Genomic DNA, 222,300 nt, shown 5'->3' on the forward strand with positions numbered 1-222,300 from the left:
CGCTCGACCGCCTCGCCGGACCCCAGCGCACCGCCATCGCCCTGCTCCGCCGCGAGGCCGACGCCCCCCGCGCCGGCCGCGACCACGTCGCCCTGCGCCTGGCCGTCGTGGAGGTGCTCCGCACCCTCGCCGTCCCCGGGCCGGTCCTGCTCGTCCTCGACAACGCCCAGTGGCTCGACCCCGAGAGCACCGACCTGCTCCGCTTCGCCCTGCGCCTGACGCCGCCGCGCGTACGGGTCCTCGCCGCCGAATGCGTCCAGGGCGGCGCCCCCGTCGCCGAACCCCTCTGCGGCCCCGGCACCCCCGTCGTCCGCGTCCCCGCCCTCGGCGCCGACGAGGTCGCCGAGCTGCTGCTGCGCCACGGCCTGCCCGCCCGCCTCGCCGGCCGCATCCACCAGGCCAGCGGCGGCAACCCGCGACTCGCCCTGGCCCTCGGCCACTCCCTCGCCGAAGCCGCCGCCTGCCAGGGCGGCGCCCACCACGCCGACTCCCTGCCCCTGACCGGCCAGGCCCGCGAGGTCGCCCGCCGGCTCCTCGCCGCCGCCCCCGGCAGGACCCGCCCGACCCTGCTGCTCGCCGCCCTCGCCGCCCGCCCCACCACCGCCCTGCTGCGCCGCGCCGGACGCCCCGACGCCGAGGCGGAACTCGCGGAGGCCGAACGGGCCGCGCTGGTCACCGTCGGCGAGGACGGCGCCGTCGCCTTCACCGCCGGCGCCCTGCCGGCCGCCCTGGCCGCCGACGCCGGCTGGCCCGAGCGGGCCGCCGGGCACGCCGCGCTCGCCGCCGCCGTGGACGACCCCGTCCAGGCCGTGCGCCACCGCGCCCTCGCCGTCGACACCCCCGACGCGGACCTCGCCGCCGAGATCACCCGGGCCGCCGACGCATGCCGCCGCCGGGGCCAGCGGGCGCTCGCCGCCGAGCTCGGGCTGCTCGCCGCCGAACGCACCCCCGCCCGCCTCGCGCAGGAGGAGCTGGCCCGGCTCGTGGCCGCCGCCGAGGACGCGGGCTGGGCCGGCCGCGCCGACCTCGCCCGCCGCGCCACCCGCGCCGTGCTCGCCCGCGACGCCTCGCCCGCCCAGCGGGTACGGGCCCGCCTCGCGGTGATCGACGCCGCCGGGCAGGCCCTGGCCGACCTCGACGAGACCATCGCCCACGCCGTGGCCGACGCCGCCGGGGACCCCGCCCTGCAGGCCGCCGTCCAGCTCCGGATCGCCTGGAAGCACAACATCGGCGACGGCGACCCCGTCCGCTCGCGCGACGCCGCGGCCCAGGCCGGAACCCTCGCCAAGGCCGGAGGGGACCAGGTCGCCGAAGCCATGGCCCTGACGGTCCGCGCCCGGATGGGCCGCATCCTCGGCGACCCCGACGCCGAGGAGATCCTGGCCCAGGCCCTCGCCCTGCCCGCCCCCGAGGTCCCCCTCGGCATGCGCAACGCCCCCCAGTACCTCGCCGTCCGCCACGCCCTCTTCGACGACCGGCTCGCCGACGCCCGCCGGCAGCTCCTCGTCCTGCTGCCCGCCGTCCAGCGCACCGGCTCCGCCGAGGACGTCTTCGAGGTGCTGCGCAGCCTCACCGAGACCGAACTGCGCCGGGGCCACTGCGCCCGGGGCACCGCCCACGCCCGCCGCGCCCTGGAACTCACCATCGAAGCCGGCCTCTCACCCGGCCCCGCCTGGTACGTGGCCGCCACCGCCGAAGCGGCGGGCGGCAGCTTCACCCGCGCCGCCGGCTACGCCCGCCGGGGCATCAGGGCCTCCGAGGAGGAGGGCGACCAGGTCTTCCTCTCCCGGGGGCTGTTCGCACTCGGCACCGTCGAACTGGCCACCGGCGAGGCCGCGAAGGCGGTGGCCACCCTGCGCCGGGTCGCCGCCCTGGAGGAGGCCCAGCAGGTGGTGGACCCCTCGGTCCTGCGCTGGCACGGGGAGCTCGCCGAGGCACTGGTCGCCGCCGACGCGCCCGCGGAGGCCGCGGCCCTGCTGGACCGCGTCACCCCCGTCGCCCGCGCCCTGGAACGGACCACCGTGCTCGCGGCCCTGGACCGGGCGCGGGGGCTGTGCCTGTCAGCGCAGGGCGAGCCGGAGCCCGCCGTCGCCCTGCTGGAGACGACCGCCGAGCGGTTCGGCGCCCTCGGACTGCCCCTCGAACAGGGCCGTACGCTGCTCGCGCTGGCCCGGGTGGAACGCCGGCGCCGCCGCCGGGCCCCCGCCCGGGCCGCCCTGCGGGCCGCGGCCGGGCTGTTCGAGGCGGCCGGGGCGGCGCCCTGGCTGGAGCTGGCCCGGGAGAGCACGCCCGAGACCAGCGGCCCGCACCCCGGCGTGGCCTCCCTCACCGAGGCGGAGACGCGGCTCGCCCTCCTCGTCGGCGGGGGAGCCAGCAACCAGGAGGCGGCGGCGAAGCTCTTCCTCAGCGTCAAGACGGTGGAGGCCCGGCTCACCCGGATCTACCAGAAGCTCGACGTCCGCTCCCGCGCCCAGCTGGCCACGGCCCTGCGCGGCCGGTGAGCCGGTCCCTGCCCGCCGTCAGCAGCCCAGGTTGTCGCCGGGGGTGACCCCGAGCAGCCGGGTGAAGCTCTGGTAGGCGTTCACCCGGCTCTGCACCTGCGCCGGGTTCCCGCCGTTGCACTCCAGGGCGCCGTTGATGGAGCGGATCGTCTCGCCGAAGCCCGCGCCGTTGACCATGGCCGCGTGGGCGGTCATCGTGCCGGGGCCGTTCTGGGTGTTCCAGTACCAGAGCGCCGTCTTCATCGCGACGGCCGGGTCCCGCTCCACCAGGTAGGGGTTGGCGAGCAGGTTGATGCCGAGGGCGTCGCCGGCCGCCTTGTAGTTGAAGTTCCAGCTCAGCTGGATCGGGCCGCGACCGTAGTACGCGGCCTGGCCGGCCGGACAGCCGTAGGGCTGCGAGGCGTCGCAGTAGTGCGGGTAGTTGGCGGTGTTCTGCTCCACGATGTGGACGAGTCCGCCCGTCTCGTGGGAGACGTTCGCCAGGAAGGCCGCCGCCTCGCGCCGCTTGACGGTGTCGTCGCCGGTGTGGGCGAAGGCCGGGTAGGCGGAGAGCGACGCGACCAGGCCGTTGTAGGTGTAGAAGGGGTTCCGGTTCGGGAACATCTGGTTGAACTGGGCCTCGCTGACCACGAAGCCGGACGGATCGCCGGTGCCCGGGTCGGGATCCTGGCCCCCGCCGCCGCAGGCGCCCTGGTCCGACCAGACGCCCCACTGGCCGGTGGTGCCGGGCGTTTCGCCCTGGGTCCACCACTTGGCCTGCCAGTTGTGGCCGCCGTACGAGGCGCTGTTGCCGCCCGTGTAGACGGCGGAGGAACTCCAGGCCGCGGCGCAGGCGGGGGCCGCGGCGGCGGGGGAGGCGGGCAGGGCGACGGCCAGGCCCAGGGTCGCGGCGGCGGCCACGGCGAGGGAGAGGGCACGGCGGCGTAGCGTACGTATCACGTAACTGCTCCTGGAGTGGGGGGACTTGTCGCGCGGCGTGTGGGGTGCGACGACTACCGCCACTGAACCGAATTGGTCTGGACCTGTCAAGGTCCAGACCAAAGCCTTTACGTGTCGGATGCGGGGTGGAACCGGCCGGAACATGCCGGAGCGGCGTGACGGGCGAGGCCGTCACGCCGCTCCGGGGCCGCTGGATCAGCTGCCGGCCGAGAGGTTGCCCGACAGGACCGGGATGTTCTCGGCGATGTGCGAGAGGGTCTCGTCACCCTTGCCCTGGGTGGAGTTCTCGGCGCACTGCTGGTTCTGCGGGTTGGAGGCGATCGGGATGTCCTGGACGCCGACGTTGACGAGGGCCAGGACGGACTGGACGTTGACCTTGGCCGGCAGGCCGATGCAGAGCTTGTTCAGCGAACCCTGGACCGCGGAGAGCTGCGGGCTCATCGCGCCCTCCGTCTCCTGGTTGCCGTAGATCTGCGTGGCGTTGTTGCCGTTGACCGTGTTGACGCCGTTGTCGTTGCCGACCGCCATCGCCGGGGAGGCTGCAAGGGCGCCAGCCCCGAGGACGGAGGCGGTGACCGCGGCGGTGGCCATGAACTTCTTGAGCATCGTGAGGATCCTTCTGTCGCATGTGCTGTCCCCGGCGGAACGACCTGATCAACTGCCCCTGGCCCCAGGGGTTATCGCAGGTCACCCATGCGGCCCAACGTTTCCTCGGGATCCCCAGGTCAGCCGGTCTTGCGCCGGACCTTCTTGTTCTTGCCGCCCGGCCCACTGCTGGAGCCCTGCACCTTCGCCCGGCTCTGGTGGGCCTGCTGGGACTGGGCGTGCGAGGCGTTGCGCTCCAGCGCCTCGCGGAACTTGCGCTTGGCCTCCTCGGCGGGGGACTCCTCCTGCGGGACGTCGTCACGGGGGGTCTGCGGTGTGTCGGCCATCTGGTGCCTCCTGGAGTGATCGGGTCGCCAGTGTGTCAGCCGGACCGCCGCCGGGCCATCCAGTTGGGCGGCGGCGGGCGGACCGTCAGGCGGCTCCGGCCGGCGCCTCGGCGCCGCCGCCGGCGCGGATGGCGTTCAGGGCGGCCGTGTGGAGGGCCGCTGGATCGCCGTGGCTGACGGGGCTTCCGGTCAGCGTGTACCACTCGTCCGCGTCCGTGTACTGGACCTCGAAGCGGACCCGGCCGCCCGGTCCCGCGGTGGTGCGCAGGGTGAGCGGCCCCGTGATGACGCCGACCTCGTCGGTCATGGCGCCGCCGGGACCCGCGAGGACCTCGTCCTGCCACTGGCGGGGGGCGGTCATGAGGCGCAGGTGTCGATCATGGTGGTGAGCATGGCCCTCTCCGCTTCGGTGACGGTCAGACGGTAATGGGACTTGACGGTGGTCCAGGCCCGCCCGTACTGGCACCAGCTCGACTTGTCCGGGGGCTGCCACAGGTCGGGGCTCTGGTCGCCCTTGGAGCGGTTCGACGCCGCCGAGACCGCCAGCAGCTGCGGCCGCGTCAGGTCGTTCGCGAAGGCCTTGCGCCGGGCGGCGTCCCAGCCCGAGGCGCCGGACCGCCAGGCCTCGGCCAGCGGAACCATGTGGTCGATGTCCAGTGCGGCGGGCTCGTCGACCACGGCCCCGTCGTACAGGCTCTTCCAGGAGCCCGACCGGGCGCGGCACTCGGAGTCCTGGGTGACGTCCTTCCCGTCGCGCTTGAGCACCGTCTCCCGGGTGTCGCACCGGCCGCCCTGCTCGGCCCAGTGGGTGAACCGGTCGCGGCTGTAGCCGGCCATCGTGCCCGGCGTGCCGGTCGTGAGCGCCGCGAGCTGGGTACGGGCGACGGCGGCGCTGACCATGCCCGGCAGTACGTCGCCGGAGGCGGGCTTCGCGTCCGCGGAACCCGTCGCGGAGGGGCCGGAGCTCGCGGGCCTCCCCGCCGGTTTCCCGTCCCCGGGGACGCCCGGGCCCCCGCAGCCGCTCAGCCCGAGCAGCAGCGCGGCGGCCACCGCCGCGCCGCGTACACCTGTGTGACGATCCATGACCCCACCCCGGACGAGACGCTCCGCGAACTGACCCGGGCACACTACCCATAACCGGACAAGCATCAACGCACCGGGCCTACCTTCTCGCTCGCTCGTACCCCGGAGCCGGCCCGGCAACCGGGTGCGTTGCAGCCCCCGTTCGCCGGCCGGCCCACCCGTCAGGGGACGGGGCGTCAGCTCCAGGAGGCGGCCACCAGGGAGCGCTGGGCCGCCTCGAGGTGCGTGGACGCCGCCAGCCAGGCCCGGGCGTAGCCGTCCGACGAGGCCTCGGTGAGGCGGCCGAAGGCGTCCCGGGAGCGGCGGTCGGCCTCGGCGACGAGCGCGTCGGCCAGGTCGGCCGCCGCCCCGAAGCCCGCCCGGCGCAGCGGACCCGACGCCGTCAGCGGCTCCGGCCCGCGGGCCGACTCCGCCACCGCCCGGCGCCCGCCTGCCACCCCCGTCTCCAGCAGCCGGCGCACCCGCCACAGCGGCGAAGCGGCCAGCGGGTCCGGCCCCGGCTCGGCGGGGGCCACGGCTGCGGGGGCCCCGCCGTCCGGGAAGTGGCCGCCCTGGAGCCGGTCGTAGCCCAGGTCCGCCCGGCCCCGCCACTGCGGCGGCAGCCGCAGCGTGTACGCGGCCCCGGGCACCGGCCCCACCGCGAGCGGGCTCAGGGTGGCCGCCCGGTCCGGGTCGGGACGGCCGAGGACGCGCAGCACCAGGCCGGGACACCCCGCCAGGCGGCGCAGGTTGGCGGTGTGCGCCAGCTCCGGGTGCGGATGCGCCGGGCGCAGCCGCAGCAGCGGCGCGTCCGGGCGCAGCTCCCGCACCAGGAGGTGCTCGCCGGCCGCGCCGGCCACCTGGACGTCGCAGCCCAGCAGGCCCGTTCCGGCCTCCCCCGCCAACAGCTCCCGTACGGCGTCGGCCGCCGGGCGGGCGAAGAGCGCCGCCGCCGGCTCCTCCTCCCAGGACACCCCGGGCGCCGGCACCGCCCGTACCCCGCGCCCGGCGCCGAGGCGCCCGTCGGCGGAGACCGTCGCCCCGGCGATGCGCAGCCCCGCGCGCGCCAGCCCGGCGTGGTCGAGGGCGGCTCCACCGAGGGCCACGGAGGCCGACCCGGCGCCCCGGGCCCGGGCGAGGCCGCCGGGACGGACGTCCGAGAGCGAGTACCGGGCGCCGTCCGCGCCCAGCAGGTGGGTGACGACGCCCCCGTAGCCGGTGGCGGTCAGCACGGGCTCCCGGCACAGGCCGTGCACGAGCAGGCTGCCGCCCGCCCCGTACGCGCGCCGCCCGCCCCCGGTCAGCCCGGGGCCGCCCGTGCCGGACGCCAGCAGCGCGGCGGTGCGCAGCAGTTCCGCGAAGGCGGCGGCCAGGTCGGTGAGCCGCTGGGCGGCGCGGCGCTCCCGCGCGGCCCGCAGGCCCCGCACCACCCGCAGTGCGGCGGCTTCGGCGTGCGGCAGGCCGGCGAGGCGCGCGGTGTGCGCGGCCCGCAGCACCTCGGCCTGGGCCACCGCGCCGGCGGCGACGACTCCCGCGGCGAGCGCCTCGGCCGCCACCGCCCACAGCGCCGCCCCGGCCCGCACCTGGGCCGCGGTCGGCGGTGGCTGCGTACCGCCGGCGGCGGATCCGGCGGGGGCCCCGGCCTCCGCGCCGGCCCGGGCCGCGGCGGCGTGCCGGGCCTGCGACCCGGCACCGGCCCCGGCCTGCGACCCAGCACCGGCCCCGGGCTCGTCCCCAGCTCCGGCCCCGGCACCGGCTCCGGGTTCCGCCCCGTGTTCCGCCCCGGGCTCCTCCCCGGCCAGGGGCGCGGCCCCCAGTACCGCCGCCCGGTGCAGGCAGCGCGGTGCCAGCAGGCAGCAGCAGACGGCCTGGTCGGCCCGGGTGACCGCCCCCGACGGTCCCGGCCGCAGGGTGACCACCGCGTCCTCACCGAACCGGACGGTGATGCTGCCGTCCGTCCCGGTCCCGGCGTCCGCACCGCCCCGGCAGTCCTCGATGGCGGCGTCCAGCTTCTTGCGCAGCCGGGCGCTCAGGTTCTCCACCGCGTCCGCGACCACCTCGGCGGTGACGGGCGGCAACAGCGGACTGGTCATCGGGGCTCCCCACGGAGTCGGTCGCCCACCCAGCGGGCGAGGGCGAGAGGGCTGAGCGCGGCCACCGGCATCCCGGCCGCGACGAGTTGCCGCGCGACCGGGACCGAGTAGCGGGGCGCTCCCGAGTCGTCGAGCGCGGCGCAGCCCAGCAGATGGGCGCCGGACGCGGCCAGGGCGCGGACCTCGGCGAGCAGACCGCCGACCGGGGCGCCCTCCTCGAAGTCGCTGACCACGACGACCAGGGTGCGGCTCGGCACCGTGATCAGCGTCCGGGCGTGCGCGAGGCCTGCGGCGATGTGCGTACCGCCGCCGACCCGCACCTCCAGCAGCAGGGAGAGGGGGTCGTCGACGCGGCCGCTCAGGTCCACGACCTGGGTGGAGAAGGCGAGGAAGTGCGTGGACAGGGTCGGGACCCCGCCCAGCACCGCCGCCGTCAGGGCCGACCAGACGACGGACGCCTCCATCGAGCCGGAGACGTCCACCACCAGGACGAGCCGCCAATCCGCCTCTTGCGACGCCCGCGTGCGGAACACCGGCCGCTCCGGGACCACCACCACCCGGCCGTCGTCCAGGCGCCGGGTGTGCGCCAGGTTGGCCCGCAGGGTGCGCGCCAGGTCGAGCGGGCCGCCCGGCCGGCGGGTCGGGCGCGGGGTCGCCAGACCCGACAGGGCCGGGCGCAGCCGCGTGGCCAGCTCCTTGGCCAGCTCGTCGACGAGCCGCCGCACCAGCGGGCGCAGCCGGGCCAGGTGCGCCTCGGACATGCCGCCGGCCAGCGAGAGCACCGAGGTCAGCAGCTCCACGGACGGGCGCACCGAGCCCGGGTCGAGCTGGGCCAGCACGTCGGTGCGGCCCGCGCCGGCCGCGTCGGCGAGGACCTCCTCGCGCACGTCGGCGCCGAACAGGGACTCCAGCTCCGCCGACCACTCCCGGGCCGTCGGGAAGGAGGCCTCGTCCCCGCCGCCGGAACCGGGGCGGCCCACGTCCGCGGAGCCCTCCCCGCGCCCCGCGCCGTACAGCTCGTCCAGCGCGCGGGCGTAGGGCTGTGCCCCGGCGGGGAGCCGGTCGCGCCGGCGGCCGAGCAGCAGCCGCCACCGGTCGGCGGGCGCCAGCCGGGGCTGCTCCGGCGGCCCGGGCCGGGCCGGCTGCGCGGCGGCGGGGACCGCGGCGCCGGCGCGCGGGTCGGCGCCGCCCGGGTCGGCGGCGGCATCCGGCGAACTCCCGGGCAGCGCCAGCGCCTTGAGCGCGTCGAGCCCGGCCGCGTCGGCGGCGGCCCACAGGGCGAGCAGCGCGGGCGGCGCGTCGAGCGAGAGGTCGACCCGGTCGCCGAGCCGCTCGGTGACGGTGTCCAGCAGCCGCTCCCGCGCGGCCGGGCTCAGCACCTCGAACCCGGCGCGCAGTGCGGGAAGCCGCTCCAGGAACGCCGCGTCGGACAGGGAGTCCACCCGGTCCAGCAGCGGGGTGAGGGCGGCCGGGGAGGCGCCCAGCAGCGGCCCGGCGGCGGTGAGCAGCCCGGTGAGCCGGCGGGACAGGGCCCGCCGCCCGTCGGCGGTGGCCGCGCCGTCCACCCAGGCGGCGGCGCGGGAGCCGAGCCCGGCCGCCGGATCCAGATCGAGCAGCACCCGTACGGCCAGGGCCGCGCCCCGCATCAAGGGGCTGCCCGCCGAGGCGAGTTCGGCCAGTGCGGCGTCCATGCGCAGCCCCAGTCGGCGGGCTGCGGCCCGGTCGGCGAGGGCCACCAGGGCTTCCGCGTCGGCGGGGTCGTCGCTGCCGGCGAGACCGGGCAGCGACCGCAGCGCGGCGTCCAGCAGGTCGCCGACGAGCTCCCCGGCGGTGGCCCGCGCACCGTCCGGCGCGCCGGGCAGGTGGCCGCGGCGCAGCCCCTCCAGCAGGTCGGCCGCCTCCAGGAGTTCCGGCACGGTGGCGGTGTCCGGCAGTACGGCCGCCATCTCCTCCAGCCGTACGCCGACCAGTTCGGGCAGGTCGCACCGCGCGGCGGCCTCCAGCCCGGCCAGCACCTGCGCCGCCGTCGGGCCGCCTTCGGCCGCCTGGCGGCGCGCGGTGTCGCGCAGCGTGCCCGCGGCCGCCTGGGCGGCGCTCACGCCGCGGACCCCGGCCAGGTCGAGGCGGGCCGGGACCGAGGGGGTCCAGGACAGCCGCCACCTGCTGCCCAGGGCGGTGCCGTCGCCGGTGGCGGCCACGGCCAGGGGCTCCCCGTAGGAGGCCCCGCAGACCAGCAGCCGGCGCAGCAGGACCTCCCGGCGCCCGTCGAGCTCCGAGCGCAGCGGGTCCAGGCGCACCTCGCGGGGCTCCGGATCCGCGGGGCAGGGAAGCCGCAGCGCGGCCAGCTCCGCCTCCACGGAGGGTCCGAGCCCCGAACGCGGGGCGTGCGGGGTGGTGCGGCCGCGGCCCGTGCCGACGAACACGGCCTCGAGGGCGCGGGCCAGCGCCCGGCCCCGGCCCAGGGGTTCGCCCTGCCCGAGCACCGTCGTGACGGCCTCCAGCAGCTCGCCCCGGCCGGGCGCGGGCAGCCCGCGCAGCACCGCCAGGTCACAGGCCAGCCGCAGCGTCTCGGCGGCCTCCCCGGTGCCGGCCGTGTGCCCGGCGCGGCGCAGCTCCCGGCACAGCCGGGTGAGGGCGCCCGCCGCCGCCTCACGCAGCCGGGCGGGGTCCCCGCCCGCTTCGAACACGGCCTGCTGCCACAGGGGGTCGCGGATGCCGGCGGGGTAGCCGGAGCGGGAGTCGAGCAGGTCGTGCGCGTACGCCACGAACGAGGTCACCACCGGAGCGTCCGCCCCGCCGGAAGCCCCGCCGGACTCCGCCCCGCCGGAAGCCCCGCTCGGCTCGGCCCCGCCGGAAGCCGAGCCGGCAGCCCCGCCGGGTTCCGGCGCGGCGGCGGAGGCCTCCCCGTCCCCGCCGCCTTCCGCGAGCAGCGCCGGGGCGTGGAACGCGCCGATCACGGCGGCGACCCGGCGGCCGGCGAACCGGGCGAGCACGCCCCGCATGTGGGACTCCCGCGCCAGGTCCACCGCCGCAACGGCGCCGGCGTCCGCCCGCAGCGCCCAGCCGACGCCCAGCGCGGCGCGGCGCACGGCCTCGGGGGAGCAGCCCGGGGCCAGGACCTCCACGGCCCGGTCCCACAGGTCGTCGCCCTCGCGCCCGGTCCCCGAGGCCGCGAGCGCTCCGGCGTAGGACCGCTGCCCGGCCGCGGCGGGGGGTGCGGCCGCACCCCCGTCCGCCGACCAGCCCGGGTCGGACAGCGGCAGGTCGCAGCAGACGACCTCGACACCCCGCCGCCGGGCCCAGCGGAGCGCCGCCAGCTCCGGGGAGAAGTCCGCGAAGGGGTAGAAGGCGAGGCGCCCGTCCCGTCCCAGGCCCGCCAGCGCGACCGGCGCGACGGTCTCCGGGTCGGCCAGGTGCGCCAGCCACGGCCGGAAGTCGGCCGGCAGCTCCACGCAGACGACCTCGGGGTCCGCCGCGTCCAGCAGCGCCGGGACCACCGCGGCCAGCGCGGGACTGTGGTGGCGTACCCCCAGCAGGTACGGGGCGCGGCAGGCGGCCAGCTCCTCCACCGCCGCCCGGGGCTCGGCGGAGAGCGTCAACGCAGGCTCCCGCGCAGGTCCCAGAGGCGGCGCCACATCGCCGAGCCGTCCTCGGCGCGGCGGCGGACCGGGCCGTCCCAGTAGCCCAGCAGCCGCCCGTGGTCGGCCGGGTCGTCCTTGCGCACGACGCCCAGCAGGTGCCCCGGCAGCAGGTCCAGCACGTCACCGCCCGGCAGGTACGCGGCCGCCACCCCCAGCGAGGTCGCCACCTGCACGGCCTCGGCGGTGGACATGACCGTACCCGGCCGCTCCACGTCCCAGCCCTCGGCGCTGCGCCCCGAGCGCAGGTCCCGGAAGACGGTGACGAGCGCGTCGAGGACGGAGTCGTCCACCCCGAAGGCCGCTCCGGCGCGCTCCACGGCGGCGACGGCCTGCCGCCGGATCAGGGCGCTCTCCGCGTCCGGGTCCGCGATCGGGCCGACGGTCTCGAAGTTGAAGCGCCGCTTGAGCGCGGCGGACATCTCCGAGACGCCCCGGTCGCGCAGGTTGGCGGTGGCGATGACGGTGAAACCGGGCGCCGCGGACACCACCGCGTCCTCGGTGGCGGTCAGCTCCGGCACGCTGACCCGCCGGTCGGACAGGATCGACACGAGCGCGTCCTGGACCTCCGGCAGGCAGCGGGTGATCTCCTCGACCCGCGCCACCCGTCCCGTCCGCATCGCGCGGAGCACGGGGGAGTCGACCAGGGCCTGCGGGGTGGGGCCCTGGGCCAGCAGCAGCGCGTAGTTCCACCCGTAGCGGAAGGCGTCCTCGGTGGTGCCGGCGGTGCCCTGCACGGTCAGCTCGCTCGTACCGGACACGGCGGCCGACAACAGCTCGGACAGCATCGACTTGGCGGTGCCCGGCTCACCGGTGAGGAGCAGCCCGCGCTCCCCGGCGAGTGTCACCACGCACCGCTCCACCAGGGCGCGTTCGCCGACGAACTTCGGGGCGATCACCAGCTTGGCCGGCAGTCCGGCGCGGCGCTTGGGCAGGGCCAGTTCCCCGCCGTCGCTGCCGCACACGAAGGTCACCACCGCGCGGGGGGTCAGCGCCCAGCCGGGCGGGCGGGGGCCGGTGTCCTGGGCGGCGAGGAAGGCCAGTTCGGCGGCGTACCGCTCCTCGGCGGGCAGGGCCTGCCGGGCGGGCGCGGACGGTTCGGTAACGGTCATCGGGATTCGGGTCCTCCGGTCATGGAACGTCGGGGAAAGGCAGAAAGGGGGCCGGCGGCCGGGGCGCGGCGGCACGCCGCGCCCCGGGGTAGCTCAGCGCCGGCGGCCGGCCGCGCGCTTCACCTTCAGCTCCTCGAAGCGGGGTGCGTCGCCCGCGCGGACCCGAGCCCACGCCCGGCGGTAGAGCTCCGCGGCCGGCTCGGCGGGTACCAGCACGCCCAGCGGCGGATGCCCGCCGGCCGCCAGGGCGTACAGCGGCAGCTTCCACGTCTCCACCGGCAGGACCGGCGAGCCGGGCTCCGTCCAGCCGCCGGGCAGGAACAGCGAGCGCCCGGCGCGGGTACGGCTCGCCTGGACCACCAGGTCCGTGGCGGCCAGCTCGGCGCGGGCGGACTTCGTCCGGGCCGGCTTCCAGCCCGTCCAGCGGGCCGTGTTGCGGTCGGTGGGGTCGGGCATCGCCAGCAGCGCCAGGTACAGTGCGGCGGCGTCCGCGCCCAGCCCGTACGCCCCGGACACCTCCGCCACCAGCTCCGGGACGCTGCGGGACGGGTCCTGCGGCCACCAGGTGCCGTCCTTGTCGGCGGCGCCCGCGACCGGCGCCCCCGGATCGGCGAGCAGCGCGGCGAAGCCCGGGTCGTGGGCGAGGCGCAGTGCCGTCTCGGCGGCGGAGGGCTGCTGGCCGGCGTCGCGCAGCAGCGGCAGGTACGGGTCGGATCCGGTCGAGTCCAGCAGCGCGGGGCGCAGCGCCGGCCGGGGCTGCCCGTCGTGCGTGGCCAGCACCACCGCGCCGTACCGTTCGTACCCCTCGCCGGTCTCGGTGGGAGTGCCCGCCGCCTTGCGGAAGTCGGCGAGGTGGACGTAGTGCCCGACCCCCAGCAGGAGTTCCGGCGCGGCGAGGCGCTGGCGCAGCGCGGTGAGCGCGGGCGGCAGGCAGGCCCGCAGGGGGTGCCCGGCGGGCAGCCGGTGGGCGAGCCAGGCCGTCAGGGCGGTGGCCCCCGTCAGCACGTTCGTGTCGAAGGGCCGGGTGACCGGAGTGCGGGGTTCCACGTGGTCCCCCTCGACCTTCCACGCGACATCGCACGACAGCACCGGGGACGCCGCCGCGTCCAGCAGCGCGGGCAGCGCCTGGTGCGGCGCCCAGCCGCCGCGCACCTCCTTGTTGGCGTCGGCGAGCAGCCACTCGGGCACGGGGGTACGGCGACCCACGCGCTCGTTCCACACCCGCGCGGCGGCGGCCGCGTCCGGGCCGTCCGTCCACAGCAGCGCCGGGTCGGCGGGCAGCAGCGCCGCGACCAGGGCGCGCCGGACGTCCGGGGCCAGCTCCTTCAGGTCGTCGCGGGCGTTCGCGGCGTCCGCAGCCTTGACGCCGAGGGTCGCGCGCAGCGCGTCGGGCAGGAACGCGCGCTCGTACGAGTCCAGGTGCGGCAGGCCCGCGAGGACCAGCCGGGCCATGGCGGCCGAGACCCCGGTGAGGCGGCCGAACTCCTCGGCGGCCTCCGGGAACCAGGGCGCCGGGCCGCGGGCGGCGGCCTCCTTCAGGAAGGCGGACAGCCAGCCGGCCGGGCGCTCCCGGTCGCCGACGAGGCCTGCCGTACCTGCCGCGGTGTAGGGGGCGGGCACGGTGAAGGCGCCGGCCGGGTCGTGCAGCAGGGCGTCGAACTCGCGGCCCCGGGGGAACTCCAGGGTCTGCTCGTTCAGGCCGAGAACCGCGCCGCCGCCGAGCGGCATGACCGCGCGGTGCCGTCCGCCCCGGCCGCGCTCGCGGCCGTCGGCCCCGAGCAGGTGGGCGGTGTCGATCCGGACGCGGACCCGCCGCCAGCGCGCGGCGGACCCTTCGGCCGAGGCCAGGCCGAGGGCGTCCACCTCGCCGAGCAGCCGGCACAGCGCGGCCCGCTGCTCGTCGGCCGCACCGGTGACCACCGCGCGGTAGGCGACGGCCGCCGGGGCGTCCAGGAAGAGGTCGGCCCAGGGCAAGGACGAGTGCGCCACCTTGGGCAGGTCGACGTGCAGCCGCCCGGGAACCGCCTGCGCGGCGGTGTCCGCGGCGACGGCGCCCAGGGACCGCAGGAAGCGGTACGTCCCGTCGGCGTCGCCGCCGTAGTAGCGGTGGCCGGGGGTGCCCGTGAGCCCGTCCACGCCGCTGTGGAGCAGCGAGTCGGCCGGGCCCCGGTCCTTGGCGGGCTCGCGCACGGACACCGGCGCCGGCTCCAGCGCGGCCGCCACCTTGGCGAGGGCCTTGCGCTGGGCCAGTGCGGACCGGAGGGCGTCGGCCACGCCGCCGATCAGCGCGGGCGCGCTCACGGCGGGCAGGGCCGCGCTCACCAGCGCGGGCAGCTCCGCGGGCTTGTCCGCCTCGGCGGCGGCCGCCAGCAGCGCCCCGGCTTGCGTCGCGTCCACCGCGCGCAGCGCCGCCGAGCCCTCGGGGTCGCGCGGCCGCAGGCAGTACCAGTAGGGGAGCTGCGGGAGTTCGGCGTGGCCGGTCCAGTAGAGGCCGCCGTGGTAGTCGGCGGAGACCCGGCAGGTGACGGCCCCCTCGGGGTCGACGAGGGACAGGGTCCGCCAGTCCTGGGAGACGGCCCGCGGCCGGTCGTCACCGGGGAGGGTGACGGCGGCGCGCGGGATGGAGCCGCCCTCGGGCACGGTGACGCAGCGCCCCGCGGTGTCGGAGCCGTGCCAGCCCTGCCCCGGGACGCGCACCGCCCGCCAGCCGAGCACCCCGTCCACAGGCGCGCCCAGCACCGAGCCCTCGACGGCGGGCGCCGGCCGCAGCCAGTCCTGGCCGATCCGGTCGGGCAGGAAGCTGCCGTGCGGCCGGTCGCGCAGGGCGTCGGCGAGGAAGCCCGGCAGGGAGCGCCGCCCGACGGCCCCGGAGGCGGGGTCGTACTCCGCCCAGCCCGCGTCCTCCCACCGGTTGCCGTCCTGGTCCCACACCCAGTAGGAGGTCCCGTCGGAGATCACCGCCCGCTCGGCCGGCAGCCGGCTGTCGCCCGCGTGCAGGACCGCGGCGCCGCCGGTGGTCCGTCCGCCGCCGGGCAGCGGCAGGGTCACGTGCTCGGAGCGCACCGACCAGTAGGTGGAGGGGGAGTCGAGGGTGAGGACGTCGCCGGGGGCGCTCAGCCAGTAGCCCTGGACCGGGCCGTCGTGGGAGGCCCAGAAGACGAGCAGGTCGCCGTCGGTGTAGTGGAAGCCGTGGCTGTACCGGTCGCCCTGCGGGATCCGCAGGTCGTGGGCTAGCACCGCGGAGTCGGGGCCGATGACCCGCACCTGCGTGGAGTTGGCCACGATGACGTACGGCCAGGCGTCCATCACGGTCAGCCGTGCGCGGCCCCGGCCGGGCGCCAGCTCGGTGACGGCCTCCTCCCAGGCCGGCCAGACCAGCTCCTCGAACAGACCGCCGCGCAGGGTCCGGGCCAGGATCCCGCCCAGGTCGACGGAGGCGGCCCGGGACACCTCCTCGGGGGCGAGGGCCAGGGCCGAGGACGGCAGCCAGGTCAGCCGCCGCAGCGCCTCGGGCAGTTCGGGCAGGGCCGCCGCGGTGGACGCGGCGGCCACCTCGCGGACCCACTCGGCCACCAGCGCGCTGCTGCCGGGAGCCTCGGCGAGGTGCCGCACGACCCCGCGCCCGTCGGACATGTGGGTGTTGAAGCGGTGCAGGGTGCGCAGGAAGACCGGCCGCATCCGCTCGTCGGCGCACAGCGCCCGCAGGTCGCGCCGCTCCGGCGAACGGGACCATTCCTCCAGGCCCAGCGTGCCGTCCGGACCGGGGTCGGCGACGGGCAGGCCCAGCGAGAGCAGCAGGTCGAGCAGGTTCACGTCCTGGAGGGCCAGGCGCAGGCCCGCCTCCCGTTCGGGCAGGGCGAGTTCGGCGCGCAGCCGGGCGGCGCAGCGGGTGACGAGGGGGAGCAGCGCGGGCAGCGGCGGCGGGGTGCCCCAGCCGGCGTGGCGGGCGGCGTGGAAGCGCTCCAGCCAGCCGGCGGCGCCGTCGGGGCAGCGCTCCTCGGCGGGCAGTCCGTCCTCGAAGAGCCCGGCGGTGGCGCCGGACTCCTCCAGCACCTCCAGCCACAGGGCGGCCAGTTCCCCGGCGCCGCCCCCGCCGGAGGGCATGATGCCGAGCAGGGTTCCGCGTATCGCGGGCACGCGCTTGGCGAGGGCGACGAGCGCCGTGCGGTGCGCCTTCCACCAGCCGGTCGCGGCCCGCAGGGTGGCGGGCAGCGGCAGCAGCTCGGCGAGGTACTCCTGCTCGGGCCCGTTTCCGGTCAGCCCGGCCGCCCGGGCCAGTCGGCGCAGTTCCGCAGCGGCCTGCGCGGACGGCGCGAGCCCGCCCGCGGTGCGGCGTACGCACAGGCGGCGGAAGCGCTCGAAGGCCTCGGCGGGGGAGACGCGCTGGGCGAGTTCCCTGCCGTAGCCGGTCAGCACCTTCACCGGCAGGGCGCCGGCCAGGGCGAACTCCAGGAAGACGGCGTCCAGCCGGTCCTCGTCGACGGCCAGGCCGTAGCGGGCCTCGCTGGTGCGGGCCCGGCCGAACAGCTGCGCCGCGTACGTGGTGTTGTCGACGGCGAGGAAGACGCGCGCGGCCTGCTCGTAGAAGACGGGCAGGAAGTGCGGGACGGCGGCGGCGAGCCGGTCGGCCAGCTCGTGGCAGGCGTCGAGGGCGGCCTTCGGCTTGGTCTTGGCCTGCCGGGCCAGCCGGTCCAGTTCGGGGACGACGGCGAGGGCGTGGTGGCCGTCCTGCGGGTGGTGCACCAGCACCCACTCCGGGAAGCCGAGCGCCTGGCGCCGGCCGAGGCCGACGACCTGCGGCTCGCCGTCCGGTACGAGGCCCAGGAAGCCGGCGGCGAGGTCCTCGGCGGGGCCCAGCTCGGCCGCGGCGAGGCGGACCACGACCCGCTCGTCCCCCAGGGCCGGGTGGCGGTAGGCCCGCGCGGTGAGGGGGACGGCCGCGGTGCCCGCCCCGGTGGTGCCGGCGGGCAGGACCGCGCCCGCCGCCAGCAGTCGGGCGCTGTCGTCGGTCGCGCCGGCATCGGTGCTCATGGTGTCGGTGGTGCTCACGCCTCGTCCCCGCCCTCTTCGATCTTCCGCCCGGCGTACAGCGCCGCGGCCATCCGCATGCCCTCGGACCAGGCCACCGGCCCGACCTCGCCGAGCCGTACCGCCCGGCCCTCCCCGTCGTGCCAGTTCAGCGATCCGGTGGCCGACTCGTCCTCCCAGTAGGGCTCGCCGATCCACACGGCCGCCTCCACCGCCCGGCCCGAGTCCCGCACCCGGCAGGTGGCGTAGCCGCCGGTGACCCGGTAACCGAGGGAGGTCGCGCGGGCCGCCAGACTGAACCGGCTGGGGAACACGCCGCCCGCGTAGTCCCGCACCTCGGTGGCGGCCGGTTCCAGGTCCGCGGGCTTGTGCCAGGTCGCCCGGTGGATCTGCTCGACCCGCTGGGTGATGTCCAGCTCGGCGGCGAACTCCCGTACGTCGTCCAGGTCGGGCAGCAGCACCGGGTGCGGCAGGGTCACCGTGCGCGGCGAGAGCCGGACGGTCTCGCCGTCGAGGGTCACGACCTTCAACTCGCCCGTGGTGGTGGCGTCGCGGAGGAAGCCCACCTCGTCGGGGTCGCTGTCGGGGACGACCGCCAGGTCGCGCAGCGCGGCCTGCCAGGCCTCGTCGGGCCAGACCCGGGCGAGGAGTTCGGTCGGCACCGGCAGCGAGGACACCATCCAGGTGTCGACCTGGGCGACGCAGGCCGCCTCGTGCCGGCCGAGCCACTCGGCGAGCCGGCGCAGCCGGTCCACCTCCGGATGGTCGCGCAGCGCCTTCGGCAGCGCCTTCAACTGCCGCCCCGCGGGCCGCCGTACGGCGACCCGCCCCTCCACGAGGGAGATCTCGTACCCCTCGTCCAACGCCAGCCAGCCCATCGGTGCGCGCCCCTCCACCTGTCCGAAAACGGTCTTGCGCAGCCCGGATCGAGGCGCGAGCGCCTGCTGAGCTGCGGTATGCGGGGAGACTAGCGAGCCCCACTGACAACGCCGCCGGGAGGGTTGCGGCCGGGCCGCCGGGTGCCGTCGGCGGCCGGACACGCCGCTGCCCCCGGTCCGGGGGACCGGGGGCAGCGGGCGGGCGGGCCGGGGGTGGTGTCAGACCGCGTCGGCGGTGTCCGCGACCTTGGCCGGGGCGGGGGCCGGGGTGGCCGTCCGCACCACGCGCGGGCCGTGGCCGGAGCGCAGGCCGAGCCAGCTGATCAGCGCGACCAGGGCGAAGGCGGCGGCCCCGATCCAGAAGGTGAGGGTGAATCCGGACTCGGCGGGCAGCGGCGGGACGCCCTTGGGCAGGTGCTCGACCGTCTGCGAGGCGAGGATCGTGGTGACGATGGCGCTGCCGATCGCGCTGCCCGTGGAGCGGGAGATGGAGTTGATGCCGTTGGCGATGCCGCTCTGGTGGTGCGGGACGCTGGACATGATCACCGCGGGCATGGCGGCGTAGCCGAAGCTGACGGCCGCGCCGACGACCAGACCCGCGCCGATCACCGAGAGGGTGTGGCCGTGGTCCAGTGCCAGCCAGCCGAAGCCGGCGGCGCCGAGGGCGGCGGCAACGGAGAGCGCGAGGCGCGGGCCGCGGTGGCGCACCAGCTGACCGCCGACGGGGGAGGCCAGCAGCGAGACGATCGCGCCGGGCAGCAGGAACTGGACGGAGGCGCGCAGGATGGACGCGTCGAAGCCGTAGCCGGTGAGCTTCTCGGGCATCTGGACGAGGTAGGAGACGCCCAGGAAGTTCGCGAACATGCCGAAGCCGACGAGGATGCCGGCCAGGTTGGCCATGAGCACCGGGCGGTGGACGAACATCTTCATGTCGACGAGCGGTTCGGCGACCTTGCGCTCGACGAGCACCCAGACGGCGGTCATCACGGCCGCGCCGGCGAAGGCGCCGAGGGTGCGGGCGGAGGACCAGCCCCACTCGTGGCCCTGGGAGATGGGCAGCAGGAGCAGCAGCAGGGCGATGCCGAGGGTCAGCGCGCCGAGGAAGTCGGTGCGTCCGCCGGTCTTGTGGCGGGTCGCGGGGACCAGGAACACCACGGCCAGCAGGGCCAGGGCGGCGAAGCCGGTCGCCATCCAGAAGGCGTTGCGGTAGTCGGCGCCCTCACCCGAGGTCAGCAGACCGGTGGCGACCAGCGCCAGGCCGCTGCCGAAGGCGAGCGTGCCGCTGACCAGCGCCATCGCGCCCGGCAGCTTCTGCGGCCGGACCTCCTCGCGCAGCACCGACAGGGCCAGCGGGAAGATCGCGGTGGCCGCGCCCTGGAGCACGCGGCCCAGGAGCAGCAGCGGCAGGGAGGTGGCGAGGGCGGCCACGACGGAGCCCGCCACCATCACGCCGAGGACGGCCACCAGGGTGGGCTTCTTGCCGTGCTGGTCGCCGAAGCGGCCGAGCAGCGGGGTGAAGACGGCGGCCGACAGGAGGGTGGCGGTGGTCACCCAGCTCACGTTGGCGGTGGAGGTGCCGAGGTCGTTGCGGATCAGGCCCAGGATCGGGACGGGCAGGGTCTGCATCATCGACACGACCATGGCCGCCAGGCTCAGGGCGAAGACGATGACCGTCTCGTTCCTGGTCCCGGCTTCGGCGGGGGCGGGTGCGGCGGAGCTCATGACGGGGAGGACCTTCTTAAAGTGCTTCAGGAAGCAGATGTTTTATGTCATCAAGTACTTTGAAGAAGGTAGCCAGCAATAGTTAAGGTGGTCAAGTAAAAGGTTGACCATGTCAACGATTCCGGTGGAGCCCGGGTGGTGCCTAGGGGGCGTCCTGCGGGGTGGCGGCGTCCACGGCCTCCACGGCCGCGTCCAGGGCGGCCGTGAGGCGGCCCAGCCGCTGCTGGAGCTCGCGGATCTCGGCCAGCTCGAACCCGGTGGCCCTCGCGATCCGGCGCGGCACCTCGACCGCGCGCTCGCGCAGGGCCGCGCCCTCGTCGGTGAGCACCGCCTGGACGGACCGCTCGTCCTCGGCACTGCGCTCGCGCCGGATCAGGCCGGCCGCCTCCAGGCGCTTGAGGAGCGGCGAGAGGGTTCCCGAGTCCAGTCGCAGGTGCTGTCCGAGCTGCTTGACCGGCAGCGTCCCGTGCTCCCAGAGCACCAGCATCACGAGGTACTGGGGGTAGGTCAGGCCCAGGTCCTTCAGGACGACCCGGTAGAGCCCCCCGAAGGCGCGGTTCGCCGCGCCCAGCGCGAAGCAGATCTGCCCGTCGAGGCGGAGGAAGTCCTGGTCGCGGAGGGGTGCGCGGAAGGCGTCGGCAGGCTGCTCGGTCATGGGTCCAGTGTATCGGAGCCACCTTGCGGGCGATTGAGTTGTGCACAATTTAATTGTGTGCTCTAGTGGTGGTCGAGGGTCGGCCACCGGCCGCCCCGCCCCTCTGAAAGGACCTCCCGATGGACGCGCTGTACACCGCCGTCGCCACCGCCAACGGCCGCGAGGGCCGCGCCGTCAGCTCCGACGGCCAGATCGACCTCCCGCTCGCCATGCCGCCGGCGCTGGGCGGCAACGGCCAGGGCACCAACCCCGAGCAGCTGTTCGCGGCGGGCTACGCCGCCTGCTTCGCCAGCGCCCTCGGCCTGGTCGGCCGGCAGGCGAAGGTCGACACCGGTGACGTGTCCGTCACCGCGGAGGCCTCCATCGGCCAGGACGCCGGCGGCTTCGGCCTCGCCGTCACCCTGCGCGTCGAGCTCCCCGCGCACCTGGAGGGGGAGACCGGCACCCTGCTGGTCAAGCAGGCCCACGAGGTCTGCCCCTACTCCAAGGCCACCCGCGGGAACATCCCCGTCGAGCTCGTCATCGAGTAGGGCCCGCCCGCCTCAGGCGGTGCGCCGCGCGGCCACCACCGCGCAGGCCACCGCCAGCGGCAGCTCCGCGGCGAGCGCCAGCAGCACCGCCGTGCCCTGCCCGGCCGTACCCGCCGAGGTGACGACGTCGAGCCAGGCGTCGGCCGCCAGCAGCGCGGCCGTCGCGGCCGCCACCGGCGAGGCCCGGGGGTCCTGCCTGCGCAGCAGCAGCCCCGTCCCGGTCAGCCCGGCCGCCAGCAGGGCGTCGAAGCCGATCCAGGCGGTGGACCAGTGGGGCACCTCGGCCGTCTGCGGCAGCGTCCCCGCCAGCACCACCATCCAGGGCAGCAGCGCCACCCCGGCCCCGGTGAGCACCGTCGCGAGGCGCGGGGCGCGACCGCGCGCCGCTGCGGGCCGGCTGCGTACCTGGAACTGCGGGGCGGCGAGGGCCATGGCTGCGGGTCTCCTTCCGGTCCGGCGGTCGCTCCGCCGGGCACGCCACCACTCTGTCGGCCCGCGGGGGAAAGATCAGTAGCTCCACCGTCCCGCCCGGGGGTGGTGCCCGCTCCACCCCCGCCGGGGTGCCAGGGTGGTGGTACGACCTTGATCCATACGATTACCGTACGGACATGGCAGCTGGCGGCGCCCTGAGGCGTATGTACACCTGGACCGCGTCGCACACCCCCTGGTCGGCGTGGGCCTGGCGCAACACGGCCTTCACCACGGCCGCGATCCCGCCCGCCCTGCCCCTCGTCACCGGCATCGCGCTCCTGGTGGCGCTCCCCGGCCACACCCCCCTGCCGCTCCTCCTGGTCCTCGCGCTCCGCCCGCTGCTGACGCTGCTCCAGCGCAGCCGCTTCCGGTCGCTGCTGGACCTCGAAGTGCCGCCGGTCGTACGCGAACACCGCTGGGCGAGCGCACGCGGCCTCGCCGAGCGGATGCGCTCCGAGTCGACCTGGCGCCAGTACGGCTACCACCTCCTGGTCAGCCCGCTCGCCGCAGCCGGAGCCGCCGTCCTCGTCCTCGCCTGGGCCGGGGGCGCCGCCTCGGCCTCCGTCTACGCCTGGTACTGGCTGCTCCCCACCGACGGCGGACCGCCCGCCCCCGACTGGACCGAGCAGTACGACCTGATCACCGCCGGCGGGGTGCTCGCCCTGCTCGCCGCGCCCTGGCTGGCGGCGGCCCTGGCCCGGCTCGACGCCACCGCGGCGGCCGCCCTCCTCGGCCCCAGCCGCGCCCGCGAACTCGAGCGGCGCGTCGAGGACCTCGCCGAGAGCCGGGCCGGCGTGCTCGACGCCGCCGACCTGGAGCGCCGCCGCATCGAACGGGACCTGCACGACGGCGCCCAGCAGCGCCTGGTCTCCCTCGCCATGAACCTCGGCATCGCCCGCGCCACCCTCACCGGCCTGCCCCCCGAGGCCAGGGCCGTCATCGACGAGGCCCACCGCGAGGCGAAGGAGGCCATCGAGGAACTCGGCAACCTCGTACGGGGCCTGCACCCGGCCGTACTGGAGGACCGCGGCCTGGACGCCGCGCTCTCCGGCATCGCCGCCCGCGCCCCGCTGCCCGTCGAACTCGCCGTGGACCTCGCCGAACGCCCCGGCCCCACCGTCGAGGCCGTCGCCTACTTCGTCGTCTCCGAAGCACTCGCCAACGTGGCCAAACACGCCCGCGCCCAGCGCTGTTCGGTCCGGGTGACCCGCGTGGCGGGCGGCGCCGGCGACCTGCTGCGCGTCGTCGTCACCGACGACGGCGTCGGCGGCGCCGACCCCGCCGCCGGCACCGGACTGACCGGCCTGCGCAAGCGCGTAGGGTCGGTCGACGGAACGATCTCCCTCAACAGCCCCCTCGGGGGCCCTACCGTCGTCACCGTGGAGCTGCCGTGCGGGCTGTGATCGCCGAGGACTCCGTCCTGCTGCGCATAGGTCTTGTCAAAGTCCTCGAAATGGCCGGATTCGAGGTGGCCGCCGAAACCGGCGACGCCGAAGGGCTGCTGGCCGCCGTGGAGGAACACCGGCCGCACCTCGCCCTCGTGGACGTCCGGATGCCGCCCGGCTTCACCGACGAGGGCGTCCGGGCCGCCCTGATGATCCGCAGCCAGAGCCCCGGAACGGCCGTGCTGCTGCTGTCCCAGTACGTGGAGGAGCGCTACGCCGCCGACCTGCTGGCCTCGCAGAACGGCGCGGGCATCGGCTACCTGCTCAAGCAGCGCGTCGCCGACGTCGAGGAGTTCATCGACGCACTGCGCCGCGTCGCGGCCGGCGGCACCGCCCTCGACCCGCAGGTCGTCGCCCAGCTGCTGCTCCGCCGGGGCGGCCCCGACCCGCTGGAGCGGCTCACCCCGCGCGAGCGCGACGTCCTCGCCCTGATGGCCGAAGGCCGCTCCAACGCCGCGATCGCGGCCGGACTCGTCGTGAGCGAGAGCGCGGTGGCCAAACACATCAACAACATCTTCGCCAAGCTCGACCTGCCCCCGGCCGCCGAGGGCCACCGCCGCGTCCTCGCCGTCCTGCGCTTCCTGGACGGCACACCGTGACCCGCCCCGCCGCCGGCGGCCGCCGGCAGCGCCTCGCCTGGTACACCGCCGCCGCCCTCAGCTCGGTCCTCGTGCTGGTGGCGGCCGCCTGGCAGGTGGGTACGGACTCCGGGCTCCGCAGCCGTACGGTCGACGGCGGCAGCGGCGGCCGGGCGGTGGCCGCCGTGGAGGTCGTGGCGGGCGCGTCGGAGGTGAGCATCACCCCGCGCGGGGACCGGCAGGTCGGCTACCGGGCCGACTTCGCCTGGCTGTTCGAGGAGCCCGCCGTCGAGGAGAGCTGGCTCGGCGACACCCTGAAGCTGACCCCGCACTGTCCGCGTGACGCCCTCACCCTCAGCGCCGGGCCCGGCTGCTCGGTGCGGCTCGCGGTGACCGTGCCCGCCGGCATCCCGGTGCGGGTCTCCGGCGGCTCGGGCCGGATCAGCGTCAGCGGCCTGGCCGGGACCGTCGACGCCGAGACGGGGTCGGGCACGCTGGCCCTGGCCGATCTGCGCGGCCCCCTGCGGGCGAGGGTCGGATCCGGCACCCTGCGGGCCACCGGCCTCACCGTCCCCCAGGCCGACATCCGCGCCGGGTCCGGCCGGGCCGACGCCCGGTTCGCGGCCCCGCCGGAACACGTCACCGCGCGCGCCGGGGCCGGCCGGCTGGACCTGGCCCTGCCCCCGGGCACCCGGTACCGCGTCACCCAGCGGGCGGGCCCGGGGCATTGCGAGGTGGAGGACGCCCTCGACGACCCCTCCGCGGCCCGCACGCTGGACATCGCCGCCGACTCCGGCCGGGCGGGCGCGGCCTACCGGCCCGCCGGGGCCTGAGCCGGTCGCCGGGGCCCGGCTACGCGGACCTCCGCCGGAGGACCCCCCGGACGTAGGCCGCCTGGCCCGCGTGCTGGAGGTCGTCCGTGAGGACGCTGACGAGCCGCACCCCCAGACTGACCGGCGGGTCCCAGCGTTCGTCGACGATCCGCTCCAGGTCGGCGGCGGCCAGGCCGCGCACGTAGCGCAGGCTCTGTTCGTGCACCGCGTCGTAGTAGCCCAGCAGCAGCTCCGGCGCGTCCACGCGGACCTTGCCGGCCTGCGCGGCGGTGTGCCCGTAGCCGATTCCGTCGGCGGGCAGCGGCAGGCCGAAGCGGTCGGCCCAGCCCCCGGCCCGCCACACCTGTTCCAGCCCCGCGGCGTCCGCGACGTGGTCGTCCTGGACCCGGGTCAGGTGCCAGACCAGCCAGGCGATCGAGTTCGCCGCCGGGTCGAGCCGGGCGTTGAGCTCCTCGGCCGTGAGGTCCGAGACCGTCTCGTGGACCACCTCCCGGATGCGTCCGAAGCCGTCCGCCAGTACGTCCGTGGCCTTCATGAGCAGTCCCCAGCCGTGTCTCTCGTCGTCTACGCCGTCGCGCCCTTCGCGGGACCACCATGCTCGCCCGCCGCCCGGTGCGGCGGGCGACACTCCGTCAGCGTCGGGAGCGGCGCAGGAACACCCCCGCGAGCGCGCCGGCCAGGGCGATCCCCGCCACTCCGGCGGTGGTCCACCAGCCGCCCGCGCCACCGGAGTCGCCGGACGGCGCGGGCGCGGCGGCAGGCGCGGACGGGGCGGAAGGCGCGGAAGGGGCAGCGGCGGGTGAGGTGGCGGGCGCGGGCGCCGAGGCGGTGGCCGGAGCCGACGGGGCCGAAGGGGCCGGGTCCACCACCGGTACGGAGATCTCCTGCCGGGCGTGCCCGAGCGAGGGGAAGCCCGCGTCGACGGTCACCGTCCACGCGCCGGGCGGCAGCGCCTCGGCGGTGATCCACCCCGCCGGCTTGCCGGGGTCGCGCACCAGCCGCCAGGGGCCCGCCGTACGGGCCCCGTCGGCGGTGACGGCGTTGACGGTGGCGGCCACGGCCTCCTCGACGGCGTCCCCGTCGTTCTCCCAGGTGACGTCGGCGGTGACCCGGCCGTCGCGCTGGCCGGTGACGACCACCTTGAGCGTGTCGCCGTGGGCGCGGGCGGGGACGGCCAGGCCGACGGCCTGGGCGAGGCACAGCAGGGGCAGGGCGAGTACGGCGAGGGCCAGGGCGGCGAGGCGGGGAAGGGGTCGGCGCATCGGCACGGTGCTCCAGTGAGGGGAGTCGGGGAGGGGAAGCGGTCGCGGGCGGCGGCGGTCGCGGGAGAGCGGAGGGCGGGCGGCCGTAGGGGAGTACGGCCGCCCGCCGGTTCGGTGCGGTCAGCCGGCCTTGCGGGCCGTCCAGACCTGCGCGGGACGGCCGTCCGCGCGCTGGAGGTCGAGCAGCCAGGTCCCGTAGTAGGGCCGGTTGCTGACCGTGAGGGCGAAGCCGCCGCTCGCGTCGGTGATGGTCACCGCGCCGTCGCGGGCGTTCACCCGCCACTGCTGGGCGGCGGAGTTCCCGCAGGGCTGCTGTGCGATCCACATGTTCGCGGCGGGAGCGCCGCCGGGCTGGAGGCACTTGCCGGACGCCGCGGACTTGATCCGCACCGTCCCGTTGCCCGCGTCGTCGAAGTACCACTGCTGCTGCGCGTAGCCGTTGGTCCGGTTCGCGACGAGGACGGTGCCGTCGGCGGTGCGCCCGCCCCACAGCTCGGCGGCCATGCCGCTGCTGCCGTTGCCGAGCACGTAGCGGGTGCCCGGGGTGGTGGCGCCGTCGCCCGTGCCGGTCGTACGGAACGAGGCGGCCTTGCCGGGACCGCTGTCACGGCCGGAGCCGTCGCGGACCGACACGGCGGCCGTGTACGCGGTGCCGGGCTTGAGGTTGTACACGCGCAGGGAGGTGGACTGGACCCAGGTCAGGTGCTTGCCGTTCAGCAGGACCTGGTACCAGGCGGCGCCCTCGGCCTTGGGCCAGCTCAGCACCACCGAGTCCGACTGGATCTGGCCGGCCGTCACCGCGGGGGCCCCGGTGGGCTTCGTGGTGGGCGACGGGGTCGGCTTGGCCGTCGGGGACGGGTTCGGGTTCGGGGTGGTGCCGCCGCCACCGCCCTCGCCGCGCATCAGGAACTGGTTGTCGGCGATGTTCCAGTGGGTGGCCAGGTAGCTGCCGGCCTTCGGACTGGTGTGGAAGTAGTCGTCGTGGTTGCAGTCCAGGATGTTCTCGGCGGCCTTGTTGGTGCAGATGGTGCGCATCTGCGGGTAGTACGGGGTGTCCGAGTAGCACATGACGTCCCACTCGTCGGTGCAGTGCGCGCCCCGGCTGGTGTTGGGCGCGCTGTTGTTGACCGCGCCCAGGTTGTGGCCGAGTTCGTGCGCGGCGGTGTGGCCGCCCCAGCAGCCCGAGTCCGTACGCCCGTAGGAGGGGCCGAAGTTGCTCAGGTTGTTCTGGCCGGGCCGCTCGTCGCCGTTGAAGGTGCCGATGCCGCAGTAGACCTGGGTGTCCGCGAAGATCATGTACTTGCGGTCGCGGCGGTCGAGGCCCTTGCCGGCGAGTGCGTTGTTGGTGGCGCTGAACTCCGACAGCGCGGAGTCGGGCAGCTCGATGTTGAGCACCGAGGGGGTGCAGTCGGCGGCCGTCACGTAGCGGATGTGCCGGACGCCGCCGGTCTCCTTGGCGCTGGCCGCGTAGATCAGGTCGGCGTCGGCCGCCCACTTGCGGAACGAGGCCACGTACTCGGCGTACCGGTCGCGGCCGGGGCCGTGCACGTACACGACCTGGACGCGGTTGCCGGTGCTGCCGTCGCCGTCGCACTGGACGGTCTGCCCGGCCGGCCCGGCGGCGACCGCCTGGCTGCCGGACGCCGGCGGGGCCGGGGCCTTCGCGCTCGCGGCGCTGCGGGCGTCGGCGGCGGGCGCGTCCTGAGGACGCCCGCCGCCTTCCGTGGCGGCCGGGTCGGCGTCGGCGGGGGAGGCGGGATCGGCCGCGGGGGCCTTGGTGCGGACCACGGGCTCCACGTCCCGCTTGATGTCGACGCCCCCGGGGGGAGCGTCGGGGCCGTGCGTGCACAGGCCCGCCTTCGTGCGGTAGACGCCGACGCAGCGGTCGCCCTGGGGCGCCGTCTCGAGGCCGTCGTACACCATGCCGCGCGAGCCTTCGTTGGCGGGCGCCTTGGCGAGGGGGGCCGGTTCCGCGTCCCGGGCCGGTGCGGCGGCCGGTTCGGCGGGGGCGGAGGGTGCCGCGGCCAGTGCGGGCGTGGTCGCCTCGGCGTCGCCGCCGAGGCCTGAGTAGGCGATGCCTGCCGCGAGGACCGCCGCCGAAGCCATGGCGGCGGTCAGGAGTATCAGCTTCCGGGGTTTGCGCCGGTGGCCGGGCTTGCGGCGCCGGCCGGTGGATCGTGCTGTCATGCGCACCTCAAGTCCTGGTCAGGAGAGTGGGTGCGCGGAAGCTTGCCAGATGAGCGGCTCGGAGAATTCGGACAAACGGGAGCCCGGCCCGAGAAATCTATCCGTTACCTTGTTGCGTGATTTGATGAACCGTCAACTTGGTTTGTAAAAGGGGGAGTTACGCGCGTCGCGCAGGAAAGGTCCAGGCCTTTTCCGCTATCTCGTTATCAAATCGAGATATGAGGCGGAACCTTGTTGACGGGAATTCAGTCAGGTATTCATTCAAAAACTACCTGCCGAATTCTCCCCGTCACGAGCCGTGAAGCGGGAGGCGTGCGCAGCCCCCGCCCGTGGGTGCCCAGGCCGCCCGGAAGGCGCCGCGCCGGCATGGGCACCCCTACGGACTACCGGACGGCGTCCCGCTCCCAGACGTAGAACCGCTGGGCCATCGCGTCCTTCGGGCCCCGCCAGGTCTGCGGGTCGTGCGGGCTGACGAAGGCCGAGAGCCGCTCGCTCAGGTCCACGAACTCCGGGTGCCCGGTGACCTTGGCGATGGCCGGAGCCGGATCCGTGTCGGACTCGATCAGGTGCATGTACACCTCCCCGAACTGGAAGAGGCTGCGGCGCCTGACCCCGACCAGGCGGGGCAGTTCACCCGCGTCCGAGGCGGCGAACAGGCCGGCGATGTCGGGCGCCGAACCGGGTGCCATACGGGCCACGATGAGGGCTTGGTGCATCGGGGGGTGCCTTTCGACTCGGGAGGGGGCGGTGCCTCAGCGGCGGCCGGCGACGGCCTTGCGGCCGCTCCGCTCCCGCTGCTCGATCTTGTCCCGGATGAGTTCCATCTGGATCCGGGAGTTGAGGTTGATGCGGTCCGTCATGCCCGCGTCGTCGATCGGCGCGTCCGGCTTCATGGCGAAGTCCTGCACCCACCGCATGCGGGTGCCTCCGGGCACCTCGCCGTACTCCCAGTGGATGTCCATGTGCGCGAACGGGCCGGTCTCCACCCGGCGCGCCCTCACCGTCAGGCCCTCCCGGTCCACCGTCCGCTCCGAGACCCAGCTCCACACCACCCCGTTCTCGTCCGGGTGCATGGCGAGGCGGAACCGGGTGGTGTTCCCGGCCTTCTCCAGGATCTCGACCGACGCGTACTCGCTGAACAGCTTCGGCCAGTTGGGCAGGTCGTTCGTCACGTCCCACACGACGTCGACGGGGGCTTTGACCACGATCTCGTTGTCGGTGTGTCCAGGCATGTCAGGCTCCGGTCATGAGGCTGTTGTTGACGAGGTCGACGAACTCGCGGGGGCTCTTGCAGCGGTCGGCGTCCGCGGGCAGCGCGCGGCCCCGCCGGTTCTCCAGCTCACCGACGATGCCGAGCAGGCCCAGCGAGTCCAGGCCGTAGTCGTCGAAGCGGGAGTCCGGGCGGCTCGCCAGCTCCGCCGGGTCGACGGTGATGCCGGCGGACTTCATGAGCGTCGCCAGCTCTTCCAGGGTCAGTCGGTCGGACATGGTGCCTTCTCTCTTTCCAGCTTCCCGGGACCGGGCCCCTTGCCCGCACCCGGCCCTGACGAACGGGATACCGGTCCCTACACCGCGGATCCGGGCCCCTTGCGGAGGACGAGTGCCGCGTTCGACCCCATCCGGCCCCGGCTCAGGACGAGCGCGGTCCGCAGGGGGGCGACACGGGCGCTGCCGGTGACCACGTCGAGGTCGTGGCAGACGTCGAAGACGTTCGGGGTGGGGGGCACGACCCCGTGCTCCAGGGCCAGGACCGCGGCGGCCGCGTCGAGGGTGCCGGCCGCGCAGTACGCCCGCCCGGTACCGGTCTTGGGCGCGGTGACGGGCACCTTCGCCCCGTACCCGCCCAGCGCCTCCCGGATCGCCCGCGCCTCCGCCGCGTCCGCCTCGGGCGTGCCCAGGGCGTCGGCGAAGACCACGTCCACCTCCTCCGGAGCCAGGCCGGCCTCCCGCAGCGCCCCGCGGATGGCATGGGCCAGGCCCTCCGCGGACTCCTCGGGCCGCCCGGGCCCGGTGAAGGTGGCCGCGTGCCCGGCCACCAGGGCCCGCACCGGCGCGCCGCGCCGCTCGGCCGCCGCGGCGTCCTCGACGGTGAACATCGCGCCGCCCTCCGCCGGGACGAACCCGCAGGCCTTCGCGGTGAAGGGCCGGTAGGCGCGCTCCGGGTCCTCGGCGGTGCTGAGCCCCTCGTACCCGAGCTGGCACACCACCGAGTACGGCGCGAGCGGCGCCTCCGTCGCGCCGACGAGCATCGCCCGGCTGCCCTGGCGGATCCCGCGGGCGGCGTGCGCGAAGGCGTCCAGCCCGCCCGCCTCGTCGCTCGCCACCACCCCGCAGGGGCCCTTGAACCCGCGCCGGATGGAGATCTGGCCGGTGCTCGCCGCGTAGAACCAGGCGATCGACTGGTACGGCCCGACGTAGCGGGGGCCCTGCCCCCACAGCCGCTGCAGCTCGCGCTGCCCGAACTCGCCGCCGCCCGAGCCGGCCGCCGTGACGACGCCCACCGCGTACGGATCGTCCTCGTAGTCCGCCCTGCCCAGCCGGGCGTGCTCCAGCGCCAGGTCGGCCGCCGCCAGCGCGTAGTGGCTGAAGCGGTCGGTCTGGACGAGGAACCGCTCCTCGACCAGCGCCCCGGGGTCAAAGCCCCGCACCTCACCGGCGACCCGCACCGGAAGGTGCTCGCACCCCTGGCGGGTCACCCGGTCCAGGACGCTGTCACCCGCCTGGGTCGCCTTCCAGAAGGCGGCCGCGCCGATCCCGTTGGGCGCGACGACCCCGATGCCCGTGACGGCCACCGACGTGCCGGCAGTACGGCTGTTCACGCGCGTACCTCCTTGGGCTGGGTCATGACCACCGCCGACTGGAAGCCGCCGAAGCCGCTGCCGACGGACAGCACGCTGCGCAGCGTGTGGCTGCGGGCGGTCCGCGGCACGTAGTCCAGGTCGCATTCCGGGTCGGGGGTCTCGTAGTTCGCGGTCGGCGGCACCACGTGGTGCTTCATGGCCAGCACGCAGGCCGCGAGTTCGATCGCCCCGATGGCGCCGAGGGAGTGCCCCACCATCGACTTGATGGAGGTCATCGGCGTCTTGTAGGCGTGGTCGCCGAGGACCCGCTTGACGGCCGCCGTCTCGTGGCGGTCGTTCTGCTTGGTGCCGGAGCCGTGCGCGTTGACGTAGTCGACGTCCCGCGCGTCGATCCTGGCCTGCGCCAGGGCCGTCTCGATCGCCCGCGCCATCTCCAGGCCCTCGGTCGTCAGCCCGGTCATGTGGTGGGCGTTGCCGAAGGTGGCGTAGCCGCCTATCTCGCAGTAGACGCGGGCCCCGCGGGCCCGGGCGTGCTCCAGCTCCTCCAGCACCAGGACGGCGCCGCCCTCGCCGAGGACGAAACCGTCCCGGTCGGCGTCGAAGGGCCGCGAGGCGTGCGCCGGGTCGTCGTTGTTCGCCGAGGTCGCCTTGATGGCGTCGAAGCAGGCCACGGTGATGGGGGAGACGGGGGAGTCCGACGCGCCGGCGACGCACACGTCCATCCGGCCCTCCTGGATGGAGTGCACGGCGTACCCGACGGCGTCGAGCCCCGACGTGCAGCCGGTGGAGACCGTCTGCACGGGGCCGCGCGCCCCCGCTTGCTCCGCCACCGCCGAGGCGAGGGTGGCGGGGGTGAACGCGCGGTGCAGGAAGGGGGAGGAGAGGCGGTGGTCCACGTCCCACCACGCCCCCTGCTGGCTGACCGCGACGTAGTCGTGCTCCAGCCGGGTGGTACCGCCGACCGCCGTGCCCAGGGAGACGCCCGTACGCCAGGCGCTCTCCCCGTCCAGCTCCAGCCCGGCGTCGGCCATCGCCTCCCGGGCGGCGACCAGGGCGAACTGGATGTAGCGGTCCGCCCGGGCCGCCTCGTCGCCGGTGAGGCCGTGCTCACGCGGGTCGAAGTCGACCTCGGCGGCTATCCGGGAGCGGAACCCGGACGGGTCGAACAGGGTGATGCCCCGCGTCGCCGTACGCCCGTTGGACAGCAGGTCCCAGAAGGCGGAGGTCCCGATGCCGCCGGGGGCGACGACGCCGACCCCGGTGACCGCCACCCGCCGGCGCGTCACGAGACCACCCCGGAGCGCTCCGGGGGACGCTCCGCCCAGGCCGAGGCGTCCGGGTTCGGCGCCTCCTCGGTGTCCACGTGCCCCAGCTCCGGGCGGGGGGCGAGCGGGCCGAGGTGGAAGACCATCCGGGCCTCGGTGCCGCCGGTGTTGCGGAACCGGTGGCGTACGTTCAGCGGGACCAGCAGTCCCTGGTCGGTGCGCAGCGGGTGGGTCTCGCCGTCGAGGTCCACCTCCAGCGTGCCGGCGACCACGTACACGAACTCCTCGGAGTACGGGTGGTAGTGCTCGGCGATCGACTCCCCGGGAGCCATCACCGCCAGGCCCATGAAGCCGCTGGTCGAGCCCACCGAGGTCGGGGTGAGCACGGCGCGCAGATCCCCTCCGCGCCTGCGGTTGGGCTGGGTCTCGCTGAGGTCGACGATGCGCGGCTGATGTCTGGTCATGCTGACTTCCTCCTGGCGGATCGCAGCCTGGTCGTGCGCGTGGGCTGCCGGGTGGGGACGGGGGTGGGGCGGGGGGCCGGATCCGGGCGGTGCCCGCGGCCCGTCCGGATCAGGCCTGCGCCGGAGCCCGGCGGTCGGTGATCAGGTCCATGGGGTGGGGTGCGTCCGGCGCCGAGCCGGGCGCCCCGGCCAGCAGGCGGCGCAGCACCGCGGCCCTGCGGGGACCCTCGATGCCGAAGCCCGCCGCGAACCGGGCGTCGGCCGGGCCCTTGACGTCGAGGAGGCGGACCACGACGTCGTCCCGCTGGAAGATGCTGCTGCTCAGCACCGGGGACGTGGGGACCTTCGCGGCCGCCTCGTCCTGGCGGGCCAGGAAGCGGGCGACGAGCGGCCCGCAGCCCGCCTTCGCCGGGTAGTACAGCGCGTGCCGCGTCACCTCGTCGGGCTGCGGCCCGTGCGCGGCGACGTGGTGGACCGCAGGCAGGGCCGCCCGCATGAAGAACATCCGCGCCGACTCCGGGTCGGACAGGTCCCGGTCCTGCTCCAGGTACGGGTTGATGGCCTCTTCGACGGCCCGCACCTCGGGCTGCTCCGACACGTGCCGCAGCGCCGCCGTCAGGTCGCCCTGGACCTCCACGGCCCGGACCACCCGGTTGCCGTGCATGAACAGGGAGGTGCGGCAGAGCCGGGTGTGGTCGTCGACGCGGGCCGCCGGGGAGGCGTACGAGGACAGGATCCGGGCGACCTCGGCCTCGCTGCCCGGCTTGACCGTGAACGTCAGCGCGTGCCGCACGACGCCCTCCCCGAGCCGGGGCGCGCCCTGGAGCCGGCCGCGCGACGCCCGCTGGGGGGCCTCGTACCGCTTTCCGGTCTCCCGCAGCACGGTGAAGGTCAGCGGCCGCATCGACCGGGCGCAGGCGCCCAGCGGCCGGACCTGCTCGGCGTGCTCCTCGCTGTTCACCCACGCGAGGTACTGCGGCGCGCTCTCCCACTCGCTGGTGATCAGCCACTGTGAGGGGTTCGCGAAGGACTGGCAGAGCTGGTCGCCCAGGTGCCCGGGGACCGAGGCGATGTCGTGCCGCAGCTGCTCGTAGGCGTCGAAGAACCGCTGCTGGGCGCCCTCGTGGAGGTCCATCAGCAGGACGACCCGCAGCATGGAGCCGTCGAACGCGGACTGCGACACCCGTTCGGACAGGGTGGTTGTCATCTGCTCACTCCTTCGTGAGGGCCTGGGACCGGCGCGCGCGATGCGATGCGTCGTCGGCGGCGACTGCCGGGGGCTCGGGCCCTGCGGGCCCCGCGGGCCTGCGCGGTCCGGGAACGGCGGACGCTGTGGCCCAAGTGGGGCCGCCGCTGTCGCTCATCGTCATCCGGCCGGGTACGGATCGCTACATCTCCGGATCAAGCGGGTGACAAGACGCGACTCGCCAAGGCAGGAACGCTGATCGGGGGCATAAGGCGTCCACTGCCCCCCATACGAAACAGGAGCCCGCAGCCGATGGAAGAACATGCCGATGTCCGCGTACCGGTCCTCGTCGTGGGCGGTTCCCTCGTAGGCCTCTCCACCTCGCTGTTCCTGAGCCGCCACGGCATCGGGCACATGGTGGTCGAGAAGCACGCCGGGACCTCCGTCCACCCGCGCGGACGGGGCATCAACGCCCGGACGATGGAACTGTTCCGGACGGCGGGCGTCGAACCCGCCATCCGCAAGGAGGCCTCCGCCCTGGAGGCCAACCAGGGCATCCTGCAGACGCAGGCCCTCATCGGCGGCGAGCACAAGTGGCTCATCAAGGCGGTCGACCCCACCGGGGCGCTCGCCCGCTTCAGCCCCACCGGCTGGTGCCTGTGCAGCCAGAACAACATCGAGCCGGTGCTGGCGGCACAGAGCCGCGCCCAGGGCGCCGACGTGAGGTTCTCCACCGAACTGATGAGTTTCGACCAGGACGCCACGGGCGTGACCGCCCTGGTGAAGGACCGTGAGACCGGGGAGCACCTCACCGTCCGCGCCGACTTCCTCATCGCCGCGGACGGCCCGCGCAGCCCCGTCCGCGAGGCGCTGGGCATCCGCCAGACGGGCAACGGCGAGCTGTTCCACAACGTGAGCATCGTCTTCCGCTCCGAGCGCCTCGCCGAGGCCCTGGGCGACCTGCGCTTCATCGTCTGCTACCTGATGCGGCCGGGCGCGGACGGGGCGCTGCTGCCGGTCGACAACGAGACCCAGTGGGTCTTCCACGCCCCCTGGCACCCGGAGACGGGCGAGACGCTGGAGGACTTCACCGAGGAACGCTGCACCGCGCAGATCCGCGAGGCCATCGGCGTGCCCGACCTCGACGTGGAGATCGGCGGCAAGGCCCCCTGGCACGCCGCGGAACGGGTCGCCGAGCAGTACGCGGTCGGCCGGGTCTTCGTGGTGGGCGACGCGGCCCACGAGATGTCCCCGACCGGGGCGTTCGGCTCCAACACCGGTATCCAGGACGCGCACAACCTCGCCTGGAAGATCGCCGCGGTGCTGAACGGCTCCGCCGGCCCCCGCCTGCTGGACAGCTACGAGGAGGAGCGCCTCCCCGTCGCCCGCGCCACCAGCGAGCGCGCCTCCGCCCGTTCGGCCGAGCACAGCCACCCCGGCTACGTGCCGCCGCCCACCATGGGCGGCGGTCCCGGCAGCGGGGTCCTCACCACGGCCATGGGCTACTGCTACCCGCGCGGCGCCGTCCTCGGCGGCGACCCGTCCCGGCCCGTCATCCCGGAGGACATGCGCCTCAGGGGCGACGTCGGTACCCGGGCGCCGCACATGTGGCTCACCCGGGCCGGCGAGCGGATCTCCACGCTGGACCTGTACGAGCGTTCGTTCGTGCTGCTGAGCGCCCCGGGCACGCCCTGGCGGGAGGCGGCCCGGCAGGCCGCGCGGGAGACGGGCGCGCTCCTGGACGCCTACACCGTCGGCTCCGCACCGGACGCCGACCTGGTCCAGCCGGACGGCGCCGACTGGGCGGAGCTGCACGAGCTGCCCGCCGACGGCGCCGTCCTCGTACGCCCGGACGGATTCGTGGCGTGGCGCGCGGAGGGCCTCCCGGCCGATCCGCGGGGCGAGCTGACGGACGCCCTCAAGCGGCTGCTGCGCCGCGTCTGAGGGCGGTTGCGGGCCGGTCCGGCGGCAGGCGGTGCCGGGCCGGCTCACCGGCACGCCCAGCACCCCGCCCAGCACCCGTGGCCGGCGGCCCGGGGACGCGGGCGGTGGTGCGCGCGCCGGCCCGGCCGGGGCCGCGGCTGTGCGGCCCGGCCCGTGAGGCAGGCGACCACCACCGCGATCGCGGCCAGTTCCTCCGGCTCGGCGGTGCCCCGGTGCACCCGGAGCAGGCTGGCTATGGAGACGTCGCTTCCCATCGGTACGGCCTCTCGTCGGGAGACCCCCCTGACCGCTCCGGCCCCGCGGGGGCGGAGCGGCCGCGTGCTGACGACGCTACGAGGCCCCCGACGGCGTGTCGTGCGGGAAAGCCCCGTCCACACCCATCCGGGCGACCCGCCCGCGGGCACCGGGACATGGAGCGGGAAAGGCCACTACCGCCGCCCCAGCTTCACCCACTTGGCCGTACTGGGCACCCCGCGCCCGTCGAGCAGGAACAGCATGTAGTACCCGGGCGGAGCGTCCGCCGCCGTCGGCGGGGTCCGCAGGGCGAGGGTGTCCCCGCGCACCGCGGTGATCGGCAGCTCCAGGTGCCGCTGGCTGGTGTTCACCGCGTGGGTGACCGTGGTCGGGGCCAGCAGCACGGCCCGCCGGACGGCGGAGGCGGTGGAGCTGCGCACCTCGAAGGCGGCGCCGTGGGCGAGTTCGCCGCGCGGTGCCCGGTCGAGCGCGGGCCGGGCGCCCCGGTGCAGGTAGGGGGGCTCGTAGAGCTCGATGCTGCCGTCCATCGAGTCACGGATGTCGGGGTCGTTGGCGATCTGCTGGAGTTCGTCGCCGGTCACCATCACCCGCCCGTCGGGCAGCACCAGCGCGTTGGAGTGGTAGCCGCGGGGCAGCCGCTGCGCCGGGCCGAGCCGCCAGTGGCCGGCGGCGTCGCGCAGCTCGGTGTGGCGGTACTTGAGGTCGGCCTCGGGGTTGAAGGGGCCGTGGCCGTAGTCGCGGGTGTCCAGGGCTCCGTTGACGGTGAGCAGGGTGGCGTCGGGAAGGATCAGGGTGTCGTCCTGGGTGCGGCCGAAGGCCCGGGGCTCCTCGGTGGTCCACCGCCCGCCCGCGAGCCGGTAGGTGTGGGGGTCGTGCGGGTCTCCGCCGAGCACCAGCACGGAGTCCGGGCCGCGCAGCCCCGCCGGCAGCGGCACGGCGGAGCCGTAGCCGCGGAAGTCCGCCGGGCGCCGGGGCAGGTCGCTGCGGGTCTCCCTGACCGGGTCGAAGAGCCACTGCTGGTCGGCGTCCCGGCCCAGCCCGTAGATCATGCCGTCCCGCAGCGAGAACAGGTGCGGGTAGTCGTTGCGGAAGGGGGCGTCCGCCCGGAACCGGTCGACCGCGACGCCCAGCGGGATGTCGTACGGGCGCCAGGGCACCCGCAGCCCCTTCGCGGGGAACCGCTCCACCACCGGGGTGGGGGTGCCCGTACCGCGCTCGGACTGGCCGGACATGATGAACTGGCGGCCGTCGGCGCCGGTGACAGCGGAGGGGTACCAGCGGCCCACCGACATGTCCCGGTTGCGGTACCAGTGCTCGGTCCACGGGTCGAAGACGAAGGAGAGCTTCGCGCCGCTGCCGCCCTTGCCGCCGGAGTTGCCGCCGAAGACCGCGAGCATGCCGTTGGGCAGGAACGCGTGCCCGGCGCAGAAGAACGGCGCGGGGCGCGGGACGTACGTACCGTCCGGCATCAGCACGGTCGGCGGCCGGACCTCCTTGAAGGCGCGGGCGCCGGTGCCCCTGGCCGGGTCCCAGAGGAAGGCGCGGCCCGCGTTGGTCGGGCCGATCCGGTCGGTCGGGCCGGTCTCCTTGGTGGGGTCGACCTCGACGCGTTCGAAGGAGAAGAGCAGCACCTTGCCGGTCGGCAGCTGGGCCAGGTGCACCCCGAAGTCGGGGGAGGGGAAGAAGTCGGTGAACCGGCCCGACTCCTGCGGCCGGAAGGCCCGGTTCGCCAGCTCCTGTGACGCGGTCAGCGCGGCCAGGCCGGCGGTGCGGGTGGCCTGCGGGTAGTCGGTGCCGCGGGCGGCCCGGCGCCGCTCGGCGTGCGCCCGCGCGTGCTCCTGACCGATCAGGGCGGCCTCGCCGGCCTCCGTGTCCGACTGGTCGTGGGCCGGAGCGGCCGCGACGGCCGGCTGGGACAGGAGGACGGCTGCGGCCAGCACGGCGGCCACGGCGGCGGATCGGTGTGCCGACCGGTGTGCCGACCGGTGTGCTGCTCGGGACATGCGACTCCTCGGTGTGCGACGACCGCAGGGACGGGAGGGACGCCATGCTAGAAGATCACATGCATATCACCTCATATGACGCGGACCCGCTGCCTCGTACGGGTGCGCGGCGGCGCGGTGCCGGCGGCGGTAGGAGAGGGTGAGGGCGCCGAGCAGCGGGCCCCAGGCGGCGAGCGGCAGGTAGAGGAACCCGATCAGCGTGGCGCCCGTGGCGGTCAGGTCGGGGTGCGGGACGAGCCACCAGAAGGCGAACGGCGTCCACACGAGGGTCAGGACGACGGCGCACGCCCCCGCCGCGGCCACCACCCGGCCCGGCGCCGGCCGGCGCCCTCCCACCAGCGGCACCCGGCGCGGGAGCTCCGCCCCCCAGGGGCGCACCAGCCCGAGCGCGAGCAGCGCGAGCACCTCGCCGGCCACGCTGAGCAGGACGACGTACACCCGGCCCCAGCCGGGCAGCCCGGCTGCCGCGTAGCCGGCTTCGGTGTAGCCCGCGAGGAATCCGGCGGCGAGGAACAGCCGCCAGACGCCGGTCGGCAGGGTGAGCAGCGCGGTGACGTGCGCGGCCCGCACGGCCCAGCGGGGCGGGGCGGGGGTGGCGGGAACGGCGGGCGCCGAGGGAACGGCGGCGGTGGAGCCGGTGCTGGTCATGTCCACCATGCTGTCGGCCCCCGCCGGTCCCGGCGTCGGCCCCGGGAAGGGGCCGCAGGACCGCACTCGGCAGGACTCCCGCGTACCCGCCTCCCCCGCCCGGGGGAGGGGCCGTCCGCCCGCAGGCAGTCCCACGCGCACGAAAAACGCCCCGGACGAATTGACGTCCGGGGCGTGCTCCTGCGTATATTCAATAGTTCACGCCCTCGAAAAAAGGAGGGCATGACGAAGCTTTACGGGGACATCGTATCGCGCAGGGAGTGGAATTGTCAAACGCCGAATTTCAGAGCGAGCAGGAATTCATCAGCATGCTCTACGCGCGGCTCGAAGACCTCCGGGACCAGGCCGAACGGGCCGTTCGGGGCGCCCTGGGGGAGGGCGGCACCGGCTTTCAGGCGCGCCTGGAAAGGGACGTCCTGGTCGCCGAGCAGTCCGGGCTGCTTTCCGCCCTGAACTCCGCCGAGCACGGCCTGTGTTTCGGCCGGCTCGAGTTCTCCGACGGCCGCGACCACCACATCGGCCGTATCGGCATCAGACAGGACGACGCCGAACGCACCCCGCTCGTCCTCGACTGGCGCGCCGAAGTGGCCCGCCCGTTCTACCTCGCGACCGGGCACGTCCCCATGGGCCTGCGCCGCCGGCGCCACATCACCACCGAGGGACGCCGGGTCACCGCCCTGCACGACGAGATCCTCGACCTCGCCGACACCGAGCGCACCGGGTACGAGGGCGCCGACGCGGACGCCGTGCTGCTCGCCGCGCTCGACGCCGCCCGCACCGGCCGCATGCACGACATCGTGCGGACCATCCAGGCCGACCAGGACCGCGTCATCCGCTCCCCGCACCAGGGCGTCCTCGTCGTGGAGGGCGGCCCCGGCACCGGGAAGACCGCCGTCGCCCTGCACCGCGCCGCCTTCCTCCTCTACGCCCACCGCGAGCTGCTCGCCCGGCGGGGCGTGCTGATCGTCGGCCCCAACCCCGCCTTCCTCGGCTACATCGGCGAGGTGCTGCCCGCCCTCGGCGAGACCGGGGTGCTCCTGGCCTCCCCCGGCGACCTGTACCCGGGGCTGCGCGCCACCGGCACCGACCGCCCCGGCGCCGCCGCCGTCAAGGGCCGCGCCGGCATGGCCGAGGTCCTGGCCCAGGTCGTCGCCGACCGCCAGACGCTGCCCGAGGCGGTCCCCGCCGGCAGCGGGGAGGACAGCGCCGTGGTCCCCGAACCAGCACTGGAGATCGACCACGACGACTACGGCACGCTCCTGCTCGACCGGACCATGGCGCACGCGGCCCGCGACCGGGCCCGCGCCACCGCCCTGCCCCACAACCCGGCCCGCCCCTACTTCGCCTTCGCCGTCGTCGACGCCCTCACCGAGCAGCTGGCCGACCGGCTCGGCGCCGACCCCTACGGCGGCCCCAACCTCCTCGGCCCGGACGACGTCGCGCAGCTCGGCAAGGAGATCGCGACCAGCCCCGCGGTGCACGCCGCCATCGACACCCTCTGGCCGCGCCTGACCCCCGAGCAGCTGGTCGCCGACTTCCTCGCCGACCCCTCCCACCTCCCGGCGCGGGACGCCGAGCTGATCCGCCGCACCTCCGGCGACTGGACCCCGGCCGACGTCCCGCTCCTCGACGAGGCCGCCGAACTCCTCGGCGTGGACGACAGCGCGGAGCGGGCGGCGGCCGAGCGCGACCGGCTGGAGCGCATCGCCTACGCCCAGGGCGTCCTCGACCTGTCGGCGGGCTCGGAGTCCTACGAGTTCGAGGACATGGAGAACGAGTACCTCGCGGCCCACGACATCATCGACGCCGAGCGGATGGCGGAGCGGCAGGAGGAGACCGACCACCGCACCACCGCCGAACGCGCCGCCGCCGACCGGACCTGGGCCTTCGGCCACGTCATCGTCGACGAGGCGCAGGAGCTGTCCGAGATGGCCTGGCGGCTGCTGATGCGCCGCTGCCCGACCCGCTCCATGACCCTGGTCGGCGACCCGGCGCAGACCGGCGAGGAGGCCGGCTGCGGCTCGTGGAAGCAGATCCTCGACCCGTACGTCGGCGACCGCTGGGAACACGTACGGCTCGGCGTCAACTACCGCACGCCGGCGGAGATCATGGAGCTGGCGGCCGCAGTGCTGCGCGCCCACCGGCCCGGCTTCGAACCGCCGCGCTCGGTGCGCTCCACCGGCGTACGGCCCTGGGTGCGGGCGGCGCCCGACCTCGCCGGCGCGGTCGCCGAGGCGGTGCGCGAGGGCGCCCCGGCCGAGGGCCGGCTCGCGGTGATCGCCCCGCGCCCGCTGCACCCGGCCCTGGCCGCCGCGCTGCCCGGCGTACGGCCGGGGCAGGAGCCGGACCTGACCCGGCCCGTGGTCCTGCTGGACCCGCGCCAGGCCAAGGGGCTGGAGTTCGACACGGTGATCGTGGCCGAGCCCGCGGACCTCGAACCGAGCGACCTGTACGTCGCGCTCACCCGCGCCACCCAGCACCTCGGGGTGGTGCACACCGGCCGCCTCCCCGAAGGACTGCGCGACTGACGGACGCGGCCCGCGGCACCCGCCCGCCGGACCGGAACCCGGCCGCCCTCCGCCCGGCGGACCGGAATCCGGCTCTCCGCCCGGACTTGGCGGCGGGCCGGAATCCGGTGCCATCCGCCCGGGGTAGGAGACCGGCCATTCGCGCGCAGGAGTGGCCGGATTCGCCCGTCTCCGGGCGGCTTTGCCCGTCGTAGTGTGACCGGATGCCTGTAGTTGACATCAGTTCCAGCGCTCCCGACTTCGACTCCGATCCCCACTCCTTCTACGCGTCGCTGCGCGCGGCCGGGCCGGTGCACCAGGTCAGGGGCGTCACGCCCGGGGAGGATCCGTACTGGATCGTCGTCGGGTACGAGGAGGCCCGCCAGGCCCTCACCCACCCGGACCTGCTGAAGGACTGGCGTACCTCCGGGCTGTATCCGGACATCGAGCCCAGCGCCTCCAACGCCAACATGCTGGAGTCCGACCCGCCCCACCACACCCGCCTGCGCCGCCTGGTGGCCCGGGAGTTCACCGCCCGCCGGGTGGAGGCGATGCGCCCCCGCGTCCAGCAGGTCACCGACGAGCTGCTGGACGCGATGGCCGCCCGCCCCGCGCGCACCGCCGACCTGATCGAGGCCCTCGCCTTCCCGCTGCCGATGACGGTCATCTGCGAGCTCCTCGGCGTCCCGGACCTCGACCGCGAACGCTTCCGCCGCTGGTCCAACGACATCGTGGCGCCCCGCCCCGAGGCCACGAACGCCGACGCGCACGTCCAGCTCAGCCTCTACCTCACGGAACTCCTCGCGGCCAAGGCCGAGTCGCCCGGCGACGACCTGCTCAGCGCGCTGATCCGCACCCGCGACGAGGACGGCGACTCGCTGTCCCCCGACGAGCTGATCGGCATGGCCTTCCTCCTCCTCGTCGCCGGCCACGAGACCACCGTCAACCTCATCTCCAACGGCGTACGGGCCCTGCTGGCGCACCCGGACCAACTGGCCGCGCTCCGCGCCGACTACGACGGGCTGCTGGGCGGCGCCGTGGAGGAGATGCTCCGTTACGACGGGCCCGTGCAGAACGCCACCTACCGCTACGCGGCCAAGGACGTGGAGCTCGGCGGCGTCCTCATCCCCGCCGGGTCGGTCGTGCTCGCCTCCCTCTCCGGCGCGGGCCGCGACCCGGGCCGCTTCGCCGAGCCCGACGTGTTCGACATCCGCCGCGCCCCCGGAGGGCACCTCGCCTTCGGGCACGGGCTGCACTTCTGCATCGGCGCCCCGCTGGCCCGCATGGAGGGCCGGATCGCGCTCCGGAGCCTGCTGGAACGCTTCCCCGACCTGGAGCGGGACCCGGCCGGCGGCCCCCTGGAGTGGATCCCGGGCAGCCTGATGCACGGGGTGAGCCGGCTGCCGGTGCGCTGGTAGCGGCCGCCCCCGCCGGGCGGCGCGCGCCGTGCCGCCGCCCGGCCCGGGCGAATTCCGCCTGCTGGTCCGCGTTTTGGATTGGTGCCCGATCCTCAATACGATCCGGCGATGATCACAACAAAACGGCTGGCGGCAGGGGCCTGCGGCCTGTTCGTCGCCGTGACCGCGGGACTCTTCCCGCCCACCGCAGCCGCCGCCGACGGGCCGGCGAAGGAACCGCCCAAGGTCGAGCTCGTCCTCGACGTCAGCGGCTCGATGCGCGCGACCGACATCGACGGCCAGTCCCGGATGGCCGCCGCCAAGCAGGCCTTCAACGAGGTGCTCGACGCGGTCCCCGACGAAGTCCGCCTGGGCATAAGGACCCTGGGCGCCACCTACCCCGGTGAGGACAGGGCGCTCGGCTGCAAGGACACCAAGCAGCTCTACCCCGTCGGCACGGTGAACCGTACGGAGGCCAAGACCGCCGTCGCCACCCTCGCCCCCACCGGGTGGACGCCCATCGGGCCGGCCCTCCAGGCCGCCGCCCAGGACCTGGACGGCGGCAACGCCACCCGCCGGATCGTCCTCATCACCGACGGCGAGGACACCTGCGCCCCCCTCGACCCCTGCGAGGTGGCCCGCGACATCGCGGCCAAGGGCATCCACCTCGTCGTGGACACCCTCGGACTGGTCCCCGACGCCAAGACCCGCGCCCAGCTCACCTGCATCGCGGAGGCCACCGGGGGCACCTACACCTCGGTGACGCACACCGCCGAACTCTCCGGCAGGGTCAGACAGCTGGTCGACCGGGCCGCCGACCCGGTCGCCACCCCGGTGGCGACCGAGGGCGCCAAGCAGTGCGAGGGCGCCCCGCTGCTGAAGGCCGGCCTCTACAGCGACCGCGAGACCTTCGGCGAACACCGCTGGTACCGGGTCGAGGTACGCCCCGGGCAGGAGCTGCGGGCCTCGGTCAGCATCGGCTCCGACCGGGCCGTCAACAACGACTACGGGGTACTGCTGCGCGCGACCACCGTCCACGGGCGGGAGATCGTGCGCGGCTCCGAGGCCGGGGACGGCCGTACCGACGTGATCTCCACCGGCCTGCGGTACCCGAAGGCCGAACTCGACGGGGACGCCGCCGAGATCCCGGAGACCGTCTGCCTCCAGGTCAGCAACTCCTTCTCCGCCGGCCCGGCCGTCAAGACCGCGCCGGGGATGCCCGTCGAGCTGACCGTCGACCTGGTCGACGGCCCCGACGAGGGCTCCGACGTGGCCTCCTTCGGCCTCGGGCGGGGCTGGTGGCTGATCGGCCTGCTGGTGCTCACGGGCCTGCTGACCGGTCTGGTCTGGGGCTGGATCTCGCGCTGGCGCATCTCCGTCTGGAGGACCAACTGATGCGTACCGTACGCACCCTCGCCGCCGGCCTGTTGGCGGGAGCCGCGCTCCTGGCACCGGCCGCCGCCGCCACCGCCGCCCCGAGCCCCACCCCGAGCACGGGCCAGGGCACCGGCAAGGACGGCCGGGCCCCGACCGAGGCCGGTACGGGCTTCCGCACCGCCGCCCTGTTCCGGCCCGGGCAGAAGGCCACGGCCTCCGCGGCCACCGGCGACTACCTCTACTGGGCGTTCCCCGCCGACACCGGCCAGCGCGCCACCGTCCGGGCCGCGGTGACGCTCCCGCAGAGCGCCGCCCGGCACGGGGCGCAGACCTGGCGGCTCGACGTGTACGACGGCCTGCGCCGCCGCCAGCCCTGCGCCTACGGGAAGCAGAGCGCGGTGGCGGCCAGGGAGGCCGCCACCGTCGAGCTCTCCTGCACCCTGCGCACCGTCCGCTCGGGGGCGGAGGCGTGGTCCAACGACCCGCTGCCGGGCAGCTACTACGTCCGCCTGACCGTCGCCGGGGTGCACGAGGAGGACCTCGGGCTGCCGGTACGGGCGCAGGTGGAGGCCGCGATGACGGAGACGGGCGGGGCCGGGGCCGTGGACGCGGCCTTGGCCGAGCCCCTGGTCCCGGGCATCTCCGGCGCCTCGGAGTCGCAGCGCGAGGCGCGCGCCCCGGAGGGCGGCTGGTCCGGCGGCTGGTGGTCCGACCGCTGGCTGTGGATGGCCGCGGGCGGGGTGCTGGCGGCCCTCGCCGGCGTCTACGGCCACTCCCTCACCCGCGGCTCGGGCCGCCCCTCCCGGCCGCAGGCGTGAGCGGGTGCCGCCGCGCCCGAGGGGGTGCGGCGGCACCGTGCCGGGCGATCATCCGGCCACGGAGCGTGGGCTATGTTGGAAGGAGAGTGACGTGAGAAGGAGGCCGCCGGTGTCATCGGGGCAGCAGGCACGCGCGCAGGCGGCCGCGATCAAGCCCGGCGGGACCCCGCCGGAGCAGGAGAGGCCGCCGGCCGAGCGGCTCCTCGCGCTCTTCGACGGCCACCGCCTCTCCCCGGGCCAGCGGCGGATCGCCCAGTACCTGATCGACCACCTCACCGAGGCGGCCTTCCTGTCCATCACCGAGCTCGCGGAGCGCGTCGGCGTCAGCCAGCCGTCCGTCACCCGGTTCGCCTCCTCGCTCGGCTTCAGCGGCTACCCGGCCCTGCGCGACGTGCTCCAGCCGATCGCGCTGTCGGCGGTGGCGGGCACCCCGGACACCCGGGAGCAGATCCGGCGCAACGAACTCCAGGCCGCGGTCGACGCCGAGATCGAGAACCTGGAGCACGTGCGCCGGCTCCTCGCCGACACCAACCAGGTGCTGGACATCGGCCGCGAGCTGGCCGGCTCCGTCCCGCTGACCGTGCTGGGCCTGCGGATCTCGGTCTCCCTGGCGGAGTACTTCGCGTACGCGGCCCGCCGCATCCACCCCGACGTGCGCCTCGTGACCCGCGGCGGCAGCGTGGCCTACGACGCCCTGCTCCAGTGCCGGGCCGCGGGCGGCACCTGGGTGCTCGCCTTCGCCATGCCCCGGCACGCCAACGAGACCCTGGCCGCACTGCGCGCGGCCCGCAGCACGGGGCTGCGCGTCGTCCTGATCACGGACCCGACCGTGGGCCCCTTGGTGGAGGCGGCGGACGTGGTGCTGACCGCCGGCACCGGTTCCCGGCTCGTCTTCGACTCGTACGCGGCCCCCGGCATGCTGTCGGCCGCCCTGCTCCAGGCGATGGCCGACGCGGACCCGGAGCGGACCCAGGCGCGGCTCGAACAGTACGAGCAGGTCGCCGACCAGCACGGTTTCTTCATGTAGGGGCTGGTTCCACCCGGTCTCGACCCCCGGTTCCACCGGTCTCCCACCCGCACGCCGAAGCGGGATATTCAGAGCCAGGGCATGCATGAAATTTTTCATACTCTTGCTTACTCGACGGTATATATGTTTACTGACGGCGGCGCTCCGGATCCCTCAGACGCCAAAGGCGGACGCTCCCCACGTCCGCCTCGAACGGACACCCAGTACGCCGAACCTCCTCACGGCGGGACCGGGTGCCCAGTCAGGGCTTGTGGATCCCCCGGAGGAGCGCCCCTGGCGGCCTCGGCCAACCCCTGGGCCGAGGCCGCCCACAGCAGTGTCTCGATCAGAGTTCGACACCCCTCGGAAGTGACGAGAATGCCCCAGACGGCCACCCTCACGCGCAGCCCGGACTGGCCCCTTCAGGTCAAGGCGCCCGGCACGCACGACTGGGAGCGCACCGCCACCCGCTGGCTGCGGGACCTCCTCCCGGCCCGCTACGGCGGCTACCTGACGCTGACCCGCCACCACGCCCTCCTGGCCCGGCACGTGCAGCTCCAGCTCCAGCACGAGATGCGCGCGGTCCGCGTCGCCCTGCACACCAGCCGGGCCGACCTGCCGACGATGGGAGTGGCCGAGTCGGTCATCGAGAACACCATCCGGATGTACGCCATCGAGCTCGAACAGCTGGGCCGCCTCGCCCGCGGCGCCCGTCTCGTCTCCGAGGCGCTCCTGGGCAGCGCCGCCCCGGGCCAGCGCAGGCGCTGACCCGGGACGCCGTCCGCCGCCGCCGTCCGCTCAGGCCTGGCAGAGGCCGCGCGCGTAGTCGTACGTGGCCGTCGCCCGGGAGTACGTCCACTGCGGAGCCAGCAGGGAGTCCTTCAGCTGGTTCGCGGCCGCCGGGCTCTCCACGACGTAGCCGAAGTCCTGGAGCCAGGACGGGTAGAGGTTCTTCGAGCCGATGTAGAAGGCCGCGTCGTCCACCGAGACCAGCTTGTGGTGCTGGGCGTACGGCTTGCCGTCCGCCCACGCGGCCCTGTCCGACGCCCGGAAGGTCGCCAGTTGCAGGCTCTGGCACATCGCGGCCTTCGCCTTCCCCTCGTCACCGGCCAGGACCGTCAGACGGCCGCGCAGCGCGTCGCTCACCTCGGACAGCGACTTGATCTGCGAGTAGCCGTCGCTGCCGACCGCGCCCCGGTTCGCCGGGTCGCTGACGACGATGCGGACCTTCACCCCGGCCAGCAGCTTCGCGGCGAGCGTGTCGTACAGGCGGACGTCGTAGCGGGGGAGCGGCGGGCAGGTCGCGTTCAGGTCCTGCTGGGAGATCTCGACGTGGCTCTTCGCGCTCGCGACCAGCGCGCGCAGGGCGCTCTCCTCCGGGTTGACGGTGTCGTAGTCCCGGTCGGCGTTGGTGTTGTCGTGGACGCCGATGCCGCACTTGGTGTCGGGGGCCGTCGGCAGCACCGGCCTGAACGCCGAGGCGGGGTCGGACTGGCGGATGCCCACGCCGAGACCGCCGACCGCCAGCGCGGGGACGTCCCCGCCGCCGGCCGGAGCGGCCGGCCGGGGCAGCGTGGGCAGGCAGCCGGCGCCGTTGGAGGAGGCGAACCAGACGCTGCTCCAGCTGCTCTTGTTGCGGCAGGTCCAGTCCCACAGCGTGTCCAGGTAGCGGCCGGCGGAGCCCGCCGCCGGACCGGACAGCGCGAGGTCGACGTCGTTCACCGGGTGCGCGGTGTCGAGGTAGTCGTCCTTCCAGCTGTTGATGCCGCCGGTGATCACCGAACCCCCGTCCACCACCACCAGCTTGGAGTGGTTCCAGGAGAAGCCGGTCTTCGAGGTGGTCATCGAAGCCACGTTGAGGGTGACGTTCGCGGCCGCCGGCCCCAGCTTGGCCACCATCTCGTCGCGGTACGAGGACGGGATCACGTTGGCGTGGTAGATCGGCGCGGCGCCGACCAGGATGCGGACCTGGAGGCGGTTGCCCTTCTGCACGGCCTCCTTGAGGCCGGCGACGATCGCGTCCTGGAAACCGCCGTTGGGGAAGGGGGCCAGGGTGGAGATGTCCACGCTCTCGCGGGCCCCGGCGATGTCCTGCCGCGTCTTGTCCAGCAGGCGGCGCGACCCCGGGCGCTCGGTGCAGGCCGGGTCGCCCCAGCAGCCGGGCGTCTGGAGCAGCCAGTCGGAGCCGCCCGGCGCGGAGGAGCCGAGGCGGTTGCCGGCCGTGCGCTCCCACACCGAGCCCTCGAGGCCGGGGGAGACCTGGCGCAGCGTCTGCTCCACGGAGTCCAGGTGCGGGGTGGGCGCCTCGGCGAACGCCGGCGCGGCCGGCAGCAGGGCGAAGGAGAGGGTGAGCGTGAGGGCCGTCGTGCGGACGGTGCGTGCCAATGTGGTTCCTTGGTACTGGGGGGGTGGCTCCGGCCGGGCGGCACCGCGGAGCGGGCCCCGGCCTTGATCAACTCGCGCAAGTTACCAGCCCGTAAGCCCTCGTTCACCCGACCGGGGTCGCCTTCCGGCCACCGCCGGTGAGCGGTGGGACGAGCCCCGCCGCGCGGTGTCCGGCCACCCCCCGCGGCAGCGTGTCCGGAAGCAGCCGCGGGGACACGGCCGTCCGGTCGGCGCGGCGCGGGTGCGGCATCGAGCACGGCCGGAAGTCCCCGGCAGCGCACCCTTCCCCCGCCGCCCGGGGTGCTGCCGGACGGTTCTTCCGGCGTCCGCCCGGCCCTGCTCGCCGTCGCGAACCCGTCACACCCCTACCGCTGCGCGGCGTAGCAGCGTACGGTCACCAGCCGGTCCGGACCCCACCGCTGCTCGACGGTCGCCAGCAGGCTCCAGCCGAGGCGCTCGTACAGCGCGGCGGCCGCCGCGTCGGAGGCCACCACGTCGAGCACCGGATGCAGCCCGAGCTCCCGCGCTTCCCGCACGGCCCGCGCCATCAGCAGGGCGCCGATCCCGTGCCCGCGCGCGCCGGGCGCGACGAACAGCCGGCTGACGACGGCCACGCGCTCCACGGGCACGCCCGTCCGCCGGCTCCACAACCCCGGCGCCGAGTCGCCGGGTCCGCTGCGGCACAGGCCGACATGGCCGGCCACCGCGCCGTCCCGCTCCGCGACCCAGCCGCCGAGCAGGGCGGGCGGCGACAGCCATTCCCGCGGCCGCTCGGGCCAGTCCACCGGATACCCGTCGCCGTGGTGCACCTCGGCGAGTACGCGCACGCACGCGCCGAGATCGTCGTCTTCGCGTCGCCGGATCTCCATCCGGTCATGCAACCACGGCCGGATCCGCCTCAGGACAGCCGGGTGATCCTCGCCCCGAACGAGGGCTCCCGCAGGTCGGTTCGCACCGCGACCGGCACGCTCTTCGCGCCGCTCCCCTCGCCCACGGTCAGTACGCCGACCTCCGTCCCCGCCCCGGCCCCGTGCGGCACCGGCCGGGCGCCCGCCCCCAGCGTCAGCCGCAACCGCTGCCCCGGCACCCCCGCCACGGCGAGGTCCTTCGCCGCCACGAGCGGGGTCGTGCCACCCAGCCCGTCGGACACGTGCCCCACCGGCTGCCCCTTGCGGATGACGGTGACCTGGCCGAGCGCCGAGCGGACCGCCTCGATGACCTTGCGGCTGTTCTCCTTCACCAGCGCCAGGCTGTTGGCCGCGTCGGGGTCGGGGCCGTCGACGTGCTGGTCCATCATCGTGCCGAGGATCAGCGGGGTGTCGCCCCCGACCGACTTGTACGCCGCCCACATCAGGGTGCCGCCGGCGGGGGTGCTCGACCCGGTCTTGATGCCCCTCACGCTCAGGCCGGGTGCCAGGAGCAGGTCGGCGTTGTTGTTCTTGATCGGCTCGGGCAGCCCCTCGATCGTGGCGTTGGGCATGGCCACCACCGCCCGGAACGCCTCGTCCCGCATCACCGCCTCCGCCAGCTTCAGCTGGTCGACAGCGGTGCTGACCGTACCCGCGTCCAGACCGCTGGGGTCCGTGTACGTCGTGTCCCGCATGCCGAGGTCCCGGGCCGCGGCGTTCATCTTCGCGACGAAGGCGCTCTCGTCGTCGCTGCCGGCGTCCCAGCGGGCCAGCAGGCGGGCGATGTTGTTGGCCGAGGGGATCATCAGCATCTTGAGCATGTCCTGCTGGCTGAACTTCGTCCCGGCGGTCAGCCCCTTGATCCGGGACTCGTGCTCCGAGGCGCCGTCGGCCACCGCCTTGGCGTCGACCTCGATCCGCGGGCCGGGGTCGTTCCTGCGCAGCGGATGCCCCTTGAGGACCACGTACGCCGTCATCACCTTCGCCACGCTGGCCGTCGGCACCGGCCTCTGCTCACCGAAGGTGCCGATGTCACCGGAGCCGGCCACGCGCACGGCCGCCTGCCCCTTGGCCGGCCAGGGGATGGGCGTCGAACCGTCGAGGGTGTACGAGGCCTGCGCCGCGACGAGCTGCGGGGCGGGCAGCGGGCGCAGCATCTGGACGCCCACGACGGCGGCCCCGAGCAGCAGTACGATCGGCGTCCACACCTTGACGCGGCGCGTGAGGGTGCGGCCCCGGGTCTCCGGCGGGGCAGCGGTGTTGGTCAGCTCCGCCAGCAGCTCCAGGGGCGGCTGCGGGGCGGGGCGCGTCGGAGCGCCGGCCGGCACGCGGGGGCGGGCGGTCGGTACGGCTGCCGGGCCGCTGCCCTGGGGCCGGGTCGCGTCGGTGGTCGCGGCGGGGCGGGCCGGCCGGTCCGGGGCCGGCGGCTTGGGTCCGGTTTCCTTGGCGGGCCGTGCCGGTGCCGTGTCACCCGGCACGCCAGGGTGGGCGGCCGGTGCGGCTGCCGGGCCGCTGCCCTGGGGCCGGGTCGCGTCGGTGGTCGCCAGGGGACGGTCGGCGCCGGCCGCCCGGTCCGTGACCGGCGGCTTGGGCCCGGCTACCTTGGCCGGCTGTTGCGGTGCGGCGCCGCCCGCAGCGGGCGGCGACTCCTGGTTCTCCTCGCGCTCAGGGGCGGTTGCCCCGGCTCTGCCGTCACTGTCCTTCGCCCATGACGGGCGCGGACGGGACTTCCCGGCCCCGGACGGCGCGGAGTCGCCCGGGCCGTCCGCCCGGCCGGCGGCCCGGTCGGGCAGGGCGGAGGGGGACTCGCCGCCGTCGGCGCCTGCGGCGGCGTCCGCGTCGCCGGTCTCTTGCGCCGGGGCCGTCCCGCCGGGGCTGTCCGCCGGGGACGCGCTCCCGTCGGGCTGCGCGGCGGGGGAGCCGCCGTCCGCCCGGTGCGGAGTCTCGCGTGCGGCCGCCACCCGGTCACCCTCGGCGGCGCCGTCCGCCCCGGGGGCGCGTACCCCCGCGGCGGAACCCCGGGCTGCTTCCGGCGCGGAGGCCTTGGCACCGTTGACGGCCTCGGCCCGCCCGGTGCGGCTACCGCTCTCCGACTCCGCGTCGGTCCGCTCGCCCCCGGCCGGCTCCCGCTCGGCGCGGGCGCTGCTCTCCGTCTCCGCGTCGCCGTCGGCCGGTTCCCGCTCGGCGGGGCTGCCGGTCTCCGTTTCCGCGGCCGTGTCGGCCGGTTCCGCTTCGGTGTCGGTGTCGGTGCCGGTCTGCTCGCTTCGGGCGGCCGGCTCGCGGTCGGCCGACTGCTGCTCGGCGCGGGTGCTGGTCTCCGTTCCCGTGTCGGCGTCGGCCGGTTCCCGCGCGGCGGGGCTGCCGGTCTCCGTTTCCGCGGCCGTGTCGGCCGGTTCCGCTTCGGTGTCGATGTCGGTGCCGGTCTGCTCGCTTCGGGCGGCCGGCTCGCGGTCGGCCGACTGCTGCTCGGCGCGGGTGCTGGTCTCCGTTCCCGCGTCGGCGTCGGCCGGTTCCCGCTCGGCGGGGCTACCGGTCTCCGTTTCCGGGGCGGCGTCGGCCGGGTCCTGTTCGGCGGGGGCGTCGCTCTGCTTGTTCACGGTGCGGGGACCGGAGTTCGCCCGTTCCCGCCCGGCAAGGACAAGGGTGTTGTCCGTTCCGTCGCTCGCCACCGATTCCGCCTTCATCCGTGCCCACCTTGCTGTTCGCACCCGGCTCTGCCGGCCCTCGCCGTCACGTCGACGCGGCCGACCCGGCCCGCCGATCACCTAGATGCCCCGCCCGGCCTCCGCGTTCCGTCCTCGCAGCGTTGTGACGGTTCGGTCATACTCCGCAGGCCGCCAGTACCTCAACGCGCCCCGCCGCCGGGCGCGGCCCTGGCGTGATGAGGTCCTCGCACCTCCTCGCAGAGGGGGAGGGACGTCTGCGACCGCATGCAGATCCTCGGCGACGGAGCGGCCCGGCCCCTGGGGCGACGCGCAGGTCTGCTCGCTCCCGGACCGCCGTCCGGACGGTCAACGGCCTGCCACGGCAGCCCCGCCCACTCAGGACTCGCAGGTATCCAGGGGCTGCGCCCATACCGCCGCTGCGCGGAACCAGCAGGCCTTGAGCCGAACCGGGAGCACCGCAATGCCGTTGAGAACCCGGCGCAGAGGACACCTCGCCTTGGTCCACCGGTCCGCTGATGTACTTCCCGACGCGGTGAAGCGTGGCAGTGTCTGCCCGAACGGTTCGGGCCGTGGAAGACCGTCTACGAACGCCACCGCCGATGGTCGGCCGACGGCACCTGGGAACGCTTGCTCCAGCAGGTCCAGGCCGCGGCTGACGGCATAGGCGAGATCGGCTGGGACATCCCGGTCGACTCCACCATCGTCCGCGCGCATCAACACGCGGCTGGCGCCCGCACCGCCCGAGTACGCCGCCGCACTGGCTAGCGAGCACGCCTCGTGTGCTTCGATCCGCAGTAGGAGTGCCTCCGGCCGTGAGTTGCGTGTTCGTCAGTGGGCGGACCAGAGGAAGATGCCCGATACGACAAGACCGCCACCGCCTACCTCGCCGGACTCCACGTCGCCTCCCTCCTCATCTGGTCGGCGAGGAGATCCGTAAGAAGCGGCCTCAGCTGCAGTCCCACATGAACCGGCCTTCAAGGTGGTCGGAGCTGAGGAAGAGGAAGCCACTGCCGTAACCGAAATTGAGGAAGAAGGGATCTGACTCCGCCTCGCCCCGGTCCTCGAACTGGCAGAGGAACAGCCAAGAGGAATCGATGCCGAAGACCCGGTAGTTCGGGTAAAGGGCTTCGCCCCCCAGGAAGTCCTTGGGTCGCTCCTCGTCGGGGTATTCGACCTCTGGTCCCTCGCTTCGCAGCCACCGGGACCAGGCAGCGGCCTGGTTCGCCGCCTCGTCGAGTTCCGGTGGCATCGGCGTCAGATCGGTCAGCCATTCGACGGGAACCTCCGTATCGTCCGGACCCCAACGCCACAGGGTTCGCCCCTGGGTGCTGGGGGACCCGATCGACGCGAAGGACGGTATCCGCCCGCCCGGTTGGACCAGAACGACGGCCTCGCCGTCCTCCGCTGCGTTGCCGGCCATGTCCATGCCTTCCTCGTGCAGAAACAGGTAGGCGAGGCGTACCTCGTTCCCTGGCACCCGGAACTGGCCGATGAACACGAGCGGCTCTCCCGTACGCGGATGCACCGGCCACGCCGGGCCGTCCAGCCAGACCGGCTGCCCGCCGAACTTCGACACCGGGTCCGTGACCGGCCCGGGTGCAGCCCGGAAGGACATGCGCAGCCGCGGCAGGAAGGCTGCATCGTAGGGGCCCTCGGCCTGGCTCGTCGGCTCGGAGATCATGCTGCCGACGCTACGGCACCCCATCGACAGGAGCCCAGCTCGGGCCGTCCTCTTGTCTCCTGCCTGACCTGCAAGATCCGGAAGAGACGGCCTAGGTGACCCAGCAGTAGACGCTCTGGTCCTGGCGTCGGGCGCTACCGGCGAGAGCAGCCAGATCGACCACGATGTCGTCGGTGATCTCGGTGTCGACGGCCTCGCCGTCCTCCGCACGCAGTAGAGCCCACGAGGCAGCGACGTCACGCAGTTTGGAGTGCCCTGCGTCCGCGAGTGCAGTGGTCAGGCGAGGCGAAATCGCGAAGACGACGCACCCGTCGTTGTCCTGGCCAGCGACGATGCGAGGCTCACCGGCTTCGACGAGTTCCTCGAAGCTGCCGTCGGCCAGGAGGAATTCCCACTCGACCACGGCTTCTTCGGCATCGAAGTTGCCGAAGGAGAGCGACTCGAATGCCCGTCCCGGCCCGGTCTCGAGGGCCAAGCCCGCTGACGTGTCGTCCGGCGCCACGAAGAACTTCACGATGATGCTCACCCGGGCGCCATGCCCGACTGTCCACAGCCATGATCGAGCGGACAAGTCCCAGTCGCGGGCGCGGGGTGGAAGCCGGGGCGGTCTCCTTGGCAGCAACCGACTGTGCGCCCGTGAGCGGTCCACTCCCCGCCGCCGGGCTCGACGTGCGCGGGGTTCCGTCAAACCCGGCGCCGGGCTTCGGCGCTCTAGACTGCGCGGTCATGACACAACGATGGCCCTTCATTCACCACGTCACCTTCATCGCCTCGGACCTCGAGGCGAGCACCCGCTTCTACACCGCCGCCCTCAAACCCCTCGGTGTGGTCCGGGAAGCGTCCGACGGCGGAGCGGAGTTCTGGGAAGAGGAACTGGACACCCCTTCCTTCGGCCTGTATGCGGCGGGCGACGCCACGGTGACCCGGGGTGCGCACATCGCGTTCACCGCACGCGACCGAGCCGCGGTTGACGCCTTCTATGAGGCCGCCCTGACCGCTGGTGGCACGTCCCGGCACGAGCCCCGGCTTTGGCCTGAGTACCGCGCCTATTGCGCGTTCGTCGACGACCCGGACGGCAACAACATCGAAGCCGTGCACAAGGAGCAGCAGTAGGTCAGTCGGGTGTGGCCCTCCGCTCAAGGAGAGCCACACCCGACTGGGTACGGCAATGGCTGCCTCGGCGCGGGTAAGGCCGTCGGGGGATCATGGTGCGGTGTTGGTCGAAGTAGGGGCAGTGCAGCCCGCACCGTCGGGGCCCATGCATGTCCGAGTGCACTCGGCGGTGGGTGCAGTGGTGGCGCTCTGGCAGGGAGCCCCTGAGGCCGTGGGGCGAGAACACCGGGTCGAGTGGAGCGTGGATGAGGACATTGTCTGGGCGGTGAACGCCTGGCCATGCGACTCGGGCGTGTACGAGCTGCGGGAGGACGGCGACCGCGTCGTTTTTCGTGGGCAACTGAGCCTCTTCCTGAAATCGGCAACCCGCTGCACGTTGACCACCAGCCCGAGGCTCCATGAGCTCGGGATGCCGCCCACCTTCCTAGCCTGCCGACCGCCGGGAAAGCGCGAGGTGGGGAACCTCTGGGTCTCTGCCGTCACACCGGCGAGTACGGCCGACACCTGGTCCCCCATTTCCCCCGATAGCGGCGGAACATCGCCGGTATCCCAGGAACGGGCTCGTCATAAGGCATGCGGCGGCGAAAGCGCACATCGGCGATATGCGGAAGGGTGGAATGCCGGGTGCGCCAGGCCGCCGGCCGTCGTGGATTCGGTCCCAGGGCCATGGCTGGTCAGGTAAGTCAAGACTTACCTTCAGAGGGCTTTGATCGTATGGTGTGGCTCGAATCGAAGGAGCCCCCTGTTGTCGAAAACGAATGATCCCGCTGTGCGTGCTGTTGCATTGGAGCGGGATTATGTGTCCTCCTTATACGAGTTGCTCACCGAGCGGCTTTCCGAGGCGCGAGCCCGTCGGGAAAGTGTGCTGAAGGCTCCGGCGGAAAGCGCCGGCGAGGTATACGAGAGGGACATCGCCGCCGAGCGTCTGGCCAGGGAAATCAGCCGGCTGGAGGGCGCCGAAAAGGGGCTGGTCTTCGGGCGCATCGACCGGACGGACGGCACGGCCCTGCGCATCGGGCGGATCGGACTGCACACGGAGGACGACGACCTGCCGCTGCTCGTGGACTGGCGCGCTAACGCGGCGCGGCCCTTCTACGAGGCGACACCCGTCCACCCGATGAACCTGCGGCGGCGCCGGCACCTGCGCCTCGAGGAGCGCACGGTCGTCTCGGTGAGCGACGAACTGCTGGACGGGACCGCCCCCACCGACGAGGACGTCGTCGGGGACGGCCCGTTGACCGAGGCCCTGTCGGCGCGGCGTACGGGCACGATGCACGCGGCCGTCGCGACGTTGCAGGCCGAGCAGGACGAGATCGTCCGCTCCTCCCACCGCGGGGTGACCGTCGTGCAGGGCGGGCCCGGCACCGGCAAGACGGTGGTCGCCCTGCACCGGGCGGCCTATGTCCTGTACGCGTTCCCGCGCGCCGCGGAGGAGGGTGTCCTGGTGGTCGGCCCCAACGCCCGGTTCCTCGACTACATCTCCCAGGTCCTTCCCTCGCTCGGAGAGAACGACGTCGTTCTGGCGACCTGCCGGGAACTGGCCGGAGTGTCCCCGGGCACGGCGGACCCGTTCGACACGGCGCGCCTCAAGGGCGGTTGCGACCTCGCCGACGCCTTGGCCGGTCTGCTGCGCGCCCGCCAAGCCCCCGCCGGCGACTTCACCGTGCGGGTCGGACAGGAACGGGTTCACCTGTCCGGCGAGGAGGTCGCCGCGGCACGCGACGCCGCCGTGGCGGCCGCGCCCGGGCACAACCCCGCGCGCCAGGTGTTCAGGGAGCTCTTGGTCGACGCCGTCACCGATGCGCTGCAACGGGACATGGGCGACCTCCTGGAGCAGATCGACGCCGATGCCGAAGCGATGACGGGCATCGACCTCGACCGGTTCACCGGAGTCGCCCAGCGCCGTGCCGAGGGTGCGGCCGACCCGGGTCCGGTCCACGAGCTGGACCTGGACGCCATCCGAGCCGATCTCCTCGACGACGACGGCGTCGACCGGGCGGTCGAGGCGTTGTGGCCGCGGCTGGTACCCGGTGACCTCGTGAAGGCGCTCCTGACGGACGCCGGCGCGCTCGCCGAGCGCCTTCCCCGCCTGACCGCGCAGGAGCGGTCCCTCCTGCTGCGCGGTCAGGACGCCCCGTGGACCGATGCCGACGTGCCGCTGCTCGACGAGGCGGCGAACCTGGTCGACGGCCCCCCGCAGCGGACGTACGGGCACGTCGTCGTCGACGAGGCGCAGGAACTGACCGCCATGCAGTGGCGGATGATCCTCCGTCGCTGCCCCGCAAGGGCGATGACGCTGGTGGGCGACTTCGCCCAGGCGGGCCCCGTCGCGACGGCACGCGACTGGAAGGAGGCGCTGAGCCCGCACGTCGGACCGCGGTTCAGACTGCACGACCTGACCGTCAGCTACCGCACCACGCAGGAGATCCTGGAGAGCGTCCGGGAGCTGCTCGCGCGGATCGCTCCCGACCAGAAGCCCACCCGGTCGCTGCGGAGCGGGGAGAGCCCCCGCACCCTGACCACACCTGCGGACGGGTTGGTCGCCGCCGTCGTGCGGGAACTCCGCGCCCAGAGCACCGCACACCCGGGCGAACTCCTGGGCGTGGTCTGCGCGGACACCAGGGTGAGCGAGCTGACGGCCCGGGGCATCGGTCGGCACGCCCGCATCGTGCCGGCGTCCGAAGCGCGCGGCCTGGAATTCGACGCGGTCGTCGTTGTGAACCCCGAGGAAATCATCGCGGCCCGCCCCGGCGGGGAAAGGGACCTGTACGTAGCCCTGACCCGGGCCACCAAGCGCCTCTGCACCATCACCGCCCAGCCCGCCTGACGGCTCGGCGCCCGCGTCGTTGCCGCGGGCGCACCCGCCGCCGTACGGGCACCGGCCCGCGCGCACAGGGCCGCTCGCCACCCCGCCGCTGATGGCGCGCCTCGTAGTCGCGTGCGCAAAAGTGCTCGGTACCGGACTACTTCAAGCAGCTTCCTTCAAATGACCGGCCTCCGTCCGCTATCTTGCCCGGTGCATGCCAAGGCGGTGTGTCCGCGATCCGGACCGCACGAGGAGCTGCCCATGAGCGCGATGAGACTGTCCCCGAGGCGCCACCGGCACGACCCCCCACCCGAGCACCGCCGCCGCGGCCGCCCCGGCCGCCACCGGACCCGCCTCGCGGCCCTGCTCGCCGCCGCGCTCGCGGCCGCCGGCCTCGCCGCGGCGGGCCCCGCCACCGCCCGCGCCGCCGCCGGGCCCGCCGCCGCCGGACCGGCCGCCACCGCCGGGAGCGTCACCGGTCTGTTCCAGTCGGGCGGCACCTTCACCGTCAGCACCTCCAGCGGCGCCAAGGCCCGCGTCGTCGTCGCCCGCGCCGACATCTTCCGCCTCTGGCTCTCTCCCGACGGGTCCTTCACCGACGACCCCGCCGGATCCGCCCTCGCCGCCACCACCGACTTCGGCCCGGTCAACGCCGGCTACACCGACGCCGGCGGCTACTTCCGCATCACCACCGGGGCCCTCTCCATCCGGGTCAACAAGTCGCCCCTGCAGTTCTCCGTCTACCGCGCCGACGACACCACCCCCGTCTGGCAGGAGGCGCAGCCCACCAGCTGGGGCGGCGGCAAGACCACCCAGTACCTGGCGCGCGGCGCCGACGAGCAGTTCTACGGCACCGGCCTGCGCCTCGGCGAATGGGCGCTGCGCGGCAAGACCGTCCCCGTGGCCGTCGACAACAAGTGGCGCGAGAACGACAACGCCAGCCCCGCTCCCTTCTACATGTCCACCAACGACTACGGCGTCATGCGCAACACCTGGGCCCCGGGCTCCTACGCCTTCACCGCCCCCACCGCCCTCACCCACGACGAGACCCGCTTCGACGCCTGGTACTTCACGGGCGACTCCCTCAAATCCGTCCTCGACGCCTACACGGACGTCAGCGGCAAACCCTTCATGGCGCCGATGTGGGGCTTCGAACTCGGCAACGCCGACTGCTTCAACGCCTCCAACCCCGACTACCAGGGCGACCACGACCGCCCGCGCCACCAGACCACCCCCGACGTGGCCGGCTACGCCGCCGACGCCCGCGCCGCCGACATGCCCTCGGGCTGGTTCCTGCCCAACGACGGCTACGGCTGCGGCTACACCGCACCCCTGAAGTCGACGGTCGACGCCCTCAAGGCCAAGGGCTTCCAGACGGGCCTGTGGACCTCCACCGGCCTCACCGACATCGCCGCCGAAGTGGGCACCGCCGGGACCCGCGCGGTGAAGACCGACGTGGCCTGGATCGGCAGGGGCTACAAGTACGCCTTCAACGGGGTCCAGCAGGCCGTCGACGGCATCGAGAAGAACTCCGACGCCCGCCGCTTCGTGTGGACCGTCGACGGCTGGGCCGGCACCCAGCGCAACGCCGTCGTCTGGACCGGTGACACCTACGGCACCTGGGACGACATGCGCTGGCACGTCCCCGCCATCGCCGGCGCGGGCCTCTCGGGCCTCAACTACGCTTCCGGGGACGTCGACGGCATCTTCGGCGGCAGCCCGAAGACGTACGCCCGCGACCTCCAGTGGAAGGCCTTCACCCCCGCCTTCATGACGATGTCCGGCTGGGGCGCCGTCAACCCGTCGGCCGGCTACCAGGACAAGCAGCCCTGGCGCTTCGCCGAGCCCTACCTCTCCGTCAACCGCAAGTACCTCCAGCTCAAGATGCGGCTGATGCCCTACCTGTACACGATGAGCCGCACCGCCCACGAGAGCGGCGTCCCCAGCACCCGTGCGATGGTCCTGGAATACCCCGACGACCCGGTGGCCCGCGGGAACCTCACCAGCGGCCAGTTCATGGCCGGGGACTCCTTCCTCGTCGCGCCGGTCGTCTCCGACACCTCCGTCCGCGACGGCATCTACCTGCCCGCCGGTACCTGGACGGACTACTGGACCGGGAAGACGTACGCCGGCCCGGGCTGGCTGAACGGCTACCGGGCGCCCCTCGACACCCTGCCGCTTTTCGTCAAGGGCGGGGCGATCGTGCCGATGTGGCCGCAGATGAACCACTCCGGTGAGAAGCCGCTCTCCACCCTCACGTACGACATCCACCCGCGCGGCACCTCCGCCTTCAGCCTGTACGAGGACGACGGCCGCACCCGCGCGTACCAGACCGGGGCCTACGCCCGCCAGCGCGTCGACGTCACCGCCCCGGCCGCCGGCTCCGGTACGGTCACCGTCTCCGTCGGCGCCCCCACCGGCAGCTACGCCGGCCAACCCGCGTCACGCGCGTACGAGTTCACCCTCCACGTGGCGTCCGCCCCCACCACCCTCACGGTGGACGGCGCCGCGCTGCCCCGCCTGGCCGACAAGAGCGCGTACGACTCCGCCGCCACCGGATGGTTCCACGACCCGGCCGACCGCGCCGGCGTCCTGTGGGTCAAGACCGGTACGAAGACGGGCGCGTTCCGCGTCACCGCCGCCGGCACCTCCGTCCCGGCGGCCGACCCCGTCCCCGTCACCTCCCCGCCCGTGCCGCAGGCGGCCTGGACCCTGGTCTCCGCCGACAGCGAGGAGACCGCCGCCGAGAACGGCGCGGCACGCAACGCCTTCGACGGCGACCCCGCCACGCTGTGGCACACCGCCTGGTCCTCCGGCAAGCCGGCGGCCCTCCCGCACGAGATCCGCATCGACCTCGGCGCCCGTTACACCGTCGACGGCCTCGGCTACCTGCCCCGCCAGGACGGCGGGGCCAACGGCCGGATCGGCGACTACGAGGTCTACGTCTCCGACACCACCAGCGACTGGGGCACCCCGGCCGCCACCGGCACCTTCGCCGACACCCCGGCGGCCAAGAGCGTCGCCCTCGCCCCCAGGACGGGCCGCTACCTGAGACTGCGGGCCCTGACCGAAGCCGGCGGCCGCGGCCCCTGGACCAGCGCCGCCGAACTCACCCTCACCGGCCGCCCGACGCCGCTCCCCGCCGACGCCACCCTCGTCAACGCGGCCTCCGTGCGCTGCCTGGACCTCCCGCACAGCGCCACCGCCCCGGGCACGGCCCCCACCCTCTATTCCTGCCACGGCGGCCCGAACCAGCGCTGGACCCTGCGCGGCGACGGCCGCCTCACCGGCCTGAACGGGGTCTGCCTCGACGCCGGCGACCCGGCGAAGGTCACCGTCCAGGCCTGCGCCGGCGGCCCGGGCCAGACCTGGCAGCCCGGCCCGGACGGCAGCCTGCGCAGCGCCGGGCAGTGCCTCACCCCCGCGGGCTCCGGCACCGCCGACGGCACCGGGCTCACCAGAGCCGCCTGCGCCGGAAGCGCCGCCCAGCGCTGGACGTTCACCCCCTGACCCCCCCAGGGTCCGGCCCGGCCCCCCACGCCGGGCCGGACCCGCCTCACACCGCCCGCGTCGGCGCCGCCGACGCGGTCCGCCCCGGCAGCAGCCAGGCCGCGGCCAGTCCCAGAGCGGCCAGGGCCGCCAGGCACGCCAGCGGCCGACCGACCGTGCCGGCGCCGACCCCGGAGCCGGCGCCGGCACCCGCCGCGACGGCGATGCCCAGGCTCGGCCCCACGTTCATGGCGGTCTGCTTCAGCCCGCCCACCACCCCCGCGCACCCGGGCGGTGCGTCGCCGACCACGGTTCCGGTGGCGGTGACCATCACCGCCCCGAAACCGGCCCCCAGCACCCCGAACGCCGGCCCGCCGTACGCCTCCAGGCCCGCGATGCCCAGCACCACCAACGCCGTCCCCGCGAGCGCGGTCCGCCGCGGCCCGTACCGGCGCAGCGCCGCCTGCGCCACCGGCGCCCCGGCCACCATCAGGGCGGTCAGCGGGAGCACCCGGACCCCGGTGGCGAGCGGCCCGAGGCCCCGTACGTCCTGGAGCAGGAACGTCGCCGTGAACAGCGCCCCGAACATGCCGGCCGACACGGCCAGCAGCAGCGCCATGGAGGCCGCCACGGGCCGCGACCGCGCCACGGCCGCGGGCACCAGCGGCAGCTGCGCGCGCCGCTCACCCCGTACGAACATCGCCCCCAGCCCGGCGGCAGCCCCGCAGCCCAGCAGCGTCGGCGCGGCCGTCCACCCGTACTGCGGTACGCCGGCCAGCGCGGACACCGCCGCCGCCAGAGCGGCCGCGAGCAGCACGGGACCCGCCGGACCCAGCCGTCCGGGCTCCCGGTGCCGCGGGGCGGGCACCCGTACGGCGAGCGCCAGGGCGGCGACCAGCAGTGCCGCCGGCACGTTGACCGCGAACACGGCCCGCCAGCCCCACTGCGCGACCAGCACCCCGCCCAGCAGCGGCCCCGCAGCCGCGGCCACCCCGATCGCACCGGTCCGCACCGCCACCGCCCGGCCCAGCCGCTCCCCCGGGTACGCCAGCCGCAGCAGGGCGAGCGTCGCGGGCTGCAACAGCGCCCCGAACAGCCCCTGGAGGGCGCGCAGCGCGATCACCCAGCCGACCCCGGGCGCGAACGCGATCCCCGCCGAGGCGGCGGCGAAGCCGAGCACCCCCGTCAGCAGCAGCCGGGTGTGCCCGTACCGGTCCCCGAGGCGCCCGGCGACGACGAGGAAGGCGGCGACGGCGAGCAGGTATGCGGTGCTCGTCCACTGGACCTCCGCCACCCCCGCCCCCAGATCGCGGCGCAGGGCGGGCTGCACCACGATCAGCACCGTGCCGTCGAGGGCGACGAGCATGGCACCGCCGACGCCGGCCAGCAGCGCGAGCCGCGCCCTCACGCCGGCGCCGTCCCGAGGTGGGCGTCCACCACGGCGTCCACCAGCGCGTCCACGTGCGGGCCGGGGTCCCCGGTCGCGTCGGCCCCGAGGACCAGGGGCAGGCTGCCGTATCCCCACAGCTGCGCCACCCCGTGCAGCCCCGCCCACAGCGCGGCCGCCGTCACCTCGGGCTCGGCCGCCCCGCACGCGCCGACCAGCCGGGTCAGCAGCGTGAACAGCGGCAGGGTCTGCTCCCGCAGCCGCGGCGCCCCCGAGGGCTCCCGGCCGGTGCTGTCCAGCAGGTCGTGGCGGAACATCAGCTCGAACATCCCGCGCTGCTCCAGGGCGTAGCCCACGTACGCCCGGCCGAGCGCCCGCACGTGCTCCAGGGGCGCGGGCTGCGCCGCGCCGGCCGCGAGGAAGCGGGTGCCGAGGTCGCCGAAGCCGCGCCGGGCGATGGCCGACAGCAGCGACTGGTGGGTGGGGAAGTAGCGCCGCGGCGCGCCGTGGGAGACGCCGGCGCGGCGGGCGATCTCGCGCAGGCCGAGGGAGCCGGTCCCCTCGCTCGTGACCAGTTCCACTCCGACGTCGATCAGCCGCTCGCGCAGTGACACATCCGGTTCGTTCACCATAGACACTGTCTACCACGCGACGTAGACAGTGTCTATCGACCCCGCCGGGTTTCCGTACCGGTCGACGGGTAGGCGCAGGCCACGGGGCGGGGCAGGGACAGTCGGAGGCCGGGGCAGGGTGCAGTCAGAGGGAGGCCGTCATGGGAACCGGGATCTGGGGCTACGGCCACCGGTCGGGCTACGCGCCCGGCACCGACCTCGTCGGCTACAAGGTCGACGCGGCCGACGGACCCATCGGCAAGGTCGACCGGCACACGGACGACGTGGCCCGCTCCTACCTCGTCGTCGACACCGGCCCGTGGATCTTCGGCCGCAAGGTCGTCATACCGGCCGGCTTCGTGGCGCGCGTCGACGCCGAGGCCCGGGCCGTGCACCTCACCTGCACCCGGGACCAGGTCAAGGACTCACCCGACTACGAGCAGAACGGGCGCCACGAGGACGAGCCGGGCTTCGTCCGGCAGATCGAGACGTACTACTCCGACCCGCACATGTGAGAGGGGTGCGGCGGGCGAAAGCCCCTGGCGGCGGACCCGCCGCCCGGGAGATCATCTTCGGATGACCACAGAGACGATCACCGCATCCGCGTCGGGCACCTGGACCCTCGGAGACATGAAGGTCAACCGCATAGGCTTCGGCAGCATGCGGCTGACGCAGAACGGTGCCGCGCTCCAGGCCGGCGGCCCGTCCGGCGACCGGGACCGGGCCATCGCCGTCCTGCGCCGCGCCGTGGAACTCGGCGTGAACCACATCGACACCGCGGCCTTCTACTTCTCCCCGCTCCGCTCCGCCAACGAGCTGATCAACAGCGCCCTCGGCGGCCCCTACCCCGACGACCTGGTCATCGCCACCAAGGTCGGCCCCGCCCGCGACGCCTCGGGGGAGTGGACGAGGCACGCCGTCGCGGCCGAGCTGCGCGGCCAGGTCGAGGAGAACCTGCGCCAGCTCGGCCGCGACCACCTCGACGTGGTCAACCTGCGCGTCCTGCCCGACCACCCCGACTTCGCCGAACGCTTCGCAGCCCTGGCGGAACTGCGCCGGGCCGGGCTCATCCGCCACCTCGGCGTCTCCAACGTCACCCCCGAGCAGCTCGCCGAGGCCCGGGCCATCGCGCCCGTCGTCTGCGTGCAGAACATGTACGGCATCGGCGTGCGGCCCGAGTACGACGACTTCGTACGGCACTGCGGGGAACAGGGCATCGCCTTCGTGCCCTTCTACGCGATCGCCGCCGCCGGCCGAGAGGGCGGCGCGGGCGCCTCCGAGAGCGAGGAAGTGCTCGCCGTGGCCCGCGCCCACGGGGCGAGCCCGGCGCAGGTACGCCTCGCCTGGACCCTCCAGCGGGGACCCCACGTCCTGGCCATCCCCGGCACCGGCAACCCGGACCACCTGGTCGACAACGTCGCCGCCGGCGCCCTGCACCTCACCGACGACGACCTGGCACTCCTCGAAGGCGTCCACCGCGCCGCCGCCCAGTAGCGCGCCGACGGGCCGGGCCGGCGCCGCAGGCCCGGCCGCGTCCGGCACAATCGGCGGATGAGCGAAGAGACCCCCGCCGGCTCCGGCAGCCCCTGCGACCACGACCCCTACCTGTGGCTGGAAGACGTGGACGGCGAGGCCGCGCTCTCCTGGGTCCGGGAGCGCAACGCCGAGACGGTCGCCGCGCTGACCACCGCCCCGGGCTTCAAGGTGCTGGAGCGCGAGGTGCGCGAGGTCCTCGACGACGGCGGGCGCATCCCCTACGTGGTCCGGCGCGGCCGCCACCTCTACAACTTCTGGCAGGACGCGGACCGGCTGCGCGGGGTCTGGCGGCGCACCACCCTGGAGGAGTACCGCACCGAGCGGCCGGCCTGGGAGACCGTCCTCGACCTCGACGCGCTCGCCGAGGCCGAGGGCGAGAAGTGGGCCTGGGCCGGCAGCGCCGTGCTGGGCCCCGAGCACCGCCACGCCCTGGTGATGCGGTCCCGCGACGGCGCCGACGCCTGCGTGGTGCGCGAGTTCGACCTCACGACGCTGGAGTTCGTCGAGGGCGGCTTCACCGTCGAGGAGGCCAAGACCCGGGTCGACTGGATCGACGCCGACCACCTGTGGATCGGCACCGACTTCGGCCCCGGCTCCATGTCCCCCTCCGGCTACCCCCTCCAGGTCCGCCGCTGGCGCCGCGGCACCCCCCTCGCCGAAGCCGAGCGGGTCTACGAGGGCCGGCCGGACGACCTGTCCGCCACCGGCTGGCACGACGACACGCCCGGCTTCGAGCGGGACTTCGTCTCCCGGCAGATCGACTTCTGGAACCAGGAGCTGTTCCTGCTCCCCGAGGACCCCGCCGCACCGCCCGAGAAGATCGACGTACCGGACGACGCCGTCGCCGGCATCCACCGCCAGTGGCTGGTCGTCCAGCCGCGCAGCCCCTGGCTGGGCCATCCCGCGGGCAGCCTGCTCGCCTTCGACCTCCAGGCGTACCGCGCGGGCGGCCGCGAGGCCGGCGTCCTGTTCACCCCGGACGAGCGCACCGCCCTCGCCGGCTACAGCTGGACCCGCAACCACCTCCTGCTGCGCACCCGCGCCGACGTCTCCTCCCGTCTGGAACTGCTCACCCCCGGCCCGGACGGCTGGAGCCGCGCCCCGCTGGACGGCGTACCGCCGCTGTCCACGGCGTCGGTGGTGTGCACCGACCCGGACGAGAGCGACGAGTACTTCCTCGACGTCACCGGCTACCTCCAGCCCTCCACCCTCTACCGCGGGGAGGCCGGGTCCGCCGGCGGCGAGGCCCTCAAGCAGGCGCCCGCCCTCTTCGACACCGCCGGGCTCCGCGTCAGCCAGTACTTCGCCACCTCCCCCGACGGCACCCGCGTCCCGTACTTCGTGGTCGGCCCCGAGGACCGCCCCGGCCCCGGCCCGACCCTGCTCTACGGCTACGGCGGCTTCGAGATCTCCATGGTCCCGCAGTACAGCGCGGTCACCGGCCGGGCCTGGCTCGCGCGCGGAGGGACGTACGTGGTCGCCGGCATCCGGGGCGGCCGCGAGTACGGGCCCGCCTGGCACCAGGCCGCCCTCGGCGCCCACCGCGTCCGGGCCTTCGAGGACTTCGCCGCCGTCGCCCGCGACCTCACCGCGCGCGGCATCACCACCCCCGCCCAGCTGGGCATCGAGGGCGGCAGCAACGGCGGCCTCCTGATGGGCGCGATGCTCACCCGCGACCCGGAGCTGTTCGGCGCCGTCGTCGCGCACGTCCCGCTGCTGGACATGCTCCGCTTCCACAAGCTCCTCGCCGGAGCCAGCTGGACCGCCGAGTACGGCAACCCGGACGACCCCGCCGACCGGCCCCACCTCGAGCGGATCTCCCCGTACCACCGCATCCGCGCCGACGGCCCCCCGTACCCGCCGCTGCTGCTGCTCACCTCCACCCGGGACGACCGCGTCCACCCGGGCCACGCCCGCAAGGCGGCCGCCCGGCTCCGGGAGCTGGGGCACCCCGTCCTCTTCCACGAGCACATCGGCGGCGGCCACGCCGGCGCCACCGACCACCAGCAGACCGCCTTCAACGAGGCGCTCGTGCACACCTTCCTCTGGGAGCGGCTGACCCCGCGGACGTGACCTGACCGCCCGCCTCCGGACGCGGGCGCCCCCGCGTGACCGCTCAGGCGTGGGCTCGGGCGATCAGCAGGGCGACGTCGTCGTGCGTGTCGGGGCGGCGCAGGGCCGACAGCAGCAGGTCGCAGGTCTCTTCGATGGGGCGGTGGGGGCCGGCCAGGAGGTCCGTCAGCGTCAGCAGGCGGGTGTCGATGTCCTGGTCCCGGGTCTCGACGAGCCCGTCGGTGTACAGCACCAGCTCGTCACCCTTGCCCAGGGCCACGGCGGTGGTGCTGAAGGGGACCCCGCCCACGCCCAGCGGCACCGCGGTCGGCAGGCGCAGCAGCCGCGGAGGGCGGCCGTTGCGCAGGTGCACCGGCGGCAGGTGGCCCGCGGTGGAGATGTGGCACAGCCGGGTGTGCGGGTCGTAGACGGCGTACACGCAGGTTGCCATCGCGTCGCCGAGGTCGCCCGTCGCCGCGTCGAGGTGGGTCATGACCATGGCCGGGTCGAGGCCGAGACGGCCCAGCGCGCGTGCGGTGGCGCGCAGCTGCCCCATCGTCGCCGCGGCGTTGATGCCGCTGCCCATCACGTCTCCGACGACCAGCGCCGTCCGGTCACCCGTCAGGGGGATGACGTCGAACCAGTCACCGCCGGTCTCGTCGGCGGCCCCGGCCGGCTGGTACCGGTAGGCGATGTCCAGTCCGGGGGCCGCCGGGGGGTGCTGGGGCAGCAGGTGGCGCTGGAGGGCGAGCGCGGCGTGGCGCTGGCGCTGGTACCAGCGGGCGTTGTCGATGGAGACGGCCGCGTGCGCGGCGAGTTCGGAGGCGAGCAGTACGTCGTCGGGGCCGAACGGCACGGGGTTGCGGGCCCGCTTGAGGTCGAGGGTGCCCAGCACCTGGCCGCGGGCGATCAGCGGCACCGCGAGGTAGGAGTGCACGCCGGCCTCGCCCAGCAGCCGGGCCGCGTCCTCGTCGCGGGCGATGCGGGGCAGGTCCTCGGGCCGCACGTGGGGGACGAGCTCGGGCCGGGCGGTGCGGGCGCAGCGCGCCACCAGCCGCTCGGGGCGGTACGACGCCACGTCGCCGACGGGGTCGGCGGCCTCCTCCGCGGGGGTGCGGTAGGCGGCCTTCACCGCGAGCGCCCGGAACCGTACGCCCCCGTCGTCGGCGGCCTCGCCGGGCCTCGGGCCCGTCAGGATGGTGTCGAGGACGTCCACGGCGGCGATGTCGGCGATCTCCGGGACGGCGACGTCGGCCAGCTCCCGGGCGGTGATGTCCAGGTCGAGGGTGGTACCGATGCGCACCGAGGCGTCCGCGATCAGGGCGAGGCGCCGCCGGGCGTGGGCGGCGGACACGGCCGCCCGGTGCTGTTCGGTCACGTCCACCACCGACACCGCGACGCCGATCACCCGCGCGGCCTGGTCCTCCAGCCGGTAGACCGACACCAGCCAGGCCCGCTCACCGGAGTCCTCGGAGATCTGGCCGGTGGTGAACTGGTCCAGCACCGGCACGCCGGTCGCCAGGACCTCCCGCATCCGGGCCTCGACCGCCGCCCCGTCCAGGAAGGGCAGGAGGTCGCTGATCCGCTGCCCGAGGTGCCGCTCGGCCGACAAGCCGTTGATGCGTTCCAGAGCCGGGTTGACCAGGACGTACCGCAGGTCGGTGTCGAGGACGGCCAGGCCGATGGGGGACTGGTCGACCATGCGCAGCGACAGCGCCAGGTCCCGTTCCACGCGGCGCAGGGTGGCCTGCTCGGAGGCCAGGCCCAGCGCGTAGAGCCGTCCGTTGGACGCCTGGAGGCGCATGTTGCGGAACTCGACGAGCACGCTGTGGCCGTCCCGGTGGCGCACGGGGAAGGATCCCGCCCAGGCGCCCTTGCCCCACATCACCCGGGTGAACAGCTCCAGGACCTCCTCGCGGTCCGGCTCCTCCACCAGCAGCGACGCCGCGTACTGCCCCAGAGCCTCCTGCGCCGTGTACCCGAAGAGCGCCTCGGCCTGCGGGCTCCACAGGCTGATCCGGCCCTCGGCGTCCAGGACCACCGCGGCCACCCCGAGCACGTCGAGCAGGCCGCCCGCCGCCGGAGATCCCGCTCCGGGGCCGTCGGTCGGCGGGTCGGGCTGCGCATCGGCCATCACCGGCCTCCTCACCCGGGCGGACTCCCCACCATGCTGATGCCCCGTCCCGGCCCCGGCGACCCGGCCGCGGCCATCGGGTGGCGGTACCGCCACCCGGGGAGTCGGGGCCGCATGCGGCGAGCAGTCCGGCGGCCCGCCTTTCTCGGGCGGGTGCCTCCCCGCCGTCGGCCGTGGGCGGCGGGGAGGCACCGGCCGGTGCCGGCCGGGTGTCAGTGGAACAGCATGGACGCGCCGCCGGCCGCGGTGGTCACGGATCCCGGGCACAGGAAGCTGCCGGAGGCCTTGGTGGCGGTGAAGGCCCGGTTGACGTACTTCCTGCTCGTCCCGTCCCGGTCCCACGTGATGTTCGCGGCCTTGTAGCGGCACGATATGAAGCTCTGCTGTCCGGTGATGTCGATCAGGTCGGTACGGGCGGTGGCGCCGGCGTCGTCGAAGGTGAAGGCCGGGTTGTTGTTGAGGGTGGCGGTGATGCCGCCGTCGCAGGCCAGGTTGCCGCCGGGCCTGTTGATGCTGGTGCGGTCGACGGTGAGGGCGCTGGGGGGATTGGCGCTGGTGCGGGCGTTGGTCCAGGTGCAGGTGTTGCCCGCGACGACGATGACGCCGTCGGCCTTCTGGTCCGCGGCGGTGCCGAAGGCGGCGGCGCTCGTGACACCGCCGGCAGTGGCCGCGAGGGCCAGTGCGGCGACGGCGAGTTTCGCACGGTGCATCATGTCGCTCCTCTGTGACACGTCCTTGTGGGGGTGTGGTGCGAGGGCGGTGCGGAGTGCGCCACGGAGCGTGTCACAGCGATCCTGAGATGTCATGTGCACATCAGCAATTGGCCGGAATGCGGCGCCGGCCTAGGGGGACCGGGATCGGGGATTCGGGAGCGTCAGGGGATGTCGGTGTCGGCCGGTTCGGCCTCGTAGACGTGCGGGGCGTCCCCCTGCCACTCGATCGCCTCGGGAGCCCCGCCGAGCACCACCTCGTCGGGGTCCGGCACCTCGGCCCGGCGCAGGAACTCGATCACGTCCGTGTCGGTGTGCGCGGTGCCCAGCACCGTGTCGCGGTTCTGGACGCGGACGGTGACCCGGCGGCCGCCCGAGGGGGAGATGCGGTGGACGACGATCGGCGCGTGCTCCATGCCTCCACCCTGGAGCCGGTCCGCCGCCCACGCATCCGGGCCCGCCACCGGGGCGGACCGACCGCGGCGGCCGCCGGCGCTGCGAACGCCCCCGGCTGTCGTCCCGCACGGCCTGGGCGCAGACCGGGGACGCGCGTGGCAGGCTGGACGGCATGTGCGGCCGTTACGTCTCCACCCGCAGCCCCGACGACCTGACGGGCCTCTTCGAGGCGACCGGGCCCAGCCCCGACCTCGTGCTCCCGCCCAGCTGGAACGTCGCCCCGACCGACCCGGTATGGGCGGTTCTGGAGCGCGCCGACCGGGAGAGCGGGGTCCTGGAGCGGCAGCTGAGGCCGCTGCGGTGGGGGCTCGTCCCGTCCTGGTCGAAGGGCCCGGGCGGCGCGGCGAAGATGATCAACGCCAGGGTCGAGACGGTCGGTGAGAAGCCCGCCTACCGCCGGGCCTTCGCCAAGCGCCGCTGCCTGCTGCCGGCCGACGGCTTCTACGAATGGCAGTCCGTCCCGGCGGCCGGCTCCGCGAAGGCGTACAAGCAGCCGTACTTCATCAGCCCGCAGGACGGCACGGTGATGGCGATGGCGGGCCTGTACGAGTTCTGGCGCGACCCGGCCGTCGCCGACGAGGACGACCCGGCCGCGTGGTGGGCGACCTGCACCGTCATCACCACCGAGGCCGCGGACGCCGCCGGCCGCGTCCACCCCCGGATGCCGCTGGCCCTCGCCCCCGCCGACTACGACGCCTGGCTCGATCCCGCCCACCAGGACCCCCACGCCCTGCGCGCCCTCCTCGCCACCCCCGCCGGCGGCCGCCTGGAGGTCCGCGCGGTCACCACGGCGGTCAACAGCGTGCGCAACAACGGCCCCGAGCTCCTGGAAGACGCCCGGGCCTCCTGATCCACCGTCCCCCGGGCGCCGGGCGGCCCGGCTGTCGCGGCGGCGGACCCGCGGGCGTTCAGCGCGGGCCGGTGCGGTCCGCCGGGCGGCCCGGTACGAGCGCCTCGCGCAGCGCGGCCGCCGAGGTGAAGCGGTGGCCGCGGATGCCGAGGGCGCGGGCGGCGTCGACGTTCTCCTGCCGGTCGTCGACGAACAGGACCTCGCCGGGCGCCGCGTCCAGCGCCCGCAGGCACCACGCGTAGGCGCCGGCCGCCGGTTTGGCATGGCCGATCCGGCACGACAGGCCCCGCACCCGGAAGTGCGCGAGCCAGGGGTGGTGGCGTTCGTAGTGGACGGCGAGTTCCTCCGGGATGTTCGACAGCAGGGCGATCCGCCGCCCGGCCGCGGCCAGTTCCCCGACCAGGTCCACCATCTCCGCGTCCACCGCGCTCCAGCTCGCGACGTCGGCCTCCACGAGCGAGGCGGCCTTCCGCGCGTCGAACCGGGTGCCGAGCGCGTCGCCCACCCGCCGCCAGTACTCCGGTCCGCCGACCTCGCCGCGGTCGTAGGGCGGACGCAGCGCCCAGTAGGCCTCCCAGAACACCGCCCCGGGGACACCGGCCGTCGTGACGAGGCGCTCCTTCCCAGCCGGTGACTGGTGGCGGGCTATGACGCCGAACAGGTCGAAGAGCACGACGGCGTCCATCGCCTCACACCTTCCGTACGGTGACGCCGGCGGCGGCGAGCGCGTCGGTCTGCTCCAGGGGCGCTGCCTGGTCGGTGACGACCGCGTGCAGCGCCGAGGCGGGCAGCACGTGTGCGAGGGCGGTGCGCGCGAGCTTCGCGGACTCCGTGACGGCGATGACCCGGCGTGCCGAGGCGATCGCGGCGCGCTTGACGGCGGCGTCGGCCAGGTCGTAGGCGGTCAGGCCGTGCTCCGCGCTCAGGCCGCAGCAGCCGATGACGGCGGTGTCGAAGCGCAGGGCGGCGAGGGAGGCTTCGGTCAGCGGCCCGGTGAGGGCGAGTTCGCCCCGGCGCGGCGCCCCGCCCGGCAGCAGCAGCGTCAGGCGGGGCGCGTCGGCGAGGGCGTTGGCGGCGTGCAGGGACAGCGGCATGACGGTGAGCCGGCGGTGGTGCAGGGCGCGGGCCACCTCCAGGCAGGTGGTGCCGCTGTCCAGGACGACCGATTCCCCGTCCGCCAGCAGGGCCGCGACCTCGGCGGCGAGGCGCCGCTTGGTCTCCACCCCGTCCCGGGCGCGCAGCGGGAAGGGCGTCTCCTCCCCGCGCAGCAGCACGCTCCGCGCGCCGCCCCGGTAGCGCTCGAGCACCCCTTGGTCGGCCAGGGCCTCCAGGTCGCGGCGGATGGTCATCTCGGAGGCGCCCGTGAGCTCCGCGAGCTCCGCGACGCTGCGGCTGCCGCTCGTACGAACGGCGTCGCTGATCTGCCTCAGACGGTCTGCACTCATACCCGGATTGAACATCTCACGTGTTCGAAATGCAAGTTCCGCACATCATTGATGTTTGTTACGTTCGTTTCCATGCCATCCTTCGCACACGTCGCCCCTCTGCCCGCCCGCCTGCCCCGAGCGCGGCGGGCCACCTTCGCCTACTTCGCCCTCAACGGATTCGCCCTGGGCATGTGGGTCGTCCACCTCCCCGTGGTGCAGCAGCGCACCGGCGTCGGCCACGCCCTGCTCGGCTGGCTCCTGCTCCTCCTCGGAGCCGGCGCCTACACCGGCATGCGGGTCGCCGGACCGCTCACCGACCGCTTCGGCGCCACCGCGGCCGTCCCCGCCGGCGCGGCCCTGTGCACCACCGCCCTGGTGGCGCCGGCCCTGGCCGGCGACGCCCCGTCGCTCGGCGCCGCGCTGCTGCTGCTCGGATTCGGCAACGGCTGCCTCGACGTCGCGATGAACGCCCACGCCGTCCAGGTCGAACGCGGCTACGGGCGCCCGGTCATGTCCGCCTTCCACGCCGTGTTCTCCCTCGGCGGCGCCCTCGCCGCCCTGACCGGAGCGTTCACCCTGCACCTCGGCCTGCCCGCCGCCGTCACCCTCGGGACCACCGGCCTGGGCGGCCTCCTCCTCGCGCTCCTCGCCGCCCCCGCCCTGCTGGAGCGCGATCCCCGACCGGCCGCGCCCGCGGCGGCCCGCTCCGCCCGCCGGGCCTCCCCGCGCATCCGGATGCTGGCCGTACTCGCCTTCCTGCTCATGCTCTGCGAGGGCGTGGCCAATGACTGGAGCGCGCTGCACCTGGAAAACTCCCTCGGCGCACCCGCCGCCACGGCCGCGCTCGCCTACGGGGCCTTCGCCACCGCGATGACCGCCGGGCGGCTCTGGACGGACCGGCTGACGGCACGCACCGGCCCGGTCGCGGTCCTGCGGTACGGAGCCGCCCTCGCCGCGGCCGGGCTGGCCCTGGCCGTCGCCGCGCCCGGCGTCCCGGCGGCCCTGGCCGGCTGGACCCTCTTCGGCGCGGGCCTCTCCGGCTGCGTCCCCCAGCTCTTCAGCGCCGCGGGCCACGCGGACCCGGAGGCGGCCGGCGCCAACGTCTCCCGGGTCGCGGGCCTCGGCTACCTCGGCATGCTCGCCGGCCCGGCGGTGATCGGCCCCCTGACCCGCCTCGTACCGCTCGGGCCGGCCCTGCTGCTGCCCGTGGCCTGCTGCGCCTTCGCCGCCCTCGCCGCCCCCACCCTGCGGCCGGTCCCCTCCGGCGCCCGGTAGCGCTCGGCCGACGGTGTCCGCGGGGGAGCCGTGCAGCGCGCGGACGAGGGGGCCGGGCAGCGCCCGCCCGAGCTCGCGGACGGCCCAGGCCGTGTCGTGACCCCGCCCGGGGGCGGACGCGGGTCGATAGTGGGGCTGTGAGCGACTCGGCGCGGGACACCGGGGACGCGGGCGGCGCCGGGGCGGCCGCCTGGTCCGGGAGTGAGGGAGCGCGGGCCTTCGCCGCGCTGGAAGCGGCCACGGACTGGCTGCTCGGCTATCCGTTCGTCTTCCGGGAGCTGACCGCGCGGATCGGCCCCGGCGCCGTCCTCGTGGACTACGGGTGCGGTCCGGGCGCGGTGGCCGGCCACGCCGCCCGGCTGCTCGGGGCGCGCGTGGTGGGGGTCGACACCTCGCCCGAGATGCTGGACCTGGCCCGCGCCTCGGACACCGGGGCGGCGGAATACCACCTGGTCCGGGACGGCCGGGTGGCAGCCCTGGCCGACGGCAGCGCCGACGCGGTCATGTGCAGCCACGTGCTCGCCTCGCTGCCCGACGAGGAGGCGGTGCTGGCCGTGTTCCGGGAGGTCCGCAGGCTGCTGCGGCCCGGCGGCCCGTTCGTCCTGCTGGCCACCGACCCCGCGTGCACCGGCGAGGAGTACGCCTCCTTGCGGATCGGCGACCCGGGCGCGGTGTACGCGCCGGGCCAGGAGCTGACCGTACGGCTGCGGCGCACCGACGGCTCCTGGCAGGAGGTGCGCAACCACGCGTGGCCGGCCGGTCTGCTGCCCGGACTCCTCGAGCGGGCCGGCTTCCGGGACGCCGTCCAGCACCGCCCGACCGTGGAGGAGGCGCGGGAGGTGGCCGAACCGGGGCTGGTGCGCAGCCGCCCGTGGACGGCCGAACGGCTGCGGCCCCCGCTGGTGGTCACCACCGCGTCGGCCGCCTGAACCGGCCCGGCAACCGTCGACCGAACAGGTGTATGTACGGCAATAGTTCGACTTCAGAGGTATCGCGTCGAAAGTCAGACAATCCTGTGACTCATATGGCAGCCTTCTGCGCACGGCGGGGCGCGAAGGCGTCCGGCCGTGACCGGGGAGGTCACATGCGTGGACCAATGCTGCGTAAAAGCCGTGCGGTGCTGACGGGCTCGCTGATGGCGCTCGGCGTCGTCGGCCTCAGCGCCGCACCGGCCAGTGCCTGGACGGGAGGGAACGTCTGGGTCAACTTCGGCAGCTGGAACTGCCCGGCCGGCGGCTCCGTCGTCGGCGTGTACTGGGGGGTGGACGCCTACTCGAGCGGCCCGGCCACCGGGGACTGGGGGGACAACGTCATCTACCCGCGCGTGCGGGTGGGTTCGGGGGCGTACAACACCCTGAGCTACCAGACGATGTGCAAGAAGTGGGGCTGGTACACCTACCGCGGTGTGGTGGGCCAGCGGACGCTGACCCCGTACAAGTCGGGTCTCAGCTACACCTACTGAGCCCTGCGGACCGTCGAAGGACAGCGGCGGCGCCCCCTTCCCGGGGGCGCCGCCGTTCGCGCTCAGGAAGGAGCCGGCCCCGTGGCCGTCGGCGCCGACACCTGGTGCAGCCGCAGGGCCAGTTGGAGTTCCAGGCAGCGGTCGGGGGACTGCCAGTCGGGCCCGAGGAGACGGCCGATCCGGTCCAGGCGCTGCACCACCGTGTTCACGTGGACGTGGAGGGCTTCCTTCGCCCTCGCCTGGCTCATGCCGGTGGCGAAGTAGACCCGCAGCGTGCGCACGAGGTCGCTGCCGCGCCGGGCGTCGTAGTCCAGGACCGGCCCCAGCGTGGCCCGTACGAAGCCCGACAGGTCCGGCCGGTCCCCCAGCAGCACCCCGAGGAACCCCAGGTCCGCCAGGGTGCTCCCGTCGCCGGCGCGGCCCAGGGCGCGCAGCGTCGACAGGCAGCGCAGCGCCTCCGCGTGCGCGGCGGGCAGCCCGGCCGCGCTGCCGCCGGCCCGCGCCGCGCCCACCGTCACGGGCGCCCCCACGTTCCGGCCCAGCGCCGCGGCGAGGCGGGCGGCGTCGGCGCCGGTGTCCTCGGAGGGGGCCAGCAGCACGGCGTGGTCGTGGTGGACCCCGGCCAGGCCCCGGCGTTCACGGGCGTGGTGCGCGGCGGCCGTGAGCAGGCGGGGACGCGGAACGGCGTCGCTGTGCAGGACGAACAGGGCGTGGGGGCGGTCCAGGTCCACGCCCAGGCGCCGGGCCCGCACGGCCAGGCTCCCGGGATCGGCCGACGGGCTCAGCAGGTCCCCGAGCAGCTCTCCCCGTATCCGGTCCTCGGTCTGCGCCACCGTACGGCTCAGGAGCAGCAGCAGGGCCGTCACCATGGCGGCCCGCTCGAACAGGCGCCGCCCCGCCTCGTCCAGGCCGGGGCGGCCCGTCAGCGTGATGCTGCCCAGGAGTTCGGGCCCGGCCAGGACGGCGCACACCCAGGTGCCGCCCTCCGCGACCGCCCGGCCGCCCGACCGGGACGCGGCGACGGCCCCGGCCGGCGGCGGGCAGGGCCCGGCCTGCGCGCGGGCCAGCTCCGCCCCGCCGGCGTCGTGGATGAGCGTGCCGCCCTCCAGCAGCGCGCCGATCGCCGCCGCCACCTCGGCGATGTCCCCGCCGCGCAGCACGAGGCCCGTGAGCCGGTCGTGCGCCTCCTCCGCCCGGCGCAGCGCGTCGCTGTTCGCCTGGATGGTGCGCGAGGCGGCGCCCAGTTCGGCCAGCGCCCTGCGGGTCTCCTCCAGCAGCCGGGCCCCGTCGATGGCGATGGCGGCGTGGTCGGCGAGCGAGGACAGCAGCGCCACCTCGCGCGGGCTGAACGCGCGCGGGCTGCGGTCGGCGGCGAAGAGCACGCCGATCACCTTCGGGCCCAGGCGCAGCGGGACGCCCAGGATGGCGTGGAGGTCCTCTTCGCCGACGGCCCCGTCGATGGGGGCGGTGTGCCGGAACCGGGGATCGCGCTGGTAGTCGCCGGTGGCGTACGGGCGGGCCGTCTGGGCGACGAGCCCGCCGAGCCCCTCGCCCATGCCCAGGCGCAGCTGCTGGAACGCGGCCGACACCGATCCGTCGGTCACCCGCATGTAGGTGTCGCCCGCCGCGTCGTCGTTCAGCGACAGGTACGTGACGTCCGTGTGCAGCAGCTGCTTGGCGCGGTGCGTGATGGCACGCAGCACCGCGTCCAGGTCGCGCAGCGCGGCGAGGTCCCCGGCGGTGTCGAACAGCGCGGTCAGCTCCGCCTCCCGGGTGCGGTGCTGGACCAGCGTCCGGTGTATCTCCAGGGCCACCCCGGTCGCCTCGTCGAGGGCGGCCAGCTCGGCGTCGCCGGCACCGGCGGCGCGCGCGGCCGCCGCCGGCCGGGCGAACTCCTCCGCCGGCGCCCCCTGGGCCAGCAGGCCGAGCAACTCCCGTACGCCTTCCGTCACGGGGGTGAGCATACGGGCGCGGCCCCGCTCAGCCCTTGACGGGGACGGGAGGGGCCGTACGGGCGGGCCGGTCGAGGCTGCGGCCGCGGGTCTCGCGGGCGGCCAGGGCGGTCGCGGCGGTGATCAGCGCCGCCGCGCAGACGTAGACGGAGACCGGCACGGAGGACCCGTACTCCTTGAGCAGTTCCACGGCGATGACGGGGGCCAGGGCGCCGCCGATGATGGACGCGACCTGGGATCCCATGGAGGCCCCCGAATAACGGACGCGGGTGTCGAACATCTCCGAGATGAACGCCGCCTGCGGACCGTACATCGCACCGTGCAGCAGCAGCCCGGCGGTGACCGCGGCGGCGATCACCGGGAAGGAACGGGAGTCCAGCAGGGCGAAGAAGGCGAACGCCCAGCCCGCCATGCCGACCGAGCCGACGAGCGTGACGGCGCGGCGGCCGATCCGGTCCGACAGGGCGCCCCACAGCGGGATCGTCACGAAGTGCACCACCGAGCCGATCAGCACGGCGTTCAGGGCGTCGCCCTTGGGCAGGTGGAGGTGGACGGTGACGTAGACGAGCAGGAAGGCCGTGAGCACGTAGTACGAGACGTTCTCGCCCAGGCGCACGCCGATCGCGGTGAGCACGCCGCGCCGGCCCGTGCGCAGCACCTCGACCACCGGCGGCCGCTGCCGGACCCCCGCCGCCTCCTCCGCCTCGGCCCTGGCCCGCGCCTCCAGGAACGCCGGCGACTCCGACACCGAGACCCGTATCCACAGCCCGACGACCACCAGCACCCCGGAGAGCAGGAACGGCACCCGCCACCCCCAGGCGAGGAACGCCTCGTCCGACTGGACGGCCGCCAGCAGCGCCAGCACCCCGGTGGCCAGCAGGTTCCCGCCGGGAGCGCCGGCCTGCGGCCAGGACGCCCAGAACCCCCGGTGCCGGTCGTCCCCGTGCTCGGCGACGAGCAGCACCGCACCGCCCCACTCGCCCCCGAGTGCGAAGCCCTGCACCAGCCGCAGCACGGTCAGCAGCACGGGGGCGGCGGCGCCGACACCGGCGTGCGTCGGCAGCAGCCCGATGGCGAAGGTGGCCCCGCCCATCATCAACAGGCTCACGACGAGCAGCCGCTTGCGCCCGATCCGGTCGCCGTAGTGCCCGAACACGACCCCGCCGAGCGGCCGGGCGGCGAAGCCGACGGCGTAGGTGAGGAACGCCAGCAGGGTCCCGACGAGGGGATCGCTGGCGGGGAAGAACAGCGTGTTGAACACCAGGGCGGCGGCGGACCCGTAGAGGAAGAAGTCGTACCACTCGATGGTGGTCCCGACGAGACTCGCCGCGACGACTCTCCTGATGCTGCCGGGGTGCGATGACGGTGTGGCAGAGGCGGCCATGAGTACCACTTCCGGACGGGGGCGGGGACGATTCGATGTCGCCACACCATAGGAACGCCCAGTTCAGCGGCACATGGTGGCCGCAACCACACTTCCCGCCCACAGGGTGTGCCCCTCAGCCATGCCGCCTGCCGATCGAGCCCGAAAGGACCTCTGTCGGTCGACGTGCCGTAACGGGTGCTCAGGCGCGTGGACGTGTTCCAGACCGGAGGAGACGCCGTCCACTACTCCAGCACCCGCCGCCGACGATCTCCGCGCACGGCTGGTGGCTCGACAAGGACAGCGGCGGGGCCAAGGCCAAGGTGACCGTGGAGCTCCAGATCCTGACCGGCCGCCGCTGGCACACCGTGGCCACGGGCTCCAAGACGGTCGAGCAGGGCGGCGGAAGCTCCCGCCGGGCCAACGCCCGGAAGACGTGCGTGGGGACCAAGGCCAGGACGTGTTGCAGCCGAGCCGACGTGGACATCATCGGAGTCGCCGACTCGCCCAACAAGCTGGAGACACCCGGCAAGACCTTCAACTGCGGCATCTGAGGAAGGAGAACGATGACCGAGGGGAACCCCGTGCTGAAGACCGAGATCTACGGCGTGCTCACTCAGCACCCGTGGATCGGACACGTCAGCGCTGAGCACGACCTTGACGAGGACCTGTTCAGCCTGGCCGTGAAGCGAGCCGGGGCGTACGGGTGGAGCACCACCCTCCTCGGCACGCAGAACATGCTGGGAGGTCAGCGCTGGGAGCACGCCGACGCCGGGGGCGACTGGTCCCAGGACGGGCAGGAGCGCCAGGTGGCCTGGCTCACCGTCTACCCCACCGCCCACCTGCCCGGCCAGAACCTGCCGGTCCTGCCCATGGTCCGGACCCTCACCGACGCCCTGCACCGCGTGGGCCGGCTGCGCTGCACCGAACTACGCGTCCACGCACCCGTAGCCCTGGCCCGGGACGCCGCATTCGACCTGCGGGCCGCCACCGACTGGTTCGCGCTCTCCTCACCGGACGCCCGCACGGACATCATGGTCACCGTCCGCGCCGACCCGGAGGTCAACGCGGAGCAGCTGTCCGCCGCCGTCACCCGCAGCGGACACGGCCTGCTGCGCCTCCACCCGAGCCCCGGCGACGGCCCGGACACCGTCCTGACGGGGAGCGCGCCCGAGTGGACGCCGGACGCCGCCGCCTGGACCACCGTGACCATCCTCGAGGTCCTGCGCGCGAGCGGAGTCCGGGCACCGGTCCGGCTCACCGTCCGCGGCGTGTGAGGAGCAGCACAGCCACTGCCAGTTGCGGAACTGGACGGCCGGGACCATGGACAGGACGAGCACGGGTACGGCGAGCAGCGCGGTGATCAGCAGCCGCTCGTCCTCGCGGCGACCGTCCGACCCGCGGTCATCGCGCGCCTCCCGAATGCGCGCCGCCCGAACCACCGTGGCCGTGGCCCCCGGGACTCCCCTTCTCCACGGCGCGGTCTCGTCGGCGTGCATGCCGGGCGCGATCGGACCGGCCAGCGAGCCGACCCCGTAGGAGACGACGAACACCAGGACGAGCAGAGCGAGGAAGCCCGGCAGGGCTGCTGGCGGAGCCCAGCGCCGCCGGGAGGGACGCGTTCCACCGGGAGTCTGCCGCTGTCGGGCCATCGTCGCTCCTGAACGGGCGCCTGCCCGGTGCAGGCGCTTCCAGGCACGTGGTCGTCGCCACCCGGGCGGGAGTTCCCGACCCAGCTGGTCTCATCCGGGCATGCGCGGGGGTGCATTGACGATACCGAACGGTACGTGAACGCTCGGGGTGGCCGGCGCCGTGCCGTTGAGGTGCGAGACCTGGTCGTCGAAGAAGATGTGCGGATCGAGGGCACGCATCACGGCGGCCTTGTCGATGCCACCGAGGAAGAACGCCTCGTCGACGCGAAGTCCCCACTGCTGGAGACTCCGCACGGCACGTTCGTGCGCGGGGGCGTCCCGGGCGGTGACCAAGGAAACCCGGAGGCGGGGCCGATAGGCGGAGTTCTTACGGCGCTCCTCCTCTTCGCGGCGCTGGATGCGGTTGATGCCTGAAAGGAATTCCTTCAAGGGGCCGGGGTCGTGCGGGGTGGTCGCATTGAGGATTTCGTGTGCGCGGAACCCGTCGATGCCGGCGGTTCGGTAGATCCGCTCGGAGGAGTCGCCGGCCAGTACACCGTCGAAGTCGAAGGCGATGCGGAGTTCCCGGTCGGCGTCGTCATCGACCCGTTCTGTCGTGAGCACATGGCCCGCCGGCATTCCGTCGGCCACCGCTTCGCGAACGTCCGAACCGTTGGCCGACAGGAACAAGGACATGTTCAGAGCGGGCATGAAGCGGTGTGTCGACCGGCCCTGCCGGAACACGGCCCGGCTGATGTGCAGGCCGTGCGCCGCGATGGAACGCATGACGCGGAGCCCGGTGTCCGGGTCGTTGCGGGACAGGATGATGACCTCGACCAGCGGATCGAGGGGCTCTGCCAGGTCGTTCAGCGACAGCAGGCGCCGGACGAAGGGGAAGGCCACGCCCTTGTCCAGGACATCGTCCACGTGGGCCTCTTGGTAGGCGCGATACGCGTCCTCGCCCTGCTCCCTGAACACCGCGTCGCAGTCGGTGAGGTCGAACAGGGCGCTGGAGGCGATCCCTATGACGAGGCGGTCGGACAGGTCGTACTTCATCTCGCCCCCCCGCTGGCACACGTGCACCATGGAGAGCATTATCGCCTTTTCGGCTCTGTCGAAAACATGTGCGGCGACGTCGTGGTGGTGTGCGCGAGCACAGGGCAGCAGGGCCGCCGCGTCTCGTTCGAAGGCGACGGGATGGCCTCGGCCGGCGTCCGGGACTGCCGGCGGGCAGCGCGGCGGTCACCCCGCATGGTGCGGTGACCTGGGCCGGATCGTAGTCTGCGACCATGACTGACACCTCGATGCCGACTCCCGCGCAAGCCTTCGAGATGCTGCTGGCCGGCAACCAGCGATTCGTCTCGGGAACACCGGAACATCCCAACCAGGACGCCGCACGCCGCTCCGAGATCGCACCGGCCCAGAACCCCTTCGCGGTGCTCTTCGGCTGCTCCGACTCCCGCCTGGCCGCCGAGATCATCTTCGACCGGGGGCTCGGTGACCTGTTCGTGGTCCGCACCGCGGGCCACGTGACCGGGCCGGAGGTGCTGGGCAGCATCGAGTACGGGGCGAGCGTGCTGAACTGCCCCCTGGTGGTGGTGCTCGGCCACGACTCGTGCGGTGCGGTCGCGGCCACCCGTGCGGCGGTGGAGGACGGGGTCGCCGCGCCCGGGTACGTTCGGGACGTCATCGAGCGGGTCACGCCCAGCGTGCTGGCCGCCCGCGCCGCCGGGCTGACCGAGGACAGCGACGTCATAGCCGAGCACGTACGGCACACCGTCGACCTGCTGCTGGACCGCTCCCGGGTGCTCGCCGAACAGGTGAAGGCCGGACAGACCGCCGTGGTGGGCCTGTCCTACCGGCTGGCCGACGGCAGCGCCCACCTGGTGACGACCCGCGGCCTCGAGGCCACCGTCGACTCCACGTCGCTGTAGAGAGGACAGAGGCCAGAGGCCAGAGGGCGATGAGTGTGGCTGAGAGCTGGTCGCGCGTGATGGGTCTTCTTCGGGAGCACGCGCCGGCCGATCACGCGGATCTGCCGGGGCCCGCTACGGAGCAGATGCTCGCAGCAGCCGAGGAACGGATGGGGATCTCCCTTCATGGGGACCTGCGGACGTGGCTGTTGCAGAACAATCTGGATCTGCCGGAGGAAGATTTCGACGACGACGTGATGTGCTGCGGCTTCGACGGGTTTCCAGACGAGGGAAGCTTCTTTCTGGGCATCCGGGCGATGGAGAGGCTCTACGCGAACCGCTCCAGCTCCTGCGGATTCGACCCTCCGGACCAGCCGGACCACCCGTTCTGGCGTAACGAGTGGATCCCGTTCCTGTCGGACCGGGACGGCTGGACGGGAAAGTTCATCGATGTGCGGGACGGGCGCGTCGGCCGCTGGTTCGTGGGTGCTCCCACGGTCACGGGCGAGTACGAATCGATGGCCCGGTATTTCGACTCCGTAGCGGAGACGCTGACGAGGATCGCCGATGGAAGCTACCCGGTCTGTCGGGTCACCGAAGGTCGACTTGTCTGGTCGTGAGACGGTTCCCGGCCGGATGACGGCCCTTGCCGATCCGTCCTCACCCTGGGACGGCCGTGAGATGCACCAGCGTTGACGTTCCAGGGTGAGGACGGCTGCGGACTCGATCAGTGGCCACTCTGAAAGAGCTCAGTGACGAGGGGCGCTGCCGGTGGGGGAGGGCCGGGGCCCGGCGGCGCGGCGGAGCCGGTTGGCGATCGCGAGCCCCAGCCCGTCCTCCACGGGCAGAGACGCCACGATGAGGTCGCACCCCTGCTGGTCGAGCTCGCGCAGGAACCCGTACAGCCCGCGCGCGTAGGCGGCCATCGAACCGGGGACCGCCACCACGGCGTGCGCCTTCACCGGAGCGCCGGCGGAGGAGGCGGGGAGAAAGACGCCGACCTGGTGCCCCAGCTCCTGCGCGAGCTCCGCTTCGGCGACGACCTTCTCGGGTTCGACGAGGACCACCCGCGCCCGCGGCGCGTAGTGGGACGGATGCTGGCCCGGCACCCGGACGCGGCTCGTCGTAGGGACCGCGAGCGGGTACCCCAGCACCGCTTCGAGGTCCTTGCTCGTCACCCCGCCGGGCCGCAGGACGCTCGGGATCTCGCCCGTGACATCGACGATGGTCGACTCGACGCCGACCTCGCAGGGCCCGCCGTCCAGGACGAAGTCGACGGCGTCACCGAGCTCGGCACGGACGTGGTCCACCGTGGTGGGGCTGACCGAGCCGAAGCGGTTGGCGGACGGGGCCGTGACACCGCCGCCGAAGGCCGACAGCAGCGCGAGTGCGACGGGGTGGTCGGGCACGCGCACGGCCACCGTCTCCAGGCCGCCCGTCGCCTCGAGGGGCACTCGGGGACCGCGTCGCAGGACCAGCGTCAGCGGCCCCGGCCAGAAGTGTCCGGCCAACAGGCGCGCGGTCGCGGGCACGTCCTCGACCCAGTCGGCCAGCTGCTCCGCGCCGCCGATGTGGACGATCAGCGGGTGGGACGGCGGGCGCCCTTTGACCTGGAAGATCCTTGCGACCGCGGCCGGGTCCTCGGCGTCGGCGCCCAGGCCGTAGACGGTTTCGGTCGGGAGGGCCACCAGGCCTCCGGCGCGCAGCACACCGGCTGCCTTTTCGATGTCACTGCTTTTTGCCGTCACCCTCGCAAGCCTCTCACTGACCCGCACTCCACACTGCGTGGTCCCCTCGGCGTATGACAGCGAAGCAAGGCCGACGGCACCGCGTGAGTCCGGACGCATGATAGCCGTCACCGCGGCGCCGGGGACAACGGCCGCACGCCGCCCGTCAGCCGGCGTGGGCCCGCTTGGGCAGCAGGAGCATCAGCGCCCACATCGTGAGGAGGGTGCCGACGACGTACCGGAGGCCGGTGGCGAAGGCGGTGGTCACGGCGGGGCCGCGGGCGCCGGCGCTGATGTGGGTCAAGAGGACCAGGGTGGTCAGGGCGGTGCCCGTCTCGCCGAGGGAGGCCGCGACGAAACCGGCAGCCGCCTGGCCGGGGGTGAGGCCGAGGCCGTCCTGCATGAACAGGGCCCAGGAGAGCTCCAGCTTCCGGTGAGATCCGGGGTACGGGCACGCCGGGGCCGCGTACGCCGACTACGCACAGGAAGAGGAGGAGCGGGCCCAGGCCGAGGAAGGGGGTGCCGTCGATGCGGGCACGCGGGTACGGCACCGCGGGGGTGCTGACCGGGCCGGGAAGCAACGGCTGTCAGGCCTGGGAGCTACGTCATCACCTCACAGCGAGGACGGGCGGAACAGGGGGGGATCCGGGCCGGAGAGCGTGCTCAAGCCGCGAGGGGGGCGGCGGCCCCGCCCGGCAAGGGGCAGGGTGGGGCCGCCGACGGTGGTTCAGGCGGCCTTGACCGGCCTGGGCAGCCGGAACATCAGCGCCCACATCACCGCGAGCGCGGCGACGACGTACCAGACGCTGCCCGCGAACGCCTCGGTCACGGTGGTGCCGTGGCTTCCCGCGGGGGCGCGGTCGAAGAACACCACGGAGGCCATCGCGATACCGAGTGCGGTGCCGAGCTGCATGGCGGTGTTGAACAGTCCCGCCGCAGAGCCTGCGTCCTCATGGCCGACCTGGCTGAGGGTGAGACCGGCAAGACCCGCGCCGACCATGCCGAAGCCGGCCCCGACGAGGATCATCGGGGCGACGGCGGCCGTGAACGGCATCGAGGTCTGCTGGGCGGAGACCAGCAGCTGGTAGCCGACCAGCGTTGCGGCGATGAGCACCGCCCCGGCCTGCGGCACGCGCCGCATATGGGCGCCGGCCCACTTGGAGGCGAGCATCGCGCCGGCCATGCCGCCGATGGAGATGGCGACGGACGCCGGAGCGAACTGCCCGGGCGAGAGTCCGAGGCCGGACTGCATGAACAGCACCCACGTCAGCAGGAACACGCCGGAGACCAGGCCGAAGACCAGCTGGGCGGCGAGCCCGCCGGCGAACGCCCTGCTGCGGAACAGCGAGAGCGCCACCAGGGCGGAGCCGTCCTTGCGGGCCTTCGCCCGCTGCTGGGCCACGAACGCCGCCAGCACCAGGGCACCCGCGACGAGCATGACGAAGCTCCACGCCGGCCAGTGCTTCTCGCCGCCCACGGTGAGCGGGTAGGCGAGCAGCAGCAGACCCCCGCTGGAGAGCAGCATGCCCAGCGGGTCCAGACGCCTGGCCTGCTGCTCACGGGACTCGGGGAGGAACCGGAGGGCCAGGAGCACGGTGGCCAGGCCGATGGGCAGGTTGATGAGGAAGGTCGCCCGCCAGCCGAGACCGGCGATGTCGGCGGAGGTCAGGACGGCGCCCAGGACGGGCCCGAGGACGCCGCCGAGCGACATGATCATGCCGTACATGCCGAATGCCTTGGCCTGCGACTCGCCCTGGAAGGTGACCGCGATGGTGGCCATGACCTGCGGCACCATCGCCGCCGCCCCGGCGCCCTGAAGGGCCCGCGCGGCCACCAGGAACTTCGGGGCCGGTCGCGGTCCCGCACAGCAGCGACGCCAGCGTGAACAGCACGGTGCCGGCGATGAAGACCCGCTTGCGCCCGAAGAGGTCACCCAGGCGCCCGCCCGTGATCAGGGCGAGGGCGAAGGTGAGGGTGTAGGCGGCGGGGATCCACTGCACCGCGGCGCTGGAGGCGCCGGTGTCCGCCTGGATGGAGGGCAGGGCGGTGTGGACGATCGAGCCGTCGAGCGCGTTCATCAGCTCGGCGATCAGCACCACGACCAGGATGATCGTGGCGGCACGGCCGGCCCCCGTGGGGCGTGGGTGGCCGTGGGCATGGGTGTCGGTTGACACGAGGAAGATTCCTGTTCGCGTACAGAAGGAATAGGGGGCGGGGGCAGGCCTGGGCATGCCCCGGCACGCCTACGGCGCGACAGGGGAAAGCAGGGTGCAACGAACCCAGGCCATGGGGGAGCACCGCCGTCGAGGCATGCGTCGGAAGCCCGCCTTCGCGGGCAACCGGAAAGAGCCTCGGAACGAGCGGCTACTTACTTGGCCTGGGAGATACGTCATCACCTCGAAACACGGCGCCGGGCCCCGGAACGGGCACCGACGGAACCACACGAGGTCAAGACGTGTCCGGACATCCCTGCAACGCAATATGGCGCGGGCTGCGCGGAAGAGGAGGTGTTCTCCCTGTGAGAGGCGTCATCCGGCGCGTTGGGTTGTCTCCCCGGCCTGGGCGGGCACCGCGGGCAGGGGGACAGTACAGGAGGCGCAGCGCCGGGCCTGGGCGGGGACGGGGCTGAGGCACTCGGGGCAGTCCCGCTTGGGGGCCTGGACGTCGTGGTGCGGGGCGAGGCGTTCGTGAAGCTTGTTGATCGGGAGTACGACGAGGAAGTACAGGGCGCAGGCGAGGAGGAGGAAACTGATCGACGCGTTGATGAAGGCCCCATAAGGGAACTCCGTGGCGCCCACGGTGAAGGTCTTGCGGCTCATGTCGCCGGCGGCGCCGGTGGCCAGCCCCACGAGCGGTGTCAGGAAGGCGCCGACGAAGCCGTTGACGACCGCGGTGAACGCCGCTCCGATGACGATGCCGACGGCCAAGTCGACCACGTTGCCACGCAGGATGAAGCTGCGGAAGCCCTTCACCTTCTCACCCCTCGCAGACCCTGACGTCGACGGACGGCTCAACGGCGCAGCCGGCCCGCCCCCATCGCCCCGGATGCCCTGTCGCGCCTCACCCATGCCTGTGCGAGGGCGGGTTGCGGCGCTGTTCGCCGTCAGGGGGTGCGGGTCCGCGCGCCGCCGAAAAGTATGTTTTTGCGTCCCTGGTGGTACGGGCGGGGCGCATGCGGTCGGATGTCCTCGAAAGAGGCGGCGGACGGAACCGTTCGACGGCGCGCGGGACCGCCTGAGCGCCGTGGGCGCACAGCGAGCGAACCCGGAAGCGCCCTGTGATGATCCGCTCGTCCTACGTAGCGTGGTCAAAGCGGAATGGCCGATCTCCGGATCGGAAACCGCCGCATGCGCATGCAGATCACACGTCCCCACAGCGAAAAGGAGTTCGACCATGACGTATGAGCGCCCCACCCTCACCAAGGCCGGCAGCTTCCGCAAGGTGACCGGGATCAAGAACACGGGGCCCAAGGACGTCCTCGGCGGCAAGCAGCTCCTCTGACATGAGGGCCCGGCCGCGCCGCTGTATCGGCGGCGGCCGGGCCCGCGGGCGGCGGCCCCCATCCGCCGCCCGCCAGGCCATCCGCCCGCCAGGCCGCCTGCCTCCCGGCCGCCTGCTTCCCCGCGCATCGCCGACCGAAGGCCGTAGTCGTGGAAGACTCCCTGTCACTCCAGGCCCTGCCCACCTGGTTCGTCGTCCTGCCCGACACCGACGCGGCCGCCACCGTCGCCGCCCACGCGCTCGCCCACGCCGAGCAGGCTCTGCGCCACCGATCCGGACGCCCCTGGCTCGTGGGGCGCTGGACACCCTCCGGCATGGTGGTGGGGGAGTGCGGAGGAACCCGCATCGCCGTGCTCGGCGAACACTCCGTCACCGCCGAAGCGGCCCGGCGCGCCGCCGCAGCCGTCGAAGGCACGTCCCTGTCGACGCTCGACCGCATCAGCGCCACCTGGGCCGGCAGCCTCCACCTCGTGGCCAGCCGCGACCGACGGGTCCGGGTCCAGGGCGGCGTCGTCGGTATCAGGCGGGTGTTCTTCACCGATGCCGCTCTCCCGGCCGCCGGCGGCGTCAGCCTGGCCTCCGACCGGGCGGACGTCCTCGCCGAACTGGTCGGCGCCCCCCTCGACGAACGCCGGCTCGCTCTCGAACTGCTCACCCTGGGCGTGCCACACCCGCTGTCGGGCTCCCCGATGTGGAAGGGCGTACACGCCCAGCCCGGCGGCCACTACCTCACGCTCGACCCCGACGGACGGGCGCGGGAGACCCGCTGGTGGTCGCCGCCCGAGCCCCACCTGTCCCTGGCCGAAGGCGCCGTGCGCTTCCGGGAGGCGCTGACCGCCGCCGTCGCCACGCGCACATGCGGGCGCGAGCTGGTGACAGCGGACCTGGGCGGCCTCGACTCCACCGCCGTGTGCTGCGCCGCCGCCCGCGGGGACGCGAAGGTCGCGGCGTACACCGCCGCCATCCACGACGAACTGGGTGACGACGTGTACTGGGCGCGCCGGACCACCGAGGCCCTGGGAACGGTCGAGCACCACGTCGTCCCGGCGGCCGAACTGGCCATGACCTTCGACGGGATCGACGTACTCGACGACCTCCTGGACACCCCCAGCATCCTCACGGTCGACCGCAACCGCCGCATGCACATCGTCGCCCTGGCGGCGGCCCGCGGATCGAGCCTGCACCTGACCGGCCTGGGGGGCGACGAGCTCCTCGCCGGAGCGCCCGCCCGCCTGCACGCGCTGATGGGGACGCATCCCCTCACCGCGCTCCGGGACCTGCGCGGATACACCGCGAAGTACCAGTGGTCCCGATGGCGCGTGCTGCGCCAGCTGCTGGACCGCCGCTCCTACCGCGCCTGGCTCGGCCGGGTCGCCCGCGACCTGGACGCTGCCCCGGCCCCGGCGGACGAACCGCTGCTCGACTGGTCGGCGCCGCCCCGCATGCCCGGCTGGGCCACGCCCGAGGCCGTGGAGGCGGTGCGCGAGCTGCTCCGCAGCCACCTCCCGGACGCCGAGCCCCGTGGTCGCGGGCACGGCGAGCACCGGGAGATGGCCGCGATGGACGGCATCTCCCAATGGACCCGGCACATCGGCCAGATGGCCGCCCCGCTGGGCATCACGGTCGCGGCCCCCTACTACGACGACCGGGTGATCGAGGCGGCCCTCGCCGTGCGGCCGCAGGAGCGGATCACTCCGTGGCGGTACAAGCCGCTGATCGTCGAGGCCATGCGGGGCATCGTCCCCGAGGCCAGCCGCACCCGCGGCACCAAGGCCAACGCCACCTTCGAGGAAGAGGCGGGGCTGCGCCGCCACCGCGCCCGCCTGCTGGCCCTGTGCGAGGAGTCGCGCCTCGCCCGGCTGGGTCTCGTCGACGTGAAGGCACTGCGCGAGTGGTGCCGCCGCGCCCTGTCGGCCGAGAGCGAGAGCTACCTGCTGCACCCGACGGTGGCCTGCGAGGTATGGCTGCGCTCCCGCGAAATGACGCCGTCCCCGAGGCGGCGCCCCCTGACGGAACGGGAAAGGTGATCCGATGTGCACGCTGAAGCCCGGGGTCCTGCTGACCGAGACCGAGTACGGCATGGCCCTGCTCGATCAGAAGAGCGCTGAGTACTGGACCCTCAACCCCACGGCGGCCGTCGTGCTCCGCGAGCTCCTGGACGGGCACGGCACCGAACGCGCGGCAGCGGCCCTCGTCGAACGGTACGAGGGCGTGGACACCGACGTGGCCGCACAGGACGTCATGAGCATCGTCGAGGAATTCCGCTCCGCAGGGCTCATCACCCCGTAGCCGGCCACGGCCGCCGGGCCGTGCCGTGGACCGCCGGTCGCCCCCGCTGAAGGGACCACAGATGTCGACCCCGGAAGCCGTTCCCTACCACCCCCGTTCCGTCCCCCTGGCCCGCCGCCTCGGGGCGCGCATCGTGATCGGCTGCGCCCACGTGCTGGCCACCCTGCCGCCCCGGCGGATCCGGGCCGTGCTGGCCCTGCTCCGCCGCGGATCCCGGCCCGCCACGCTGACCGAGGCGGAAGCGGCCCGTGAGACGGTGCTCGCCGTGAGCCTGGCCGCGGGCGGGCACAAGGGCTGCCTGCCGCGGTCGCTGGCCACGGTGCTGCTGTGCCGCTGCCGCGGCCAGTGGCCCGCCTGGTGCGTGGGGGTGCGCACCCGCCCTCCGTTCGCCGCGCACGCCTGGGTGGAAGCCGAGGGCACGGCGGTCGGCGAGGGCACGCCGGCCGGATACTTCCAGCGCTTCTTCGCGGTGGAGTGAGCCCGTGCCCCCTGCGATGCACGCCCTCATCGGGCACCTGCGACCTCAGCGCGGCCGCATGGGTGCGGGTGTCCTGCTGGGTCTGCTCGGGAGCGTGCTGGGCCTGGCCCAGCCCCTGGCGGCCAAACAGGTGATGGACGACATGGGCCGAGGAGGTCCGGCGTACGGCCCCGTGGTCGCCCTGAGCGTGCTGGTGGCGGCGGGCGGGATCCTCGCCGGCCTCGGGCACTACGTGCTCGACCGATCCGCGGAGTCCGTCGTCTGCACCGCCCGGCGTCGCCTGACGGACCGTCTGCTGGCGCTGCGCGTACCGGTGGTGGAGCGCACCGAACCGGGGGACCTGATCTCCCGCGTCACCTCCGACACGGCGCTCCTGCGGCAGAGCGCGCCCCGGGCGGTGTCGGCCGCGGTCACCGGCACCCTGATCACCCTCGCGACGGTGGTCATGATGGGCCTGCTCGACCCCGTGCTGCTCGGGGTCACGCTCGGTGTGATCGCGTTCGTCGGCGTCGTCGTCGCCGTCGTCTCCCCGCGGATCGGCCGGGCGACCCGGCACACGCAGGAGGCGGTCGGCCGCATGGGCGCCTCGCTGGAACGCGCCTTGGGCGCCTTCCGTACGATCAAGGCGTCGGGTGCCGAACAGCAGGAGGCGCAAGCGCTGTACCGGGCAGCCGAGCACGCCCGGTGCACCGGTGTCCGCGCCGCCGCCTGGGAAGCGGTGTCCGCGACCCTCTCGGCGGTCGTGGTCCAGGTCTGCTTCCTGGTCGTGCTGGGGGTGGGGGGCGCGCGCGTCACCTCCGGCGCCATCGGGGTCTCCACCCTGGTCGCGTTCCTCCTCTACCTCTTCGCGCTCGCCCCCCGGATCGGCCAACTGGTGGAAGGGGTAGCCCAGTTCCAGATCGGATCGGCCGCCGCTGCCCGGATCCTGGAGGTCGAGAGCCTGGAGGTCGAGAGCCTGGAGGGAGGGGGTAAGAGCCGGTCGCAAGGCGATCCGCTGCCCGCCCGCGTGGCCTTCCGCGAGGTCCGCTTCGCCTACCGCCCCGGGCTGCCGCTGGTACACCACCGTGTCTCCTTCACCGTTCCCGGCGGCGGCCTGACCGCGTTCGTCGGCCCGTCCGGCACGGGCAAGACCACGGTCTTCTCCCTCATAGAACGCTTCTACGAGCCGGACGACGGGCACGTACTGCTGGACGGGAAGGACGTGCGGCAGTGGCCCCTGGCCGAACTGCGCGCCGCCATCGGATACGTGGAACAGGACGCACCCGTCCTCGCCGGCACCCTGCGCGAGAACCTGACGCTGGGCGCGGTCGACGCCACGGAGGAGGAACTCCGCCACGCCCTGCGCCTCGTCCGCCTCGACGCGGTGACGGACCGCCTGCCCCATGGCCTCGATACCGACGTCGGTCACCGCGGCAGCAGACTCTCGGGCGGAGAGCGCCAGCGCGTCGCGATCGCCAGGGCCCTGCTGCGCCGCCCGAGACTGCTGCTGCTCGACGAAGCCACTTCGCAGCTCGACGCGGCCAACGAGGCGGCACTGCGCGACACCGTCACCGACATCGCCGGCCGCATCACCGTCCTCGTCGTCGCCCACCGCCTGTCCACGGTCACCACGGCCGACCGCATCGTCGTGATGGAGGCGGGCCGCGTCCGGGCGGTGGGCACCCACGCCGAACTCCTCACGGCGGACGCCCTCTACCGCGAACTGGCCACCACCCAGCTGCTGAACGGCCGGTGAGCGTCGGCAGTGCGATCACGTCACATAGGGGGTGTCGACCGAATGGCCGCCGTACATCACGCCGAGCAGCGAGCTCTCCGGATCGGGGGCGGGCTCTGCGCCGGAAGTCGTTCGTGGGTGGGGAGCCCTGCTGGAAGCCGGGGTCCTGGGCGTCGCCGCACCGGCGGAGGAAGGTTTCATGATCACAGAGGGCCTCGGCGCGGTCGGGGCTGCTGACGTCACAAACCCGGCGGGGATTGCGGCCGAAGCCGGGTCACGGGCTGGACGCCGACCCGTCCGCTCCGTACCGGAGGCCGTCGAGGAGCAGGTCGAGGAGGCGTCCGGCCCGTTCACGCTGGTCGGGAGCGCTGGTGATCAGCCCGATGCCGGCCAGGCCGAAGCCGACATCGATGGGGTCGACGTCCGGGCGCAGGAGACCGGCGTCGGCGCCCGCGTTCAGCAGGGTGCCGAGGGCGGTGGCGAGCTTGTCGAGGGTTTCGGCGAAGGGGTCCGCACCGGATGCGGCCGCGGCCCGCAGTGCGTCCGCCATGCCCTGCTTGGCAGTGAGGTAGTCGATGAAGTCGTCCATCCACAGGCGGATCGCCCGGTCCGGCGCATGGTCGGCGAGGAGGTTCGTGGCGCTGTCGCAGACACGGGCCAGCTCGTTGCGGTAGGCCGCCTCGACAAGCGCCTCGCGTGTGGGGAAGTGGCGGTAGAGCGTGGCGGAGCCGACGCCCGCGGCTTTGGCGATCGTGTCGATCGCGACGTCCGGGCCCTTCTCGGAGAAGGCGCGCACGGCCGCTTCGAGGATGCGCTCGCGGTTGCGGCGGGCATCGGCGCGCAACACGCTCGGCTTGGTGGTCAAGGCTGCTCCCTTCGGCAGGGGGACCAGTCTATCTGGACAACCGGGGAGTTCCCCGCTTACCGTGATGGCTAACCGGGGAACTCCCCGGTTATGGCGTCGACCGTGACGCTCCACGCGCAAGGACTGGCGATCATGACAGCACAGCAGCCCATCGGTTCCGGCTTCGGGGCCCGCAACACCACGGCCGACGTCCTGGCCGGCCTCGACCTCACCGGAAAGCTCGCTGTCGTGACCGGCGGTAGTTCCGGACTGGGGCTGGAGACCACACGCGCCTTGCGGGGCGCCGGCGCGACTGTCGTCGCAGCCGTCCGCCGCCCGGAAGCGGCCGCGGAAGCCTTGACCGCAGTGGACGGGGTCGAGGTGCGCCGTCTCGACCTGGGCGACCAGGCCAGCGTGCACACCTTCGCGGACGAGTTCCTGGCGACCGGCCGCAGCATCGACATCCTCATCAACAACGCCGGCGTGATGGCCCTGCCCGAGACCCGCCTCGGACCCGGCTGGGAGGCGCAGTTCGCCACCAACCACCTGGGCCACTACACACTCACGAACCGGCTGTTGTCCGCCCTGGCAGCCGACGGCGGCGCGCGCGTGGTCGCGCTCAGCTCTGCCGGACACCGCTACTCGGCGATCCGCTGGGACGACGTCATGTTCGCAAACGACTATGACAAGGCCGTCGCCTACGGACAGTCCAAGACCGCGATCGCGCTGTTCGCCGTCCACCTCGACGCCCTCGGCCGCGAGCACCAGGTGCGGGCCTTCGCCGTCGCCCCCGGTGCCGTCATGACCCCGCTCCAGCGGCACATGACCCGCGAGGAGATGATCGCCTTCGGCTGGATCGACGACCAGGGCAACACGGCTCCCGGTTTCAAGACCCCCGAACAGGGTGCCGCCACCCAGGTCTGGGCGGCCACCTCCCCGCAGCTGGCCCACATGGGCGGCGTCTACCTGGACGACTGCGACATCGCCCCGCTCTCCGAGGACGACGCACCCGGAGTCAGGCCCTACGCGGTCGACCCCGAACAGGCCGCACGCCTGTGGACCCTGTCCGCCCAGCTGACCGGCACCAACGCGTTCGCGAACCGGTGACACGGCGGCATAGCGCACTTCCCTCCAAGAAACCCGCACCTGAAATCTCTGCAAGAAGGGTCACGAAAAAATCATGACGCACACCGATCTGGCCACCGTCGCGAACGAAGCACAGGCATGGTTCGACAGCTACGTCGAGACGTTCATCGGACTGGCAGCAAAGGGGAGCACCGATCCCGCGCCGCTCCTCGACTACTTCTCAGTGCCGATCAGCATGACCACGGGGACGGCCCACACCGTTCTCACCTCCGCCGAGGCGCTCTCCCAGGGACTCGCCCACGAGCTGCGCGCACTGCGCGACGCCGACTACGGGGGCAGCAAGGCCCTCGACCCGGTGGTGCGCGTGCTCAACGAGCGGGCCGCGCACATCGAGGTGACCTGGGCGCGCCAGGACAGCCAGGGGCGGGAGTTCCAGCGTGTCCGCGTGCTCTACCTGGCCGTCCGTACCGACGCGGGATGGCGGACGGTCGCCTCCGTGATCCTGGCCGGCTGACGGAGCACATTGCCCGCGCGGTCGCCCGCAGTGCGCTCGCCAGTCGGCGAGGCGACAGGACCCGGCCACAAGAGTGGCTGGTGTGAGCACGGCGAATGAGCCGTCCTGGGTAGCCCCGTTCCCCGGGCTGCGGCAGCTCGTCCCGCCGTTCCGGGTCTCCAAGTCGGCGGCGGACCGGATCATCGACCACATCGGGCCGATGCTCGCGCTCCGGCCCCGCAAGCGGTTTGCCAAGGACACCGTGCTCATCGTGGACGGCACCCCGGTCCTCACCCGCGACCACCGCCATCGCCGAGCGGTCGAAGAACTACCGCTACTCCACCAACCACCAAGTCGTCATCGACGGCGACACCCGCCTGGTCGTCGTGATCGGCCGGCCGCTCGCCGGGAACCGCAACGACTGCAAGGCAGATCCGGCACCAAGGCCGCCGTCGGAAAGACCTTCACGATGGCCGACGGCGGCTACCCGGGCAGCGGACTTGTCACCCCGCACCGCCGTGAGCGCGGCCAAGCCGAACTCCTGGACCGGAAAGAGGCACACAACAAGTCCCACAAGCAGGTCCGCGCCCGCGTCGAGCACGTCTTCGCCCGCATGAAGACTGGAAGATCCTCCACGACTGCCGCCTCAAAGGCGACGGCGTCCACCACGAAATGGTCGGCATCGCCCGGACGCACGACCCCGCCCTCGCCGGATAGACCACCGCGCGGCACAGCGGCCAACTATGCCCAAACGACTCGTAGATCATTTGCGGGACAACCCATAGGCGTGTGGTCGGGTACCGCGGGTAGCGGGGGCTGGCCCTACCCTCGATCGGCCGGACAGCCGGATTGCCCGGTGGGTCCCGTGGCGGCGACGGTGGGGCGGTACCCAGCAAGTCGCCTACAGAGAAGGCAAGATCGTGCGCATCGTCACGGCCACCGCCGTCGCCCTGGCCCTCGTCGGCGCAGCCGCGCCCGCCGCCACCGCCCACCAGCCGGCCACCGACGGAATCTGGCGCACCGACGGCTACGGCCTCGTGCTGTCCATCCGGAACGGAACCCTTCAGGAGTACCAGACCACCGCCGTCAGCTGCATCGCGGGTGACACCGCGCAGCGGACCGGCCCCGGCGCCTACACCACGCCCGGACGCACCGTCCTTACCGTGCACACCCGCGGGGACCGAGACCGCGCTTTCGTACGGCTGGACGGTGACGTCGGCGAACGGAGCCTGCGCCGGACGACGGAACTGCCCGACACCTGCACGGGTTCCGCCCCCGAGGGCCCGCTCGCCTCCTTCGACGTCTTCTGGCAGTCCTTCGAGGAGAACTACCCCTTCTTCGCCGCCAAGGGCATCGACTGGCACGCCGTACGCGACCGGTACCGGCCCACGGTCCACGAAGGGACGACCCCGGACGAACTCTTCGCCGTCTTCAGCAAGATGGTCGAGCCGCTCCACGACGCCCACGTCGCCGTCTGGGACGTCGACGGCGACGGCGACGGTGACCCCGACCGGGGCTTCGCGCAGGTCCGCCCGGGCACCGTGCGGCCCGACCGGGATCTCGACGCCAAGGTCAAGAAGTACGTCGTGGAGCGCGACCTCAAGAACGCCCGGAACGTCCAGGACTTCGCCGCCGGGCGGATCACCTACGCCGACCTGCCCGGCGGGCAGGGCTACCTGCGGATCTCCGGCTTCGGCGGCTACGCGGGTGACGGGGCCCCCTACGCCGCCGAGCTGGCCGAGCTCGACAAGGCGCTGGACACGATTCTCGGCCAGGAGCGCATCCGGCACCTGAAGGGCCTGGTCATCGACCTGCGGATCAACGGCGGCGGCTCCGACGCCATGGGGCTCCACATCGCCGCGCGGCTGACCGACACCCCCTACCACGCCTACTCCAAGCGGGCCCGCAACGATCCCGCGGACCCCACCCGGCACACGCGCCCCCAGCCCCTGTACGTCACGCCCGCCCAGGGCCCCCGCTACACCGGACCGGTCGCCGTGCTGACCGGCGGCTCGACCGTCAGCGCGGGAGAAACCTTCACCCAGGCCCTCATGGACCGGCCCGGCCGGACCGTGCGGATCGGGCAGCCCACGCAGGGCGTCTTCTCGGACATCATGGTGCGCAAGCTCCCCAACGGCATGTCGGTCTGGCTGCCGAACGAGGAGCTGCTGACCCGGTCGGGCAGGACCTTCGACGGCGCGGGCATCCCGCCGCACCTCACTGAGCCGGTTTTCACCACCGAGGAGTTCGACCGGAACAAGGACTCGGCCTTCGACCGGGCTGTGAAGATCCTGCGGGGCTAAAGGGTGTTGCAGAAGGCTCGGTGCTGGGCATTTTGCCTGTACGGGTGGGGTGTTGCGGGCTGAGCCGGTGTGGGTGGAGACGTTCACGGGTTTGTGTGTGGACCGGTTCGCCAAGCTGGTGAAGGTGGTGCGTGAACGGGGCGGGAATGGTCCGGGCGGGGGTCGGCCGTGGTGCCTGCCGCTGGCGGACCGGGTGCTGCTGGTGGCCGTGTACTACCGCACGAACCTCACGATGCGACAGCTCGCCCCGCTCTTTGGGATCTCCCCGGCCACCGTCTGCCGGGTCATCCAGCGGCTCCGGCCGTTGCTGGCGTTGGAGCCGGCGCCGCGGCCCGTCGCGGATGTCGAGCGGTTGTGGATCGTGGACGGCACCCTGATCCCGGTCCGCGACCGGCAGGTCGGCGCTTCCTCCCGCAACTACCGGTTCTCGGCAAACGTGCAGGTCGTCATCGACGTCGACACTCCTCTGGTCGTCGTCTCGGCCCCGGCCGGCGCCCGGGAACAAGGCCGATGCCCACGTTTGGCGGGAGTCGGGCCTGCCCGTCAAGGCCGTCGGGACGACGGTCATCGCGGACGGCGCCTATCTGGGCACCGGTCTCAGCAGGTCAAGCACCACCTCGGCCTGCCCGAGACGGACCTCGTGCAACACCCTTCAGGCCTTCGCCGCTGGGGCCCTGGCGTTCGGCTGACACCGGCCCCCTGCTCCGTCGTAGGCGATTCCTCGCGCCGGGGAGGTGATCGATGGTGCTCAGTCGGGGTGAGGCACGGGATGGGCCCGGGCGGCCGGCACGGACGGACCGCGGCGGGTGCTCCCATGTCGGCCTGAGGCGGCGCCGCACGCTCGCGCGGCGTCAGGGGGTCGGGGCCCGCGGGGTCGGCTTCTTCAGGTCGTGCTCGATCTCGGCGCGTTCCTGTGCGATCTCCCGGGTGAGGAAGAAGTTGAGGATCGTGCGGATGGCGGCGATGGCCGCCAGCTGGCCGATCTCGGTGAAGCTGGGGGCGACTGCCGTGCGCAGGACGTCGCCGGCGAGCTGGAATTCGAGCCCGAGGACGAGGAAGCGTCCCAGGCTGAGGCGGATTTTGTTGAATTCGCCAAGGAGGGAGCGCCTGCGCAGACCAGTCGTGACGAACCGCGCGAAGGCCCACACGGCACCCACGAAGATGATCAGCGCTCCGGCCGCCTCGATGACGTGCACCAGCCACCCGATCATCTCCCTCACGCCTGCCTCGGACACCAGATCCCTTGCTGCGTTCATGTGCCCCCTTTACCCGTGTCACCGCCCGCACACCGGCCGGGCCGGTGGCCGCCGCCGCAAGGCGGTGAGCGCGAGCCGACCGCAGCCGCGCATGAAGGCCGGTTCGTGAAGCATGAGCGGGCTATGGAATGCGTGGTGTACGAGAAGAACTCCGGCCGGCCGGAAAGCGTCGGGTGCGAAGCGCCGGAGGCGGACTGCGGCCTGGTCCTCAAGCGGGTGCGGGAACTGGGGGACGGCGAGTTCGCCTGGGTGCGTCTGGATGATCCGTCCGAGGACGAGCTGGTCCGGCTGGCCGAGGAGCTGGGCCTGCACGCCTTGGCCGTCGAGGACGCGCTGCACGCGCAGCAGCGGCCCAAGTACGAGCGGTTCGGTGATGTCCTGGCCGTCGCGTTGAAGACTCTCTGGTACGTGGAGGAGCAGGGCGCGGTGGAGACCGGCGAGATGATGGTCTTCATCGGGCGCCGCTGCGTCCTGACCGTGCGCCACGGGGTGGTCGACCCCTGCGCCGAGGCCGCACAGCGGCTCGCCGCGGAGCCGGACATGCTGCGCTTGGGCCCCTGGGCCGTCCTGCACGCAGCGCTGGACGTCGCCGTGGATGCCTACAGCGACGCGGCCGGCAGGGTGCGGGCCGCGCTGAACCGGCTGGAGGACCAGGTCTTCTCGGTGTCGCGCGTCGACCACACCGAGGCCATCTACTCCCTGAAGCGGGAGGTCCGCGAATTCCGCGATGCCGTGCAGCCGCTCGTCCCCGTGGTGCACGGCCTCTTGAACCGACCGGGCGAGGAGGACCACCAGTCGGAGATCGCGCCCTACCTCCGGGACGTGGCCGATCACCTGGACCGCACGGACACCGAGGTGCGGACTCTGGACGAGTTGCTGAACTCGGTGCTGGACGCGCAGCAGGCCCGGGTGGGTACCTGGCAGAACGACGACATGCGGCGCATCTCCGCGTGGGCGGCGATCTTCGCGATCCCCACGATGGTCGCCGGCGTGTACGGAATGAACTTCGAGCACATGCCGGAACTCGGCTGGACCTACGGCTACCCGCTGGCCGTGGCACTCATGGCCCTGTCCTCAGGTGCCCTCTACCGCGCCTTCCGCCGCAACGGCTGGCTGTAGCGGCCCCCCACGGGCCCACGCCAGGCAGCTTCCCCGCGAGGCGTGCAGGCCACCCCGTCGGCACCGGACTCCGCGAGCCCTGTCCTCGGCCCGCGTGCCGCGTGCGGCCGACGCGTCGGCCGAGGTGGGCGATCATCGCACTGATGTGAGGATTCGCCCATGCAGGCACACTTTCGTCCTGGCTCTATGTGACGACGTCATTCCACGCTGTCATATTCCTGTGATCGCCCGGCATTCATCGCATGTGAACGGGAAGGCAGGAAGATGGGCGGATTGGCATTCACTCCCGCAGCGTCGGCCGTCGCACTGACGGCCATGGGGTTCCTCATGACCGCCGCGGGCACGGCCCAGGCGGAATCCGGCTACGACAACATCGGCATGTACAAGCAGGAGAAGACCCAGTGGTGCTGGGCCGCCTCCGGCCTGACGATCGCCAAGTTCCAGGGCCTCGGCAGCACTCAGAGCGACTTCTGCAACCGGGCCCAGCCCTACTACGGCTGCAACAACCAGCCGGCCACGCTCGACGACATGGCCAGGGGCTGGAGCAGCCTGGGCATGACCCACACCGGCTCGGGCCTGAGCAGCGCCGCCTCCTTCAACCAGGTCTATACCGACGTCAAGGCGGCCCGCCCCCTCGGGGCGCGCATCGGATGGACCTCCGGTGGTGGCCACATGAACGTCGTCTACGGCTTCGACACCAGCAACAACACCATCGCCGTGGGCGATCCGTGGCCGGACACCGCCACCTACACGTGGTGGAACTACAACGACTACGTCAGCAACAGCTCGTTCAAGTGGACCCACTCCCGGATCGGCATCTCCCGTTAAGGCAGGCGACATGCGCGCAACACGAACCTCCCGCGAGCGGACGGGCTACCGCCGCTCCCGCCTGACCACCTTCCTGCTGGTAGGCGCGTCCGCACTGCTGTCCGTGGCCGGCCCGGTCCACGCGGTACCGGTCAAGGCCTCGCTCCCGGCGGACATCCCCGACTACCAGGCCGCCCTCGACGTGGTGAAGTCGACCGGCGTCCGCAACGCCGTCTGCCGCTTCCTCAGCGTGCCAGTGCCCCAGGGCGGACCCCCGGGACTGCAGACGGTCCCCGACAAGGCCGATCCGTGCGAGGGCATGCCGGCCTTCACGCTCAAGGACCCGCTGGCCGTCAACGAGATCACGCCGGGCTTCGTCGCCGGAACCTCCCAGCCCGTCGCCACCGAGGCGGTCAGGCTCAGCCACCTGGTCTCCTCACTGAGCACCACCGTCAACAACCGCCAGGCCACCGTCATGCTCGCCCCCACCCAGGGCGGCGGCTGGCACCTGGCCGCCGTACGCGACGGCGACACCGACGCCACGTACGCCGGCAAGGCCGCCCTGGGGACCGTGGTGTTCACCGAACCGCAGATCCGCGGGTGGTACCAGCTCAAGCTCCTCACGGTCGAACCGCTCAACGACCAGGCACGGCAAGGGCTGGACGGACAGTCGTCGGTGTCGCTGAGCGACTACCAGAAGCTGGTCAAGGCCCGCTACGCCGACAAGCTGCCCGGCTCCGCGTACGACACCTCGGGCCTGTCCAGCGGCTACGGCACCCCCGGGAGGACGCAGGGCGCATCCCCCTCCGCACCCCTGCTCGTCGGCGGTTCGAGCGCGGCGCTCGTCCTCGCCGGCGCCTTCGTCTTCCACCGCCGCCGGCGCAACACCACCGCCTGAACCCGGGCCCGCCCCGTCCCCCGGCACCCGGCCGGGGCACGGGGCGGGGCCATGGCAGCCCTGGAACCTGCCGCTTTCACGAGCGGGCACCGTGGGTTAGGTTCCCGGCGTGACTCACGATCGCGGACGCTTGCTGGCCGGCCGGTACCGGCTGGCCGAACTGCTCGGCCAGGGCGGCATGGGGACCGTCTGGCGGGCCCATGACGAGCAGCTCGACCGGGAGGTCGCCCTCAAGGAACTCCGGCTTCCCGAGGACCTCGACGCCTCCGGGCGCAAGGCGTGGATCGCCCGCCTCGACCGCGAGGCACGCGCGGCCGCCAGGCTGAAACACCCGGGCGTCATCACCGTGCACGACCGGATAGCCGACGACGACGGCCGCCCGTGGATCGTGATGGAACTCGTCCACGGCCGGTCCCTGGACGACCTGATCAAGGAGGACGGCCCGCTCGCGCCGGCCCGGGTGGCCAGGATCGGCCTCCAGGTCCTGGACGCACTGCGCGCCGTACACGCCACGGGCGTCACCCACCGGGACATCAAGCCCGCCAACGTGCTGCTCGAAGGCGACCGGGTGGTGCTGACCGATTTCGGGATCGCCGCAGTGGAGGGCGAGCCCGGCCTGACCCGGTCGGGGGCCCTCATGGGAACCCCGGCCTACATGTCCCCCGAACAGGTGCGGGGGCTCACGGCGACCGCCGAATCCGACCTGTGGTCCCTGGGCGCGACGCTGTTCACCGCCGTGGAGGGACACCCGCCGTTCAGCGGCTCCGGTTCCTGGGCCGTCTTCGTCGCCGTCGCCACCGAGGAGCCCGCCACCGCCGTCCGTGCCGAGGAGCTCGCCCCCGTACTGACGGGCCTGCTCCGCAAGGACCCGGCGCAGCGGCTCACCGCGGAGGAAGCATACGAGCTGCTCGCCGGCCCGGCCGGCGAGACGGAGCCCTCCCGGCCGGACCGCACGCCGACACCCGCGTCCACGCTGCGGCTGGGTGCGTCACCGGGCGCCGGCCCCGGAGCGGGCGGGCCGACCCCGCCGCTGCCCGGACCCGCCCGGCCCGTCCGGCGCGGCGGGTACGTGCTGGGCGGCCTGGCGGCGGCCGTCGTGGCCGCCGTGATCGCGGCGCCGTGGTGGCTGCCGGGGTTCGAATCCTCCGGCGGCGAGACCGGCCGCACCCGCGCGACCGACTCCAAGGCGCCCACGCAGCACGCCCCGTCCCCGTCCCCCTCTTCCCCCTCAGCCTCACCCATCACGGCTGCCCCGCCCGTTCCCGCCCCGCAGCAGACGCGCACGCCCCTCGACCGCCAAGCCGTCGAGCGCGTCTTCGCGCTCTACATGAACGGCCTGGCCTACCACGACATGACCTCGCTGCGCCGGGGCACCTGCCCCCGGCTGCGCGCGAGCCTGCTCGGCTTCGCCCTCAACGGCTACTTCGTGGACCGCTGGGAACTCCAGCCCTACGAGATCCCGCCGAACACGGACCTGCTCAGCGTGGAAGCGAAGATCACCCGGCGGGATCCCGAGACCGGCCGGCTCGCGGGCGACCTCCTCAACCAGTGGATCATCGAGCGGGACGCGGACCAGCAGTACTACGTCTGCGGCTGGCTCAACGAGGAGTGAGCACGCATCACGGTCGGCGGCCCGCCCAGGCGACCAGGCGGTCGACGGCCGGCGCGTCGGCCTCCACCGCCACCACCTCGCCGAACGGCACCCGGCCGTCACGGATCCCCGCCGGCAGGACCCGCTGGAGCACCGTGAGCGCCCGCTCCGCCAGCGCCTGGTCCCACTCCGGGCGCTGACCGGTCGCACGGGCAAGGTCCCAGGTGTGCACGGTGAACTCGTGCGCGTACACCAGGGCTGCGGCGGCCCCGGGCATCACTCCCGCCGGAACCCGCAGCTCACGGCCCAGGACCTCCGGGTCCGCCCACACGGCCAGCGCTTCCGCGGCGGCCGGCTCCCAGGCCGCCGCCCACGCCCCGTCGGGCAGCTCGTCCGCGAACGACGGGACGCTGAACGGGTCCTCGCCGCGCCCGATCACCGCGATCCGGCGCGCCACCGCGACGAGGTGGCTCGACAGCCGCCGCACGTCGAACTCCTCGCAAGGGGTCGGGGCGTCGTACTGGTCGGGGCGGACGGCGGCGAGGGTGCGGCCGGCGAGCGCGATGGCGGCGGCGAGGTCGAGGCGGGGATCCACGGCCGCGGCGGACGGGGACGGGGAGGGGGCGAGGTGCTCGGTGTTTTCGTTCATGAGCTCATCCTGGCCGTTAAAGTGGCCACCTTCTGGCCTCTTTCCCGGAGGTTCTCGATCAAGGCGGCCGCCGCCGGCAGGCCGGGCCGCCGCGACCCCGGAAGGGAGGCCGTATGAGGGCCGACCGCCTCGTGGCGACCTTGCTGTTCCTCCAGGAGCGCGGCCGCGTCACCGTCGCCGAAGTGGCCGCCGAACTGGAGACGTCCGAACGCACGGCCCGCCGCGACCTGGAGGCGCTCGCCGCCTCCGGGATCCCCGTGTACTCCCAGCGCGGCCGGGGCGGCGGCTGGTCGCTGGTCGGCGGCGCCCGGACCAACCTGACGGGGCTCACCGCCGACGAGATCCGCGCCCTCTTCCTGGTCACGGCCCCCCTCGCCGCCACCCCCGACCTGCGCACCACCCTGCGCAAACTGATCCGCGCGCTGCCCGCGCCGCTGCGCGCCGAAGCCGTGGCCGCCTCCCGCGCCGGAGTCGCCGACCCCACTGACTGGTCCAGCAACGCCGTCACGGCCGAACCCGGACACCGCGCCGCCCTCCAGGGGGCCGTGGTCGACGGGGTCCGGGTCCGGCTGGGTTACGAGGGCGTCGGCAAGCCGGCCAGGACGCGCCTGGTCGATCCCCTCGGGCTCGTCTCCAAGGCAGGGGTCGACTACCTCCTCGCCGGGACGGACGAGGGCCTGCGCACGTTCCGGCTGAGCCGGGTGACCTCCGTGCAGCCGACCGCCGAACCGGTGGTGCGGCCCCCGGACTTCGACCTCGCCGCGGTCTGGCGGGAACGCGCCGCGGTGGTCGAGGGCGGCATGCACGCGGTCACGGCGCGGGCCCGGATCGACCCCGGGGCCCTGCCCCTCCTCCGGCGGCTCTTCAACGGCCGGGTCCGCACGGGTGCGCCGCTGCCCGACGGCTGGACGGAGGTCTGGATCGACGGCCCCGCCCACCGCGCCCTCGCGGCCCACCTGTCCGGCCTGGGAGCCCGCATCGAAGTCCTGGACCCGCCCGAGGTCCGCCACTGCCTGGCCCGTATCGGCAGCGAGCTCACGGCCCTCTACGGCGCCGGGGCCTGAGCAGTAGGCCCGGGCGCCAACATGACACCCGGGCCCGTTCTGATTTCCTCTGGTGACAGCCCGTCGTAGGGGTGTAGCGTTTGGGTCAGCTGTCGTGGTTCGGAAGTTCCCTTTGCCCACGCCGTAGGCGTGGGTGTTTTGCTGTGCTGTGCCGCAGGAACCAGGGCGATCACCTCCGCCTTCCACAGGGTGTGGGAGGCGTACTCGACTGGAAGGCATGAACATGGCTACCGGAACTGTGAAGTGGTTCAACGCGGAGAAGGGCTTCGGCTTCATCGCCCAGGACGGCGGCGGCCCGGACGTCTTCGCCCACTACTCCGCCATCAACGCCTCGGGCTTCCGTGAGCTCCAGGAGGGCCAGGCCGTGACGTTCGACGTCACCCAGGGCCAGAAGGGCCCCCAGGCGGAGAACATCACCCCCGCCTGATCTTCACCCACCCCGTCGGCAGGCCCGGCGTAGTCGGTGGGATGTGCACGTACGAGGGCCGCACGGAATTCCGTGCGGCCCTCGTACGTGCCGGAAGGAACGCGCCGCGGTCGACCGCCGCCTGGGGCGCGGGTGAGGGCCTGAGCCGGGTGAGGGCCTGAGCCGTGGCACGGCGGGTGCTCCCCTCTCCGCGCGGGCCACATGAGTCGGACGCGAAGGGGCAGGCGCCGGGCACGGGCGCGACGGCCCGGGCCCTGGTGAGGCGGGTCGAGGCCATCGGCCCGTCGCGGCCGGCCGGAGCGAGCCCGGGAGGTGGTGATGGCCGACGTCCGTGTCCCGCTGATGTCGGTGCACTGGAGGCGGCAGGCGTTCGTGCACTGGCCGTATCCGCCGGCGGTCCTGGAGCGGTTTCTGCCGCCCCGCCTGGAAGTCGATGTGTTCGAAGGGCAGGGCTGGGTGAGCCTGACCCCCTTCGTCATGTCCTCCACACGGGTCCTGGGCGTGCCGTTGCCCCCGTCCACCTTCCCCGAGACCAACCTGCGCACCTACGTGCGGTGCGAGGGCGGGCCGAGCGGGCTGTGGTTCTTCTCGCTGGACGTCGCGCACCCGGCCCTGCCGGCCGGGCGCGTGCTGGGGATCCCCTATTCCCTGGGGCGGCTGACCGTTGAGCCCGACGGCCGCGTCTGTCGCTACGCCGGCCGCCGGGGACGCCAGGGGCCCGGCTACGAGCTGGAGGTCCGTACGGACGAACGCGTCGAAGCGCCGCACGCTCTGGACTCCTGGCTGACCAACCGCTTCCACGTCTACACGACGTCGTTCGGCATGCTCTGGCGGATACCGGCCTCACACGAGCCGTGGCCCCTCTTCCGCGGCACGCTCGTGCACTCGGAGCAGTCGCTGCTGGCGGCGGCCGGACTGCCCGAACCGCTGGTGTGCCCCCTCGTCCACACCTCGCCCGGTGTGGGCCCCGTACACCTCGGTTTCCCGCGACCCGGCTGAGCGGGCCATCTGCGCCGCTACCCGGCGTGGCACGTGCCCCCGTGCACCATGTCGAGGTGCATGGCGACGACGGGACGCGCCTTCTTGGCGGCGTCGGTGACAGCCGTGTCGCTGCCCGACTTGATCTGCGTGTCGATCAGCTGGAGGGTCTTGGTGTGGGCGGCTTCCTGGGCCTCGAGCCATGCCGAGTCGTACCCGGACGTGCCGGCCTTCTCCTGGATGTCCTTCAGCTCCTGCTGCTGCGCGGCCGTGGGGGCGGTGGGCAACGTCACCCCGGCTTTCGCGGCGACGGCCTTCAGATCCGCGTCGAGCTTCTGGTGATCGGTGACCAGCTTCGCGCCCACGTCCTTGACGCATGAGGTCATGGCCTTCGTCTGGGCGTCCTGACCAGCGGCGATCTCCGTCAGGTTGCCCTGGTGGACGGTCTTCACGAAGGAGGTGTCCTGGTCACCGGCAGGTACGGCGGCCAGCGCCGCCGGTGCGCACAGCCCGGCCACGGCCGTCGCGGCGGCGGCCATGCTCAGCAGTCGCTTGCGCATCACACTCATCTCCTTACACGGCCTGGGCTCGTCGAGCCACGGGGACGGCCGCTTCCTGCCCGGCCCCTAACCGGAACCACCCCCGCCAAACATGGACTCCGCCCCGGCAGGAGGAGCCCCACCCGGCCGGCGAGCGCTGTGGCGAGGGCGTGGTTGTGGGAGGCTGGAAGGGATCGGCCGACCCGGTTCTGTCCTGCGGCGCACCCGCGCACGGCAGCCCGAGCGCTTGGCCACGGCCCGCACGGTGCCGGTCGGGCGCCGGTCGCCTCGGGCCGGCACCCACGAGGAGAGGGTCCGATGATCGAAGAGGAGCGGACCCGTGCGGAGAGCGGCGCGCGAGCCTCCTGCGCGGGCCGGCGTCAGAGGGAGGGGCCCCTCGGGACGGACGGCGGCGCGAGCGGTCCGGCGGTACTGGCCCGCGACGGCAGCCGCATGCAGGAACTGCTGGGCGGCCTGCTCCTGGCCAGTCACCTGATGCCGTGGGCGGAGCTGCCGGCGCAGGTCGCGGCCCACGCGGGCCGCGCCGGGTTCCAGGACGCGGCGGTGTACCTGTGTGATCTCCAGGAGAACGTGCTGCGGCGGCTGACCGGCAGAGGTCTCACGAGCGGGGAGGGCGCCCCGTCCGGAGAGGACGAGTTGCAGGTGGCGACCACGATGGCCGGGAGGTGCTTCCAGCTCGGCCGTCTGCTGCCGCTCACGCGCGAAGGCCAGGACGGTGTGACGTGGTGGGTACCCCTGCTGGACGGTACCGAACGGCTGGGCGTCCTGAGGGTGACCACCCCCCACGACGACGGGGCGACGGGGGAGGACCTGAAACTCCTGGCGGCTCTGGTGGCGCTGCTGGTGGTCAGCAAGCGGGATTCGAGCGACGCCCACGCCCGTCTGGTGCGGACCAGGGACATGAACGTGGCCGCCGAGATGCAGTGGCACCTCATGCCGGCGATGACCTATGCCGACGCCCACGTGGTGATCAGCGCCGTTCTGGAGCCGACCTACGAAATCGGCGGAGACGCCTTCGACTACGCGCTCGCCGGCGACGTCGTCCACCTCGGCATCTTCGACGCGATGGGCCACGACACCGCCGCCGGCATCACCGCGAACCTCGCCGTCGCCGCCTGCCGCAACAACCGGCGCCAGGGCCTCGGCCTGGTGGACACGACGGTCGCGATCGAGCAGACCCTGCTGGAGCAGTTCGGCAGGCTGCGTTTCGTCACCGCGATCCTCGCCGACCTCAGTACGACCACGGGGGTCCTGTCGTGGGTCAACCGCGGCCACCACCCCCCAGTGGTCATCCGGGGAGGCCGGTGGACGACCCGCCTGCAGTGCCAGCCCGCCCACCCCATGGGCACCGACCTCGGCCTGGAACCCGTGCTGTGCCGCGAGCAACTGGAGCCCGGCGACCGGATCGTCCTCTACACCGACGGCATCACGGAAGCCCGGAACAAGGAGGGCCGGGAGTTCGGCCTCGACGGCTTCATCGACTTCCTCATCCGCCACCAGGCCGACGGACTCCCGGTGCCCGAGACACTGCGCCGCCTGATACGGGCGATCCTGGGCCACCACGACGGGCGTCTCGCGGACGACGCCACCGTCCTGGTCGCCGAGTGGCTCGGCCCCGTCGGCACGAAGTCCCAAGCGCAGGCGCGGGTGGGGCTTCCCCCCGCGGCCTGACGGTGGTGCCGCTGCGGCACCCGCGCGGCCGCCCCCGGACGACCGCCCGCGGACGTGACGGATCCCCCGGACCGGGTAGGCGCAGCCCATGAACGGAACCGAACCCCACGCGGCACCGGTGGCGTGCGACCGAACGAAGGTGATCTCGTGAAGGCACTGACCTGGCACGGCAAGCGCGACGTACGGGTCGACACGGTCCCGGATCCGAGCATCCAGGACCCGACCGACGTCATCGTCCGGGTGACCACGACCGGCCTGTGCGGATCGGACCTGCACCTGTACGAGGTCCTCGGCCCCTTCCTCGAAGCCGGCGACATCCTGGGACACGAGCCGATGGGCGTCGTCGAGGAAGCCGGCCCGGACGTGACGGCCCTGCGGCCGGGGGACCGCGTCGTCATCCCCTTCAACGTCTCCTGCGGCACGTGCTTCATGTGCGGGCAGGGACTGCACTCGCAGTGCGAGACCACCCAGGTCCGCGAGCACGGAAGCGGCGCCGCCCTCTTCGGCTACACCAAGCTCTACGGGCAGGTCCCGGGCGGGCAAGCGGAGTACCTGCGCGTCCCGTTCGGCAACACCCTGCCCATCGCCGTCCCGCCGGGACCGTCGGACGAGCGGTTCGTCTACCTGTCCGACGTGCTGCCCACCGCATGGCAGGCCGTGGAATACGCGGCCGTGCCGCCCGGAGGCAGCGTCGCCGTCCTGGGCCTCGGCCCGATCGGTGACATGGCCGCCCGCATCGCCGCCCACCGGGGCGCGGGTACGGTCATCGGCATCGACCTCGTACCGGAACGCCTGCGGCGCGCTCAGGCCCGCGGGGTCCGCACCTTCGACCTCAACGAGTACGGCGACACCCTCGCGGACGCCGTTCGGGACGTCACCGGCGGGCGCGGTCCCGACTCCGTCATCGACGCCGTCGGGATGGAAGCCCACGGCGCTGCCCTGGCCAAGGGCATGCAGCAGGCGACGACCTTCCTGCCGGACGCGCTGGCCGCGAAGATGATGCGGCGCGCCGGAGTGGACCGCCTCTCCGCCCTCCACCTGGCCATCGACCTCGTCCGGCGCGGTGGCACGATCTCCCTGTCGGGTGTCTACGGAGGCATGGCCGATCCCCTCCCGCTGCTGACCATGTTCGACAAGCAGGTGCAGCTCCGCATGGGCCAGGCGAACGTCTGGCGGTGGGTGGACGACCTGCTCCCGCTCCTCACCGACAACGACCCCCTCGGTGTCGAGGACTTCGCCACCCACCGCCTTCCGCTGGCCGAGGCTCCGGCGGCGTACGAGATGTTCCAGAAGAAGCAGGACGGGGCGGTCAAGGTCCTGTTCACCCCCTGACACGGCCTGCCCGGAAGGACAGCAGTGCACGAACCGGACGCGGGCCCCCTCGTGGTGGGCAGCCGGTCCGGAGTCGAAGCTGCCGTGCGGGAGTTGCGGAGTGGAAGCCTTCGGGCTCGAGCGAACGGCCGCAGCCGCTCGCTCCGGCTTCTTCCCGCGCGGTGCCGGACGCCGACGCCGCCGCCGTCACGGATCCGGGAAGAGGGGGTGAGGCGACGAATGGGGGGCAGGCGCCCTTCTGAAAGCGTCCACCCGCCCTTCACCAGGAGGAGCCTTGAGTGACTTCCACAGTGCGAGCCGCCAGGACGAAAGCAGGACGACGGCGGTAGCACACACCGTGCAGGACAAGGCCGGCGAGAGCGCTTCGCTGGTCGGGAGCAAGGCCGCCGAAGTGGGCGGCACGGCCAAGGAGCAGGCGGCCCAGGTCGTCGGCGAGGCCACCGCGCAGGCCCGCGACCTCGTCGCGGAGCTGCGGACCCAACTGACCGGGCAGGCCGAGACGCAGACGCAACGCCTGGCGGAGAACGTACGCAGGCTCTCGCAGGAGCTCCACGAGCTGACCGAGAACGGCAAGCCCGACTCCACCGTGACGGACATGGCCCGCCGGGTGGCCGACGGCGGGCAGCGCCTGGCCGCACACGTCGAGCAGAAGGGCCCCGACGGGCTCGTGAGCGACCTCCAGGACTTCGCCCGCCGCCGTCCGGGCGTCTTCCTCGCCGGCGCCGCACTGGCCGGATTCGTCATCGCCCGCGCGGGCAAGGGCGTCAGCGCGGCCTCCTCGCAGGACAGCTCCGGCGGCGCCCCCTCGGACGGCGCGTCCGCCCCGGCCGTCCACAGGCCGTCCGTCGGTACGGGCGACCCCGCGGCGGTGGCACGCCCCCTCCCGGACCGCAGCGGCATTCCCGCCGGGTACGAGGACCCCGTGGAGACGTACGGCCAGTCCCAGCCGCCGCACGTCACCCCCGCCCCGCCGGCCTACCCGCCGGCGAGTTCGCCGGCCCACGGCGGCACGCCCCGGCCCGGGGGAGGGTTCTGAGCATGGCCCTCTCCGCACACGAACGACCGGCCGCGCCGGCCCCGCCCCGTCCGGCGGCGGCTCCCGAGCCGTCGATCGGCGACCTGATCGGTGAGATCGGGCAGGACCTGTCCCAGCTGGTCCGCGACGAGATCGAACTGGCGAAGGCAGAGATAAAGCAGGAATCCACCAAGGCCGGCAAGGCGGTCGGCATGCTCGGCGGGGCGGGCTACGCAGGCCACCTGGTCCTGCTGTTCGGCAGCCTGACCGTCGTCTTCGCACTGGCCAACCTGATGGACCCGGCTTGGGCCGCGCTCATCGTCACCGCCGTGTGGGCGGTGGTCGGCGCCGTCCTGTACGTGACGGGACGCAAGCGCCTGCGCGACGTCAACCTCAAGCCGGAGCAGACCGTGGAGACCTTGAAGGAGGATGCCCGATGGGCACGACACCCGACGAGCTGAGGACCGACGTGGAGTACCGGCGCGCACACCTGGCGCGCAACGTCGACCTCTTGGCGGACAGGATCACCCCGCGCAACGTGGCCCGGCGGAAGGTCGGCGCGGTGCGCGAGCGCGTGAGCGGAGTGAAGGAGCGCGTGATGGGCACGGCACACGATGCGGCGCAGGGGACGTCCGGGGGCCTGCGCCAGGCCACGGACACCGTGACGGAGACGGCCAAGCAGATCGGCGGCGGCGTGCAGGAGACCGTCCAGCAGGCCCCGGCCCAGATCAAGCGGCAGACGCAGGGCAGCCCCCTGGCCGCGGGGCTGATGGCTTTCGGCGCCGGCATGCTCGCAGCCGCCCTGCTGCCGACGACCGAGGCTGAAGAACGTGCCGGACAGCAGCTGCGCGACCATTCCGACCAGCTGTTGGAACCGGTGAAGCAAACCGCGGTGGAAGCCGTCCAGGAAGTCAGGGACGAGCTGAGGGAACCGGTCGCCGAAGCCGTCGACTCGGTCAAGGGCACCGCTCAGGAAGCCGTGACGACGACGACCGAGCACGCGCAGAGCGCCGGGCAGGAAACCGCCGCCGGACTGCGCCAGGTGGGCCAGGACACCGCCGCGGAGGTGCGCGACCCCGGCGGGCAGCGACCCGCCTCGCCGTGAGAGCCGGCCCGGCAGGGGCCTGGGGCCGGAACGGCGGTACGGGTGCGGTCGGCGTTCGACGGGGAAGGGCCCGTACCGTCCTGGGACGGTACGGGCCCTTTCCCGTGCCTGCCCGGCCCTGACGGAGGGAGGCGAAGGCGATCCCGGGCATACGGGCCGTGACGAAGGGACGGCCGTATGGGCGAGACGCTGATCGGGACGTGTTCATGGACGGACAAGGCACTGGTGGGCAGCGGATGGTACCCACCCGGGCGGCGTGACCCGGAGGGGCGGCTGCGGCACTACGCCGAACGGTTCCCCGTCGTCGAGGTCGACGCCGGCTACTACGCCCTCCCCAGCGAGCGCAACAGCGCCCTTTGGACCGAACGCACCCCGCCTGGCTTCCGGTTCGACGTCAAGGCGTTCTCCCTCCTCACCGGCCATCCGACCCGCAAGGCCGCCCTGCCGGCCGACCTCCGCGGTCACGACCTGCGGGACCCGGAGCTCCTCGACGAGGTCTGGCACCGCTTCGGCGCGGCCCTGCGGCCCCTCGCGGAAGCCGGCCGGCTGGGCGCCGTACTGTTCCAGTTCCCGCCGGGCTTCGTTCCCGGCGCGCGGGCGGAGACCGTGCTCCACCACATCAGGAAGCGGGCTCACCGGTGGCCGGTGGCCGTGGAGTTCCGCCACCCCGACTGGTGGCGCGAAGACCGGCGGGAGCGCACCGCCGCTCTGCTGCGGGACCTGGACGCCACCGCCGTGGCCGTGGACACGGCCCAGGGGCTGCCCACCTCGATGCCCCCCGTCACCCCGGTCACGTCCTCGGGGCTCGGAGTGGTCCGCTTCCACGGCCGCAACCCCGCCTGGGGGACCGGCAGCAAGGAGGACCGCTTCCGCCACACCTACACCCGGGAGGAGTTGCGGGCGTGGCTCCCGCGTCTGCGCTCCCTGGCGGAGCGGGTCGACCACCTGCACGTCCTGTTCAACAACTGCTGCGGCGACGCCGCCGTACGTGCCGCCGAGACCCTGCGGGACCTGCTGGATCCGGACGAAGACACGCGCTGACGTGGGGTGAGCCGCAGGGCGGCAGCACGAGCAGCCCGGCGGCGGCGAACACGAACTCCCACGCCGCCACCGGGCGCGCGCGGCGTCGGGCGTCAGGAGCCGTCGGCCGTCGGCCGTGCCCCGCCGCGGCGCAGCCGCCGCAGGACGACGCCCACGACGAGCAGCAGCAGACAGGTGCCCGCCGCCGCGTGCACCAGGAGCGCGTCGAGGCGGTCCGCCGCCAGGTAGGCGCCGACGGCCAGCGCCACCAGCGCGCACACGCCCCGGTCGACGATGGACTCCACCGACAGCAGGGTCGCCCGGTAGGGGGTCGGCGGGATGGCCGCGTTGATCAGATTGCGCTGCACCGGGTAGGCGAGGCCCGCCGCGGCGGCGAACGCGCACAGCCACAGGATCGTGCCCGGGCCCCCGGACAGCGTGGTGGCCGCCAGCGTGAGGGCCATGACCACGCTGAGCACGGTCACGGCGGTGGTGTCGGACAGTCGGCTGCGCAGCCAGCCGGTCCTGGCCGATCCCAGGGCCTCGGCGACCGTCATGGCCGAGAGCACCGCGCCGTGGTCGGCGACGGGGAGGTCCTTTTCGATCAACAGCGGTTGGAAGAGGTTGACCTGGCAGATGCGGGCGAGCGTGAACACGGCCACGCCCTGCACCATCAACGGCCCCAGGGACCGTGACGTTCCCAGCACCTTGACGGCCTGGCGGGCCGAGCCGAGGAGGCCGAGGCGCCCCGCGGGCGGATGTCCGTCCACACGGGGCACTGCCGTCGCCGGGAGGGCCGCGGCGCACGCCAGCGAACCGAGTGCGCAGAGCGCGGTCAGCACGTACGGGGCCTCGTGCCGGACGTGCATCAGGACGCCGACCAGCGGCCAGCAGGCGATCTTCGCCCAGAGCCCGAGGGCCCGGGCGGTGCCCTCGGCCTGCACGTAGTGCTCGTCCGCGCCGTGCTCGTGCAGGTACTCGTACAGGTAGGCGCTGGAGGCCCCCGACACGAGTGAGCGGGCGGCGGCGATGGCCAGGAAGTGCGCCATGAAGCCCGCGAAGGACGGCGAGGCGACCGGGACGAGGTTCGCCGCGGTCATCACGGCCGCCCCGAGCTGCATGCAGCGGCGCTGTCCGATGCGGTCGGCGATGAAGCCGGTGGGTATCTCCAGCAGGCAGAACGCGACGTAGTAGACGCTCTGGATGCCGAAGATCTGGCTGTCCGACAGGCCTGCCTGCTTCTGGTACTGGTAGAAGACCGGCATCCACCACAGCAGGTTGAACAGCAGCTGGAACCCGTTGTTCAGGCGGATCACGCGGAGCGCCGCGGCGGGCGGACGTACGCGGCGCTTCCCCCGCGTGCGCAGGGAGAGGGGCATGGGCGACCTTCGGGTGGGGCGGTACGGGGGAGGTACGGACGGGTCAGGCGCTGTAGGGGCGCAGTTGGAGGATGTGGAGCGCGTCGTCCGGTCCGAGCAGCCATTCGATGTCGAGCGGCCCCGCGAAGGTGTAGTCCGTGGCGAAATGGGACTGGAGCAGGCGACCCGCCAGCGCCAGCCGGCCCAGCTGGTCGCGCGTCTCCTGCGGCAGGTCCTCGGCGGCCGCGCCCAGCGAGAGCGTGCGCCCGCCGCCTTCGACGGTGTTGTACAGATACTGCAGGGGCAACGTCCGGCCGTCGACGACATCGGCGGTGGAGCCGTGCGCGCAGTTGAGGTACACGTTGCGGAAGTCGGCCCGGTTGGTCGGGTTGCAGGTGACCATGACGCCTCCGATCGGGGACGGCTCGTAGCGCTGGACGATCACCCCCATGTAGGTGTCGTCCAGGGAGATGCCGGCCTGGTGGCGCAGCCGCACGCTGCGCGGGGAAAGCAGCGAGGCCCATACCCCGCGGACGGCGTCCAGCAGCCCCGGCAGGTCGGTGACCTTGGTGTGGGACTCGTAGATACCGGCCGCGGAGAAGCCCGGCAGGTCCTCGGCGTTCGAGGAGGACCGCACGGCGAAGCGGCCCGTGCCCGCCAGGTGCTCGACCAGCTGCGCGTCCAGGGCGCGCACCAGGTCCTCGGGCACCGGGAGGGTGCGGACCAGGTGCTGCAACTGGAGGCAGACCGTGTCCACGACGTCCATGGAGTTCAGCTCCAGGGCCATCTTCAGTTTGCCGATGCTCTGCTGCACGGCCGGTGAGGAGTCCAGGAAGCGCTGCTGGACGGAGAAGGGCACGGCGATGCCCGCGGGCGCCTGGACGTGCCGGGCCAGGAACTCGCCCGCGTGCTGGGCCAGATCGCCGTCCTCGGGCATGCCCAGCCGCGCGGCGAGGTGGCCGAGCAGGTCGGCCCGGGGCGGCCGGGGCACGGAGTAGTAGCCGGTCAGCCGCACCGATCCGTGGCGCAGTACGTGGTGCAGCTCCCCGAGGTTGGCCGCTTTGGTGCCGTAGCGGTTCCGGTCGCCGGCGCGTAACGCGGACAGCGGTACGAGCGGTACGTCCGTCACGTGCGGCGTGTCGAGGCGGACCCGCTGCGTGTGCCACGTCGGTTCGGCGAGGTCCGACGGCTCTTCGGCGCGCTCGATGGTGAACCCGTCGGCGGTGACCTCGTAACGGACCCAGGCCCCGTCCAGCTTCTCGTCGGCGACCGTGTCGAGGACCCCGCGGACGATGGCGTTGGGGATGCCCCAGCCGGCCGCCAGCATGTTGGTGTGCGACAGCGGAGTGGTGGGCCGGCCGTTGATCAGACCGGCGACCCGCGGGATGTCGTCGGGGACCACCGGCATGGCGACGATGTCGTACCAGGTCAGGTCCGCGCGGGCGGCCAGGTACTCCTCGCCCGAGGCGAAGGCGCGGAGCCGGCCGGTGGCCGAGGCGAGCGTCAGCGGCACGAAGGGCGCGGACTCCAGGAGGGCGTGGCCCCGTGCACGGGGCACCACGGTCTCCGGCACCGCCGCGAGGGCGTTCTCCTGCCCGTGGTTGGCCGGCTTGACCAGCAGCTCCAGCGCGGGATCGAGATGGGCCCGTACGAAGGCGTGGAACTCGATCAGCAGGTCCGCGCCCATCGTGTCGGCCTCGGTGGTCTCCAGGACCATGAACGGCTCGTCCCGCTCCGGGCCGCCCCGGGAGTGCAGCGACAGGACGCCGAGCAGGAAGCGCCGCGCGGGGTCCTGGTACACGTCGTGGTTGAAGCGGTCGAGCTCGGCGTCGAGCTGCTCGAGGGTCAGGCCCTGGATCTCGGTGGCGACGTAGTTGACGTGGAAGGAGTGCACGGCGCTGTCGAGGACGTGCCAGCGGCCCTCCTCGCGGTCCACGACGACCTTGACGTACGGGTACCCGCCCAGCACCCCGGCCAGTTGCTCGAACAGGGGGAGCGTGAGCAGGGCGTCCACGGCGGCGCCCCGGGGGGACGGCGCGGTGAGGGGTTCGGCGTTCGTCATGCGGTGCTCCCGGGCGTCGAGCGGTCGGCGGAGGGGGCGCAGGGCCGGGTGCCGGCGGTGGAGGTGCCGGGGCCGGCGTGCGGGGCGGTGAGGGCGTCCGGCAGGGCCGCGACGATGTGGCCGCAGTCGGCCAGCAGCTGCGGCCCGGATTCGGCGGTGAGGAAGCACAGCGCGGCCATGGAGTTGGCGCCTCCGGCCTCCTCGTACGGCGGGACGGGGCTGCCCGGCGCGAGACTGTGCTCGCGTACCGGCTCGACGCGCGATCCCGGTGCGACCAGGGAGGGCCAGTCGACCGCCTCGAAGTCCCAGGCCGGCAGCCGGCTCCAGGGCCGGCCCTCGGCGTCGACGGCGAGGACGACGAGGGATCCGGCGGCGCCCTCGCCCCCGGTCAGCATCCGCTGCGGGTAGGCGACGTCCCGGCCGAGCAGCTCGCGCACCAGCATGCCGATCATGTCGAGGCCGAAAACGGTCTCCACCTGACGGGTCGTCATCACGCCGCCGAAGCGGGCGGCGGTCTCGATCAGCCACATGGCGCCGTCCGCGCCGAGTTTGATCTCGGTGTGGGTGGCGCAGGTGTCGAGCCCGAGCGCGTCGACGGCGGCGCGCGACAGCTCCTCGATCCGGCGCTGCAACGGGACCGGGAGGGCGGCCGGAGTCAGGCTCGCCCGCTCGGTGAAGGGGGCGACGGTCGGCATCCGCCCGGTGATGCACAGCGGATGGTAGCGGCCGCCGGCGACGATCCCCTCCACGCTGACGTAGTCGCCCCAGCCGTCGCCGTCGAACCAGTCACCGGCCTCTCCCGTCACGATCTCCTCCAGCAGGAAGTCGCTGACGCCCGCGTCCGCGGCGTGGAGTTCCGCGTAACCCTGCGCGGAGGAGGCCTCCATGACGGAGCGCCCGGTCTTCCAGGCCGCCTCGGCCTCCTGCTCGTTCCATACGGTGAGGTGGGCGGTGGAACCCGCGCTCCAGGCCGCCTTCAGGAGGAGCGGCGGCCTCAGGGTCTCGAAGGCGGTCGTGATGTCCTCCGGCCCGTGGACCTCCGTGAACCCCGGTACGGGTACCCCGGCGTCACGCCAGATCCGGCGCATCAGACGCTTGTCCCGCGCCCCGGCGACCCGCTCGCCGGCACCGCGCAGTCCGAGCCGCAGGCTCGCCCGGGCGACGGCCACCACCGCGTACTCCGACAGGGTCAGCACCGCCCCGGCGCCGACGCGGCGGGCGTGGGAGCAGATCAGATCGACCAGTTCCAGCCCCTCGCCGGGCGGGGCCGTCGTGACCGACGCGCACTCGGGCCGCCACACCGACTCGGTGGACCGGGGTAACGGCGCGAGCGCCAGGACGTGCACCTCGGCGTGGGCGGCGACGCGCGGGAGCGCGTACTCCAGGGGAGGGCCGCCCTTGGCGTAGACGAAAAGGATCGAGGTCATGGTTCTCCTGGGGTCGAGGGGACGCCGCGCGGCGCGACGGCGTCGTCGGCGGAAGGTCCGGACGCGGTGTCACCGCGTACGGGCCGGGGGTCTGGACCACGACGGAAAACAGCGGACGCACAGACATACGCCTACTCGGTCGGACGTTCCCCAAACACCCGTGCCCGCCAAGCGGGGCCTGTGTAAGGGTGTTTCGGCCACCCCCGCCCGCCCGCGGCACCGGCCGGCAGGCGCCGCCGGCGACCGCCTCGCGGGCGAGCCCGACCGCTCACGCGTCCCCGTTCGTACGAGGAGGGCCACAGAGCCCGCTCGGCGGCGTCAACCACCGGGCGCACCCGCGGAAGAGACGGCCTAGCGGCGCAGCGCTTCCGCGCCGGCGTACCGGGCGCTGTCGCCCAGCTGCTCCTCGATGCGGATGAGCTGGTTGTACTTGGCGGTGCGGTCGGAGCGCGACAGCGAGCCGGTCTTGATCTGGCCGCAGCCCGTGGCCACGGCCAGGTCGGCGATCGTGGTGTCCTCCGTCTCGCCCGAGCGGTGCGACATGACGACGGTGTATCCCGCCCGGTGGGCCGTGTCGACGGTGGCCAGCGCCTCGGTCAGGGTGCCGATCTGGTTGACCTTGACCAGCACCGAGTTGGCGACCCCGGAGGCGATGCCCTCGCGGAGCAGGGTCTCGTTCGTGCAGAACACGTCGTCGCCGGTGAGCTGGCAGCGTGAGCCGACCCGGGCGGTGAGGTCCCGCCAGCCCTCCAGGTCGTCCTCGGCCATCGGGTCCTCGATGGACACGACGGGGTAGGCGTCGATCAGCTTCACCAGGTAGTCGGCGTTTTCGGAGGGGGTGCGCCGCACCCCCTCGCCGGCGTAGTCGTAGAACCCGTCCCGGAAGAACTCGGACGACGCGGGGTCCATCACCAGGCCGATGTCGGTGCCCGGCCGGTACCCCGTGCGTTCGACGGCTGCGACGACGAAGTCCAGCGCCTCTTCGGCGGTGCGCAGCGCCGGAGCGAAGCCCCCCTCGTCGCCCACGCCCGTGGAGTGCCCGGCGGCGAGCAGGTCGCGGCGCAGGGTGTGGAAGATCTCCGACCCCATCCGGACGGCCTCCGCGAAGGTCTCCGCCCCGATCGGGGCGATCATGAACTCCTGGAAGTCCAGGGGATTGTCGGCGTGCGCGCCTCCGTTGACGATGTTCATCATCGGTACGGGCAGCAGCCGGGCGTCCGAGCCGCCCAGGTAGCGGTAGAGCGGCAGGCGGTGGGCGGCGGCCGCGGCCTTGGCGGCGGCCAGGGAGACCCCGAGGATCGCGTTCGCGCCGAGCCGGGACTTGGTGGGGGTGCCGTCCGCGGCCACGAGGGCGGCGTCGAGGCCGGCCTGGTCCTCTGCCTCACGACCGGCGACGGCCGCCGCGAGCTCCGTGTTGACGTGGCGCACCGCGCGGTCGACGCCCTTGCCGTGCCAGCGGGCCGGGTCGCCGTCGCGGAGCTCGACGGCCTCGCGGGCGCCGGTCGACGCCCCGGAGGGGACCGCGGCCCGGCCGATGGATCCGTCTGCCAGTTCCACGTCCACTTCGACGGTGGGGTTGCCCCTGCTGTCGAGGACGCGGCGGCCGGTGACGGAGGTGATGGCGGTCATGGGAGTCCTTCCCGTTGTGCGTGCGTGCCGGGTTTCGGCTGCGGCGACGGTGGCGCTGGACCCGGCGAGACGCACTCTACAGCAGAGCTGTGCAGTTGAGCTGTTTAGTTTCGCTGTTCAGTTCTGCTGCGTAGATCTGCTGAGTAGTTCGGCTGTGCAGCCGTGCTGCGTTAAAATTCGGTATGCCCCTTCCGGAATCCGCCGCCGTCGCGGCCGAACTGCGCACCGCGATGGGAAAGCTCACGCGGCGCGTGAAGCTCGAAGACCAGATGCCGTTCGGCCAGGCGGCCGTCCTCGGCGCCCTGGACCGCAGCGGTGCGATGACGACCAGCGAACTGGCGGCCGACCAGCGGGTGCGGCCGCAGTCGATGGCCCGAGCCGTGGGACTGCTCATGGAGCAGGGCCTGATCACCCGCCGGGCGCACCCGACCGACGGCCGCAAGAGCCTGGTCGAGCTCTCCTCCGCGGGGCAGGCGCTGCTGGAGGAGGAGCGGGGGCGCAGGGCGGACTGGCTCGCGCGGGCCATCGAGGCGGAACTGACGGGGGAGGAGCGCGAACTGCTGGCGCGGGGCATCGGGCTGGTGGAGCGGCTCGCGGCACACTGACCCGCGCCGTCGAAGTCCCGCCTGGGCCTTCGGGCGGCCGGAGCTGCTTTGACGACACTCCCCAGCCCGCCGGGCGTCTTCGGCCCGACAGGCTCCGGTACGAGGGTCAGGGGCGGCGGAGACGGGGGGACAGGGCTGCCATGGCCGCCATCAGCGTCGGCAGCACCAGCATCGCCCACCGCAGCGTCGTCGCCTCCGCCAGGGCCCCGATGATCGGGGGCCCCGCGAGGAAGCCGACGTAGCCCACCGCCGAGACGGCGGCGATGGAGGAGCCCGTGCGGTCGGGCCGCAGGGCGGCGGCGTGGGCGAAGACGAGGGGGATGACCGCGGCCATGCCCAGGCCCAGCAGGGTGTAGCCGACGTAGCCCGCCGCCGTCGTCGCGCTGAGGATCGGGATCAGGGCCCCGGCGCCCGCCACCGCGGCGCAGACGAGCGTGAAGCGGGCCGTGCCGAAGCGCGCGCGCAGCCGGTCGGCGGTGAGGCGGCCGACGACCATGCCCGCGGAGAAGACGGCGTACCCCAGGCCCGCCGCGCCCGGTGAGGCGCCGGTCTCCTCCTTCAGGTACACCGCGCCCCAGTCGTTGACCACTCCCTCCCCCATCAGCGCGCAGAACGCCACCAGGCCGGGGATCCACAGGCCCGGACCGGGCAGGGCCAGCAGAGGGCCCGTGCGCGAGGGGCCCCCGGCCTTCGGCGGTTCGGGGGCCAGGGCCGTGGCCGCCGCCCCCGCCACCACCAGCAGGACGAGCGCCGCCACCGTGAAGTGCGCCCGGATGCCGATCCCGGCGGAGGCCGCCAGGCCCCCCGCCGTGGCGCCGGTGATGCCGCCGAGGCTGAACATGGCGTGGAAGCCGCCGAGGACGGGACGGCCGTAGGCGCGTTCGACGAGGACGCCCTGGGTGTTCATCGCGACGTCGACGGCCGTGTTGCCGCACGCGAACACCGCCAGGGCCGCCGTCAGGGCCGCCAGGTCCGGTACGAGGGGCAGGCTCGCGAGGGCGCCCAGGTAGGCCGCCATCCCGGTGCACAGGACCGTACGGCTGCCGTACCTCGCCACCAGGCCGCCGACCAGCGGCAGCCCGAGGAAGGCACCCGCGCTCAGGCCGACGAGTGCCACCGCCAGCTCGCCGGCGGACAGGTCCAGCCGGCCCTGGACGGCGGGCACCCGGGCCGCCCAGGTGGCGAAGGCGGCCCCGGTGACGAAGAAGACCGCGCAGACGGCCACCCGCATCGCCCGCGGACTCCGGCGCCGGGCACCGGCGGACGGCGGCGCCGCCCCCGCCCCCACGGTCTCGGGCTCGTTGCGCATCTACGTCCGTCCCCTTGTCGCTCGTGCCTGGTCGTACCCGGACGCTCCCGCCGCGCGTCGTGCGGCGGGAGCACCCGTCATCGCGCCGAACCGGCCGTCCGCCGGGTGAGGGCGATCAACGCCTCCCGCTCCTCGACAAGGACCTTGTACAGGACGTCGGCGTAGCGGTGCATCGTCGCCGTGTCGTTGGGCGGGCCGAAGGAGCTGAAGCTCTGCCCCAGCACCAGGCGGCGCAGGCAGACCTCCTCGCTCACCGGGTACTGCGCCGGATCGTAGTGGTGCCCGGGGCGGGCGTGCCCGCAGCTCCACGGGCAGCCCCGGCCGTAGCCGCGCAGCTCCTGGAACAGGGTCTGCCCGGGGACCGGCTGCGGCTGCCAGCGCATGATGTTCAGGCCTTCGGCGTTGACCGCCCGGGAGAGCGCGTCGCGGAAGGCGGCGACGGGCAGGCCGTCGAGTCCGAGTTCCTCGGGCATGACGAGCAGCGGATAGAAGAAGTAGACGTGCGTGCGCTCCTCGGGCACGACCGGCGGGCGGATGCCGGGTACGCCGGCGAGGGCCTGGGTGAGCGCCGCGCCGTTGGCCTGCCGGGCGAGGGACATCTCCGGCAGACGGGTGAGCTGGGAGCGGGCGAACGCGGCGGCGAGGACGTCGATGCGGTAGTTCCAGCCCATGATGCGGGCGTTGTAGTCCCGGCTCTGCCCGGGCAGTTCCTCGCCGAACATCAGCACCCGCCTGGCCAGCCGGTGCCGGTCCTCGTCGCGGGTCGCGAACAGGCCCCCCTCGCCGAGGGCGGAGAGGGTCTTGGACCCGTTGAGGCTGGCGCCGCTCAGGGTGCCGAGGGACCCGACCGGGCGGCCCCGGTAGGTGGCGCCGTGGGCCTGGGAGGCGTCCTCGATCAGGACGAGGCCGTGCCGGTCGGCGATGGCGCGCAGGGCGTCGTAGTCGGCGGGCAGGCCGTTGAGGTCCACGGCGACGATCGCCCGGGTCCGGTCGGTGATGCGTTCCTCGATCCGGGCCGGGTCGAGGTTGAACGTCGCGAGGTCGGTGTCCACGAACACCGGGATGGCGTTGGCCTGGAGCACGCAGGAGGCCGAGGCGAGGAAGGTGTCGGCCGGTACGAGTACCTCGTCGCCGGGCTCCACCCCGGCGGCCGCGATCGCCATGTGCAGGGCCGCAGTGCCGGAGTTGGCGGCGAGGACGTAGGGCATGCCGGTGAACTCGGCCCAGGCGTCCTGGAGTTCGCTGACCGTGCGCATGGGCCAGTGCCAGGGGGTCGCCTCGTCCAGCGCGTCGAGCACGGCCTTGCGGTCGGCGTCGGTGATGTGCGGCCAGGGGGCCACCTCGTTCCCGGAGAGCAGCGGGGAGCCTCCGTCGACGGCTAGCACGTCCTGGCCTCCTCACCGGCTCCGACCGAGGCGGTCAGCGTCAGCCTCCGCCGGGCCGGAGGCTCGCGGCGGAACACCGCCCTGGCGGACGGGATCTCGGGGAACGGCCCGAGCAGGCCGGCGAGGGCGGTGAGGCCCTCGGCCAGGCTCACCCGGGGGGTGAAGCCCAGCGCTCGCAGACGGGTGACGTCGGCGAGGAGCGTGAAGCTGTCGGCCAGGCTGGAGGTGTCGGCGTCCAGCAGCGCCGGGCGGCCGGTCGCCGTCCCCACCACCTCGGCGAGCTCGCGCATCGAGACGGCGGTTCCGGTGGCCAGGTTGTAGGTCTCGCCGTCGGCGCCGCGGCCGGCCAGGGTCATCAGGGCCCGGCACAGGTCCTCGACGTGGATGAAGTCGCGGCGCTTGCGGTCGATGTCGCCGACCACCGGGATGGGCTGCTCGTTCAGGTGCCAGCGCAGGAACTGCGAGGCCTCCCCGCCCGCCCGGCGCGGGTCCTCGCCCGGACCGTAGACGACGAAGGACCGGCCGATGACGACGGGCAGTCCGGCCGTCGCGTGCAGGCTGCGCAGGGTCAGTTCGCCGGAGAGCTTGGAGGCGCCGTACGGCAGGAAGGGCTGCGTGGGGTGGTCCTCGCGGATCGGGCTCTGGCGCGGGGTGCCGTAGACGATGGCGGAGGAGAGGTAGACGAGGCGGCGCACGCCCAGTTCCAGGCAGGCGTTGCCGACGTTGCAGGTCCCGAGGGCGTTGAGATGGAAGTCGTGGCGGGGATTCACCACGGACTCGGTGCCGCTGGCGTTGCCCGCCAGGTGGAACACGGCGTCGGCGCCCTGCAGCGCCAATAACGTCTCACCGTAATCGCGCAGGTCGGCACGGACGTAGGAGACGCCGGGCAGGGCCGCGAGGCCGGGAGGAAGGGGGGCGTGGTCGACGACGGTGACCTTCTGGGACAGAAGGCTGAGGGCCGTGACGAGATGCCGGCCGACGAAACCGGCTCCGCCGGTGACGGCTACCTCCGCGTAGTGCGTTTCGGGCATGTCGGGGCCGTGGTGCACGGTCACTCCATTCGGGATGCGAAGCGGGGGGAGGGGCGGGCACGGGCGAACACTGACCGGTGGTCACCCCCGGGGCGCACACGCCCGGCGCCGCCCATGCGGCGGCGCACTCGACAGGGGGTGCCGTTCGACCCTGGTGGGGGATGCGCAGTGCCGCTCACGCCCTGATTGGTTACGGCTCACCCAGTTCACCACGATTCCTCCCCGCCGACGCAAGGGGTGCCGGGGAGAGTGGCCGAGACTGCGTCCCGCCCGGCCGCCCTGCGACGAGAAGAGCGGAGCCGGTATGTTTTCGCGACGATCGAGGGCGGAGGGAGGCGCTCCGCCCGAACCGGAAGCGGGATGGGCGTCCCTGCGGCGCACGGCCCGGATGGCCGGTTAGGCGGGCTTGACCTTTCGTCCACAGCGGGATCTTTCCGCCCGAACGCCACGGAGGTGGACGAGCTGGGCGCAGGATCGCGCGCCCCCGCTCCGGCGGGCGGGCTGCCGGGCAGGCCCCCGGGTCGAACGTTCGCGTCAGGATTCGGCCAACGATTCGACCGGCCAAGGGAGTTGGAACCAATGCGGCTGCTGCGGGCGGCCGGGATCACTATGATGAGGATCTTTCCTGCGCCCGGCAGGACCCCGAACCCGCACCCCGAGGTAAAGCCGCATGCCTGGCATCACCCGCGAAGAGGTCGTCCACTTCGCACGGCTGTCGCATCTGGATCTGACGAGCGATGAGCTGGACCACCTCACCCCCCAGCTCGACGGCATCGTCCGGGCGGTCGCTCGCGTCGGCGAGGCCAGAGCCGACGGGCCGTCGCAGGACCGCCGCGCCGCGCGTTCCGCCGGGGAGGAGTGAAAGCCATGGCCGAGCAGAATCTCGACGTCACCCGCTGGACGGCCGCCAGGACCGCCGGGGCCATCGCCGCCGGGGAGGTCTCGGCGGTCCAGGTCACGCAGGCGCACCTCGACCGGATCGGGGCCGTGGACAAGCTGGTCAACGCCTTCCTGCACGTCGACGAAGTGGGCGCGCTGGAGGCGGCGCAGGCCGTCGACACCGCCCGGGCGCGGGGCGAGGAGCTGGGGCCGCTGGCCGGCGTACCGCTCGCCCTCAAGGACGTCTTCGCGACCAGGGGCCTGCCCACCACCTGCGGTTCCAAGGTCCTCGGAGGCTGGATCCCGCCGTACGACGCCACGGTGACCCAGCGCCTGCGGGCGGCCGGTACGGTCATCCTCGGGAAGACCAACATGGACGAGTTCGCCATGGGGTCCTCGACCGAGAACAGCGCCTACGGTCCCACCGGCAACCCCTGGGACCTCACCCGGATCCCGGGGGGCTCCGGCGGCGGCTCGGCGGCCGCGCTGGCCGCCTTCCAGGCCCCGCTCGCCATCGGCACCGACACCGGGGGTTCCATCCGGCTGCCCGCCGCCCTCACCGGCACCGTCGGGGTGAAGCCGACCTACGGCGCGGTGTCCCGGTACGGCCTCGTGGCGTACTCCTCCTCCCTCGACCAGGGGGGCCCCTGCGCCCGCACCGTCCTCGACACGGCCCTGCTGCACGCGGTCATCGCCGGCCACGACCCTCTCGACTCCACCTCGATCGACGGTCCCGTACCGGCCGTCGTCGCGGCCGCGCGGCGCGGCGAGATCCGCGGCATGCGGATCGGCGTGGTCAAGGAACTGCGCGGCGACGGCTACCAGGCCGGCGTCATGCAGCGGTTCGAGGAGGCGGTGGAGCTGCTGCGCGAGCTCGGCGCCGAGGTGGTCGAGGTGTCGTGCCCGTCCTTCGACCTCGCGCTCGCCGCGTACTACCTGATCGCGCCCAGCGAGGCCTCGTCGAACCTGGCCCGGTTCGACGCGATGCGCTACGGCCTGCGGGCCGGCGACGACGGGGCGCGCAGCGCCGAGGAGGTGACCGCGGTGACCCGGGCCGCCGGCTTCGGACCCGAGGTCAAGCGCCGCATCATGCTGGGCACCTACGCGCTCAGCTCGGGCTACTACGACGCGTACTACGGCTCCGCCCAGAAGGTCCGCACCCTGATCGTGCGGGACTTCGACGCGGCCTTCCGGCACGTGGACGTGCTGGTGTCGCCGACCACGCCCACCACCGCCTTCCCGATCGGCGAGCGGGTCGACGACCCGGTCGCGATGTACCTGGCGGACCTGTGCACGATCCCGTCGAACCTGGCCGGCAACGCCGTCATGTCGCTGCCGTGCGGGCTGGCACCCGAGGACGGCCTCCCGGTCGGCCTCCAGATCATCGCCCCGCCCATGGCCGACGACCGCCTGTACCGGGTGGGCGGAACCGTCGAGGCGGTCCTCGACGAACGGCGGGGCCACCCGCTGCTGGCGCAGGTCCCGGAACTGGCCGGCTGAGGCGTCAGGGCACTTTCTGGATGCTCGGCATGCCGAGGTTCGGCATGCGCAGGACACGCTCGTTCACCCGCAGGAACGGCTGGATGAGCGTGTCCACCACCAGCAGGAAGCACAGCGTCCCCACGCCGACGGGTCCGCCCATCAGGTAGCCGGAGAGCAGGAGGACGCCCTCCATGGACATCTTCGCGATCCAGAAGGGCCAGCCCCACTTCTCGGTCATGGCGATCGCGACGAGGTCCATCGCACGGATGCCTATGCCGCTCATGATGATCAGCGATGAGGCGTACGCGCAGAGCATGGTGGCGAGCAGCATGGTGGCGGGGGCAGGGAGCGGCAGGAACCGCGCGGGCTCCAGGAACAGCAGCAGGTCGATGAGGCTCCCGCACAGGAAGAAGGTGGCGAACGGCATCAGTACGGGGCGGCGGCGGTACCAGGCGGCCCGGACCAGGATGCAGACCGCCGCGATCAGACCCTGCGCGATCCCCACCGTGAGCGGCACGTGCCGGAGCAGCCCCAGGGCGAAGACGTCCAGCGGATCGGTGCCGAGGTCGGAGTGGATGAAGAGGTAGGCCCCCGTCGAGAACACGACGCAGCCGCCCAGGTAGGTCAGGAGCCGGTGCGTGGTGAGGCGGGACCAGCGCGGCATCGACGCGGCCGTGCGTGCCATCGTGAACCTTCCTGTGACGGTCGACGGTCCGGTCTCAGTGGCTCAAGGTGAGCAGTTGCTCGTAGAACCCGCCGAAGCGGCGCCGCGGGTCGACCAGGTGGACTTCGAGGATCCAGTGGCACCGGCGGCCGGCGTCGTCCTTCCCCCGCAGGCGGTTCGGGTTGGTCGGCGCGATGTAGCTGTTCACCAGATCGGCTTCGATCAGCTCGTGCGGGAACTCGCCCACCAGATGGCCGCTGTGCGGGCCGCCGAAGTGCCAGCCGGCGTCCTGCGCCAGGCGGCAGACGTGCGCGTACAGCTCGGCCCCCGTGATGTCGGGGTGGCTCTCGAAGTGTTCGCGGCCCGCCTCCCACACGAGGGGGAGGTCCGCGGCGATGCGCAGCTTCACCGGGTCGTCGCCCAGGACGTAGGTGCGTCCGAAGTCGGCCTCCCACTCGTCGAAGACCGGTCCGAAGTCGAGGAAGACGATGTCGTCCTCCGCGACCACGCGGTCCGGCGGATTGGCCTTGTACGGGTGGAGCGTGTTCTCCCCGGCCCGCACGATCCGCTTGTGCCAGTGCCGCTTCGTGCCGAACATGTCGGCGGCCAGGTCCCGGATGCCGTCACTGATGGCCGACTCCAGGAGCCCCGGCTTGACGAGACCCTGCCGGGTGACCTCGTCGAACAGGGCGACTGCCTTGCGTTCTGCCGCGATCAGGTTCCTCGCGCGGGCGGCCTCGTCGACCGCCGGGGTGTCCATCGACTCGCTCACGAACTGTGTCTCCGTCCAGGGCCGGTCTTGTGGTGTCGTCAGCCCAGCGACCGCTGGTAGACGTTCAGGTGGGTGTACGCGAGCCGGAGCAGCGGCATGCCCACCGCGCGCCGGTCCCCCCGCTCGATGAGGTCGCCGAGCACGTGGGAGGCCTCCACCGGTCCGCCGCGCAGGAGGTCGCGGTAGAGCGAGGACGCGGTGTCCGACTCCGGCTCGGTGAGGGCCGCCAGACTCTGCTTCAGGGACTCGGCCCGCACCGGACGCCCGCAGGCGGCCGCGACGGCCGCGCATTCCGCGAGGGTCCGGGCGGCGAAGTCCCGGCCGCCGGGGCTCGCGACGACATCGCCGATCACTCCGCGCATCAGACAGGTCACCGCCCCCACCGCGGCGACGTGCACCCACTTCTCCCACATCTCCTGGGTGATGTCCTCGGAGTGCCGGACGGTGAAGCCCGCGCCGCGCAGAGCCGCGTCGACCGCCCGGACGCGGGCCGGTGCGACCGCAGGGGCCGCGCCGCACGTGCCGTAGGCGATCTCCTGGGTGCTGTTCAGCTGGAGGACGCTGCCGTCCTCGTCGAGCAGGGTGGTCACCCGGCAGACCCCTCCGAGCACCGTGCTCGAACCGTACTTCTGCCGCAGCAGCGGGATGTGGCGCATCCCGTTGAGCAGGGGCAGGATCACCGTGCGCGGGCTGACGGCCGGGGCGAGGTCGGTGAGCGTCCGGTCCAGGGAGTACGCCTTGACGGCCAGCAGGACGAGGTCGTACTCGCCCAGCAGCTGGTCCGCGCAGGCCAGCTTCGGGTCCAGGCCCAGGTCACCGTACGGGCTGCGGATCACGAGCCCCGTGGAGCGCAGTCGAGCCGCCCGCGCGGGCCGCACCAGGAAGGTGACGTCACGGCCCGCTTCGGCCAGGCGCCCGCCGAAGTAGCCGCCGGTGGCGCCGGCCCCGACGACGAGGATCCGCATCAGGACGCTGAACCGGAGGGGGCCCGCAGCGCCATGCCCCGTTCGTCCCGCGCGAAGACCGGCGGCCACCCGTCGCGGCGCAGCCCGTCGAGCGTCGCCGCGGTCTCGGCGACGATCGCGTCGGCCGACTCGGCCAGCACCTCGGCGTCCACGGCGAAGCGTCCGGCATCCTCCACGCCGCCCAGCTCCAGGGTGCGGACGCCGTCGCGCAGGCGCTCGCCCAGCCAGCCGAGCGGATCGCGGCTCAGGTCCTCGTCGTACAGCCGCTTGAACGCCTCGCCGTTCTCCATCGCGGGATGCCAGTGCACGCGGTCCTGGGCCCCCGGAGCGGACTCCAGCAGATCGAAGCGGCAGATCGCCCGCGCGAGGGTGAGCGCCCGGGAGACGTAGATCGATCCCGGCAGGCCGTCCCTTTCCACGAACCGGAGCTCGAGGCGCGCCCCGCATTCACGGCCGTCCTGCGGGCGGTTGGGATTGTGAAAGTCGACGGATTCCACCGTGACGCAAAGCCTTTCGGCGATAAACAGATGCATGGAAGTAGGTAAGCACCGGTGCCGAGTTGCTGTCAACGAACGGGACCGCCGGACGAAGCGGCCGGGAAAACGAAATGAGCGGCCGGCATGATCGGTTTCCGATCACGCCGGCCGCTGACCGCTCTCCGGCACGGGCACCGGAAATCATCCTCGGGGGACCGGAAGTCCGTTCCGAATCCGGTGCTCACGGAAATCGGCATGCCGGCCCGCCACCACACTCATGTCCGACAGGGGGCGGGCAGAACAGAGCAGGGAGAATCCGGCCGCCGCGTCGGCCGCGTAGAAGCGCTTGGCTTCCGAATGGTCCGCCGTACCCTGCACCACTCGCGCGGCGCAGGTGGTGCACCAGCCCTGGCAGCAGGTCCGGGGAAGGAATATCCCGTTCCTGGCGGCCGCGTCGAGGAGTGTTTCGTTCCGGTGGGCGAATATCGTGTGGACGGCCCCCTCGAACTCGATGCGGATCGTGAAACCCTCCGGGTTACGGGTGTCCGAAGGGCTTGTTCCGGCTCCAGGGGGCGTCACCGATCTCACCCCGCTTGAAGTGTCCGGACGGGCGGGCGACGCCGTCCCGCTCCATGCTGAGCAGTTCGATGAACCAGGCCTCGTGCTCGATCTCCTCGTTAAGGATGCGCATCGCGAGCTCGTAGGTCCTGGGGTCCTTGCCGAAGGTCATGTCGCAGATCTCCCACCAGGAGCGCACGGCGCAGCGCTCGGCCTCCAGGAGCACGGTCAGGATCTCCACCGAGTCGGCGGGGCTGACCGCGTCCGCGCCGTCGGCCCCCCAGGTGAGCCGGCCGTTGTTCGTGTTGGGCAGGTAGGCGTCCGGGCAGCCGGCCCGGTCGGCGAAGTCCCTGATGTCGAACGGAATGGTGCCGCCCAGCTCGAAGATCCTCGGGGTGATCAGCTCGAAGTGCGAGCGGTCCTCCAGGCGGGCGTCCTCGGCGATCGCCTTGTAGTCCTCCTTGCCCGCGAGGAAGTGCCGCAGCACGGTGTAGTAGTAGTACGTCGTGAACTCGGCCGCGGCGGCGTCGATCAGCTTCTCCCGCAGCGCGACGACGTCGACGCCCCGCTCCTCCAGCTGCTCGACGCCCGCCCGCCGGGTCAGGTCGCCCTCCGCGACCCGGCCCCGGTAGGGACGGGACGCGGCGGCCGCCGCGGTGGGGGCGGACGGGGCGTTGCCGGCGGGCGGGCGGGAAGCCCCGGGCGGTGCGACGGTCGTGGTCGTCCGGGCGCCGCGCTCCAGCTGCTGGACGGCCTTGCGCTCGCCGCAGCAGCCGGCGCCGCCGGACGCCTGCGCGCCGCCGGCGGCGCGCGTCTCGCCGTTCACCAGGTACCGCTCGAACGCCTCCACGGGGTTCATGCCCGAACGGACGGCGTCGCGCAGGTACTCCTCCTTGGCGGCCACGTCGACGGCCTCGTCGGCGACCTTCGCGGCGACCTCCCGAGGCACGATCACCACGCCCGAGCCGTCGGCGACCAGGTAGTCCCCGGGGGCGATCCGGACCCCCTCGATGTGCACCGGCTCCTTGCCCCAGCTCACCCAGTCACCGCGCTGGATGAAGCCCTGCGGCCGGACGAACCGGGAGATCACCGGGAAGCCCATCTCCCGCACGGTGTGCACGTCGCGGGCGCCGCCGTCGATGAGCGCGCCGGCCGCTCCCTGGGCCTGGAGCGCGGTGATGGAGAGGTCGCCGAATATGGAGGCGTCAATTCCGTTCATCTGCACGACGGTGATGTGGCCGGACGGCACGGAGGCGAGCATTTCGAAGAGCCCCCGGGCGCTCTTGCCGTGGGAGACGGCGAGGGGATTGGGCGTGCACTCCACCGGATACACCGGCCCGACCATGCGCATCGTGGGGTCGGGGAAGAGGAAGTTCCCCGAAAGGCTCTGCTTGACGTAGCCGAGGCCGTCGAGGATGTCGGTAAGGGCCCCCGTGTAAGCGGTGCTCAGCTTGCTGACGACATCCGCGTCGACGAACCACTCGTTGGTCGCTTCGGTCATTTCGCTGCCCCTTGATTTCGGCGGTGTATTCGGTCGATTCTTTGGCGGTGGCCGTATTCGGCCACCACCTTTCACCGGAGGATCACTGTGCCTTTTGCAGCAGACTCGCGCCAGTACCGGTCCTGCTTTTCCAGCTGGGAGAACAGGTCGAGCGTCCGTGCCAAGCCGCGCCGCGTATTGGAGGAACTGGAGGCGGGAAAGGTGTTCTTCCCGCCGGAACTGGTTCCGGCTCTCTACCACCCCATGGTCAGGGAGCGGGAGGAGGAGGTCATCAAGAGCTTGCTGCTGCAGCGCCTCTACATCTATCTCGATTTCACCGCGGATCTCGAACAGCTCGTCGTATCGCCGGTCACCCAGCTCATCAGCCGCCGCCGCAGCGGATTCGATCTGCCGGACGAGATGGTCCGGGACTCCTACAGGATCTGTACGGACGAGGCCTGGCACGCGCAGTTCTCCGACGACCTGCAGGAGCAGCTGATCGCCGCCACCCGCGAACGTCCGTGCGCCGCCAGGCAGCAGCCCTACTTCCTCACCCGGCTGGAGGCTCTGAAGGACGGACTCGAACCGCAGTACCGGCCCCTGGCCGATCTCTTCTTCACCGTGGTCTCGGAGACGTTGATCTCCAGCATCCTGTCGGGGATACCCAAGGACCAGCGGGTGTGCACGGTGGTGCGGGAGACGATCGCCGACCACGCCGAGGACGAGGGCCGGCACCACGCCTACTTCGTCAAGTTCTTCGAGTACGCGTGGCCTCAGCTGACGGACAGGGAACGCGATCTGGTCGGGGCGCTGCTGCCCGAGTTCACGCTCGCGTTCCTGCGCCCCGACGTGGACGCGGCGCACGACATGCTCAGGTTCACCGGGCTGGACTTCGAGGCGGTCACGGGAGTGGTCGAGGAGACGTATCCGGACGGGCGTCTGCGGGCGGAGATGCGCGCTGCGGCGGCCTCCACGCTGCGTCTGTTCGAACGCAATGGGGTCTTCGAGTCGAGCAAGGTGGCCGACTCCTTCTTCCAGTGTGGGCTACTGGGGTGAAGCGCCGATCGAGCCGGCCGGGCGCGGGCAGCGGCCGGCTCGATCAGCCATCAGGACCTGACGTCGAGCAGAACTTTGCCCGCGGCGCCCCGGTTGGTCAATGTCCGCAGGGCCGCTCCGACCTGGGTCAGGGGCAGGACCTCGTGCACCGGAACGACCAGCGAACCGTCGAGCGCCGCCCGCAGGGCCAGTTCCGTGCCGGACCGGATCCGCTCCGGGGGCTCACCCACGCCCCCGTACCCGATCACGCTCAGGTTCCTGCGGTACAGCACCCGCATGGGGACCGTGCTCTGCGGGCCGGCGCTCGTGCCGTAGCTGATCAGACGGCCGCGCTCGGCGAGCAGTTCCAGCGCGGCGGCCGTGAACGCGCCGCCGAGGGCGTCGAACACCACGGTCGGAGCCGCCGCCCCGGCCACGGCTTCGGCCAGGTCGCCCGCCGTCGCGGCCAGAACCGGTTCGGCGCCGGCCGCGGCGATGGCCTTCGCCTTTCCGGCTCCCGCGGTCTGCCCCCACACCCGGGCGCCCGCGGCGCGGCACAGGCTGATCACCGCGAGGCCCACCCCGCCGCCGGCGCCGAGCACCAGCACCCGGTCGTCCCCGTCGACCCGGCCCAGGTCCCCCGTCACCCGGATCGCGGTGGTGCCGACGACCGCCGCCGAGGCGGCGGCGGTCAGTGCCACCCCGTCCGGAACCGGCACCAGCGCCTCCCGGGGTGCGACGACCCGTTCGGCCCAGGTACCGTCCCGTACGATCCCCAGTCCGCCGCCGTGCACCACCACCGGGCGGCCTTCACACATGCCCGCGCCTTCCACGCCCAGGACGCGCGGCCGGGGGGCCTCGCCCGCGACCGAGCCCTGGATGACGTACGTGTCCAGGGGGTTCAGGGCGGCGAAGTGCAGATCGACCACCACCTCGCCCGCGCCGGGTTCGCGCAGCTCGACCTCGGCCACCTCCGGTGCGCGGCCGGTGTGGGTGAGACGGGCCGCGAGGGTGCGAGTCGTCACGAGTACCTCCGCAAGGTCCGCAGCGCGGTCCGTACCGCGCCGATCGTCCGGGTGATGTCCGCGTCCTCCACCGTTCCCAGGTGCCCGACGCGGAACGTCCGGAAGCCGGTGGCCCGGTAGGTCCCGGCGGGCAGGACGACCCCCTGCTCGGCGACCGCCCCGAGGAACTCGTCGCTCGTCAGGCCTCGGGGCACCACCCCGACGGTCAGGCCGTTGGCCCGTTCCCGCGGCTCCGGGACCAGCAGCCTCACGTCCAGTTCGGCCAGACCCGTGTGCAAGGCGTCGCGCAGCGCCGCGTGCCGGGCGACCCGCGACCCGCGCCCCTCGGCCAGTGCCAGCCGGAGCGCTTCGGACAGGCCGAGGACCAGGTTGCCGGCGGGTGACTGGCAGTACGCGAACTCGCCGCGCTCCAGTGCGGCCATGACCGGCATCCAGGGCTTCAGGTCGAGTGCGTACGCGTGGGGCGTCCAGTCCCGGTCGCGCATCGCGTCGACGGCACGGGGGCCCAGCGCGTGCATCGCCAGGCCGGGCGGCCCGGCGAGCCCCTTCGGCGGGCCGCCGAGGTACGCGTCCAGATCCCACGCGTCCATGGCGATGTCCTCCGCGCCGACGGCCGAGACCCCGTCCACCAGGCACAGGGCGCCGTGGTCGTGCGCCAGCCGGGCCATCTGCGGGAGGTCCGCGCGGACACCGCTGCTGGAGTCGACGTGGACCACGAGCAGGGCCTGGTGGCGCCGCCGGGACAGCAGCGTGCCGAGCAGGTCGGGATCGGGCGCCCGCCCCGCCGGGAACCTCGGTGCGTGGACGGGTATGCCGTGGCGCAGGCAGATGTCGCGCCAGCGGTCCCCCCACATCCCGGTGGATGCCACGAGGACGGGGGCGCCGGGCCGCAGCAGGCTGACGGCCAGGCTTTCCATACCGCTGGTGCCGGTCCCCGGAACCACCGCCACCTCCGCCGCGGCCGAGCCGACCAGCCGGCGCGTCCTGGCCAGGCAGCGGCCGAACTCGGCGATGAACTCCGGGTCGGTGATGGGCGGAGTGGGCGCGGACATCCGCTCCAGGACGGACGGTGCCGGCCGGGTGGGGCCGACCACCATGGCCAGCGGTTCTTCCTTCGTGGCCGGCGGGCCCTCTGGTTGGCCTGTCGAGGCCTGTGTGATCAAGACTTCCCCTTCCTCGGGGGCCGGTGACTGCTGGTGGACGGGGGCGGACAGCAGCCCGGGCGGCAGCCTGCCGGCTGCCGCCCGGTGCTTTCGGCCGCCCCGGGATCAGGAGTGCTCGTCCTCCCACTGCGCGTAGTCCGCGCGGTAGGGGGTGAAGACGTCCAGGGCCACCGACTTCTCGATGGCGTGCACCTGGTGCTCGATCCCGCCCCTCACCACGAAGCTGTCGCCGGCGACGGCCTCGAAGTCCTCGTCACCGGCGCGCACGCGGATGTGGCCCGAGACGAGGTAGGCGAGCTGCTCGTGGGGGTGGCTGTGCAGCGGGAAGACGGAACCCTTCTCCATCACGTGCTCGACCAGCATCAGCGTGTCGTTGTGGGCGAGGACGCGTCGGGTGAGGTTGTCGAACGCCTCCCGTCCGGTGACGTCGGCGCCCTTCACGATGACGATGTCGGGGCTCTCGGAGGAGCCGTTGCTCGTGGTCATGTGTGGTCCGTCTCCTTGTCAGCGCCGCGAGTCGAACAGCGGCAGGGGGGTGATGTCCGCGTTCAGCGAGCCGTTGTCCGCCTCCGTGGTGGGGAAGTGCGCACGGTCGAAGACCTGGTGCAGGGAGGAGGTGCAGCCCTGCGGCACGGCGACGGCCACGCCGAGCTCGTCGAGCTCGGACTTGGCGGCGATGAACCGGTAGCTCTCCTGCGGCTGGAGCCGGAGCACCGACCAGGGGGTGCCGGAGGTGCTGGAACGGTTGCGCCGGTAGTAGACCTGCTTGGTCTCCGCGCTGTCGTTGCGCACCTGGACGTGCAGCGCCCGCACGTCGCCGTACCAGTCGAAGTCCGCGACGTCGAAGTCGCCGCCGGGAGGCAGTTTGTTCACGGTCGGTGGGAAGGTGGAGCCCCCGGGGATGCGCCGGATGTTGGCGTCGGCGCCGCAGTTCGTGCAGGCTCCCTCCTCGTTCACTCCGAGGAGGCGGGCGTTGAGCCCGTAGCGGGTGATCTGCAGCTCCTGGCAGTTGTGGCAGCGCGTGTTGGTCGACTCGGTGTCGTACACGTTGCCCAGGTAGACGTGGCGCAGCCCCATGTCCAGCCCCACCCGGCGGGCGGCTTCGAGCCGTTCGACGGGAGTGCGGATGGAATCGGTCATCTTGTAGTCCGGGTGGAAGCGCACGTAGTGGGTGGGCACTTCGGGACCGAGCCGGTCGAGTACGAACTTGCCCACGTCGTAGGCGGTCTTCTCGTCGTCGCTGAGGTCGGTCACCATCAGCGTCGACACCTCGACGTGCTTGCCGGCCCGGTAGACCTGCTCCGTACCGTCGAGCACGGGCTCCAGCCAGCCCTTGGTGATCTTGCGGTAGTACTTCGGGTCGATCGACTTGATGGAGACGGAGAAGATGTCGATGACCGGGATCAGTTCCTCGATGGCCTCCGGGGAGATGAAGAAGGCCGACTTGTAGAGGTTGACGATCCCCGCTTCCTTGGCAAGGGCCGCCGTCTCCACGACGAACTCGTGCCACACCACCGGGTCGTTGTACGTCCACGAGATCACCTTGATGTCGTGGCGCTTCGCGATGTCGATGACCTCTTGCGGCGAGTAGTAGAAGACGTCCTTGTCCTCGACGTACTTGGCCTGCGACGTCTTCCAGTTGTGGCAGTAGTCGCAATTCAGCATGCACCCGATGTTGCCCATCGAGAGGATGCGGGCACCGGGCTCGTAATGGAATACGGCCTCGGTCTCGATGGTCTCCTCGGTGGCGTGGACCGAACGCCCGTAGTTCAGGCTGACCAGCCGTCCGTCGCGGTTCGCCCGGACCATGCAGAATCCGTGCTGACCGGGCCTGATCTTGCAGTTCCGCGGGCTCAGATGACATCGGACGACGTCGTCGGGGAGGCGCTCCTCAAGCCGCGCGGGGTAACCGATTTCCTGCCACTTCTTGTCTGCCATCTGCTTCTCCCTGGACTACTTTGACTGGTTGGTGACGGCGTCCCGCGACGCGGTCGGCAGCGCGGAGACGACGGGATGGTCCACCTGCCGGGCGGGGACGCCGGCAGCTCCGCCCGGGCTGCCGATGTCGGTGGTCTCCACGAAGAAGGCGCGGTTGACCTCGGTGTAGTGCGCCCACTCGTCGGGCAGTTCATCGGCGGGGAATATGGCCTCCACCGGACAGGCCGGTTCGCAGGCGTGGCAGTCGATGCATTCGTCCGGCTGTATGTACAGGGAACGATTTCCCTCGTATATACAGTCAACCGGGCATACGTCCAGGCATGCTTTGTCCTTGATGTCGACGCAGGGTTCTGCGATCACATAGGTCATGCGGAATACCCTATTCGTGAGAGCGGGCAGAGCTGGACGATAGAGTGAAACTCGGAAATCGACCAGATCGCTTCGGCGATATCGCTACGACAGGGGAGTGACATGAACGGGAGCGGGCGCACGAAAAGCGATGGCCCTCTGCGCATCGTAGTGCTTCAGCATGCGGGCTGGGAGGGACCGGGCACCTTCGGCCGGCTCCTCGACGAAAGCGGGGCAGCCGTTATCCCCGTCAGGGTCGACAAAGGGGAGCAGCCGCCGGCCCTGAGGTCGGTGGACGGAATTCTCGCCATGGGCGGCCCCATGAGCGTCAACGACGATGTGCCCTGGATAGCGCCGGAGAAGGAATACATTCGCCGGGCCGTCGGCGCCGGTGTGCCCTTCTTCGGCGTGTGCCTCGGTGCCCAGCTGCTGGCCGCGAGCCTCGGGGCCCGGGTCGAGCCGGCCCGCGCACACTACGGCCTCCACCCGGTGGACATGGCGCCCGGCTCCTTCACGGACCCGCTCTTCGGCGGACTGCCCCGGAGCGTTCCCGTCTTCCAGTGGCACGGCGAGAACTTCGGCCTGCCGCCCGGTGCCGTACGGCTCGCCGGCTCCCCGGGGTGTCCCAACGAGGCGATGCGGGTGGGGGAGAGCGCCTACGGGATCCAATTCCACCTGGAGGTCGACGAGGCGCTGCTGGGGGAGTGGCTGGCCGTACCCCAGTGCAGGGAGGAGCTGGCCGAACGGTGCGGCCCGGACGCGCCCGAGGCGGTCACCGCGGGGCTGGCGGCCGGTGCGCTGCGCGTGCAGCGGTGTGCCCGCCGGGTGTGGGGCGGGTGGATGGACCTCGTGGCGGCCCGCGGCGGCGTCTGACGCGCGCGGAGCCGCGACCGCCGCCGGCCGGCCGGCGCGTACGCCGGCCAGTGCGGGTGCGGGTGCGGGTGCGGGTCAGAGGCTCTCCTTCCTGCGCTGTTCGAGGCGGATGGACAGGCGCTGGAGGTCCTCGGCGCAGTTGAGGGCGAAGTCCGTGAGGACCTCCAGGCAGTGCGCCGGCACTTGTTCGGCGATGATCTGCCAGTGCGCCGCGGTCACGACGTGGACCTCCAGGAGGCGCAGCAGCGTACGGCCGGCCTCGGTGTAGCGCAGCGACGGGTCGGAGCGCAGCCGCTGGAGGCTGGCCTTCCAGTCGAGGCTCCGGTCCATCACGGGTACGGACTGGCGTGCGGCCGCCCGTCCCTCCGCAGCCGACGTCCGCTGGGTGATGTTGAGGAAGCGGCACGGCGGGGTGCTCTGCCCGTCCCGGGCCTCGGGTAAGTCCTCGGCGCCGCGCGGTCCGTCGCGGCCGTCGGCACCGGACCCGGCCGCACGGGCGGTGCGGACGGGGCGGGTTCTGCCGTCCAGCCCGATGCGCGCGGTCGACTGGGGAATTTCCCCAGTTGACTGGCGACGCAGGGCCCCGACCGTCTTGTGCGTCAGCCCGGCCTTCGCCGCCACCGCCCGGTCGGACCAGTGCGGATGGGCCTGCACGATGCGCAGGGCGGCGGCCTTCCGGTCGGCCAGGGAGAGGGGAAGGCCGTGCCGCACGTTGGTCTCGACCGCGAGGACGAACGCCTCCTCGGTGTCGCCGTCGAAGAACCGCGCCCGGATGGTCCGGTCGGCACGGATCTTCGCCGCTTCGAGCCGGTGCATCCCGTCTATCACCCGCATGGTCTGCCGGTGCACGAGGATGGGGGGCAGCTCCGCGCCCGTCTCCGCCAGGAGCTGGGCGTGCGTACTGCTGCTGCCCGCGCTCCGCGGCGAGTCGGCGGGGAGGACGGTGCCGATCGGGATCTCGATCACCGGCGGCTGTTGCCCGTCCGCCGGTTGGGAAGGGGTCGGTGTGATGTCCGGACAGTGCTCGCTTTCTTTCACAGACATACCTCCAGGGCTGAACTGGACTGGTGAGCCAGGAAGGACGCGCGTCAACTCAGAAGGAGTCGACCAGCCAGGAAAATGATGACCCCATTGCCGATCACCGCCGTGGCAAGCCGGCCCTTGTTGCTCGTCAGTACGCGACCGACGAGCGCTCCGCCGACGGCGAGGAGCGCCTGCCAGCTGGCGGACGCGACGAATGCGGCAACGACGAAGACGAGGCCGCCCATACGGGGCCAGTCGTCATTGCGCAGCGCCAGCACCAGCGCGGAGAAGTAGATGATGGTCAACGGGTTGAGGATAGTCAGTCCCAGAAATTGCAGGTACACCTTCACCGGACCGGTCGCCTCGATGCGCCGCACGGAGTCCGGGTCCAACGAGCTGCGGACGGCGGTCGTCAGCCCCTTCACCGCCAGGGCGAGCAGCACGATGGCCGCGGCCCATTTCATGGGCTCGGCGACGGGTCGCAGGAGGCCGGCCAGTGCGGCGCCCGTTGACGCTGCGATCAGTGCGTAAAGGCCGTCGGCAGTAGCCGTTCCCATTGCACCGGCGAGACCGGTGCGTAAGGATGTCTGTGCAGAAAGTGTGACGATCATGACGGTAATTGCGCCCACGGGCATGGCGATGCCATAACCGGCGAGCACGCCGGCAATCAGTATGTCGTTCATTTCTTCCCCCGATATGCCTGCAACCGGTTTCGGCATAACCGGATTGCTGGCGTTATACAACTGTTGACTCGAGAACGAGTCAAGCCCCCGTCAGGCGTGTTCGTGACCTGGGTCTCGGCGGTTGCACCCCACCGGCCGGCGGCCCCGAGCTCCCCCCGGGCCACCCCTCCCGGCGGGCGGCGGGAAGCGGGCCCCGCGCCGCGCCGCCCCGGCGCCCTCACTCGTGACTACACCGCAGGTCGTCTCCTTCGGCGGCTCGGCTCCTTCGAGCACAACCTACGCCCAGCCGCTCAGAATGGAGAACATGCGATGAACTCCCCTACGGTCGACGGGTTGCCCGACGGCGGGCAGCTGCTCGGGCCGCGCCGTGGACTCCGCAGGCGGGCCCAGGGACTCGTCATGATCGGTCCGGCGTTCGCCGCGGCCATCGCCTACGTCGACCCGGGCAACTTCGCCACCAACTTCGCGGCCGGATCCGATTTCGGCTACCGGCTGCTCTGGGTCGTCGTCGCCGCCAACACGGTGGGGATGCTCGTCCAGTTCCTCTCGGCCAAACTGGGGCTGGCGACCGGGCGCAACCTCGCGCAGGCCTGCCGGGAGCGCTACCCCCGCCCCGTGGTGTGGGGCATGTGGGTCCAGGCCGAACTGGTCGCGATGGCCACCGACCTGGCCGAGGTGATCGGCGGAGCCGTCGCCCTGTCGCTGCTGTTCGACCTGCCGCTCGCGGTGGGCGGCGTACTGGTCACCGCCCTGTCCTTCGTCATCCTCGCCGTGGACGCCCGTGGCAGGCGGAAGTTCGAGGCGGTCGTCGCCGGCTGCCTCGCGTGCATCCTCATGGGCTTCGGATGGAACCTCCTGGTGGCCGGCGTCCCGCTCGGCGACGCCGCCTCCGGGCTGCTGCCGACCATGCCCGGCTCCGAGGCGCTGCTGATCGCCGGCGGCATCGTCGGAGCCACGGTCATGCCGCACGTCGTGTACCTGCATTCCGATCTGGCGCGCCGGCACAGGACCGACACCGCCGCCGGCACGGCGACCGGCAGCCTTCCCATGGTCCACGAGGACCAGCGGCGGCTCCTCTGGCAGGTACGCCTCGACGTGGTCGTCGCACTCGCCTTCGCCGGCGTGGCCAACATGGCGATGCTGGTCCTCGCCGCCCGGCTCTTCCACGGGGGGCCGGCCGGAGCCGACACCCTGGAGGGCATCCACGCCGGTCTCGGCGCCCTGCTCGGCGGCGGGGCCGCGGTGGCCTTCGCCGCCGCACTGCTCGCGTCGGGCCTGGCTTCGTCCGCCGTCGGAACCTACGCCGGCCAGGTCATCATGGCCGGGTTCCTCCGGCGCTCCGTACCGCTCGTGCTGCGCCGGCTGGTCACGGTGTCACCGGCGCTCGTCGTCCTGCTCCTGGGGATCGACCCCACGCAGGCCCTGATCTGGTCGCAGCTCACGCTGTCCTTCGGCATCCCCTTCGTCCTCATCCCCCTGGTCGGGTTCACCCGCGACAAGGAGCTGATGGGGCCGTTGGTGAACACCCGCGCCACCACGGTCGCCGCCGGCTGCCTGGCAGCGGTCGTCGTCAGCCTCAACGTGGTGCTCGCGGTCACCGTGCTCACCTCCTGACGCGCGTGCGGCTGCTCCCGGCAGACACGCCGGAGGGGGCCCCGGGGACGTGTCCCCGGGGCCCCCTCCGATGCGGGGACCGTGACCGGTCTCAGAGGCGGCCGCCCGTCAGGCGGGAGAGCGGACCGCGTCGGCGCAGGCCCGCCCGGCGGCCGATGGCGTACGTACCACTGAGGACCGCCGCGGTGCCTCCGGCCGTGAGGGCGGTGATGGCCTTGCGGGCCCTGACCACCGTCCACACCCGTCCGAGATTGCCGAGGCTGCCCCGTACGGCGGCCGCGGCCGCCTGCGTCTTCTCGGCCAGAGGTGCGGGCAGGGCCGTGAGGCTGCCGGTCACCGATTCCCTGGCGTCCGCCGCGGAACCGGCCGCCGACCGGGCGGCCCTGGTGGCCCGCCCGCGCGTGGTCGTCCCGTTGGAGGAGGACCGGGAACCGCTGCCGTTCGTCTTGGCGTTGTCGGGCTTCTCTGATGCAGTCATGTAGCGCGTGTTGCCGGATCCGGGCCCGGTATTCGCGTTTCCTACAGGAGTTTGCCGAGGGGGCCGAGGTCGATGTTGAGGTCCTGCGGCTCCAGGCCGAAACGGGTCCGCAGCAGCTCCATGCGGTCCTCCAGGAGCATGAGGGTCAGGCCGAGCCGTTCTTCCTGGTCCTCGGTCAGGTCCCCGACCTCGACACGGCGCAGGGCCTGGCGCTCCATGAGCTGTCGCAGCAGTTCGACGACGGTCAGCACCAGACGGGCCAGGTCCCGTTCGACGGTATCGGGGTCGAGCTCGACGCGTCGCGGGGTGGTCACGCGTTCACCTGCTTCCAGGGGGAGGGCACGGCGTCGTTGACCGAGCTGATGAGGGCTTTCAGGTCGATGCGGACCAGGTCGATGTCGGCGATGCTCAGCGTGATGTCCCCGGCCAGCACCACCCCACCGGCCAGCAGCCGGTCCAGGAGGTCCACGAGTGCGACCTCTTCACCGGTCATCGCCGCTGCTCCTGCGGGTCCGCGGCGGCCTGGGCGAAGGAGTACGGGACCCACGGGCCGGTGACCTCGCTGCGCAGGCCGGGCGGCAGCCCGTCCGGCCCCGGGAGGGCGTCGAGGAAGGCCCGGCGCGCCTCGCGGGGGACGAGGTAGGCGGCGTTCAGGACGTTGGCGTCCGCGATCCCGGACAACTGCGCCTGCTGCGGGGCGTGCAGGACCGCTCCGGAAGCCCGCTCGGCCAGCCGGCGGTGGAGCTCCTCGGCGGTCCGGGCGGCCAGCCCGGCCCGCTCCTCGCGCCGGCGGCGGTCGCCGAGGCGGCGGCGCAGGTAGTCCCGCCCCGAGGCCGCCCCCGCGTCACCGCCGGGACCGGCCGCCGGGCGGGCGGGGGAGGGGCCCGCCGCCGCGGCCGGCGCGGAGTCCGCCGCGTACAGCTTCACCCCCCACTCCTCCGCACCCGCCACCCGGTCCAACGCCTCGGAGAGCCGCTCCCGCCCCTCGGCCAGCAGCCGGAGGACGCCCTCCTCGCCCCGGCACACGGTCGCCAGCCTCAGCGGCACCGTGGTGCGGGAGCCCCCGACCGCGGCCACCACCCGGTGGTGGGTCCGGGCGAGGAGGGTGAGCCGGTCCAGGTCCTCCAGCAGCCGCGGCAGGGCGGCCTCGTCGTACTCCGCCGGATCGACCGGCTCCGCGACGGCGGCCAGCACACCGTCGTCCACCACCGTGATGCCCGAGCCCGCCAGGCCCCGGACGCCCTCGGTGTCCGGGGCGGGGGCCCCGGAGGCCACGACGGTGTACACGTAGAACAGGTCCCGCTCGCTCATCCCCGCTCCTGACGTTCCTCGAGCTCCGCGACGCGCCGCCGCAGCTCCTCGTTCTCCCGGCCGAGTTCGCGGTGGCGGGCCTTGGAGGAGAGCGCCGGGTCCTGCTCCCACCAGTCGATGCCCATCTCCTTGGCGCGGTCCACCGATGCCACCACCAGGCGCAGCTTGATGGTGAGCAGCTCGATGTCGAGCAGGTTGATGCGGATGTCGCCGGCGATGACGACGCCCTTGTCGAGGACCCGTTCGAGGATGTCGGCGAGGTTGGCGCTGGAGCCGTCGTCGTAGGGACGCGGCAGGCCGGAGGGCATCGTCATGACCGGCGGCGCCCCTCGCGGCGGCCCGCCGGGACCTCCTCGGGACCGGCCCCTTCGGGGTCGTCCTCCTCGTCGTAGGGATCCTCCTCCTCGTCCTCGACCTCGTCCGCGTAGTCCTCCTCCTCGTCCTGCGCGTCCGCTTCGTCCTCGAACGCCTCGTCCTCGTACGGTGCTTCGTCCTCGTACGCCTCGTCCTCGTACGCCGCCTCGTCGGCGGCGTCGTACGCCTCGTCGGCGGCCGCGTCCTCGTCGCGGGCGACGACCTCGCCGTCCTCGATCCGGCCCCGCCAGCCGTCGGGCTGCTCTCCCTCGAGGGTGAGGAAGTGGGCGTAGTTCTTCAGGTCCAGACGGACCCGGCGGCCCTGGGCCCGCCACAGGTTGCCGGCCTTCTCCATCAGGCCCCGGGGGTGGTACTCGACGGCGAGCAGTACCCGGGTCAGGCCGTCCGCGAGGGCGTGGAAGGTGACCACCCCGCGCGTCGTGCCCTTGGCCCCCTCGGAGCTCCACGCGATGCGCTCGTCGGGGATCTGCTCGGTGATGTGCGCGGTCCACGAGCGGCTGGACCAGAAGATCCGGGCGTTCCAGTCGCTGGTGGTGTCACCGGTGGAGGAGGCGCTCGTGACCCCCCGCGCGAACTCCGGGAAGTCGCGGTAGCGGGTCCACTGGTTGTAGGCGTCCCGGACGTCGACCCCGACATCGACCGATTCGAGGATGACGGTGGGCCTGCCGCCGCCCTTGCCGTTCCGGCGCCCCAGCCGACGGCTCACGGCCCGGCCGGCCCCGTCCTTGAGGCGACGTGCACCGACCTCCACGGCGGCACGGACGGGCCCCTTGCCCTGGGCGATCTTGCGGGCGCCGTCCAGGGCGAGGGACTTCAGCCCGGGGCTCGTGCCGTCGGCGATGTCGTTCAGGTGCGCGGCGGAGCGGCCGAGGCTCCTGCCGGCACCGACCAGGAGGCGTTCGGCCTGGGCCAGCGCGTACGCCTCCAGCTCCTGCCTGACCCGGTCGGCGGCGGGGCTGTCCTTCAGCCTGGCGAGAGTCGAGTCAGCCATCGTCGCTCCCCTCGCCGCGGCTGGCCGTCCGCTTGGCCGGCCGGCGCCGGCCGGTTCCGCTCCCGCCCGACGCGTCGCCGGACGTGCCCGACGACGCCTTGCCGCCCGTGCGCCGGGCGGAGGACGCCGACCGGGACGCGGCCTTCTTCGCGGGCGCCCGCCGCGCCGGGCGGGAACCGCCTTCCGCGTCCTCGTCCGCCGGGCCCGCGTCGTCCGCCGCGTCGGACGCGTCATCCACGCGGGCCCGCCGCCGGGGGGCCCGGCCCTTCGCGGGCCGGGCCCCGGCCTCCTCCTCGGCCCCGTCGGGGCCGTCACCGCTGCCACCGGACGGGAGCAGCCCGTCCAGCCGGTCCTGCACGTCCCGGGTACGGGTGTGCAGCCGGTCGGCGACCGCCTCCAGCCGCCGGTCCACCAGCGCGCCCACCGCGGCCGACCCGACTCCCCGCAGGTCCTCGCTGAGCTGCTCGCGTATCTCCTTGAACTGCGGGTGGTCCTTCAGCCGGCTGCCCACGAAGGAGGCCAGGGCCTCCGCGTCGGGTTTCAGCTTCTTGCCCATGACCAGGGTTCCCACGGTGAAGGCGAGCTTCGCCTTCTTGGTCCGCCCCAGCAGGTACCCCGCACCCACGGCCAGGCCGATCGACATACGGTTGTTCATCGCGGTTGCGCCCTGCTTTCCAGTCGTGCCAGGAGCTCGTCCTCCCGGCGGTCGAACTCGGACTCGTCCATCTCGCCGGCCTCGAACGCGGCCACCAGGCGGGCGAGTTCCCGATGGACCACGGCCGGGTCGTAGTACTGCCGCTCGGCTTCGGCGACCACCTGCTGCAGGACCCAGGCGGTTCCCCGGATCGGGGCGGCCGGCAGCAGCAGCACCTCCTTGAGGAGTCCCACGGTCACTCCGCGTCCGCGAAGCTGTAGGAGGGCAGCGGTCCCGTCACCTGCACCTGGAGGTGCTCGTGCTGGAGGTGGAGACGGCGCACCGCCTCCAGGAACTCCTCCCGCTGCTCCCGCGCCACCAGGAAGGACAGGTTCGCCAGCCAGCCCGTCCCCTCGGGGCCGTACCTCAGGCCGGCCGCGTACGGCCGCAGCGTCTGCTCGACCAGCGCGGCGTCCGCCTGCTCCTGGGCGGAGACGGCCCGGGCCACCCGCTCCCCGAACGCCAGCCGCTGCTCGTGGGTGCCGCCGCCGGCCGCCCGGTTGGCCTCGTGCAGGCTGCGCAGCTCCGGATCCGCGCTGACCACGGCGAAGAGGACCGCCTCCTCCTCGTGCGAGGCCTTGACGTTGAACTCGTCCTTGCCCTCCAGCGCCGCCAGCCGCTCCAGGTAGCGCTCCTGGCGCTCTTCGAGCACGGAGGTGACCGTGTCGTCGTCGGGGGAGACCCCGCCGAACCGCAGGGGCAGGACGGGGCCGCCCCCGCCCGCCTGGATCACCACCCGCTGATGGGCGAGCAGATCACGCCGCTTGGCCTTCAGTTCCGCGGGCGCGTCGCTGACCAGGGCCACCAGCTTCCCGGCACGCACGGTGCGCACCGGCAGCGGTGGCTCCCCGATGCCTTCGAGGGAACCGGGCAGGTTCTGCCCGGCGCGGGTGATGCCGTAGACGTACGTACTCATTCCTTCTCCTCCCGGCGGGCGGTGGTACGCCGGCTGCGGGGCCGGCTCTCGGTCTTCTCCTCGGACGCCTCGTCACGGGCCTGGCTGAAGGCGTCCGATATCGTCTGCGCGGCGCCGCTCAGAGCGCCCTTGGTCTTTCCGCGGGCCCCGGACTCGGTGACCTCGCCCACCAGGTCGGGCAGGCCCGGGCTCTTGCGCGGTCCGGCTTCCAGGTCGAGCCGGTTGCACGCTTCGGCGAACCGCAGGTAGGTGTCCACGCTGGCCACGACGACGCGCACGTCGATCTTGAGGATCTCGATGCCGACCAGGGAGACGCGCACGAAGGCGTCGATCACCAGGCCGCGGTCCAGAACCAGTTCGAGTACGTCGTACAGGCCGCTGGAACCGCCGCCCGAGGCGGCCGGTGCGGGCTGGGCAGGAACGACAGTCATAACTTCCGGATCCCTTTCGTCTTCGGGGACTGGGGCCGGGACATGGGGGGACCGCCACCTCAGCGGCGGTCCGCACGACCCCTCTCGTATCGGCGGGTGCGCCGGTAGCCGATGAGCTCGCCTTCGGCGTCGACCTCGACCTCGTAGGAGGCCAGCAGGCTCATCGTGTCCGGGACGCGCTCCAGTTCGAGCACCTCGACGGACAGGCGCCACGCACCGTCCTCGCCGCGCTCGCAGGAGCTGACCCCCTCGGCCGGCTGCGCCAGCAGCTCCGAGAGCTGCTCCATCGCGGCTCTGATCACCGAGGAGGCCCTCACGCGCTGCTTGCCGCCCGCCTTCTTCTCTTCTTCGTCAGGTGCGTTGGCCATGACTTCCTCCTGGCGCGTATGTCCGTCCGTTCCGGCCTCAAACAGGACGGCCGGCACGCGGTCGGCCGTCCCGGCGTCAGGAGCGCTTCTGTTCCGCCTGGTTCGTACGAAACCCCGGCGGCCGGTGCTGCGCACCACCGCCGGGGAAACGGCGCCCGCCAGGCCGTCCGGATGAAGTGGAGCCCGGCCGGGCGGGTGGGAGCTACCGGAGTCGTGTCGCGGTCCGGACGAGGTCGGCGACGGCTCTGGACCGGCTGTGCGGTGGCCAGGCGATCACGGTGGTGACTGCCGGCGCGTCCAGCACGGGCACCGCGGCCAGGTCACCGTGCAGTTGGGCTCGGCACGACTCCGGTGGGACCGCGCAGGCACGGCCGAGCGCGACGAGCTGCAACAACTGCGCGTGGTCGCGGACCTGCGGGCCGGGGCCGGGCGGGTAGGTGCCGTCGGGGCCGGGCCAGCGGGGGAGGGGCAGGCCCGGCAGCCCGGTGATGTCGGCCAGGTGCACATGGGCCCGGGCGGCGCGGCGGGTCCGGCGCTCGGCGGCCTCGACCGCGTCGAGGGCGGCCCGGCCCTCGACCAACAGCACCGAGCCGGCCTCGGTCAGCGTGACGGTGCGACTGGTCCGGTCCAACAGCACGGCCCCCAGCCGGCGTTCGAGCCGCTGGATCGCCCGTGACAACGGCGGCTGCGCGATCCCGAGCCGCTGCGCGGCACGCCCGAAGTGCAGCGGAATCGGTTACGAGATCGCCGCAGGCCTGGGCGCCCTCGGCTGGAGCGTCGGTGTCGGCGCCCGCGACGACCAGCGGCGGAGCGCCGCGGTGGAGAAGCTGCGCGCCGCCGGCATCGACGCGTTCGCCGTACCGCTGGACGTGACCGACGACGCGAGCGTGACCGCCGCCGCACGGCTGATCGACCAACAGGCCGGACGCCTCGACGTGCTCGTCAACAACGCCGCCATCACAGGCGACGTGCCACAGGAGCCCACCCGCATCGCTCCCGCCACCCTCCACACGGTCGTGGACACCAACGTGATCGGCGTCATCCGCGTCACCAACGCGATGCTGCCGCTGCTGCGCCGCTCCGCAGCACCCCGGATCGTGAACATGTCCAGCAGTGTCGGCTCCCTCACCCGGCAGTCAGGGCCCGCAGTCGAGCAGACGACGGGTCCGGTGTCCGCGGCGTACGCGCCGTCGAAGACGTTCCTGAACGCCGTCACCCTCCAGTACGTCCGGGAGCTGAGCGGCACGAACATCCTGATCAACGCCGGCTGCCCCGGCTACGTCGCCACCGACCTCAACGGCTTCCGCGGCGTGCGCACCCCCGAACAGGGCGCGGCGATCGCCATCACGCTCGCGACCCTGCCCGACGACGGCCCCACCGGACAGTTCTTCGACGACGCCGGCACAGTGCCCTGGTGAGGGGCTCGGCGGCATCACCCGAAAACAGGCTGATGCCGCCGAGCCCACGCCACGCTCCGGTGCCGCCACCGGCTCCCACCCCCGTGAGCCGGGGAGCGGAACCGCAAGGAGGGCCCTGTTGTTCGCGATCCCGCCCCGGTTCGGGGATGCCGAGCCGGTCACTCCCGCGGTGATGCGGCCCCGTTCGGCTTCACCTCCGAACGACGGTCGTCGGGACGGCCGCGCGCAGGCGGGTCGCGGCCGCCTCGGCTTCCCGTACGACGCGGTCCGCGTCGACGTCGACCAGTCGGCCGCCGAGTTTCAGCGCCCTCCCGTCGACGAACACCGCGTCGATGTTCTCGGGCCGCCCGTTGAAGACGATCTGGCCGACCCAGTCGAAGCGCGGTGCGAAGTTCAGCGCGGCCGGATCGATGACCACCAGGTCGGCCCGCTTGCCGGGGGTCAGGGAGCCCACCCGGTCGGCGATGCCGAGGACTTCGGCCCCGCCCAGGGTGGCCATCCGCAGGACGTCCGGCACCTGCGGGAAGACACCGGCCTCGGTCGTGCGGGCGCGTTGCAGGCCGATGGCCGTCTTCATCAGCGCGTGGAAGTCGGAGCTGTCGTTGGTGCCCCCGTCCAGGCCCAGCCCGACCTTGACGCCCCGTCGGCCCAGCTCGGACAGCCGCATGATGCCGGAGGCCAGCCGCATGTTGCTGAGCGGGCAGTGGGCCGCGCGCACGTCGTGCTCGGCGATGGCGGCGATCTCCGCGTCCGTGAGGTGGATCGCGTGGTTGATCAGCAGCCGCGGTCCCAGCGCGCCGATGTCCGTGAGGACCCCGATGGGGTCGTCGGCGCGCTGCTCGGGGCGTTCCAGGACATGGGAGTTGAGCATGACCCCCAGTTCCCGGGCCGTCTCCCAGTGGGCGCGGTTGAGGTGCTGGACGGCCCGCGCCGCGTGGGTGGCGACCTGGAAGGAGGCGAGCGGCACGGGGTCGACGAGTTCCCTCTTCACCTTCGCGGGCAGCACCCCGTCGGGCGCAGGCGGGAACATCGCGTACGTGAACCGCACCCCGGTGTCGGCCAGGGCCCGTACGTAACTCTCGATGAGGTCGTACGAGAAGATGTCCACCCAGTCCACGAGCGTGGTCACGCCCGACTGGACGGCGTCGAGGGCGGCGAGCCGCACGAAGCTGTGGAGCGCCTCCGGCGTCAGGCGGCCGCGCTGGGGGTCGGTACACGCCTGGAACCAGCCGAATAAGTCCCGGTCGGTGCACCCGCCGCGGATCACGGCCTGCCAGAGGTGGTTGTGGGTGTCGACGAAGCCCGGCATGACCAGTTTGCCCGCGGCGTCCAGCACCCAGGCGCCCGGCGGCGTCGGCAGCGCCGGGCCGACGGCGGCGATGGCACCGTTGCGCATCAGGACGTCGGCGTTCTCGACGGCGCCGAGGGGACCGCTGCCGACGGCGGGGTCCATGGTCAGGACGAGGGACGCTCCGCGGAGCAGCACGGTCGGGCCGCCCGGAACGGGCGGGCGGGAGGGGCGGGGGGTGGCACCGAGCAGGAGCGGAGTGGCGGCGGCCAGGCCGAGGCCGGCGAGGAGATCGCGGCGGCTGGGGGCCGACGGCGACGTGGGGGCGGGCTGCATGGCGTGGTACCTCCCGGGGCTCAGAACGGAAGGCCCGCCCGGGCGGGACGCTGGGACGGAGCGTCGAGCGAGGGCGGGAAGTCACACGCAGCATTCCCAACGAACGACCAGACGATAGACGCCAGCGGAAAACTTTTTCCGCTGACGTCGTGCGGTCGTGCGGGACGACGAGCCGGGCGGCCGGGGCGGCCGGCCCGGGGAGCCCTCAGCGCCGGCGTCCGGCGCGAGCGCGGCGGGGCTCCTCCTCCTGCTCCTCCTCCTGCTCCTCCTCCTGGTCCTCGTCCTGGTCCTCGTCCTGCTCCTCCTCCTGGTCCTCGTCCTCGTAGTCGTCCTCGTAGTCGTCCTCTTCCCGGCCGTCCTCCTGCTCCTCGTCCTCGGGGTAGTCCTCGTCCTCGTACTCCTCCTCGTCCTGGTCCTGGTCCAGGTCCTCGTCCTGGTACTCCTCCTCGCCGCCGGCTTCCGCGTCTTCTTCCTCCGGCTCCTCCGACTCCTCTCCTTCGGCCTCTTCCTGCTCCATCGCCTCTTCGTGGGTGAGGACGACTTCGCCGTCCTGGATCTCACCGCGCCAGCCGTCGGGTTCCGCGGTGGCCAGGGTGACGAACCGGTCGAAGTTCTTCAGGTCCAGACGCATGCGCCGGCCCTGCGCGCGCCAGATGTTGCCCGTCTTCTCGAAGAGCCCCGCGGGGTAGTACTCGACCACGAGGAGGATCCGGGTCAGCGAGGGGGCGAGCTCGTGGAAGCTCACGCAGCCCCGCGTCGTCCCCTTGGGCCCCTCGGAGGTCCAGACGATCCTCTCGTCGGGGACCTGTTCCTGGACGGTGGCCTTCCAGCTGCGCGTGGAGGGGCCGACCTTGACCTTCCAGTCCGAGGTGACGTCGTCGCTCTGTGAGACGCCGCGCACGCCCTTGGCGAAGCTGCTGAAGTCCTCGTACTGCGTCCAGTGGTCGTAGGCGGTCCGCAGCGGCACGCCCACGTCGATGGACTCGACGATGTTCATCGCCTTGGCGCCGCCCTTGCGGCCCTTGCCCTTTTTCTTGCCTCCGAGCAGGTTGGAGCCGGCCTCGGTCACCTTGTCCTTGAGGTCACCGAAGGTCTGCCCGAGGACGGCTTTCACGGGGGAGTCGCCCTGCAACAGCCGCCCCCCGATGCCGAGCAGCGGGCCCCCGTTCTCCGCCACGTCCTGGAGGTTGCCGGTGAGGTCGCCGACCTTGTCCACGGCCTTGTCCGCCAGCTGTTCGGCCTGGGCGGAGAGGTAGGACCCGAGCTCCTCGAGCAGCCTGTCGAAACCCGACTGCGTGCCCTTGGCGCCCTGTTCTGTCGTGGCCATGGTTCACCTCCGCGCGGTCGGCTTGCGGCGGGCCGCTGTCTTCGTCGCGGCGGCCTTCTTCCCGGCGGGCTTGGACCCGGCGCGGCCGGCCGTGCTCTTCTTGGCCGCCGTCTTCTTCGCCGCCGTCTTCTTCGCCGCCGACGGGGCCGCCGTCTTCTTGGCCGGGGCCCGGCGGGTGGCGGAGGAGGGAGCCGTCCCGGCGGCCCTGCCGCCGGCCGCCTTCTTCGCCGGGGTCCGCTTCGCGGGTTCGCGCGCCGAGGTCTTCTTGGCCGGCGCGGCCTTCTTGGCGGGCGCCGTCTTCTTGGCCGGGGTCTGCTTCCCGGCCGGACTCGCCTTCTTCGCGGGGGCCTTGCGGGCCGGGGCGCCGCGCGGAGCCGTCTTGGCCGCGCGGGTGGGGGAGGGGCGGCGGGGGGCGGGTCGGCGGCGGGCCGGCGGAGCCTCTTCCTCGGTCTCATCCTCCTCCGGTTCCTCTTCCTCCTCCGGTTCCTCTTCCTCCGCCTCTTCCTCTTCCGGTTCCTCTTCCTCGGCCTCTTCCTCCAGCTCCTCCGGCTGCTGCTCTTCCTCTTCCTCCTCGTCCTCCTCATCGGCCGCTTCGTACGGCTCCTCTTCCTCTTCCTCTGCCTCGTCCTCCTCGTAGCCCTCCTCCGGCTCCTCGTCCTCCTCGTCGGCCTCCTCGTCGCCGCGGCCGACGCCGAGCGTACGGTCGTGGAGCGAGTCGGCGAGCTGAGACAGCTTGCGGTTCGCGGTCGCCGCGATCGCCTTGCGGCCGGCGTCCAGTGCCTCGCCCCTGATCTGCTCGCCGATCTCGGCGACCTGCGGCATCTCGCTGAGCTTCTTCACGCCCTGCATCGCGAGCTCTCGCGGGTCGAGGCCGAGGCGGCGGCCGGCGGCGTACGTCACCAGACTGAGGGCCAAACGACCCTTTTTCGCCCGGCCCAGTACGTAGCCTCCGGCGACGGCGGCCGCCAGGGCGATCTTGGTCGTGTCCTCCATGAGCTCTTTCCCTTCACCAGGTGCGCGCGGTTGCCCCTGCCTTCGCCGGTCCGGGGGCCGCCGGTGACGCACGCTTCGTGACGGGACGCGCCGCGCACACGGTTACTAGGGGGCTGCTCTGCCTGGCGCGAGATATGCCTCGTATACGATGAAAATCTGGGTTCAGCAGGGATTGCAGCGTTTGGTCCGTTTGTGACCGGGCAGTCCAGGAGTCCGTCCCCGAGGGGAGTGGCCCATGGCCGCAGGAGAGCCGGTGCGCCGACGGCGTACGGCGGACGACGGCCGTGAGCCGGAAGCCGGGACCGCGAGGCCCCGCCGCAAGGCTCCGCCCAGCCCGGCGAGCGGACGCCGCCGCGTCACCGGGGCGGCCGCGGCCATGCGCCTCGCGTCGGAACAGCTCTCCGAGTTGCTGGGACGCGTCCCCGAGTCGGTCTCGTCCCTCCGTCCCACCGAGGAGGGCTGGGAAGCGCAGGTGGAGGTCCTGGAGCTGGAGCGCATCCCCGACACCACCAGCGTCCTGGCCAGCTACAAGGTCACGATCGACGAGGAAGGCGAGCTGATCTCCTACGAGCGGACCCGGCGGTACAGCCGGGGCATGATCGACAGGCCGGCCTGACGGGCCGGCCGCCCCTGAAGGGAAGCGGCCATGACTGTGATGCCGCAGGGCGGAAGCAGCCTCGCCAGAGGCGCAGGCGGAGGCGGCGGCACGAGCCTCTACGACGTGCTGGAACTGATCCTCGACCGCGGCCTCGTCATCGACGTGTTCGTCCGCGTCTCCCTGGTGGGGATCGAGATCCTGAAGATCGACGCACGGATCGTCGTGGCGAGCGTCGACACCTACCTGCGCTTCGCCGAAGCGTGCAACCGGCTCGACCTGGAAGCCGGCCGCAAGGCCCCCGCGCAGCTGACGGACGTCGTCGGCAACATGGTCGAGAGCGGGGCCCACGGCAAGAGCAAGGGCGCGCTCAGCGGGGCCGTGGACGCCGTGACGCAGTCCCTGACGGGCAGGTCGGACAAGGAGGAGCCGGAGGAGGAGCCCGAGGAAGAGGAAGCCCCCCGCCGCCGACGGCCCCCCGCCCGACGCCCCGTACGCCGCGAGAGGGAATAGGCGATGGCTCTCTACGTGTACTCGCTCGTCCCCGCCGACCACCCCTGCCGCCTGGACGGACTGACCGGCGTCGGGACCGACCCCGCGCCCCTGCGCACCATCACCGGCGGGCAGCTGCGCGCCGTGGTCAGCGACGTGGACGAGGAGATCAGGCCCCGGCGCCGGGACCTGGCCGCCCACCAGGAGGTCCAGGACCGTCTCATGGCCGACGGAACGATCCTCCCCCTCCAGTTCGGATACACCGCGCCCGACGACGTCGCCGTGGTCGAGGTGCTCCAGGAGCGGGCCGAGGAGTACCTGAACGCCCTGGAGCGCCTCGAAGGCTGCGCGGAGTACAACGTCAAGGCGTCCCAGGACGAAGAGGCGCTCCTTCGGGAGATCCTGGAGGACTCGGCCCAGGCCCGGCTGCTCAACGAGCGGATCAGGGCGGGCGACACCGACCCCCGCCTGCCGCTCCAGCTCGGGGAGCTCGTGGCCGCCGAGGTCCGCGACCGGCAGGAGGCGCTGGCCGCGGGGCTGGTCCAGGCCCTCATCCCGCTGGCCCGGGACCACAACGTCAGGGCCCCGGCCGACGGCGACATCCTGAACCTCTCCCTCCTGGTGGCCGAGGACCAGCGGGAGACCTTCGTCGAGGCCGAGGCCAGCCTGGCCCGGCAGGTCGACGGCATCGACTTCCGCTTCACGGGGCCCCTGCCCCCGTACAGCTTCGTGTAGGGCCCGGCCGCCGGCCCGCCCCGTGCGGCGGCCGGAGTTGGGCGATGAGGAGGAGCGATGGGCCTGTTGAGTGGTCTCGTGACGGCGCCGCTGGCGCCCGTACGCGCCGCGATCTGGGTGGCGCAGCGGGTCGCGGACAAGGCGGCCGAGGAGTACTACGACCCCGCGCCCGTGTGGGCCGCCCTGGGCGAACTCGACAGCCGGCTCAGGAGCGGCGAGATCGACCAGGACGGCTTCGACCGCGCCGAGGAGGAACTCCTCGACCGCCTGGACGAGATCATGGAATACCGGCGGAGCCGGCCGTGACCAGGGAGGAGGCCGGGGACCGTGACTGACCCGCTTGCGAACCGGCTGGGCCCCCTGCCGACCAGGGCGACGCCGATGTCCTATCCGCCGGCCTCCTCGGGCAGCCTGGCCGACATCCTCGAACGCGTCCTGGACAAGGGCATCGTCATCGCCGGCGACATCCGCATCAACCTGCTCGACATCGAGCTGCTGACCATCAAACTGCGGATCCTCATCGCCTCGGTGGACAAGGCCAAGGAGATGGGCATCGACTGGTGGGAGTACGACCCCTCGCTCTCCTCCCGCCACAGCGGAGACCCCCTCGCGGAGGAGAACCGCCGCCTGCGGGCCGAACTGGAGGCCCTGCGGCGCGACCGTCTGGAGGCCCCCCGCACCGGTGACGCCGATCGGGGCGCGGCGGGGGAGGAGCGGACCCGGCCGCGGGCCGCCCCCAGGAGAAAGCCCTCCCCATGAACGCGGAGCCGGTCCTCACGTACGTCTACGCCGTCGCCTCGGTCACCCCGGAGCTCGCCGACGCCGTGGCCGGCCTGCACGGCGTCGGAGGGGCCCCGGTCGCCCTCCTGACGGCCCCCGGCGGTCTTGGCCGCGACGGCGGAGAGGGCGCCGAGGCCAGCGAGGACCCCGCGACCGCCGCCTTCGTCGTCAGCCCGGTACCCGCCTCCCAGTGGCGAGAGGAAGCGCTCAAGGCGCACTTCGAGGACCTGGACTGGCTCGAGGCCACCGCGCGGGCCCACCACCACGTCATCCAGGCCCTGATGGACCACACCACCGTCCTGCCCCTGCGGATGGCCACCCTCTACGAGGACGACGGCCGGGCCCTGGACGCCCTGCGCGGGCAGCGCCGGAGCTTTGCCGACCGGCTCTCGCTCCTGGCACGCCACGCCGAGTACGGGGTCAAGGTCTACGTCCGCCCCGGCACCGCCACCCCCGCTGCCGGCCCGGAACCGCCCGCCCCGCAGCCCGCCTCCCCCGGCAAGGCCTACCTCCAGGCGCGCAGGGCGCAGCACCACGCCCAGGAGGACCGCTACGGCCAGGCCAGGCAGGCCGCGGAACGCATCGCGGCCACGGCGGCCCGGTACGCCACCCACGTCGTACGGCACCCGGCCCAGACGGGGTCCCTGGCCCGTGATGACAGCGGCGAGAACGTCCTCAACGACGCCTTCCTCGTCCCCGACGGCCAGGCCGACGCGTTCCGCACCGCCGTGCGCGAGGCGGGCGAGGACCTGCCGGGCGTCCGCATCGAGGTCACCGGCCCGTGGGCGCCCTATTCCTTCGCCGTGCCGCCGCCCGGCCCGGCGGAGCCCGCCGGACCGGCCGACCGGCTCCGCGGCACGTGAGCGCCATGACCCTCAGCGAACGGGACGAACCCCTGCCGGGCCGGCAGGTCGCCCTCGTCGACCTCCTCGACCGGCTTCTGGCCGGCGGCGTCGTCATCACGGGCGACGTGGTCCTGTCCATCGCGGACATCGACCTCGTACGCATCTCCCTGCGCGCCCTCATCACCTCGGTCGGCGACCCGGCCGGCAGCTCCGCCCGTGGTGGGGAGGGGCCGTGAACGCCGAGCCCCCGGCCAGGCCGCCGGCCACGCCGGACCTCACCGGCATCGGCGACACGATGGCCGACGCCTTCCGGCTCCTCCAGGCACCCCCCGGCACCCCCGGGGAGCCCCGGGCGCCGGCCCGGCGCATCCGTACGGATCCCGACACGGTCGGCGAGGACCTCCTCAAGCTCGTGCTCACCCTCGTGGAACTGCTGCGCCAGCTCATCGAACGCCAGGCCCTGCGCCGCGTGGATTCCGGCGACCTGACCGACGAGCAGGAGGAGGAACTCGGCGCCACCCTCCTCGCCCTGCACGACCGCATGACCGAGCTGTGCGCCGAACACGGTTACGCCCTGGAAGACCTCAACCTTGACCTCGGCCCCCTCGGCCCGCTCCTCCCGCCCTGAGCGGCACCCCGCCCCCGGGCACGGAAACGGCCCCTCCCGCCTGGGAGGGGCCGAATGCCCGAATCACCGCGCCCGGTCAGGGCTCCCGTCACCGTGCCGCGCGGCTGAACAGGCGGTAGACCACCAAGAGGATGAGGGAGCCGACGATGGCGGCGATCCATGTGGAAATCTCGAAGAACCCGTCGACGGAGTCGACTCCGAAGATCACCTTGCCGAGCCAGCCGCCGAGCAGCCCGCCCGCAATACCGATCAGAATGGTGACGATGATGCCACCCGGGTCTTTTCCGGGCATCAGCATTTTGGCGATGATGCCCGCGAGCAGCCCGATCAGGATCCAAGCAATGATGCCCATGATTTCTTCTTGCCTCGCTTAGTCAGTCAAGAGTCGGTCCGGCCCCGGTCAGCGGAAGGTGTCCTTGCCCTTCTCCTTCATCTGCCTGGCCTTTCCCCGAGCTTCCAGGGCGGCGCCCTTGGCGGCCATCGTCTCCTTGCCCATCGCGTGGGCCGTCTTCTTCACGGCCATCCCGGCGACGCGTTCGAGCTGAGCCTTTGCCTTCTCACTGGCACTCATGTCATCCCTTTCGCCCGCTCCGATCCAGCCGATCAGGCGTATTACCCGGAGGTTGTCCGATAAACGCGGGACGGAAAATATCTTTGGCGGGGTCGGCCGCGCGGCTTTCCTTCGAAGGTGCCGCACCGGGCGGCTATCGCTTGGGGGCCGGCACCAGGCGCAGAAGGAGGTGCAGGAGGGCGTCGACGCCGTCGTGGGCCGGCCCCGCGGTCGCCTGGGTGAGCAGCCGGGCCAGCGCGCGCAGCAGCGGGGGCGAGGCCATGACCCGGGGGTGGAGGAGCTGCCGGTAGCCGTGCCGGGCGAACACCAGATCGGCGGCAAGGTTGCCCAGCCGGTAATAGCGGCCCCAGCGGCGGCGCAGCTCCGCCGGGTACTGGTGCAGCGCCTGTTCCCGCCGCGGCCCGGACGGCCGGGCCAGGGCCAGGGCGATGGTCTCGGCGGCCACCTCCGCGGCCTCCATGGCCTGGGCGATGCCCTCGCCGCTCCAGGGGCTGACCATGCCGGCGCTGTCCCCGACGAGCAGCAGCCCCCGGCGGTACTGCGGCCGCCGGTTCAGCCCCACGGGCAGCGGGGCGCTGCGCAGCGGCGAGTCGGCGTTCTCCTCCCGCACGCCCCAGTCCGCGGGCAGCCGGGGCAGCCAGTGCTCCATGGCCGCCCGCAGGTCCACGGGCCGGGGCCGCCCCTGGGGCAGGGCGCCGAGGCCGACGTTGACGCGCCCGTCGCCGAGCGGGAACACCCATCCGTAACCGGGCAGGTCCTGTCCCGTGCCCGGACAGCGCAGATCGGCCCACAGCTCCAGGTACGGGTCGTGCGTACGGGCCTCGCTGCGGTAGTAGCGGCGCGCCGCGGCCGCGACCGGCCGTCGTGCGTCCCGTTCGAGCCCCACGGCCAGCGCGGTCCGCGCGGACGCGCCGTCGGCCGCGACGACCAGGGGCGCGCGGTAGCGGACCGGCTCCTTGCCCGGCCCGTGGACGGCGGCCACGCCGGTGACGCATCCCGCCCGGCCGGTCAGGGGCGCCGTCACCTTCACCCCGGTGCGCACGCGCGCTCCGGCGGCACGGGCGCGAGCGGCGAGCAGCTCGTCGAAGTCGTAGCGGCTGCGGGTGAGGCCGAAGTCGGGAAGGCTGCCCAGGCGCGGCCAGTCCAGCTCGACCTGGTTGCCCTCGCACACCCACCGCATCCCGCGGTTGCGCATCCAGCCCGGTGCGTCGATGTCCACGCCCATGCGCACCAGCTGCTGCACGCCGCGCGGTGTCAGGCCGTCGCCGCACACTTTCTCCCGGGGGAAGGAGCCCTTCTCCAGCAGCAGTACGTCGACCCCCGCCCGAGCCAGGTGCACCGCGGCGGCGGAACCGGCAGGCCCCGCCCCCACCACGATGACCTGAGCCTCTTCCTCCCCGGCGCACTCGGGCGCCGGGCTGCCGTCGGGGACATCGCTGTCTGCGTCGTCACGTTGGGTGCTCACGCCACCACTATGCCGGTCGGGCGGTGCGCGGACCGTCCAGCGGGGCCGAAGCCCGGGAGGTGGCGTCCGCCGGAGGGTCCGGACATGCCGGAGGCCGCCATCCGGTGGGACGGCGGCCTCCGGGGCGGACCGGTCAGGTCAGCGTGTCCTTGGCCTTCTGTCCGGTCTGCTTGGCATCGGCGGCCTTCTGGTCGGCCTTGCCCTTGAGCGTGAGGCTCTCGTTGCCGACGGCCTTGCCGGTGGTCTCCTTGACCTTGCCCTTGACGTTCTGTCCGACGTGCTTGGCCTTCTTGCTCGTGGCCATTACCGGTCACCTCCGAATTCCTACCTGACCACTGCCCGGTATGGGGCCGCTCATGCCTGGATATCCGGCTTTCGGCAGCAGCCGGGCGGCCGCGCGGGACGCGTCAGAACACGGCGCGCACCATGCGGCGGACCGCGAGGCGCACGCCCCACCACATCAGCCGGGCACCCCAGGCGGCGAGCCGCCCCAGGATCCGGCGCCTGACGGCTCGCGGCGTCCGGCGGCCGGGCAAGCCGCGCTTGCGCCACGTGTGCCTGCGGTGCCCCGGAGTAATTTCACGCCTGCCTCCGCGTGCGGCTCGGAGGGAGCCGAAGGAGTCGTCCTGGCCGGCGAAACAAAGCGAGAGGACGCACTGCCGATATTACCGGGATCCGGGGCGCTGCGGCCCGATGGCCGCTCCCAGGGGCCGGGTGCGCGGCGGGCCGGGGCGGTGGCGCGGTGACTGCGCGACGTCACCCGAACGCGCGCTCTCCCGCGCGCCGCGCCGGGCCCTCGGGCAGGCTGAGGTCACCTTGCGGGTTGTTCCCAGGAACGACGGCGCGGGCCCCACCGCCCCCTCGCCGCCTGCTCCCGCGCTCCGCCTTCCAGAGGAGGTCACGATGGGCTCTCTCGCGTCACGGACCTGGGAGCACGCGGTCGTCACCGGGGGTGCGGGCTTCGTCGGCTCGCACCTGTGCTCCGCCCTGATCGAGGCGGGCACCGCGGTCACCTGCGTGGACGACTTCAGCACGGGACGGCCCGAGAACGTGGCCCACCTGGCCGGCCGGCCCGGCTTCACGCTCCACGAGGCGAACGTCGCACGGCCCTTCACCGTCGAGCGGACCCCCGACCTGGTCCTCCACCTCGCCTCCCCGGCCTCTCCCGCCGACTACCTCCGGATGCCGCTGCACACGCTGGAGGCCGGCAGCCTCGGCACCCGCAACGCGCTGGAGCTCGCGCACCGCAGCGAAGCCCGGTTCCTGCTCGCCTCCACCTCCGAGGTGTACGGGGACCCGCAGGAGCACCCGCAGAACGAGCGGTACTGGGGCCACGTCAACCCCGTCGGCCCGAGGAGCGTCTACGACGAGGCGAAACGTTTCGGCGAGGCCTTCACCACGGCCCACGGCTCGGCCCTCGGCACCGACACCTGCGTGGTGCGGCTGTTCAACACCTACGGCCCGCGCATGCGCGGCTACGACGGCCGCGCCGTTCCCACCTTCATCCGCCAGGCCCTGGCCGGCGTACCGCTGACGGTCACCGGCGACGGCCTGCAGACGCGGTCGCTCTGCTACGTCGACGACACCGTCTCCGGGATCCTCGCGGCTGCCGCGCACGGCATGCCGGGGCCCGTGAACCTCGGCAACCCCGCCGAGCTCACCATGCTGGAACTGGCCCGGTGGATCATCGAACTCACCGGATCGGCCTCGGAGATCAGCTTCGTGGAACGCCCCACGGACGACCCCGCCGTGCGCTGCCCCGACATCACCCTCGCCCGGGACAAGCTCCAGTGGGAGCCGCTCGTGACGGCCGAGGAAGGGCTGCGCCGCACCATCGCCTGGTTCCGCGCCCACCCCGACCACTGACCCCCGACGCCCGGCGCGCGGCCGTCCCCCGCCCCGGCGCCGACGGCCGACGCATCCCCCAGCCGAAAGGCCCGCACCGCCATGCGCATTCTCGGCATCAACGCGCTGTTCCACGACCCCGCCGCCGCCCTCGTCATCGACGGCCGCACCGTCGCCGCCGCCGAGGAAGAGCGGTTCTCGCGCCGCAAGCACGGCAAGCGGCCCCTCCCGTTCTCCGCGTGGGAGCTGCCCGAGCAGGCCGCGGCCTGGTGCCTGCGCCGTGCCGGGCTGCGCCCGCAGGACCTGGACCTCGTCGCGTACTCCTACGACCCGGCCCTGGCCCGCCCCGCCGACGCCCTGGGCCTGCACGACCCCTGGGACCACCTGCGCCAGACGTACGCACGCGAGGCACCGGGCTTCCTCGCCACGGCGCTTCCCGGACTCGACCCGGCCCTCGTCCGGTTCGTGCCCCACCACATGGCCCACGCCGCCTCGGGCGCGTTCGCCGCCGAGGACGCCGGCACCAGCTCCGTCCTGGTCCTCGACGGGCGCGGCGAGCGCGCCTCCCACCTCGCGGCGCGCCGGACCGGCAGCCGCCTGGAACCGCTGTACGCCCAGGACCTCCCGCACTCCCTGGGGCTCGTGTACGAGGAACTCACCGACCACCTCGGCTTCCTGAGGTCCTCCGACGAGTTCAAGGTGATGGCCCTCGCCTCCTACGGCACCCCGCGCCTGCTGCCCGAGCTGCGACGGTACGTGTATCCGACCGGGGACGGCGGCTTCCACGCCACCGGCGTCCCCTGGCACGAGTTCTGCCCGCCCCGGGGCGCCGACGAGCCGTGGACCGCCGCCCACGCCGACGTCGCCGCCAGCGCCCAGGCCGTACTGGAGGAGACGCTCCTCGACCTCGCCCGATGGCTGCACGGCCGCACCCACGACGACGTCCTCACCCTCGCCGGGGGAGTGGCCCTCAACTGCGTCGCCAACTCCCGCATCGCCCGCGAGGGCCCCTTCTCCCGGGTCTGGGTGCAGCCCGCCGCCGGCGACGCCGGAACGGCCCTCGGCTCGGCGCTGCTCCTCGCCGCCGGGGCGGGCGACGACCCGGAACCCATGAACGGCGCGGACCTGGGCCGCGACTGGTCCGACGCGGAGATCGGGGCCTGGCTCAAGACGGCCAACGTGCCCTTCGAGCGGCCGCCGGACATCGCCGCGACCGTCGCCGAGGCCCTCGCCGACAACGCCATCGTCGCCTGGTTCCAAGGGCGCAGCGAATACGGGCCGCGCGCCCTGGGACACCGCTCCCTGCTGGCGCACCCCGGCCACGCGGGGAACCTGGAACGCCTCAACGACGTCAAGGGCCGCGAACAGTTCCGGCCCGTGGCCCCCATGGTGCTCGCCGAGCGGGCGGCCGAGATCTTCGACGGCCCGATGCCCAGCCCGTACATGCTCTTCGTCCACGACGTGGCCGCCGACTGGCTGGAGCGGATCCCCGCCGTCGTCCACGTCGACGGGACGGCACGCATCCAGACCGTCGACCCGGAGCGCGAGCCGCTGGTGGCGCGCATGCTCACCGAGTTCGAGCGGCGCACGGGACTGCCGGTGGTCGTCAACACCAGCCTGAACACCGCCGGCAGGCCCATGGTGGACGACCCCCGCGACGCCCTGGAGTGCTTCGGCTCGTCACCCGTCGACCTGCTCGCCATCGGCCCGTACGCCGTACGGCGGGGCCCGCTGTTCCGTGACGGGGAGGGAGCGTGAGCGCGCGGACGCGGCAGCCCGAGGCCGCACCGTACGCCGTGGTGGTCCCCACCCTCGGCAGGCCGAGCCTGCGCGCCTGCCTGGCGGCCCTCGCCGCCGCCACCGCCGACGGCACCGGACCGGCGGCGGTCGTCCTCGTCCACGACCGCCGGGGCGCCCCCGCCCGGATCCCCGGCCTGGACGTACCCCCCGCGCTGCGCCCGGTGACCACCGTCGTGGCCGGCGCCGGCCGCGGCCCCGCCGCCGCCCGCAACACCGGTGCCGCGGCGGCCGGACCGGTGCCGTGGATCGTCTTCCTGGACGACGACGTGGTACCCGGCCCCACCTGGGGCCGCGACCTGGCCCGTGACCTGGCCACCGCGTCCCGCGACACGGCGGCCGTCACCGCGCGCATCGACGTGCCGCTCCCCCCGGGGCGGCGGCCCACGGACTGGGAACGCAACACCGCGGGCCTGTCCACCGCCCGCTGGATCACCGCCGACATGGCCTTCCGGCGCGAGGCGTTCGACGCGGCCGGCGGCTTCGACGAACGCTTCCCCCGGGCCTTCAGGGAGGACGCGGACCTGGCGCTGCGACTCCTCGACGGCGGCTGGACCCTGGCCCCCGGCACCCGCCGCACGACCCATCCGGTACGGCCCGCCGACCGCTGGGTCTCCGTCCGCGTGCAGGCCGGCAACGCCGACGACGTGCTGATGAACCGCCTGCACGGCCCCGGCTGGTGGGACCGGGCCGGCGCCCCCCGCGGGCGGCTGCGCGGCCACCTCGCCGTCAGCGCGGCGGCCGGCGCCGCCGCCGGCTGCGCCCTGTCCGGCAGGACCGGAGCGGCCGCCGTGTGCGCGGCCGGCTGGCTGGCCGGCACCGCCGAGTTCGCCGCCGCCCGGATCGCGCCCGGCCCCAGGAACCGCACCGAGACCCTGACGATGCTGCTGACCAGCGTGCTGATCCCGCCCGTCGCCACCTGGCACTGGCTGCGCGGGCACGTCGTGCACCGCAGGGCCCGCCCCCTCGGACCCGCGCTCCCGCCCCGGGCGGACGCCGCTGACCCGCGCCGGACGCCGCGCGAACGGGTGCGCACGTGAAGCCCCCGCCCGGCCGACCGCGCCGCCCCGGGGCCGACGCCCGCGAAGACCCCTGGGTGTGGGACGCCCCCCGCGCGGCCCCCCGCCCCCGCGGCCGGCCGGGAAGCGCCGGCGGGCTGCCGGAGGCGGTCCTCTTCGACCGCGACGGAACCCTCGTCGTCGACGTCCCCTACAACGGCGACCCCGACCGCGTGATCCCCATGCCGGCCGCCCGCGCCGCCGTGGCGGCCCTGCGCGAGCGGGGGGTCCCGGTCGGCGTCGTCAGCAACCAGTCGGGCGTCGCCCGCGGCCTCCTGACCCGGCACCAGGTGGAATCCGTACGCCGTCGCGTCGACGCGCTGTTCGGGCCGTTCGCGGTGTGGGCGGTGTGCCCGCACGGCCCCGGCCACGGCTGCGGCTGCCGCAAGCCGGCGCCCGGCCTGGTCCTCGCCGCCTGCGCCCGGCTCGGCGCCGCCCCCGCCCGCACCGTCGTCGTCGGCGACATCGGCGCGGACGTACGGGCCGCCGAGGCGGCCGGAGCGCGGGGCATCCTCGTCCCGACCCCCGTCACCCGGCCCGGTGAGGTCGCCGCCGCCCCGGAGACGGCACCCGACCTCCTCGGCGCCGTCCGCCTGATCCTGGCGGCCGCCGAGCCCGTACCCCCCTGCGGAACCCCGCGATGAGCGCCCCGCGCAGCCTGGTCGTACGCCTCGACAGCGCCGGGGACGTCCTGCTGGCCGGGCCCGCCGTGCGCGCGGTGGCGGCCGGGTCCTCGCACACCACCCTGCTCTGCGGACCGCAGGGCGTCCCGGCGGCCCGGCTGCTGCCCGGGGTGGACCAGGTCCTGGTCTACGACGCCCCCTGGGTCGGCCTCGAACCGGGCCGTACCTCCCGCGAGGAGTGCGGACTGCTGGTGGACGCCCTGGCCGCGGGCCGCTTCGACCGGGGCGTGATCCTGGTGTCCTACCACCAGAGCCCGCTGCCGGCCGCCCTGCTGCTCGCCCTCGCGGGCGTGGAGCGGGTCGCCGCCGACTGCGAGGACTACCCCGGCTCCCTGCTCGACCTGAGGCACCACCGGCTGCCCGGCCGTCACGAGGCCGAGGCCGCACTCGACCTGGTCCGCGCCTTCGGCTACCGGCTGCCGCCCGGCGACGACGGCGCCCTCGGCATCCACCCGCCGCCCGACTCGACGCGGCTGACCGGCCCCGAACCGTACGTGGTGCTCCACCCGGGGGCCGCCGTGGCCTCCCGCAGGTGGAGCGCCGGCCGCGCCGCGCGCGCCGCCGCGGCCCTGCACGGGGCGGGCCACCGCGTGGTCGTCACCGGCAGCCCGGCGGAGAAGGACCTGACCGCCGAGGTGGCCGGCCGGCACGGCCTCGACCTGGGCGGCGTCACCGGCGACCTCCACGAACTCGCCGGCGTGCTCGCCGGAGCCCGGGTCGTCGTGACCGGCAACACCGGCCCCATGCACCTGGCCTGCGCCGTCGGCACCCCGGTGGTCTGCGCCTTCGCTCCTGTCGTGCCGGCCGAACGCTGGCGCCCGTACCGGGTGCCCCACGTCCTGCTCGGCGACCAGGCGGCGGCCTGCGCCGCCAGCCGGGCCCGCGACTGCCCGGTGGACGGGCACCCCTGCCTGGACGGTGTCGGCGACGGCGAGCTGCTGGCGGCCGTCGCCGGGCTCCTGGGCCCCCGCCCGTGAACGGCAGCCCGGCCCGCCCGGCGGACCCGGGCGAGAAAGACCGAGGAGCAAGCGCATGAACATCCTGCTGTGGCACGTCCACGGTTCCTGGACCACCGCCTTCGTCCAGGGGCCCCACACCTATCTCGTCCCCGTCACACCGGACCGGGGGCCCGACGGACTGGGCCGGGCCCGGACCTTCGACTGGCCGGAGTCCGTCCGCGAGGTGAGCCCCGCCGAACTGGCCGACGCCCCCGTGGACCTCGTCGTACTGCAACGGCCCCACGAGGCGGAACTCGCCGAGCGCTGGCTGCGGCGCCGCCCCGGCCGGGACGTCCCCGCCGTGTACCTGGAGCACAACGCCCCGGACGGCGCCGTACCGGACACCCGCCACCCGTGCGCCGACCGCACCGACCTGACACTGGTGCACGTCACGCACTTCAACCGGCTGTTCTGGGACAACGGCGCCACCCGCACCGAGGTCATCGAGCACGGGATCGTCGACCCGGGCCACCTCTACACGGGCGCGCTGCCCCGCGCCGCCGTCGTCGTCAACGAGCCCGTCCGCCGCGGCCGCCACACCGGCACGGACCTGCTGCCGGACCTGGCGCGCTCCGCCCCGCTGGACGTCTTCGGCATGCGCACCGAAGGACTCGCCGCCCACCTGGGCCTGCCCCCCGACCGGTGCCGCTCCCACGAGCTGCCCCAGCGGCGGCTGCACGCGGCGATGGCGGAACGCCGCCTCTACCTGCACCCCGTGCGCTGGACCTCGCTCGGCCTGTCACTGCTGGAGGCCATGCACCTCGGCATGCCGGTCGTGGCCCTGGCCGCCACCGAAGCCGTGGAGGCGGTCCCGCCCGGCACCGGCGTCCTGTCCACCCGGCCCGAGGTACTGGCCCGGGCGGCCCGCCACTACCTCGAGGAACCGCAGGCCGCGGCCGAGGACGGCGCCCGCGCCCGCCAGGCGGCCCTGGAGCGCTACGGCCTCAAACGCTTCCTGGACGACTGGGAGCGCCTGATGACGGAGGTGCGGTCATGACGTCGTCCCCTCCGCGGCCGGCCGTCACGCTACGCCGCCCCCGGCGGCCGCTGTCCCTCGCGCTGGTCTCCGAGCACGCCAGCCCGCTGGCGACCCTGGGCGGGGTCGACGCCGGCGGGCAGAACGTGCACGTGGCCTGCCTGGCCGGGGCCCTCGCCGACCGGGGCCACCGCGTGACCGTCTACACCCGCCGCGACGCCCCCGACCTGCCGGACCGCACCGCCCTGCGCCCCGGCGTCACGGTGCACCACGTTCCGGCCGGCCCGGCCCGGTACCTGCCCAAGGACGAACTCCTGCCGCACATGCGGGAGTTCGCCTACTACCTCATCGGCCACTGGCTGGACGGCCCGCAGCCCGACCTGATCCACTCGCACTTCTGGATGTCGGGTCTGGCCTCCCTGACGGCCGCGCGCGAGCTGCGGCTGCCGATGCTGCACACCTACCACGCGCTGGGCACCGTCAAGAAGCGGCACCAGGGCGGCGCCGACACGAGCCCGCCGTCGCGCATCGGCCTGGAGCGGGAGATCGGCATCGGCTGCGACCGGGTGGTGGCCACCTGCCGGGACGAGGTCGCCGAACTCGAACGCATGGGCGTCCCCGCCGACAAGGCCGACGTCGTCCCCTGCGGGGTGGACACCGAGAGGTTCCGCCCGGACGGCCCCGTCGCCGAACGTGGGACCCGTCACCGCCACCGCCTGCTCCAGATCGGCCGGCTGGTGCCTCGCAAGGGTGCCGCCGTCTCCGTCGCCGCGCTCGCGCGGCTGCCCGAGGCCGAACTCGTGATCGCCGGCGGCCCCGAGCCCGGCCGGCTGGACGACGACCCCGAGGTACGCCGGCTGCGCGACCTCGCCCGCACCGCCGGGGTGGCCGACCGGGTGCGCTTCCTCGGCGCCGTCCCCTGCGCCGACGTGCCGGCCGTGCTGCGCAGCGCCGACGTCGTCCTGTGCCCCGCCGACTACGAGCCCTTCGGGATCGTGCCGCTGGAGGCGATGGCCTGCGGCCGCCCCGTCGTGGCGAGCGCCGTCGGGGGACAGCTCGACACCGTCGCCGACGGCGAGACCGGACGCCTGGTGCCGCCCGGCGACCCCGCCGCGCTGGCGGACGCCGTGGCCGGGCTGCTGGCCGACCCAGCCCTGCGCGAGGCGTACGGCGCGGCCGGCCGCCGGCGCGTGACGAGCCGGTTCGGCTGGGACCACGTCGCCGCCGCCACCGAACGGGCCTACCGGGCGACGCTCGCCCGGCACCTCACCGCGGCCGGGGCGACGTGAGCCCGGCAGCGGGCCCGCCCAGGGGGTGTCCGCACCGTCCCGCCCGTCCTGCGGCGTCCGGGACCGCACCTCGCCGCGTGGCCGGGCCCGCTCTCCGGGCGGCCGGCGCCACGTCGCGGACACCCCGTACGCCGTGCCGTCGACGTCCCTCCCGGCCGGTGGGGCCTGCGACGGCACTCCCCGGCCCCCACCGAACCCGCCGGCCGTGCGGTCCCGCCCTGCGGGCGGCCCGTCCCGGGCGGCTCCGAGACCCGAAGGAGGTGGGGCACGGACCGCTCCCGCGAGCGGCCGGCCCGACGCCATGAGCCAGACCCCCGCACACGCGGCAGCGCACCAGCACTGCCAGTCGCTCCAGAACGCCCTGCAACGCCTGCGCGTCCAGGGCCTGGACCAGCTCGCCCACTGGGGCCACCGGCTCGCCGCCGTCCTGCCGGCCGGCGGGCGGCTGCTCGCCGCCGGCAACGGCGGCAGCGCGGCCCAGGCACAGCACCTGACCGCCGAACTGGTCGGGCGCTACCGCGAGGAACGCGCCGCCTACTCGGCCATCGCCCTGCACGCCGAGACCTCCAGCGTGACGGCCATCGGCAACGACTACGGCTTCGAGCACGTCTTCGCCCGCCAGGTGGCGGCGCACGGCCGCGACGGTGACGTCCTGCTGCTGCTGTCCACCTCCGGACGCAGCGCGAACCTGCTCTCCGCCGCGATGACCGCCCGGGCGGCCGGGGTGGAGGTGTGGGCGCTGACCGGCCCGTCCCCGAACGCGCTCGCGGAGGCGGCCGACCAGGCCCTGTGCATCGACGCCGACTCGGCGGCGACCGTGCAGGAGGCCCATCTGGTCGCCGTGCACCTGCTGTGCGAGTCCTTCGACGCCGCACTCGCCGGCAAGGCCCCCGCCGCCTCCGCCGGCACGGCCCCCGCCGCCGTCCGGACCGCGGGCGGGAAGACGCCCCGGCCCGTCGTCTCCGCCCTCAGGAGGACGCCGTGAGCACTCCCGGCCCGCTGGTCGTCGTCGGGGACGTCCTCCTCGACCGTGACGTCCAGGGCGTCGTCGACCGGCTGGCGCCCGACGCCCCGGTACCGGTCGTGGACGTCACCGCCGACCTCTCCCGCCCCGGCGGCGCCGGACTGGCCGCGGCCCTGGCCGCCCGGACGGGACACGAGGTCGTCCTGGTCACCGCGCTCGGCGAGGACGGAGCCAGCGACCGGGTGCGCGAAGCGCTGCGCGGCCGGGTACGGCTCGTCGAGCTCCCGCTGGAGGGAACGCTGCCCGTGAAGACCCGGGTCCTGGCCGGCGGCCGTCCGCTGGTCCGGGTGGACCGGGGCGGCGGCGAGGTCGGCCCCGTCCCGCCGGCCGTGCGCGAGGCGCTCGCCGGGGCACACGCCGTCCTGGTGGCCGACTACGGCAGGGGCACCGCCGACGCCGTCCGCCCGCTGCTGGCCGGCGCCGCCCGGCGCGTGCCGCTGGTGTGGGACCCGCACCCGCGCGGCGGACCGCCCGTCCCGGGAGCCCGGCTGGTCACCCCGAACGCGGCCGAGGCGGCTGCACTGTCGCCCGGCGAGGGGCACTCGCTGGGCGCGCACGCCCGGCGCGGCGCCGAGCTGGCGCAGCGCTGGAACGCCGTCTGCGTCGCCGTGACCCTGGGAGACCGCGGGGCACTGCTGACCCGCCCGGGCTCCGCGGCACCCATGCTCGTACCGGTGCCCTACCCCGCGACGGGCGACCCGTGCGGCGCCGGGGACTGCTTCGCCGCCCTCGCGGCCGTCGCGTTCGCGGAAGGCGCCCTGCCCGAGGAGGCGGTCCAGCGGGCGGTGGCCGGAGCCGCCGCGTTCGTCGCGGCGGGCGGCGCGTCCGACCCGGGCCTGTGGCGGTCCCGGGGCCACGACGGGCCGGCGCGGCCCGGCGCGGGCGACGCGTTCGCGCTGGCCGGGAGCGTACGGGCCGGCGGCGGCACCGTGGTCGCCACGGGAGGCTGCTTCGACCTGCTGCACGCCGGCCACGTCGGCCTGCTCGACAGCGCGCGGCGGATCGGCGACTGCCTGATCGTCTGCGTCAACTCGGACGCCTCGCTGCGCCGCCTGAAGGGGCCGGGCCGCCCGCTCACCCCCCTGGAGGACCGCATGCGGGTGCTGGCGGCGCTCGGCAGCGTCGACGCCGTCGTGGCCTTCGAGGAGGACACGCCGGAGGCCCTGCTGCGCGCGCTGCGGCCCGACGTGTGGGTCAAGGGCGGCGACTACTCGGCCGACGCCCTGCCCGAGGCCGGGGTCCTGCGCGGCTGGGGCGGCCAGACCGTCGTCCTGCCCTACCTGGACGGCCGCTCCACCACCGGCCTCGCCGACCGCGCGGCACGCGCCGCCGCGAACGCCCGTACGGCTCCCTGAGCAGCGGGCGGCTCCGCCCGACGGGTGCGGGGCGCGCCCCCGGCCGTACCGGAGCCGGTCAGGCGGCCGTCTCCAGCCCGGCCCGGACGGGCGTGAGGGCTTCCGGCGCCCGTACGGGCTCCACCCGGCCGGCCCCCGCGCGGCCGCGCAGGAGGTAGCCCGACACGACGGCCGCGGTCACGACCAGCCCGCCCGCCACCAGGGCGGCCCGTACGCCGGCCAGCTCCATCAGCAGCCCCAGCAGGGGCGGGGCCGCGAGGCCCCACACGGTGCGGATGCTGGACCAGGCCCCGAGGACGCGGCCCCGCATGTGGGCCGGCGGGTCGGTCTGCAGCACCGTGGACTGGGCGGTGTCCCCGACGGACTCCGCGACCGCCATGGGAAGGACGAGGACGAGGAGCACCGCCAGCGACGGGGACAGGCCGGCCAGCACCTGGAGCAGCGCCCCCGCGACGGTGAGGACACCCACCAGGCGTACGCCCGGCCGGTGCAGCCGCGCGCCGAGGACGGCGCCGATGATCCCGCCGGCGGCGAGGACCGTGGACACCTTGCTGAAGGACGCGGCGTCCCCGGCGAGCGGCCCGGTGACCAGGACGACCAGGGTGAGCGAGTAGTTGCGGCCGAACAGCGCGCTGATCCCGTTGAGCGCGGCCAGCGCCACCAGCCGCGGGCGGCGCATGAAGAAGGCCAGGCCCTCCCGGGCGCCGGAGCCCGCCCCGTCGGCCGGCCCGGACCGGGCGCCCCCGGCGGGGACGGTCGCGTCCGGGGCGGCGACCGCCGCCGCCGGGCGCGCCGACCTGAGGAAGGGGATCACGCAGGCGACGAAGAGGAAGGACAGGCCGTTCGCCGCGTAGGCCGCGGACGTGCCCAGCAGACCGACGGCCACCCCGGCGAGCGCGGCACCGACCAGGCGCCCGGCGCTGTGCACGAGCGAGCCCACCCCGATCGCGGACGGCACGTCGTCCGAGGGGACGAGGTCGTTGCCGAGCAGGGCGCAGGCGGGCCCGTCGACGGTGGCGATGAGACCGGTGACGGCCGCCAGGACCAGCAGCACCGGCAGGTCGAGCCGGCCCAGCGCGACCAGCACGGCGGTGACGAGGGCCACCACGCCCAGCAGTGCCTGGCCCACGGCGGCGGTGAGCTTGCGGGGCCAGCGGTCGACGGCCGCGCCGCCCATCAGGCCGAAGAGCAGGCCGGGCGCCGCCTGGATGGAGACGGACAGACCGGTCGCGGCGGCCGAGCCGGTGATCTGGAGCACGAGCAGGTTCTGCACCGTCAGCTGCATCCACGTACCGGCGTTGGACACGAAGTTGGCGACGGCCCACCAGCGCATGCCGCGGTGGCGGAGGGACCGCCACGGCGACCGGGAAGCAGCGGCGGGGACGGCGGCAGGCAGGGCGGAAGAGGACAGGGACGCAGACACAGAAGACTTACCCCGGAGCGCGAGGGGACGGCAGGACAGGCGGGAACGGGCCTTCCACACCGTCGGCGCGCAGCGGCGCCCTGGGGACGGGGGAATCGGTTCCGGACCATGCTGACAGACCTGCCGGGCCCGACGCGGTGACCTGCCCCACGGCCGGCGCCGGCCGGGGCCCGCAGCCCTTGGGCCGCCCGGCATCCGGCGGGGCGGTGGGCTTCCTCACACGGGGCCCGCCGGGCACGTGTGCCGCCCAGCGGGCTAACCCGGCGTGCCGGGTCGGCTCCCGCTGGTGACAGTGGAACGGACGGCCGCACGGCCGGCGGGACGCCTGCGGGCGGCCCGGAGACCAGGACGGAAGGGCATGCGGATGAGCGGCGCGGCGTACACGGACCTGAGCGGCAAACGAGCGTTGGTCACCGGCGGGGCCCGCGGCCTGGGGGCCGCCATCGCGCGCCGGCTGGCCGCCGCCGGAGCCTTCGTCGTCGTGGCGGACGTACGCCAGGACCTGGCCAAGGAGCTCTGCGAGGACCTCACGGCCCAGGGCTTCGGCGCCCGGGCCGTCAGCCTGGACGTCTGCGACCCGGGGGCCGTCGCCGACGTCTTCCGGGACCTCGACGAGGCCGGTGAGCGGGTGGACGTCCTGGTCAACAACGCCGCCGTGGACGTCTCGAAGTCGACCGAACACCTCAGCGCCGAGGAGGTCTCGCGGGTGGTGACCACCAACCTCCTCGGACCGATGTACCTGTGCCTGGAGGGGTACCGGCGCATGGTCGCCCAGGGCGGCGGCCACATCGTCAACATCCTCTCCACCGCGGCCAACCGGACCTGGACGGAGGCCGGACCCTACGCGGCGAGCAAGTCCGGGCTGCGCGCGTTCACCCACACCCTCTTCAAGGAGGCCCAGCGCGACTGCGAGGGCATCGGGGTGACGGGGATCATCGCCGGCGGCATGGAGACCGCCTTCATCATGGAGCGGTTCCCCGACGCCGACACCTCGATGCTGCAGAGCCCGGAGATCGTGGCCGACACCGTGCTGTACGCCCTGTCCGTGCCGGCCGGCAGTGCCGTCGGGGAACTGGTCGTCGTACCGCGCCGGGAACCGTCCTGGCCGTGACCGCCCGCGGCGCCGGCACCCGCCCCCGGGTGCTGGTCCTGCGGGCCCTGGGCCTCGGCGACCTGCTGACGGCGGTGCCGTGCCTGCGGGCGCTGCGCCGGAGCATGCCCGCCCACGAGATCGTGCTGGCGGCTCCCGCCCGCCTGGCCGCCGCCGTCGCCGCGACCGGCCTGGTGGACCGGCTGCTGCCGGCCGGCGCGCCCGGCCGTGCCGTACCCGCCGGGCTGGCCTGGACAGGGCCGCCGCCGGAGGTGGCCGTGGACCTGCACGGCAACGGGCCGGCGAGCCGCGGGCTCCTCCAGCGCCTGCGGCCGGACCGGCTCATGGCCTACGGGCACCCGCACCCGCCCGGCACCGCCGCACCCGAGTGGCGCGCGGACGAGCACGAGCGCGAGCGCTGGTGCCGGCTGCTGAACTGGTACGGGATCGACGCGGACCCGGCCGACCTCCGCATCCCGCGTCCCCCCTGCCCCTCTCCCGCCCCCGGAGCGGTCGTCCTCCACCCCGGAGCGGACTCCGCCGCCCGCCGCTGGCCGCCGGAGCGCTTCGCCGCGGTGGCGCGGGCCCTGAACCGGGCGGGCCACCGGGTGGTCGTCACGGCGGGTGCGGGGGAGGGCCGGCCGGCCCGCCGGGTGGCGGCCGAAGCCGGACTGCCGCCCGGGGCGGTGCTGGGCGGTGCCGACGACGTGCCGTTCCCGCGGCTGTGCGCCCTGGTGGGCGCGGCGCGCTGCGTCGTGGTCGGCGACACCGGCCTGGCCCACCTGGCCACGGCCCTCGGCACGCCGTCCGTGGTCCTCTTCGGTCCGGTCGCCCCGCGCCTGTGGGGGCCGCCGCCCGACGCCCGGCACCGGGTCCTGTGGCACCCGGTGCCCGGCGAGGACCCGCTGCGTCCCGGCGACGCCCACGGGACCGTGCCCGACGCCCGGCTGCTGCGGATCACCGCCCAGGAGGTACTGGAGGCGGTGGAGCAGGTGCTTGACGCGGCCACCCCACCGGCGCGCTCCAGCTCATGACGTCGAAACCCTCCTGGCCTCCGGGCGGCTGGCCGGAGCCACCGTGACGTCGCTCCCTAGGCCGCCACGGCGACCTCCGGCAGCGGCGAGAGGGCCGCCACCGCCCGGAGGGCGTCGGCGTGGACGCGCGGCGCGCAGCCCGCGGCGCCGACTTCCGCTTCCAGGGCCCGGCGTGCTTCCGCACCGGGGGCGGCCACGGCGAACGGCACGTCCGCGTCTGCGCACATGCGGGACGCCCGGACCACGGTGCTCACGGCCGCGCTGCTCACGGCGCCGTCCGACAGCTCCAGCACGACGGGACAGGAGCGGTGCGCGGCCAGCAGACCGTCGATCGCCCAGGCGGCCGCGGCGCGGCCGTCGATGTCGAGGTCGGCTTGCAGACGGACGATCAGTACACCGCTGTCGGTCACCTTCACGGGCAGCACGGGCACTCCTTCTCTACGCCAGAGCCGATGTTGTGTAGCGATCGACTGCCCCCGCCCCGCCGTCATATGCGCGCGGGTGTCCGCTTCCGCTCGCGGGCGGGGGCGTGCGGCCGGTCAGAGGTCGCCGGGGTCCCGCCGCTCCAGCGGTTCGAGCGCCGGGCCCTGGAGGACCGCGCCGTCGACGTCGAAGCGGGAGCCGTGGCAGGGGCATTCCCAGGTCCGTTCGGCGTTGTTGAAGGCGACGAGGCAGCCCATGTGGGTGCAGACGGCGGACACGGCGTGCAGTCCGCCCCGGTCGTCGCGGTGGACGGCGCAGGGTTTGCCGCCGACCCGGACGACGGTCCCCCCGCCGGGCCGCAGCTCGTCCACGGGGCCCCCGGTGCCCTCGCCCCACGTGTCCAGGCGGTCCTTGACGAAGTGCTTCCCGGTCTCCCACTGCGCCTTCAGCAGCGCGGGCGCCGAGCGGACCGCGGGGCCGAACCGGCCCGGGTCGTAGAGGCCCTCCCACCGCTCCCCGGTGCCGGCGACGAGGGACGCGATGAGCTGCCCGGCCAGGACGCCACCCGTCATGCCCCACCCGGCGAAGCCCGTGGCCACGTAGACGTTCCCGCCGGCGGTGGGCAGGGCCCCGATGAGGGGGAGGGTGTCGGTGGAGCTGTTGTCCTGGGCCGCCCAGCGGTGGGTGACCGTCACGCCGGGGAAATGCCGTTCGGTCCAGCCGAGCAGGCGCTCGTAGCCGGCTTCCGTGTCCTCGCCGGTGCCGGGGGCGAAGGCCTCACCCGTGACGATCAGGAGCCGGCGGCCGTCCCCGAGGGGCGCGGTGCGCACGGACCGCTTCCCGCCCTCCTCGGTGATGTACATGCCGTCGGGGTCCCGGTCGGCGGGCAGCGGACCGGCGACGACCAGGTCGCGGTGCTGGGTGAGCCGGGCGGCCAGCACCCCGTGGTCGAAGAGCGGGTGATGGGTGGCCACGACCACGTGCCGGGCCGTGACGGTGGTCCCGGACGCGGTGGTGACCCGGCACGGATCTCCGCCGTCCACGTCCGTGACCCGGGTGCCCTCGTACACCCGGCCGCCGTGCGCGACCAGGTCGTCGACCAGGGCCCGCAGGTAGGCGAGGGGATGGAACTGCGCCTGGTTCTCGACCCTGACCGCACCCGCCACGGGGTACGGCAGCCCGGTCTCGGTGACGAAGGAGGCGTCGAGCCCCGCCGCCCGGGCAGCCTCGGCCTCGGCGCGCAGGCCCTCGACCCCGTCGGGCCGCTCGCAGTAGGTGAGGGCCGGACGGAGTTCGAGCCCGCAGTCGACGCCGAGGCCCTCGGCCACCGTGAGGACGTGGCGCAGCGCGGCGCTCTGGGACGCCGCGTACAGGCGGGCGGCGTCCTCGCCGTGCCGGGAGCGCAGCGTGTCGTAGACGGCGGTGTGCAGGGCGGTGAGCTTGCCGGTGGTGTGGCCCGTCACCCCGCTCGCGAGGCGGTCCGCCTCCAGCAGGACGACGCCGCGCCCCGCCCGGGCGAGTTCCCAGGCCGTGCTGATGCCGGCGATGCCGCCGCCCACCACCACCGTGTCCACCTCGGTGGGGGCCGTCAGCGGCGCGAAGTCGGGGAAGCCGGCCGTCTGCATCCAGTAGGACCGGTCCGGGGTGTCGAGTGCGTTCATATCCGGCGACTGCCCGTGGTGCGGGCATCGATGCGGGCCGGGACGGGGCGCGTGCGCGGGTCCCGCCCTCAGCGGTGCAGCCGCGCCGCCCAGTCCTGCGGGACGCGGTCCGCCGGGCCCGGGGCGGGCTGGTCCGCGGGGTGGCCCAGGGGCGGCGCCAGCTCGGGGCCCGACTCGTACAGGGCGTTGGCGGCGTAGTCCCAGAACCACTCCTCGCCAGGCTCGAAGCTCCTCACCAGGGGGTGGCCGGTGGACTTCCAGTGGGCGGTGGCGTGCCGGCCCGGCGAGGAGTCGCAGCAGCCGATGTGGCCGCACCGGGCGCAGCGGCGCAGGTGGAACCACCAGCCGCCCACCGCGTCGCAGTCGGCGCAGCCGGTGCCGGTGGGGGCGGCGCCCGGGTCGATGCCGTCGGTGCCTTCGATGCCGGTCATGCGGTCTCCTCTGCGGTGTCCGGTGCGGTCAGCGGCAGCAGCACCTGGAAACGGGTGTCGCCCGGTACGGACTGGACCTCCAGGCTGCCGTGGTGCTTGTCGACCACGATCCGCCAGGAGATGTCCAGGCCGAGGCCGGTGCCCTCGCCGACCGGTTTGGTGGTGAAGAAGGGGTCGAAGATGCGGCCGCGGACGTCCGGCGGGATCCCGTGCCCGGTGTCGCGGAACTCCACCAGCAGCCGGTCGCCCTCGCGCGCCGTGCGGACCGTCAGCGTGCCCTCGCCGCCGGTGCCGGCGATGGCGGACACGGCGTTGTCGATGAGGTTGGTCCACACCTGGTTGAGCTCCGCCGGATAGGCGGGCACGTCCGGCACGGAGCGGTCGTACTCCTTGACCACCCGCACGCCGGGACCGATCTTGCCGGACAGCATCAGCAGGGTGCTGTCGAGGAGTTCGTGGACGTCGACGGTCCGGTGCGGGGCGCGGTCGAGCTGCGCGTACTGCTTCGCCGCGTCCACGAGGTGGGAGATGCGGGTGGTGGACTCGTCGATCTCGTCCATCAGGAGCTCGGTCTCGACCGTGTAGGCGAGCCAGCCGATCGCCGCCGGCAGCAGGTCCTGCGCCACCGCCGCCGCGACCTGCTCCAGCCACTGCGTGTCCAGACCGGCCTGTACGAAGACCGGTGCGATCCGCCAGCCCTCGGGGAAGCCGTGGTCCTCCAGCCAGTCGGCCAGCTCGTCCTCCCGGTCGGAGGCCTCCAGCGGGCTCAGCGCCGGTGCCTTCGCGACCCGTTCGACGGTGCGCTCCTGGATCTCGATGAGGTCGGCGATCGCCTCGCGCGCGTACTGGCCCTGGGAGATGTGGGCCAGCTTGTGGCGCATCTTGCCGACCCGTTCCCGCAGTGTCGCGGTGGCCCGGACGGCCGCCGCGGCCGGGTTGTTCAGCTCGTGGGTGAGACCGGCGGACAACGAGCCGAGCGCCAGCAGCCGTTCGCGCTGCCCGATCGCCCGCTGGGTGTTCTGCGCGCCGAAGAAGAGGCCCTCCAGCAGGTGGGCCGCCATCGGGAACCACTCCCGCATGACGTCCGCGAACGAGCGGGCGGGCAGGACGAAGAACCGCGTCGGCTCCGTCACCCGCATCGAGTGGGTGTACGTCTGCGGTACGCGCTCGCCCAGGTACGCCTGCATGGCGCCCGCGTACACGCCGCGCTGGGAGGTGCGGCTGACCTCGACGTCGGCGCCGCCGACCCGGCGGGACAGCACGACGGTGCCCTCGATCATCACGTAGAAGCAGGTGGCGGGGTCGCCCTCGGTGTACACGGGCCCGGCTTCGAACCGCTCCACCCGCCCCTCGGCGCACAGCCGCCCGAGCTGCTCCGGGGAGAGCTTCTCGAACAGGAACAGCGAGGCGACCTCCTGCGGGCCGCAGGGCATCACCTGCCAGGGCCGCCCACTCACGACTGCTCCAGGTACCGGTGGACGAGCATGACGGCCATGGCTCCCTCTCCGACGGCGGACGCGACGCGCTTCGCGGACTGGGCGCGGGCGTCGCCCGCCACGAACACGCCGGGAACGTTGGTCTCCAGGTGGTACGGCGGCCGGTCCAGCTCCCACTCGGCCGGCGGGCGCCCGTCCGGCGTCAGGTCCGGCCCGGCCAGGATGAAGCCGTGCTCGTCGCGCAGGACCGTGCCGTCCAGCCAGTCGGTCAGCGGGGCCGCGCCGATGAAGACGAACATCCACTGGCAGTCGACGCGTTCGCTCGCACCGCTGTCCACGTCCCGCAGCGTCACCTGCTCCAGGTGCCCGTCACCGTGCGCCGCCGCGACCACGGTCCGGGTCCGCACCGTGATGTTCGGCGCCTCCTCGATCTGCTGGACGAGGTAGTACGACATGGACGCCGTCAGCGACCGGCCGCGTACCAGCAGGGTCACCGACCTCGCGCCCCGCGCCAGGTACATCGCCGCCTGCCCGGCCGAGTTGGCGCCGCCCACGACGTACACGTCCTGCCCCAGGCAGGAGGAGGCCTCGGTGAGCGACGAGCCGTAGTACACCCCGCACCCGGTCAGGTCGTCGCAGCCCGGCGCCCCCAGCTGCCGGTACGAGACGCCGGTCGCCAGGATGACGCTGTGCGCGGCGACCGCCGAGCCGTCGGAGAAGCGGACCACCCGCGCCGGGCCGCTGACCTCCAGCCCCGTCACCTCGCGGGCCGTCAGGATCTCGGCGCCGAACCGGGCCGCCTGGCGGCGGGCGCGCTCCGTGAGCTGCGCGCCGGAGACGCCGTCCGGGAAGCCGAGGTAGTTCTCGATGCGGGAGCTCTGGCCGGCCTGCCCGCCGGTCGCCGACCGCTCGACCAGGACGGTGCGCAGCCCCTCGGAGGCCCCGTACACCGCCGCTCCCAGCCCGGCCGGGCCGCCGCCGATGACGACGAGGTCGTAGAAGTCGGCGGCCGGGGTCGTCGCGAGCCCCACCCGGGCGGCCAGTTCGGCCGGCTCCGGTTCGAGGAGCGCGGCGCCCTCCGCCGTGACCACCAGGGGCAGCCGCCGGCCGTCGGCGCCCGCCGCCTCCAGCAGCCGCCGCCCTTCGGGCTCGTCGGAGGAGTACCAGCGGTACGGCACCTGGTTGCGGGCCAGGAACTCCCGTACGTGCGAGGAGCGCGCCGACCAGCGGTGGCCGACCACCTTGGTGGCGGGGACCGGCCGGTGGTCGCTGGAGCGCCACGCCGTGAGGAGGTCGTCCAGGACCGGGTAGAGCTTCTCCTCGGGCGGGTCCCAGGGCTTGAGCAGGTAGTGGTCGAGGTCGACCACGTTGATCGCGTCGATCGCGGCGTTCGTGTCGGCGTACGCGGTCAGCAGCACCCGCCGCGCGCCCGGGTAGACGTGCAGGGCCCGTTCGAGGAACTCGATGCCGTTCATCTGCGGCATGCGGTAGTCGGCGAGGATAACCGCCACCGGGTCGCCCCGCAGTTTCAGCTCGTGCAACGCCTCCAGCGCCGACTCGCCGGACTCGGCGCGTACGATCCGGTACCCGCCGCCGTAGCGGCGCCGCAGGTCACGGGCGATGGCACGGGAGACGCCCGGATCGTCGTCCACGGTCAGGATGACGGTCCGGGCTGTCTCGACGGCCTGGGCCATGGGTCTGCGCCCCGGATGCTCCGGGCGGGCGGCGGGGCGTCCGCCGCCCACGCCGGTCAGCGCGCCTTGCCGCCGCCGTGGGGCTCCTGCGGGTCCACGCCGGTCACGGCCGACGCGTCCCGGGTGCCGCTGGGGCGCCTGGAACGGCCCTTGGGGCCGGTGTCGTGCATGCCGTCCTTGCCGTCGCCGGACTTGCCCTGGTCCTCACCGCGCCGGGTGGTGCTCTCCACGGGCTTGCCGTGCGGGTTGCCCGCTTCCTCCTTGGACTTCGCGCGGCCCGGCCCCTTCTCGGGGGCGTACTCGTCCGGGTGGAACGAACGGTGGGCGCTCGGGTTGTCCTGCTGCCGGGTCTCGTCGACGTCCGGCGACCAGCCGTGCTGCTTGCGGCCCGGGTGCGGGCTGGGGCCTTCCCCGTGCCGCGGATGGGATGAGGGTTCCGGTTGCTTGGCCATGGCTCTGCTCGCCCGCCCTTCGGGTCGCGTACATGCATGCAGGCCCCCGCTTCTCCTCCGTGGAGAACCTCTTCCAGCGTAGGCACCTTTGCGTCCCCGCGCCGTCGCCGGTGTCCGCGCGGGGGAGCTTCCGTAACGGAGCGTGAAGGAGGGCCCCGGGCTTAAGGAGCCGACGCGCGGGCAGGCGCCCCAGGAGTCGATCGCCCGGCGGCCGGACCGAACGGCCCAGGTCGCGGGGCGCGGGAGCGAAGAACCATGGTGGATGTGACAGGGCCCTCGGCAGCGAGGGCGGTCCTACGAGGAACGCCCCTGCGGGGCGTCGGAACGGGGGGTGCCCCATGTGCGGTCTGAGCGGAGAGGTGCGCTTCGACGGCGGCCGGCCCGACCTCGCGGCCGTGGAACGCATGACCGACGTGATGGAGCCGCGAGGTCCGGACGGCAGAGGGGCCTGGTCGCAGGGTGCGGTCGCCCTCGGCCACCGCAGGCTGAAGATCATCGACCTGTCGGAGCGGGGCGCGCAGCCCATGACCGACACCCGGCTGGGCCTCACGGCCGTGTTCAACGGGTGCATCTACAACCACCGCGAGGTGCGCGGCCGGCTCGAAGGCCTCGGACACCGCTTCTTCTCGGAGTCCGACACCGAGGTGCTGGTACGGGCCTACGCCGAATGGGGCCTCGAGTGCGTCGACAGCCTCGTCGGCATGTTCGCCTTCGCCGTCGTCGAGCACCGCACGGGCCGCGTCGTCCTGGGCCGCGACCGCCTGGGCATCAAGCCCCTCTACGTCACCGAGGACGGCGAGCGCCTGCGCTTCGCCTCCACCCTGCCGGCCCTGCTGGCGGGCGGCGGGGTCGACACGTCCCTGGACCCGGTCGCGCTCCACCAGTACATGACCTGGCACGGCACCGTTCCGGCGCCCAGGACCGTACTGGCCGGAGTGCGCAAGATCCCACCGGCCACCCTCCGGGTCGTGGAGCCGGACGGCAGCCACCGGGACCACTGCTACTGGCAGCCGTCCTACACCCGCCACTCCGACATCGGCGAGGACCCGGCGCTGTGGCGGGAGGCGGTCCACGAGGCGCTGCGCACGGCGGTGCGGCGGCGCACGGTCGCGGACGTCCCGGTCGGCGTGCTGCTCTCGGGCGGCCTGGACTCCAGCCTTATCGTGGCCATGCTGGCCGAGGAGGGGCGGGAGGACGTGCCGACCTTCGCGATGGGCTTCGAGTCGGTCAACGGCGAGGAGGGCGACGAGTTCCGCTACTCCGACCTCGTCTCCCGTACCTTCGGGACCGACCACCAGAAGTTCATGATTCCGTCCGACCGGCTCGCGACCGCACTGGACGGGGCGATCGGCGCCATGAACGAGCCGATGGTCAGCCATGACACGGTGGCGTTCCACCTGCTGTCCGAGCAGGTCGCCAAGGACGTCAAGGTGGTGCTCTGCGGCCAGGGGGCGGACGAGGTGTTCGCCGGCTACCACTGGTACCCACCGATCGCCGCGGCCACCCGGCAGGGCGCGGCCGCGGCGTACGCCGACGCGTACTTCGACCGGACGCACGAGGAGCTCCTCGCCATGCTGCATCCGGGCGCCGCGGCGGCCCGGGACGCCTCCACGGACTTCGTCCGCGCCCACATGGCCGCCCCCGGCGCCGACACCGCGCTGGACGCGGCCCTGCGGATGGACGTCCACGCCCTGATGGCCGACGACCCGGTCAAGCGGGTCGACAACATGACGATGGACTGGGGCCTGGAGGCGAGGGTGCCGTTCCTGGACCACGAGCTGGTCGAACTCGCCGCCGCCTGCCCGCCCGCGCTCAAACTGGAACAGGGCGGCAAGGCCGTGCTCAAGGACATCGGCCGCAAGATCCTGCCCGCCGAGGTCGTGGACCGGCCCAAGGGCTACTTCCCCGTCCCCGGCGTCCGCAACATGGCCGAACCGGTGCTCGCCCGCGTCCGGGAGGCCCTGACGGCCCCGGAGGCCCGTCGGCGCGGGATCTTCGACCAGCGGCACGTGGACGCGATGCTGGCGGAACCGGAGCGGTACCGCGCGAGGCGCGGAGCCAGCACCCTCTGGCAGGTGGCTTCGCTGGAGATCTGGTTGCAGCTGCACGGCGTCCGCTGACCCGCGCGCCCGGCCTCCGCCGGCCCGCGGCTCCCGCCGGGGAAGCCGGCGGCGGGCTGCGGGCCGGGAGCGGGAACGCGCGCGAGAGTGCCGAGAAGGGCGCCGAGAGGCGCAGAGAGGCGGAGAGAGGCGGCCATGCCCCTGGATCACACGATGGCCACGGCCCACCCGGCCGGCGCACCACAGACCCCCGTACCGGCACCCGCGCCCGTCCACGTGCCGGACGACCACCATGCCGATCCGCCGACCCTCCTCACCGCCCACGGCTGCTGGTACCCCGCTGCTGACCCCACGGGCGAGCACGTGGCGTTCATCTGCGACCGGGCCGGCGTCCCCCAGCTGTGGTGCGGGCCCGCCCGCAGCGCCGAGGCGCACGTCCTCGACGCCGACCCGGACCCGGTGACCGAGGTGTCGTGGTCCCCCGACGGGCGCTGGATCGCGTACACCTCGGCCCCCGGAGGCGGCGAGCACACCCGCGTCCTCGTGGTGCGCCCCGACGGGACGGACCGGCGCGTGCTCGCCGGCGCGGAGGCGGGCGGCTCCGCACACCTCGGCTGCTGGTCCCGCGACGGCTCCGCGCTCGCCGTCACGGTCGCCTGGTCGCCCGGGGCGGCGGCCGAGCACACCGGCCCCGGCCACCTCTCGCAGGACGCGGCCGGGGAACTGGCGACGTCCGCGGCCGCCGCGGCGGCTCCTACGGCGGCGTGGACCGAGCGCGGGGGAGCCGCCACCCTGCTCGGCGGCGGCACGGCCCGGACGCCCCGGCGGGGAACGGCGCCGAGCGGCGGACTGGCCGCCTACCTCGTCGACCCGGACGGTACGAACGCCCCGGTCCTGCTGTTCAGCGAAACCGGAGCCGCCTCCCTGCGGGTCTGCGACACGAGCGCTGACGGCCGGCTCGCACTGGTGCGCCGCGGCCCCCGCGGGCACCGCGAGGCCCTCGTACTGGACACCGCCTCGGGACGCACCACCTTCGCCCTGCGGGTGGCCGACGGGGACCCCTGGATCGGGCGGTTCTCCCCGGACGCCCGCAGCCTGTGGCTGCGCAGCGACGCGGAACGCGAGTTCGCGGCCCTCCTCACGGTCCGGCTGGACGAGGACGGCACCTCCCGGGGCACCTCCGTCGCCGCCGAACGCCCGGGCACCGCCCTCGACCTGCTGGCCCTCCCCGACCACGGGCGGTGGGGCCTGCTCGCCTGGAACGTCCACGGTGCCAGCGAGCTGGAGAGCCTCGCCCTGCCCGCCACCGACGCCGGGGGCGACTCCACACCGCCCCACGGCCCCGACCTTCCCCACGAGGTGGTGACCCGGATGGCCGTGGTGGGCGGCGGAACCGTGTTCGCGGCCCTGTCCGGCTCGCAGCGGCGGCCCGGCATCTGGGAACTGGCCGGCGCCCCGCTGCGCACCCCCTGGACCGCGCGGGACGACGAGGCGGCCCCGCCCGGGCGGCCGCCCGTACGCCCCGCCCCGGTGCGCTGCCGCGCCCGCGACGGGCTGATGCTGGGCGGCTGGTACTACCGGACCCCGGACCGCGATCCGGGCCGGCCGGCCCCGTGCGTGATCCACCTCCACGGGGGACCGGAGGAACAGGAACGCCCGGTGTTCAACCCCCTCTACCACGAGCTCCTCGGCCGCGGCCTGGACGTCTTCGCCCCCGACGTCCGCGGTTCGTCCGGCTGGGGACGGTCCTTCGTCGACGCCGACCTGGGCGCCGGCCGGTTCGCGGCGATCGAGGACGTCGCCGACTGCGCGGCCCACGTGGTCTCCCTCGGGTACGCCGACCCCCTGCGGCTGGGCGTCATGGGCCGCTCGTACGGCGGCTACCTCACGATGGCCTCGCTGGTGTGGCATCCGGACCTGTTCCGCACCGGGGTGGCCGTGTGCGGGATGTCGGACTTCGCCACGTTCTTCGCCGGCACCGAACCGTGGATCGCGCAGTCCGCGGCCGCGAAGTACGGCCATCCCGAACACGACCGGGAGCTGCTGCGGGCCCTGTCCCCCATGAGCCGCGTCCACGAGCTGCGCACGCCCGTCCTGGCGGTCCACGGCGAGCACGACACCAACGTCCCGCCGACGGAATCGGAGCAGTTCGTCCGCGCGGCCCGGGAGCGCGGCCTGCCCGCGGAGATGCTGGTGCTGCGCAACGAGGGCCACGAGTTCCTGCGGGCGGACAACCGCCGCACCTACCGCCGTGCCGCCGCGCAGTGGCTGGAGCGCCACCTCGGGAACGCCGCGCCCTGACGGCCGGCCGCGCACGTGCCCGACGCCCCGCCGGGTCCGGCCGCGCTGCGCGGCCGGACCCGGCGGGGCGTCGGGGGTGGGGGCTGCTCCCCGGGAGCCCGCGTCAGACGCGGGGGACCGGCACGCTCCTCAGGACGCCGTCCCTGCAGGCGCGCCCCTGAGGGCGGAGCGGCCGTCCTCCCACGCGGTACGGATGTGGGCGGCGAGGCGGTCCTCCAGCAGGATCGTGGCCGCGCAGCCGAAGGCCACGTCCGGCTCCAGGCCGGGTTCGTCGGCCAGCAGTCCGCCGATGACCTCGTGCCGCACGACCTGCTCGTGGACGGCGTCCGCCTCCACGTGCTCGGCGTAGAAGTGCTCGGCCGCCGGGCCGGCCCCGCAGCGCCGCATCGCCTTCGCCAGGCGCCGCGAGCCGGGCGAGGAGGTCACCTCCACGCACGCGAAGTGCCCCACGAGCGCCCCGCGCAGGGCCCGGTGGAGGCCGAACAGGGACATCAGGTTGACGGTGGCGAGCAGCGGGGCCGGGGCCTGCTCCAGGTAGTGCCCGTAGGCGGTCTCCAGACCGAGGTCGTCCATCAGGTCGGCGAAGAGCCGGGCGTGGATCCGTCCGGGATGACCGGCGCCGAACTCGTCGTACTCGATGGCGACCATCGCGGCCTTGGCCCGGCCGGTGAGCCGGGGGATCACCCAGGCGTGCGGGTCGGCCTCCTTCAGGTGGTACAGGGAGCGCAGGGCGGCGTACTCGCGCAGCTGCCACAGCTCGCCCTCGGTCTCCAGGTAGTGGCTGAGGCTGCCGCTCAGGTCCACGGGTTCCACGAGGAGGGGGCCGAAGGCCGCCTCGACGGTCTCCGGGGCGCCGGCCGTGGCCGTGCGCAGCGCGTGGAGGAAACGGTCCTCAAGGGCGCGGCGCAGCCCGAGCAGCGCCGGATCCCACTCCAGGGTGTCGTCCACGCCCGCGAAGCCCCGGTAGTGCAGTTCGTACAGCAGGTAGAGGGCCAGGTGCAGGTCCTCACCCCAGGGGTCGGCCTTGAGGACCGCCGTCGTGCCGAGGGCCGGGGCCCGGCCCTCGCGCAGCGCGTCCACCACGGCGCGGGACAGCGGCCCGCGCCCCTCGGCCAGCACGGGACCGGCCGGCGCGGGACCGGCCGGCACGGGTCGGGCGGGGGTGTGGGCGGGTGCGGTCATCGCTCGTTCCTGTCCTCGGGTGGGTTCGCCCGCTCGCGGGGGCGGTGGCTGGTGTCGCACCACGGGTACGTACGGCTGCGGCGGCAGGTACACAGGGCCACCATGAACCGGTCCGAGCGGGCGGTGGTCCCGTCGTCCAGGAGGATCTCGACGGGGCCCTCCACCAGGACCGGGCCGCAGCGCTCCACGGACACCCGCCGGGGCCTGGCGGCCTCTCCGGCGGGCCCCGGCGCGGCGGGGCGGGGTTCAGAGTTTCCGGGCACGGACGACCACCAGCTCCTCCTGCTCGGCGCCGGCCTCCGCCAGCCCCTGTTCCTGCAGCCAGGCCCTGCGCGAGCGCAGCACGGGACCCCAGGGGACGAACGCCCGCTCCGTGACCTGCGCCTCCATGCCCTGCCGCGCCAGCAGCTCCAGCGTCTCCTCGGCCCCGCACATCCCCGAGTGGACCATCAGCAGCACCCCGCCGGGGCGCAGCAGGGCCGGGGCGGCGGCGCAGATCCGGTCGATGACGGCCCGGCCGTCGCTGCCCGCGTCCCAGGCGCGCCGGGCCCCGCTGGTGGGCACGCGGGCGTCGGGGCACGGGACGTAGGGCGGGTTGGCGAGGACCAGGTCGAAGTGCCGGCCCCGGGTCCTGCTGACGAAGTCGCCGTGCAGGACGCGCAGCCGCAGGCGCTGGCGCCAGGCGTTGAGCCGGGCGGCCCACACGGCGGGCCACGCCACGTCGACGGCGGTGACCTCGGCGCCCCGGGCCGCCGCGCGCAGGGCGAGCGCGCCGGTGCCCGTCCCGATCTCGACGACCTCGGCGCCCGGGGCCAGGGGCTCGCGCGCGAGGGCGTCGGCGAGCAGCAGCGTGTCGGCCTGCGGCCGGTACACGCCGGGCGGCGCGATCAGGTTCGGCATGGGGTCGGTGTACGTGAGGGCGGTGCTCGGCACGGGATACCTCCTGGTCGGCCGCGCGGGGTCGGCGAGGACGGGACTGCGTCGGCGGGTCACGGGTGCCGTGGGGACGGGACTGCGTCGGCGGGTCACGGGCGCCGTGGGGTGTCGGGGCCGGCCCCGCGCTCGTCGGGGGCCTGCCAGGACTCCTGGCGCGCCCGCGCCGCGGCACTCTGGTCCGACGGGAGCGCGCCGGGGTCCTTGCGGGCCGCGACACGCCGGGTGCCGTACCAGAAGGCGCCGATCAGGAGCGCGGCGACGACCACGCCCGCCAGGATGAGGAGGAGGGAAGGGGAACCGGAGGCCGCGAGGGCAGCTGAGGCGATCATGGGCAGCGCCTACCCGCTATCCCGGGATTTGCACCTGGTCCCCGCACAGCGGGGCGGAGGCCGCCCGACACGGCCCGGGGTGCCCGTTTCCGTCCGGATCGCAAGGGCACACGGTCGTGCATGGATCAGTCGAAAACCCCCGTGCTCGACGCGCTGGCGGCCTACCACGCCGACGGCCAGACCCCTTTCACCCCTCCCGGTCACAAGCAGGGCCGGGGCGCCGACCCACGGGTACGGGCGGTGCTGGGCGACGCGGTGTTCACCTCGGACGTGCTCGCCACGGCAGGCCTCGACGACCGGACGTCCTCGCAGGGCATCGTGGAGGAGGCCCAGGCGCTGATGGCCGACGCCGTCGGCGCCGACCACGCCTTCTTCTCCACGTGCGGGAGCTCGCTCTCCGTCAAGTCGGCCATGCTGTCCGTCGCCGGGCCGCACGAGAAGCTCCTGATCGGGCGGGACGCCCACAAGTCCGTGGTGTCGGGCCTCATCCTGTCGGGCATCCGCCCCGTCTGGGTGGACCCCCAGTGGGACGTGGAGCGGCACCTGGCCCACCCGCCGTCCGCAGAGGCCTTCGAGGCGGCCTTCGCCCGGCACCCCGACGCCCGCGGCGCGCTGGTCACCACCCCCACCCCCTACGGCACCTGCTCGGACCTGGCCGCCATCGCCGAGGTGTGCCACCGGCGGGGCAAGCCCCTGATCGTCGACGAGGCGTGGGGCGCCCACCTGCCCTTCCACCCCGACCTGCCCACCTGGGCCATGGACGCCGGCGCCGACATCTGCGTCACCTCGGTGCACAAGATGGGCTCGGGCCTGGAACAGAGCTCGGTCTTCCACCTCCAGGGCGACCTGGTGCGGCCCGAGGTGCTCAAGAGCCGCGAGGACCTCCTCGGCACCACCAGCCCCTCCGTCCTGGTGTACGCGGCCCTCGACGGCTGGCGCCGGCAGATGGTGGAGGAGGGCAAGACCCTCTACGGCGACGCCCTCGCCCTCAGCGCGGAGGTGCGCGAGCGCCTCTCCCGCATCGACGGCATGCGGGTCCACGGCCGCGACGACTTCTGCGGACCCGGCCGGGCCGCCGACATGGACCACCTCCAGATCGTCCTCGACATCAGCGCCTGGGACGTCACCGGCTACCGGGCCGCCGACTGGCTGCGGCGCCACCACCGGGTCAACCTCCACCTCGCCGACCACCGCCGCATCAGCGTCCAGCTCACCCACGCGGACGACGCCGAGACCGCCGGCATCCTGCTGACCGCCCTCACCGACCTGGCGGCCCACGCGCCCGGACTGCGCACCGGCCAGCCCGTACGGGTCCCCTCGCCGGCCGGGCTGCGGCTGGAGCAGGCGGCGCTGCCGCGCGACGCCTTCTTCGGGCCGACCGAGCAGGTGCCCTGGGAGCGGGCGCGGGGGCGGATCGCCGCCGAGATGCTCACCCCCTACCCGCCGGGCATCCCGGCCGCGCTGCCCGGCGAACGGCTGGACGGCGCCGTACTGCACTACCTGCGGTCCGGCGTCGAGGCGGGCATGGTCGTACCCGACGCGGCCGACACGCAGGTCACCAGCGTCCGCGTCCTGCGCGAGGACGGCTGAGCCCCACCCCCGCGCGCCTTCGACGCGGCGCGGGAGGGTTCATCCCCGAACAGCGGGTAGGCGCCGTCCAGCCGAGCCACGACCGGACCGCGCAGCCGCCGCGGCCGTCCACCGAACCACCCCCTTGGGAGAAACGATGACCACAGAGCACTCCGACACGACCCCGGCCCAGGGCGACGGCGGCCTGCCGGGCAAGCCCGGACCGGTGTCCGCGACCGTGGCCGAGCCCACCGGGCCGGCCCAGCCCCTGCCGCCGAAGCCGGACCAGACCGGCCCCGAGACCGTGAGCCCCACCGGGCAGGCCACCGGGGCCGAGCAGGCCCGGATGGCGCAGAGCGGCGCGTACCTGACGACGGCACAGGGCGCGCGGCTGTACGACAGCGACCACTCGCTGAAGGCCGGGGCCCGCGGACCGGTGCTGCTCCAGGACCACCACCTGCGGGAGAAGATCACCCACTTCGACCACGAACGGATCCCCGAGCGGGTGGTGCACGCGCGGGGCGCCGCCGCCCACGGAGTCTTCCAGGGCTACGGCACCGCCGGCGAGGTCTGCAAGGCCGCGTTCCTCGCGAAGGACGTGGAGACACCGGTGTTCGTCCGCTTCTCCACCGTCCTCGGCTCCCGGGGCTCGGCGGACACCGTGCGCGACACCCGCGGCTTCGCCACCAAGTTCTACACGGACGAGGGCACCTTCGACCTCGTCGGCAACAACATCCCGGTGTTCTTCATCCAGGACGCCGTGAAGTTCCCCGACATCATCCACGCGGGCAAGCCGCACCCGGACCGGGAGATCCCGCAGGCGCAGAGCGCCCACGACACGTTCTGGGACTTCGTCTCCCTGCACACCGAGGCCACCCACCACACCCTGTGGAACATGTCCGACCGCGGCATCCCCCGCTCCTACCGGATGATGGAGGGATTCGGCGTCCACACCTTCCGCCTGGTCAACGAGGCGGGGGAGACCTCCCTGGTGAAGTTCCACTGGAAGCCGAAGCTGGGAGTGCACTCCCTGGTCTGGGAGGAGGCCCAGCTGATCAACGGCATGGACCCGGACTTCCACCGGCGCGACCTCTTCGACGCCATCGAGGCGGGCGCCTACCCCCAGTGGGAACTGGGCGTCCAGGTCTTCCCCGACACCCCGGACCAGACGTTCGAGGGCATCGACCTCCTCGACCCCACCAAGATCGTGCCCGAGGAGCGGGCCCCGGTGCAGCCCATCGGCCTGATGACCCTGAACGCCAACACGAAGAACTACTTCGCCGAGACCGAACAGGTCGCCTTCCACCCCGGCCACCTCGTCCCGGGCATCGACGTCACCGACGACCCGCTGCTCGCGGGCCGGCTCTTCTCCTACCTCGACACCCAGATCAGCCGCCTGGGCGGGCCGAACTTCGGCCAGCTGCCGATCAACCGGCCGCACGCCCCCGTCAACGACATGCTCCGCGACGGCATGCACCAGAGCGCCGTGCACACCGGCGTGGCACCCTACCGGCCCAACAGCCTGGACGGCGGCTGCCCCTTCCTCGCCGGCGCCGACATGAGCGCCTACATCGAGGCGCCCGTGCGGGTGGCGGAGGCGACCAAGGTCCGCGAGGCGCCCGCCTCCTTCTCCGACCACTTCAGCCAGCCGCGGCTGTTCTGGCTCAGCATGAGCCCGCCGGAGCGCGAGCACATCATCGCCGCGTACACCTTCGAACTGAACAAGTGCTACGAGCAGGCGGTCAAGGAACGCACCCTCGCGGTCCTGGCGAACATCGACCCCGAACTGTGCGAACAGGTCGCCCAGGGCCTCGGCCTGCCGGCGCCGAAGGCCACCGTGCCCCTCACGGAGGAGGCCGCCAGCCCCGCGCTGTCGCAGGTGGGCCGGACGTGGCCGGCGGACGGCCGCGTGGTCGGCATCGTCGCCGACGACGCCGCGGACCTGGACGGCGTACGGGCCGCCCGGCAGGCGCTCCTGGACGGGGGCATGGTGCCGCTCGTCATCGGCCCGGCCGGCGGCAAGCTCGACGCGGAGGGCGAACCGGTCGCGGTCCAGCGGACCTTCGCCACCGCCCGCTCCGTCGAGTTCGACGCCCTGCTGTTCGCCGGAGTGCCCGCACCGGCCGCCGACGCCCACGGCGCGCGCGACGCCAAGGCCGGGAACGGGAACGGGGCGCCGCACGGGGTCGACCCGCGGGCCCTGCTGCTGCTCACCGAGGCCTACCGGCACGGGAAGGCCGTCGGCGGATGGAACGGCGCCGACGCGGTCCTCGCAGCCGGCGGCATCGCCCCGGACGGGCCCGGCGTCATCGTCGGCGAGAGCGGCGCGGCGGCCGTGGAAGCGGTGACGGCGGCACTGTCCGAGCACCGGGCCTGGGACCGGTTCCCGCCGGTCCGGGCATGAGCGCCCCGCGGACGGCACGCCAGGAGGGACGAGGGCCCGCCCCCGAGACCGGGGGGCGGGCCCCGGCCGGGCCCGCCGACCTGCCGAAGCGGTCCTGGAAGGCCGTACTGCGCGGCACCGTCAGGGAGTTCACGGACGACGAGCTCTCCGACCGGGCCGCCGCCCTGACCTACTACGGCGTGCTGGCGATCTTCCCCGCCCTGCTGGTCCTCGTGTCGCTGCTCGGCATGGCCGGCAGGTCGGCCACCCAGCAGGTCCTCGACAGCCTCCAGCAGCTCGCCCCGGGCTCCGCCCGGGACGTGATCAGCGACGCCGTACGCCAGCTGGAGGGCCGCAGCGGCGTCGGATCGCTCCTGGCGGTCGTCGGCCTGCTCGTGGCGCTCTGGTCCGCCTCCGGCTACATCGCCGCCTTCATCCGCGCCTCGAACGCCGTCTACGACGTGCCCGAGGGGCGCCCGGTGTGGAAGGTGCTGCCGCTGCGCCTCGCGCTCACCGTGGCCCTGATGCTCCTCGCCTGCGCCGGCGGGCTGATCGTCGTCTTCACCGGCGGGCTGGCGCGGCAGGCCGGCTCCGCCCTCGGCATCGGCGACACCGCCCTGGCGGTGTGGTCGGTCGCCAAGTGGCCGGTCCTGGTCCTCCTCGTCACGGTCATGATCGCGCTGCTCTACTGGGCCGCGCCGAACGCCAAGGGCCGCGGGTACAAGTGGGTGACCCCCGGCAGCCTGCTGGCGCTGGTGATCTGGATGGCCGCCTCGGCCGGGTTCGCGTTCTACGTCGCCAACTTCGCCTCGTACAACAAGACGTACGGCACGGTCGCGGGCGTGATCGTCTTCCTGGTCTGGCTGTGGATCACGAACCTCGCCATCCTGCTCGGCCTGGAGTTCGACGCGGAACTCGCCCGCCAGCGCGCCATCGCCGCGGGACTTCCCGAGGACGAGGAGCCGTACGTGCGCCCGCGGGACACGCGGGCGTGGAGCGAGGAGGAGCGCAGGCATGCGCGGGAGCGCGAGGGGCAGGCGTAGGTGAAACCGATGGATGACTCAACAGGTGGCGATACATGCGCAGCGTAGGCGTGGAAGAAGAACTGCTGCTCGTCGACGCGGAGAGCGGGACCCCCCTGGCGGTCTCGGGAGCGGTCCTCGCGGCCGCGGACCGCGTGGCGTGGCAGCAGGCGGACGGCGGCGCGGGCGCGGGTGAGAAGCCGCACGAGTTCGAGGCGGAACTGCAGAAGGAGCAGCTGGAGTTCGCCACCAAGCCGGTGACGCACATGGGCGAACTCCAGGACGAGATCATCCGCATCCGCGGCGAGGCGACCCGGCACGCGGAGAAGGCGGGCGCCGCGGTGGCCGCCGTGGCGACGTCCCCGCTGCCGGTGCGGCCCTCGCTGAACGCCGGCAAGCGCTACCAGTGGCTCGGGGAGCAGTTCGGACTGACGGCCCAGGAGCAGCTGACGTGCGGGACGCACGTGCACGTGTCGGTGGACTCCGACGAGGAAGGCGTCGCCGTCCTGGACCGGATCCGCCCCTGGCTGGCCGTCCTGACCGCCATCAGCGCCAACTCGCCGTTCTGGCAGGGCGAGGACAGCGGATACGGCAGCTACCGCAGCAGGGTGTGGAACCGGTGGCCCTCGGCGGGCCCGGTGGACGTGTTCGGCTCCGCCGACCACTACCACGAACAGGTCCGCGCCATGATCGGGACGGGGGTGCTGCGGGACGAGGGCATGATCTACTTCGACGCGCGGCTGTCGTCCTCGTACCCGACCGTCGAGGTCAGGGTCGCGGACGTGTGCCTGCACGCGACGACCCCCGTCCTGCTGGCCGCGCTGGTCCGCGGCCTGGTGGAGACCGCCTCCCGGGCCTGGCGCGCCGGCGAGCCGCCGGCCCGGGTCGGCACGAGCCTGCTGCGGCTGGCCTCCTGGCGGGCGGGACGCTCGGGGCTGGACGGCCCGCTGCTGCATCCCGAGACGATGCGGGAGACCTCCGCCGCCCACGCCGTCGAGGCCCTGTACCAGCACGTGCGCGAAGCACTGCGCGACCACGGCGACGACGAGCGGGTCCGCCGGGCGATCGCCCACCTGCACGAACAGGGCAACGGCGCGCGCGTGCAGCGCCGGCTCCTGCGCAGCGAGGGCAGCCTCGCCCAGGTGGTCATCGAGTGTGCCCGGATGACGAACGAGGGCTGACGGCAGCCGACGCGTCCGGGAGGAACGCCGCCGGGGGCGCCATCGGGCGCCCCCGGCAGCCGGCCGGGGCGGCGGCTTCCGCCGCGGCGGTGGTGTGGCCGAGCCGCCCGGGGGCATGCGCAGGGCATGGCCGTGATCGTCGGCACCTCCGGGTGGCAATACCGCGACTGGTCGGGCGTGCTCTACCCGCCGGACCGGCCCCAGCGGCTGTGGCTGGAGGAGTACACGCGCCACTTCCCCACCGTGGAGAGCAACAACGCCTTCTACCGGCTGCCGTCGCCGGAGACGTTCGCCCAGTGGCGCGACCGCACTCCGCCCGGCTTCGTGATGGCCGTGAAGGCCAGCCGCTTCCTCACCCACATCAAGCGCCTGCGCGACCCGGCCGAGCCGGTCCACCGGCTCATGGCGCACGCCGCCTCCCTCGGGGACCGGCTCGGCCCCGTCCTGCTCCAGCTCCCGCCGACGCTGAAGGGCGACCCGGAGGCGCTCGACGCCTGCCTGGCCTGCTTCCCCGCCGGTACGCGCGTCGCCGTCGAGCCCCGGCACGACTCGTGGTGGACGCCGGCCGTGCGGTCGGTGCTCACCGAGCGCGGCGCCGCCCTCTGCTGGGCGGACCGCGGGTCGCGGCCGGTGACCCCGTTGTGGCGCACCGCCGACTGGGGCTACGTGCGCTTCCACGCGGGCCGCGCCCGCCCCTGGCCCCGGTACGGCCGCACCGCCCTGCGCACCTGGGCGGAACGGATCTCCGACACCTGGCCCCGGGAGGCGGACGTCTTCGCCTACTTCAACAACGACCCCGGCGCGGCGGCGGTGACCGACGCGCGGGTCTTCGTACGGCTGGTGGCCAAGCCGTAGACCGGCGTGTGGCGGCTGGAGTCCCTCAGCCGGCCGGAACCGCGGTGTCCGGGTGCGGGAGCGTCGCCCCGCCCCCGGCGCGCACGGCCAGCAGGACCGCGTCGTGCAGGGTGCGGCTGGCCTCCTCGCTCGGACAGGGCACGGGGCTGCCCGACAGCGTGAACCACTCCGTACCGCCGCTGTGCTGCACGGCGACGTGGGCCAGGCCGTCGGCCTCGGTCCAGGTCGTGTGGACGTCGAGCTCACCGGTCAGGACGCCCGCGTCGGCGGTTCTGGCGCCGCCCCGTCCGGCGTAGATGCCACAGGTGGTCCATGATGCCCAGCTCATCCGGCCTCCAGGATCGGTCGGTCCCGTAAACGCACGGGACATCGGTGGGTCTGGGGTGATACCCACCGTTGAGGACCGTTATACCCGGCTATCCACCGAATTTTATCCGGCTACCCTTTACGGCCGCGTGGCGGTGACCAGGTAGTAGTCCAGCAGGCGCTGCTCCCAGGCGGCCCGGAAGTTGCGCGGCCAGGTCCCCGGCTCCCAGTGCCTGGCGAGCCAGCCGTCCCAGCCGGGCCAGACCTCCGCGCCGATGGAGACCGTCCGCACGCCGACGAGACCGGCGTCGGTGAACGCGTCGGCCAGCTGCCCCACGGGCCGGGCGATGTCCAGGCCGCTGGCGAACGTCTGGAGCAGCCCGGCGAGCCGGTCGGCGGGCGCGGGAGCGCCGTCCACGGTGAAGAAGCTGGCGACCGCGACCCGTCCGCCCGGCCGCAGCACCCGCGCCGTCTCCCGGGCGAACGCCGCGAGGTCGGGGAAGTGCTGGGCGGCCTCGACGCTGTAGAGGCAGTCGAACCGCCCGCTGTCGAGCGGCAGGCTCTCGGCGGCGCCCAGGACGAAGCGCAGCCGGTGCGGCTCGGCCTCCAGCAGGGCGGCGTTGACGTCGCGGGCCCGCTGGAGCTGCTGGGGGTGGACGTCGACACCGGTGATCCCGGCGGGTCCGTACTCCTCCAGGGCGAGCGCGCAGCCCAGGCCGAGGCCGCAGCCGACTTCCACGACCCGCCCGCCCCGGGGAGCGGCGGCGTCCAGGACGTGCCGGTAGAGGTCGCGCTCGCTGCGGAGCCGGTCGCCCTCCGACAGCGGGCCTTCGAGGTCGACGGCCTTCCAGTAGCCGAAGTTGATGAACCCTCCGCAGAACACGGGAACGGAACTCAGATCGGCCGGTCCGTACGTCTCCCACACCGCGGGCCGCACGACCGGAGCGGGCTGCCGCCGGTGCTCAGCTGCCACTGCCCCTCCACCTCCCCGACGCGGAGGACGCCCGCCCCCGGCCGCCCCCAGTGTGGCCCCGGCGGCCGCGTCGCGACAGACCGCCCCGCCCGGGGCGGGGGTCAGCCGCCGGTGCGGGACGGGGCGAGGAGCACGAAGTCGGCGTTCGACGGGTCGAGGCAGACGGCGAGACGGCCGACGCCCTCCACGTCCTGCGGGCCCATCTGGACGGTGCCGCCGTTCCCGGTGACCGCCGCCACGGCGGCGTCGCAGTCGGCCACGGCGAAGACGGGGTGCCAGTACGGGCGGCCGTTCGCGAGGGAGAGGTGGTCCGCGGGCATCTCCATGAGACCGCCGTGCATGCGCTCCTCGGGAAGGCCCGCCGGGGTGATGAGCGCGTAGGCGCCCCCGCCCCCGGGCAGCTCCATGTCGCTGAAGCGCCAGCCGAGGACGCCCCCGTAGAACTCCTTCGCCGCCGCGGCGTCACTCGTGTACAGCTCGGTCCAGCACAGCGAACCCGGCTCGTCCACCAGCTCGACGCCCGTGTCCGTGCCCGGCTGCCAGACGGCGAACTGTCCCCCGAGGGGGTCGCTGTACTGCGCCATCCGGCCCCACTCGTCCAGGTCCAGGGGAGCCACCCGGACCGTGCCGCCCGCCCGCTCCACCGCCCGGGTGGCGGCGTCCGCGTCGGTGACGTGGTAGTAGATCATCCAGGCCGGCCGGGCGCCCTCCTCGGTGAGCTTGCCGAGCCCGGCGACGACCTTCCCGTCCTTGCGGAACATCCCGCCGTCCATGGCGCCCATGGGCTCGTACTCCCACCCGAGGACGGCGCCGTAGAAGGCCGCGGCGGACCGGACGTCCGGGGCGCCGAGGTCGAGCCAGCAGGGGGAGCCGGGGACGAAATCGGTGGTGATCATGGAAGTGGCCTTTCGCGGGTCCTGAACGGTCCCAGCCTGGCACCGACGACCGCCCCCCGCCCGTCGGCGTCCCCTCCCCGCCTGGTCAGGACGCCCCGCGGGACGCGTACGCGCGGACGTCCGCGTCGGGGTCCGCCGCGGCCGCGGCCAGCGCGGTGCGGGCCTGCGGCACCTCGCGGTGCGGGAGGAGGGACAGCACAGCGGCCTTGCGGACGTCCGCATTCGGGTCGGCCAGGGTCCTGGCCAGGGCGGGGACGGCCCGCCCCGGCGCGGCGGCACGCAGGGCGGCCGCGGCGCCGGCCCGCACCTGCCACGCCGGGTCCCCGAGCGCGGCCTCGGCCCGCGCGGCGTACCCGGGCGGGCACCCCGTGGCGGCCAGCGCGCCCAGGGCGGCGCCGCGGACCAGCGGGTCGGGGTCGTCCAGCAGGGGGTCGAGGGGCGAGGGGGCCGGTTCGCGGACGGCCGCGAGGGCGCGGGCCACCGCGACGCGGACCTCGCGTGCGGGGTCGGCGGCCGCCCGCGCCAGTTCCGCCACCGCGTCCACCGAGACCAGGGCCCGGACGGCGGTGATGCGGACCTCCACGTCGGTGTCGGCGAGAGCGGCCCCGTACACCCCGCCGTCGCCCAGCCGCAGCGTCCGCAGCACCTCCAGCGCGGCCGCCCGCACGGCCGGGTCGCCGACGCCCAGCGCCGCGCGCAGCCCGGCCGCCAGCTCCGGCTCGGCGGGCAGCACCTCGACCAGCTCGCGCAGCGCGGCCGCGGCGGCGGCCCGGACCTCGGGCGCCGGGTCGAGCAGGCACGCGGCGAGCGCGGGCCCGGCGCCGTCCGGCACGGTCTCGCCGAGGACGGCCACCGCGGCCGCCCGCACCCCGGGATCGGCGTGGGCCACGTAGGGCCGCAGCGCCTCCAGGCCGGGGGCCTCCTCGGCGAGGGAGAGCAGGCGCAGCAGGGCCGGACCGGGCGCGGCGACCCCACCGGACCCCGTCGGAGCCGCAGCCGCAGCCGTCGGAGCCGCAGCCGCCGCCGGGCGGGCCGCCGGAGCGGCGTCCCGGGGACCGGCCGTGGCCACCGGCACCAGCGCGACCTCGCCCAGCCACCGTTCCGGTCCCGCCTCCGGGGCGAACCCGTCCACCGGGACCGTGTACGGCTCGACCGGCCGCGCGGTGAACTCCATCGCGCCCGACGGCGACTTGCGCAGGTCGAGGTGGTGCAGCCAGCCCGCGTCGTCCTGCTCCGGGTGGTCCGTCCGCTCGTGGTACAGGCCCCAGCGGGACTCCGTGCGCGCCAGCGAGGCCCGGGCGGCCATCTCCGCGCAGTCCCGGATGAAGGTGACCTCCGCGCACCGCATCAGCTCGTGCGCGGTGCGCGCCCCCATCCCGGCGATCTCCCCCGACATCCTGGTGAACGCCTCCACGGCCAGGGACAGCCGCGCCCCGGACTTCGGCGGCGCCACGTAGTCGTTGACGAACCGCCGCAGCTTGTACTCCACCTGCGGCTGCGGCGGTCCGTCCGGGTTGCGCAGCGGCCGGTAGACGAGCTCGTGGGCCGCGGCGAGCTGGTCCCGGGGCAGCTCCCCCCCGTACGCCCGGTACTGCGCGGCGTCCTCGCCGGCCAGGTCCCCGAAGACGAACGCGCCGATCATGTAGTTGTGCGGTACGCAGGCCAGGTCGCCGGCCGCGTACAGCCGGGGCACGGTGGTGCGGGCGTGGGCGTCCACCCGGACCCCGGAGGCGGAGTGACCGCCGCACAGCCCGATCTCCGAGATGTGCATCTCGATGTCGTGGGTGCGGTAGTCGTGGCCGCGGCCCTCGTGGAACGTGCCGCGGGTGGGCCGCTCCGTCGTGTGCAGGATCGATTCGACGGCGGCGACGGTCTCCTCGGGCAGATGGCTGAGCTTCAGGTACACCGGGCCCCGGTCGGAGGCGAGTTCGGCCGCGAACTCGGCCATCATCTGCCCCGACCAGTAGTCCGACTCGACGAACCGCTCGCCGTGCCGGTTCACCTGGTAGCCGCCGAAGGGGTTCGCGACGTACGCGCAGGCCGGCCCGTTGTAGTCCTTGATCAACGGGTTGATCTGGAAGCACTCGATCCCGGTGAGCGCGGCCCCCGCGTGGTAGGCCATGGCGTAGCCGTCACCGGCGTTCGTGGGGTTCTCGTACGTCCCGTACAGGTAGCCGGAGGCGGGCAGCCCGAGTCGGCCGCAGGCCCCGGTGGCGAGGATCACCGCGCCGGCCCGTACGGTGACGAACGCCCCGGTGCGGGTGTCGAAGCCCGCCGCGCCGATGGCCCGGCCGTCCTCGGGGTGGGTGAGCACCCGGACCGGCATCACCCGGTTCTCGATCCGGATCCGCTCGCGCATCTCACGGCGCCGCAGCTGCCGGTACAGCACCTTCTTGACGTCCTTGCCCTCCGGCATCGGCAGGACGTAGGAGCCGGAGCGGTGCACCTGGCGGACCGCGTACTCGCCGTGCTCGTCCTTCTCGAACTTCACGCCGTACGACTCCAGGCGCTGGACCATCGCGAAGCCGCGGGTCGCGGTCTGCCGGACGGTGGACTGGTCGACGATGCCGTCGTTGGCGCGGGTGATCTCGGCGACGTAGTCGTCCGGTTCGGCGCGGCCCGGGACGACCGCGTTGTTGACCCCGTCCATGCCCATGGCGAGGGCCCCGGAGTGCCGCACGTGCGCCTTCTCCAGCAGCAGTACGTCCGCGCCGCGCTCGGCGGCGGTCAGCGCGGCCATCGTGCCGGCGGTGCCGCCGCCGATGACGAGGACGTCGCAGGACAGCTCGGTCGCGTCGGCGAGGTCGGGGACGGCGAGGTCGGGGAGGGCCGGGGGAGCGTCCACCTTGGTGTCCACGGGGGTGCCTTTCAGAGGGATTCGAGAATGCGGCGGCGCAGTGCGGCCGTAGCCGGGGCGTGCTGCGCGTCGCGCCGGCGCGGATGCGGTACGTCCAGCACCCGTCCGGAGTCCAGCAGGGCGACCCGGTCGCCGAGGTGGAGGGCCTCGTCCACGTCGTGGGTGACGAAGACGACGGTGGCGCCGGTGCCCCGCAGGATGTCCACCAGCAGGTCCTGCATGCCGGCGCGGGTGCGCGCGTCGAGCGCGCCGAAGGGCTCGTCCATCAGGACAGCCCGGGGCCCGCCGGCCAGCGCGCGGGCCAGCTGCACGCGCTGGCGCTGGCCGCCGGAAAGCTGGTGCGGCAGCTTCTGCGCGTGCCCGGCCAGCCCGACCCGGTCCAGCCAGGCGGCCGCGGACCGGCGCCGCTCGGCCCGGGGGACCCGCCGGATTGCCAGCGGCAGTTCCACGTTGGCGCGGACCGTGCGCCAGGGCAGCAGCGCGTCGTGCTGGAAGACCAGTGCCCGGTCGCGGGCGGGCCGGGTGACCGGCTCACCGTCCTGCGTGACCCGCCCGTCCAGCGGGGGGAGCAGTCCGGCGAGGGTGCGCAGCAGGGTCGACTTCCCGCAGCCGGAGGGCCCGACCACGGTCAGCAGTTCGCCCGGCGGGATGCGCAGGGTGACGGGGTCCGGTAGGACGGCGCCGCCGGGGTGGCCGAGCCGTACGCCGAGCAGGGCGAGTTCGGCGCCGGCCGGCACGGGAGGGGCGGGCGGGGCGGTGGTGCTCACGGGACGGGCTCCTTACGGGGGACGGCGGTACGGGGCGCCGGCGCCCCGGCGGCGGAACGGCCGGCCCCGCGGTCCGCCGGACGGCGTGTCCCGGCGGACGCCCGTACGGCCGGGCGGGGCAGCCAGGCGGTGGCGCGGCGGCCGAGCAGCTCCACGGCGGTGGAGGTGAGCCAGCCGAGGGCGCCGATGGTGGCCATGCCGACGAACACGCCCGGGTAGTCGACCACCGTGTAGTCCTGCCAGGTGCGGTAGCCCACCCCGTACTCGCCGGAGATCATCTCCGCGGAGATCACGCAGATCCACGCGACGCCGATGCCCACCGACAGGCCGCCGAAGACTCCCGGCAGGGCGCCGGGCAGCACCACCGAGAACAGCACCCGCGACCGTCCGCCGCCCATCGTCAGCACGGCCTCCTCCCAGACGGGGCTGAGCGCCCGGACCGCGTGCCGGGTCGAGACCACCACCGGGAAGAAGGCCGCGGCGAAGGTGATGAAGACGATGCCCTGCTCGTTGGTGGGAAGCAGCAGGATGGCGACCGGTACCAGGGCGATGGCCGGCACCGGGCGCACCACCTCCACCAGCGGGCCCAGGATGTCGGCAGCCCACCGGGAGCGGGCGACGGCCGTGCCGGCCGCCACCCCCAGCACGGCGGCCAGGACGAAGCCCGCCCCGATCCGGCGCAGGCTGTGGCCCAGGTCCTGCCAGTACGCGCCGGTGCCGAGCCGGTCGGCGAAGGCGGAGGCCACCTCGCCGACCGTCGGGAACTGCTCGAAGCGGAGCCACAGGTTCACGTCCAGGGAGGTCAGCAGCTGCCACAGCCCGAGCGCCGCGGCCAGGGAGGCGGCGCGCAGCAGCCGGCGGCCCGCGCTCATGAGGCCGGGCCCGCGGCGGAGGCCAGGCCCACCGCCTCCTCGTAGCCGACGGCCCGTGCTCCGGCGTGCTGTGCCACGTAGCCCTTCGCGCCGGCCGGGGTGAGGAAGGCGCGCAGCTCGGAGCCGTCCGCCACCCACACCGCCTTGTCGGCGAACCACAGCGTGCCGGTCAGCGCGTCCGGCACGTAGGCCGCCCGCACGTCGGCGCCCTTGGCGGCCTTCAGCAGCTCCCTCGGGCTGTCGAAGGAGGCGGTGGTGTCCTGGCCCTTCAGCCACAGCTCGGGCTTGGCCGCGGCCGCCTTCGGATAGGCCGCGTCCCGCACGGCCCGCTCCAGCGGAGCCGGGTCGACGAAGGCGTCGACGTCGACGTCGCCCACCAGCCCGGCCGCCTTCAGCACCGGCACGTCCTGCTTCAGCGCGGCGATCAGCTCCGGCCGCAGCGCCGGGTCGAAGGTGGCAATGCCGTTCGCGCCGTTGTAGAGGTACACCACCTCGGCCGGCAGCCCGGTCTCCTTGGCCACCGACTCCGCGGCGGCCACCGGCCGCGTGCGCAGGTAGTCGGTCGCCCGGCGCTGCGCCTTCAGGAAGTCGTCGAGCACCCCGGGCCGCTCACCGGCGAACTTCCGCCGGACGGTGACCCCGTGGAAGGTCGGCAGGTTCAGCTCGGCCCCGTCGTACACGGCTTTCGCCCGGCCCTCGAAGGCCAGCTGTCCGGGCCAGGCCACGAACTGCGACAGCGCGTCGGCGCTGCCCGCCTGCAGGGCCGAAGCGCCCACGCTGGGCTGCTGGTTGAGCTTGTGGATGCCCTTCTCGGGGTCGATGCCGGCACGCTGCAGGGCCCGGGTGAGGGTCCCGTCGGCGGCCGAGCCGACGCTGGTGGACACCTTCCTGCCGCGCAGGTCGGCCAGCGACTCCAGCTTCGAATCCGGCGCGACGACCACCGTGTTGAGGCCGCCGCGCAGGTTGTAGCCGGTGACGGACACCAGCGCGGTCGGCTGCTTCAGCTCCTTGCCCCGGGCGGCGTTGAGCAGCAGCGGGAAGTCGCCCATCGAACCGATGTCGATCTTCCCCGCGGTCATCTGCGCGGTGATGGGGGCACCGGTCGCGTAGTCCTGCCAGTCGACCCGGTACGTCACCCCCTCCGTCCTGCCGCGCGCCGCCAGCTCCTCCTCGAAGTAGCCGAGGGAGCGCAGCAGGGTGCCCGCGGTGACCGTGTTGATGGTCTTGGACTGGTAGCCGACGGTCACCGTGACCGTCTTCGTCGGGCCGCCGCCCGCCCCGCCGCCGGCGCCGCCGCAGGCGGTGGCCAGCGGGAGCAGCAGGGCGGCCGACAGGGCGGGGGTGGCGAGTCTGCGGCGCATCGCGAGGGGGCCTCTCATCGGAGCAGGTAGGGCATGTTGACGGTCACCGCGCCGGTGGGGCAGCGCGCGGCGCACGGGCCGCAGTACCAGCACTCGTCCACGTGCATGTAGGCCTTGCCGTTGTCCTCGCGGATCGCGAGCGAGTCGAGCGGGCACATGTCGACGCAGAGCGTGCAGCCGTCGATGCACCGCGACTCGTCGATGGTCACGGGCACGTCGGCGCGCTGGGGTACCAGGGGCATGGCTTCTCCAAGGACCCGCGGGAGCGGGAAGAGGGGCGGGGGATCGGGGGCGCGGCGTCGTTCACGGGGAGCGGCGCAGCACGCCGCTCATGGTGATGCGGTCGCCGCGGAACCGGATGAACTCGAGGTCCACCGGCCGGCCGTCGGGCAGCCGGGTCAGTCGTTCCAGCATGAGGACGGCGGCACCGCGCGGGGCCTGGAGCACCGCGGCGGAGTGCGCATCGGCGTTGACGGCCTCCAGGGTGATCTCCGCATGGCCCAGCGGGCCGCCGGTCAGCGACTCCAGGAGCCGGAACACGTCCGTGTTCTCCAGGTCGCAGCCGAGCAGTTCACCGCCGATGTCCATGGGGAGGTAGGACAGGTCCAGGGACAGCGGCAGGCCGTTCAGGCGGCGCAGCCGCTCGATACAGAGCACGTCGGTGTGCTCCGGCAGGCCCAGCCGGTGGGCCACCGGCCCGGGAGCGGTCACGGGCCCGACGGTACGGACCTCGTTGGTGACCCGGCCGTGTTCGTGCAGGGTCTCGGCCAGGCCCTGGAGGCGCTCCAGACCGTGCGGGTACTTCTCGCACACCACCACCGTGCCGACACCCGGCTGACGGTCGATCAGCTGCTCGGCGCGGAGCAGGCCGAGGGCCTGTCGGACGGTGTTGCGGCTGGCCCGGTAGTCGGCGGCGAGGGCGTCCTCCAGGGGCAGGACCCCGCCGGGGAAGCCGCCCGCCAGGATCTGGTGGCGCAGCAGGTCGGCGAGCTGCCGGGCCTGGTCCGCGCGCAGCCGCCGGCGGCGCGCTGCGGCGACCGGGCGGGTGGCGGGGGCGGGTTCGGCTGGCATGCGACGGAACGTACCGGGAGAGCCGCCCCGGTGGTGTTGCCGCAGTATTGCGCCACCTGACGCCCCGCTGGTACCGCGCTGACCTGCGGTTTTCCTGGAGGAACGACAAGATCCGCCACTACGGTGCCCATCATGTGGACCGGCGCGCGCCCACGATGCGAACGTCGGGCCCGACGCCCCCGCGCCGGGCCCGTCCGGCGGCCTTCAGGCCGCCGGCGCGCCGTCCGAGGAGTGCCCGGGGGCGGCCGGGGCCGGGGTGGCCTCGTGCGGGGACCGGGTGGCCCGGTTCGCCGGGCTCGCCTATCCGCCGAGGGCGGGCAGGACCTTGTCGCGGTAGGCCTCGAAGAAGGCCTGCTGGTCGGGGCCGATCTGGCCGACGTACACCTCCGCGAAGCCCGCCTCCACGTAGGCGCGGACGGCCTCCACGTGCTCCTCCACGTCGGGGCCGCAGGGGACGCTGTCGGAGACCTGGTCGCGGGTCACGAGCTCGCTCGCCTGCTCGAAGTGGGCCGGGGTCGGCAGGATCTGGTTCAGCTCGCCCGGCAGCTGCTCGGTGGGCCACAGGCGGTGCACGGTCTCGACGGCCTTCTCCCGGTCCTCGCCCCAGCACACCTTGAGGCCGCCGATCACCGGCTTACCGCCGCCCCCCGCGTCCCGGAAGCGGCCGATGGCCTCCTCGTCCGGGCCCATGGTGACGAACCCGTCGCCGATGCGTCCGGCGAGCTCCGCCGCCTTCGGGCCGAAGCCGGAGACGTGGATGGGCAGCCGGCCGTGCGGCGCGGTGTACAGGCGGGCGTTCTCCACCGTGTAGTGGCGCCCCCGGTGGGTGACCTGACGGCCCGTGAAGAGCCTGCGCATCACCTCCACGGCTTCCTCCAGCATCTCGGCGCGCTCGTCGAACGCCGGCCACCGGTCGCCGAGGATGTGCTCGTTGAGGGCCTCGCCCGTGCCCACGCCCAGCGCGAACCGGCCCTCGAGCAGTCGGCTCGACGTCGCCGCGGCCTGGGCCGTCACCGCCGGGTGCAGGCGCATGGTGGGGCAGGTGACCAGGGTGGTCACCGGCAGCTCCACGGTCTGGGAGATGGCTCCGATCATCGACCAGACGAGCGGGCTGTTGCCCTGCGCGTCGTTCCACGGGTGGAAGTGGTCGGAGATCGCCAGCCGGGTGAACCCGGCGTCGGCGGCCCGGCGGGCCTGCTCCAGGAGCTGGCCCGGGGTGAACTCCTCACAGGCCAGGAAGTAGCCGAACGCGGTCATCGGTCTCGTGCCTCCAGGGAGGGGAAGTGACGTGGGCCCCGCGGTCGGCGCGTGCCCCCGGCACCGGTGGACAAACATCGGTACGCCACCACGCCCCCCACCCGGGGTGCCGGGCGCGGGCGCTCGCGCCGGTGGCCTCGGCGGTGTGCGGAGGAGTGGCGCGCGACGGTCGCGTGCGGTCCGCCCCTGCGCCGGGCGGATCCTCCCGCGCGTCCGCGGCGGGCCGCGGCCCCGTCAGGCCTGCCGGAACCGGTCGCGGTGGGCCGCCAGCCAGGTGGCGAAGTCCTGGAGCGCCGGGTTGATGCGGCGGACGGCCTCCAGGTCGCGGGCGCCGGTGAAGGAGGCCTCGCAGTCGGCGTAGAACTGGAACATGTTCCCGGCCTCCTCGGCGCCGGGAAAGCCGAGGGCGCGGAACGCGTCCGGCGTCAGCGGCCGGTACCGGACCGGCCGGCCCAGCGACTCGGTGAGGGCCGAGGCCATGTCGGCGACCCGCAGGTGCTCGCCGGCGATGCTGATGGTGGCGGCGACGTAGTCGGCGCCCCCCTTGAAGACGGCGTGCGCGGTCTTCCCGATGTCGTCGACGGCGATCCCGGAGAGCCGTTTGTCACCCATCGGGAAGATTAGGTCCAGGCCGCCGTCCTCCGCCTCCTGCGGCGCGAAGGAGCCCAGCAGGTTCTCCCAGTAGAACGTGGCCCGCAGGAACGTCACGGGCACGCCCGCGTCGAGGAAGTACTGGTCCGCCTCCGCCTTGCCGTCGAAGTGCGGGACCTTGTACTGCCCCTGGAGCGTCGGCATCCGGGGGTCGTCGACCGGGATGCAGTGGCGCGTGTCCTCCAGGGTCGACCAGATCGCGTGCTGCACGCCGGCGTGCCCGGCGGCCCGGGCGAGCGCCGCCGCCTGCCGCTTCTCGTGCGCGGCGTCCATGTCCTCCCAGAAGTTCGTCACCAGGAACGCCCCGTACGCCCCCTCGAAGGCGGCGGCCAGGCTCGTCTCGTCGTCCAGGTCGCCGCGGACCACCTCCGCCCCGAGCCGCACCAGCTCCCGCGCCCGGTCCGAGTCGGGGTGGCGCGTCACGGCGCGCACGGCGAAGTCCCCGTCCCGCTCCTCGAGCAGGGACCGGGCGAGGGCGCCGCCCTGCTGCCCGGTCGCGCCGAACACGGTGATCGTCCGCTTCCCGGTCATCGCCAGCCACCCACTCCCGCACGCACTTTCCGCGCCCCTCCGAGGACGCTTCCGCTGCGAAACCTACGGGCGGCGGCCCGGCCGCGACCGGCGCCACACGCGGGCCGCGCCCATATGGCCCTGGTGACGTCCCGCACCCGCGCCCCGCGCGGCGGCCGGACGGTGCCGCCCGAGTAACGCCAATGGTGCTATCTTCATTGGCACCATGCTGCTGAGACTGAACACCGCGGAAAGCCTCCCCCTGCACGAGCAGGTGGCGGGCGCGATCCGGCGGGCCGTGGCCGAGGGGGAGTGCGCGCCGGGTGACCGGCTGCCGTCCGCGCGGGACCTCGCGCTGGCGTTAAACGTCAACGTCAACACGGTCCTGCGCGCCCTGCGCGGCCTGCGCGACGAGGGGCTGCTGGAGTTCCGGCGGGGGCGGGGCGTGACCGTGGCCGCCGGGGCGGACCGCCGGTCGGAGCTGCTCGGCCGGGTGCGCGAACTCGTCGCCGACGCGGCGCACCTGGGCTACGGCAGGGCCGAACTCATCGAGATGATCAGGGGGTTGCCGTGAACGACCTGAACGAGCCGAACGACCTGAACGACCTGAACGACCCGAGCGGCCCGACGGGGCGCCCGGCCGTGGGATGGCGGGGGGCCGCCCTCTGGGCCGCCGGGATCTCCGCCGTGCTCGTCGCCCTGCCCTGGGCCGCGCGGGGGCGGCTGCCGGAGCGTCTGGCGACCCACTGGAGCGGGGTCTCGGGCGCACCCGACGGCTCGATGCCGATGTGGGCCGCCGCGCTCGTGCCCGCCCTGGTCTGGACGGCCCTGGTCCTGCTGACCGCCGGCGTCGCGCGGTGGGACGGCGGGACGTCGGCCCGCGCCGCCCTGCCGGCCGGCGCGGTGTTCCTCGTCGGCGCTCAGGCCTGTGCCGTCCGGGCGAACCTGGACCGTGCGGACTGGCAGGAGGCCCGCTCGCTGGGCCCCGGGCTCGCCGTGACGCTCGCGGTGGCGGCCGCCGCGGGGCTGGCCGGCCGGCTGGTGGCCCGCCGCCGCCCCGCCGCGCAACCGCGCGCGACGGTGAGCGGTCCGAGCATGGAGATACCGGCCGGGGAGAGGTGCGTATGGCTCTCCCGGACGGCGAACCCCTGGCTGCGGGCGCTGGCCGGGGTCACCGGAGCCGGCGCGCTCGCCGCCGTGCTCGCCGGGGCCGCAGGGCTGGTCCCGCTGCCGTGGGCGGCCGTCGCACCGCTGGCCGTCACGTCCGTGGTGGTCCTCGCGTGCTCCTCCGTACGGGCGCGCGTCACCGAGCGGGGCCTCGACGTGGCCTTCGGCCCGTTCGGCTGGCCGGTGCGCCGGTGGGACGTCCGGGACATCGAGTCGGCGCGCGCCGAGGACCGGACGCCGGCCCAGGCGGGCGGCTGGGGGTACCGGCTCGGCGGCGCGGGGACGACGGTGATGCTCCGGGCCGGCGAGTGCCTGGTCATCCGCCCGCGGCGGGGCGGCGAGTTCGCCGTCAGCGTCGGGGACGCCGAGCGCGGGGCCGCGCTGCTGAACGCGCTGGCCGCGCGCCGAACCGCCTGAGGGCGGGCCGCCCGGAGGGCGCCGTCACTGGCCCACCCGTCCGTCGACGCACTCCCGCAACAGGTCGGCGTGCCCGCAGTGGCGGGCGTACTCCTCGATCCTGTGCACCATCAGCTCCCGGACCGCGATGGCGTCCTTCCCGACCCGCTCGCCGAGGTCCGCGTACGCGGCCAGCGCGGCGTCGGCGGCGGCCTGCTCGCGCTCCAGATCGGCGTACGCGGCGTCGACGACGGCCTGTTCGGGGACCGCCCCCAGGAAGTCGGAGTCCCGCGCCCCGTACAGCTTCGGCAGCGGGTCGCCGTCGGTGGTGATCCAGTTGCGCCAGTCCCGTTCCACCTCGGCCAGGTGGCGGAGCAGGCCGAGCAGCGACATCGTCGACGGCGGTACCGACCGGCGGGCCAGCTGCTCCGGGTCCAGGCCCTCGCACTTCATCCGCAGCGTCAGGCGGTACCCCGTCAGGAAGTCCAGCAGCGTCGCGAGCTCGCCGTCCGGACTGCTCTCGTCGCGGTGGCGGGGGTCGTCGCCGGGATCCGCCCACATGTCGGGGTAGACGGTCGCCCGGCTCCAGCGTTCGGTTCGCTCACTCATCCGGCCATGATCACGGCTGCCGGAGCGGCCCGCCACCGACTTACCGCCCCGGGGAGCGGTGCAGCTCCCGGACCCGGGTGAGCCGCGTCTCACCGGGGCTCCGGCACTTGTCTATGCAACTCGTTGCATACAAAGATCGGGGCATGGCGCTCGACCACGCGATCCTCGTCTCCCTGCTGGAGATGCCCGGCTCCGGCTACGAACTGGCCCGCAGGTTCGACCGGTCCATCGGCTACTTCTGGACCGCCACGCACCAGCAGATCTACCGGGTGCTGGGCCGCATGGAACGCGACGGCCTGCTCACCGTCCGCGAGGTGGCGCAGCAGGCCCGGCCGGACAAGAAGGAGTACTCCGTCGCCGCCCCCGGCCGCGCGGCCCTCTCGCAGTGGCTGCACGAGCCCATCGAACCCGAGAGCATGCGCCACGACCTCGCCGTGAAGATCCGGGGCGCCGCCTTCGACGACCCGGCCGCGCTGATCCGCGAGGTCGAACGGCACCACCGGGTGCACGGCGAACGGCTCGCCCGCTACCTCGCCGGGGAACTGCGCGACTTCACCGGCCCCCAGGCCCCCGCCCCGCTCGATGCCGGACAGGAGCTCCAGCACGTGGTGCTGCGCGGCGGCATCGCGTACGAGCGCATGACGATCGCCTGGCTGGACGACGTACTCGCCACCCTCCGCCGCCTCGGCGCGACACCGCCCTCCGCCTGACCGCCACCGTCCTTCCGTCCTCCTCCTTTCCCCTCCCTCCTTCCGAAGGTGAACCTCCATGGCCGACTCCCTGCTGTTCAACCCGCGCACCTACGACCCGGCGCACTTCGACCCCGAGACCCGCAGGCTGCTGCGCGCCACGGTCGACTGGTTCGAGGAGCGCGGCAAGCGCAAGCTGATCGAGGACTACCGCACCCGCGCCTGGCTGGGGGACTTCCTCGCGTTCGCCGCCAAGGAGGGGCTCTTCGCCACGTTCCTCACCCCGGCCTCCGACGCCGGCCGGCCGGACCAGCGCTGGGACACCGCCCGGATCGCCGCCCTCAACGAGATCCTCGGCTTCTACGGCCTCGACTACTGGTACGCCTGGCAGGTCACCATCCTCGGCCTCGGCCCGGTCTGGCAGAGCGGCAACGCCGCCGCCCGCGCCCGCGCCGCCGAACTCCTCGCCCAGGGCGAGGTCTTCGCCTTCGGCCTGTCCGAGCGCACCCACGGCGCCGACATCTACTCCACCGACATGCTGCTGGAGCCCGACGGCGACGGAGGCTTCCTGGCCACCGGCTCCAAGTACTACATCGGCAACGGCAACGCCGCCGGTCTCGTCTCCGTCTTCGGCCGCCGCACCGACGTCGAGGGCCCCGACGGGTACGTCTTCTTCGCCGCCGACAGCCGCCACCCGGCCTACCACCTCGTACAGAACGTCGTCGACTCCTCCAAGTACGTCAGCGAGTTCCGCCTGGACGCCTACCCGGTGTCCCAGGACGACGTCCTGCACACCGGCCGCGCCGCCTTCGACGCCGCCCTCAACACCGTCAACGTCGGCAAGTTCAACCTCTGCACCGCCTCCATCGGCATCTGCGAGCACGCGATGTACGAGGCCGTCACCCACGCGCAGAACCGCATCCTCTACGGCCGCCCCGTCACCGCCTTCCCGCACGTGCGCCGCGAGCTGGCCGACGCCTACGTCCGCCTCGTCGGCATGAAGCTCTTCAGCGACCGCGCCGTCGACTACTTCCGCTCCGCCGGCCCCGAGGACCGCCGCTACCTGCTCTTCAACCCGATGACGAAGATGAAGGTGACCACGGAGGGCGAGAAGGTCATCGACCTGATGTGGGACGTCATCGCCGCCAAGGGCTTCGAGAAGGACACCTACTTCGCGGAGGCGGCCGTCGAGATCCGCAGCCTGCCCAAGCTCGAAGGCACCGTCCACGTCAACCTGGCGCTGATCCTCAAGTTCATGCGCAACCACCTGCTTGAGCCGGCCGACTACCCCGCCGTGCCCACCCGCCTCGACGCGGCCGACGACGACTTCCTCTTCCGGCAGGGCCCGGCCCGCGGCCTGGGCTCCGTACGCTTCCACGACTGGCGCCCCGCCTTCGACGCGTACGCCGACGTGCCGAACGTGGCCCGCTTCCGCGAACAGGCCGACGCCCTCTGCGAGTTCGTCACCCACCTCGCCCCTGACGAGGAGCAGGGCCGCGACCTCGACTTCCTGCTCTCCGTCGGCCAGCTGTTCGCCCTGGTGGTGCACGCCCAGCTGATCCTGGAGCAGGCCCGCCTGACGGACCTGGACCGCGACGTCCTGGACGAGCTGTTCTCCGTCCTGGTGCGCGACTTCTCCGGCCACGCCGTCGAACTCCACGGCAAGGACTCCGCCACCGCGGCGCAGCAGGCGTGGGCCCTGGCCGCCGTCCGCCGCCCGGTCGTCGACGAGGCCCGTGCCGCCCGGATCTGGCAGCGCGTCGAGGCCCTGTCGGGTACGTACGAGATGGCGCCGTAGCGAACGCGGGCCGGCCGGGGCGGTACACCGCCCCGGCCGGCCCGGCGACGCCGCGGCTCACATGGTCCAGCGCAGCACCGCCCCCAGGCCGCCCGCCGGGCCCGGCATGCCCGCCGGGACCACGAGGACCTCGCAGCCGGCCGCGGCCGCCGAACGCAGCAGCGCGTCGTCCGCGCGGGCGAGTACGGGCCGGTCGACGCCCATCGCCTGCGCCTGGCCCCGCTGCACGGCGACCTCGTCCACGCCGGGCCCGATCCACACCTCGCGCGCCGCGTCCGAGCCCTCCGGACCGAGGAGCAGCGTCGCCACCTGGTGGCTCCGCACGGCGTCCACCACGGCGGGCATGCCCTCGGCGGCCTGGCCCGGCCCGGTGTCCACGGTCGACTCCCGGTGCTCGCCGGGCCGGCCCCGGCCCCTGCGGAAGCGTTCCAGGGCGCTCTCCAGCCGCCCACGGGCGAAGCCCTCGCGCACCCGCGCGATCTCCCGGTCGAGGGCGTCGTGCGAGGCGCCGGGCGACCGGCCGCCGCTGTCGATCTCGACAGTCACCGCCCGCATCTGCTCGGGCAGGCGGCTGAGGACGGCCCGGCGCTCACGGGGATCGCCGCTCAGCACCACCAGGTCCGCGCCGCTCCCCGGCCACTGCCGGGCCAGCTCCGCCGCGATGACGCCGGCCGTCTCGTTCCAGGTGTTCTCGACCTTGTTGCGGTAGTGCCACTCGTACCGGTCTCCCGGCACGCTGCGGTGCCCGCGGCCCTCCCGCTCCCTGCCCTGCGCCTCGCCCACCGCCTCCCGGCGCAGGGAGTCGCGCAGCTCCAGATCGGCACCCGTACGGTCGATGTGGGCCACCAGGCAGCCCGGCTCCTCACCGCGCAGCGCGGCCAGCGGCGCGATGTGCGGCAGCACCGACCAGGTCGCCTCGGTGGTGGCGGGGGCCCTGGCGAGCGGGACGTCGAGGACGACCTCGGCGCCCGAGGCGAACAGCGCCCGCCCGGGCGGGGCACCGGCGGGGGGCTCCCCGGCGAGCCGGTCCACCACGGCGCGGACGGTGTAGGCGTCGGCGTCCGCGTCGATCAGCTGGGAGGCGACCGCCCGCTCGCGCAGTGCCTGGATCCGCTGCGCGTCCTCGGTCGCGCGCGTGGTCTCGACGTACACCGAGGCCCAGGGGCCGGTACGGGCGAAGAGGGGTTTCAGAAAACCGAGTTCCATGACGTCCCCCAGGGGGTTCCGGAAGGCCTGACGGGCCTCCTCCAGGATGCCCCGCGCGCCCTGCGCGTGCCCGCCGACCGGGTGGTCCCCGGACCCGCGGCGGTACGCGGACAGCCGCGTGCGGGGCAGGGAACGCGCCACCGGCACCCCCGTCGGCACCTGCCGGCGCCACCAGAGCCCTCCGGCAGGTCCGTCCCGGCCGGTGAACCGGCCGGGACGGCGGACGGCGGACACCGGCTCAGGCGAGGTCGAACCGGTCCAGGGTCATCACCTTGTCCCACGCCGCCACGAAGTCACGGACGAACTTCTCGCCCGCGTCCTGGCAGGCGTAGACCTCGCACAGGGCGCGGAGCTGCGAATGCGCGCCGAAGACGAGGTCGACGGCGGTGGCGGTCCACTTGACCTCGCCCGTGCCGCGGACCCGGCCTTCGAACACGTTCTCGTCCGAGGTCGAGGCCTTCCACTCCGTCCCCATGTCCAGCAGGTTGACGAAGAAGTCGTTGGTCAGCGTCTGCGGCCGGCTGGTGAAGACACCGTGCCGGGACCCGTTGAAGCCGGCGCCCAGGGCCCGCATGCCGCCCGCCAGCACCGTCATCTCGGGGGCGGTCAGCGTCAGCATGTTCGCGCGGTCCAGCAGCAGGGTCTCCGGCGACAGCTTCTCGCCCGCCTTCAGGTAGTTGCGGAAGCCGTCCGCCCTGGGTTCCAGTACGGCGAAGGACTCCACGTCGGTCTGCTCCTGCGAGGCGTCCGTACGCCCCGGCGCGAATGGCACGGTGACGGCGTGCCCCGCGTCCTTCGCCGCCTTCTCCACGGCCGCGCACCCGCCCAGGACGATCAGATCGGCGAGGGAGACCTTCTTCCCGCCGGTCTGCGAGGCGTTGAAGTCCTGCCGGATCCGGTCGAGGGCCTCGACCGTCTGCGCCACCTCGGGTACCGCGTTGACCTCCCAGTCCTTCTGCGGCGCGAGCCGGATCCGCGCCCCGTTGGCGCCGCCCCGCTTGTCGGTGCCCCGGAAGCTCGCCGCCGCGGCCCAGGCGGTGCTGGCCAGCTGGGAGACGGACAGCCCCGAGCCGAGGATCCGGGCCTTGAGGTCGGCGGTCTCCGCGTCCCCGATCAGCTCGTGGCCGGCCTCCGGGACGGGGTCCTGCCACAGCTGCGGCTCGGGGATCCAGGGGCCGAGGTAGCGCGAGACGGGCCCCATGTCGCGGTGCAGCAGCTTGTACCAGGCCCGGGCGAAGGCGTCCGCGAGCCGGTCCGGGTTCTCGTGGAATCCCTTCGAGATCGGCCCGTAGACCGGATCCAGCTTCAGCGCGAGGTCCGTCGTCAGCATCATGGGGGCGTGCCGCTTCGACGGATCGTGGGCGTCGGGCACCGTCCCCTGGGCCGAGGCGTCCGTCGGCGTCCACTGCTTGGCGCCGGCCGGGCTCGTCGTCAGCTCCCAGTCGTACCGGAACAGGTTGTCCAGGTATCCGTTGTCCCACTTCGTCGGCTCGGTCGTCCACGCGCCCTCCAGCCCGCTGGTGAGCGTGTCGCCCCCCTTGCCGGTGCCGTACGCGTTCATCCACCCGAGGCCCTGCTGTTCGAGCGGCGCGGCCTCCGGCTCCGGACCGATGTACTCCGGGTCGACCGCCCCGTGGCACTTGCCGAAGGTGTGGCCGCCCACGATCAGCGCGACCGTCTCCTCGTCGTTCATCGCCATGCGCCCGAACGTCTCGCGGATGTCCCGGGCCGCGGCGAGGGGGTCCGGGTTGCCGCCGGGCCCTTCCGGATTGACGTAGATGAGGCCCATCTGCACGGCGCCGAACGGCCCCGTCAGTTCCCTGTCGCCGCTGTAGCGCTCGTCTCCGAGCCAGGTGTCCTCGGGTCCCCAGAAGATCTCCTCCGGCTCCCAGATGTCCTCCCGCCCGAAACCGAACCCGAACGTCTTGAACCCCATCGACTCCATCGCGCAGTTGCCGGCGAAGACCAGCAGGTCGGCCCAGGAGATCGTGCGCCCGTACTTCTGCTTGACCGGCCAGAGCAGCCGGCGCGCCTTGTCGAGGCTCGCGTTGTCCGGCCAGCTGTTGAGGGGGGCGAAGCGCTGGGCGCCGGAGCCGCCACCGCCCCGGCCGTCGGCGATCCGGTACGTACCCGCGGCGTGCCAGCTCATCCTGATGAAGAGCGGCCCGTAGTGGCCGTAGTCGGCGGGCCACCAGTCCTGCGACGCCGTCATCACCTCGAAGACGTCCCGCTTCAGGGCCTCGACGTCCAGGGCCGCGAACTCCTTCGCGTAGTCGAAGTCCTCGCCCATCGGGTTGGCGCGGGGCGAATGCTGGTGGAGCACCTGGAGGTCCAGCTGGTTCGGCCACCAGTCCCGGTTCGTCCTGGGGCGGGTCGGCGTGGCGGCCGGGGAGGGGATTGCGGGGTTCTCGCTTTCGCTGCCGGACACGTCCGTCCTTCTTCCTGTCTCGGTGTTTCCACCTGCTGGCTGCTTGCGACCCGCGCCCTCAGGCATGACGCCGATGACCGGGCGTGTGTCTGCGTCCGTATGGTCGCGCACGGCGGACCGCACGGCTGTGAGTAACACGCAGGGCGTGCCCGCACGAGACCGTCCGGGCGAGCCGGCGGCCGGGGGAGCGGGTGGGGTGTGGGGGTGCCGGGGGAGGGTAGGCGCCCGGCAGCCCCGGCAGGCAGGGCGCGCGTCCCGCGCGGTCCGGGGCGTGATCGGTTCCGGACGGCACGAGGGCTCCCCGAGGGCTCCAGACGAGGAGGGCACGCCATGTCCGCAGACCTTCCCGGGCCCGGCCGCCGCGAGCGGGAGGCGCGCGCCGAGACCCTGGTGGCGGCCGGGCCGCGCGGCGCACCGTGCTGGCTGAGCCTGACGGCACGGGACCTGGAAGCCGCGGAGGGCTTCTACGGCGACGTCCTGGGCTGGACGTTCAGGCCGGGAGGACTGGGCAGCACCTTCTCGGTGGCCGAGCTGGACGGAGTGCCGGTCGCGGGCCTCGGCGCGATGGCCGCCGAGCTGGCCGCTCCCGTGGCCTGGACGGCGTACTTCCGCGTGGACAGCGCGGACGAGGCCGCGGCCCGGGTACGCGAACGCGGCGGCACCGTCGGCGTCGGGCCCGTCTCCTACCCGCCCCGCGGCAGGGCGGCCCTGGTGGCCGACCGCGACGGAGCCGGCTTCGGCATCTGGGAGGGGCCGGTACTGGCCGGCTGGAGGGTCGGCGGCGGAGGGGCCCCCGCCTGGCTGGAGCTGCTGACCCGCGACGCCTTCGAGGCGGCCCTGTTCTACGGGCCGGTGCTGCAGTGGGCCGAGGACGATCCGGGCTCCTGCGTGGCGTCGTACGAGGACGACCAGGTGGTGCTGCGCAGCGGCGGCGAAGCGGTCGCCCGGCTGAACAGCGGGCCGGTGGAGGCCGCCGCCGAGAAGTCGCACGAGCGGCCCCGCTGGCTCGTCCACTTCCGGGTCCCCGACGTGCAGGAGGCACAGGCGCGGGCCCTGGCCCGCGGGGCGACGGAGGTACCGGGGCCTGCCGGGCCGGGCCGGGCGCAGGTGACGCTCCGTGATCCCCAGGGAGCCCTCTTCACCCTCGACCGGCCCGCGGACGAGACGGCCTAGGGGGTGTCCGCGAAGTCCCGCCTGCCCTGCGACGCCTGGCACCGCGCCTCGCCGCGTTGTCGGGCCCGCCCGAGTACGTCCAGTACGCGGGCGGCCCTCCGCCTTGCGATGCACGGCACCAGACGCCGCAGGGCCCGCCCTTCGGGCGGCCGGCGCTACTTCGCGGACACCCCCTAGGGTTTGTTCGCCAGGGCTCCGAGGTACTGGTTGATCTTCTTGAGCCGGGCGTCGACGCCCTGCGCGGAGCGGGTCAGGGCCTGGAGTTCCTGGACCGCAGCCAGAGCGACCAGCAGGGTCGCCCGCGCGGCGGGATCGGTGACTTCCGTCAGTGCTGACCGGGCCTCTTCGGCGAGCTGTGCGGAGGCGGGGCCTGGAGCTGGTACCGGATCCATGGCGTCATCCCTTCCGGGCGCGGGGCTGGGGCTCCGTCGCCGGGAGGGAGCGCCCACTCGGTCTGCGCGCCTGCCCCCGGCCCGCCCCGCCAAACGGCGCCAACGCCGGCCCGTGCGTTAGCCGCGGGCGCCCATGGGCAGGCGCCGGGCACCGAGCCGTCGCACGAGGAGGTTCCGGTGAAGGCATCGAAGATCGTTTACAAGCCCGTCGGCCTGGCCCTCGGCGCCACCGGAGGCGCTCTGGCCGGGGCCGTGTTCAAGCAGATCTGGAAGCGGCTCGGGCACGAGGGCGACGCACCGAACGCGACCGACGAGGAGCGGTCGTGGCGGGAGATCCTCATGGCCGCGGCCCTGCAGGGAGCCCTGTTCGCCGCCGTCAAGGCGGTCATCGACCGCAGCGGGGCGGTGGCCGCCAGGCGTCTGACCGGTACCTGGCCCGCCTGACCGGGCGCCCCGGCGATGGCGGGCCGGCCGCCGGTTTGGAGGCGGGGACCGCAGGGCAGACGCCGCCTGCCGCCCCGCGGTCCCGGACCGCCGGGGCGGACCAGAGCGCGGGAGCCGCAGCCACGGCGCGGAGGTGGTGGCGATGGACGCGGACCCGGGCGCGGCGGAAGCCGGCCGGGAGTACGACGCACGTCCCTACCTGCCCTCCGGCGGCGGGATGCGCGGCCTGCGGCAGGCGGCGGCCGGCTGCAGGGGCTGCCCGCTCTTCCGGGACGCCACCCAGACCGTCTTCGGCAGCGGCCCGGCCCACGCCCGGCTGATGCTGGTCGGGGAGCAGCCCGGCGACCAGGAGGACCTGCGCGGCGAACCGTTCGTGGGCCCGGCGGGCCGGCTGCTGCGCAAGGCGCTCGACGAGGCCGGGCTCGCCGACGAGGGGGCGTACCTGACCAACGCGGTGAAGCACTTCAAGTTCACGGTGGCCCCGCGCGGAAAGCGCCGCATCCACAAGGCCCCGAGCCTGCGCGAGACGACCGCCTGCCGGCCCTGGCTGGTGGAGGAGCTGCGGCTGGTCGCGCCCGATGTGCTGGTGGTGCTGGGAGGCACGGCCGGCAGGGCGCTGCTGGGCTCGTCCTTCCGGGTGGGCGAGCAGCGCGGGGTGCTGCTGCCGATGCCCGCGCTGGACGGCGGCCCGGACGGCTCGGCGTCCGGGCAGCTGCTGGCGACGGTCCACCCGTCGGCCGTCCTGCGGTCCGAGGACCGGGACGCCGCCTTTGCCGGCCTGGTCGCGGACCTGTCCGTGGCCGCCACCGCGCTGGATTAGGGGGTGTCCGCACAGTCCCGCCTTGCCCTGAGACGCCTGGCACCGTACCTCGCCGCGTTGTCGGGCCGGCCCGGGTACGTCCCGTACGCGTGCGGCCCTCCGCCTTGCGATGCACGGGCACCGGACGCCAGGGCCCGCCCTTCGGGCGGCCGGCGCTACTTCGCGGACACCCCCTGGCACGGGAACGGTGCGCCGACGGCCGGGCACCGGGCCGAACCCGCCCGCATGACCCTCCCCGAGCCGGGCAGGCGCCCTTGGGGATCCGGTGGATCCGTCAACCGAGACCGCACACCGATACCGCACACGATCCGAGGAGTCACCATGCCTCGTGGTTCCAGTCCCAAGCGTGAACGCCAGTACGAGCACATCAAGGAGAGCGCCGAGAACCGCGGCGAGAGCTCCGGCCGGGCCAAGGAGATGGCCGCGCGCACCGTCAACAAGGAACGCGCGCGCTCCGGCGAGTCGAAGACCGCGAGCCGCTCCTCGACGCAGGGCAAGTCGTCCTCGGAGCGGGGCGGAGAGCGTTCCCACAGCGGCTCTCAGGGCCCCACGAAGGAGCAGCTCTACAACGAGGCGAAGGAGCGCAACATCGAGGGCCGGTCGAAGATGGACAAGTCCGAGCTGATGCGGGCCCTCGGCCACTGACTCCCTCGCGTCGCAGCCCGCGGCCCCGCCGGCCGCGACCGCATGCGGCCGCACCGGGCGTACCGGCCCCGCCCGGGCCTACCCGGCAAGAGCGGCGCTGCGGCCCGGCCGGCCCGCCGCGTCCCGCCCGGCCCGGTCCGGTCCGCACGGTCTGCGACACGAGGCTCCCGGGGGGAGCCGACATGCCTCTCCACTCAGTCCGTTCCACACCCACGACCCTGCACATGGCCCTGCACGGCCAGGGCGCGGCGGCCGACGCCCGCCAGGCGGCCCGCGCGTTCCTGGAGCGGCCGGTCGACCGGGACCCGCCGCTCAGGCCCGTCGCGCTGGACACCGCCCTGCTGGTGATCAGCGAACTCGTCACCAACGCCGTCCGGCACACGGCGGGCGACTGCGCACTCGACCTCCACCTGCGAGCCGACGGCGTCGACGTGGACGTCAGCGACAGCAGCAGCGCCGAGCCGCGGCCCCGGCCGCCCGGCCACCGGGGCGAAGGCGGCTGGGGATGGCACCTGGTCAACCGGCTCGCGACCGAGGTGCAGATCCGCCACCACGACGGCGAGCCGGCGGGCAAGACCATCCACGCCCACGTCCCCGGCTGAGCCGTGAACCGCCCGCCGCTGCCGGTCCGGCGACCGCCCCGGCGGCGGCTCAGACGACCTCCACGCGCCGCCCGCCCTGCGGGATGACCAGCGGGGTACCGGCGACCGGGCACCGGATGACGGCCGCACGCAGGCCGAACACCTCGTGGACCAGGTCCGGGGTGACGATCTCCGAGGGCGGCCCGGCGGCGATCACACGGCCGTCGCGCATGGCCACGAGGTGCCCGGCGTAGCGGCAGGCCAGATTGAGCTCGTGCAGCACCATGACCACGGTGCGCCCTTCGGCGCGGTTGAGGTCGGCCACGAGTTCCAGGACGTCCACCTGGTGGGCGAGGTCGAGATAGGTCGTCGGCTCGTCCAGCAGCAGTACGGGCGTCTGCTGGGCCAGCGCCATCGCGATCCACACCCGCTGGCGCTGGCCGCCCGACAGCTCGTCGATGGAGCGCGTCGCCAGTTCCGCGGAGCCCGTCGCCGCCAGGGCCGCGTCCACCGCCGCCTCGTCGGAGGACGACCACTGGCGCCACCACCGCTGGTGCGGCGTACGGCCCCGGGCCACCAGGTCGCGCACGGAGATGCCGTCCGGGGCACTGGGGGACTGGGGCAGCAGGGCCAGCCGCAGCGCGAACTCCCGCGCCGACAGGCCCGCGATGTCCTCGCCGTCCAGGTGGACGGCGCCGCCGGCCGGCTTGAGCAGCCGGGCCAGGGCCCGCAGGGCGGTGGACTTCCCGCACGCGTTCGGGCCGACCAGCGCGGTCACCTCCCCGGCCGGGATGTCCAGGTCGAGGTCCTCGGAGACGATCCGGTCGCCGTACCCCAGGCGCAGGCCGGCCGCGCTGAGCGCGGCGGGCGCGGTGCCGGTCGGCTGGGTCTCGGTCAGCGGGGCGGTCATGTCAGCCTCCCTTTCCGGCCCGGTTGGTACGGGCGAGGAGTAGCAGCAGGTACGGGGCGCCCACGGCGCCGGTGAGCACGCCGACGGGCAGCTCGGCCGGGGCGAGGGCGGTGCGCGCGCCGAGGTCGGCGAGGATGAGCAGGACCGCGCCGGTCAGTGCGCTGGTGACCAGCGGGATGCCGGCGGTGCCGGCGAGCCGCCGGGCGATCTGCGGGGCGCCCAGCGCGATGAAGGCGATCGGTCCGGCCGCCGACGTGGCGAGCGCGGTGAGGCAGGTGGCGAGCAGCAGCAGCGCGATCCGCGCGTGCCGCAGCGGGATGCCGAGGCTGCGCGCGGTGTCGTCGTCGTACTGGAGCAGCTGGTACGGGCGGGCCAGCGCCAGGGTCAGCGGCAGCAGCACGGCCAGGGCGAGGCCGGCCCACTGGACGTGCTCGTAGCCGCGCCCGTTGAGGCTGCCGGTCAGCCACACCATGGCGCGGGAGGCCTGGTCGATGTCGGCGCGGGCCAGCATCCAGCGGGTCAGCGCCGCCAGGGCGCCGTTCGCGGCGAGGCCGACGAGGACGAAGCGGTAGCCGGTGATGGTGCCGTCCCGGTACGCCAGCAGGTAGATGCCGGCCGAGGTCAGCAGTGCGCCGGCGAGCGCCCCGAAGGGGACCGCCGCGAACGTGCCGGCGCCGGCCGCGGTGACCCCGCCGATGAGGATGGCGCTCACCGCGCCGGCCCCGGAGCCGGCCGCGATGCCGATCAGGTCGGGGCTGGCCAGCGGGTTGCGGGTGACGGCCTGGAACACGGCGCCGGCCAGCCCGAAGGCCGCCCCGACCAGCAGGGCCGTCAGGGCGCGCGGCAGCCGGAGCTGGTGGACGATCAGGTCGGCCGAGCCGGAGCCGCTGCCCAGCACCGCGGCCAGGACGTCGCCCACCGGGATGGCGAACGTGCCCAGCGAGACGGAGGCGATCAGGCCGGCGAAGCCGGTCGCCACGAGTGCGGCCACCACGAGGGCCACCCGGGGGCGTACGGCCACGCCGACGGGTCCGGCCTCGATCCGCAGCAGCCGTACGGCCTTCTGACGGTCCGTCGTGCGCACCGCGCCGGCCGGGGTCGTCGTGCTCGTCGTGCTCATCGGGTGTGCTCCTTGAGCTTGCCGCGCTTGACCAGCAGCGCGAGGAACGGCGCCCCGAGCAGCGCGGTCACCACGCCCGCCTCCAGTTCGCCGGGCCGGGCCACCATGCGGCCCACCACGTCGGCGCCGAGCATCAGCGAGGCCCCGCCCAGTGCGGAACACGGCACGAGCCAGCGGGCGTCGGGCCCGGTGAAGGCCCGTACGACGTGCGGGACGACCAGGCCGACGAACGTCACAGGGCCGGCCGCGGCCACGGCCGCGCCGGTCAGCAGGACCACCGCCACCGCGCCGAGCGCGCGGGTGGACCTGACCGGGGTCCCGAGCGAGCTGGCCACGTCGTCGCCGAGGGCGAGGGCGTTGAGCCGCCCGCTCAGTCCGAGGGCGAGGGCGAGCCCGACGATGACGAACGGGAGCAGTTCCACGCCCAGGTGCGCGTCGCGGCCGGCCAGGGAGCCCACCGCCCAGAACCGGTACTGGTCCAGGGTGCGGACGTCCAGCAGCACGAGGGTGTTGGTGCCCGCGTCGAGCAGGACGGTCACGGCCGCGCCGGCCAGCGCCAGTTTGGCGGGGGTCGCGCCCCCGTACCCGGTGCCGCCGACGGCGTAGGCGATGAGCCCGGCCAGCGCCCCGCCGAGGAAGGCGAACCAGATGTACTGGTACGAACTCGTCAGCCCCAGCACGCCGATGCTCGCGGCGACCGCGAACGAGCCGCCCGCGCTGATGCCGATCAGGCCGGGGTCGCCCAGCGGGTTGCGGGTGATGTCCTGGGCCACCGCGCCCGCGGCGCCCAGGGAGAGGCCGACCAGCAGCCCCAGGAACGTTCTGGGCATGCGCAGTTCGCGGATGACGACCGCGTCGCCCGCCTCGCTGCCGCCGATCGCGGACAGCACGTCGGAGAGCGCGACGGCCTTCGTGCCGATCGCCAGGGAGGCGCAGACCATGGCGGCCACGGTGGCGAGCAGCGCGGTGAACACGAGGGTCCGGGAAAGGAGTCGTCGGGGTGGCGGAACGGCTGGGGCGGGGACCGCGGCGGCAGCGGCGGTGACGGGCTTCAGAGACACTCACACAAGGTAAGGGATGCCTAACCGAATTTACTCCGCACCCCCCGTCTGGATTTGGCCACGGAGAGCCGCTACTGTTCACCACGCGCTTACTCAGGCAAGGCTTACCTAAGAACATGCGTTCCCTCTGGAGAACTGAGAACCGATGAACACCTTCACCCAGCGTCGCCGGCCGGGCCGGATCGCCGCTGCCGTCCTGACGGCGGCCATGGCCCTCTCCCTGGCTGCCTGCGGTGGCGCCGGCGGTGACGGCAAGCCGGCCGCCGACTCCTCCAAGCCGGCCGCCGCGGAGTCCGCCGGCTTCCCGCGGACCATCACCCACGACAAGGGCAAGACCGAGATCAAGGCCAAGCCCAAGCGCGTGGTGGCGCTGGACAACAGCCTCGTGGAGGCCGTCGTCGCGCTCGACGCGCCGCTGGTGGGCGGTATCGGATCGTACCGTGACCAGAAGGGCTTCCCGGCCTACCTCGGTGACGCGGTGAAGGACACCAAGGACGTCGGCCCGCTCGACAGCCCCAACCTCGAGGCCATCGCGGCGCTCAAGCCGGACCTCATCGTCTCGGCGACGGTCCGTCACGCCGACTTCTACGACCGGCTGAGCCAGATCGCCCCGACCGTGTTCGTCAAGACCACCGGCCCGATCTGGAAGGAGAACGTCACCTTCCTCGGCCAGGCGCTGGGTCAGGAGGAGAAGGCCCAGGCCAAGCTGACGGCGTACCAGACGCGCGCCAAGAAGATCGGTGACGCCATCAACGCCAAGGGCGGCGGCGCGGGCGGCAAGCCCACCTTCTCGGTCCTGCGCTTCGTCGACGGTCCGACGCGCATCTACCTCCCCAAGACCTTCAGCGGCATCATCCTGAACGACATGGGCCTGACGCGGCCGGAGAACCAGCGCGACGAGGCCAAGTTCAACATCGAGATCAGCGAGGAGCAGATCCAGCAGGCGGACGCCGACCACATCTTCATGACCAGCTTCTCCGGCGGTGAGGAGCGCAAGAGGAAGTTCGTCGCCAACCCGCTGTGGCAGCGCCTGAACGCGGTCCAGAAGAACCAGGTGCACGAGGTCGACGACGCGACCTGGATGACCTCGGTCTCGCTCCAGGGTGCGGACATGGTCCTCGACGACCTGGCGAAGGCCTTCCAGGTGGACCCCGCCAAGTAGGCGTCTCCATCCCCGCCAACGGGCCGGCCCCCGGTCGCGTACTCCGGTACGCGGCCGGGGGCCGGCCCTTGCCGTCAGCGGCGCGCGGGCCCGTTCAGCCCGCGTCCTCGATCCGGCGGATCCGTTCCGCGTCACAGGTCCGGGGGCAGGTCGCACACGCCCGGGCCGCGTCCAGCGTGTAGTACATGCAGCAGCCGAGCCGGGTGCGCGTCGGGTGCAGCCGTCCGTCGCGGGTCGCGAGCCGCCTGAAGTCCGCGCCGCCCGGGAAGGGGGCGATGGCGGTGGGGAGCAGCTCGGTCGCCTCCCGAACGGCCCGCTCCTCCTGGCCGAGGACGCGGCCCAGGTACCAGATCCCGGAGACGAGGTCGTCGGCGGCCATGCCCCACAGGGCCCGGTCCCGGCGCCGCAGCCGCGGTCCCGCGGCCGCCAGCAGCGGCCGTACGTGATCGGCGACGGCGGCGCGCAGCTCGGCGCGCAGCGCCTCCTCGCCGGCCACGGCCCGCGCGCCCGCGAGGCGCGCCGCCGGATCGCCGGGCAGGCAGGCGAACCCCGCCCCCGGTACGACCTCGAAGGTGCCCGTCGCGAGGTCCACGCGGACCTCGCGCGGGCGGATGCGCGGCACGCGCCGCTCCAGGTACCAGGCGCCGCTCATCAGCAGGCTGACGGACCAGAGGTAGTCGTGCAGGGCGCGCGACGCGGCCACGTCGGGTCGCGGCTCGTGCCCGTGGCCGGTCCGGATGCGGGCGGCCTCGGCGGCGACGAAGGCCTCCAGGGCCCCCTCGTCCTCCGCCAGTTCCGCCCCGCTGACGCACCGTCCGGGCCGCGCGGCCGCGGTGGCCACCCGGACGTCGAGCGCGGGGCAGTGCGCCGCGAGGCGCCCGTAGGTCCGCGCGAGCGTGTCGGAGGCGCCCGGGGCGGCGGCTGCGGTGCGTGGGACCGCGGTCATCGGTTGTCGCTCATGTGCGGCACGGGTACTCCGGTACGAGGCGGTAGGTAAGGCTTACCTTAACCCAATGGTTTACGATCATGGCTGCTCCGTCAGGCCGCGTGCCGCCCAGCCTGGTTGAAGCTAAGGGTTGGCTAACCTAAGCTGACGTCACCGGTGGAACGCGGAATCCACCGGCGCCACGGCGTGCCGGAAAACAGCCACCACGCTCACCCCCACTGTTCAGTTCTCGGAAGGGGCTCCAGCCCATGCGGTTGTACCTGCTCGCACTCAACCCGACCGATTCGGTCACCGAAGGGTTCCTCCCCGCCGCCGCCCGGCTCGGTCTCGACGTCACCGTCCTGACCGACCAGCCCGAGGCCCACCGCCGGTCGGTCGCCGCGGACGTCGAGGTCCTGGAGTGCGACGTACGCGACTTCCGCGCGGTCATCACCCGCATATCGACCCACCACGCACCCGACGCCGTGTTCACCAACAGCGACCACCTCCAGACCCAGGCGGCGCTGGCGGCGGACTACTTCGGCCTGCCCGCCAAGGACTGGCGCGCGACCCTGAGGGTCAAGGACAAGGCCCAGATGCGCCGCCACCTGGCCGCGAGCGGGCTGGACGCGGTGTGGTCGACGGAGCTGTCCCCCGGTCAGGACCCGGTCTCCCTCCTCGCCCTGGACGTGCCCTACCCGTGCGTGGTCAAGCCGCGCGAGGGGGTCGCCAGTGAGGACGTGGTGCTGGTCGAGGGGCCGGAGGAGCTCGTCCTGCGCTGCAAGGAGATCCAGGTCCGCCGGCCGCAGGCGCCCCTGGTGGTCGAGGAGTACCTGGCCGGCGAGCTGTACACCCTGGAGACGCTCGGCGACGGGAACGTCCGTCACGTACTGAGCGGCTTCCACACCCGGCTGTCCGCACCCCCGTACTTCATCGAGGAGCGGCTGGTCTACATCCCCCACCACCCCGAACCGGTGCTGGAGCAGGTCCTCGCCCAGCTCGACGCCCTCGGCGTCGGATTCGGCGTCTGCCACACCGAGTTCGTCGTGCACGACGGCCGCGCCCGCATCATCGAGGTCAACTACCGGGCCATCGGGGACCAGATGGACCTGCTCCTGACGCGGCTGCTGGACATTCCGCTCTTCGAGCACGTCCTGCGCACGCACCTGGGGCAGCCGCTGCCCGCCGACCTGGGCGCGCGCACGGAAGGCGCCGCCGTCGTCGACTACCCCTGCGCCCACAGCGCCGGCACGCTCACGGCCGCGCCCGCGGCGGCCGACCTCGTCGTGGACGGCGTCGAACTGACGTACCGGCCGCTGCGCGCGGTGGGGGAGCGGCACGGGCTTTACCACACCAACCGCGACTACATCGGAGTGCTGCGCGCGGTCGGCGAGGACCAGGCGACCGTCGACCGGATCGCCGCCGACTACCTCGCGGCCCAGCGGTGGGAGATCACCCCGTGACGACGACCGCCCAGGCGGCCCCCGCCGCCCCGGCCCTCGCCGACACCACCGAAGCGGAGCTGCTGCTGCGCGTCCTCGGCGCCCTCCTGCGGGAGGACGTCGTCGGCCTGCGCACCCGCACCACCCCCGTCGACCGCGCCGACGGACGGTGGCTGCGGCTGCCCGCCGAGGACGGTGACGCGCTGCTCCTCCCGGTCGCCGAGGACGGCTACCAGAGCGTCCACGCCGCCCGGCTGCCGCTGCTCGTGCGCGAGTCCGACGGCCGCGAACTCACCACCCACGACGAGGTGCTCGACGCCCTCGGCGCGCTCGCCGACCCCGTCGACCGGGGCGGCTTCGACGCCTTCGCCGAGGAGTGCCGCCAGACCCTCGCCACCATGCGCCTGCACTCCCGCACCCGCGACCAGGCCGCCGCCACCCTGACCGCCGCCCACGGAGCGGAACCCGCCGACTGGACCGGCCTCGCGGGCGGGCTCGCGTACGACACCCTCGCGGCACGCCTCGACCACCCGGTGTACCCCACCGCGCGCGGCCGCTCCGGCCTCGACGAGGACCAGCTGCACGCCTACGCCCCCGAGTTCCACCCGCACTTCGCCCTGCGCTGGATCGCCGTCCCCCGGCAGGACCTCACCGTGGCCGGCGGCCCGGACGCGCTGCCCGCCCTCTGGCCCACGCCGGCCGCGCTCGGCCTGCCCGCGCTCGACCACAGCCACCTCGCCCTGCCCGTCCACCCGCTCACCGTCGGCGCACCGCTGGACGAGGCCCTGCACGCCGCGGGCCTGACCGGCCGGGCGGTCCTGGCCGAGCGCCCGTACCTCGACGTCGTCCCCACCCTGTCCATGCGCACGGTCTCCGTCACCGACGACCCCACCCTGCACATCAAGGTCCCGATGGCCACCGCCACCCTGGGCCTGCGCAACCGCCGCGTCATCCGGCCCGGCTTCCTCGCCGACGGGGTCGCCGGCCAGCGCCTCGTGGAAGCCGTCGTCGCCCGCGAACCGCGCTTCCAGGGCGTCGTCCTGCACGCCGACGAGACGGTCTACGCCCACGCCGGCCACGAGCTCCTCGCCGCCCTCTGCCGCCGCCACCCGGCCGGACTGGAGGACGCCGTCGTCACCCCGCTCGCCGCGCTCCTCGCCGAGGCCCCCGGCGGCCGGCTGCTGATCGACCACCTCGCCGACCGGTTCTACGGCGGGGACCCGCTCGCCCTC

The 222,300-nt window shown here is 73.9% G+C and carries 209 protein-coding genes and 5 pseudogenes (2 of these 214 running past the window's edge); 95 read left to right on the plus strand and 119 right to left on the minus strand.

What is annotated here, in order from left to right; all coding sequences use genetic code 11:
* On the plus strand, positions 1-2,501 hold the 3' portion of the coding sequence (locus tag ACZ501_RS16850; protein WP_468796184.1) for a helix-turn-helix transcriptional regulator. It extends 256 nt beyond the left edge of the window; only the last 2,501 of its 2,757 coding nucleotides appear in the window; its start codon lies off the left edge, out of view; its stop codon occupies positions 2,499-2,501.
* A gap of 18 nt (positions 2,502-2,519) precedes the next feature.
* Here ACZ501_RS16850 and ACZ501_RS16855 read toward each other — a convergent pair whose 3' ends face one another.
* From ACZ501_RS16855 to ACZ501_RS16910, 12 genes are all read right to left on the minus strand, one after another.
* Complete coding sequence (locus ACZ501_RS16855) at positions 2,520-3,440, minus strand: glycoside hydrolase family 19 protein (protein WP_468796186.1); 921 nt, start codon at positions 3,438-3,440, stop codon at positions 2,520-2,522.
* A 195-nt stretch (positions 3,441-3,635) separates the two neighbouring features.
* Positions 3,636-4,046, minus strand: coding sequence for a rodlin (locus tag ACZ501_RS16860; protein WP_361611681.1), 411 nt, complete (start codon positions 4,044-4,046; stop codon positions 3,636-3,638).
* A gap of 119 nt (positions 4,047-4,165) precedes the next feature.
* The gene (locus ACZ501_RS16865; protein WP_361611682.1) at positions 4,166-4,372 is read right to left on the minus strand and encodes a DUF5302 domain-containing protein; all 207 of its coding nucleotides are present in this window, start codon (positions 4,370-4,372) and stop codon (positions 4,166-4,168) included.
* A gap of 85 nt (positions 4,373-4,457) precedes the next feature.
* Entirely contained in the window at positions 4,458-4,733 is a 276-nt protein-coding gene (locus ACZ501_RS16870) for a hypothetical protein (RefSeq protein ID WP_468796188.1), read from the minus strand.
* Complete coding sequence (locus tag ACZ501_RS16875; protein ID WP_362458367.1) at positions 4,730-5,455, minus strand: HNH endonuclease family protein; 726 nt, start codon at positions 5,453-5,455, stop codon at positions 4,730-4,732. The genes ACZ501_RS16870 and ACZ501_RS16875 overlap by 4 nt, the downstream gene beginning before the upstream one ends.
* A 176-nt stretch (positions 5,456-5,631) precedes the next feature.
* A complete protein-coding gene (locus ACZ501_RS16880; RefSeq protein ID WP_468796190.1) occupies positions 5,632-7,527 on the minus strand; it encodes a hypothetical protein in 1,896 nt (631 codons plus the stop codon).
* Positions 7,524-11,126 carry a DUF5682 family protein gene (locus ACZ501_RS16885; RefSeq protein ID WP_468796191.1) on the minus strand — a complete coding sequence of 1,201 codons (3,603 nt, stop codon included), beginning with the start codon at positions 11,124-11,126 and terminating at the stop codon, positions 7,524-7,526. Before ACZ501_RS16885 ends, ACZ501_RS16880 begins: the two co-directional genes overlap by 4 nt.
* On the minus strand, positions 11,123-12,277 hold the full coding sequence (locus ACZ501_RS16890; RefSeq protein WP_468796193.1) for an ATP-binding protein: 1,155 nt from the start codon (positions 12,275-12,277) through the stop codon (positions 11,123-11,125). Before ACZ501_RS16890 ends, ACZ501_RS16885 begins: the two co-directional genes overlap by 4 nt.
* A gap of 93 nt (positions 12,278-12,370) precedes the next feature.
* Complete coding sequence (locus ACZ501_RS16895; protein WP_468796625.1) at positions 12,371-17,308, minus strand: DNA-binding protein; 4,938 nt, start codon at positions 17,306-17,308, stop codon at positions 12,371-12,373.
* Positions 17,309-17,322: 14 nt separating this feature from the next.
* Positions 17,323-18,183 (minus strand): DUF4132 domain-containing protein, encoded by an 861-nt coding sequence (locus ACZ501_RS16900; RefSeq protein ID WP_361610575.1) that lies wholly within the window; start codon positions 18,181-18,183, stop codon positions 17,323-17,325.
* A 219-nt stretch (positions 18,184-18,402) separates the two neighbouring features.
* Positions 18,403-19,905 carry an MFS transporter gene (locus tag ACZ501_RS16905; RefSeq protein WP_361610304.1) on the minus strand — a complete coding sequence of 501 codons (1,503 nt, stop codon included), beginning with the start codon at positions 19,903-19,905 and terminating at the stop codon, positions 18,403-18,405.
* 142 nt (positions 19,906-20,047) lie between these two features.
* Positions 20,048-20,560, minus strand: coding sequence for a MarR family winged helix-turn-helix transcriptional regulator (locus ACZ501_RS16910; protein WP_468796195.1), 513 nt, complete (start codon positions 20,558-20,560; stop codon positions 20,048-20,050).
* Positions 20,561-20,679: 119 nt separating this feature from the next.
* On the opposite strand from ACZ501_RS16910, the gene ACZ501_RS16915 reads away from it, so the two are divergent.
* Entirely contained in the window at positions 20,680-21,090 is a 411-nt protein-coding gene (locus ACZ501_RS16915) for an organic hydroperoxide resistance protein (protein WP_007262362.1), read from the plus strand.
* A 12-nt stretch (positions 21,091-21,102) separates the two neighbouring features.
* Here the strand turns inward: ACZ501_RS16915 and ACZ501_RS16920 are convergent, their stop codons facing one another.
* Positions 21,103-21,522: a hypothetical protein gene (locus tag ACZ501_RS16920; RefSeq protein ID WP_361610308.1), complete on the minus strand. Its 420-nt coding sequence runs from the start codon at positions 21,520-21,522 to the stop codon at positions 21,103-21,105.
* A gap of 176 nt (positions 21,523-21,698) precedes the next feature.
* Here ACZ501_RS16920 and ACZ501_RS16925 point away from each other — a divergent pair, with 176 nt between their 5' ends.
* Genes ACZ501_RS16925 through ACZ501_RS16935 form a run of 3 tightly spaced genes read left to right on the plus strand, consistent with a single transcriptional unit; the run spans position 21,699 to position 24,417 of the window.
* A complete protein-coding gene (locus ACZ501_RS16925; protein WP_468796197.1) occupies positions 21,699-22,964 on the plus strand; it encodes a sensor histidine kinase in 1,266 nt (421 codons plus the stop codon).
* The gene (locus ACZ501_RS16930) at positions 22,952-23,605 is read left to right on the plus strand and encodes a response regulator transcription factor (RefSeq protein WP_361610311.1); all 654 of its coding nucleotides are present in this window, start codon (positions 22,952-22,954) and stop codon (positions 23,603-23,605) included. Before ACZ501_RS16925 ends, ACZ501_RS16930 begins: the two co-directional genes overlap by 13 nt.
* The gene (locus ACZ501_RS16935; RefSeq protein WP_361610313.1) at positions 23,602-24,417 is read left to right on the plus strand and encodes a DUF4097 family beta strand repeat-containing protein; all 816 of its coding nucleotides are present in this window, start codon (positions 23,602-23,604) and stop codon (positions 24,415-24,417) included. The genes ACZ501_RS16930 and ACZ501_RS16935 overlap by 4 nt, the downstream gene beginning before the upstream one ends.
* Before the next feature lie 19 nt (positions 24,418-24,436).
* On the opposite strand, the gene ACZ501_RS16940 is transcribed toward ACZ501_RS16935, so the two are convergent.
* The 10 genes from ACZ501_RS16940 to ACZ501_RS16985 all read right to left on the minus strand — a co-directional run bounded on the left by ACZ501_RS16940 (position 24,437) and on the right by ACZ501_RS16985 (position 33,603).
* Positions 24,437-24,952 carry a mycothiol transferase gene (locus ACZ501_RS16940; RefSeq protein ID WP_361610315.1) on the minus strand — a complete coding sequence of 172 codons (516 nt, stop codon included), beginning with the start codon at positions 24,950-24,952 and terminating at the stop codon, positions 24,437-24,439.
* A gap of 97 nt (positions 24,953-25,049) precedes the next feature.
* Positions 25,050-25,679 carry a hypothetical protein gene (locus tag ACZ501_RS16945; RefSeq protein WP_468796199.1) on the minus strand — a complete coding sequence of 210 codons (630 nt, stop codon included), beginning with the start codon at positions 25,677-25,679 and terminating at the stop codon, positions 25,050-25,052.
* Between the two features lie 120 nt (positions 25,680-25,799).
* Positions 25,800-27,866 carry an RICIN domain-containing protein gene (locus ACZ501_RS16950; protein WP_468796201.1) on the minus strand — a complete coding sequence of 689 codons (2,067 nt, stop codon included), beginning with the start codon at positions 27,864-27,866 and terminating at the stop codon, positions 25,800-25,802.
* Between the two features lie 383 nt (positions 27,867-28,249).
* Complete coding sequence (locus ACZ501_RS16955; RefSeq protein ID WP_361610086.1) at positions 28,250-28,582, minus strand: TcmI family type II polyketide cyclase; 333 nt, start codon at positions 28,580-28,582, stop codon at positions 28,250-28,252.
* A 36-nt stretch (positions 28,583-28,618) separates the two neighbouring features.
* Positions 28,619-29,098, minus strand: a complete 480-nt coding sequence (locus tag ACZ501_RS16960) for an SRPBCC family protein (protein ID WP_361610087.1) — start codon at positions 29,096-29,098, stop codon at positions 28,619-28,621.
* A 1-nt stretch (position 29,099) separates the two neighbouring features.
* Positions 29,100-29,354: an acyl carrier protein gene (locus tag ACZ501_RS16965; RefSeq protein ID WP_361610088.1), complete on the minus strand. Its 255-nt coding sequence runs from the start codon at positions 29,352-29,354 to the stop codon at positions 29,100-29,102.
* A 77-nt stretch (positions 29,355-29,431) separates the two neighbouring features.
* On the minus strand, positions 29,432-30,685 hold the full coding sequence (locus ACZ501_RS16970) for a beta-ketoacyl synthase N-terminal-like domain-containing protein (RefSeq protein WP_468796203.1): 1,254 nt from the start codon (positions 30,683-30,685) through the stop codon (positions 29,432-29,434).
* On the minus strand, positions 30,682-31,953 hold the full coding sequence (locus tag ACZ501_RS16975; RefSeq protein ID WP_362462158.1) for a beta-ketoacyl-[acyl-carrier-protein] synthase family protein: 1,272 nt from the start codon (positions 31,951-31,953) through the stop codon (positions 30,682-30,684). Before ACZ501_RS16975 ends, ACZ501_RS16970 begins: the two co-directional genes overlap by 4 nt.
* Entirely contained in the window at positions 31,950-32,396 is a 447-nt protein-coding gene (locus tag ACZ501_RS16980; RefSeq protein WP_361610092.1) for a cupin domain-containing protein, read from the minus strand. The genes ACZ501_RS16975 and ACZ501_RS16980 overlap by 4 nt, the downstream gene beginning before the upstream one ends.
* 109 nt (positions 32,397-32,505) lie before the next feature.
* Complete coding sequence (locus ACZ501_RS16985; RefSeq protein WP_361610093.1) at positions 32,506-33,603, minus strand: SchA/CurD-like domain-containing protein; 1,098 nt, start codon at positions 33,601-33,603, stop codon at positions 32,506-32,508.
* Between the two features lie 291 nt (positions 33,604-33,894).
* Here ACZ501_RS16985 and ACZ501_RS16990 point away from each other — a divergent pair, with 291 nt between their 5' ends.
* Positions 33,895-35,526 carry an FAD-dependent oxidoreductase gene (locus ACZ501_RS16990; RefSeq protein WP_468796205.1) on the plus strand — a complete coding sequence of 544 codons (1,632 nt, stop codon included), beginning with the start codon at positions 33,895-33,897 and terminating at the stop codon, positions 35,524-35,526.
* 44 nt (positions 35,527-35,570) lie between these two features.
* Here ACZ501_RS16990 and ACZ501_RS16995 read toward each other — a convergent pair whose 3' ends face one another.
* From ACZ501_RS16995 to ACZ501_RS17005, 3 genes are all read right to left on the minus strand, one after another.
* Positions 35,571-35,780 carry an acyl-CoA carboxylase subunit epsilon gene (locus tag ACZ501_RS16995; RefSeq protein WP_361608137.1) on the minus strand — a complete coding sequence of 70 codons (210 nt, stop codon included), beginning with the start codon at positions 35,778-35,780 and terminating at the stop codon, positions 35,571-35,573.
* A gap of 174 nt (positions 35,781-35,954) precedes the next feature.
* Positions 35,955-37,784 (minus strand): galactose oxidase-like domain-containing protein, encoded by a 1,830-nt coding sequence (locus ACZ501_RS17000; RefSeq protein WP_468796207.1) that lies wholly within the window; start codon positions 37,782-37,784, stop codon positions 35,955-35,957.
* Positions 37,785-37,850: 66 nt separating this feature from the next.
* Positions 37,851-38,432: a hypothetical protein gene (locus ACZ501_RS17005; RefSeq protein ID WP_468796209.1), complete on the minus strand. Its 582-nt coding sequence runs from the start codon at positions 38,430-38,432 to the stop codon at positions 37,851-37,853.
* A gap of 308 nt (positions 38,433-38,740) precedes the next feature.
* On the opposite strand from ACZ501_RS17005, the gene ACZ501_RS17010 reads away from it, so the two are divergent.
* The 6 genes from ACZ501_RS17010 (at position 38,741) to ACZ501_RS17035 (ending at position 46,305) form a co-directional block, all read left to right on the plus strand.
* Entirely contained in the window at positions 38,741-40,960 is a 2,220-nt protein-coding gene (locus ACZ501_RS17010) for a HelD family protein (protein WP_468796628.1), read from the plus strand.
* Positions 40,961-41,163: 203 nt separating this feature from the next.
* Positions 41,164-42,357, plus strand: coding sequence for a cytochrome P450 family protein (locus tag ACZ501_RS17015; RefSeq protein ID WP_468796211.1), 1,194 nt, complete (start codon positions 41,164-41,166; stop codon positions 42,355-42,357).
* Between the two features lie 108 nt (positions 42,358-42,465).
* The gene (locus ACZ501_RS17020; RefSeq protein WP_468796213.1) at positions 42,466-43,731 is read left to right on the plus strand and encodes a VWA domain-containing protein; all 1,266 of its coding nucleotides are present in this window, start codon (positions 42,466-42,468) and stop codon (positions 43,729-43,731) included.
* Positions 43,731-44,531: a hypothetical protein gene (locus ACZ501_RS17025; RefSeq protein ID WP_468796215.1), complete on the plus strand. Its 801-nt coding sequence runs from the start codon at positions 43,731-43,733 to the stop codon at positions 44,529-44,531. Before ACZ501_RS17020 ends, ACZ501_RS17025 begins: the two co-directional genes overlap by 1 nt.
* Before the next feature lie 109 nt (positions 44,532-44,640).
* The gene (locus tag ACZ501_RS17030) at positions 44,641-45,558 is read left to right on the plus strand and encodes a MurR/RpiR family transcriptional regulator (protein ID WP_361608155.1); all 918 of its coding nucleotides are present in this window, start codon (positions 44,641-44,643) and stop codon (positions 45,556-45,558) included.
* Positions 45,559-45,915: 357 nt separating this feature from the next.
* Complete coding sequence (locus ACZ501_RS17035; protein ID WP_361608158.1) at positions 45,916-46,305, plus strand: hypothetical protein; 390 nt, start codon at positions 45,916-45,918, stop codon at positions 46,303-46,305.
* Positions 46,306-46,335: 30 nt separating this feature from the next.
* Here the strand turns inward: ACZ501_RS17035 and ACZ501_RS17040 are convergent, their stop codons facing one another.
* The 3 genes from ACZ501_RS17040 to ACZ501_RS17050 form a co-directional block, all read right to left on the minus strand.
* A complete protein-coding gene (locus ACZ501_RS17040) occupies positions 46,336-47,922 on the minus strand; it encodes a phospholipase D-like domain-containing protein (RefSeq protein WP_468796217.1) in 1,587 nt (528 codons plus the stop codon).
* A 365-nt stretch (positions 47,923-48,287) separates the two neighbouring features.
* Positions 48,288-48,791 carry a GNAT family N-acetyltransferase gene (locus ACZ501_RS17045; RefSeq protein WP_468796219.1) on the minus strand — a complete coding sequence of 168 codons (504 nt, stop codon included), beginning with the start codon at positions 48,789-48,791 and terminating at the stop codon, positions 48,288-48,290.
* Positions 48,792-48,820: 29 nt separating this feature from the next.
* Positions 48,821-51,514, minus strand: coding sequence for a D-alanyl-D-alanine carboxypeptidase family protein (locus ACZ501_RS17050; protein ID WP_468796221.1), 2,694 nt, complete (start codon positions 51,512-51,514; stop codon positions 48,821-48,823).
* Positions 51,515-52,021: 507 nt separating this feature from the next.
* Here ACZ501_RS17050 and ACZ501_RS17055 point away from each other — a divergent pair.
* Positions 52,022-52,231: pseudogene (locus ACZ501_RS17055) on the plus strand (transposase); the annotation flags it as partial.
* A 211-nt stretch (positions 52,232-52,442) separates the two neighbouring features.
* On the opposite strand, the gene ACZ501_RS17060 reads toward ACZ501_RS17055, so the two are convergent.
* Both ACZ501_RS17060 and ACZ501_RS17065 read right to left on the minus strand, forming a co-directional pair.
* Positions 52,443-53,177 (minus strand): hypothetical protein, encoded by a 735-nt coding sequence (locus tag ACZ501_RS17060; RefSeq protein ID WP_468796223.1) that lies wholly within the window; start codon positions 53,175-53,177, stop codon positions 52,443-52,445.
* Between the two features lie 91 nt (positions 53,178-53,268).
* Positions 53,269-53,703, minus strand: coding sequence for a hypothetical protein (locus ACZ501_RS17065; protein ID WP_468796225.1), 435 nt, complete (start codon positions 53,701-53,703; stop codon positions 53,269-53,271).
* A 110-nt stretch (positions 53,704-53,813) separates the two neighbouring features.
* On the opposite strand from ACZ501_RS17065, the gene ACZ501_RS17070 reads away from it, so the two are divergent.
* The 3 genes from ACZ501_RS17070 (at position 53,814) to ACZ501_RS17080 (ending at position 60,606) form a co-directional block, all read left to right on the plus strand.
* Positions 53,814-54,290 carry a VOC family protein gene (locus tag ACZ501_RS17070; RefSeq protein ID WP_468796227.1) on the plus strand — a complete coding sequence of 159 codons (477 nt, stop codon included), beginning with the start codon at positions 53,814-53,816 and terminating at the stop codon, positions 54,288-54,290.
* Positions 54,291-55,089: 799 nt separating this feature from the next.
* Positions 55,090-57,117 (plus strand): HelD family protein, encoded by a 2,028-nt coding sequence (locus ACZ501_RS17075; protein WP_468796229.1) that lies wholly within the window; start codon positions 55,090-55,092, stop codon positions 57,115-57,117.
* 240 nt (positions 57,118-57,357) lie between these two features.
* Positions 57,358-60,606, plus strand: coding sequence for a TIM-barrel domain-containing protein (locus ACZ501_RS17080; RefSeq protein ID WP_468796231.1), 3,249 nt, complete (start codon positions 57,358-57,360; stop codon positions 60,604-60,606).
* A gap of 46 nt (positions 60,607-60,652) precedes the next feature.
* On the opposite strand, the gene ACZ501_RS17085 is transcribed toward ACZ501_RS17080, so the two are convergent.
* Both ACZ501_RS17085 and ACZ501_RS17090 read right to left on the minus strand, forming a co-directional pair.
* Positions 60,653-61,951, minus strand: coding sequence for an MFS transporter (locus ACZ501_RS17085; protein WP_468796630.1), 1,299 nt, complete (start codon positions 61,949-61,951; stop codon positions 60,653-60,655).
* Between the two features lie 38 nt (positions 61,952-61,989).
* Positions 61,990-62,604, minus strand: a complete 615-nt coding sequence (locus tag ACZ501_RS17090) for a TetR/AcrR family transcriptional regulator (protein ID WP_468796233.1) — start codon at positions 62,602-62,604, stop codon at positions 61,990-61,992.
* A gap of 140 nt (positions 62,605-62,744) precedes the next feature.
* Between ACZ501_RS17090 and ACZ501_RS17095 the strand changes: the two genes are divergently transcribed.
* The 3 genes from ACZ501_RS17095 (at position 62,745) to ACZ501_RS17105 (ending at position 66,192) form a co-directional block, all read left to right on the plus strand.
* Positions 62,745-63,098, plus strand: coding sequence for a PRC-barrel domain containing protein (locus ACZ501_RS17095; RefSeq protein WP_362456563.1), 354 nt, complete (start codon positions 62,745-62,747; stop codon positions 63,096-63,098).
* Positions 63,099-63,159: 61 nt separating this feature from the next.
* A complete protein-coding gene (locus tag ACZ501_RS17100) occupies positions 63,160-64,077 on the plus strand; it encodes an oxidoreductase (RefSeq protein WP_468796235.1) in 918 nt (305 codons plus the stop codon).
* Between the two features lie 57 nt (positions 64,078-64,134).
* Complete coding sequence (locus ACZ501_RS17105) at positions 64,135-66,192, plus strand: prolyl oligopeptidase family serine peptidase (protein WP_468796237.1); 2,058 nt, start codon at positions 64,135-64,137, stop codon at positions 66,190-66,192.
* A 43-nt stretch (positions 66,193-66,235) separates the two neighbouring features.
* On the opposite strand, the gene ACZ501_RS17110 is transcribed toward ACZ501_RS17105, so the two are convergent.
* From ACZ501_RS17110 to ACZ501_RS17120, 3 genes are all read right to left on the minus strand, one after another.
* Positions 66,236-68,305 carry a SpoIIE family protein phosphatase gene (locus tag ACZ501_RS17110; protein WP_361609572.1) on the minus strand — a complete coding sequence of 690 codons (2,070 nt, stop codon included), beginning with the start codon at positions 68,303-68,305 and terminating at the stop codon, positions 66,236-66,238.
* A gap of 212 nt (positions 68,306-68,517) precedes the next feature.
* Positions 68,518-69,015, minus strand: a complete 498-nt coding sequence (locus ACZ501_RS17115; protein ID WP_468796239.1) for a hypothetical protein — start codon at positions 69,013-69,015, stop codon at positions 68,518-68,520.
* A gap of 164 nt (positions 69,016-69,179) precedes the next feature.
* Positions 69,180-69,431 (minus strand): hypothetical protein, encoded by a 252-nt coding sequence (locus ACZ501_RS17120; RefSeq protein WP_361609576.1) that lies wholly within the window; start codon positions 69,429-69,431, stop codon positions 69,180-69,182.
* Positions 69,432-69,583: 152 nt separating this feature from the next.
* Here ACZ501_RS17120 and ACZ501_RS17125 point away from each other — a divergent pair, with 152 nt between their 5' ends.
* Positions 69,584-70,321: an SOS response-associated peptidase gene (locus ACZ501_RS17125; protein WP_361609578.1), complete on the plus strand. Its 738-nt coding sequence runs from the start codon at positions 69,584-69,586 to the stop codon at positions 70,319-70,321.
* A gap of 58 nt (positions 70,322-70,379) precedes the next feature.
* Here the strand turns inward: ACZ501_RS17125 and ACZ501_RS17130 are convergent, their stop codons facing one another.
* Together ACZ501_RS17130 and ACZ501_RS17135 are read right to left on the minus strand one after the other, a co-directional pair.
* Positions 70,380-71,006, minus strand: coding sequence for an HAD family hydrolase (locus ACZ501_RS17130; RefSeq protein ID WP_361609580.1), 627 nt, complete (start codon positions 71,004-71,006; stop codon positions 70,380-70,382).
* Between the two features lie 4 nt (positions 71,007-71,010).
* Positions 71,011-71,766 (minus strand): DeoR/GlpR family DNA-binding transcription regulator, encoded by a 756-nt coding sequence (locus ACZ501_RS17135; RefSeq protein WP_468796240.1) that lies wholly within the window; start codon positions 71,764-71,766, stop codon positions 71,011-71,013.
* A 72-nt stretch (positions 71,767-71,838) separates the two neighbouring features.
* Here ACZ501_RS17135 and ACZ501_RS17140 point away from each other — a divergent pair, with 72 nt between their 5' ends.
* From ACZ501_RS17140 to ACZ501_RS17150, 3 genes are all read left to right on the plus strand, one after another.
* Positions 71,839-73,023: an MFS transporter gene (locus ACZ501_RS17140; protein ID WP_468796242.1), complete on the plus strand. Its 1,185-nt coding sequence runs from the start codon at positions 71,839-71,841 to the stop codon at positions 73,021-73,023.
* A gap of 137 nt (positions 73,024-73,160) precedes the next feature.
* Positions 73,161-73,952 carry a class I SAM-dependent methyltransferase gene (locus tag ACZ501_RS17145; RefSeq protein WP_468796244.1) on the plus strand — a complete coding sequence of 264 codons (792 nt, stop codon included), beginning with the start codon at positions 73,161-73,163 and terminating at the stop codon, positions 73,950-73,952.
* Between the two features lie 155 nt (positions 73,953-74,107).
* Entirely contained in the window at positions 74,108-74,485 is a 378-nt protein-coding gene (locus ACZ501_RS17150) for a hypothetical protein (RefSeq protein WP_468796246.1), read from the plus strand.
* A gap of 62 nt (positions 74,486-74,547) precedes the next feature.
* Here the strand turns inward: ACZ501_RS17150 and ACZ501_RS17155 are convergent, their stop codons facing one another.
* The gene (locus ACZ501_RS17155) at positions 74,548-76,449 is read right to left on the minus strand and encodes a helix-turn-helix domain-containing protein (protein WP_468796248.1); all 1,902 of its coding nucleotides are present in this window, start codon (positions 76,447-76,449) and stop codon (positions 74,548-74,550) included.
* 16 nt (positions 76,450-76,465) lie between these two features.
* Positions 76,466-77,821 (minus strand): MFS transporter, encoded by a 1,356-nt coding sequence (locus tag ACZ501_RS17160; protein ID WP_468796250.1) that lies wholly within the window; start codon positions 77,819-77,821, stop codon positions 76,466-76,468.
* Between the two features lie 308 nt (positions 77,822-78,129).
* On the opposite strand from ACZ501_RS17160, the gene ACZ501_RS17165 reads away from it, so the two are divergent.
* Entirely contained in the window at positions 78,130-78,354 is a 225-nt protein-coding gene (locus ACZ501_RS17165) for a hypothetical protein (RefSeq protein ID WP_468796252.1), read from the plus strand.
* A 12-nt stretch (positions 78,355-78,366) separates the two neighbouring features.
* Entirely contained in the window at positions 78,367-79,077 is a 711-nt protein-coding gene (locus ACZ501_RS17170) for a hypothetical protein (RefSeq protein ID WP_468796254.1), read from the plus strand.
* 465 nt (positions 79,078-79,542) lie between these two features.
* Here the strand turns inward: ACZ501_RS17170 and ACZ501_RS17175 are convergent, their stop codons facing one another.
* The gene (locus ACZ501_RS17175) at positions 79,543-80,487 is read right to left on the minus strand and encodes a 5'-nucleotidase (RefSeq protein ID WP_468796256.1); all 945 of its coding nucleotides are present in this window, start codon (positions 80,485-80,487) and stop codon (positions 79,543-79,545) included.
* A gap of 233 nt (positions 80,488-80,720) precedes the next feature.
* Between ACZ501_RS17175 and ACZ501_RS17180 the strand changes: the two genes are divergently transcribed.
* Positions 80,721-81,365: a carbonic anhydrase gene (locus tag ACZ501_RS17180; protein ID WP_468796258.1), complete on the plus strand. Its 645-nt coding sequence runs from the start codon at positions 80,721-80,723 to the stop codon at positions 81,363-81,365.
* 29 nt (positions 81,366-81,394) lie between these two features.
* Positions 81,395-81,964, plus strand: a complete 570-nt coding sequence (locus ACZ501_RS17185) for an SMI1/KNR4 family protein (RefSeq protein ID WP_468796260.1) — start codon at positions 81,395-81,397, stop codon at positions 81,962-81,964.
* A 129-nt stretch (positions 81,965-82,093) separates the two neighbouring features.
* Here ACZ501_RS17185 and ACZ501_RS17190 read toward each other — a convergent pair whose 3' ends face one another.
* The 5 genes and pseudogenes from ACZ501_RS17190 to mscL form a co-directional block, all read right to left on the minus strand.
* A complete protein-coding gene (locus ACZ501_RS17190) occupies positions 82,094-83,092 on the minus strand; it encodes an L-threonylcarbamoyladenylate synthase (RefSeq protein ID WP_468796262.1) in 999 nt (332 codons plus the stop codon).
* A 145-nt stretch (positions 83,093-83,237) separates the two neighbouring features.
* On the minus strand, positions 83,238-83,474 hold the full coding sequence (locus ACZ501_RS17195; protein WP_361604062.1) for a hypothetical protein: 237 nt from the start codon (positions 83,472-83,474) through the stop codon (positions 83,238-83,240).
* 324 nt (positions 83,475-83,798) lie between these two features.
* A complete protein-coding gene (locus tag ACZ501_RS17200) occupies positions 83,799-84,866 on the minus strand; it encodes an MFS transporter (protein ID WP_468796264.1) in 1,068 nt (355 codons plus the stop codon).
* 121 nt (positions 84,867-84,987) lie between these two features.
* A pseudogene (locus tag ACZ501_RS17205) lies at positions 84,988-85,302 on the minus strand (MFS transporter); the annotation flags it as partial.
* Between the two features lie 297 nt (positions 85,303-85,599).
* Positions 85,600-86,043, minus strand: coding sequence for a large conductance mechanosensitive channel protein MscL (gene mscL / locus ACZ501_RS17210; protein ID WP_468796266.1), 444 nt, complete (start codon positions 86,041-86,043; stop codon positions 85,600-85,602).
* 421 nt (positions 86,044-86,464) lie between these two features.
* On the opposite strand from mscL, the gene ACZ501_RS17215 reads away from it, so the two are divergent.
* The 5 genes from ACZ501_RS17215 (at position 86,465) to ACZ501_RS17235 (ending at position 91,074) form a co-directional block, all read left to right on the plus strand.
* Positions 86,465-86,572 (plus strand): keywimysin-related RiPP, encoded by a 108-nt coding sequence (locus ACZ501_RS17215; RefSeq protein ID WP_158688462.1) that lies wholly within the window; start codon positions 86,465-86,467, stop codon positions 86,570-86,572.
* Positions 86,573-86,721: 149 nt separating this feature from the next.
* Positions 86,722-88,599, plus strand: a complete 1,878-nt coding sequence (locus ACZ501_RS17220; RefSeq protein WP_468796268.1) for a lasso peptide isopeptide bond-forming cyclase — start codon at positions 86,722-86,724, stop codon at positions 88,597-88,599.
* Positions 88,600-88,603: 4 nt separating this feature from the next.
* Positions 88,604-88,861 carry a lasso peptide biosynthesis PqqD family chaperone gene (locus tag ACZ501_RS17225; RefSeq protein WP_361604050.1) on the plus strand — a complete coding sequence of 86 codons (258 nt, stop codon included), beginning with the start codon at positions 88,604-88,606 and terminating at the stop codon, positions 88,859-88,861.
* Positions 88,862-88,922: 61 nt separating this feature from the next.
* Positions 88,923-89,339, plus strand: coding sequence for a lasso peptide biosynthesis B2 protein (locus ACZ501_RS17230; protein ID WP_361604047.1), 417 nt, complete (start codon positions 88,923-88,925; stop codon positions 89,337-89,339).
* 16 nt (positions 89,340-89,355) lie between these two features.
* Positions 89,356-91,074 carry an ABC transporter ATP-binding protein gene (locus ACZ501_RS17235; RefSeq protein ID WP_468796632.1) on the plus strand — a complete coding sequence of 573 codons (1,719 nt, stop codon included), beginning with the start codon at positions 89,356-89,358 and terminating at the stop codon, positions 91,072-91,074.
* A gap of 253 nt (positions 91,075-91,327) precedes the next feature.
* Here the strand turns inward: ACZ501_RS17235 and ACZ501_RS17240 are convergent, their stop codons facing one another.
* Positions 91,328-91,918 carry a TetR/AcrR family transcriptional regulator gene (locus tag ACZ501_RS17240; RefSeq protein WP_468796270.1) on the minus strand — a complete coding sequence of 197 codons (591 nt, stop codon included), beginning with the start codon at positions 91,916-91,918 and terminating at the stop codon, positions 91,328-91,330.
* A gap of 129 nt (positions 91,919-92,047) precedes the next feature.
* Between ACZ501_RS17240 and ACZ501_RS17245 the strand changes: the two genes are divergently transcribed.
* The 5 genes and pseudogenes from ACZ501_RS17245 to ACZ501_RS17265 form a co-directional block, all read left to right on the plus strand.
* Positions 92,048-93,004: an SDR family NAD(P)-dependent oxidoreductase gene (locus ACZ501_RS17245; RefSeq protein WP_361604083.1), complete on the plus strand. Its 957-nt coding sequence runs from the start codon at positions 92,048-92,050 to the stop codon at positions 93,002-93,004.
* A 73-nt stretch (positions 93,005-93,077) separates the two neighbouring features.
* Positions 93,078-93,497, plus strand: coding sequence for a DUF6841 family protein (locus tag ACZ501_RS17250; protein WP_361604041.1), 420 nt, complete (start codon positions 93,078-93,080; stop codon positions 93,495-93,497).
* A 73-nt stretch (positions 93,498-93,570) separates the two neighbouring features.
* Positions 93,571-94,193 (plus strand): annotated as a pseudogene (locus ACZ501_RS17255) (transposase).
* A gap of 203 nt (positions 94,194-94,396) precedes the next feature.
* Complete coding sequence (locus tag ACZ501_RS17260; RefSeq protein ID WP_468796272.1) at positions 94,397-95,779, plus strand: S41 family peptidase; 1,383 nt, start codon at positions 94,397-94,399, stop codon at positions 95,777-95,779.
* Positions 95,780-95,828: 49 nt separating this feature from the next.
* Positions 95,829-96,378, plus strand: a pseudogene (locus tag ACZ501_RS17265) (transposase family protein); the annotation flags it as partial.
* Positions 96,379-96,630: 252 nt separating this feature from the next.
* Here ACZ501_RS17265 and ACZ501_RS17270 read toward each other — a convergent pair.
* Positions 96,631-97,035, minus strand: a complete 405-nt coding sequence (locus tag ACZ501_RS17270) for a DUF1622 domain-containing protein (protein WP_468796274.1) — start codon at positions 97,033-97,035, stop codon at positions 96,631-96,633.
* 123 nt (positions 97,036-97,158) lie between these two features.
* On the opposite strand from ACZ501_RS17270, the gene ACZ501_RS17275 reads away from it, so the two are divergent.
* From ACZ501_RS17275 to ACZ501_RS17290, 4 genes are all read left to right on the plus strand, one after another.
* Positions 97,159-98,154, plus strand: a complete 996-nt coding sequence (locus ACZ501_RS17275; RefSeq protein ID WP_468796276.1) for a magnesium and cobalt transport protein CorA — start codon at positions 97,159-97,161, stop codon at positions 98,152-98,154.
* Between the two features lie 264 nt (positions 98,155-98,418).
* The gene (locus ACZ501_RS17280) at positions 98,419-98,982 is read left to right on the plus strand and encodes a papain-like cysteine protease family protein (RefSeq protein ID WP_468796277.1); all 564 of its coding nucleotides are present in this window, start codon (positions 98,419-98,421) and stop codon (positions 98,980-98,982) included.
* A 10-nt stretch (positions 98,983-98,992) separates the two neighbouring features.
* Entirely contained in the window at positions 98,993-99,859 is an 867-nt protein-coding gene (locus ACZ501_RS17285; protein WP_468796279.1) for a hypothetical protein, read from the plus strand.
* 109 nt (positions 99,860-99,968) lie between these two features.
* Positions 99,969-101,471, plus strand: coding sequence for a serine/threonine-protein kinase (locus tag ACZ501_RS17290; RefSeq protein WP_468796281.1), 1,503 nt, complete (start codon positions 99,969-99,971; stop codon positions 101,469-101,471).
* Positions 101,472-101,478: 7 nt separating this feature from the next.
* Here ACZ501_RS17290 and ACZ501_RS17295 read toward each other — a convergent pair whose 3' ends face one another.
* Entirely contained in the window at positions 101,479-102,099 is a 621-nt protein-coding gene (locus ACZ501_RS17295) for a TIGR03086 family metal-binding protein (RefSeq protein WP_468796283.1), read from the minus strand.
* A gap of 113 nt (positions 102,100-102,212) precedes the next feature.
* Between ACZ501_RS17295 and ACZ501_RS17300 the strand changes: the two genes are divergently transcribed.
* From ACZ501_RS17300 to ACZ501_RS17310, 3 genes are all read left to right on the plus strand, one after another.
* Positions 102,213-103,163 (plus strand): helix-turn-helix transcriptional regulator, encoded by a 951-nt coding sequence (locus tag ACZ501_RS17300; protein ID WP_468796285.1) that lies wholly within the window; start codon positions 102,213-102,215, stop codon positions 103,161-103,163.
* A 223-nt stretch (positions 103,164-103,386) separates the two neighbouring features.
* Entirely contained in the window at positions 103,387-103,590 is a 204-nt protein-coding gene (locus ACZ501_RS17305) for a cold-shock protein (protein ID WP_150504806.1), read from the plus strand.
* A gap of 318 nt (positions 103,591-103,908) precedes the next feature.
* A complete protein-coding gene (locus tag ACZ501_RS17310) occupies positions 103,909-104,589 on the plus strand; it encodes a YqjF family protein (RefSeq protein ID WP_468796287.1) in 681 nt (226 codons plus the stop codon).
* Positions 104,590-104,606: 17 nt separating this feature from the next.
* Here the strand turns inward: ACZ501_RS17310 and ACZ501_RS17315 are convergent, their stop codons facing one another.
* Positions 104,607-105,128 carry a DUF4142 domain-containing protein gene (locus ACZ501_RS17315; protein WP_468796289.1) on the minus strand — a complete coding sequence of 174 codons (522 nt, stop codon included), beginning with the start codon at positions 105,126-105,128 and terminating at the stop codon, positions 104,607-104,609.
* 432 nt (positions 105,129-105,560) lie between these two features.
* On the opposite strand from ACZ501_RS17315, the gene ACZ501_RS17320 reads away from it, so the two are divergent.
* The 6 genes from ACZ501_RS17320 to ACZ501_RS17345 all read left to right on the plus strand — a co-directional run bounded on the left by ACZ501_RS17320 (position 105,561) and on the right by ACZ501_RS17345 (position 111,292).
* The gene (locus ACZ501_RS17320; protein WP_468796635.1) at positions 105,561-106,799 is read left to right on the plus strand and encodes a PP2C family protein-serine/threonine phosphatase; all 1,239 of its coding nucleotides are present in this window, start codon (positions 105,561-105,563) and stop codon (positions 106,797-106,799) included.
* A 147-nt stretch (positions 106,800-106,946) separates the two neighbouring features.
* Positions 106,947-108,131 (plus strand): zinc-dependent alcohol dehydrogenase, encoded by a 1,185-nt coding sequence (locus ACZ501_RS17325; protein ID WP_468796291.1) that lies wholly within the window; start codon positions 106,947-106,949, stop codon positions 108,129-108,131.
* A 274-nt stretch (positions 108,132-108,405) separates the two neighbouring features.
* The gene (locus tag ACZ501_RS17330; RefSeq protein WP_361603663.1) at positions 108,406-109,167 is read left to right on the plus strand and encodes a hypothetical protein; all 762 of its coding nucleotides are present in this window, start codon (positions 108,406-108,408) and stop codon (positions 109,165-109,167) included.
* Positions 109,168-109,169: 2 nt separating this feature from the next.
* Positions 109,170-109,607, plus strand: a complete 438-nt coding sequence (locus tag ACZ501_RS17335; RefSeq protein WP_361603660.1) for a phage holin family protein — start codon at positions 109,170-109,172, stop codon at positions 109,605-109,607.
* Positions 109,583-110,251, plus strand: a complete 669-nt coding sequence (locus ACZ501_RS17340; protein WP_468796293.1) for a DUF3618 domain-containing protein — start codon at positions 109,583-109,585, stop codon at positions 110,249-110,251. The genes ACZ501_RS17335 and ACZ501_RS17340 overlap by 25 nt, the downstream gene beginning before the upstream one ends.
* A 177-nt stretch (positions 110,252-110,428) precedes the next feature.
* On the plus strand, positions 110,429-111,292 hold the full coding sequence (locus tag ACZ501_RS17345; protein WP_468796295.1) for a DUF72 domain-containing protein: 864 nt from the start codon (positions 110,429-110,431) through the stop codon (positions 111,290-111,292).
* Positions 111,293-111,384: 92 nt separating this feature from the next.
* Here ACZ501_RS17345 and ACZ501_RS17350 read toward each other — a convergent pair whose 3' ends face one another.
* The 4 genes from ACZ501_RS17350 to eno all read right to left on the minus strand — a co-directional run bounded on the left by ACZ501_RS17350 (position 111,385) and on the right by eno (position 117,747).
* Positions 111,385-112,650, minus strand: coding sequence for an MFS transporter (locus ACZ501_RS17350; protein WP_468796296.1), 1,266 nt, complete (start codon positions 112,648-112,650; stop codon positions 111,385-111,387).
* Positions 112,651-112,693: 43 nt separating this feature from the next.
* Complete coding sequence (locus tag ACZ501_RS17355; protein ID WP_361603643.1) at positions 112,694-114,691, minus strand: PEP/pyruvate-binding domain-containing protein; 1,998 nt, start codon at positions 114,689-114,691, stop codon at positions 112,694-112,696.
* Positions 114,688-116,118, minus strand: coding sequence for an ATP-grasp domain-containing protein (locus tag ACZ501_RS17360; RefSeq protein ID WP_468796298.1), 1,431 nt, complete (start codon positions 116,116-116,118; stop codon positions 114,688-114,690). The genes ACZ501_RS17355 and ACZ501_RS17360 overlap by 4 nt, the downstream gene beginning before the upstream one ends.
* 351 nt (positions 116,119-116,469) lie before the next feature.
* Positions 116,470-117,747, minus strand: a complete 1,278-nt coding sequence (gene eno, locus ACZ501_RS17365; protein WP_468796300.1) for a phosphopyruvate hydratase — start codon at positions 117,745-117,747, stop codon at positions 116,470-116,472.
* 182 nt (positions 117,748-117,929) lie between these two features.
* On the opposite strand from eno, the gene ACZ501_RS17370 reads away from it, so the two are divergent.
* The gene (locus tag ACZ501_RS17370; RefSeq protein WP_361603634.1) at positions 117,930-118,352 is read left to right on the plus strand and encodes a MarR family winged helix-turn-helix transcriptional regulator; all 423 of its coding nucleotides are present in this window, start codon (positions 117,930-117,932) and stop codon (positions 118,350-118,352) included.
* Between the two features lie 106 nt (positions 118,353-118,458).
* Here ACZ501_RS17370 and ACZ501_RS17375 read toward each other — a convergent pair whose 3' ends face one another.
* From ACZ501_RS17375 to ACZ501_RS17385, 3 genes are all read right to left on the minus strand, one after another.
* The gene (locus tag ACZ501_RS17375; RefSeq protein ID WP_468796302.1) at positions 118,459-119,661 is read right to left on the minus strand and encodes an MFS transporter; all 1,203 of its coding nucleotides are present in this window, start codon (positions 119,659-119,661) and stop codon (positions 118,459-118,461) included.
* Between the two features lie 77 nt (positions 119,662-119,738).
* On the minus strand, positions 119,739-121,046 hold the full coding sequence (locus tag ACZ501_RS17380) for a DegT/DnrJ/EryC1/StrS family aminotransferase (protein WP_361603628.1): 1,308 nt from the start codon (positions 121,044-121,046) through the stop codon (positions 119,739-119,741).
* Positions 121,040-122,077 carry an NAD-dependent epimerase/dehydratase family protein gene (locus tag ACZ501_RS17385; RefSeq protein ID WP_361603625.1) on the minus strand — a complete coding sequence of 346 codons (1,038 nt, stop codon included), beginning with the start codon at positions 122,075-122,077 and terminating at the stop codon, positions 121,040-121,042. Before ACZ501_RS17385 ends, ACZ501_RS17380 begins: the two co-directional genes overlap by 7 nt.
* A gap of 670 nt (positions 122,078-122,747) precedes the next feature.
* Between ACZ501_RS17385 and ACZ501_RS17390 the strand changes: the two are divergent.
* Positions 122,748-122,879, plus strand: a pseudogene (locus ACZ501_RS17390) (Asp-tRNA(Asn)/Glu-tRNA(Gln) amidotransferase subunit GatC); the annotation flags it as partial.
* A 65-nt stretch (positions 122,880-122,944) separates the two neighbouring features.
* Complete coding sequence (gatA, locus tag ACZ501_RS17395; protein WP_468796304.1) at positions 122,945-124,456, plus strand: Asp-tRNA(Asn)/Glu-tRNA(Gln) amidotransferase subunit GatA; 1,512 nt, start codon at positions 122,945-122,947, stop codon at positions 124,454-124,456.
* 4 nt (positions 124,457-124,460) lie between these two features.
* On the opposite strand, the gene ACZ501_RS17400 is transcribed toward gatA, so the two are convergent.
* The 6 genes from ACZ501_RS17400 to ACZ501_RS17425 form a co-directional block, all read right to left on the minus strand.
* On the minus strand, positions 124,461-125,123 hold the full coding sequence (locus ACZ501_RS17400) for a YczE/YyaS/YitT family protein (protein ID WP_361603619.1): 663 nt from the start codon (positions 125,121-125,123) through the stop codon (positions 124,461-124,463).
* Between the two features lie 34 nt (positions 125,124-125,157).
* The gene (locus ACZ501_RS17405; protein WP_468796638.1) at positions 125,158-125,862 is read right to left on the minus strand and encodes a M24 family metallopeptidase; all 705 of its coding nucleotides are present in this window, start codon (positions 125,860-125,862) and stop codon (positions 125,158-125,160) included.
* Positions 125,863-125,912: 50 nt separating this feature from the next.
* Complete coding sequence (locus ACZ501_RS17410; RefSeq protein WP_468796306.1) at positions 125,913-126,839, minus strand: ketopantoate reductase family protein; 927 nt, start codon at positions 126,837-126,839, stop codon at positions 125,913-125,915.
* Positions 126,839-127,258, minus strand: coding sequence for a hypothetical protein (locus ACZ501_RS17415; protein ID WP_362456435.1), 420 nt, complete (start codon positions 127,256-127,258; stop codon positions 126,839-126,841). Before ACZ501_RS17415 ends, ACZ501_RS17410 begins: the two co-directional genes overlap by 1 nt.
* A 258-nt stretch (positions 127,259-127,516) precedes the next feature.
* On the minus strand, positions 127,517-127,903 hold the full coding sequence (locus ACZ501_RS17420) for a 2Fe-2S iron-sulfur cluster-binding protein (RefSeq protein WP_361609950.1): 387 nt from the start codon (positions 127,901-127,903) through the stop codon (positions 127,517-127,519).
* Positions 127,851-129,374 carry an RraA family protein gene (locus ACZ501_RS17425; protein WP_468796308.1) on the minus strand — a complete coding sequence of 508 codons (1,524 nt, stop codon included), beginning with the start codon at positions 129,372-129,374 and terminating at the stop codon, positions 127,851-127,853. Before ACZ501_RS17425 ends, ACZ501_RS17420 begins: the two co-directional genes overlap by 53 nt.
* Positions 129,375-129,461: 87 nt before the next feature.
* On the opposite strand from ACZ501_RS17425, the gene ACZ501_RS17430 reads away from it, so the two are divergent.
* Positions 129,462-130,409 carry a diiron oxygenase gene (locus ACZ501_RS17430; RefSeq protein WP_361609952.1) on the plus strand — a complete coding sequence of 316 codons (948 nt, stop codon included), beginning with the start codon at positions 129,462-129,464 and terminating at the stop codon, positions 130,407-130,409.
* Positions 130,410-130,459: 50 nt separating this feature from the next.
* On the opposite strand, the gene ACZ501_RS17435 is transcribed toward ACZ501_RS17430, so the two are convergent.
* The 5 genes from ACZ501_RS17435 to fdxA all read right to left on the minus strand — a co-directional run bounded on the left by ACZ501_RS17435 (position 130,460) and on the right by fdxA (position 134,883).
* Positions 130,460-131,413 (minus strand): quinone oxidoreductase family protein, encoded by a 954-nt coding sequence (locus ACZ501_RS17435; RefSeq protein WP_468796310.1) that lies wholly within the window; start codon positions 131,411-131,413, stop codon positions 130,460-130,462.
* A complete protein-coding gene (locus ACZ501_RS17440; protein ID WP_468796312.1) occupies positions 131,410-132,510 on the minus strand; it encodes a pyridoxal-phosphate-dependent aminotransferase family protein in 1,101 nt (366 codons plus the stop codon). The genes ACZ501_RS17435 and ACZ501_RS17440 overlap by 4 nt, the downstream gene beginning before the upstream one ends.
* Positions 132,511-132,681: 171 nt before the next feature.
* Complete coding sequence (locus tag ACZ501_RS17445) at positions 132,682-133,062, minus strand: cupin domain-containing protein (RefSeq protein WP_361609955.1); 381 nt, start codon at positions 133,060-133,062, stop codon at positions 132,682-132,684.
* Positions 133,063-133,080: 18 nt separating this feature from the next.
* Positions 133,081-134,514, minus strand: a complete 1,434-nt coding sequence (gene amrS / locus ACZ501_RS17450) for an AmmeMemoRadiSam system radical SAM enzyme (protein WP_468796314.1) — start codon at positions 134,512-134,514, stop codon at positions 133,081-133,083.
* A 15-nt stretch (positions 134,515-134,529) separates the two neighbouring features.
* A complete protein-coding gene (gene fdxA, locus ACZ501_RS17455) occupies positions 134,530-134,883 on the minus strand; it encodes a ferredoxin (RefSeq protein ID WP_361609957.1) in 354 nt (117 codons plus the stop codon).
* 102 nt (positions 134,884-134,985) lie between these two features.
* Between fdxA and ACZ501_RS17460 the strand changes: the two genes are divergently transcribed.
* The gene (locus ACZ501_RS17460) at positions 134,986-135,735 is read left to right on the plus strand and encodes a type 1 glutamine amidotransferase (protein ID WP_468796316.1); all 750 of its coding nucleotides are present in this window, start codon (positions 134,986-134,988) and stop codon (positions 135,733-135,735) included.
* A 75-nt stretch (positions 135,736-135,810) separates the two neighbouring features.
* Here ACZ501_RS17460 and ACZ501_RS17465 read toward each other — a convergent pair whose 3' ends face one another.
* Both ACZ501_RS17465 and ACZ501_RS17470 read right to left on the minus strand, forming a co-directional pair.
* Positions 135,811-136,701, minus strand: coding sequence for a ParB/RepB/Spo0J family partition protein (locus ACZ501_RS17465; RefSeq protein WP_361611285.1), 891 nt, complete (start codon positions 136,699-136,701; stop codon positions 135,811-135,813).
* Between the two features lie 122 nt (positions 136,702-136,823).
* Positions 136,824-137,441, minus strand: a complete 618-nt coding sequence (locus ACZ501_RS17470) for a LysE family transporter (protein ID WP_361611283.1) — start codon at positions 137,439-137,441, stop codon at positions 136,824-136,826.
* A 309-nt stretch (positions 137,442-137,750) separates the two neighbouring features.
* Between ACZ501_RS17470 and ACZ501_RS17475 the strand changes: the two genes are divergently transcribed.
* Positions 137,751-139,055 (plus strand): Nramp family divalent metal transporter, encoded by a 1,305-nt coding sequence (locus tag ACZ501_RS17475; protein WP_468796318.1) that lies wholly within the window; start codon positions 137,751-137,753, stop codon positions 139,053-139,055.
* 91 nt (positions 139,056-139,146) lie between these two features.
* Here the strand turns inward: ACZ501_RS17475 and ACZ501_RS17480 are convergent, their stop codons facing one another.
* The 12 genes from ACZ501_RS17480 to ACZ501_RS17535 all read right to left on the minus strand — a co-directional run bounded on the left by ACZ501_RS17480 (position 139,147) and on the right by ACZ501_RS17535 (position 145,352).
* On the minus strand, positions 139,147-139,533 hold the full coding sequence (locus tag ACZ501_RS17480; protein WP_361611802.1) for a hypothetical protein: 387 nt from the start codon (positions 139,531-139,533) through the stop codon (positions 139,147-139,149).
* Positions 139,534-139,574: 41 nt separating this feature from the next.
* Entirely contained in the window at positions 139,575-139,847 is a 273-nt protein-coding gene (locus ACZ501_RS17485) for a gas vesicle protein K (RefSeq protein ID WP_362456404.1), read from the minus strand.
* Complete coding sequence (locus ACZ501_RS17490) at positions 139,844-140,026, minus strand: gas vesicle protein (protein WP_361611807.1); 183 nt, start codon at positions 140,024-140,026, stop codon at positions 139,844-139,846. The genes ACZ501_RS17485 and ACZ501_RS17490 overlap by 4 nt, the downstream gene beginning before the upstream one ends.
* On the minus strand, positions 140,023-140,844 hold the full coding sequence (locus tag ACZ501_RS17495; RefSeq protein WP_468796320.1) for a GvpL/GvpF family gas vesicle protein: 822 nt from the start codon (positions 140,842-140,844) through the stop codon (positions 140,023-140,025). The genes ACZ501_RS17490 and ACZ501_RS17495 overlap by 4 nt, the downstream gene beginning before the upstream one ends.
* Positions 140,841-141,158, minus strand: a complete 318-nt coding sequence (locus ACZ501_RS17500) for a gas vesicle protein (RefSeq protein ID WP_361611693.1) — start codon at positions 141,156-141,158, stop codon at positions 140,841-140,843. The genes ACZ501_RS17495 and ACZ501_RS17500 overlap by 4 nt, the downstream gene beginning before the upstream one ends.
* A complete protein-coding gene (locus ACZ501_RS17505) occupies positions 141,155-142,210 on the minus strand; it encodes an SRPBCC family protein (RefSeq protein WP_468796322.1) in 1,056 nt (351 codons plus the stop codon). The genes ACZ501_RS17500 and ACZ501_RS17505 overlap by 4 nt, the downstream gene beginning before the upstream one ends.
* Positions 142,203-142,865 carry a DNA primase gene (locus ACZ501_RS17510; protein WP_468796324.1) on the minus strand — a complete coding sequence of 221 codons (663 nt, stop codon included), beginning with the start codon at positions 142,863-142,865 and terminating at the stop codon, positions 142,203-142,205. Before ACZ501_RS17510 ends, ACZ501_RS17505 begins: the two co-directional genes overlap by 8 nt.
* A complete protein-coding gene (locus tag ACZ501_RS17515; protein ID WP_361607890.1) occupies positions 142,862-143,098 on the minus strand; it encodes a gas vesicle protein GvpG in 237 nt (78 codons plus the stop codon). Before ACZ501_RS17515 ends, ACZ501_RS17510 begins: the two co-directional genes overlap by 4 nt.
* A 2-nt stretch (positions 143,099-143,100) precedes the next feature.
* Positions 143,101-143,820 (minus strand): GvpL/GvpF family gas vesicle protein, encoded by a 720-nt coding sequence (locus ACZ501_RS17520; protein WP_361607893.1) that lies wholly within the window; start codon positions 143,818-143,820, stop codon positions 143,101-143,103.
* The gene (locus ACZ501_RS17525) at positions 143,817-144,251 is read right to left on the minus strand and encodes a gas vesicle structural protein GvpA (protein WP_361607896.1); all 435 of its coding nucleotides are present in this window, start codon (positions 144,249-144,251) and stop codon (positions 143,817-143,819) included. Before ACZ501_RS17525 ends, ACZ501_RS17520 begins: the two co-directional genes overlap by 4 nt.
* A gap of 59 nt (positions 144,252-144,310) precedes the next feature.
* Positions 144,311-144,619, minus strand: a complete 309-nt coding sequence (gene gvpO / locus ACZ501_RS17530; protein WP_468796326.1) for a gas vesicle protein GvpO — start codon at positions 144,617-144,619, stop codon at positions 144,311-144,313.
* 202 nt (positions 144,620-144,821) lie between these two features.
* Positions 144,822-145,352 (minus strand): LysR family transcriptional regulator, encoded by a 531-nt coding sequence (locus ACZ501_RS17535; RefSeq protein WP_361607938.1) that lies wholly within the window; start codon positions 145,350-145,352, stop codon positions 144,822-144,824.
* On the opposite strand from ACZ501_RS17535, the gene ACZ501_RS17540 reads away from it, so the two are divergent.
* Positions 145,312-146,037: an SDR family NAD(P)-dependent oxidoreductase gene (locus tag ACZ501_RS17540; RefSeq protein WP_361607941.1), complete on the plus strand. Its 726-nt coding sequence runs from the start codon at positions 145,312-145,314 to the stop codon at positions 146,035-146,037. The two genes, ACZ501_RS17535 and ACZ501_RS17540, sit on opposite strands and share 41 nt — an antisense overlap.
* Before the next feature lie 190 nt (positions 146,038-146,227).
* Here ACZ501_RS17540 and ACZ501_RS17545 read toward each other — a convergent pair whose 3' ends face one another.
* The 3 genes from ACZ501_RS17545 to ACZ501_RS17555 all read right to left on the minus strand — a co-directional run bounded on the left by ACZ501_RS17545 (position 146,228) and on the right by ACZ501_RS17555 (position 149,981).
* Positions 146,228-147,661 (minus strand): amidohydrolase family protein, encoded by a 1,434-nt coding sequence (locus ACZ501_RS17545; RefSeq protein WP_468796328.1) that lies wholly within the window; start codon positions 147,659-147,661, stop codon positions 146,228-146,230.
* 205 nt (positions 147,662-147,866) lie between these two features.
* Positions 147,867-148,988: an SRPBCC family protein gene (locus tag ACZ501_RS17550; RefSeq protein ID WP_468796330.1), complete on the minus strand. Its 1,122-nt coding sequence runs from the start codon at positions 148,986-148,988 to the stop codon at positions 147,867-147,869.
* Between the two features lie 3 nt (positions 148,989-148,991).
* On the minus strand, positions 148,992-149,981 hold the full coding sequence (locus tag ACZ501_RS17555; protein WP_468796332.1) for a histone protein: 990 nt from the start codon (positions 149,979-149,981) through the stop codon (positions 148,992-148,994).
* A gap of 235 nt (positions 149,982-150,216) precedes the next feature.
* On the opposite strand from ACZ501_RS17555, the gene ACZ501_RS17560 reads away from it, so the two are divergent.
* Genes ACZ501_RS17560 through ACZ501_RS17595 form a run of 8 tightly spaced genes read left to right on the plus strand, consistent with a single transcriptional unit; the run spans position 150,217 to position 154,056 of the window.
* Positions 150,217-150,597, plus strand: coding sequence for a gas vesicle protein GvpO (locus tag ACZ501_RS17560; protein WP_361607911.1), 381 nt, complete (start codon positions 150,217-150,219; stop codon positions 150,595-150,597).
* A 30-nt stretch (positions 150,598-150,627) separates the two neighbouring features.
* On the plus strand, positions 150,628-151,089 hold the full coding sequence (gene gvpJ, locus ACZ501_RS17565; protein ID WP_361607914.1) for a gas vesicle protein GvpJ: 462 nt from the start codon (positions 150,628-150,630) through the stop codon (positions 151,087-151,089).
* Positions 151,090-151,092: 3 nt separating this feature from the next.
* Complete coding sequence (locus tag ACZ501_RS17570) at positions 151,093-151,803, plus strand: GvpL/GvpF family gas vesicle protein (RefSeq protein WP_361607917.1); 711 nt, start codon at positions 151,093-151,095, stop codon at positions 151,801-151,803.
* Between the two features lie 57 nt (positions 151,804-151,860).
* Complete coding sequence (locus tag ACZ501_RS17575) at positions 151,861-152,109, plus strand: gas vesicle protein GvpG (RefSeq protein ID WP_361607920.1); 249 nt, start codon at positions 151,861-151,863, stop codon at positions 152,107-152,109.
* 21 nt (positions 152,110-152,130) lie between these two features.
* The gene (locus ACZ501_RS17580) at positions 152,131-152,562 is read left to right on the plus strand and encodes a gas vesicle protein (protein ID WP_362456378.1); all 432 of its coding nucleotides are present in this window, start codon (positions 152,131-152,133) and stop codon (positions 152,560-152,562) included.
* On the plus strand, positions 152,559-153,446 hold the full coding sequence (locus ACZ501_RS17585; RefSeq protein ID WP_468796334.1) for a GvpL/GvpF family gas vesicle protein: 888 nt from the start codon (positions 152,559-152,561) through the stop codon (positions 153,444-153,446). Before ACZ501_RS17580 ends, ACZ501_RS17585 begins: the two co-directional genes overlap by 4 nt.
* 5 nt (positions 153,447-153,451) lie before the next feature.
* A complete protein-coding gene (locus ACZ501_RS17590; protein WP_361607929.1) occupies positions 153,452-153,664 on the plus strand; it encodes a gas vesicle protein in 213 nt (70 codons plus the stop codon).
* A gap of 59 nt (positions 153,665-153,723) precedes the next feature.
* Positions 153,724-154,056, plus strand: coding sequence for a gas vesicle protein K (locus tag ACZ501_RS17595; RefSeq protein WP_362456571.1), 333 nt, complete (start codon positions 153,724-153,726; stop codon positions 154,054-154,056).
* An 88-nt stretch (positions 154,057-154,144) separates the two neighbouring features.
* On the opposite strand, the gene ACZ501_RS17600 is transcribed toward ACZ501_RS17595, so the two are convergent.
* The 4 genes from ACZ501_RS17600 to ACZ501_RS17615 all read right to left on the minus strand — a co-directional run bounded on the left by ACZ501_RS17600 (position 154,145) and on the right by ACZ501_RS17615 (position 156,396).
* On the minus strand, positions 154,145-154,408 hold the full coding sequence (locus tag ACZ501_RS17600) for a GlsB/YeaQ/YmgE family stress response membrane protein (RefSeq protein WP_468796336.1): 264 nt from the start codon (positions 154,406-154,408) through the stop codon (positions 154,145-154,147).
* A 48-nt stretch (positions 154,409-154,456) separates the two neighbouring features.
* Positions 154,457-154,627 carry a hypothetical protein gene (locus ACZ501_RS17605; protein ID WP_361607935.1) on the minus strand — a complete coding sequence of 57 codons (171 nt, stop codon included), beginning with the start codon at positions 154,625-154,627 and terminating at the stop codon, positions 154,457-154,459.
* Between the two features lie 133 nt (positions 154,628-154,760).
* On the minus strand, positions 154,761-156,092 hold the full coding sequence (locus tag ACZ501_RS17610; protein WP_468796338.1) for a geranylgeranyl reductase family protein: 1,332 nt from the start codon (positions 156,090-156,092) through the stop codon (positions 154,761-154,763).
* Between the two features lie 133 nt (positions 156,093-156,225).
* Positions 156,226-156,396, minus strand: coding sequence for a CsbD family protein (locus ACZ501_RS17615; protein ID WP_361611219.1), 171 nt, complete (start codon positions 156,394-156,396; stop codon positions 156,226-156,228).
* 599 nt (positions 156,397-156,995) lie between these two features.
* Between ACZ501_RS17615 and ACZ501_RS17620 the strand changes: the two genes are divergently transcribed.
* From ACZ501_RS17620 to rfaE2, 9 genes are all read left to right on the plus strand, one after another.
* Positions 156,996-157,958 (plus strand): NAD-dependent epimerase/dehydratase family protein, encoded by a 963-nt coding sequence (locus ACZ501_RS17620; protein WP_361611221.1) that lies wholly within the window; start codon positions 156,996-156,998, stop codon positions 157,956-157,958.
* Between the two features lie 81 nt (positions 157,959-158,039).
* Positions 158,040-159,695, plus strand: coding sequence for a carbamoyltransferase family protein (locus tag ACZ501_RS17625; protein WP_362456365.1), 1,656 nt, complete (start codon positions 158,040-158,042; stop codon positions 159,693-159,695).
* Entirely contained in the window at positions 159,692-160,774 is a 1,083-nt protein-coding gene (locus tag ACZ501_RS17630) for a glycosyltransferase (protein ID WP_468796339.1), read from the plus strand. Before ACZ501_RS17625 ends, ACZ501_RS17630 begins: the two co-directional genes overlap by 4 nt.
* Positions 160,771-161,436, plus strand: coding sequence for a D-glycero-alpha-D-manno-heptose-1,7-bisphosphate 7-phosphatase (locus ACZ501_RS17635; protein WP_468796341.1), 666 nt, complete (start codon positions 160,771-160,773; stop codon positions 161,434-161,436). The genes ACZ501_RS17630 and ACZ501_RS17635 overlap by 4 nt, the downstream gene beginning before the upstream one ends.
* Positions 161,433-162,452, plus strand: a complete 1,020-nt coding sequence (locus ACZ501_RS17640; RefSeq protein ID WP_362456357.1) for a glycosyltransferase family 9 protein — start codon at positions 161,433-161,435, stop codon at positions 162,450-162,452. Before ACZ501_RS17635 ends, ACZ501_RS17640 begins: the two co-directional genes overlap by 4 nt.
* A gap of 55 nt (positions 162,453-162,507) precedes the next feature.
* The gene (locus ACZ501_RS17645) at positions 162,508-163,470 is read left to right on the plus strand and encodes a glycosyltransferase (RefSeq protein WP_361611431.1); all 963 of its coding nucleotides are present in this window, start codon (positions 162,508-162,510) and stop codon (positions 163,468-163,470) included.
* On the plus strand, positions 163,467-164,738 hold the full coding sequence (locus tag ACZ501_RS17650; protein ID WP_468796343.1) for a glycosyltransferase: 1,272 nt from the start codon (positions 163,467-163,469) through the stop codon (positions 164,736-164,738). Before ACZ501_RS17645 ends, ACZ501_RS17650 begins: the two co-directional genes overlap by 4 nt.
* Before the next feature lie 301 nt (positions 164,739-165,039).
* Positions 165,040-165,723 carry a D-sedoheptulose-7-phosphate isomerase gene (locus tag ACZ501_RS17655; protein ID WP_468796345.1) on the plus strand — a complete coding sequence of 228 codons (684 nt, stop codon included), beginning with the start codon at positions 165,040-165,042 and terminating at the stop codon, positions 165,721-165,723.
* A complete protein-coding gene (rfaE2, locus tag ACZ501_RS17660; protein ID WP_468796347.1) occupies positions 165,720-167,117 on the plus strand; it encodes a D-glycero-beta-D-manno-heptose 1-phosphate adenylyltransferase in 1,398 nt (465 codons plus the stop codon). The genes ACZ501_RS17655 and rfaE2 overlap by 4 nt, the downstream gene beginning before the upstream one ends.
* Before the next feature lie 58 nt (positions 167,118-167,175).
* Here rfaE2 and ACZ501_RS17665 read toward each other — a convergent pair whose 3' ends face one another.
* Complete coding sequence (locus ACZ501_RS17665) at positions 167,176-168,450, minus strand: MFS transporter (RefSeq protein ID WP_468796349.1); 1,275 nt, start codon at positions 168,448-168,450, stop codon at positions 167,176-167,178.
* 448 nt (positions 168,451-168,898) lie between these two features.
* Here ACZ501_RS17665 and ACZ501_RS17670 point away from each other — a divergent pair, with 448 nt between their 5' ends.
* The gene (locus ACZ501_RS17670; protein WP_468796351.1) at positions 168,899-169,651 is read left to right on the plus strand and encodes an SDR family oxidoreductase; all 753 of its coding nucleotides are present in this window, start codon (positions 168,899-168,901) and stop codon (positions 169,649-169,651) included.
* Positions 169,648-170,664 carry a glycosyltransferase family 9 protein gene (locus ACZ501_RS17675; RefSeq protein ID WP_468796353.1) on the plus strand — a complete coding sequence of 339 codons (1,017 nt, stop codon included), beginning with the start codon at positions 169,648-169,650 and terminating at the stop codon, positions 170,662-170,664. The genes ACZ501_RS17670 and ACZ501_RS17675 overlap by 4 nt, the downstream gene beginning before the upstream one ends.
* Positions 170,665-170,720: 56 nt before the next feature.
* On the opposite strand, the gene ACZ501_RS17680 is transcribed toward ACZ501_RS17675, so the two are convergent.
* The 6 genes from ACZ501_RS17680 to ACZ501_RS17705 all read right to left on the minus strand — a co-directional run bounded on the left by ACZ501_RS17680 (position 170,721) and on the right by ACZ501_RS17705 (position 176,761).
* Positions 170,721-171,089, minus strand: coding sequence for an STAS domain-containing protein (locus ACZ501_RS17680; protein ID WP_362456335.1), 369 nt, complete (start codon positions 171,087-171,089; stop codon positions 170,721-170,723).
* Positions 171,090-171,203: 114 nt separating this feature from the next.
* Positions 171,204-172,748 (minus strand): FAD-dependent oxidoreductase, encoded by a 1,545-nt coding sequence (locus tag ACZ501_RS17685; protein WP_468796355.1) that lies wholly within the window; start codon positions 172,746-172,748, stop codon positions 171,204-171,206.
* 68 nt (positions 172,749-172,816) lie between these two features.
* Positions 172,817-173,179 carry a UBP-type zinc finger domain-containing protein gene (locus tag ACZ501_RS17690; protein WP_361610220.1) on the minus strand — a complete coding sequence of 121 codons (363 nt, stop codon included), beginning with the start codon at positions 173,177-173,179 and terminating at the stop codon, positions 172,817-172,819.
* A complete protein-coding gene (locus ACZ501_RS17695; RefSeq protein ID WP_361610221.1) occupies positions 173,176-174,612 on the minus strand; it encodes an ATP-binding protein in 1,437 nt (478 codons plus the stop codon). The genes ACZ501_RS17690 and ACZ501_RS17695 overlap by 4 nt, the downstream gene beginning before the upstream one ends.
* Positions 174,613-174,632: 20 nt before the next feature.
* Positions 174,633-176,309 carry an NAD(P)/FAD-dependent oxidoreductase gene (locus ACZ501_RS17700; RefSeq protein WP_468796357.1) on the minus strand — a complete coding sequence of 559 codons (1,677 nt, stop codon included), beginning with the start codon at positions 176,307-176,309 and terminating at the stop codon, positions 174,633-174,635.
* Positions 176,310-176,365: 56 nt separating this feature from the next.
* The gene (locus tag ACZ501_RS17705) at positions 176,366-176,761 is read right to left on the minus strand and encodes a hypothetical protein (RefSeq protein ID WP_362456327.1); all 396 of its coding nucleotides are present in this window, start codon (positions 176,759-176,761) and stop codon (positions 176,366-176,368) included.
* 338 nt (positions 176,762-177,099) lie between these two features.
* Between ACZ501_RS17705 and ACZ501_RS17710 the strand changes: the two genes are divergently transcribed.
* Positions 177,100-178,881 (plus strand): N-acetylglutaminylglutamine amidotransferase, encoded by a 1,782-nt coding sequence (locus ACZ501_RS17710; protein ID WP_468796359.1) that lies wholly within the window; start codon positions 177,100-177,102, stop codon positions 178,879-178,881.
* A 135-nt stretch (positions 178,882-179,016) separates the two neighbouring features.
* Positions 179,017-181,122, plus strand: coding sequence for a S9 family peptidase (locus tag ACZ501_RS17715; protein WP_468796361.1), 2,106 nt, complete (start codon positions 179,017-179,019; stop codon positions 181,120-181,122).
* Between the two features lie 129 nt (positions 181,123-181,251).
* Here the strand turns inward: ACZ501_RS17715 and ACZ501_RS17720 are convergent, their stop codons facing one another.
* From ACZ501_RS17720 to ACZ501_RS17735, 4 genes are all read right to left on the minus strand, one after another.
* On the minus strand, positions 181,252-182,304 hold the full coding sequence (locus ACZ501_RS17720; protein ID WP_468796363.1) for an iron-containing redox enzyme family protein: 1,053 nt from the start codon (positions 182,302-182,304) through the stop codon (positions 181,252-181,254).
* Positions 182,301-182,567: a CDGSH iron-sulfur domain-containing protein gene (locus ACZ501_RS17725; RefSeq protein WP_468796365.1), complete on the minus strand. Its 267-nt coding sequence runs from the start codon at positions 182,565-182,567 to the stop codon at positions 182,301-182,303. Before ACZ501_RS17725 ends, ACZ501_RS17720 begins: the two co-directional genes overlap by 4 nt.
* Positions 182,551-183,204, minus strand: coding sequence for a HemK2/MTQ2 family protein methyltransferase (locus ACZ501_RS17730; RefSeq protein ID WP_361610395.1), 654 nt, complete (start codon positions 183,202-183,204; stop codon positions 182,551-182,553). Before ACZ501_RS17730 ends, ACZ501_RS17725 begins: the two co-directional genes overlap by 17 nt.
* 125 nt (positions 183,205-183,329) lie before the next feature.
* The gene (locus ACZ501_RS17735) at positions 183,330-183,569 is read right to left on the minus strand and encodes a DUF6479 family protein (protein ID WP_362466429.1); all 240 of its coding nucleotides are present in this window, start codon (positions 183,567-183,569) and stop codon (positions 183,330-183,332) included.
* A 120-nt stretch (positions 183,570-183,689) separates the two neighbouring features.
* On the opposite strand from ACZ501_RS17735, the gene ACZ501_RS17740 reads away from it, so the two are divergent.
* The 5 genes from ACZ501_RS17740 to ACZ501_RS17760 all read left to right on the plus strand — a co-directional run bounded on the left by ACZ501_RS17740 (position 183,690) and on the right by ACZ501_RS17760 (position 190,579).
* Entirely contained in the window at positions 183,690-185,159 is a 1,470-nt protein-coding gene (locus ACZ501_RS17740) for an aminotransferase class I/II-fold pyridoxal phosphate-dependent enzyme (protein ID WP_361610390.1), read from the plus strand.
* A 136-nt stretch (positions 185,160-185,295) separates the two neighbouring features.
* Positions 185,296-187,542, plus strand: a complete 2,247-nt coding sequence (locus ACZ501_RS17745) for a catalase (protein WP_468796367.1) — start codon at positions 185,296-185,298, stop codon at positions 187,540-187,542.
* Positions 187,539-188,564 (plus strand): YihY/virulence factor BrkB family protein, encoded by a 1,026-nt coding sequence (locus tag ACZ501_RS17750; RefSeq protein WP_468796369.1) that lies wholly within the window; start codon positions 187,539-187,541, stop codon positions 188,562-188,564. The genes ACZ501_RS17745 and ACZ501_RS17750 overlap by 4 nt, the downstream gene beginning before the upstream one ends.
* A gap of 35 nt (positions 188,565-188,599) precedes the next feature.
* Positions 188,600-189,724 (plus strand): glutamate--cysteine ligase, encoded by a 1,125-nt coding sequence (locus tag ACZ501_RS17755; protein ID WP_361610544.1) that lies wholly within the window; start codon positions 188,600-188,602, stop codon positions 189,722-189,724.
* Positions 189,725-189,850: 126 nt separating this feature from the next.
* Positions 189,851-190,579: a DUF72 domain-containing protein gene (locus ACZ501_RS17760; protein WP_468796371.1), complete on the plus strand. Its 729-nt coding sequence runs from the start codon at positions 189,851-189,853 to the stop codon at positions 190,577-190,579.
* Positions 190,580-190,604: 25 nt separating this feature from the next.
* Here ACZ501_RS17760 and ACZ501_RS17765 read toward each other — a convergent pair whose 3' ends face one another.
* The 11 genes from ACZ501_RS17765 to ACZ501_RS17815 form a co-directional block, all read right to left on the minus strand.
* Positions 190,605-190,907 carry a hypothetical protein gene (locus tag ACZ501_RS17765; RefSeq protein WP_361610546.1) on the minus strand — a complete coding sequence of 101 codons (303 nt, stop codon included), beginning with the start codon at positions 190,905-190,907 and terminating at the stop codon, positions 190,605-190,607.
* A gap of 117 nt (positions 190,908-191,024) precedes the next feature.
* Complete coding sequence (locus ACZ501_RS17770; RefSeq protein ID WP_468796373.1) at positions 191,025-191,858, minus strand: class I SAM-dependent methyltransferase; 834 nt, start codon at positions 191,856-191,858, stop codon at positions 191,025-191,027.
* A gap of 101 nt (positions 191,859-191,959) precedes the next feature.
* Positions 191,960-192,754 (minus strand): VOC family protein, encoded by a 795-nt coding sequence (locus ACZ501_RS17775; protein WP_468796375.1) that lies wholly within the window; start codon positions 192,752-192,754, stop codon positions 191,960-191,962.
* Positions 192,755-192,839: 85 nt separating this feature from the next.
* Positions 192,840-195,611, minus strand: coding sequence for a fumarate reductase/succinate dehydrogenase flavoprotein subunit (locus tag ACZ501_RS17780; protein WP_468796377.1), 2,772 nt, complete (start codon positions 195,609-195,611; stop codon positions 192,840-192,842).
* A gap of 11 nt (positions 195,612-195,622) precedes the next feature.
* Complete coding sequence (locus ACZ501_RS17785; RefSeq protein WP_468796379.1) at positions 195,623-196,378, minus strand: ABC transporter ATP-binding protein; 756 nt, start codon at positions 196,376-196,378, stop codon at positions 195,623-195,625.
* Positions 196,375-197,250 carry an ABC transporter permease gene (locus ACZ501_RS17790; RefSeq protein WP_468796381.1) on the minus strand — a complete coding sequence of 292 codons (876 nt, stop codon included), beginning with the start codon at positions 197,248-197,250 and terminating at the stop codon, positions 196,375-196,377. The genes ACZ501_RS17785 and ACZ501_RS17790 overlap by 4 nt, the downstream gene beginning before the upstream one ends.
* Positions 197,247-198,629, minus strand: a complete 1,383-nt coding sequence (locus ACZ501_RS17795) for an ABC transporter substrate-binding protein (protein WP_468796383.1) — start codon at positions 198,627-198,629, stop codon at positions 197,247-197,249. The genes ACZ501_RS17790 and ACZ501_RS17795 overlap by 4 nt, the downstream gene beginning before the upstream one ends.
* Positions 198,626-198,853 (minus strand): 4Fe-4S dicluster domain-containing protein, encoded by a 228-nt coding sequence (locus tag ACZ501_RS17800; RefSeq protein WP_226733182.1) that lies wholly within the window; start codon positions 198,851-198,853, stop codon positions 198,626-198,628. The genes ACZ501_RS17795 and ACZ501_RS17800 overlap by 4 nt, the downstream gene beginning before the upstream one ends.
* Positions 198,854-198,914: 61 nt before the next feature.
* Entirely contained in the window at positions 198,915-199,682 is a 768-nt protein-coding gene (locus tag ACZ501_RS17805) for a GntR family transcriptional regulator (protein ID WP_468796385.1), read from the minus strand.
* Between the two features lie 300 nt (positions 199,683-199,982).
* A complete protein-coding gene (locus ACZ501_RS17810; protein ID WP_361610291.1) occupies positions 199,983-200,939 on the minus strand; it encodes a TIGR03557 family F420-dependent LLM class oxidoreductase in 957 nt (318 codons plus the stop codon).
* Positions 200,940-201,173: 234 nt separating this feature from the next.
* Entirely contained in the window at positions 201,174-202,121 is a 948-nt protein-coding gene (locus tag ACZ501_RS17815; RefSeq protein ID WP_468796387.1) for an NmrA/HSCARG family protein, read from the minus strand.
* Between the two features lie 205 nt (positions 202,122-202,326).
* Between ACZ501_RS17815 and ACZ501_RS17820 the strand changes: the two genes are divergently transcribed.
* Together ACZ501_RS17820 and ACZ501_RS17825 are read left to right on the plus strand one after the other, a co-directional pair.
* The gene (locus ACZ501_RS17820; protein ID WP_468796389.1) at positions 202,327-202,674 is read left to right on the plus strand and encodes a GntR family transcriptional regulator; all 348 of its coding nucleotides are present in this window, start codon (positions 202,327-202,329) and stop codon (positions 202,672-202,674) included.
* A gap of 68 nt (positions 202,675-202,742) precedes the next feature.
* Entirely contained in the window at positions 202,743-203,684 is a 942-nt protein-coding gene (locus ACZ501_RS17825) for a DUF1648 domain-containing protein (protein WP_468796640.1), read from the plus strand.
* Positions 203,685-203,708: 24 nt separating this feature from the next.
* Here ACZ501_RS17825 and ACZ501_RS17830 read toward each other — a convergent pair whose 3' ends face one another.
* Positions 203,709-204,272, minus strand: a complete 564-nt coding sequence (locus ACZ501_RS17830) for a mycothiol transferase (RefSeq protein ID WP_468796391.1) — start codon at positions 204,270-204,272, stop codon at positions 203,709-203,711.
* Between the two features lie 143 nt (positions 204,273-204,415).
* Here ACZ501_RS17830 and ACZ501_RS17835 point away from each other — a divergent pair, with 143 nt between their 5' ends.
* Positions 204,416-204,982 carry a PadR family transcriptional regulator gene (locus tag ACZ501_RS17835; protein WP_361610299.1) on the plus strand — a complete coding sequence of 189 codons (567 nt, stop codon included), beginning with the start codon at positions 204,416-204,418 and terminating at the stop codon, positions 204,980-204,982.
* Between the two features lie 58 nt (positions 204,983-205,040).
* A complete protein-coding gene (locus ACZ501_RS17840) occupies positions 205,041-206,759 on the plus strand; it encodes an acyl-CoA dehydrogenase family protein (RefSeq protein WP_468796393.1) in 1,719 nt (572 codons plus the stop codon).
* A 57-nt stretch (positions 206,760-206,816) separates the two neighbouring features.
* On the opposite strand, the gene ACZ501_RS17845 is transcribed toward ACZ501_RS17840, so the two are convergent.
* Together ACZ501_RS17845 and katG are read right to left on the minus strand one after the other, a co-directional pair.
* Positions 206,817-208,106, minus strand: coding sequence for a baeRF2 domain-containing protein (locus ACZ501_RS17845; protein ID WP_468796395.1), 1,290 nt, complete (start codon positions 208,104-208,106; stop codon positions 206,817-206,819).
* A 97-nt stretch (positions 208,107-208,203) separates the two neighbouring features.
* Positions 208,204-210,393 (minus strand): catalase/peroxidase HPI, encoded by a 2,190-nt coding sequence (katG, locus tag ACZ501_RS17850; RefSeq protein ID WP_468796397.1) that lies wholly within the window; start codon positions 210,391-210,393, stop codon positions 208,204-208,206.
* A 330-nt stretch (positions 210,394-210,723) separates the two neighbouring features.
* Here katG and ACZ501_RS17855 point away from each other — a divergent pair, with 330 nt between their 5' ends.
* On the plus strand, positions 210,724-211,566 hold the full coding sequence (locus ACZ501_RS17855) for a VOC family protein (RefSeq protein ID WP_362457802.1): 843 nt from the start codon (positions 210,724-210,726) through the stop codon (positions 211,564-211,566).
* 173 nt (positions 211,567-211,739) lie between these two features.
* Here the strand turns inward: ACZ501_RS17855 and ACZ501_RS17860 are convergent, their stop codons facing one another.
* Entirely contained in the window at positions 211,740-211,958 is a 219-nt protein-coding gene (locus tag ACZ501_RS17860) for a hypothetical protein (protein ID WP_361611774.1), read from the minus strand.
* A 177-nt stretch (positions 211,959-212,135) separates the two neighbouring features.
* Here ACZ501_RS17860 and ACZ501_RS17865 point away from each other — a divergent pair, with 177 nt between their 5' ends.
* The 4 genes from ACZ501_RS17865 to ACZ501_RS17880 all read left to right on the plus strand — a co-directional run bounded on the left by ACZ501_RS17865 (position 212,136) and on the right by ACZ501_RS17880 (position 214,469).
* The gene (locus ACZ501_RS17865; protein WP_362457796.1) at positions 212,136-212,402 is read left to right on the plus strand and encodes a DUF4235 domain-containing protein; all 267 of its coding nucleotides are present in this window, start codon (positions 212,136-212,138) and stop codon (positions 212,400-212,402) included.
* A gap of 142 nt (positions 212,403-212,544) precedes the next feature.
* Positions 212,545-213,222: a UdgX family uracil-DNA binding protein gene (locus ACZ501_RS17870; RefSeq protein WP_468796399.1), complete on the plus strand. Its 678-nt coding sequence runs from the start codon at positions 212,545-212,547 to the stop codon at positions 213,220-213,222.
* Between the two features lie 321 nt (positions 213,223-213,543).
* Entirely contained in the window at positions 213,544-213,867 is a 324-nt protein-coding gene (locus ACZ501_RS17875) for a plasmid stabilization protein (RefSeq protein ID WP_361611494.1), read from the plus strand.
* A 182-nt stretch (positions 213,868-214,049) separates the two neighbouring features.
* A complete protein-coding gene (locus tag ACZ501_RS17880) occupies positions 214,050-214,469 on the plus strand; it encodes an ATP-binding protein (protein WP_361611496.1) in 420 nt (139 codons plus the stop codon).
* A gap of 49 nt (positions 214,470-214,518) precedes the next feature.
* Here the strand turns inward: ACZ501_RS17880 and ACZ501_RS17885 are convergent, their stop codons facing one another.
* From ACZ501_RS17885 to ACZ501_RS17895, 3 genes are read right to left on the minus strand one after another with little or no spacing between them, the layout of a single operon-like run.
* Positions 214,519-215,358 (minus strand): ABC transporter ATP-binding protein, encoded by an 840-nt coding sequence (locus ACZ501_RS17885; RefSeq protein WP_468796401.1) that lies wholly within the window; start codon positions 215,356-215,358, stop codon positions 214,519-214,521.
* 1 nt (position 215,359) lies between these two features.
* Complete coding sequence (locus ACZ501_RS17890) at positions 215,360-216,478, minus strand: FecCD family ABC transporter permease (RefSeq protein ID WP_468796403.1); 1,119 nt, start codon at positions 216,476-216,478, stop codon at positions 215,360-215,362.
* Entirely contained in the window at positions 216,475-217,539 is a 1,065-nt protein-coding gene (locus ACZ501_RS17895) for a FecCD family ABC transporter permease (RefSeq protein ID WP_361611326.1), read from the minus strand. Before ACZ501_RS17895 ends, ACZ501_RS17890 begins: the two co-directional genes overlap by 4 nt.
* 145 nt (positions 217,540-217,684) lie before the next feature.
* Here ACZ501_RS17895 and ACZ501_RS17900 point away from each other — a divergent pair, with 145 nt between their 5' ends.
* Positions 217,685-218,701, plus strand: a complete 1,017-nt coding sequence (locus ACZ501_RS17900; protein ID WP_468796405.1) for an ABC transporter substrate-binding protein — start codon at positions 217,685-217,687, stop codon at positions 218,699-218,701.
* Positions 218,702-218,795: 94 nt separating this feature from the next.
* Here ACZ501_RS17900 and ACZ501_RS17905 read toward each other — a convergent pair whose 3' ends face one another.
* A complete protein-coding gene (locus ACZ501_RS17905; protein WP_468796407.1) occupies positions 218,796-219,647 on the minus strand; it encodes a (2Fe-2S)-binding protein in 852 nt (283 codons plus the stop codon).
* Positions 219,648-219,895: 248 nt separating this feature from the next.
* Between ACZ501_RS17905 and ACZ501_RS17910 the strand changes: the two genes are divergently transcribed.
* Positions 219,896-221,089 (plus strand): ATP-grasp domain-containing protein, encoded by a 1,194-nt coding sequence (locus tag ACZ501_RS17910; RefSeq protein WP_468796409.1) that lies wholly within the window; start codon positions 219,896-219,898, stop codon positions 221,087-221,089.
* On the plus strand, positions 221,086-222,300 hold the 5' portion of the coding sequence (locus ACZ501_RS17915) for an IucA/IucC family protein (RefSeq protein ID WP_468796411.1). It continues 579 nt past the right edge of the window; the window shows 1,215 of its 1,794 coding nt (coding positions 1-1,215); its start codon is at positions 221,086-221,088; its stop codon lies beyond the right edge, outside the window. The genes ACZ501_RS17910 and ACZ501_RS17915 overlap by 4 nt, the downstream gene beginning before the upstream one ends.

It is taken from the genome of Streptomyces sp. NPDC034085 (assembly GCF_055575555.1).

Excerpts from the sequence above, each read along its gene's own strand:
- ACZ501_RS16860 (WP_361611681.1), bottom strand. The coding sequence starts at position 4,046 with ATGCTCAAGAAGTTCATGGCCACCGCCGCGGTCACCGCCTCCGTCCTC.
- ACZ501_RS16865 (WP_361611682.1), bottom strand. The coding sequence starts at position 4,372 with ATGGCCGACACACCGCAGACCCCCCGTGACGACGTCCCGCAGGAGGAG.
- ACZ501_RS16870 (WP_468796188.1), bottom strand. The coding sequence starts at position 4,733 with ATGACCGCCCCCCGCCAGTGGCAGGACGAGGTCCTCGCGGGTCCCGGC.
- ACZ501_RS16875 (WP_362458367.1), bottom strand. The coding sequence starts at position 5,455 with ATGGATCGTCACACAGGTGTACGCGGCGCGGCGGTGGCCGCCGCGCTG.
- ACZ501_RS16880 (WP_468796190.1), bottom strand. The coding sequence starts at position 7,527 with ATGACCAGTCCGCTGTTGCCGCCCGTCACCGCCGAGGTGGTCGCGGAC.
- ACZ501_RS16890 (WP_468796193.1), bottom strand. The coding sequence starts at position 12,277 with ATGACCGTTACCGAACCGTCCGCGCCCGCCCGGCAGGCCCTGCCCGCC.
- ACZ501_RS16895 (WP_468796625.1), bottom strand. The coding sequence starts at position 17,308 with ATGAGCACCGATGCCGGCGCGACCGACGACAGCGCCCGACTGCTGGCG.
- ACZ501_RS16900 (WP_361610575.1), bottom strand. The coding sequence starts at position 18,183 with ATGGGCTGGCTGGCGTTGGACGAGGGGTACGAGATCTCCCTCGTGGAG.
- ACZ501_RS16905 (WP_361610304.1), bottom strand. The coding sequence starts at position 19,905 with ATGAGCTCCGCCGCACCCGCCCCCGCCGAAGCCGGGACCAGGAACGAG.
- ACZ501_RS16910 (WP_468796195.1), bottom strand. The coding sequence starts at position 20,560 with ATGACCGAGCAGCCTGCCGACGCCTTCCGCGCACCCCTCCGCGACCAG.
- ACZ501_RS16915 (WP_007262362.1), top strand. The coding sequence starts at position 20,680 with ATGGACGCGCTGTACACCGCCGTCGCCACCGCCAACGGCCGCGAGGGC.
- ACZ501_RS16920 (WP_361610308.1), bottom strand. The coding sequence starts at position 21,522 with ATGGCCCTCGCCGCCCCGCAGTTCCAGGTACGCAGCCGGCCCGCAGCG.
- ACZ501_RS16925 (WP_468796197.1), top strand. The coding sequence starts at position 21,699 with ATGGCAGCTGGCGGCGCCCTGAGGCGTATGTACACCTGGACCGCGTCG.
- ACZ501_RS16940 (WP_361610315.1), bottom strand. The coding sequence starts at position 24,952 with ATGAAGGCCACGGACGTACTGGCGGACGGCTTCGGACGCATCCGGGAG.
- ACZ501_RS16945 (WP_468796199.1), bottom strand. The coding sequence starts at position 25,679 with ATGCGCCGACCCCTTCCCCGCCTCGCCGCCCTGGCCCTCGCCGTACTC.
- ACZ501_RS16950 (WP_468796201.1), bottom strand. The coding sequence starts at position 27,866 with ATGACAGCACGATCCACCGGCCGGCGCCGCAAGCCCGGCCACCGGCGC.
- ACZ501_RS16955 (WP_361610086.1), bottom strand. The coding sequence starts at position 28,582 with ATGCACCAAGCCCTCATCGTGGCCCGTATGGCACCCGGTTCGGCGCCC.
- ACZ501_RS16960 (WP_361610087.1), bottom strand. The coding sequence starts at position 29,098 with ATGCCTGGACACACCGACAACGAGATCGTGGTCAAAGCCCCCGTCGAC.
- ACZ501_RS16965 (WP_361610088.1), bottom strand. The coding sequence starts at position 29,354 with ATGTCCGACCGACTGACCCTGGAAGAGCTGGCGACGCTCATGAAGTCC.
- ACZ501_RS16980 (WP_361610092.1), bottom strand. The coding sequence starts at position 32,396 with ATGACCAGACATCAGCCGCGCATCGTCGACCTCAGCGAGACCCAGCCC.
- ACZ501_RS16985 (WP_361610093.1), bottom strand. The coding sequence starts at position 33,603 with ATGACAACCACCCTGTCCGAACGGGTGTCGCAGTCCGCGTTCGACGGC.
- ACZ501_RS16990 (WP_468796205.1), top strand. The coding sequence starts at position 33,895 with ATGGAAGAACATGCCGATGTCCGCGTACCGGTCCTCGTCGTGGGCGGT.
- ACZ501_RS16995 (WP_361608137.1), bottom strand. The coding sequence starts at position 35,780 with ATGGGAAGCGACGTCTCCATAGCCAGCCTGCTCCGGGTGCACCGGGGC.
- ACZ501_RS17000 (WP_468796207.1), bottom strand. The coding sequence starts at position 37,784 with ATGTCCCGAGCAGCACACCGGTCGGCACACCGGTCGGCACACCGATCC.
- ACZ501_RS17005 (WP_468796209.1), bottom strand. The coding sequence starts at position 38,432 with ATGACCAGCACCGGCTCCACCGCCGCCGTTCCCTCGGCGCCCGCCGTT.
- ACZ501_RS17010 (WP_468796628.1), top strand. The coding sequence starts at position 38,741 with ATGCTCTACGCGCGGCTCGAAGACCTCCGGGACCAGGCCGAACGGGCC.
- ACZ501_RS17015 (WP_468796211.1), top strand. The coding sequence starts at position 41,164 with ATGCCTGTAGTTGACATCAGTTCCAGCGCTCCCGACTTCGACTCCGAT.
- ACZ501_RS17020 (WP_468796213.1), top strand. The coding sequence starts at position 42,466 with ATGATCACAACAAAACGGCTGGCGGCAGGGGCCTGCGGCCTGTTCGTC.
- ACZ501_RS17025 (WP_468796215.1), top strand. The coding sequence starts at position 43,731 with ATGCGTACCGTACGCACCCTCGCCGCCGGCCTGTTGGCGGGAGCCGCG.
- ACZ501_RS17035 (WP_361608158.1), top strand. The coding sequence starts at position 45,916 with ATGCCCCAGACGGCCACCCTCACGCGCAGCCCGGACTGGCCCCTTCAG.
- ACZ501_RS17045 (WP_468796219.1), bottom strand. The coding sequence starts at position 48,791 with ATGGAGATCCGGCGACGCGAAGACGACGATCTCGGCGCGTGCGTGCGC.
- ACZ501_RS17050 (WP_468796221.1), bottom strand. The coding sequence starts at position 51,514 with ATGAAGGCGGAATCGGTGGCGAGCGACGGAACGGACAACACCCTTGTC.
- ACZ501_RS17060 (WP_468796223.1), bottom strand. The coding sequence starts at position 53,177 with ATGATCTCCGAGCCGACGAGCCAGGCCGAGGGCCCCTACGATGCAGCC.
- ACZ501_RS17080 (WP_468796231.1), top strand. The coding sequence starts at position 57,358 with ATGAGCGCGATGAGACTGTCCCCGAGGCGCCACCGGCACGACCCCCCA.
- ACZ501_RS17085 (WP_468796630.1), bottom strand. The coding sequence starts at position 61,951 with ATGCTCGTCGCCCTCGACGGCACGGTGCTGATCGTGGTGCAGCCCGCC.
- ACZ501_RS17090 (WP_468796233.1), bottom strand. The coding sequence starts at position 62,604 with ATGGTGAACGAACCGGATGTGTCACTGCGCGAGCGGCTGATCGACGTC.
- ACZ501_RS17095 (WP_362456563.1), top strand. The coding sequence starts at position 62,745 with ATGGGAACCGGGATCTGGGGCTACGGCCACCGGTCGGGCTACGCGCCC.
- ACZ501_RS17100 (WP_468796235.1), top strand. The coding sequence starts at position 63,160 with ATGACCACAGAGACGATCACCGCATCCGCGTCGGGCACCTGGACCCTC.
- ACZ501_RS17105 (WP_468796237.1), top strand. The coding sequence starts at position 64,135 with ATGAGCGAAGAGACCCCCGCCGGCTCCGGCAGCCCCTGCGACCACGAC.
- ACZ501_RS17110 (WP_361609572.1), bottom strand. The coding sequence starts at position 68,305 with ATGGCCGATGCGCAGCCCGACCCGCCGACCGACGGCCCCGGAGCGGGA.
- ACZ501_RS17115 (WP_468796239.1), bottom strand. The coding sequence starts at position 69,015 with ATGCACCGTGCGAAACTCGCCGTCGCCGCACTGGCCCTCGCGGCCACT.
- ACZ501_RS17120 (WP_361609576.1), bottom strand. The coding sequence starts at position 69,431 with ATGGAGCACGCGCCGATCGTCGTCCACCGCATCTCCCCCTCGGGCGGC.
- ACZ501_RS17125 (WP_361609578.1), top strand. The coding sequence starts at position 69,584 with ATGTGCGGCCGTTACGTCTCCACCCGCAGCCCCGACGACCTGACGGGC.
- ACZ501_RS17130 (WP_361609580.1), bottom strand. The coding sequence starts at position 71,006 with ATGGACGCCGTCGTGCTCTTCGACCTGTTCGGCGTCATAGCCCGCCAC.
- ACZ501_RS17135 (WP_468796240.1), bottom strand. The coding sequence starts at position 71,766 with ATGAGTGCAGACCGTCTGAGGCAGATCAGCGACGCCGTTCGTACGAGC.
- ACZ501_RS17140 (WP_468796242.1), top strand. The coding sequence starts at position 71,839 with ATGCCATCCTTCGCACACGTCGCCCCTCTGCCCGCCCGCCTGCCCCGA.
- ACZ501_RS17150 (WP_468796246.1), top strand. The coding sequence starts at position 74,108 with ATGCGTGGACCAATGCTGCGTAAAAGCCGTGCGGTGCTGACGGGCTCG.
- ACZ501_RS17155 (WP_468796248.1), bottom strand. The coding sequence starts at position 76,449 with ATGCTCACCCCCGTGACGGAAGGCGTACGGGAGTTGCTCGGCCTGCTG.
- ACZ501_RS17160 (WP_468796250.1), bottom strand. The coding sequence starts at position 77,821 with ATGGCCGCCTCTGCCACACCGTCATCGCACCCCGGCAGCATCAGGAGA.
- ACZ501_RS17170 (WP_468796254.1), top strand. The coding sequence starts at position 78,367 with ATGACCGAGGGGAACCCCGTGCTGAAGACCGAGATCTACGGCGTGCTC.
- ACZ501_RS17175 (WP_468796256.1), bottom strand. The coding sequence starts at position 80,487 with ATGAAGTACGACCTGTCCGACCGCCTCGTCATAGGGATCGCCTCCAGC.
- ACZ501_RS17180 (WP_468796258.1), top strand. The coding sequence starts at position 80,721 with ATGACTGACACCTCGATGCCGACTCCCGCGCAAGCCTTCGAGATGCTG.
- ACZ501_RS17185 (WP_468796260.1), top strand. The coding sequence starts at position 81,395 with ATGAGTGTGGCTGAGAGCTGGTCGCGCGTGATGGGTCTTCTTCGGGAG.
- ACZ501_RS17195 (WP_361604062.1), bottom strand. The coding sequence starts at position 83,474 with ATGCAGGACGGCCTCGGCCTCACCCCCGGCCAGGCGGCTGCCGGTTTC.
- ACZ501_RS17200 (WP_468796264.1), bottom strand. The coding sequence starts at position 84,866 with ATGGTGCCGCAGGTCATGGCCACCATCGCGGTCACCTTCCAGGGCGAG.
- ACZ501_RS17215 (WP_158688462.1), top strand. The coding sequence starts at position 86,465 with ATGACGTATGAGCGCCCCACCCTCACCAAGGCCGGCAGCTTCCGCAAG.
- ACZ501_RS17225 (WP_361604050.1), top strand. The coding sequence starts at position 88,604 with ATGTGCACGCTGAAGCCCGGGGTCCTGCTGACCGAGACCGAGTACGGC.
- ACZ501_RS17230 (WP_361604047.1), top strand. The coding sequence starts at position 88,923 with ATGTCGACCCCGGAAGCCGTTCCCTACCACCCCCGTTCCGTCCCCCTG.
- ACZ501_RS17235 (WP_468796632.1), top strand. The coding sequence starts at position 89,356 with ATGCACGCCCTCATCGGGCACCTGCGACCTCAGCGCGGCCGCATGGGT.
- ACZ501_RS17250 (WP_361604041.1), top strand. The coding sequence starts at position 93,078 with ATGACGCACACCGATCTGGCCACCGTCGCGAACGAAGCACAGGCATGG.
- ACZ501_RS17270 (WP_468796274.1), bottom strand. The coding sequence starts at position 97,035 with ATGAACGCAGCAAGGGATCTGGTGTCCGAGGCAGGCGTGAGGGAGATG.
- ACZ501_RS17275 (WP_468796276.1), top strand. The coding sequence starts at position 97,159 with ATGGAATGCGTGGTGTACGAGAAGAACTCCGGCCGGCCGGAAAGCGTC.
- ACZ501_RS17280 (WP_468796277.1), top strand. The coding sequence starts at position 98,419 with ATGGGCGGATTGGCATTCACTCCCGCAGCGTCGGCCGTCGCACTGACG.
- ACZ501_RS17285 (WP_468796279.1), top strand. The coding sequence starts at position 98,993 with ATGCGCGCAACACGAACCTCCCGCGAGCGGACGGGCTACCGCCGCTCC.
- ACZ501_RS17295 (WP_468796283.1), bottom strand. The coding sequence starts at position 102,099 with ATGAACGAAAACACCGAGCACCTCGCCCCCTCCCCGTCCCCGTCCGCC.
- ACZ501_RS17300 (WP_468796285.1), top strand. The coding sequence starts at position 102,213 with ATGAGGGCCGACCGCCTCGTGGCGACCTTGCTGTTCCTCCAGGAGCGC.
- ACZ501_RS17305 (WP_150504806.1), top strand. The coding sequence starts at position 103,387 with ATGGCTACCGGAACTGTGAAGTGGTTCAACGCGGAGAAGGGCTTCGGC.
- ACZ501_RS17310 (WP_468796287.1), top strand. The coding sequence starts at position 103,909 with ATGGCCGACGTCCGTGTCCCGCTGATGTCGGTGCACTGGAGGCGGCAG.
- ACZ501_RS17315 (WP_468796289.1), bottom strand. The coding sequence starts at position 105,128 with ATGCGCAAGCGACTGCTGAGCATGGCCGCCGCCGCGACGGCCGTGGCC.
- ACZ501_RS17320 (WP_468796635.1), top strand. The coding sequence starts at position 105,561 with ATGCAGGAACTGCTGGGCGGCCTGCTCCTGGCCAGTCACCTGATGCCG.
- ACZ501_RS17335 (WP_361603660.1), top strand. The coding sequence starts at position 109,170 with ATGGCCCTCTCCGCACACGAACGACCGGCCGCGCCGGCCCCGCCCCGT.
- ACZ501_RS17340 (WP_468796293.1), top strand. The coding sequence starts at position 109,583 with ATGGGCACGACACCCGACGAGCTGAGGACCGACGTGGAGTACCGGCGC.
- ACZ501_RS17345 (WP_468796295.1), top strand. The coding sequence starts at position 110,429 with ATGGGCGAGACGCTGATCGGGACGTGTTCATGGACGGACAAGGCACTG.
- ACZ501_RS17350 (WP_468796296.1), bottom strand. The coding sequence starts at position 112,650 with ATGCCCCTCTCCCTGCGCACGCGGGGGAAGCGCCGCGTACGTCCGCCC.
- ACZ501_RS17355 (WP_361603643.1), bottom strand. The coding sequence starts at position 114,691 with ATGACGAACGCCGAACCCCTCACCGCGCCGTCCCCCCGGGGCGCCGCC.
- ACZ501_RS17360 (WP_468796298.1), bottom strand. The coding sequence starts at position 116,118 with ATGACCTCGATCCTTTTCGTCTACGCCAAGGGCGGCCCTCCCCTGGAG.
- eno (WP_468796300.1), bottom strand. The coding sequence starts at position 117,747 with ATGACCGCCATCACCTCCGTCACCGGCCGCCGCGTCCTCGACAGCAGG.
- ACZ501_RS17370 (WP_361603634.1), top strand. The coding sequence starts at position 117,930 with ATGCCCCTTCCGGAATCCGCCGCCGTCGCGGCCGAACTGCGCACCGCG.
- ACZ501_RS17375 (WP_468796302.1), bottom strand. The coding sequence starts at position 119,661 with ATGCGCAACGAGCCCGAGACCGTGGGGGCGGGGGCGGCGCCGCCGTCC.
- ACZ501_RS17385 (WP_361603625.1), bottom strand. The coding sequence starts at position 122,077 with ATGCCCGAAACGCACTACGCGGAGGTAGCCGTCACCGGCGGAGCCGGT.
- gatA (WP_468796304.1), top strand. The coding sequence starts at position 122,945 with ATGGCCGAGCAGAATCTCGACGTCACCCGCTGGACGGCCGCCAGGACC.
- ACZ501_RS17400 (WP_361603619.1), bottom strand. The coding sequence starts at position 125,123 with ATGGCACGCACGGCCGCGTCGATGCCGCGCTGGTCCCGCCTCACCACG.
- ACZ501_RS17405 (WP_468796638.1), bottom strand. The coding sequence starts at position 125,862 with ATGGACACCCCGGCGGTCGACGAGGCCGCCCGCGCGAGGAACCTGATC.
- ACZ501_RS17410 (WP_468796306.1), bottom strand. The coding sequence starts at position 126,839 with ATGCGGATCCTCGTCGTCGGGGCCGGCGCCACCGGCGGCTACTTCGGC.
- ACZ501_RS17425 (WP_468796308.1), bottom strand. The coding sequence starts at position 129,374 with ATGACCGAAGCGACCAACGAGTGGTTCGTCGACGCGGATGTCGTCAGC.
- ACZ501_RS17440 (WP_468796312.1), bottom strand. The coding sequence starts at position 132,510 with ATGGTGGTCGGCCCCACCCGGCCGGCACCGTCCGTCCTGGAGCGGATG.
- ACZ501_RS17445 (WP_361609955.1), bottom strand. The coding sequence starts at position 133,062 with ATGACCACGAGCAACGGCTCCTCCGAGAGCCCCGACATCGTCATCGTG.
- amrS (WP_468796314.1), bottom strand. The coding sequence starts at position 134,514 with ATGGCAGACAAGAAGTGGCAGGAAATCGGTTACCCCGCGCGGCTTGAG.
- fdxA (WP_361609957.1), bottom strand. The coding sequence starts at position 134,883 with ATGACCTATGTGATCGCAGAACCCTGCGTCGACATCAAGGACAAAGCA.
- ACZ501_RS17460 (WP_468796316.1), top strand. The coding sequence starts at position 134,986 with ATGAACGGGAGCGGGCGCACGAAAAGCGATGGCCCTCTGCGCATCGTA.
- ACZ501_RS17470 (WP_361611283.1), bottom strand. The coding sequence starts at position 137,441 with ATGAACGACATACTGATTGCCGGCGTGCTCGCCGGTTATGGCATCGCC.
- ACZ501_RS17475 (WP_468796318.1), top strand. The coding sequence starts at position 137,751 with ATGAACTCCCCTACGGTCGACGGGTTGCCCGACGGCGGGCAGCTGCTC.
- ACZ501_RS17480 (WP_361611802.1), bottom strand. The coding sequence starts at position 139,533 with ATGACTGCATCAGAGAAGCCCGACAACGCCAAGACGAACGGCAGCGGT.
- ACZ501_RS17490 (WP_361611807.1), bottom strand. The coding sequence starts at position 140,026 with ATGACCGGTGAAGAGGTCGCACTCGTGGACCTCCTGGACCGGCTGCTG.
- ACZ501_RS17495 (WP_468796320.1), bottom strand. The coding sequence starts at position 140,844 with ATGAGCGAGCGGGACCTGTTCTACGTGTACACCGTCGTGGCCTCCGGG.
- ACZ501_RS17500 (WP_361611693.1), bottom strand. The coding sequence starts at position 141,158 with ATGACGATGCCCTCCGGCCTGCCGCGTCCCTACGACGACGGCTCCAGC.
- ACZ501_RS17505 (WP_468796322.1), bottom strand. The coding sequence starts at position 142,210 with ATGGCTGACTCGACTCTCGCCAGGCTGAAGGACAGCCCCGCCGCCGAC.
- ACZ501_RS17510 (WP_468796324.1), bottom strand. The coding sequence starts at position 142,865 with ATGAACAACCGTATGTCGATCGGCCTGGCCGTGGGTGCGGGGTACCTG.
- ACZ501_RS17520 (WP_361607893.1), bottom strand. The coding sequence starts at position 143,820 with ATGAGTACGTACGTCTACGGCATCACCCGCGCCGGGCAGAACCTGCCC.
- ACZ501_RS17525 (WP_361607896.1), bottom strand. The coding sequence starts at position 144,251 with ATGACTGTCGTTCCTGCCCAGCCCGCACCGGCCGCCTCGGGCGGCGGT.
- gvpO (WP_468796326.1), bottom strand. The coding sequence starts at position 144,619 with ATGGCCAACGCACCTGACGAAGAAGAGAAGAAGGCGGGCGGCAAGCAG.
- ACZ501_RS17545 (WP_468796328.1), bottom strand. The coding sequence starts at position 147,661 with ATGCAGCCCGCCCCCACGTCGCCGTCGGCCCCCAGCCGCCGCGATCTC.
- ACZ501_RS17550 (WP_468796330.1), bottom strand. The coding sequence starts at position 148,988 with ATGGCCACGACAGAACAGGGCGCCAAGGGCACGCAGTCGGGTTTCGAC.
- ACZ501_RS17555 (WP_468796332.1), bottom strand. The coding sequence starts at position 149,981 with ATGGAGGACACGACCAAGATCGCCCTGGCGGCCGCCGTCGCCGGAGGC.
- ACZ501_RS17560 (WP_361607911.1), top strand. The coding sequence starts at position 150,217 with ATGGCCGCAGGAGAGCCGGTGCGCCGACGGCGTACGGCGGACGACGGC.
- gvpJ (WP_361607914.1), top strand. The coding sequence starts at position 150,628 with ATGACTGTGATGCCGCAGGGCGGAAGCAGCCTCGCCAGAGGCGCAGGC.
- ACZ501_RS17570 (WP_361607917.1), top strand. The coding sequence starts at position 151,093 with ATGGCTCTCTACGTGTACTCGCTCGTCCCCGCCGACCACCCCTGCCGC.
- ACZ501_RS17575 (WP_361607920.1), top strand. The coding sequence starts at position 151,861 with ATGGGCCTGTTGAGTGGTCTCGTGACGGCGCCGCTGGCGCCCGTACGC.
- ACZ501_RS17585 (WP_468796334.1), top strand. The coding sequence starts at position 152,559 with ATGAACGCGGAGCCGGTCCTCACGTACGTCTACGCCGTCGCCTCGGTC.
- ACZ501_RS17590 (WP_361607929.1), top strand. The coding sequence starts at position 153,452 with ATGACCCTCAGCGAACGGGACGAACCCCTGCCGGGCCGGCAGGTCGCC.
- ACZ501_RS17595 (WP_362456571.1), top strand. The coding sequence starts at position 153,724 with ATGGCCGACGCCTTCCGGCTCCTCCAGGCACCCCCCGGCACCCCCGGG.
- ACZ501_RS17600 (WP_468796336.1), bottom strand. The coding sequence starts at position 154,408 with ATGGGCATCATTGCTTGGATCCTGATCGGGCTGCTCGCGGGCATCATC.
- ACZ501_RS17605 (WP_361607935.1), bottom strand. The coding sequence starts at position 154,627 with ATGAGTGCCAGTGAGAAGGCAAAGGCTCAGCTCGAACGCGTCGCCGGG.
- ACZ501_RS17615 (WP_361611219.1), bottom strand. The coding sequence starts at position 156,396 with ATGGCCACGAGCAAGAAGGCCAAGCACGTCGGACAGAACGTCAAGGGC.
- ACZ501_RS17620 (WP_361611221.1), top strand. The coding sequence starts at position 156,996 with ATGGGCTCTCTCGCGTCACGGACCTGGGAGCACGCGGTCGTCACCGGG.
- ACZ501_RS17625 (WP_362456365.1), top strand. The coding sequence starts at position 158,040 with ATGCGCATTCTCGGCATCAACGCGCTGTTCCACGACCCCGCCGCCGCC.
- ACZ501_RS17640 (WP_362456357.1), top strand. The coding sequence starts at position 161,433 with ATGAGCGCCCCGCGCAGCCTGGTCGTACGCCTCGACAGCGCCGGGGAC.
- ACZ501_RS17645 (WP_361611431.1), top strand. The coding sequence starts at position 162,508 with ATGAACATCCTGCTGTGGCACGTCCACGGTTCCTGGACCACCGCCTTC.
- ACZ501_RS17650 (WP_468796343.1), top strand. The coding sequence starts at position 163,467 with ATGACGTCGTCCCCTCCGCGGCCGGCCGTCACGCTACGCCGCCCCCGG.
- ACZ501_RS17655 (WP_468796345.1), top strand. The coding sequence starts at position 165,040 with ATGAGCCAGACCCCCGCACACGCGGCAGCGCACCAGCACTGCCAGTCG.
- ACZ501_RS17665 (WP_468796349.1), bottom strand. The coding sequence starts at position 168,450 with ATGCGCTGGTGGGCCGTCGCCAACTTCGTGTCCAACGCCGGTACGTGG.
- ACZ501_RS17670 (WP_468796351.1), top strand. The coding sequence starts at position 168,899 with ATGCGGATGAGCGGCGCGGCGTACACGGACCTGAGCGGCAAACGAGCG.
- ACZ501_RS17685 (WP_468796355.1), bottom strand. The coding sequence starts at position 172,748 with ATGAACGCACTCGACACCCCGGACCGGTCCTACTGGATGCAGACGGCC.
- ACZ501_RS17690 (WP_361610220.1), bottom strand. The coding sequence starts at position 173,179 with ATGACCGGCATCGAAGGCACCGACGGCATCGACCCGGGCGCCGCCCCC.
- ACZ501_RS17695 (WP_361610221.1), bottom strand. The coding sequence starts at position 174,612 with ATGCCCTGCGGCCCGCAGGAGGTCGCCTCGCTGTTCCTGTTCGAGAAG.
- ACZ501_RS17700 (WP_468796357.1), bottom strand. The coding sequence starts at position 176,309 with ATGGCCCAGGCCGTCGAGACAGCCCGGACCGTCATCCTGACCGTGGAC.
- ACZ501_RS17705 (WP_362456327.1), bottom strand. The coding sequence starts at position 176,761 with ATGGCCAAGCAACCGGAACCCTCATCCCATCCGCGGCACGGGGAAGGC.
- ACZ501_RS17710 (WP_468796359.1), top strand. The coding sequence starts at position 177,100 with ATGTGCGGTCTGAGCGGAGAGGTGCGCTTCGACGGCGGCCGGCCCGAC.
- ACZ501_RS17715 (WP_468796361.1), top strand. The coding sequence starts at position 179,017 with ATGCCCCTGGATCACACGATGGCCACGGCCCACCCGGCCGGCGCACCA.
- ACZ501_RS17720 (WP_468796363.1), bottom strand. The coding sequence starts at position 182,304 with ATGACCGCACCCGCCCACACCCCCGCCCGACCCGTGCCGGCCGGTCCC.
- ACZ501_RS17730 (WP_361610395.1), bottom strand. The coding sequence starts at position 183,204 with ATGCCGAACCTGATCGCGCCGCCCGGCGTGTACCGGCCGCAGGCCGAC.
- ACZ501_RS17735 (WP_362466429.1), bottom strand. The coding sequence starts at position 183,569 with ATGATCGCCTCAGCTGCCCTCGCGGCCTCCGGTTCCCCTTCCCTCCTC.
- ACZ501_RS17740 (WP_361610390.1), top strand. The coding sequence starts at position 183,690 with ATGGATCAGTCGAAAACCCCCGTGCTCGACGCGCTGGCGGCCTACCAC.
- ACZ501_RS17745 (WP_468796367.1), top strand. The coding sequence starts at position 185,296 with ATGACCACAGAGCACTCCGACACGACCCCGGCCCAGGGCGACGGCGGC.
- ACZ501_RS17750 (WP_468796369.1), top strand. The coding sequence starts at position 187,539 with ATGAGCGCCCCGCGGACGGCACGCCAGGAGGGACGAGGGCCCGCCCCC.
- ACZ501_RS17755 (WP_361610544.1), top strand. The coding sequence starts at position 188,600 with ATGCGCAGCGTAGGCGTGGAAGAAGAACTGCTGCTCGTCGACGCGGAG.
- ACZ501_RS17760 (WP_468796371.1), top strand. The coding sequence starts at position 189,851 with ATGGCCGTGATCGTCGGCACCTCCGGGTGGCAATACCGCGACTGGTCG.
- ACZ501_RS17765 (WP_361610546.1), bottom strand. The coding sequence starts at position 190,907 with ATGAGCTGGGCATCATGGACCACCTGTGGCATCTACGCCGGACGGGGC.
- ACZ501_RS17775 (WP_468796375.1), bottom strand. The coding sequence starts at position 192,754 with ATGATCACCACCGATTTCGTCCCCGGCTCCCCCTGCTGGCTCGACCTC.
- ACZ501_RS17790 (WP_468796381.1), bottom strand. The coding sequence starts at position 197,250 with ATGAGCGCGGGCCGCCGGCTGCTGCGCGCCGCCTCCCTGGCCGCGGCG.
- ACZ501_RS17795 (WP_468796383.1), bottom strand. The coding sequence starts at position 198,629 with ATGAGAGGCCCCCTCGCGATGCGCCGCAGACTCGCCACCCCCGCCCTG.
- ACZ501_RS17800 (WP_226733182.1), bottom strand. The coding sequence starts at position 198,853 with ATGCCCCTGGTACCCCAGCGCGCCGACGTGCCCGTGACCATCGACGAG.
- ACZ501_RS17805 (WP_468796385.1), bottom strand. The coding sequence starts at position 199,682 with ATGCCAGCCGAACCCGCCCCCGCCACCCGCCCGGTCGCCGCAGCGCGC.
- ACZ501_RS17810 (WP_361610291.1), bottom strand. The coding sequence starts at position 200,939 with ATGACCGCGTTCGGCTACTTCCTGGCCTGTGAGGAGTTCACCCCGGGC.
- ACZ501_RS17815 (WP_468796387.1), bottom strand. The coding sequence starts at position 202,121 with ATGACCGGGAAGCGGACGATCACCGTGTTCGGCGCGACCGGGCAGCAG.
- ACZ501_RS17820 (WP_468796389.1), top strand. The coding sequence starts at position 202,327 with ATGCTGCTGAGACTGAACACCGCGGAAAGCCTCCCCCTGCACGAGCAG.
- ACZ501_RS17830 (WP_468796391.1), bottom strand. The coding sequence starts at position 204,272 with ATGAGTGAGCGAACCGAACGCTGGAGCCGGGCGACCGTCTACCCCGAC.
- ACZ501_RS17835 (WP_361610299.1), top strand. The coding sequence starts at position 204,416 with ATGGCGCTCGACCACGCGATCCTCGTCTCCCTGCTGGAGATGCCCGGC.
- ACZ501_RS17840 (WP_468796393.1), top strand. The coding sequence starts at position 205,041 with ATGGCCGACTCCCTGCTGTTCAACCCGCGCACCTACGACCCGGCGCAC.
- ACZ501_RS17855 (WP_362457802.1), top strand. The coding sequence starts at position 210,724 with ATGTCCGCAGACCTTCCCGGGCCCGGCCGCCGCGAGCGGGAGGCGCGC.
- ACZ501_RS17860 (WP_361611774.1), bottom strand. The coding sequence starts at position 211,958 with ATGGATCCGGTACCAGCTCCAGGCCCCGCCTCCGCACAGCTCGCCGAA.
- ACZ501_RS17870 (WP_468796399.1), top strand. The coding sequence starts at position 212,545 with ATGGACGCGGACCCGGGCGCGGCGGAAGCCGGCCGGGAGTACGACGCA.
- ACZ501_RS17875 (WP_361611494.1), top strand. The coding sequence starts at position 213,544 with ATGCCTCGTGGTTCCAGTCCCAAGCGTGAACGCCAGTACGAGCACATC.
- ACZ501_RS17880 (WP_361611496.1), top strand. The coding sequence starts at position 214,050 with ATGCCTCTCCACTCAGTCCGTTCCACACCCACGACCCTGCACATGGCC.
- ACZ501_RS17885 (WP_468796401.1), bottom strand. The coding sequence starts at position 215,358 with ATGACCGCCCCGCTGACCGAGACCCAGCCGACCGGCACCGCGCCCGCC.
- ACZ501_RS17890 (WP_468796403.1), bottom strand. The coding sequence starts at position 216,478 with ATGAGCACGACGAGCACGACGACCCCGGCCGGCGCGGTGCGCACGACG.
- ACZ501_RS17900 (WP_468796405.1), top strand. The coding sequence starts at position 217,685 with ATGAACACCTTCACCCAGCGTCGCCGGCCGGGCCGGATCGCCGCTGCC.
- ACZ501_RS17905 (WP_468796407.1), bottom strand. The coding sequence starts at position 219,647 with ATGACCGCGGTCCCACGCACCGCAGCCGCCGCCCCGGGCGCCTCCGAC.
- ACZ501_RS17910 (WP_468796409.1), top strand. The coding sequence starts at position 219,896 with ATGCGGTTGTACCTGCTCGCACTCAACCCGACCGATTCGGTCACCGAA.